Origin of the sequence: Nocardia wallacei (genome assembly GCF_014466955.1) — a bacterium.
In the GTDB taxonomy this organism is placed as follows: Bacteria; Actinomycetota; Actinomycetes; order Mycobacteriales; family Mycobacteriaceae; genus Nocardia; species Nocardia wallacei.
Window position 1 is genome coordinate 397,596 of record NZ_AP023396.1, and the last position, 225,510, is coordinate 623,105.

Sequence of the window (225,510 nt, forward strand, 5' to 3'; positions counted from 1 at the left end):
TACGGCTGGCAGGGCGACTACCCGTCCATGTTCGAGTTCTTGACCGCGATGTACCTCAGCAGCTCGGCCACCAACGACATCGCCTACAACAGTCCCGAATTCGATCGGCTGCTGTTCGCCGCACAGGCCGCGCCCACCCCGGAGCAGGCCTACGACCTGGCCGCCCAGGCCCAGCAGGTGCTGTTCAAGGACATGGCCGACATTCCGGTCTTCGACTACAACGTGGCGGCCGGGCACTCGGACCGGGTGACGAACGCGCGGGTCGCGTGGAGCGGCCTGTTCGACTTCGAGAACATCGAGAAATAGCCCGCCCACGCCGTTCGATGGAGTGAAACAACATGGCTTGGTATGTCGTGCGGCGGCTGCTCCAGATGATTCCGGTCTTTCTCGGAGCGACGCTGCTCATCTACGCGATGGTCTTCCTGATCCCGGGCGACCCGGTCCGGGCGCTGGCGGGTGACCGGCCGATGACCCCGGCGGTCGAGGCCACGCTGCGGGCCCGGTACCACCTGGATCAGCCGTTCATCATCCAGTACCTGGAATACCTGAAAGGCATCGTCACCTTCGACTTCGGTACCTCGTTCTCCGGCCGTCCCGTGCGCGACGAACTCGCGCGGGCGTTCCCGGTCACGCTGCGTCTCGCGATCATGGCGGTGGTGATCGAGGCGGTGTTCGGCGTCGTGTTCGGCCTGGTCGCGGGGCTGCGCAAGGGCAAGCTGTTCGACTCCACGATGCTGGTGCTCAGCCTGGTCATCATCGCCGTGCCGATCTTCGTCATCGGCTTCCTCGCCCAGTTCCTGCTCGGCGTGCAGTGGGGGATCGCGCCGGTGACCGTCACCGGCAAGGCGAGTTTCACCGATCTGCTGGTCCCGGCGTTCGTGCTGGGCGCGCTGTCGTTCGCCTACGTGCTGCGGCTGACACGAAATTCGGTGGCGGAGAACATGTCCGCCGACTACGTGCGCACCGCCACCGCCAAGGGCCTGACCCGGCGACGGGTGATCGGGGTGCACATCCTGCGGAACTCGATGATTCCGGTGATCACCTTCCTCGGCGCCGACCTCGGCGCGCTGATGGGCGGTGCGGTCGTCACCGAGGGCATCTTCAACATCCCCGGCGTCGGCGGGACGCTGTACCAGGCCATCACCCGGGGTGAACCGCCGACGGTGGTCGCGTTCGTGACGGTGCTGATCGTGATCTTCCTGATCTCCAACCTGATCGTCGACCTGCTGTACGCCGCACTCGACCCGAGGATCCGCTATGCCTGACCAGCCGACCGACGCGCGGGAACCCCGGCCGGGGCAGGAACATTTCGTGGCCCCGCCCGACGAGGTGGAGGTGCTGGCCACCGACCGGCTCGACGAGACCACGGCCCCGACCAGCGTGTGGCGCGACGCCTGGAAGCAGTTGCGGCGCAACCCGATCTTCGTGATCGCCGCGGTGTTGATTCTCATCGTGCTGCTGGTGGTGGTGTGGCCGGGGTTGTTCACCGATCAGGATCCGCGGTACTGCAACGGGGATTTCAGCATGGACCCGCCCGGCGGCGGCCATCCGTTCGGCTTCGACAAGCAGGGCTGTGACATCTTCGCCCGCACCGTGTATGGGGCGCGTGCGTCGGTGGTCACCGGCCTCGGCGCGACGGTGCTGTTCGTGCTGATCGGCGGTGTATTGGGCGCGCTCGCAGGGTATTACGGCGGCCTGTTCGATTCGGTGGTGTCGCGGATCGCGGAGATCTTCTTCGCGCTGCCGCTGATGCTGGCCGCGATCGTGATCATGCAGCTGCTGGAGTCGCGCACGGTGTTCACGGTGATGCTGATCCTGGCCTCGTTCACCTGGCCGCAGGCCGCGCGGATCGCCCGCGGCGCGGTCATCCAGGCCAAGAACAGCGAATACGTCACGGCGGCAAAGGCGCTGGGGGTATCGCGGTTCCGGATCCTGCTGCGGCACGTGCTGCCCAACGCGGCCGGGCCGCTGATCGTGATCACCACCATCTGGCTCGGCGTGTTCATCGTGACCGAGGCGACGCTGTCGTATCTCGGCGTCGGACTGTCACGCACCATCGTGTCCTGGGGGTCGGATATCGCCGCCGGCCAGAAGGAGATCCGCACCTCGGCGATCCTGTTCTATCCCGCGACGGCGTTGGCGCTCACCGTGCTCAGCTTCATCATGCTGGGCGACGCGGTGCGCGACGCGCTGGATCCCAAGGCGCGCAAGAGGTGACGGCGATGGACCCACTGCTCGACGTACGCGATCTCAACGTCTCCTTCACCGCCGACGGTCGGCAGATTCCGGCGGTGCGCGGGGTGAACCTGTCGGTGTATCCCGGCCAGACGGTGGCCATCGTAGGCGAATCCGGTTCCGGCAAGTCGACCACGGCGCACGCCATCATCGACCTGCTGCCGGGCACCGGCAGGATCACCTCCGGGACGGTGCTTTTCGACGGCAAGGACCTGGCGGCGGCGACCGAACGCGACATCGTGGCGGTGCGGGGGCGCGGCATCGGCTTCGTGCCGCAGGACCCGATGTCGAATTTGAACCCGGTATGGAAGGTCGGCTTCCAGATCCGGGAAACCTTGGTGGCCAACGGGATAGCCAAAGGAAGGGCGGCTCGTGAACGGTCCGTCGAGTTGCTCGCCGAAGCGGGTATGTCCGATGCGCGGCGGCGGGTCAACCAGTATCCGCACGAGTTCTCCGGCGGGATGCGGCAGCGCGCGCTCATCGCGATCGGGCTGTCCTGCCGGCCCAAGCTGCTCATCGCCGACGAACCGACCTCGGCGCTGGACGTCACCGTGCAGCGGCAGATCCTCGACCACCTCGACGTGCTCACCAGCGAACTCGGCACCGCGGTGCTGCTGATCACCCACGATCTCGGCCTGGCCGCCGAGCGTGCCGAACACCTGGTGGTGATGTATCGCGGCCGGGTGGTGGAATCCGGTCCGGCGCAACGGATCCTGCGCGAACCGCAGCATCTCTACACCCGGAAGCTGGTGAACTCGGCGCCCTCGCTGGCCTCGCAACGGCTGTCGTCGGTGCGTCAGCGGGCCGAGGTGCGAAAGCAGGCGGTGCGGGCGGCCGGACAGCCGGCCGAGGGCGAGACGGCCGCGGTGCCGGACGACGTGGTGGTCGCCGAGCATCTCACCAAGGTGTTCAAGATCCGGGGGAGTGCGCCGTGGAAGTCGTCGAGCCTGACGGCGGTCGACGATGTGTCGTTCCGGCTGCGGCGCGGCACGACCACGGCGATCGTCGGCGAGTCCGGCTCGGGGAAATCCACTGTCGCGCAGATGGTTCTGGGTCTGCTCGAACCGACGTCGGGGGTGGTGCGGTTCGACGGCCGGGAGGTGGCGGCATTGGATCGGGCCGCCGCGCTGGGGTTTCGGCGGCGGGTGCAGCCGGTGTTCCAGGATCCCTACGGGTCGTTGGATCCCATGTACTCCATCTACCGCACCATCGAGGAGCCGTTGCGTACGCATCGCATCGGTAGCTCGAAGGAGCGCGAGGCCACGATCCGGGACCTGCTGGAGAAGGTGTCGCTGCCGGCCTCGGTCATGCGCCGCTACCCCAACGAGCTCTCCGGCGGCCAGCGTCAGCGCGTCGCCATCGCGCGGGCCCTGGCCCTGTCACCGGAAGTGGTGGTCTGCGACGAGGCCGTCTCCGCCCTCGACGTGCTGGTCCAGGCCCAGATCCTGGAACTGCTCAACGAACTGCAGGCCGAGCTGGGGCTGTCCTATCTGTTCATCACCCACGATCTGGCCGTGGTGCGTCAGATCGCCGATGAGGTGGTGGTGATGCAGGAGGGCAAGGTGGTGGAGGCCGCCGAGACCACCGCGGTCTTCGACAATCCCGCCTCGGACTACACGAGGCGGCTCCTGGATGCCATCCCGGGGCGTGACCTGCTGCGCAGCGTCTGAGGGCGCGGGGCGTGCCCGGCGCGGGAGTCGCGGGCTCGAGTAGCGTGTGGGGTCGTGACCGATGTACTTCAGCCGCTGGTGGATCTGCCCGGTGTGCGCGACGCGGCCGATCGGGCCCGTGCCGCGCTGGCCGAGGTGCACATGCACAAGGCGAATCGGCGCGGATGGCCGACCACCGCGGCCGAGGCGGCGGTGCGGGCGGCGCGGTCGTCGGCGGCGATCGACGGCGGGAGCACCGAACTGCCGGTCGACGGGCGGGCGGATCCGATTCTCGCGGGCGCGTTGCGCGTCGGGCAGGCCCTCGACGGCGACGCGCTGCGGAATCTGGTCGGGGTGTGGCAGCGGGCGCCGCTGCAGGCGCTGGCCAGGCTGCACCTGCTGGCGGCCGCCGACCTGGTCGAGGAGGAGCGGCTGGGGCGGCCCCGGGCCGACGCCGGTATCGCCGAGCGTCTCGATCTGCTGGCCCAGACCGTGCTGACGTCGAGCGCTCCGGCGCCGGTGGTGGCGGCCGTCGCGCACGGGGAGCTGCTGACACTGCGGCCGTTCGGCACCGCCGACGGCATCGTCGCGCGGGCGGCGTCCCGGCTGGTGTGTGTGTCCAGTGGGCTGGATCCGCACAACCTCGGCGTGCCGGAGGTTTTCCTGCTGCGGCGGCGGCAGGCATATCTGGACGCGGCGGCGGGATTCGGCGGCGGGACGGCCGACGGCGTCGGCGGCTGGGTGATCCTGTGTTGCGGCGCGCTGGAAGACGGTGCGCGCGAGGCCCGTTCGATCGCGGACGCGGCGAAGCAGTAGCCGCGAGGCCCTTTCCACATCAAAGCGGGCGGCGTTGTCGTCTCGCGACGACCTCACCGCCCGCTAGCACGGACCACCCGGTTACCATGCGTGCTTTTCGGGGTTGTGTTCTGCGGCCTCGGCGATTATCCGCACCTCGGCGGTTCATCCCCGCAACCTGTGCGAGGCCCTCGCCGCCCGAAGCCCGGAGTTCGCAAGCCCACAACGCTGTTGCCCTTGCGCGGCGTGCTCCGCGTGGGTGCCTGGCGTCCGTGCTGGGAAGGGTGGGATGGGAGATCGGACCTTCTCTTCCGCTCCGATCTTGGCCTTCCGTCCTTCCGTGCGTCCATTGTTACTCTGTGTGCCCGGTCACAGCAAGGGCTGGGCGGACATTCGTTTTTTCGGTGTGTCGCCCGGTGTTTCGTGTTGTTATTGATAGTTGGTGTCGATGATGGCCGGGGTGGGTGGCGATCCGGGGACCCGAGATCTCAGCGGCGTCGTCGCAGCAGCCGATAGCTGACCGCCCCCGCCAGCACCGCGCTCACACCCACCACCGCGGTCGCGGTGACGGTGGTCGAGGAGGGCGACGGCAGCCGGGCCCACAGCGATACCGGATTCGAGAAGGTGAGTACCGGCCAGCCGCGAGACAGGGCCTCCCGCCGCAGGTTTCGGTCCGGGTTGACCGCCGTCGGATGCCCGACCGCGCCGAGCATCGGCAGATCGGTGATCGAGTCCGAGTACGCATAACACCGCGACAGGTCGTAGCCCTCGGACTCGGCCAGCCGCTCGATCGCCGCCACCTTGCCCTCGCCGTAGCAGTAGAAGTCGACCGCGCCGGTGTAGTGGCCGTCCTCGACGACCATCCGGGTGGCGGCGGTGTGCGTCGCGCCGAGCGCGTCGGCGATCGGGCCGACGATCTCCTCGCCGGAGGCCGACACGATGACCACGTCGTGGCCGCGAATCTTGTGATCGGCGATCAGGTCGGCGGCCTCGGCGTAGATGAGCGGATCCACCAGCTCGTGCAGGGTCTCGGCGACGATCGACTTGACCTGGCCGACGTCCCAGCCGGCGCACATCTTGGTCAGATGCTCGCGCATGCGCTCCATCTGGTCGTGGTCGGCGCCGGAGAGCAGGAACAGGAAGTGCGCGTAGCTGCTCTCCAGTACGGTCCGCCGATTGAGCAGACCCTGGTCGAAGAACGGCTTGCTGAACACGAACGCGCTGGACTTGGCGATCACCGTCTTGTCCAGGTCGAAGAACGCCGCGACCCGGCCCGCACTCGTCAGTCTGCCCGCAGCTGGCAGGTCGCCCTCGGCCGTCACGCGGTCCAGGATAGGGAGATTTCCGGGGGATGCGGCGGTCGGGGCCTGCCGGTGCCCGCTCGCGACCGGTCGCGGCGGGGTTTGCCACGGTGACGCTGGGCGGCCCGGCGGAAAGTTCCTCGGCCGGTGGACTTGCGTTTCCGCCGGGGCCTGGGTGTAGTATTGCTGGCACCTGGACATGGTCCAGGCGCGTTCAGCCCGACCCCCCGGGGCTGAACCCCGACGGCCCCAGCCTCCTCCCCCCCCGGCTGGGGCCGTCCTCTATTTCCGGCACGGTCTATCCGGTACTCGGCGTGCACTGTTCGCTCACACCCCCGTAGTTATCCACATTCCGCGTTTCGGCACTGGTCGCCCCGCATCCCAGCGGCCACGCTGAGGCCATGAATTCCATTGCCGCGAGCGAGGTTTCCGACAGCGCGCCGCCCGGCCCGGTCCTGGTGCTGGTCGCCGACCGCCGACTGCGCGAGGAGGTGAGCCGCGTCGCGGCCGCCGCCGACCGCCGTGTCACCGTGGCCGAGCCGCCGATCGGCCGGCCCGCCTGGTCCGAGGCGGTCATGGTGATTCTCGATGCCGCGGCCGCCGGCGAGTGCGGCGCGGCCGCCTGGCCACGCCGCCCGGGCACGCTACTGGTGACCGAGGGCGAGCCCGGTTTGCTCGACTGGCAGACGGCCGCCGCCGTCGGCGCCGAACGAGTCGTCGCCCTGCCCGCCGCGGCCGACGAGTTGATCGAGGCGTTCGCCGACCACACCCACCGCGGCCCGGGCGACGGTCTGGTGGTCGCCGTGGTGGGCGCGGGCGGGGGAGCGGGCGCGTCCACGCTCGCCGCGGCCGTCGCGCTGACCGCCGCCGACAGATTTCTGCCGCACACCATCCTGGTCGACGGCGACCCCCTGGGCGGCGGCCTGGACCTGCTGCTCGGTATCGAGTCCACCCCGGGGTTGCGCTGGCCGGAGCTGGTGGTCGAGGAGGGGCGGGTGGCCGCCGGGGCACTGCACGACGCCCTCCCGTCGGCCGGTCCGGGGCTGGCGGTGCTCTCGTGCGGCCGGGCGGCCTCCGGCGCGGAGGCGGCCGAGATCGGGGCCGGTGCGGCCCGCGCCGTGGTCGAGGCCGGGCGTGCGGCGGGTGATCTCGTGGTCTGCGACGTGTCCGGTGCGCGCGGCCCGCATGCCGACCAACTTCTGGACGCCGCCGATCTCGTGGTGCTGGTCGTACCCGCCCGGCTGCGCGCGGTGGCCGCGGCCCGCGGCGTCGCCGCACACGTCGGCCGCCGAAACCCCAACCAGGGCTTGGTGGTTCGAGGCCCCGCGCCGGGCGGACTGCGCTCCGGCGAGGTCGCAGCGGCACTCGACCTCCCGCTCCTCGCCGGAGTCCGTGCCCAGCCGGGTCTGGCCACCCGCCTCGAACGAGGCGGGCTGGAAGTGCCCCGCGGCCCCCTGCGCACCGCCGCGAATGCCGTTCTGGACGTGCTGTCGGAGGCCGGACAATGAGAGCCCACGTCGAGGGCGCGCACCCGCTGGCTCCCCAATCTCGAAATACCGCCTGTCACAAGGAAATTCGTGTCATCGAACGTGCGGGCTGCCGCCCTGCGGCAGCCACGCAGGTTGGCCAGGTTGGCCAGGTTGGCCAGGTTGGCCAGGTTGGCCAGGTTGGCCAGGTTGGCCAGGTTGGCCAGGTTGGCCAGGTTGGCCAGGTTGGCCAGGTTGGCCAGGTTGGCCAGGTTGGCCAGGTTGGCCAGGTTGGCCAGGTTGGCCAGGTTGGCGCGGTCGGCCAGGTTGGCGCGGTCGGCGCGGTCCGCCCAGTTGGTTCGGTTGGCTTGGTTGGTCCTGTTGGTCCGGACGGGAGTCTGCGGTGAGTGCGCTGGTGACGGGTGAGCTGCTGGACCGGGTGCGGGAAAGGCTGGCCACGGAGTCCGCGGAACTCGACCCGGTGCGCATGGCAGCCGCGATCCGCGCCGAGGCCGGTGGGGTGCTCGGCGATACCGATCTCCTGCGGGTGCTGCGCCTGCTGCAGACCGAGATGACCGGCGCGGGTGTGCTCGAGCCACTTCTCCACGACCCGGATGTCTCCGACGTGCTCGTCACCGGCCCCGACGCGGTCTGGGTGGACCGCGGGCACGGTTTGCAGCGCACCGCGATCACCTTCCCCGACGAGGCCGCGGTGCGTCGGCTGGCACAGCGGCTGTCCCTGTCGGCCGGTCGCCGCCTCGACGACGCACAGCCCTGGGTGGACGGCCGACTGCCGGGAGTCGAAGGCGTGCTGGGAAATTCGTTCGGCGTGCGGCTGCACGCCGTGCTGGCGCCGATCGCGCACGGCGGCACCTGCCTGTCGCTGCGGGTGCTGCGCCCCGCCAGTCAGGGCCTGGACGCCCTGACGGCTTCCGGCTCCGTGCCGCAGGAAGCGAAGCACTTGCTGCAGCGCGTGATTCGCGCCCGCCTGGCCTTCCTCGTGGTCGGTGGCACCGGCGCGGGCAAGACCACGCTGCTGTCCGGTCTGCTGGCGAAAGTCGCCGCGGCCGAACGCATCGTCTGTGTCGAGGACGCGGCCGAACTGGCCCCGCCGCACCCACACGTGGTCCGTCTGGTCGCCCGCACCGCCAATGTGGAGGGAGCCGGGGCGATCACGGTGCGCGACCTGGTTCGCCAAGCACTACGCATGCGCCCCGACCGCATCGTCATCGGCGAGGTACGCGGCGCCGAGGTCGTCGACCTGCTCACCGCCCTCAACACCGGTCACGACGGCGGCGCCGGAACGGTACACGCGAATTCACCTCGAGAGGTCCCCGCCCGCCTGGAAGCCCTTGCGGCACTGGGCGGCATGGGCCGCGCCGCCCTGCACAGCCAGCTGGCCGCCGCCGTCCAGGTCATCCTGCACATGCACCGCCGCCCCGACGGCTCCCGCATCCTCCGCGAAATCGGCCTGGTAGCCCGAGACCCCACCGGCCAAGTCCACATAGACCCAGCCTGGCGCTCCGACAATTCCCCCGCCCCCGCCGCCGCAGCCCTCAACCACCTCCTCACCAACCGGCTCGCCCCATGAACCCGCCGATCGGACAAGTGCGCGAGCCGTCCACAGCGCAAGGGTCGGCACCCACCGTCTCGATCCCGCCATGGCCGTATCAGACCACCAACGTCCCGACACGGTGGTGGCGCGACGACGGACCATCGACGCCCGGCCCATCCGTCCGCAACGGTCCGACAGTCGTGTCGCCCTGGTGTGACGCAACGGTGGCGACCCGTCCGTCCGCGCTTACCGGTCTGAGGGCGGTGTGGTCCTGGTGCGGCGGAGTGGTGGAGGTCCCCTCGGCCGCGGTCATCGACCGGCGGGCCGTGCGGTCGTGGCCTGGTATGGGGGTGGGGGTGTGAGTGGGGTGGTCTGCTGTTTGGCGCTGGCGGTGCTGGTATTGCCGGTGCGGACCGGGCGGCGAAGGGCACGGCGGGTGCTGGGTGCATCCGGGCGAGTGCGAAAAGTGCCGCGTGCGTGGGTTTTTCGAGCGATTGCCGTGGTGGTTGTGGCTGTCACGGGTGTGCTGGGGATCGGTCCGCTACTCGCCGCGGTCATCGTGGCGGGCACGGTGGCGGTGCGGATGCGACAGAACCGGGAGGATCGACGGCGGGCGGCCGAGTGCTCGGCGCTGGCGGAAGCTCTGGATACGGTGGTCGGTGAGCTGCGGATCGGGGCACACCCCAGCGCGGCCGCCGCCACCGCGGCGAGCGAGATCGGCGATTCGGCGTCCGCATCGGATTGCCGCGCATCCGGTTCGGCGGCAACGGCCTTCGCCGTGTGCGCGGCCCGCGCCAGACTCGGCGGCGCGGCCGCCGACGGCCTGCGTGTCCCGGAGGCAGTGATCGCCGCCGAGCTGTCGCGAGTCGCCGACGCCTGGCAGGTCGCCGAACGTCACGGCCTCGCTTTGGCCGAACTACTCGCCACGATGCGCGCAGACCTGGTGAGCCGCATGGGCTTTCGCGACCGCACCGTCGCCGCCCTGGCAGGCGCCCGCGCCACCGCGCTCGTCCTCGCCGGTCTGCCCCTCCTCGGCATCGCCCTCGGCCAACTGATCGGCGCGTCACCACTACAGGTGTTGCTCAGCCCCGGCTCCGGTGCGTTCCTGCTCCCCCTCGGCACCGCCCTGATCTGCGCAGGTCTCCTGTGGACAGACGCCATCACCCGAAAGGTGCTCACATGACTCCGGCCCCGATCGAAGGCAGCAGCCCTCGACCACCGACCACTCTGCGCGGGCGCTTGCGTGCCCGTCACGGTGATCGGCCCGCGGTGTGCGGCCGCCCGCCGACCGATTCGTCCACATGGTGGCGGTTCGATACGGGTGAGCGGTCATGACCGCTGTGGCTGTTCCGTTGGCGCTCTTGGCTTCCGCGGTGCTGATCGTGCCGGGCCGGATGACCCCGGCGGCGCGTCTGCATGCCGTTCGGGTCCGCCCGCTCGTCGCGGGCGGCCCGCCGACGCCTGTCCCGCTGCGCTCCGACCCGCTCGCCACGGCCTCGGTGCTGGATCTTCTCGCCGCCTGCTTGCGGGCGGGACTGCCGGTGGGGACGGCTGCTCGGGCGGTGGCGCCGGGAGCGCCGGCACCGGTCGGTGTGGCGCTGCGCCGGGCCGCCGACCTGATGGCGCTCGGTGCGGACCCGCTCGCGGCCTGGGAATGTGCCGCCACCGAGTCCGAATCCGACGAGGTACGGGCGCTGGCCCGGCTCGTCCGTCGCTCGGCGCGTTCGGGCGCCGCCCTGGCAGGCGCGGTTTCCGAACTGGCGGAACAGTTTCGCGGCAGCGTCGAGGACGCGACAGCCGCCCGCGCCGAGCGGGCCGGTGTGCTGATCAGCGGCCCGCTCGGCCTGTGCTTCCTGCCCGCGTTCATCTGCCTGGGCATCGTGCCGGTCGTCATCGGCTTGGCCGGACGAGTACTGGAAGGCGGGCTGCTGTGAACACGCGAGGACTCCGGTGCGGACCGGCCGCACCGGCACAGGGGAAAGGGGACAACGGTGCGCTCGACAGTTCGAACGGCGGTACTGGAAGTGCGTTCGCGCCTGATACAGGCGGCGATGGCCGACGAAGGCATGAGCACGGCAGAGTACGCAATCGGCACGATCGCCGCGGCCGCCTTCGGTGCGGTGTTGTACACGGTCGTGACCGGCGACTCGATCGTGAACGCGCTCACCCGGATCATCGACCGCGCGTTGAACACGGAGGTGTGAGGAGGTCAGACGAGAACCGGCCTAGCGCAACGGCTTCCGAGCCTGACCCCGCCGACGGAGAAGCAGGCGCGGTAACGGTCGAGGCGGCGATCGCCCTCGCCGCCCTCGTGGTCGCCGTATCACTGTGCATAGGCGGCCTGCTGGCGGCGCCGACCCAGATCCGCTGTGTCGACGCCGCCCGCGAGGCGGCCCGCCTGTCCGCCCGCGGCGCCGAGTCCGAAGCCATACCCGCCGCCCGCCGCATCGCCCCGCCGCGCGCCGCCATCAACATCCGAACCGACGGCGACTACGTAATCGCCACCGTCACATCCGGCACACCCCTCCTCCCGCTCCACCTCCACGCCGAAGCAGTAGCAGTCCGCGAGCCAGGCGAGCCCCAATGACCCGACAGCCCAGCCCGACCGGAGTCACAGCCGCCCACCCACACCCATGCGATCGCACCACTCATCCCCGCCCGAGTCTCAACGGCCTCAGCCGCCCGAACACGGCAGCCCAACGTATCGGCCGTCCGCCCGCAAGCGCTCCCGTCGCAGGCCACCCACCCAAGACCACCGGCAGCCTTGGCCGTCCACACATGAGCCCTCCCGACCGCCCGAGTGCTCTCGGCACCCTCAACTGTCTGTCCGTGAGCGTCGCTGATGTTGGTCGCCCGAGCGTGTGTCTCGATGGCCTCGGCTGTCTGTCCGTGAGCGTCGCTGATGTTGGTCGCCCGAGCGTGTGTCTCGATGGCCTCGGCTGTCTGTCCGTGAGCGCCGCTGATGCTGGTCGCTCGAGTGCGAATCTCGACGGCCTCTGCCTGCGCACGAGCGGTGCGGGGTGCGCGAGCATGGGTGTCGGTGGTGTTGGGCGCACGGTTGTCGGGGGTTCGGGTCGCGCGGCATCGAGAAGCACGGCCGTGGCGCGGCCGGATTCGAGCGGTCGTGGCGTGCGGGCGGGGCGGTGGCGGGCTGCGGACGGGGTCGCCACGATTACCGCCTGCCTTGTGCTTGCGGCGCTGTTCATGGCCACTCTGCTGATCGCTCACGTGGGCACGGTGATCGTGGCGCGGCATCGGGCGCAGGCCGCGGCGGATCTGAGCGCGCTGGCCGCGGCGGGAGGGTTGGTGGCGGGCGGCGATGCCGGTTGTGCGCGAGCCGAGGAACTCGCGCGGCGTATGCGGGCGCGCGTGAAATCCTGCACAACTGTCGAATGGGATGCGACTGTCACCGTGACGATCGCCATACTTCTCGGGCCTTTGGGCGCGAGAACTGTCAGCGCGACCGCGCGCGCCGGTCCCGTGTCTTGATCATGGACTATCGAGTGATATTCAGACCGTACGGTTGGTGCCGGAAGAATGCGTGACTCGAGCCACATGCGGTCGCAAACTGTGTTCTGGACGGTCGAATTACAAGCCGGAGAATTCTGGTATCGACGCTTTTCAATTTGTCCGCAGAGCGCTATTGGACCGAAAGGGCATCACCGAGTTAATGTCCGGGGCAATGCCTCAGTTAATATGAAGCCATTCCTCTTTATTCATGGGTCGATGGGGTCGCCCCGGCCTACCGTGCCCTGCTCACTGCCGCGCGCGGAGTCGCGCGACGGTCTCGCTGCGGTGAATCGACAGTCACATTCTGGGCTCGTCGACGTAACCGGACAAATCGTCCGGCAGCTCTGCCAGCACCGCGGCCAGCAGCGCCGCCGCACCGGCCTTGTCCAGCGGCTGATTGCCATTGCCGCACTTGGGAGACTGCACGCAGGACGGGCAGCCACCCGGGCACTCACACGACTCGATGGCCGCGAGGGTGGCCGCCAACCAGGTGCGCAGCCGGGTGAATCCCCGTTCCGCGAACCCCGCGCCGCCCGGATGACCGTCGTAGACGAATACGGTCGGCAGACCGGTATCTGGATGCTCGGCCGTGGACACCCCGCCGATGTCCCAGCGATCGCAGCTGGCGACCAGCGGCAACATTCCGATCGCGGCGTGCTCGGCCGCGTGCAGCGCACCCGGCACCCGCTTCGGATCGATCCCCGCCGCGGCCAGCAGCTCCGGCGTCACCGTGTACAGCACGGCCAGCGTCGGCAGCGTCTGTTCCGGCAGCTCCAGCTCCACCAGATCCAGCACCTCGCCGGTCGGCAGGGTGCGCAGGTAACCCACGACCTGGCGGCTCACCCGCACCCGAGCCAGCGCGGCCGTGACCGGACCGTACCTGTGCTCGGCGGTCGTCTCGTCCACGCTGACCGAGGTGACCGCCCGCGCACTCGTCGTCCAGCCGGGCTGATCGGCGTGCACGAACGCCACGCCGCCGTCGAGGTCGAGCTCGTCGACGACGTAGGTCTCCCCTTGGTGCAGGTGCACCGCGCCGGGATGCAGTGTGGCGGGCGCCCGCCCGGCGTCGGCGGTGCCGAGCAGTCGCCCACTCTCCTCGTCGACGATCGCCACCGGCGCACCGATGCCGCCGCGCACGTCGACGGCGTCGTGCGGCTGCTCCACGGCCGTGGCGTACCAGCGCGCGGGGCCTTTGGCGGCAGTGCGGCGCCGGATCAGCCCCTGTTCGGCAAGCTCATCGACCAGCGCCTGCCCCCCGAACGCACGCACCTCGGCGTCGGTCATCGGCAGTTCGAGCGCCGCGCACAGCAGATGCGGTTCCAGCACACAGGGGTTGGTCGGATCGGTGATCGTCGCCTCGACCGGGCGTCCGAGCAGCGCGTCCGGATGGTGCACGAGATACATGTCGAGCGGATCGTCCCGTGCCACCAGCACGACCAACGATCCCTGCGATCGCCGCCCCGCCCGGCCCGCCTGCTGCCAGAAGGACGCGACCGTCCCCGGAAAACCCGCGATCACCACGGCGTCCAGGCCCGCGATGTCGACGCCCAGCTCCAAGGCGTTGGTCGTCGCCGCGCCCAGCAGCGAACCGTCGGCGAGCCCGGCCTCCAGATCGCGCCGGTCCTCGGCGAGGTAGCCGGCGCGATAGGCGGTCACCCGAGCCGCCAGTTCGGAATCGAATTCGTCCAGCATGCGGCGGGTTTCCATGGCCACAACCTCCGCCGCCCGCCGGGACCGCACGAAGGTCAGCGTGCGTGCCCCCTCGGCGACCAGGTCGGTCATGATGCGTGCGGCCTCCGCGGTGGCCGCCCGCCGAACCGGCGCCCCGTTCTCGCCGCTCACGGCTGGCAGCAGCGCGGGTTCCCACAGCGCCACGGTGCGCGCTCCCTGCGGCGACCCGTCCTCGGTGACCGCGACGCACGGCGCCCCGATCAGCCGCGACGCGGACGCGGCCGGGTCGGCGGTGGTGGCCGAGCACAACACGAACACCGGATCGGCGCCGTAGTGCGCGGCGATGCGCCGCAGCCGCCGCAGCACCAGCGCCACGTGCGAGCCGAACACCCCGCGATAGGCGTGACATTCGTCGATCACCACGTAGCGCAGCCGCCTCAACACCCGCGCCCATCGCTGATGCGACCGCAGGATGCCCAGGTGCAGCATGTCGGGATTGGTGAACACCCAGCGAGCGTTGGCGCGCACCCACTGCCGCACCTCCGCCGGGGTGTCACCGTCGTAAGTCGCGGGGTGAATATCGCGCAGCGACCCCTCGTGGGTCAGCGCGGCGGTCGCGCGCAGCTGGTCCGCGCCGAGCGCTTTGGTCGGAGACAAATACAGCGCCGTCGCCCGCGGGTCCTCGAGCAGCGCGGTGAGAACGGGCAGCTGATAGCCGAGCGACTTCCCCGACGCGGTGCCCGTGGACACCACCACATGCTGTCCGGCTCTGGCCGATTCGGCCGTCCGTATCTGGTGCGACCAGGGGGTTTCCACGCCCGTCCGGCGTAACGCCGCGACTGCTTCGGACGGTACCCAGGACGGCCACTCGGTGCTCTGCGCCGCCCGCGCGGACAACTCGGTCACATGGGTCAGGCGGGTATCACCATCCGGAAGCCCGGAAAGGACACGATTCAGCAACGATCGCCCATAGCTCGATTGTTTACCCGCGGAGATCGGAGCAGACGGGTCGGTCGGATTCATCGAGTCGAGATCCCGGCTCGCAAGGAATGTGTGAATCGTGTGTGTTGCAGAAGCCCTACCTGCCTTTTGGCTACCGAGTAGCGATCTGCGTCACAGCCCGTTTGCCTGACGCCTGCTCGGTTATCCCGAAGCAAACCTACTCCAAGTCGGGATTTGGGCATTGCCAGCCTCACCTGCGCATTCGCAAGATCATCTTTTTTGCAAATTGTCGGTAACTCGACTGTCGAATTGCTCGGAGACATGGTTCACTGGTTCCTGGTCGCAAGCTTCTGTGTTCGAGGGAACGGATCAAAGGTCCAAACCATCAGCAGGATCGATGTTGCGAACGGTGTGCTTGATGCTTCCTGCAGGGGGAACAGAGTACAGCGGTCGGAACGGACCCGGTGGACGAACCAAACTTGTCCGCCGTTCCGGTATGGAAAGAGAAGGAACAGAATGGCACAGGGAACTGTGAAGTGGTTCAACGCGGAGAAGGGGTTCGGCTTCATCGCGCCCGAGGACGGCTCCGCTGACGTCTTCGTCCACTACTCCGAGATCCAGGGGACGGGCTTCCGCACCCTCGAGGAGAACCAGAAGGTCGAATTCGAGGTCGGCCAGGGCACCAAGGGCCCGCAGGCCACCGGAGTTCGCGCGCTCAGCTGAGCGGGTCAACCCAACAGGTCAGATCGCTCGTCCCTCACCGCCCCACGCGGTGGGGGACGAGCCTTATCCGGGGCAGTACACTCGACCGCAAACCGGGGCTATTCAACACGCCGCAGCAGAAGTGTGGCGCTACGACACGGTATAAACGTGACTGGCGGGGGACATCTGTCTCCGCCGCATGCCCCAGCCGCGCGCTGCGCCATCCGCGCCCGCGCGGGTCGACAGGAAAGGTGTGTTCGCCGGTGGCAACACGAGACCGCGGTGCATCGCCGAAGCCCCAGGCAGCGCCCGACCAGGGCCGTCCCCTGCGTCGTCTCGTCATCGTCGAGTCGCCGACCAAGGCTCGAAAGATCGCCCCCTACCTCGGCCGCGGTTACACCGTGGAGGCTTCCGTCGGCCACATCCGGGACCTGCCGCGCGGTGCGGCGGACGTGCCCGCCAAGTACAAAGGACAGTCCTGGGCCCGCCTGGGCGTCGACGTCGACAACGACTTCGAGCCCATCTACGTGGTCAGCCCGGACAAGAAGGCCAAGGTCTCCGAGCTGAAGAGCCTGCTGGCCGACGCCGACGAGCTCTATCTCGCCACCGACCCCGACCGCGAGGGGGAGGCCATCGCCTGGCACCTGCTGGAGACACTGAAGCCCAAGGTGCCGGTCCGGCGCATGGTCTTCCACGAGATCACCGAGCCCGCCATCCGCGCGGCCGCGGCCGACACCCGAGACCTGGACAACGATCTGGTCGACGCGCAGGAGACCCGCCGCATCCTGGACCGGCTGTACGGCTACGAAGTGAGTCCGGTGCTCTGGAAGAAGGTCATGCCGCGGTTGTCGGCGGGCCGCGTGCAGTCGGTCGCGACGCGGATCATCGTGCAGCGCGAGCGCGAGCGCATGGCCTTCCGATCGGCCGAATATTGGGATATCGCCGCTAAATTCGACGCGGGCACCGGAGAGGGCGATGCCGCCAACCCGCGCACGTTCGGCGCCCGGCTGGTCACGGTCGACGGATCGCGCGTCGCCGGCGGCCGGGACTTCGGCGCGGACGGTCAGCTCAAGGTCAGCGGTGTCACCGTCCTCGACGAGAGCTACGCGCGGCGGTTGGCCGAGGCGCTCGACGGGGCCGACTTCCAGGTCAGCTCGGTCGAGTCGAAGCCGTACACACGGCGCCCGTACGCCCCGTTCATGACCTCCACGCTGCAGCAGGAGGCCGCGCGCAAGCTGCGCTTCGGCTCCGAGCGCACCATGCGGGTGGCGCAGCGGCTGTACGAGAACGGCTACATCACCTACATGCGTACCGACTCCACGACACTGTCGGAGTCGGCGATCGCGGCCGCCCGCGCGCAGGCCACGCAGTTGTACGGCGCGCAGTTCGTGCACCCGACGCCGCGGCAGTACAACCGCAAGGTCAAGAACGCGCAGGAGGCGCACGAGGCGATCCGCCCCGCGGGTGATACCTTCGCCACCCCCGGCCAGCTGTCGTCGCGGCTCGACACCGACGAGTTCCGGCTCTACGAACTGATCTGGCAGCGCACCGTCGCCTCGCAGATGGCAGACGCCCGCGGCACCACGCTGACCGTCCGGATCACCGGCCACGCCGGAACGGGCGAGGAGTGCGTGTTCTCCGCCTCGGGCCGCACCATCACCTTCGCCGGCTTCCTCAAGGCCTACGTCGAGAGCGTGGACGAGGATTCGGGCAGCCAATCCGACGACGCGGAGTCCCGGCTCCCGGCGCTGACCGAGGGCCAGGCCGTCTCCGCCACCGAGCTGATTCCGGACGGGCACACCACGAATCCGCCGCCGCGCTACAACGAGGCGTCGCTGATCAAGGCATTGGAAGAGCTGGGCATCGGCCGCCCGTCGACCTACGCGTCGATCATCAAGACCATCCTCGATCGCGGTTACGTGTACAAGCGCGGCAATGCGCTGGTGCCGTCGTGGGTGGCGTTCGCGGTGGTCGGCCTGCTCGAGGCGTACTTCGGCCGGCTGGTCGACTTCGACTTCACCGCCGCGATGGAGGACGATCTCGATGCCATCGCCGGTGGGCGCGAGCAGCGCGGAAATTGGTTGTCCAGCTTCTACTTCGGCGGCGAGAACGGTGTCGAGGGGTCGGTCGCGCGTTCGGGCGGACTGAAGAAGATGGTCGGTCAGCAGCTCGACGACATCGATGCGCGCGAGGTCAACTCGATCAAGCTGTTCTCCGATGACGAGGGCCGCGACGTCGTCGTCCGGGTCGGTCGCTTCGGCCCGTATCTCGAGCGCATGGTCGCCAATCCCGACGACCCGGACGGTGATCCGGTCTCGCAGCGCGCCAACCTCCCCGACGATCTGCCGCCGGACGAGCTCACGCCGGAGGTCGCCGAGAAGCTGTTCTCGACCCCGCAGGAGGGCCGCACCCTCGGCGTCGATCCCGAGACCGGGCACCGGATCGTGGCCAAGGAGGGCCGCTTCGGTCCGTACGTGACCGAGATTCTGCCTGAGCCTGAAGAGGATTCGACCGCCAAGAAGGGGTCGAAGAAGGCGGCCGGTCCCAAGCCGCGCACGGGTTCGCTGTTCAAGTCGATGGACCCGGCCACCATCACCCTCGACGACGCGCTGCTGCTGTTGTCGCTGCCGCGCGTGGTGGGCACCGACCCCGCGTCCGGTGAGGAGATCACCGCGCAGAACGGCCGCTACGGTCCATACCTGAAGAAGGGCACCGACTCTCGGTCGCTCACCAGCGAGGACCAGATCTTCTCGGTGACGCTGGAGGAGGCGCTGAAGATCTACGCCGAGCCCAAGCGACGCGGTCGGCAGGCTGCCAGCGCAGCGCCGCTGCGCGAACTCGGCACCGACTCCGCCAGCGGCAAGCCGATGGTCATCAAGGACGGCCGCTTCGGGCCCTACGTCACCGACGGTGAGACCAACGCCAGCCTGCGCAAGGGCGACGAGGTCGAGTCGATCACCGACGCGCGCGCCTCGGAGCTGCTCGCCGACCGCCGGGCCAGGGGTCCGGTGAAGAAGACGGCCAAGAAGACGACCAAGAAGGCCGTGGCGAAGAAGACCACGGCCAAGAAGACCACGACTGCCAAGAAGACCACGACGGCGAAGAAGACGGCCGCGAAGAAAACGACCGAGAAGTCCACCGCCAAGAAGACGCCGACCAAGGCCGCGACGAAGACCGGTTCGACCAAGGCCTGACACCAGCTGTTCACTAGCGGAAATCGGCCTATGTCCGAATCGCGCTCTTATTGTGCCGTAGCCTGGGCAGCCATTCGGGCACGCCGGCGGAAGGACATCCGATGACCGCACCATCGACCCAGCGAGCCGACCAGGAACGCGAAACCCTGATCGAGATGCTGGCGAATCAGCGCGAACTGTTCCGAATCACGTTGCGCGACTTGGAAACCGATCAGGCGCGGCAGCGCACCACGGTGAGCGAGCTGACGCTGGGCGGGCTGCTGCACCATCTCGTGCACGTCGAACAGCACTGGACGACGGTGATCGTGGAACGCGACCCGAACGCGGAAATCGATGTGTCGCAATTCGATTCGGAGTATCAGCTGGCCGCGGAGGAGACGGTCGAGGGCTTGCTGAAGGAGTGGGACGCGGTCGCGGAGAACACCGCCCATCTGATCCGGACGGTGGACGACCTCGACGCCTCGATTCCCGTTCCGACCGCGCCGTGGGCGCCCGAACGGGTTTGGCAGACAGTGCGTTTCACGTTTCTGCACATTCTCCGGGAGATCGCGCATCACAGCGGTCACGCCGACATCATTCGCGAGGCGCTGGACGGGGCGAATACGACGTATCAGCGTGCGTCCTGAGGACGCTTCGCGCACGGAGGCCGTGTGGCGGTGGGCTCGCCGAAACTGTCGGTGGTGGCCGCTAGGGTGTACGGCGTGGTGGGTGTCTTCGATCGGCTCGTCGGCCAGGACGCGGTCGAATCCGAGCTGACCGCTGCCGCGGTGGCCGCGCGCAGCGGTGTCGCGTCGTCGGCCATGACGCATTCGTGGTTGTTCACCGGGCCGCCCGGGTCGGGCCGCTCGGTCGCCGCGCTGTGCTTCGCCGCGGCGCTGCAATGCACCGATCCGGAGGCGCCCGGTTGCGGCCACTGCCACGCCTGCACCACCACCATGGCGGGTACGCACGGCGATGTGCGCCGCGTCGTGCCCGAGGGCCTCAGCATCGGCACCAAGGAGATGCGTGAGATCGTGCAGGTGGCGTCGCGCCGTCCCAGCACCGGTCACTGGCAGGTGGTGCTGGTCGAGGATGCCGACCGGTTGACCGAGGCGGCGGGCAACGTCCTGCTGAAGGTGGTCGAGGAGCCGCCCGCGCGGACGGTCTTCCTGCTGTGCGCTCCCTCCGACGATCCGGAGGACATCTCGGTCACGCTGCGATCCCGTTGTCGCCATGTGCATCTCGTCACGCCGTCCACCGAGGCCGTGGCCCAGGTGCTGCGGGAGCGCGACGGCCTGGATCCCGACAAGGCGTTCTGGGCCGCCTCGATCAGCGGCGGTCACGTCGGCCGGGCTCGCCGCCTGGCCACCGACCCCGAGGCGCAGGCCCGCCGCCAGCGCGCGCTGGCTCTGGTCGCCGCCACCGCCCGCCCGGGCGCCGCCTACGCCGCCGCCGACGAGTTGGTGAAATCGGCCGAAGAAGAGGCCAAACAGATGAGCGCCGGCCGCGACGAGCGCGAGAAGGAAGAACTCGCGACCGCCCTCGGCGCGGGTGGCACCGGAAAAGGCACCGCCTCCGCGACCCGCGGCTCGGCCGGTGCCCTGAAAGACCTGGAACGCCGCCAGAAATCCCGAGCCACCCGCACCAGCCGCGATTCCCTCGACCGCGCTTTGATCGACGTGGCGGGGCTCTACCGCGACGCCCTCGCGGTCCGCTTCGGCGCGGCGCGACCGGCCGCCACCTCGGGCGTCACCCTCACCCACCCGGACCTCCCCGACCAGATCCGCGACCTGGCCACCGAGGTCCGCCCCGAGGGTCTGCTCCGCTCCATCGAGTCCGTCCTGGCCTGCCGCACCGCCCTGGACCAGAACGTCAAGCCCCGCTTCGCGGTAGCCGCCATGGTCGCCGGGTTGATAGCCGCCCGCACCGCCTGATTCACCACAGACCCACCCGCGTCTCGTCCGAACGCCGGTGGACCGGCACCTATCGAATGATGCGCGGCCTCGGTTCGGACGGTGGGGCCTTGCGCTGGACGTGGCCGAAACCTTTGCGCGGCAAGCGAATCGGTCTGCGAAATCTCGACCGCTACCGATGAGCGAATTTACGCAGTCTACTGATGTATCATGCATCGCTACCAGCGGAACATACCCATGACCACGGTTCCGAGTAGCTGTCCGGTCCGGCGCAGTCTCCGCAGCACCTTACGTCGCGTGCGCGGCGGGCAGGAGATCGGCCGATGGGTTTTGCGCGCTCGCGGAGAGCATCCGCGATTCCGACAGCGCCCGGCGCACTTCCGTTCGTCGGTCACAGCCTGTTGTTGTGGCGAGAGCCGTGGGAGTTCCTCGCCTCGTTGCCGTCGCTGGGTAGCGGTCTGGTCCGGATCCGGCTGGGGCCCTTCGACGCGATCGTGGTGTGTGAGCCGGCACTGACTCGTCAACTGCTACGCGACGATCGGACCTTCGACAAAGGCGGACCGCTGTTCGACGTGGCGCGCCGCATAGTGGGCGACAATGTGATCACTACCGGGCACGCGGGCCACCGGCAACAACGGCGCCGTATACAGCCCGCTCTGCACCGGGCTCGGCTGCCGGGGTACGCGGCAGCGATAGCTACCGAGATCGACGCGGTGGTGGACGGCTGGAACGAATCGCGAACCATCGACGTCGTCACCGAGATGCTGCGACTCACCACGCGCAGCTTCCTCCGGACGATGTTCTCCGAGAGCCTGACACCCGCCGAGTTGCGGCAGGCGCTCGATGACGTGACCGCCATTGTCGACGGCCTGTACTCGCGGCTGCTGACGCCGTCGTGGCTCGAATGGCTGCCGACTCGCGCCAATATCCGCTACCGGAATGCCACCAGCAGCCTCCGTCGACTGGTCGCACGCGTCGTCGGCCGGCGTCGCGTGCACGGCACCGATCCGGACGACCTCTTGTCGGCTCTGCTCACGGCACACGATTCGACGCTCGATAGGGACAGCGTCGACGTCTACGACCAGTTGATGGCCTTCTTCATCGCCGGTGTGGAAACGACCGCCAGCGCGCTGTCGTGGACGTTGCACCTGCTCTCGGCACATCCCAGCGTCTTGGCCGCGGTCGAGGCCGAGGTGGATCGCGTCATACCGGATGGGCTCGCGCGTCACGAACATATCGGCCGGTTGACATCGATGCGGAGGGTCCTGACCGAGTCGCTGCGGTTGTACCCGCCCGGTTGGCTTTTCACCCGGGTGGTCACGGCCGACGTGCGACTGGGCGGATACCCCCTGTCGCGAGGAACTTCGGTGATCTACAGTCCGTACCTGCTCCATCACCTCGACGGCGAATACAGCGATCCCTGGCGCTTCGACCCCGGCCGCTGGGAGACCTCGGCCGCGAGCCCCGATGCGTACTTACCGTTCGGGACGGGGCCGCGCCGCTGCGCGGCCGAGGAGTTCGCGCTGACCGAGGCGATGCTCGCGCTCGGAACGATCGTGCGGCGATGGCATCTTGCCCCGTGCTCGGAGCAGCCGGTGCGACCCAGGGTAGCTATGGCACTGCGCCCGAACCGGTTTCGCCTCGAGGTGACCGCACGCACCGTGGTACCGGGAAGCGCGGAGGAGGTGACCACGTGACCGATTTCCGTGCGTCACGGCAGCACCGGTCCGGTCGGCTACCACCGATCGCCGTCTTCTGCCCGATAGCCCCGGCAGTGCATCCGGACGCCGCGACTTTCGAAGCGCGGTCGATGGACTGGCTCGCCGGCTACGAGTACTTCGGGAACATCGCCCATGAGCGCAGATTGCACGGCACACGATCGGCGGAGTTCGCCGCACGCGTCGCGCCGAACGGGCTCGCCGAAAGATTGCAGATCGCGTCCGACTGGGATTATTGGGGATTCGCGTTCGACGACCGAGCCGACCAAGGTGCCCTGGCCACCGATCTGACCGCTTTCGTCACCTATGCGCACCAGCTTCTCCGACTGTTGGACATGCCCGACTCCCCGCCCTTCGATGACGATCCGTTGACCGCGGCCATCGCCGACATTTCGGGCCGATTCGCGGCCGAGGTCACACCTGCCCAGTATCGGCGTTGGACGGCAGCCCACCGCTCGTGGCTGTGGGGAGTGGCGGCGCAGATCGGCGCGCCCGGGAGCCTGGACCTCGACCGCTACCTCGCGATACGTCTCGACAACGCGGCGGGCGAAGTCGTCACTGCGACAACCGAGTTGGTCGGCGGCTACGAGGTACCCGACGCGGAGCACAGTCATCCCCGGATTCGCGCGCTGTCGGAAATGGCCAGGCTCATCGCGGCACTGGACAACGATCTGCACTCCTACGCGAAAACCGTAGCCGACGAGGAGCCGGGCGCGCCGAATATCATCGACGTCATCGAGTCTCAGCGCCGCTGCGGTCACGATCGGGCGATCAGCGACGCGATCGCGTTGCGTGACCGCATCATGTGCCGTTTCCTCGCGGTCAGTGCGACGACACAGACGTTCAGCACGGACACCCGGCACTACGTCCGAGACCTCGCACACGTGATCCGCGGAAATATCGACTGGGCGCTGACCGTGCCGCGCTACACGGTGGACGGTGCCACCGTCTCGGACTATTTCGCGATCTCGCCCTCCCCGGCCGACGATTCGGCCGACCCACCCGGAATAGCGTCCATCGACTGGTGGTGGCAGGTATGAGACGCGGCGACCCCGGCACTTCCCCCACCTCCGACCACCGGTTTTCGCAATCCGCCCCCGATTAGATAGACTCGCGGGGCCACAAGGCACGCCGCCTTAGCTCAGTCGGTAGAGCGCTTCACTCGTAATGAAAAGGTCGGGGGTTCGATTCCCCCAGGCGGCTCCATCTTCCCAGGTAGGCTCTGGTTTCGGGGCTCCAGCCGTTGGGTCCCGGCCGGTTGATGTGCCAACGAATTCCCAACTGATCGGCCCGCAGGGGTCAGGGCTGCCAGGAGTTGTAGGGCGGTGGCGGTGTCGGATCCGGTGGGGGCGCTGTAGATCATCATGGTCATGTCCGGGTCGTCGGGTGCGCGCATGGCGACGTAGTCGAGGGCGAGCTCCCCGATTCGCGGGTGGCGGAACCGTTTGCGGCCGCGGGTTTTGGCGTGGACGTTGTGGTCTGCCCACAGGCGCCGGAAGTCGCTGCTGGCCAGGGAGAGTTCGCCGACGAGACTTGCCAGTTGCGGGTCGTCGGGATGGCGGCCCGCGTCGTAGCGCAGATTGGCGACGGTGTCGCGGGCCTTGGTCTGCCAGTCGGGGTAGAGGTCGCGCGACGCTTCGTCCAGGAACACCAGCCGAGCCATGTTGCGTTCTGCGGCGGGCAGTGCGGGGAAGTCGGCGATGAGCTGTCGGGCGAGGTCGTTCCAGGCGAGGATGTCCAGGCGCCGCCCGATGATGTAGGCGGGGACCGCGGCGAGGGCCTCGAGGGCTTGCCGCAGTTCGGGCCCGACCCGCTGGGGTCGGCTCGGGCGTTTGCGGGACGCTGCAGGTTTGGCGAGGTTGTGCAGATAAATGCGCTCGTCGGCGTCGAGCTGTAGGGCACGAGCCACAGCGTCCAGCACATCCGGGGAGACGTTCCGGGCCCGGCCCTGTTCGAGACGTGTGTAGTAGTCGACGCTGACCCCGGCCAGCAGGGCCAGTTCCTCGCGGCGCAGTCCGGGCACTCGGCGTCGGCCACCGAAGTCGGCGGCACCGGCGTCACCAGGTTGCAGGCGGGCACGGCGGGTCTTGAGGAACTCGCTGAGTTCCCGGGCACGATCCATGTTCACCAGTGTCCATGACGCCTGGTCCGCTTGCCTGGTCCTGCCGGACCCAGGCAGGGCCGACCCCGGTCGACCGGAGCACTGGGTGAGACCGCCGCACGCCGACACCATGGACAACGTGCGCTCAGCGGACACGACCACCACCCACCGGAACCATGAGGGAGATACCCATGTCGAACACCCTGGTCATCATCGCCGGTTTCGTCGCCAAGCCGGGACAGGAGCAGCGGCTGCGTGCGGAGTTGACCGCGATGATCGCCCCCTCGCTGGCGGAGGAGGGCTGCTTGGGCTACCACCCGTACACCGACCCCACCCGCGCGGATCGCATGATCATCGTGGAGGAGTGGACCGACGCCGAAGCGTTGGACCATCACTTCAGCCTGCCGCACTTCAAGCAGGTGGCCGCCGCGCTGAACGAGATTCTGGCCGAACCGTTCAGCCTGCGCCGCCTGACCGACGTCCCCGGCTGATTCACGCGCACAGGCCGAGCATCCGTCGACCGTGTGTGGTTTCGAAGTAGGGCGCCGAGAGCGTACCGTCCCCGCATGGCGCAACGGTTTGTCATGTGGCGGGTGTCGGGGAAGGTGCAGCCCATGGTGGGGCAGGCCTTGTATTTCGAGTTGACGCCCGACGGGTTGGGTGCGCGGGAACCGGAGTTGTTGGCGGCGTTGGGGGGTGGGCGGATTGTTTCGCATACGGTTCGGCACGAGCCGGTGCATTCGGGGCCGGGGTCTTGGCTTGTGACGTTCGTGGTCGACATGGACGACTAGGGCTTGTATCGAAGTGGTGAGGGGGGCCGGTTGGCCCGCCCTCACTGGTGTCGTAGCCATTGGTTGATGGCGGCGATGTGGACGGTGGCCAGGTAGCGGACAGCGAGCTTGTCGTATCTCGTGGCGACGGCACGGTGTTGTTTGAGCTGGTTGATGCCCCGTTCGACCGCGTTGCGGTCGCGGTAGATCACGGGGTCGAACGCGGGTGGACGGCCGCCGGTGCGGCCGCGGTTGCGGCGGTGCGCGGCTTGGTCGGCCGGAACGGGAATAGTGACTGCGATGCCGCGGTGCCGCAACCATTCCCGGTTGCTGCGACTGGAATAGGCCTTGTCGGCCAGTACCCGATCCGGTCGTATCCGGGGTCGGCCACCGCCGGGTTTGGGCACGGCGATCGCGTCCAGCACCGCCACCATCTGCGGGTTGTCTCCAGCTTGACCGGGCGTGATCAGCACCGACAGCAGTCGGCAGCCTCGCTCGCAGGCCAGATGCAGCTTGGTCGTCCAGCCGCCCTGGACCGGCCCAGTCCGTGATCGGTCGGCTCGCTTGCGATTCCGCCGGGCGGCTCTGCCTGCCGATCACCGTCTCGGCGTGCTCCAGCCGCGTGCTGATGAGCCCTGGCGATCGTGGAGTCCACACTCACCTGCCACACGATCTGCCCGGCCGCGTCGGCGAATGCCTGTAGCAACTTCAGGATCAATACCCACACTCCGGCCCGTTGCCAACGCCGGAACAATCCGTACACCGCAGGCCACGAACCGTACTCGACCGGAACGTCCCGCCACGGCGCCCCCACTCGCGTGCGCCACCGGATCCCGTCGATGATCTGCCGTCTCGTCCACGTCGGCGGACGTCCAGCCTTCTTCCCGCGAGGCAACAACGGCTCCAGCCGTGCCCACTGGGCATCGGTCAGATCCGCTCGCCCCGTCACCGCTACTGTGGCCACGAGGTCTCCGGCACTATTCAGGTTTGTTTGGTCGCTAACCCGAATACCGGAGACCTCACCTATATGCCAACGCAGGCAACGCCTTCCGCCACTGGCTGGCACCGCGCAGCGGTGCCAGCCAGCACCTACTTCGATACAAGCCCTAGGCGTGGACCATACCCCGGCCTGTGGTCAGGGGGAGGTCTACGGCGGTCAGGAGGCCGGGTCGGGCCTCGATGACGGCGGGGACGCAGCTGACCAGGCGGGCGGCGGTGCCTACCAGGCCGGCTCGGGCGTGGTCGCCGCCGCTGTAGAGTTGGAGGTCGAGTTGGTAGTCGGGCTCGCCCTTGACTTCTACTCGGTAGCAACCCTTTCCGGTGGGTTGGGGCCATTCGGGGGCCAGGCCGGGGTGCAGGCGGGTGATGTGTTCGAGGACGAAAACCGCACGGCCCGAGCGCATTCCGTTCACCTGGAAGCGGAGAGCGGCGGCGGTTCCGGCTTCGACGGTGCGACCGGCGACCTCGATCGGGTCCGGCGTGGGCAGGCGTTCGAAATGCTGTGTCACCTCGTCCAATTCGACGTCGAGCGCGGCGGCCAATTGGCGGACGACGCTGCCCCAGGCGAGGGTGAGTACGCCGGGTTGCAGGAGTAGCGGCAGGTCGTCGAGGGCGCTGCCGAAGCCCATGATGTCGAACAACACCTTCGGGTTGTCGTAGGTGGAGTAGTCCATCAGTTCCGAGCAGACGACCTGGTCGATGCGTTCGCTGCCGCTGGTGACCAGCAGCGGCAGCCAGTCGTTGGCCCAGCCGGGGTCGATGCCGTTGACCCACAGCGAGGCGCCGCCCTCCTCGGCGGCCGCGACGATCGGATCGATGGCCTCGGCGGGCATTGTGCCGTAAGGGAATTGGAGGAACACCGGGCTGCTGGACACCACGTTGATGCCTGCCCGGAGGAACGTCTTCAGGTCTTCGACGGCTTCCATGAGGCGGTCGTCGGCCATGGCGGTGTGCACGATGCAGTCGGGTTTCAGGTCGAGCAGCGCCTCGGCGTCGGTGGTGGCGAGGATGCCGGTCGGCTCGTCGAGCCCGGCCAGTTCGGCGGCGTCCTTGCCCGCCTTCGCCGCGCTGGAGACCCAGACTCCGACGAGTTCCAGTTCGGGCCGGGCGATTACGGATCGCAGCGACCACCGGCCGACATTGCCGGTGCTCCACTGCACTACGCGATAGGTCATCGTGCGCTCCTCACAGATCCGGAAGTCCCAGTTCGAGATTCGGGCTTTCGATGCCGCCGTCGACCTCGAGAACCTTTCCGGTGACATAGCCGCCGGCGCGCGAACTCAGGTAGACGATGGCGGCGGCGATCTCCCACGGTTCGCCGAGGCGATGCAGCGGCGTGGCCGCCTCCATACGCTGCTTGATCTCCGGCTGCTGGGCAACGACATCCAGCGCGGAGGTCAGTACCGAGCCGACCGCGATCGCGTTCACCCGGATGCGCGGCGCGAGATCGGTTGCGGCCAAACGGGTCCAGTGCGCCAGCGCGGCCTTGGCGGTGCCGTAGGCGAGGAAGCCGCGGCCGGGGGAGCGGCCCATCATCGAGGTGATGTTGACGACCGAGCCGCCGTCGCCGGACAGCATGTGCGGCACCGCCGCCTGGGTGAGGGCGTGCGCGGTGGACACGTTGAACCGGAAGGCGTCCTCCAGGAATTCCGGTGTGGTGGTGAGGAAGGTGTTCGGCATGGTGCCGCCGACATTGTTGACGACGATGTCGAGGCGGCCCAACTCGCCGGCGGCGGTGTCGGCGAACGCGGTGACGGCCGACAGGTCGGATAGGTCGCAGGGCACGGTGACGACGCGGCGGCCGAGCGCGCGGATCTTGTCCGCCACCTCGTCCAGCTGGGTGGCGGTGCGGGCGGCGATGGCGACGTCGGCCCCGGCCTCGGCGAGTGCCAGCGCGGTGGCGGCGCCGATGCCGCGGCCCGCACCGGTGATGACGGCGACGCGGCCGTCGAGACGGAAATTGTCCAGGATCATCGCGAGGTGATTCCTCCTCCGGACCGCCGCGCGGGTGGTCCTGTATCTATCGGAAGCGGTGCCCGGAAGGCGATCATCACCGTGAGCACCGTCACACGCAGACTTTAAGCAATGGTGCTTAATTGTCAAGATGTACTTCTCAACATGCTGGTAGGGCGCTATCGTTCAGCTGTGGAGACAACGGCCCGGGAGCGGCTCATCCTGGCGGCGGAGCGATTGATCGCCGAGCGCGGTCCGACCGTGCCGCTGCGCGATATCGCCGCGGCGGCGGGGCAGCGCAACAATTCCGCGATCCAGTACCACTTCGGCTCCCGCGACGGCCTCATCGCCGCGATCGTCGAACACCGGCTGGCGACGCTCGAGGTGCGCCGCCTGGAATTGCTTGCCGAGCAAGCGGGTTCGGCCGAGTCGGTGCATGCTCTGCTGGAGGCGCTGGTCATCCCCATGTTCGAACTGGGCGCGCACCACGGAATCGGCCACTACGCCCGATTCCTGGAACAAATCCGGACACATCCGGCCGTGACGGACGCGGCCAACCTCGACACCGCCGCGCGCACCTCGGTGCGGGTGATCATGCGCGGCCTGCAGCGCAAGCTGCCCGAACTCCCGCCACGGCTGCGCATCCGGCGGTTGCGTGCGCTGCCGACCGTGCTGTTCGCCCTGCTCGCCGACCATGAACGCGCCGTCGAATCGGGCCGCGTGGCCGCCGATGACGAATCGGCCTGGGGAGAACTCGTGGACATGCTCGCGGGCACACTCACCGCACCCGTTGTGGAGGGCGCGCCCGTACGGTGAGCGGTCGCCCACCGCCCGCCCGACTGACCTGGCGGCAGGCAGTTCACGGCGGCTACCGTGGACGACTGTGGATATCGCGCACGTGCAGGCCGAGACTCGCCCGCGATGGCGGGGACTCGGGCAACCCGCCCTCGTGGCGGGCGGGGCGGCGGCCGTGGGCGCGCTGCTGCATTTCCGGGACCCGCACGTGCCGGGGTCCTACAGCATCTGCCCGTTCTACGCGCTGACCGGTTGGTGGTGTCCGGGCTGCGGCGGGTTGCGGGCTGTGCACAACCTCACCGACGGCCGGATTCTCGATGCTGTGCACAGCAATGTGCTGTTGGTGCCGCTGCTGGTGGGATTCGTGGTGTGGTGGGGACATTGGGCGCTGCGGAACTGGCGCGGGCAACCCGGGCGGCCGTTCCCGTTCTCGATCGGCCGCACCCAACTGGTGGTGATTCTCGCGTTGTTCACAGTGTTCACCGTGTTCCGCAACACCCCGTGGGGCACCTGGCTGGCGCCCGTGTGAACAGATCGCGGCGCGGTCCCTGTGGGAAGCGCCGCCGACTGGGCATGCTCAGGGTATGGCTGATTCACTGAGAACACGGATACGCGAGAAGATCCTGCGGCAGCTGAACGAGGACGGCGCACCGGACCCCGAACAGGACGACACCCGTCAGCTCTCCGTCGAGAACGACCTCGAACTGCTCGACGCGATCGGCGACGACGACCCCATGCTCGAGGAACTCGCCGAGCGCTATCTCACGCCCTGACCACGCGCGAGATGCCCGCCGACCGCGGGTTTCGCGCGGCCGCCGTGCGAGCCCGACTCAGGCGGTGCAGGGCGCCGCGCCCGCGACCGTTCCCGGAACGAGGCGCTCCCGAGTCTCCGGCACCGGATTCCACTGACCTTCGCCACGGCTGTAGGCCCAGGCCGAACCCTCGTGCACCAGCGCGGTGACCGCATCGACCAGCCGGTCCACGTCTTCGGCGCAGGTGCCCAGCCCGATGCTGGCGCGCAGCGCACCGTCCACGCCCAGACGGGCCAGCAGCGGATGCGCGCAGAACCGCCCGTCGCGCACCCCGATGCCGTGTTCGGCCGACAGGTAGGCGGCGACATGGCCCGGCTCGTAGCCGTCCACGGTGAACGCGACGATGCCGACGCCATCGGTGCTGTCCGACCAGATGCGCAGCAAGCGCACTCCCGCAACGGTTTCCAGGCCGGCGCGCAGCCGCTCGGTGAGATGCCGCTCGTGCTCGCCGACCACATCGTCGTCCAGCTCGGCCAGGGTGTCGCAGGCGGCGGCCAGCGCGGCCGCGCCCAGGACGTTCGGTGAGCCGCCCTCGTGCCGCTGCGGGGCCTGCGCCCAGTGCGCGGTCGTGACGGTCACCTCGCGTACCGCGCCGCCGCCCGCGAGATACGGTTCGGCGGCGTCGAACCAGTCTCGGCGGCCCACCAGCACGCCCGCGCCGAACGGTGCGTAGAGCTTGTGGCCGGAGCAGGCCAGATAGTCGATCCCGCTGGCGCGCAGGTCGATTCGGCGATGCGGCGCCAGCTGGGCCGCGTCGACCAGAATGCGGGCGCCGCATTGATGCGCGATGGTAGCCAGGCGGTCCAGCGGCAGTAGCTCGCCGGTTACGTTCGACGCGCCGGTAACCGCAAGCAGCGCAGCGGGTTTGGTGCACAGTTCGGCGACGAGGCGGCGGATCGTCTCCTCGATCGTGTCCGCGGCCGGGACCACTCGGCGGCCGTGCCGGGTCCACGGCAGGAAGTTGGCGTGATGCTCGATGTCGAGGACCACGGTGTCGCCCGGCACGCACGACGCCAGCAGGTTCAACGCGTCGGTGGTGTTGCGGGTGAATACGACCACCTGGTCGTCGGCGCAGTTCAGGAAGCGTGCGACCGAGCCGCGGGCGGCCTCGTAGCAGTCGGTCGAGATCCGGGAGGCGTAGCCCGCGCCGCGGTGCACGCTGGCGTAGTAGGGCAGCAACTCGTTCACCCGGTCGGTGACCTGGGCCAGCGCGGGCGCGCTGGCGGCGTAGTCGAAATTGGCGTAGCGGCGAGTTCCGCCCTGCACCAAGGGAACTCGCAGATCGCATCCGGAGACGCGAGCAACGGCGGCGCGGGTGCGGTCGAGAGCGGAGGTCATCACGTCAACCCTTCGGGTCATGGGACTCCGGGGAAAACGGGTGATCGGAGTCCGCGCTTGCCGTGCCCGGTCGGGCAGCGGCCCGGTCGTCACCCGGAGCACCCCACCGCGGAGGAGGGTTGCCGGCCAGCAAGCCGGGGCTTGACGCTGGCACTCATGACCTGGCCCGAGATTCGCAGACGCCCGGCCCTCTTGTCAAGCCTCGGCGAACGCACGGGCAGTCCGTGCCGGGGGGCGGGCGGTCCGATTCAGTCCAAACCCATCGGGCGGTGGTAGCTGCCGTTGTAGTAGAGCAGGGGGGCGGCTATCGGCTGGTCGCCGGTATTGTCGTGGACGCGGGTGGCCAGGCCGATCACCAGGGTGTGGTCGCCGATGGGGATGAGTTGGCGCACAACGGCTCTCACCCAGATGGGGGTGCCGTGCAGGACCGGTTCGCCGGTGTCCAGGCGGGTCCACAGGGAGTGGTCGGCGAAGCGTTCCTCGGCGGTTCGGGAGAACCGCTGCGCCAGATGCCGCTGATGCTCGCCCAGGAAGTGCACGACCACCGAGTCGGCGGCCAGCATGGCGTCGATGCTCGACGAGGTGTGCGCGATGTTGAACGAGATCAGCGGCGGGTCCAGCGACAGTGACGCGAAAGAGGTGGCGGTGAAGCCCACCGGCCGGGTCGCCGAGTCCAGGGTGACGATGGTGACGCCGGCGGGGTAGTGCCGCATCGCGGACCGGTACTGGGACGCGGTGATTCCGCTCAGGTCGTCGGGTACCTCGAGTTCGGCATCGGAGGAACTCATGTCACCGCCTCGGCGCCGCTCGCGGGCGCGGTCTCGCTGGGTTCGTACAGTCCCAACCTACGTTGCCCGCGCGGCGGCTATTCCGGCCGCGGCCCGTTCAGTACTCCGGATAGCCGTCGGAGGGGCCGAGTAACCGGTTGATGCGCTCGCGGGTGAGGCGGGTCAGTAGCTCCGTGGTCCGCTCCGTGAACTCCTGCCGGACGAAGGAGTCGAAGAGGCGGTCCCGATCCGCCTCGGACAGTGCGGGCAACTCGACCTCCGCGGCCTTCAGCAGCGCCGCTCGGTCGGGGTAGGGGCGGCCGTCGGCCACCTTCTCCGCCCACGTCACGGAGCAACAGCAGGAGTAGAGCGCGTGTATCGCGCGAGTGCGGGGGAGCGAATTGAAACGTTCCAGGCCGATGCCCTTGTGCATCACCATGGTGGCCTCCGGGAAACCGAGGCGGCGAATCCTGAGGTAGCGATCGTCGCACCGCCACGCCGCCGTCGGCAGTCGTTCGCTGTGAATGTTGCACAGGATTTACACGGTGCGGACCGCCCGAGGACGGGCCGCTACGCTGGACAAATGACTGAATGGAAGGCTTTCACAGTCGAGCGCGAGGATCGCGTCGCACAGGTGACGTTGATCGGCCCGGGTAAGGGCAACACGATGGGCCCGGACTTCTGGCGGGAACTGCCGCTGGTCTTCGGTGAACTCGACGCCGATCCGGAGGTGCGGGCGATCGTGCTCACCGGCTCGGGCCGGAATTTCTCCTACGGCCTCGATCTGCAGGCGATGAGCCCGCTGTTCGGCGCGCTGCTGGCCGACCGGGCCCTGGCCGCGCCGCGCACCGCCTTCCTGCACGATGTCCGGCGGCTGCAGGCCGCGGTGACCGCCGTGGCCGATTGCCGCAAGCCGGTGATCGCCGCGGTCTCCGGCTGGTGTGTCGGCGGCGGCCTCGATTTGATCGCCGCCGCCGATATCCGGCTGGCCAGCGCCGAGGCCACCTTCAGCCTGCGCGAGGCCAAGGTCGCCATCGTGGCCGACGTCGGCTCGCTGCACCGGCTGCCCGGCATCATCGGCGAGGGCCACCTGCGCGAACTCGCCTACACCGGCAAGGACATCGACGCCGCCCGCGCCGAGCGCATCGGCCTGGTCAACGACGTGCACGCCGACCAGGCCGCGGTGCTCGACGCCGCGCACGCCATGGCCCGCGAGATCGCCGCCAACCCGCCGCTGGTGGTGCAGGGGATCAAGGACGTGCTCGATCAGCCCAAGGCGGGGCGGATCGCCGACGGGCTGCGCTACGTCTCGGCGTGGAACGCGGCCTTCCTGCCGTCGGAGGATCTCACCGAGGCCGTTCAGGCGGTGTTCGAGAAGCGGCCGCCGGAATTCGAGGGCCGGTAACCACAGGCTTCCTGTACGACTGTTCAGCATCATCGTCTACCGTCTCTGCACAACGTTCGTGTGTTGTGGACAGGACCGATGCTGAAGTTCGCCGTGCTGGGTGAGGTACGAGCTTGGCGCGGCGAGAACCCGCTGGATCTCGGCCCCAAGCAGCGCCGAGCCGTGCTCGCGGCCCTGTTGCTGCGACGCGGTCGCTCGGCCACGGTGGCGGATCTGGTCGCCGATGTCTGGGGTGAGCGCGCCACCGCGAGCGCGGTCGGCGCGCTGCGCAATCACATCCTGCACCTGCGCAAGGTCCTCGAACCCGATCGGGCCGCGGGCACGCCGCCCGCGGTGCTGGTCGGATTCGCGGGCGGGTACGCGCTGCGGCTGCCGCCCGCCGCGGTCGACGTGGACCTGGCCGAGCAGTACGCGACCGAGGCCGAGCGCACCTCCGACGCCGCCGTGGCCCACGAGCGCCTGCAGACCGCGCTGAGCCTGTGGGCCGGTACGCCGTTGGCGGGCCTGCCCGGCCCGCACGCCGAACGCCGCCGCGCCCAGCTGACCGAACGCCGGTTGAGCCTGCTGGAACGCCGCCTCGAGGCCGACCTGCGCCTGGGCCGCCACGCCGAGGCGATCGCCGAATTGCAGCCGCTGGCCGCGGAACATCCGTTGCGGGAGAAGACTCGTGAGCTGTTGATGACGGCGTTCTACCACGCCGGGCGGCGGGCCGAGGCGCTCGCGGTGTTCACCGATACGCGGCACACCCTCGTCGAATCGCTGGGGCTGGAACCCGGTCCCCGGCTGGTCGATCTGCAGCAGCGCATTCTGCGCGCGGAACCCGCGCCGACGCGCCCGGCGCCCGTCGCCGAGCCGGTCCGGGTGGCGCAGTTGCCCGCCGATATCGCCGATTTCACCGGTCGCGCCGACTGCGTGCGTCGCCTGGTCGAGCGCCTCACCGTGCCCGGCGGGGCGGTGCCGGTGTGCGCGATCGCGGGTATGGGCGGGGTCGGCAAGAGCACGCTGGCCGTGCACGTCGCGCACCTGGTCCGAGCACATTTTCCGGACGGGCAGCTGCATGTCGATCTGCACGGATTCGAGTGCCGCGGCTCCGCGGCGGACACCCTCGGTGACTTCCTGCGCGCGCTCGGTGTGCCGGAGGGCGAGATCGCGGCGTCGGCGCAGCAGCGTGCCGCCCAGTTCCGCAGCCGGCTGGACGGCAAGCGGGTACTGGTGGTGCTCGACAACGCCCGGGACGCCGAACAGGTGACGCCGCTGATCCCGGGGACCCCGGGCTCGGCGGTGCTGATCACCAGCCGGTCCGCGCTGCCCGAACTGCCCGGCGCGGTCGGCGTGCGACTGGCCGAGATGACCGCGGCGGAGGCCGCCACCCTGCTGGCCCGCATCGTCGGGGCCGAGCGGGTCGACGCCGAACCGGAGGCCGCCGAGGCGGTGGTGCGCGCCTGCGGGCGGCTGCCGCTGGCGGTGCGGATCATCGGGGCGCGCCTGGCGAGCCGACCGCGCTGGACGATCGCCGCGATCGCCGACCGGCTGGCCGATTCCCGGCGGCGGCTGGGGCTGCTCCGTACCGGCGACCTCGCGGTCGAACCGGTCTTCCGGCTCGGCTACGACCAGCTGGATCCCCAGCAGGCCAAGGCCTTTCGGATGCTCGCCGCGCCCGAGGTGGAGGATCTGCCGCTGCCCGGGGCCGCGGCCATGCTGGGGCTCGACCGCGACGAGGCCGAGTACCTGTGCGAGTCGCTGGTGGATCTGAGCCTGCTCGACGCCACCGCCGCCGGCCGCTACACCCACCACGACCTGCTGCGGTTGTTCGCCCGCGAACTCGGCCCGGCCGACGAGGCGCAAGCGCTGCCGCGGCTGCTGGACTTCTACCTGGCGACCATGAAAAACGTAGTGGCGGTGTGCGATCCGGGCACGCGGCTGCCGGAGTACCTCGAACCGACTGTGGCCCAAGGCTTGTCGTTCTCCGACGGCTCCGACGCGCAATGCTGGCTGAATACCGAGCGCCGCAACCTCATCGCGTTGTTCCGCCAGGCCGCCCGCCTGGGCGTGGCGGGCGAGCGTAGAGCGGCGGACCGGGCGCTGGCATTGTGTGCCGACTTGGCCTGGGCCATGGCCGAATTGATCGATGGCGGCCCGCATGCGCAGGAACTGGCGCGGGCGCTGGAGGAACTGCTCGCGGCGGCGCTGCGCGCCGGGGACCGCGACCTGGAGTGCCGGGTGCGGGTGGCGCTGGGTTCGGTGCTCACCTATGCCCTGGCGCGGATGCGCACCGGGCGCGACCATCAGCGCATCGCGTTGTCGCTGGGCAGCGATTCCGCGGGCAACGCCCGGCTGACCGCCTTCGCGGCGCAGATGCTGGCCGGGTCCACCCGGGTCGGCGTGGAGGTCGCCGCCTCGCTCGCGCACGCCGAACGGGCCATCCGGCTGGCCCGGCGGCTCGGTGACCCGACCATCGAATGCGCCTGCCTGATCCAGGCCGCCAAGACGCTGTCGGACGACGGGCGATTCGAGGAATCCGTCGCCCGCGCCGAACACGGGCTGGATCTGGCGCATCGGATCGGCAACAACGCCCTGGAGGCGATGGCGCTGCACGAGCTGGGGGCCGCGCTCGCTTACCGCGGCGAGTACGAGCGCGCGATCGAATTGTGCACGCGCGCAGTAGAATCCGCGCGCCGCAGCGGTATGTGGTTGCGGGTGGGGCTCGCGCTGGCGCGCTTGGCGCACGTGTACATGCTTGCGGGAGAACTGATTCGGGCCGAGCCGATCGCGGCCGAGGCGGTGGAGACCATCACGCGCGCCGCCGGACCGCTGCACCGCGGGCGCGTCATGCTGATGCACGGGCTGGTGCTGCAGGGGCTGGGCCGCACGACGCAGGCCCGGCAGGTACTGCGCGCGACGGCGGAGATCGTGGTACAGCTGGAGGAGGCCGACCTGGTACACGAGCGTATCGCCGCGGAATTGGCGAGGCCGGTGCTGGCCGTGCTGCGGGAGCAATTGGACGCGGTCCACGCCGAGCGGGTTGCCGGTTGAGTGCGAGACACGTCATTTTCTGATCATTTCCGCCTCATCCACCGCGCTGGCCAGTGGGTTCGTGGCCGGAACGAAGGTGCGTCCGCGGCGCCGGGCGGGTTAGCGTGGCACTCGGTGGCCCGGACCCGCGGCCATCGTCGCACGGGGGGTCGGCGGTGGCAGCTGTGGGTGCGGGCCACCATTCGGCCACGAGCGCTCGGCGTGGCTTCGCGATACAGCCCCGCCGAGCGCTCGTTTCGTCAGTGGCCGCCCTGTTCCTTCAGCCGCGCGAATGCCTCGTCGACCAGGCTTTCGGCCTTGGCCCGGCCGTCCCAGCCGTCGACCTTGACCCACTTGCCCGGCTCCAGGTCCTTGTAGTGCTCGAAGAAGTGCTCGATCGCCTTGCGGTCGAATTCGCCGATGTCGGTGACGTCCTGGATGTGGTCCCAGCGCTTGTCACCGGCCGGTACCGCGACGATCTTCTCGTCGCCGCCGGCCTCGTCGCTCATCAGCAGCACGCCGACGGGACGAGCCTCCACGATCACGCCCGGGAAGACCGACTCCGGCAGCAGCACCAGGCAATCCAGCGGGTCGCCGTCGGAGCCGAGGCTGTTCTCGATGTAGCCGTAGTCGGCCGGGTAGACCATCGGCGTGTAGAGGTAGCGGTCCAGCCGCACCCGCCCGGTCTCGTGGTCGACCTCGTACTTGTTGCGCTGACCCTTGGGGATCTCGATGGTGACGTCGAACTCCACGTCATCTCCTTAGTCTGGTGCCTGTGTTCGATGGCCCGGCGCGCGCGCCGCGGGCTGCCGACTCGCCAGCTCGTTCGAGGGAACGCCGGCGAGGTGAGGATAGTGTGGTCGACGGGCGCACGGGTGCGGCAGGGGCCCGGCGGAACTCGCGCGAGGACCTCTGTCACGGGTGGATTAGGGAGACTGCGGTCAGGTGGTAGGTAACAACTTCGGCGAACCGGCCCCTCGGCGGCGCCGCGGCGTGTGGATCGGTGTGCTCACCGTGCTGGTGGTCGTGGTGGTGGCCGCCGCCGCGGTGTCGATCACGCTGCGGCCGTGGACCGCCGAGTTCCGGCACGGCGGGTTGCGCATCGGCGCCCTGCCCGCCCCGGTGACCCCGGTCCCGCAGCTGGTGGCGGCCGCACCGGCCGCGCCCGCGCCGACCACGCAGGGCCTGGCCGCGGCACTGGCGCCGGTGGTCGGCAGCCCCGATCTCGGCGCGTTCACCGCCTCGGTCAGCGATCCGGTCACTCGCACCGTGCTCTGGAGCGCCGATCCCGCGAAGCCGGTGATCCCGGCGTCCACGGCGAAGGTGCTCACCGCCGCGGCCGCGCTGCTGGTGGTGCCGCCGGATCACCGCGTCACCACCAAGGTGGTCGGCGGGTCGAGCCCGAACGAGCTGGTCCTGGTCGCCGGTGGCGATCCCACGCTGACCGCGCAGGCCGACGGCAAGGGGTACTACCAGGACGGGCCGCGGTTGTCGGATCTGGTGGCGCAGATTCGCGCGGCCGGGCGCACGGCCGACACGATCGTGGTGGACACCTCGGTCTTCACCGGCCCGGCGTGGCCGAAGGGCTGGGATCCGGCCGATATCGCGGGCGGGTCCTGGGCGCCGATCGAAGCGGTCATGATCGACGGCGGCCGGGTGGACCCGCTGGTCGAATACTCCCCTCGCACACCGACTCCCGCGCTCGACGCCGGTCGTCGCCTGGCGGCGGAACTGGGCCTGGACCCGGGCAGGGTGCGGCTGGGCCGTGCCCCGGCCGGAGCCACCGAGGTGGCCCGGGTACAGTCGGCGCCGCTGCGGGATCGCTTGCGCGAGATGATGATTCACTCCGACGACGTGCTGGCCGAGACGATCGGCCGGGAGATCGCGACGGTGACCGGCAACGAGCAGTCCTTCGCCGGAGCCGCCGCCGCGACGATAACCGCTCTGCAAGCCGCGGGTTTCGACACCACCGGATCGACCCTGCTCGACAACAGCGGCCTGTCCACCGACGACCGGATCCCGGCCCGCCTGCTCGACGGTGTCCTGATGGAAGCGGCGGCACCGCAGCCCGGGTCGGGTGACGGCGCCACCCGTCCGAGCGCGTCGGCCGTCCGGTCCGGTGACACCGCGACGACCGGCTCGCCGCTGGCCCCGCTGCTCGATTACCTGCCGGTCGCGGCGGGCACGGGTTCGCTGGCCTACCGGTTCGTCACGCCGCGCGACCACAGCGGCGCGGGGTTCGTCCGAGCGAAAACCGGAACTCTGTCGGTATCGAGCGCGTTGGCAGGGTATGTGCTGGACAGCGATGGCCGCGTGCTGACCTTCGCGTTGATGTCGAACGACCGGCCCCCCGAGGCCAGCCGCCCGGCATTGGACGCCATCGCCGCCACGCTGCGCAACTGTGGATGCTCCTGACGGGTGGTAAACGATGACCGGACCCGGTGATGCGGCCGCGGGCGATCGAGCCGCCGGCGACCAGACGCCCGAACGATCCGAACAGGTGGTGGTCGACGTCGAGTCCGGCCGAGTGCTGTCCGAGCCGCGACGCTTCTCGCTGTCCGGCGCGATCGACTGGCGGCTGGCCGCCCGGACCGGCTCCGCGCTGGTGCCCGCGGGCCCCCGTACCAGCCGCTATACCGCCGAACAGGTGGTCGACGAGCTGAGCCTGGCCGCCACGCGCGCCGAAGCGCCGGTGCGGGAGGTCAGCCTGCTGGCCGACGACCGTCCGGTGCCCGCGGCGCGGGTCGTGGACCGGCCGGGCTGGATCCGGGCGGCCGCCGATTCCATGTCGGAACTCACCGGCGGGCCGGAGGTCGCGGCGGGCCGCTTCACCGGCAAGCCCGCGGGTGTGCAGGCGGGCGCGATGCTGGCGTTCCTGTCCACGGCGATCCTCGGCCAGTACGACCCGTTCAGCGGGCCCGACGGGACGCTGCTGCTGGTGGCGCCGAACGTGGTGGCGGTGGAGCGCGCACTCGGGGTGTCGCCCAGCGACTTCCGCTTCTGGGTGTGCCTGCACGAGGTGACGCACCGGGTGCAGTTCTCGTCGGTGCCGTGGCTGGCCGACTACATGAAGCACAACGTCGAAGTCCTCGGTGACGTCGGCGACGAGCCGCTGGACCGGATGCTGTCGCGGTTGCTGGAACAGGTGCGGGAACGCCGTCGCGCCTCGAACGGCGACGGGCGCGAGGACGACGACCCCGCCAACCGCGGCGTCCTGGGGCTGCTGCGCGCGACCCAGGCGCCGGCGCAGCGGGAAGCGCTGGACCGGCTGCTGATGCTCGGCACCCTGCTCGAGGGCCACGCCGACCACGTGATGGACGCGGTCGGCCCGGCGGTGATCCCGTCGGTCGTGCAGATCCGCCAGGCGTTCGACCAGCGCCGCCGCCGTCCGGCGAATCCGTTGCAGCGGCTGCTGCGCGCGCTGCTGGGCGTGGACGCCAAGGTGGCCCAGTATGTGCGTGGCAAGGCGTTCGTCGACGAGGTGGTCGGCACGGTGGGCATGCAGCGCTTCAACACCGTGTGGACCGACGGCGACACGCTGCCCCGCCCCGACGAGATCAGCGACCCGCAACGCTGGATCACCAGGGTCCTGGGCTGACCGGGTCCGGCGCGGACGGCCCCGACAGCCGGGGACCGGTGCGGAGTGCTGCGGCGCGGCCTGGTACCACTCGGGAGGTGCGGTTGTTACCGGAAACCCCGGCCGCGCTGGAGCTGCGGCACGCGGTGCGTGGGTGGCTGCGGCGGTATGCGCCGGGTGCGGCGGTGGCGGTCGCGCTGTCGGGGGGTGCGGACTCGCTGGCCCTGACGGCGGCCGCGGTCGCCGAGGCCGAGGCGGTCGACGCGCTCGTCGTGGATCACGGCCTGCAGCGGGGTTCGGATCGCGTGGCGGCCGAGGCCGCGAGCGTGGCGCGCGCGGTGGGCTGCCGGTCGGCTCGGGTGCTCGGCGTCGAGGTGGGGACCGAGGGCGGGCTGGAGGCGGCGGCGCGCACGGCCCGCTACGCGGCCCTCGACGCGGCCCGCGCGGGCTCGCCGGTGTTGCTGGGACACACCCTCGACGACCAGGCCGAGACCGTCCTGCTGGGACTGGCCCGCGGTTCCGGCGCCCGATCCCTCAGGGGGATGGCCGAATTCGCCGATCCGTGGGGACGACCCCTGCTCGGGGTCCGGCGCTCCACCACCCGGCAGCTGTGCGCCGACCTCGGGCTCGACCCGCACGAGGATCCGCACAACAGCGCGCCCGAGTTCACCCGGGTGCGGCTGCGCACCGAGGTGCTGCCGCTGCTGGAGGAGGCGCTCGGCGGCGGTGTGGCGCCCGCCCTGGCCCGCACGGCCGAGCAACTGCGCGAGGACGGCGACCTGCTCGACGCGCTTGCCGAGCAGTTGCTGCAATCCGCGAGCGATGGCGCCGCGCTCTCGATCGAGACGCTTGCCACCGCACCGGTCGCGCTGCGCCGCCGCGCGATTCGCTCCTGGCTGCTGGCCGGTGGCGCAAAAGCGTTGACCGACAAGACATTACGGTCCGTCGATGCCCTGGTCACGGACTGGCGCGGGCAGGGCGGAGTGGCGGTCGGCGGCGGAAAGCCGGGGACCCGGTTGGTTGCCACGCGCGAACGTGGGAAGCTGTGCCTGGCGTTTGCACGACTTCAGTGAAGGGAAACCAGCGCACGTGTATGGGGACGACATCGCGTCGGTGCTGATCACCGAGGAACAGATCAAGGCGAAGGTCGACGAACTGGCCGCCCTGATCGGCAAGCGCTATCCCGCCGACGCCCCCGAGGGCGACCTGCTCCTGGTGGGCGTGCTGAAGGGCGCGATCTTCTTCATGACCGACCTGGCCCAGGCGCTGACCATTCCGACCCAGATGGAATTCATGGCGGTCTCCTCCTACGGTTCGTCCACGTCCTCGTCGGGCGTGGTGCGCATCCTCAAGGACCTGGACAAGGACATCGCGGGCCGCAACGTGCTGATCGTCGAGGACATCATCGACTCCGGGCTCACGCTGTCCTGGCTCAAGCGCAACCTGTCCAGCCGCAATCCGGCCTCGCTCGAGGTGGTCACGCTGCTGCGCAAGCCCGACGCGCTGCGTACCCAGGTCGACGTCGCGCACGTCGGCTTCGACATCCCGGACGAGTTCGTCGTCGGCTACGGGCTCGATTACGCCGAGCGCTACCGCGACCTGCCGTACATCGGCACCCTCGATCCCAAGGTGTACAGCGAGTAGAGGTGTGTCGTCGGCGTCGCGGGTTTACCGCGCCGCCGATCGGGGTGGCCTGGTCATGCTGGTGGTTTACCGGCTGCGGCTGAGGGCGCTTGCTGGCGTCTCCGAGTTCACGATCGTCAATGTGAGGAATATCACTCGCTGGTGCTCCTTTGCAGCTTGGGCCGGTCGGGCCATTGTTGCTGGCTGTGATGGCCTCATGGCGTCTCGGTGTCGCTCATGTGACATGACACGAACGTGGTCTGAGTTACTGCTGGTCGGCTGACCTGATGGGTGTCCAATTCGGTTGAAAATTGGATTGCCTGAGCGTTCGCGGAGCCGGATGTGCGTACGTTTTTCCTAGGCAATATGCTGTCAGTAACAAACTCAATGGCTGTTTCGCCGCCTCTTTTCATACTTTGAGGTTTGAACCAGCTGGATTTTCAAGACCGATTCTGATAGCAAGGGGCTATGGACCCGCATTTGCGCGACTTGCGGTACTTCGTTGCCGTCGCTGAGGAACTGCACTTCACCAACGCCGCTCAGCGGCTGCACATCGCTCAACCCACCCTCTCGCGGCAGATTCGCCAGCTCGAACGCCAGCTCGACGTGGTGCTGTTCGACCGGAACCAGCGCAGCGTCGCGCTGACGGTGGCCGGTAAGGAGCTGCTCGAGGGCGCGCGCAAGATTCTCGAACTCTGGGAAGTCACCAACGTCGCCCTGCAGGAGGCGGGCGAGGTGCTGCGCGTCGGAATTCAAAGCTCGATCGGGCGCGGCCTGATCGCCGATCTGGAGAGTGCCAGCGGACATCGGCTCGCGCTGCACTCGGCGTCGTGGACCGACCCGTCCAGCGGTCTGGCCGGACGGCAGGCGGACCTGGCGCTGATGTGGCTGCCGGTGCCCGATTCGGGTCGTTACCGCTGGCAGGTGCTGCGCACCGAGCCGCGCTGGGTGCTGTTGCCGGAGAACCACCCGCTGGCCGATCGGGAAACCATCGAGTTCACCGATCTGGCCGACGAGCCGTTCATCGCGATGCCGCAGGAGGCGGGCTCGGCCCGCGACTTCTGGCTCGGCAACGACGCCCGCGGCGGCAAGCAGCCGAAGATCGGCGGCGAGGCCGCGACGGCCGAGGAACGGCTGGAAGCGGTGAGTCTCGGGCTGGGGGTGTGCCTGCTCGCGGAGAACAACGTGCCGATGTACCGGTGGCCGGGGCTGACCGCGCGGCCGGTCACCGGGCTGCCTCCGTGCGAGCTGGCGGTGGCGTGGCGGGCCGACGACGATCGGCCGACGATCCTCGATTTCGCCAACCGCGTCATGGCCGGTGGGTTCGGGACCGCCGAGCAGGCTCAGGGCTGACCGGCGACCCGCCGCCACGGCCGCGCGGATTCGAGCTGGGCGGCCAGTCGCAGCAGCGTCGACTCGCTGCCCGGCGGCCCGGCGAGTTGCGCGGCCACCGGTGTGCCGGTGCGTGGATGCGTACCCATCGGCACGCTCAGGGCGGGCCAGCCCACCAGGTTCCACAGCGGGGTGAACGGCGCGAACCGCGCGTTCGTCCACACATTGGCGAACCAGCCGCGGCGGTGCCACTCGACCGCGCGGGGCGGTGGCGCGGCGAGGGTCGGGGTGATCACGACGTCGTGGTTGTCGAAGAAGTCCAGCAGCCGCGCCTCGATCCGATCGATCTGGCTCGGGCGCACCAGACCGCAGCGCAGCACCGCCCGGCCCAGCGCGAGATGGCGGCGGGTGCGCGGCTGTAGTCGCTCGGGATGTGGCACCGCGGCGGCTTCTCGTCCGGCATTGGCCACCCAGCGCAGGGCCAGCGCGGTGGTCGCGCCGGCGTAGGGCAGGGCGGTTTCCGACACGGTGTGCCCGGCCGTCGCCGCGGTCCGCGCGGCCGTGCGTGCTGCCGCGGCCCACTGCCGGTCCACCCGCAGCAGTGGCGACGGCGCACCGGCGGCCAGACCGATGCGCAGCGGGGCCGGGGTGTCGAGATCGGCCAGTGCGGGGCGGTCGGCCAGTACCGACAGCACCAGGGCGGCGTCGGCGACGGTGGTGGCCAGTACGCCGTTCTCCGTCATGCCGTCCCAGGAGTCCAGGCCGACCTCGGCGGGCACCACGCCGCGACCCGGTTTGATGCCGACCACGCCACAGCAGGCGGCCGGGATGCGGACCGATCCCAGGCCGTCGTTGCCGTGTGCGACCGGCACCAGCCCGGCGCCCACCGCGGCGCCCGAGCCGCCCGACGATCCACCCGCGCTGTAATGAATGTTCCAGGGGGAGCGCGTAATTCGCTCCGGAGTGTCGGTGACGCCCCACAGCCCGAACTCGGGCATCTCGGTCAGGCCGACGATCACCGCGCCCGCCGCGCGCAGCCGCCGCACCACCGGATGATCGGCGGTGGCCGGGCGGTCGTCGCCGGCTCGGGAACCGCCCCGGGTCACCTCGCCGGTGACGTCGATGTTGTTCTTGACCGCGATCGGCACACCGGCCAGCGGCAGCGCCTCGAGATCGGTCCGGTCGGCCAGTGCCCGCGCCTCGGCCCGCGCCTGCTCCGCGCGAACAATACTGAAAGCGTTGACTTTCGGATTTCCGCCGCGGATGCGGTCGAGGGCGGTCTCCAGAATCTGCTCGGGGCGCACCGCGCCGTCGCGCACCGCGGCCGCGACGGCGGTGGCCGTACTCGGGTCCGCGCCGGTCGTCTCGTTCGCATCCACCGGTACCTCCTGAGGGGCCCCGGTGCCGGCTTTCGGTGTCTGCTGGGAGGAATCCGCTGATGAGATGCCGTCGGCTAGGGCCGTGCCCTCGTTGTGCATGCTGTTTGCCCCCGTCGCGTCGTGGTCGAAATGGGGTGGTTGCGTGTTGACGCGCAAATTATCATTTCGGGCAACGCTCGGGGATGATGGTCTCGGGTGTGGCGGATTCTATCCGCCCCGCCGCCGACCGACCAGTGCGGAACCCGGTTCCGCGGCTGGCACGACAGGGTCCGGTTTCGATGGGTGCGGATATGGTTTTCAGTTCCGACTCCGGTGGTGGTTTCGGGCGTCCAACGGCCGGAATCGAATTCGGTGCGGTGACCGCCTTCGCGAGCGCGTGGGAGGCCGGTGCCCGGCCGCCCGAGATCGCCGACTACCTGCCCGATGCCCGCACCTTACGGCTGGACGCGCTGGTCGAACTCATCCGCATCGACATGCGGTACCGGTGGCTGCCCCGGTCGCCCGGCGCCGCGGTGACGGGCAAGCGGCTGCGCGAGTACTGCGCGGAATTCCCCGAGCTGGCGCCGGAAGGCATCCCGGCGCACCTGGTGTACGAGGAGTTCGTGATCCGCCGCCACAGCGGCGAGCGGGTGGATCCGCGGGACTGCCTGCGCGAGTATCCGGACCAGGCCGGACAGCTGCGCGAGTTGCTCAATGCCGACGACGAGGATCGCAGTACCCGCCGCGCCGAGGACCTCGACGCGACCGTGCGGCCGCCGGACGGGTCGGGGACGTGGGCGGGCGACCAAACCCGCACCACCACGGGTCTGGTCACCGAATCCGGCGGCTCGGCCGCGCGCGCCGATGCCTTGAGCCGCATCGAGATCGGTCAGCGCATCGATGATTTCGAGCTGCTGACCGCGCTGGGCAGCGGCGCCTTCGCGCGGGTGTTCCTGGCCCGCCAGCGCAGCCTGCAGCGGCTGGTGGCGGTGAAGATCTCCGCCGACCGCGGCACCGAACCGCAGACCCTCGCCCAGCTGGACCACGACTACATCGTGCGGGTCTTCGATCAGCGGCTGCTCGAGGAGTTCGACCCGGGCGCGGGCGCCGACCCGCGGGCACGGCGGCTGCGGCTGCTGTACATGCAGTTCCTGCCCGGCGGCACGCTGCTCGGAGTGCTGCGCTGGGTCCGAGCCACCCCGCCCGAACAGCGCAGCGGGCAGCTGCTGCTGGACGCGGTCGACGCGGCGATGGAGGAGAAGGGCGAGATCCGCCCCACCGACTCCAGCGTGCGCGACGAGCTGGCCGCGCTGTCGTGGCCGGAGACGGTGGCGTGGCTGGGCCGGCGGCTGGCCGAGGCGCTGTCCTACGCCGACACCCACGGTGTGCTGCACCGCGACGTGAAACCGGCCAATGTGCTGCTGACCGCCGAGGCGGTGCCCAAGCTGGCCGACTTCAACATCAGCTTCAGCCGGACCCTGGCCGGTACCAGTCCGGTCGCGTACTTCGGCGGGTCGCTGTCGTACATGTCGCCGGAACAGCTGGAGGCTTGTCATCCCGGCTATCGGCGCTCCGCCGACGACCTCGACACTCGCGCCGACATCTACTCCCTCGGTGTGGTGCTGTGGGAATTGCTGACCGGCGCAAAGCCTTTCGACGACGCCACGGCGGGCGAGGACGGCGACGTCACCACCCTCGGGCAGATGCTGGAGCGCCGCCGGGCGGGCGTGGATCCGGCTGCGCTGGAACAGATTCCGCCCGATTGCCCGGCCGCGCTGCGCCGCGTGCTGCTGACCTGCCTCGCCCCGGAACGCGAAAAGCGCTGGGCCAGTGGGAAGGAGCTGGCGCAGCAGTTGCAGCTGTGCCTGGACGAGCGGGCGCGGGATCTGGTGGATCCGCCGCCGGGCAGCTGGCGGCTGCGACTGCGGGCCTGGCGGGCGCCGGTGGCGGTACTGGCCATCGGGATCCCGAACGCCTTCGCCTCGCTGTACAACATCGAACACAACCAGTCGCTGATCGTGGACCGGCTCAGCGCGCCCTCGCAGCACACGTTCCTGCTGGTGACCGCCATCGTGAACGCGGTGTTCTTCCCGGCGGGCTCGGCGGCGCTGATCTACCTGTCCCGGCGGCTGATCACGGTGCCGCGCGGGCTGGCCGGGGGCCGGGAGTACGACCCGAAGGAGTTGGCGCGGGCGCGGGAGGACGCGCTGCTGTTGGGCGATCGCGCGGTCGTGGTGGCGTTCTCGCTGTGGGGGCTGGCCGCGTTCACCTTTCCGGTCGCGCTACGGCTGGCGACGGGCGAGGTCGGGATTCGGGCGGTGGTCCATTTCCTGTCCTCGGTCCTGGTGTGCGGGGCGATGGCGGTGGCGTACCCGTTCTTCCTGGTGACGTTCTACATGGTGCGGTGCATCTATCCGATGTTCCTGCGGCACGGCGATGTCAGCGCCGTCGACGCCCGGCGGCTCCGGCTGCTGGGCCGGCGGGCCACCAGATATCTGGCGGTGGCGGCGTCGGTGCCGCTGCTGGCCGTCGCCGGGGTGACATTCCTGCCGCCGGGCGACATTCCGAGTGTGGTGGTGGCGGTCCGGGTGCTGTGCGTGGGCGCGATCATCGCGTTCGTGGTGTCGTACGTGCTGTTCCGGTCGCTCGAGGCGGACCTGCGGGCGCTGGAGCGGGTGGTGGATCCGGTGGCGGCGCAGCACGATCACGAGATCGAGGAGCGCGAGTGAGGGTGCGGGCGCGGGTCCGTCGCGCGGCGGCCGCGCGCGGCGGCGGGGTGTCGCGGTGAGCGAGGCACCGGACGCGGCGGTGGCACGATTCGCCGCCGACTGGCAGGCCGCCCTGCGCGACGCGCGCGCCGAACCGCCGCCCCTGGCGCACTACGTGCCCGAGGGGCGCGTCATCCGCACCGCCGTACTGGCCGATCTGGTGCGCATCGACCTGCGCCAGCGCTGGCGGCGCACCCCCGCGGCCAAGCGAATGTCCGACTACCGCAAGGAGTTTCCCGAACTCACCACCAGCCCGCGATTCCTGGAGCTGGTATGCGAGGAGTACGCCCTGCGCAGCCGATACCAGCACACAACCGTCACGGCCTTCCTCGACGACTACCCCGAACTGGCGGCGGAACTCGCGCCCCTGCTCGAAGCCGCCGACGGCAATGGCGTGGATGCGAACGGGGAACATGCGGGGCCGGGTGTCGGATCGGAGGGTGGGGGCTTCGGTGTCGTGTCGGAGGGCGAGGGGCAGGGCGTTGTATCGGAGGGTGGGGGACCCGGTGTCGGTTCGGAGGGCGGGGGAACCTTTGTTGCAGCGGGTGGCGGTGGGGCGGCGGACGATGTTCGGCCGGGGCGGCGGCTGGACGACTTCGACCTGATTACCTTGATCGGCGGCACCGCTTACGCGAAAGTGTTTCTGGCGCGGCAGTATTCGATGCAGCGGCTGGTTGCGGTGCGGGTGGGGACGGTGGGCGGGCACGATGCGCGGACCGTGGCGCAGCTGGACCATCCCTACATCGTGCGGCTGTTCGACCAGCGGGTGATCGAGGGCGGAGCGGGCGAGCCGCTGCGGCTGGAGTACATGCAGTACCTGCCGGGCGGCAGCGTCGCGGACCTGTTGCGGCTGCGGCGATTCGAGGGCGGGCTCGGCGGTGGGGCACTGCTGTTGCGCTCGGTGGACGCGGTCATGGCGGCGCGCGGGGAGATCCGGCCCACCGACTCGACCGTGCGCGCGGAGATAGCGGCGCTGTCGTGGCCGGAAACCGTGGCGTGGGTGGGGAGTCGGCTGGCCGCGGCATTGGATTACTCGAGCTATCGGGGCGTGGCGCATCGCGATATCAAGCCGGAGAATGTGCTGTTCACCGCGGAGGGCATCCCCAAGCTGGCCGATTTCCGCGCCGACGCGCCGGAAATGGCGGCGGCCAGCGGTGATTCGGTCGCCTATCGCGCTCCGGAACAACTGGCATCGACGGGCGCGGCCGCACCCGACAGCCGTGCCGACATCTACTCGCTGGGCGCACTGCTGTGGGAACTGCTCACGGGCAGTTGGCCTTCCGACGCCGCCACCCCGCTACCGCCGGACACCCCGGCCACCCTCCGCCGAACGCTGCTGCGCTGCCTGGACCCGGACCCGCGGCGGCGCTGGCGATCCGGGGCCGACCTGGCCGGACAGCTGGAGCTGTGCCTGGACGCCCGAGCGCGCGACCTGGTGGATCCGCCCCCGGCGAGCCTGCGCTACCGGGCGCGCGCCTGGTGGCTGCCGATCACGACCGCCTGCGTCGGGCTACCGAACCTGCTGGCCAGCTTCTACAACATCCGGCTCAACGACAGCCTCGTCATCGACCGGCTGACCGCGGCGGACCAGGACCGGTACGCCACGGTCGGACTGATCAACAACCTCATCACGTTCCCGCTGGCGGCGCTGCTGATGGTGCTGCTGAGCAGACGCGCGCTGCTCGTGTCGCATCGGTTGCGCCGCCACGCCGAAGCCGACCCCACCGGCGACGCCGCGGGCGAGATCGACGTGCGGGAGCTCGCGGTGGCGCGGCGGCAGGTGCTGTCGCTCGGCGACCGGCTGGTGTGGGTGCCGTTCGGCATGTGGCTGCTCGCCGGAATCGCCTGGCCGGTGGCGGTGATGGCGATCGGCGTCACGCTGCCCGCACGCAACTTCGCGCACTTCTACACCGCGCAGGTTGTCTGTGCCGCGATCGCGCTGGCCTACCCGTTCTTCCTGGTCACGATGTACGCCGTGCGCTCGGTGTACCCGCAGCTGCTGGTCGCGGGCGCGGTGGGACCCGAGGACGGGCGGCAGCTGTGGGCGCTGGCCCGGCGCGCCAATTTCTATCTGGCCGCGGCGGCGTCGGTGCCGCTGCTCGGCGTCGCCGGTGCCACCCTGGTTCCCGGCGACCAGCTGTGGCAAGTGGTCGGACCGGTGCGTTTTCTGAGCGTCGGTGGCATCCTGGCATTCGTGCTGACCTACCGGATGTTCCGGCTGCTGGAGCGGGACCTGCGCGCGTTGGGGCGGGTCATCCCACGGAGCGCGCGGTGACGGCGCCGTTCGCGCGCATCGTGAGCCTGTCGCACGTGCACGACCCGGCGACGACGCCGCTGTACCCCGGCGACCCGGCCTTCACCGCCGAGACCGTGGCCACCATCGAGCGCGACGGGTACTTCCTGCGTCAGGTGCACCAGGCCGAGCACACCGGGACCCATTGGGGCGCACCGATTCACTTCGATCCGGCCGGAGCCGCCGCCGACGAGCTCGACCCCGAGGATCTGCTGCTTCCCGCCGTGCGGCTGGATGTGCGCGAGAAGTGTTCCGGCAACCGCGATTACGCGGTGACGGTGGCCGACCTGCGGGACTGGGAGCAGCGGCACGGGGCGATCCCGCCGGGCGCCGCGGTGATCGCCTGGACCGGCTGGGACGCCCTGTGGGGCACGCCCGATTTCCTCGGCGTGGGCGAATCCGAGGGCCACCAACCGGGTTTCGCGCCGGAGGCCGTGCACTGGCTGATCGACACCGGCCGGCTCGGCCACCGCGGGGCCCTGGGCATCGACACATTCGGCCCGGACCTCGGCGCCGACGACTCCTACACGGTCTCCAAGCTGCTGTACCGGCGGCACCGGATCAGTCTCGAATGCCTCGCCAACCTCGCCGATCTGCCCGAGACCGGCGCCTGGGTGCTGGCGGGCGGGGCGATCCACCGTGGCGGATCCGGCTCGCCCGCGGGCGTGTACGCGCTGATCCCGCGCTGATGTCGTTCGGGTCCTGTGGCGGGCGCGCACGGGTAGGGTCGGCGGATGGTCGGACGAGACGAGGTATCGCTGGAGGAGCTGGCGGCGCGGATCCTGGAACGGACCGGCGCGCGTGACGGACGGTTCGTGCTCGGTATCGCCGGTCCACCCGGGGCGGGTAAATCCACACTGGCCGGAGCCCTGCGAGACACCTTGAACGACCGGTGCGGAGCGGGGGTCGCCGAGGTGGCGCCGATGGACGGTTTCCACCTGACCAATGCCGAACTCCGGGCGGCGGGCGCGCTGGCTCGCAAAGGCGAGCCGGACACCTTCGATGTCCCCGCCTACCTGGACCGGCTGCGCAAACTGCGGGAAGCACCGGTGGGACAGCCGGTTTCGTGGCCCTCCTACGATCGGTCCCGGCACGAACCCGTCCCCGACGGCATCCTGTTCGACCGGCAGCGCATCGCGATCACCGAGGGCAACTACCTGCTGCTCGGCGCGACCGGATGGTCCGGATGGACCGGATGGTCGCAGGTGCGGCAGTATCTCGACGCGGCCTGGTATCTCGACGCGCCACCCGAACTGCTGCGAAAGCGGCTGCTGCGCCGCCATATTCGCGGCGGCAAGAGCGCGGAGGTCGCGCAGGCGAAGGTGGCGCGCAGCGATCTGCTGAACGCCGAGCTGGTAGCCGCCACCCGCGAGCGCGCGGAGCTGGTGCTGCGCGCGAGCGGGCGGCACTATCTCGTGCTCTGATCCGGCCGCGGGTGATGGCGCATCCATTCCCGGGTGCCGAGGTACGCGCACGATGCGGTCGCGACGGCCGCCGCGGCGCGCAGTGCGTCCGGAAACGATTGTCCGGCAGCGTAATAGTGGCAGAACGCGCCGTGCAGAATATCGCCCGCGCCGAGGGTGTCGACCGCCTGTGTGCGCGGAACGGCGATCTCGCCGACGTGCGCGGCCTCGGTTTCGCGCTCGCTGGGCGATCGGACCTGTTCGCGCGGCGTGGTGTGCGCGTGTTGTGCGGATTCGGCGTCCGGTCTCGCGGGGTGGTGATTCGACGCGATTTCGGAATATCGGATCGGCTTGTCGCCCTGGGTGATCGCGACCCGGTGTACGCCGCGGGCGTGCAGATCGTCGAAGACCTCGGCCGGCGTGCCGGAGGTTCCGGGCGGGGCGAAGGCGGCGGAGCAGATCGCGACGTCGACCAGCGGCAGCAGTTCGGCGTGGACCGAGCGCCAGCGTCCGGCGTCCAGCACCACGGTGATCCCGGATTCCCGTGCCGCGGCGGCGAATCCGAGGGCCGGCTCCGGGTAGTGGCCGTCGACCAGCACGACGGCGGCGTCGTGCAGCGACTCGAGCGCGCCGGGATCGAACGGTGCGGAGACGCGCGACCCGTCCAGCGACACGATGGTGCGTGTCCCGGATTCGGTAGCCACCACGATGGAGGACACCGGCGGCCGCTGGGTGCCCGCGGGCGTGACATCCACCGGCGCGACCCCGAACCGCTCGAGGTCGCGCCGGATCGCCTGTGCCAGTTGGTGTTCCCCGAGCGCGGTGATCAGCGCCGGGTCACGACCGGACAGGAAGGCGTAGGCCACCGCAGCGTTCGCCGCCGGACCGCCCGCGCCGAGGAACTGGTCCTCGGCCTGGGTCTTGCTGTCCTCGGCCGGGTACCGCCGCACCGCGTACGCGATATCGAGCGTCGCGAGCCCCACGAACACCGCCGTCGCCATGCCCGCGACGATAGCGAAACCGGGCTACTCCGTCCCCGTGCCCTCCGTGCCCGAACGCACCCGCTCCTCGTACGCCTTGCGCTCACTCGAGTCGACCTCATCGAGGAAGGCGTGCTGCGAGCCCAGCGCGCGGCCCAGCGCATCGCCGACGGACTGCGGCAGGAGGCCGAAGACCTGGGCGATCGTGCCCGCGACCGCGGTGACCCGGACCTTCGCCTTCGGCGCGACGAGCAGTTTGGCGATGGCGTCCGCGATCTCCTCGGGTTCGGCCGGACGCAGCAGCTTCGGCGGCGTCACCCCCGAACCCAGCTCCGTCTTCGTCAAGGTCGGCAGCACCGAGGAGAACGACACGCCAGTGCCCCGGTACTCCTCGCGCAGCGTGTCGGTGAAGCCGAGCACCGCGTGCTTGCTGGCGTTGTAGGTGGCCAGGCCGGGGATGTGGCTCTCGCCCGCCAGCGAGGCGATGTTGATGACGTGCCCGCTGCGCCGCGGCAACATCCGGGCCAGCGCCAGCTTCGAACCCAGCACCACGCCGTAGACGTTGATGTCGAGGATGCGGCGGGTCAGGGCGTCGGGCTCGTCGACCAGCTTGCCGGTCGGCATGATCCCGGCATTGTTGATCAGCACGTCGATCGGCCCCAGCTGCCGTTCCACCTCGTCGAGGAAGGTGCTGAACGACTGCTGGTCGGTGACGTCGAGGCGGCCGTAATGGTCGAAATCCTTCGCGGCCCCGGACTCTTTCACCGCCGTCTCGTCCACGTCGCCGATCGCGATCTTCGCCCCCAGTGACTGCAACCGGGTCGCCGTGGCCAGGCCGATGCCGCGCGCCCCGCCGGTGATGACGACGACCTTGCCGCGAATCTTTCCGAATTCCGTCACTTGCCCTTACCTTCCACGGTGTCGAGTACGTCCCGGATGCCCAGGCGCCGCATACCGCGCGCCCCGGCCGCGCGCATGGCACCCAGCGCGAAGCCGAGTTTCGCTGTGCTGTAGGGGAACCAGAACAGTTCCTTCTGCTGCGTCGGCAGCATCGGGGCGGTGACGGCCTGCTTACGGCAGTACTTGCGCACGCCGTCCGCGCCGCCCCAGCGGTAGCCGACACCCGACTGCTGCCAGCCGCCCATCGGCAGCGCGAAATTGAACAGGTTGGCGAACACGTCGTTGATGTTCACCGCGCCCGCGTTCAGTTGCCGGGCGATGCGTTCGCCGCGGGACTTGTCACCGGTCCACACCGATGCCGACAGCCCGTAGATCGAATCGTTCGCCAGCGCAACGGCTTCGGCCTCGTCGGCCACCTTCATCACCGGCAGTGTCGGGCCGAAGGTCTCCTCGGTCATGCAGGCCATGCCATGGTCGACACCTACCAGTACGGTCGGCTCGAAGAAGGTACCCACGCCGGTGGGTTTGCCGCCGGTGAGCACCTCGGCGCCCTTGGCCACCGCGTCCTCGACATGCCGCGACACGATGTCGCGCTGTGCCTCGTTGGCCAGAGCGCCTATGTCGTAACGGGATTCACGGCCGTCGGTGCCCTGGCGCAGCTCGCGCACGTGCTCGGTGAGCTTGGCGACGAACTCGTCGTACACCGGCTCCTCGACGTAGACCCGCTCCACCGAGATGCACACCTGGCCCGCGTTGAACAGTCCGCCGAACGCGATGCCGTAGGCGGCCCGGTCGATATCGGCGTCGGCGAGCACGATCGCGGGATCCTTGCCGCCGAGTTCCAGGCTGTAGGGGATGAGCCGGTCCACACAGGCGGCGGCGATCGCGCGACCGGTCCTGGTGGATCCGGTGAACTGCACGTAATCGACGGTATTCACCACGGCCGCACCGGTTTCCCCGGCGCCGGTCGCCACCGCGAGCACCGGCGGCGCGCCGATCTCCGCCCAGCCGCGCGCCAGCTCCAGCGCCGACAGCGGCGTCACCTCAGAGGGCTTCAGCAGCACCGCCGCGCCCGCGGCCAGCGCCGGGATCACGTCCAGCGCGGGCATGGCGAGCGGGAAGTTCCACGGCGTGATCACCCCGACCACCGGATACGGCCGGTACACGGTGGTCAGCCGCTTCACCCGGGCCAGGGGGCTGTGCGGCGAGGGGTGCTCGTCGGCGAGGAACTTCCCCGCGCGGCGCGCGTAGTAGCCGATCAGGTCCACCGCGAAGCTGGGATCGATGAGTGCGTCCACGCGGGGCTTGCCGGTCTCCGACTGGAGCACGTCGGCGAGGTGATCGGTGTTGTCGATCAGCCAGTCCTGCAGTTTCAGCAGCCAGCGCTTGCGGCCCTGGGCGCCGATCGCCTCCCACTCGGGCTGATACAGCCGCAGTTGCCGCACCTTCTCCGCGACCGCGTCGGGTGTGTCCACCGGTACCCGGCCGATCACCGTCCCGTTCGCGGGATTGCGGACCTCGATCTCGGTAGCCACCGATTTCGCGGGGGCTTCGCGCGGTGCCTGTTCGGCTGGGACTGTTTGTGCCGCAGCCTGTTCGGCTGGGGCTTCTTGCACCGCTTGTTCGGCTGGGGCTGTTTGTGCCGCTGCCGGTTCGGTGGGGGCTTCCCGCACCGCCTTGTCGGCGGGGGCTGTTTGTGCCGCTCCCGGTTCGGTGGGGGCTTCCCGCACCGCCTTGTCGGCCGGGACTGCTTGTGCCGCAGCCTTCTTCGCGGGCGCTTTCTTCGGCGCGGCCTTCTTCGCGGGTGCTTTCTTCGGTGTGGCCTTCTTCGCGGTGGCGCCCGTGGCTGCCTTCTTCGCGGGTGTGCCCTTCGCCGTCGCTTTCCCGGCCGGAGTTTTCGCGGCGGAGGTCGGCTCGGCCGCCGGGTCGTCCCCGGTAGATTTCCGGGCCGATGTCTTCCGGGCGGATCCGGCGGACTTGCGGGGTGGGCCCGCCTTGCCCGGTTCGGGCAGCGGGTCGGTGTTCGTCACGATCTGTTCTCCCACATGCGCTGCGTTGCGACTCTGTGAATCAGTTCACTGAACTATGATCGTGACACAATCCTCGAGCGAGTTCTTGGCTTCGACGGTCAATGACCGCGGGCAATTTTGTATTCAGGACACAAATTTCGGAGGTCTGTCGTGGCGGTCGGGCCACCCGACGTAGTGGTGCGGCAGTGGATCGCCGACTTCGTCGCCGAGACGCTGCGCAGCGACACCCTGGAACAGGTCGTCGACCGGCTCGACCTGGCGATCGTCCGGCGCGTGCCCGAACTCGCCGACCGCGACATGCGCCGGGACCTGCAGGCCAGCACCCGGGCCCACGCGCTGGCGGTCCTGGGCGGCCTCACCCAGGACAAACTGGACTATCCGGTGCCGCCGGAGGCGCACGCCTTCGCCCGCACCATCGCCCGGCGCGGCCACGACCTCCGCCTGCTGCTGCGGGTCTATCACGTCGGCCAGGAGGCGGTACTCGAATACATGACGGAGGTCCTCGAGGCGCGGCAACTGCCCCCGAACACCGAACGGGCGACCCTCCTGCGCCTGTTCGATCGGTCCACCCGCTGGATCAGCACCTCTATCGAGGCCCTGACCGACACCTTCATGGAAGAGCGCGAACGCGGCCTGCGCGCGGCGCTCAACCAGCGCACCGAAATCATCCGCGCGTTGCTGGCCGGTGAGGAGTTGGACGCCGACCAGGCCACCACCCGCCTGGGTTACCGGCTGGCGCAGCGGCACCTCGCCTGCGTGCTGTGGACGGAGGACGCCACCGGCGTACTCGCGGTCGCGGACGGGTCACCGGTCGCCCCCGGTGAGAGCGAAACCCTCGGCCTGCTGGAACGGATGGCCGCCCGGCTCGCGGCCGCGGTCGGCAACGGCGCGGTGCTCACGGTGCCGTCGGGAGCCGCCGCGCTGTGGTCGTGGATCGGAGTCGACGGCGACCCCGACCACCTACCCGCGGCATTCGACGCGGCGGCCACAGGTCTCGCCGTCCCCGCGGCCATCGAGACCTCGGTGCGGATCGCGGTCGGCACACCCGCCGACCACATCGCCGGTTTCCGCCGGAGTCACCGCGAAGCGGTTGCCGCCCGCCACGTGGCCGAACGCGCCGCTCACCCCGTCCCGCGTCTGCTGCGATACCCCGACGTGGAGGTCGCCTACCTGGCAGGCGCGGACGAGCCGGCGATGCGCGCCCTGATCGCCCGCGAACTAGGCCCCCTGGCGTCCCCCGACCTCAGCTCCGCCCGCCTCCGCCACACTCTGCACGCCTACCTCCGCTCCCACCGCAGCCCCGACGCCACCGCGAAAACCCTTGGCGTCCACAAGAACACAGTCCGCTACCGAATCCACCGAATAGAACAACTCCTGGGCCACCCGATAGCCTCCCGCACCCTCCAGCTGGAAATCGCCCTCGACTGCACAGCTATCTACGGCGTGTAACCGCAGGTCACTCCAGCGGCTCGTGCACCCTCGAGGTTTGCGTCTGTGGCCTGTGCGCTCTCGGGGTTCGCGTCTGCGGCCTGTGCGCTCTCGGGGCTTGCGTCTGCGGCTCGTGCGCTCTCAAGGTTTACGCCTGCGGCCTGTGCACCCCCGAGGTTCGCGGCCCGGCTCGATTCTGGACTGACGGAGCGGGGGAGCGAAGCGGAGGAGCGGAGGAGGGAAGAATCGAGCCACAGGGGCCGCGAACCCGCGACGCCGGAGGCGGCGCCAATTAACGCAGCGGGGAGTCCGTGACCGGTGGCAACCCCCGTTCCGGCAATTCGGCGAGCAGCTCGGTGGTGGCCGCGGCGACGGCCGCGACCGCCTTGTCGAAGGCCGGTTTGGTGGTGGACGACAGGCCGGACAGGCCACCGACCTTGCGCACGTATTCCTGTGCGGCCGCGTATATTTCCTGCTCGGTCGCAGGGGGCTCGAGCCCACGCAGGACGGTGATGTTTCCACTCATGGCCAGAGATTAGCGCTCGGTACCGGACCGCGACAGGGCAAGAATGTACTGATGTGAAAATTGTGTGTTGCGCTTGCCGGCTACTTCGCGGGCGCGTCGTGGCGAACACGCGACGCCGGAGGCAGCGCAATTCCGCGCGGTGGGACACAATCGGAGGCATGGCTGCCCGCGACGTGCCGACGCTGACCACCTTTCCCTACGAGGAGCTGGACCGGCGCGAGGAAGATCACTGGTCCGGTGCGCAGGTTTCCGACGACGAGTTGCGCGCTCTGTCGCTGGGCGCGTTCTACTCTGCGCGCTGGGACGCCTTCCACGACGCGCTGCTGCTCGGCCCGGAGCGCGAACATCCGATGGGCGACCGCCGCGAACTGGCCATCGACACGCTGACCGGCGCGTGGGGCATCACCGACGGCACCGAGGCGATGGCCTCGATGGAGCAGCTGCTCGACGGCATGCACTCCCCGCTGTACGCGCTGGTGCACCCGCTGGTGTCCACGGCGATCAATTCGCCCGAACGGGATCGTTTCGGTGAGCGGGCCGATCGGCACCGCGCTTTTCTGCGGCAGGTGGGCGCGTTTCGCGGGATGGACAATCCCGAGGCGCTGGTGCGCGATTACGACATCTGGTCGCAGGCGATCAAGCTGGGCCTCATCGATCATCTGGTGCAGCCGCTGCCGGCCGATATCGAGGCGTGGGATCTGGCCCGGGTGGTGGCGGTGGCGCGGATGGCGTTCACGGCCGGATATCTCGACGCGGATGTCGCCTGGGATTACGTGATGCGGGCGTTGCCGTCGGCGCAGCGGCGCTATCGCAATTGGCGTCAGTTCGGTGATTCGTTCATTACCGGCTGGACCTACTGGCAGGCGTGCGAGGATCTGGCCGAGCTGAAATCCGGCGGGGTCGATCGGCGCCTGGAACTGGTCCGCCTGTGGTTGCGGCCGACCAGCCCCTGGCGTCGAATCTCGTTGCAGTCCACCGACGAATGAGCCCTATCGCCCGAATTTCCGGCGCGGTCGGGGCGGCGCTCAGTCGGGGAGGGAACGGTCAGTCGGGGAGGGAGCGGAGGATACCGCGGCCGTAGCGCTGGAACTGCGCGTCGTCGACCATGCCGAGCGAATGCCGCTCCACCAGCAGCTCCCACTCCGAATACAGTTGCGCCACACCGGGATCCGGCGGCGCGATGGCGCCGTCGGCGGCCTCGCGCTGGATCGCGAAGGTGAGCGCGCCGACCACCCGGTCGGTATCGGCGCGGTCGTATCCGGTGAAGCGCAGCGTGGTGTTGCCGTCGGTCACCTCGATGCCGTACTCGCCGGTGTGGCCCGGGTCGTCGGTCAGCCGCGCCGACAGCAGCGCCTGAACGGGCATCTCGTAGGCGGTGCGGTTACCGGCCGCGGTCGAGACGAACAGCATGCGGGTGGTGGTGACCGCGAGCAGTCCCCGCCCGCGCCCGGCCGGTGGTTCCGCCCCGGCCAGCGCCGCTTCCAGTGCGAACTCCTCGGGGGTGACCAGTTTGTGTAAGTCCGCGATGGCCGCGCGGGCCTCGCGCCGCGGCGCCATCCGGCGGACCGCCCGGTCCACGTCGGCCCGGATCGGACCGGCCTTGCCCCACGTGGGGGCGGGCGGGGTGAGGTCGGGCACGGACATATCGATGCGCTGCGTCGCCACGATCTGGGCGTTGATCCGCTCCACGATCACGGTGGCGGCCGGCACGTCGTGCTCGGCGATCAGCACCGGCAGCGGGGTGCGGTCGGCCGGTATGCCGGTCAGCAGCGAGGTGGGGTATCGCAGGTAGATCTCGATGACGACGGCGTCGTCGCTGCGCCGGTTCAGCCGGACCTTGAGCAGATCGGAGATCGGCACGTCGAGCACGCGCTCGCCGTCGGTCCCGCCGGGGCGCAGCACCTGCAGGCGCCCGCCGCCGTGACGCAGAATCGCTGTGGGTGTCCGTAGCTCGACTATGTCCATACCCCCTGCGCTCTTGTTGTGTCGTGCCTCACAATAGGTCGTACATGCCATGATTGTTGCCACTCGGGAAGACACTCACCGGTGTCCACCCGACAAGGCCGGGAACCACCTGCGTTCTCCGACCGTTCATCAGTTGAACTGCATCAGCTGCCGAACTGCGCGATGTAACGAGTAGACCGTACGCGGTAACGTGGCTTGTCCGCATCCGTTCCGCCGGACCCGGCCGGGATTCGGAACGGTTACGGAACGCCCGTATGCATCGTAGGCACGCACCCGGATACACCGGAAAGGACTGGCCAGCCGGCCGACGCTCTATGAACCGCAAGACAGTGTTTCGCAACCTGGCCATAGTCGCGGGCATCCTGCTCGTGATCTATCTGGTCAGCTACTTCAGCAACGACACGCGCGGCTGGAAGAACGTCGATACCTCGGTGGCGCTCACCCAACTGCAGGACAAGCCCAACGTCAAGCAGGTCCAGATCGATGACAAGGAACAGCAGCTGCGCATCACCCTGAACAAGGGCACCGATGCGACCGGCGGCGAGACCCAGATCATCGCCAAGTACCCCGGCGGCAGCGAGGTCTCCTCGCAGATCCTGAAGGACGTGCAGGCCTCGGGCGCGCCGTACAACACGAGCGTCAAACAGGACAGCTGGTTCACCCAGATCCTGCTGTTCGTGCTGCCGATGGTGATCCTGCTCGGCCTGTTCGTCTTCGTGATGGCCCGCATGCAGGGCGGTGGCCGCGGCGGCATGATGGGCTTCGGCAAATCGAAGGCCAAACAGCTGTCCAAGGACATGCCCAAGACCACGTTCGCGGATGTGGCCGGCGCCGACGAGGCCGTGGAAGAGCTCTACGAGATCAAAGACTTCCTCCAGAATCCGGCCCGCTACCAGGCGCTGGGCGCCAAGATCCCCAAGGGTGTGCTGCTGTACGGACCGCCCGGCACCGGTAAGACGCTGCTGGCGCGCGCCGTGGCGGGCGAGGCCGGGGTGCCGTTCTTCACCATCTCCGGTTCGGATTTCGTGGAGATGTTCGTCGGTGTCGGCGCGTCGCGCGTGCGAGATCTGTTCGATCAGGCCAAGCAGAACAGCCCCTGCATCATCTTCGTCGACGAGATCGACGCGGTCGGGCGGCAGCGCGGCGCGGGCCTCGGCGGCGGTCACGACGAGCGCGAGCAGACGCTGAACCAGTTGCTGGTGGAGATGGACGGCTTCGGCGACCGCACCGGTGTGATCATCATCGCGGCCACCAACCGGCCCGACATCCTGGATCCGGCGCTGCTGCGTCCGGGCCGGTTCGACCGTCAGATCCCGGTCTCGAATCCGGATCTGGCCGGGCGTCGCGCCATTCTGCGGGTGCACTCGCAGGGCAAGCCGATCGCTCCCGACGCCGACCTGGACGGTCTGGCCAAGCGCACCGTGGGCATGTCCGGCGCCGACCTCGCCAATGTCATCAACGAGGCCGCGCTGCTGACCGCCCGCGAGCACGGCAATGTGATCACCGGGCCCGCGCTGGAGGAATCGGTCGATCGCGTGATCGGCGGACCGCGCCGTAAGAGCCGCATCATCAGCGAGCACGAGAAGAAGATCACCGCGTATCACGAGGGCGGCCACACCCTGGCCGCGTGGGCGATGCCCGACATCGAGCCGGTCTACAAGGTGACGATCCTGGCCCGCGGCCGCACCGGCGGCCACGCCATGACCGTGCCCGAGGACGACAAGGGCCTGATGACCCGCTCGGAGATGATCGCCCGGCTGGTGATGGCGATGGGCGGCCGCGCGGCCGAGGAACTGGTGTTCCACGAGCCGACCACCGGCGCCTCCTCCGACATCGACCAGGCCACCAAGATCGCCCGCGCGATGGTGACCGAGTACGGCATGAGCGCGCGGCTGGGCGCGGTGCGCTACGGCCAGGAGCAGGGCGACCCGTTCCTGGGCCGCACCATGGGCACGGCCTCGGACTATTCGCACGAGGTCGCCCGCGAGATCGACGAGGAGGTGCGCAACCTCATCGAGGCCGCGCACACCGAGGCGTGGGCGATCCTCAACGACTACCGCGACGAACTCGACGCCCTGGCCACCGCCCTGCTCGAACGAGAAACGTTGCACCGCAAGGATCTCGAACAGGTCCTGAGCACGGTCGACAAGCGCCCGCGCATCACCGCGTTCAACGACTTCGGCGAGCGCGTCCCGTCGGACCGGCCGCCGGTGAAGACCCCGCGCGAGCTGGCCGCCGAGCGCGGCGAGCCGTGGCCGGACGAGCAGGAGCAGGCGGTGCGCCGGGCCGCGGCCCAGCCGGTGCCCGCCAACGGCTATCCGCCGGAGCGTGCGGCGGCCCCGCAGCCGGGCTATCGGCCCGCGCCCCAGCCCGGCGGTTACCCGCAGCCCGGCGGCGGTGCGCCCGCGTACCCGCGGCAGGGCGGCGGCACGCACGGCTCGCGGCCGGACTACGGCGCCCCGGCGGGCTGGTCGGCGCCCGGCTGGCCGCCGCAGGAGGATGCCCACCCGGATCGCCCGCAGGGCTCCGGCGCCACGGGTTACGGCGGCGGTTCGCAGCAGGGCGGCGGCTGGGCGCCCGCGGGCGGTCAGCGCTACGGCCGTCCCGGCTGGAACCAGCCCGGTGATCAGGAGGGCTCGGGTTACCAGCGGCCCAACGGCGAGAGCGAGAGCGGCGATTGGGACGGACCGAACGGCCGGCACTGATCTTCGGTGATTAGGCTCGATAACCGGGATGCCGAGGAATTACCGGTGTCCCGGTCGTGTTCGAGGCTGGAGGGCCGTGTCCCGCGCAGTCGGGCGCGACATGTTCTCGAGTTGTGGAGGTGTCCCCGAGTGTCGGTCAGCAACCGTGCCGTAGCGGAGTCCGACGCGTTGTCGGCGAATTCCGCGGGCGCCGAGGATACCGCCACCGTGGCGTTGGCCACGGGCCGACCGTTCGACCAGGATCGTGCCGAGGCGGCGGTCCGGGAATTGCTGATCGCCGTCGGCGAGGATCCGGACCGGCCGGGCCTGGCCGAGACTCCCGCCCGGGTGGCGCGGGCTTATCGCGAGATGTTCGCGGGCCTTTACACCGAGCCGGACGCGGTGCTGAACACCACCTTCGACGAAGGTCATCAGGAACTGGTGCTGGTGCGCGACATCCCGCTCTACTCCACCTGCGAACACCATCTGGTCTCGTTCCACGGTGTCGCGCACGTCGGCTACATCCCCGGCCCGCACGGCCGGGTCACCGGGCTATCGAAATTGGCCCGGCTGGTGGATCTGTACGCCAAGCGTCCGCAGGTGCAGGAACGGCTCACCAGCCAGATCGCCGACGCCGTGATGCGCAAGCTGGACCCGCGCGGGGCGATCGTGGTGGTCGAGGCCGAGCACCTGTGCATGGCGATGCGTGGCATCCGCAAGCCGGGCGCCAGCACCACCACCTCCGCGGTGCGCGGCCTGCTGCAGACCAGCGCGTCCTCGCGCGCCGAGGCCCTCGATCTGATCCTGCGGAAGTGAGCGGGCGTGTGGTGTCGGAACTGACGCAGCTCATCACTCCGCGCGGGGGACGCTCCTGTGTGGTGATGGGCGTCGTCAACGTCACCAGCGACTCGTTCTCCGACGGCGGCCGCTACCTGGATCCGGAACTGGCGATCGCGCACGGCGTGCGGCTGTTCGAGGCGGGCGCCGACATCATCGACGTGGGCGGGGAATCGACGCGTCCCGGCGCGGTCCGGATCGACCCGCGGATCGAAGCGGACCGGGTGACGCCGGTGATCCGGGGCCTGGTCGAGGCCGGGGTGCCGACCAGCGTGGACACCATGCGGGCGAGCGTGGCCGAGGCGGCGATCGCGGCCGGTGTGTCGGTGGTCAACGACGTGTCGGGCGGGCGAGCCGACGCCGACATGGTCAAGGTGGTAGCGGCGGCCGGGGTGCCGTGGATCCTCATGCACTGGCGAGCCGGGGCGGACTACCGGCACACCGGCCCGGCCGAGCAGTACGGTGACGTGGTCGCCGAGGTGCTCGCGGAACTGGCCATCCAGGTGGATCTGGCGATGGCGGCGGGCGTGCACCCGAGTCGGCTGGTGCTGGATCCGGGCCTGGGTTTCGCCAAGAACGCCGGGCACGATTGGGCCCTGCTGGGCGCGCTGCCCGAACTCACCGCCCAGGGCCTGCCGGTGCTGATCGGGGCCTCCCGCAAGCGTTTTCTCGGCAGGCTGCTGGCCGACGGCGAGACGCCGCGCCCGCCCGCCGGCCGCGAGGTGGCGACGGCGACCGTCTCGGCGCTGGCGGCGCTGCACGGCGCCTGGGGTGTGCGGGTACACGACGTGCGAGCCTCACTGGACGCGATCGCGGTGACCGACGCCTGGCAGCGCGCCGCCGGCGAGCGGCGGGGGAACAACACAGAGCAGTCCGAGACGATCGACGGCACGAGGGAGTAATCCGCTGAGTACCGACCGCATCGAATTGCGCGGGCTGCGCGCCTTCGGTCATCACGGCTGCTTCGACTTCGAGCGCCGCGACGGCCAGGAGTTCGTCGTCGATATCACCCTGTGGCTGGACTTCGCCGCCGCGGCGGCCTCCGACGACCTCGACGCCACGGTCGACTACGGCGCGCTCGCCGGACGCGCGGTGGCGATCGTGCGGGGCGAACCACGCAATCTCATCGAGACGGTGGCCTCGGAGATCGCCGACGACATCATGGCCGATCCGCGCGTCGCCGCCGCGGAAGTGGTGCTGCACAAGCCGTCCGCGCCGATCCCGCACACCTTCGCCGACGTCCGGGTCGTCGCGACCCGGCGGCGCGAGGCGGTGGCATGACCCGGGCGGTGCTGTCCATCGGCTCGAATCTGGGCGACCGGCAGGCACACCTGCGCGGCGTGGCCGACGCGTTCGCGCCGTGGGCGGTCGCGGTGTCGTCGGTCTATATGACCGCGCCGTGGGGCCCGGTGCCGCAGGGCGATTACCTGAACGCGATTGTCGTGGTGGACGATCCGGCCGCGACGCCGCGGGACTGGCTGCGTCGTGGTCAGGAACTGGAGCAGGCCGCCGGGCGGGTACGCGAGGTGCGCTGGGGCGCACGGACACTCGACGTCGACGTGATCTGGTGCGGGGAGCGCCGCGACGGTGAGCTGCGACCGGTGCGCAGCGCCGATCCGGAACTGACGCTGCCGCACCCGCAGGCGCACAATCGCGCGTTCGTACTGGTGCCGTGGCTCGAGGCGGACCCGGAGGCGGTGCTCGAGGTGGACGGCGTGGCGCGGCCGGTGCGGGACCTGCTGGCGGGGTTGTCCCCCGCCGAACGAGAAGGGGTGCGGCGCACCGACCTTCGACTCCGGCCGGTGATCTCGTGAACGTCATGAAGCCGACCAAGCTGCTCGACCTGACCGCGAACGTGCTGATCGCGGCGGCCGTCGCATGGGCCGCCACGCGCTGGGCGTACTCCAGTTTCCCGCCGATCAGCGTGATCGCCGGGGCCTCGCTGTATCCGGTGGCGGCGCTGGAGGCGGTGCTGGCCTTCATGATTCGAACGCGGGTGCACGACCAGCGCATCGGCGACGGTCCCAAACAGCTGCATCCGATCACGGCCGCGCGGGCGGTCGCGCTGGCGAAGGCCTCGGCGCAGGTGGGCTCGCTGGCCGCCGGGGTCTGGCTGGGTTTCCTCATCTGGGTGTTCCCGCAGCGGTCGACGCTGCGTGCCGCGGCCGCGGACACCCCCGGCGCCATCGTGGGCCTGATCGCGGGTGTGGCGCTGGTGGCGGCGGCACTGTGGCTGGAGTATTGCTGTCGCGCCCCGAGTGATCCGCCGGACGAGCCAGCAACTTCATAGCAATCATTCCGAAAGAAATCACCGGCCGGGCTGGCAGCCGTCGTCGGCCATCCGAGCTACCCTGACGGGCATGGTTTCGCCCGCCCGTAGCAGTACTTCCCGCCGATGGCGGGCAGTCGCGGGAAAATTCGTCGTCGCTGTATTGATTTCGCTCGGTCTGATTGCCAGTGTTTTCCTGAGTTTCAGTAACAGCCTGCAACTGACCCGCATCGGTCTGGTCGCAGCCCTGTGGACTGCGGCGATCGGTGTACTGGCGGCCAGCAGGTACCGCCGGGAGTCGGCCGTGGACCGGGTCAAGATGCGTGACCTGCACACGGTGTACGAGTTACAACTGCGGCGCGAGATTGCCGCCCGGCACGAATACGAACTCGGTGTCGAGTCCCGGGTCCGCGCGGAGGTCGGCGCCGAGGCGGCGGAAATGGCGGCGTTGCGCGCCGAGTTGGCGGTGCTGCGGGAAAGCCTGCAACGGTTGTTCGACGGCGACCTGCCGGTCGAGCGCCCCGCATTGCGGGCCGATGTGGTGCGAGTTCCGGAATTGCCCGCGCGGTCGGCGAACGGTAGCTCGCCGGATACCGACACCTGGGATGCGTGGAGCGTGCCCGCCGTGCCGCGCGGTTCGGTCACCCCGGTCTTCGAGACGAGCCACCCCGAAGCGCCGCTGTTCGCCAGCCCCGACGACGACCCGGTGACCGCGGAGACCTCCGTCGTCTCGGCCGAGGCGGGTGCGGAACCGCGCGACACCTGGACCGCTTGGGAGCAGACCCCCGAGCCGAAGCCGGCCGACACCTGGACCGCCTGGTCGGAGACGCCCGAATCCGACTCGGCACCAAGCCGTTCCGAGCCGCCGGAGTCCACCCCGGTGAACGGCACCGAGCCGTACGGGCCCACGCCGGTCAACGGCACCGAGCCGCACGGGTCCGCGTCGCTCGGCGGCACCGAGCTGTACGGGTCCGCGTCGGTCGACGGCACCGAGCCGTCCGAGCCCACGTCCGTCAACGGCGCTGCACTACCCGACCGCGCGACCGAGGCCGAGCATCCCGGCCGGTCGTCCGACGGCCCGGACACCAACGGCGCCGCGGCGCCGCCACCGGAGAAAACCGAACAGGCCCGGCCACCGGCGAAGGCCCCCACCGCCATCGGCACCGCGGGCTCCCGTCGCCGCCGCCGCGCGGAGGCGGGGGACGGCGCGGCCGGCCACCAGCTGACGGTCGCCGAGATCATGGCCAACCTGCGGTCGGAGCAGAACAGCTCGAACTGATCGGCGCTGGTGGGGAACATCACCGGCCCCGGCCCTGTCCGCGCGTCCCGGCCCGGCCTATCCTCGGAACCGATAACGTCCGGTACCCGCACGGCGGGACTGGAACGACTTCGAGAGGACAATGGTGACCTCTGAATCTGCACGGCCCGACGAGGGCCGGAGTGTCTCAGGGAGTGACCCGGCGCCCGCACGACTGACGGTGGGAATCGTCTCGGCGGGACGCGTGGGATCGGCGCTCGGCGCGGCATTGGAGCGCGCCGGGCACGTCGTATTCGGGGTGTCCGCGATCTCGGACGCCTCCCGGCAGCGCGCCCGCGCGGCGCTGCCCGATTCGCGGATCCTGCCCGCCGAGGAGGTCGCCGCCCGCAGTGAACTGCTGGTCCTGGCGGTGCCCGACAGCGAGCTGGCCGGTCTGGTCGCCGGGCTGGCGGCGGCGCGGGTGGTGCGGCCCGGCACCATCGTCGCGCACACCTCCGGCGCGAACGGCATCGCGGTGTTGGCCCCGCTGACCGAACTCGGCGCCCGCCCACTGGCCATCCACCCGGCCATGACGTTCACGGGCCACGACGAGGACACCACCCGGCTCGGCAACGCCTGCTTCGGCATCACCGCCGCCGACGAGGTCGGCTACGCCATCGCGCAGTCGCTGGTGATCGAGATGGGCGGCGAGCCGGTGCGGGTGCTCGAGGAACACCGCACGCTCTACCACGCCGCCCTCGCGCACGGCAGCAACCACCTGGTCACACTGATCGTCGACGCCGTGGCCGCCCTGCGTGCCGCCCTCGACGGTCCCGGCCTGCTCGGCCAGCAACTGGTGGACGATCAGCCCAACGGGCTGGCCGAGCGCATGCTGGCGCCGCTGGCCTCGGCGGCCCTGGACAACGCGCTGCGGCGCGGGCAGTCGGCGCTGACCGGACCGGTGGCGCGCGGCGACACCGCCGCGGTCGCCGCCCACCTCGACGCCCTCACCGCCGTCGACGACCGCCTGGCCGCGGGCTACCGCGCGCTGTCGCTGCGCACCGCCGAGCGGGCGCGCACCGACCCCGCTCTGATCGATCTGCTGGAGGGACCTCGATGACCGATACGACGCGGCTGCAGGCCCTGCGCGGCAGCTATCGGCCCGGTCAGCTGACCGTGCTGCACGATCCCGAGACGCTGACCGCGGTGGCGGAGGCGCTGCGCTCGGTCGGGCGCAAGGTCGGGCTGGTGCCCACCATGGGCGCGCTGCACGAGGGCCACCTGCAACTGGTGCGGCAGGCCAAGCGGACCAACCAGGTCGTGATCGTCTCGATCTTCGTGAACCCCTTGCAGTTCGGCGCGGGTGAGGATCTCGACAGATATCCGCGCACCCTCGACGCCGACGTGGAGTTGCTGCGCGGCGAGGGCGTCGAGCTGGTCTTCGCACCCAGCGCCGCCGAGATGTATCCCGACGGCCCGCGCACCTCGGTGCATCCGGGCCCGCTCGGCGCCGAGTTGGAGGGCGCCGCCCGCCCGACCCACTTCGCGGGCGTACTGACCGTCGTGGCGAAACTGCTGCAGATCGCCCGTCCGCATGAGGCGTTCTTCGGGGAGAAGGACTACCAGCAGCTCGCCCTGATCCGACAGTTGGTGCGGGACTTGAACTTCGGCGTGCGGATCGTGCCCGTCGCGACGGTCCGCGAGGCCGACGGGCTGGCCATGTCCTCGCGCAACCGGTACCTCGCGCCGGAACATCGCGAGCTGGCCACCACCCTGTCCGCGGCGCTGGCCGCCGGACGGCACGCCGGCGGCCTCGGTCCCGACGCGGTGCTCGCCGCGGCCCGCGGCGTCCTGGCCGGGGCGCCCGGCCTGGACGTGGACTACCTGGAACTACGCCGCGCGGACCTGGCGCCGCTGACCGAGCCCGCCCCGCCCGACTGGAGCGGCAACGCCCGCCTGCTGGTCGCGGCCCGGCTCGGCGCCACCCGCCTGATCGACAACATGGCCGTCACCCTCCCGACCTCGCTGGACGGCCACCCCACGACCCCGAATGCCCAGCCTGCCCAGGCGAACTCGTAGGAAGGCCGACGACGATGTTGCGCACCATGATGAAGTCCAAGATCCACCGCGCCACGGTGACCCACGCCGACCTGCACTACGTCGGCTCGGTGACCGTCGACCCGGACCTGATGGACGCCGCCGATCTGCTCGAGGGCGAGCAGGTCTGCATCGTCGACATCGACAACGGCGCCCGGCTGGAGACCTATGTGATCGCGGGTCAGCGCGGTTCCGGCGTGATCGGAATCAACGGCGCCGCAGCGCATCTCGTGCATCCGGGCGACCTGGTGATCTTGATCGCCTACGGGATGATGGACGAGGCCGAGCTGCGTGAGTACGCGCCGCGGGTGGTGTTCGTGGACGAACGCAACCGCCCGGTGGAGCTCGGTGCGGATCCGGCGCACGCGCCGGCCGGTTCCGGCCTGTCCTCGCCGCGCTCGCTGACACCCGCGTAGGAGCTCCCGGATGCTGCTGACGATCGACGTCCGCAACACCAGCATCGAGATCGGGCTGTTCTCCGGTAGCGGCGAGCACGCGACGCTCGGCCAGACCTGGCGCATCCACACCAACCCGCTGCTCACCGCCGACGAATTCGCCATGCAGGTGCGCGGGCTGATCGGCGAGCAGGCCGAGCAGGTGGTCGGGGTGTCGGCGCTGTCGACGGTGCCGCCGGTGCTGCGTGAACTGCGCGAGATGCTGAGCCGCTACTGGAGCCACGTCCCGCACGTGCTGGTGGAACCCGGTGTGCGCACGGGCATTCCGCTGCTGGTGGACAATCCGAAGGAGGTCGGCGCCGACCGCATCGTGAACTGCCTGGCCGCCTACCACCGCTTCGACGCCCCGGCCATCGTGGTCGATTTCGGCACGGCCATCTGTGTGGATCTGGTGTCGGCCAAGGGCGAGTTCCTCGGCGGCGTCATCGCCCCCGGCGTGGAGATCGCGACCGAGGCGATCGTGGAGCGCACCGCGCTGCGCCGCGCCGAGCTGGCCCGGCCGCGCTCGGTGGTGGGCAAGAACAGCATGGAGTGCATTCAGTCCGGGGCGGTGTTCGGCTTCGCGGGCCTGGTCGACGGTCTGATCGACCGGATCCGCGACGAACTCGACGCCTTCTCCGGCGACGATGTCGTGGTGGTAGCCACCGGCCAGTCGGCGCCGCTGATCGTGCCCGAGTCCGAGACCATCGAACGCCACGAACCGCACCTCACGCTGGAGGGCCTGCGGGTGGTCTTCGAGCGCAACCTGCAGCGTCGGCGGTGAGAGCCCTCGGGGAATGAGGGCGCGCCCTCGAATGACGGTGGACGCGCCGGTGGTGTGGGGAATCCGACAACGCGTTTGCCCGCCGGGAACCTGCTGCTAGACTTCCCGACGTGTCTTACCGCGTGACCACCCAGGAGTGTTGTCGAGGCTGATTCGCCTCGGCTGATGTCGGGGCTTCGCATCCGTCCCCGGCCATCCCCACTTCTCCTGGAGTCTCGCTCATGCGGTCCTCTGCAGTTTCCTATTCCACCCGTACCCGCTCGGCCGCGCCCGTCGTCGCGCCCCGGTCCGCGGTGCGGCTCTCCGCCGACATCACCGACCGGCCGATCGTCTCGGCGCTGCCCACCCGGTTGCGCCCGGCCGATCTGCTGCGGCTCACCGACGAGGGCGCCGAGGACGTGCTGGCCGGTCGCTTCGACCATCTGCTCCCGGATGGTGGCGAGTGGCCCGTCGACAATCGCTGGGCCGTGCGGCTGCAGTCGGACGAGGAGGTCGATGTCTGGCTGATCAGCTGGGTCCCCGACCGCTCCACCGAATTGCACGACCACGCCGGCTCGCTGGGTGCGCTCACGGTCCTCAGCGGCGCCCTGACCGAGTTCCGCTGGAACGGTCGCGAATTACGCCGGCGCACGCTGTCGGCCGGCGATCAGGCCTCGTTCCCGCTCGGCTGGGTACACGACGTGGTGCGCGCGCCCGACGACTCGGCCGGGCCCGCCGAACCGTCGAATCCGACCCTGTCGGTGCACGCCTATTCGCCACCGCTCACCGCCATGTCCTACTACGAGGTCACCGGTCACGGCACGCTGCGGCGCAGCCGGACGGTCCTCACCGACCAGCCCGAAGGCGAACTGAAATGACCCGACCGACGCACGGGACCCGCGCGGATCGCAGCGGCATCGACCGCATGCTGGAGCACGCGCGCTCGCAGTTGCAGCGGATCTACGCGTTCGAATTGCCCGAGGCCGTCGCCCGGGGCGCACTGCTGGTCGATATCCGGCCGCAGGCCCAGCGGGTGAAGGAGGGCACGCTGCCCGGGGCCCTGGTGATCGAGCGCAATGTGCTGGAATGGCGGCTCGACCCGACCAGCTCCGCCCGGCTGGCGCTGGCCACCGACCACGACGTGGAATGGATCGTGGTGTGCTCGGAGGGCTACACCTCCAGCCTGGCCGCGGCCTCCCTGCAACAGCTGGGATTGCACCGCGCGACCGATCTGGTGGGCGGATATCAGGCGCTGAAGGCGACGGGATTGCTGTCGGTGGCGGCGGGCGCCCCGCACATCGCCCGAGAGGTCGTCGCGGTCGCGTCGGTGTAATTCCCGCGGATTGCGGACGAATTACGGCGCGGCACAGGTGTTTTCGATCGGCTGTCCGCTTCGTCACAATTTCGGAGGGGGCGCCGCGCGGGATCCGCGCACGGTCGTCCGGTCCGCGATCGATGCCGTTCTGCTACCGCGCGGCACTTGCCGGGCGGCGCGCAAAACGATTTCCGGCGCACGATAGGGTAGTGCGCTGTGAGCACCCCGAACACCCCTTCGTCCGGTAGCTCCGCGGGTTCGGCTCCTGCGGGGCAATCCCGTCCTGCCCCAGCGGAAGTCGACGTTCCGGAGCAGATGCGGATTCGCCGGGAGAAGCGGGAGCGGCTGCTCGCCGAGGGCGGTGAGGTCTATCCCGTAGTCGTGCCGCGCACACATACCCTGGCGCAAATTCGCGCCGCCTATCCCGACCTGGCGGCCGATACCGCCACCGGTACCCGGGTGGGCGTGGCCGGGCGCGTCATATTCATGCGCAATACCGGCAAACTGTGTTTTGCGACGCTGCAGGAGGGTGACGGTACCAAGCTGCAGGCGATGATCAGTCTGAACGGTGTCGGGGCGGACGCACTGGCGGCCTGGAAGGCCGATGTGGACCTCGGCGACTTCGTATTCGTGCACGGGGAGGTGATCTCCTCGCGTACCGGTGAATTGAGCGTCATGGCCGATTCCTGGTCGATGGCGGCCAAGGCGTTGCGGCCGCTGCCGGTGGCGCACAAGGAGTTGAGCGAGGAGTCGCGGGTCCGGCAGCGGTATGTCGATCTGATCGTGCGGCCGGAGGCGCGGGAAATGGCGCGCACCCGGGTGAAGGTGGTGCGCGCGCTGCGAAACGCATTGGAGCGCAGGGACTTTCTCGAGGTCGAGACGCCGATGCTGCAAACCCTGCACGGCGGCGCCGCGGCGCGCCCGTTCGTGACCCACTCCAATGCCCTCGATATGGACCTCTACCTGCGTATCGCGCCGGAGTTGTTCCTCAAGCGCTGCGTGGTCGGCGGTATCGAGCGGGTCTTCGAGATCAACCGCAACTTCCGTAACGAGGGCGCCGACTCCACGCATTCGCCGGAGTTCGCGATGCTGGAAACGTACGAGGCCTACGGCACCTATGACGATTCCGCGCGGATGGTGCGGGAATTGGTGCAGGAGGTGGCGCAGGAGGTCTTCGGAACCCAGGTCGTGACGCTGGCCGACGGCACCGAATACGATCTGAGCGGCGAGTGGAACACCGTCGAGATGTACCCCTCGCTGTCGGACGCGCTGGGCGTCGCGGTGACGCCGGAAACGACCGTCCCGGAATTGCTCGCGCTGGCCGATCGGGTGGGCCTGGAAATTCCGCCGGACAAGGGCTACGGTCACGGCAAACTCGTCGAGGAACTCTGGGAGCACACCTACGGCGACAAGCTGTACGCCCCGACTTTCGTACGCGACTTCCCCGTGGAGACATCCCCGCTGACTCGTCAGCATCGCGACAAGCCGGGCGTGACCGAGAAGTGGGATCTGTATGTCCGCGGCTTCGAGTTGGCCACGGGCTATTCCGAACTGGTGGATCCGGTGATTCAGCGCGAGCGCTTCATCGATCAGGCGAGATTGGCGGCGGCGGGTGACGACGAGGCCATGCGGCTGGACGAGGACTTCCTCGCGGCGATGGAACATGGTATGCCGCCGACAACGGGTACCGGTATGGGAATCGATCGGTTGCTGATGGCCTTGACCGGTCTGGGAATCCGGGAAACCATACTGTTCCCAATTGTGCGTCCGACTGCTCGCTGAGTCGTCGGATTCGAATGCCGAAGTCTCGTGTTGGAAATCTCCGAATTCGAGGTATTCTCAACTCGGGCATCGGCCTACTATGCGGGTCGCACGATTTCGAGAGGACGTTCATCTCATGGCAAAGAAGGTCACCGTTAGCCTGATCGACGATGTCGACGGTGAGTCCATCGCGGACGAGACCGTCGAGTTCGCGATCGACGGTGTGTCGTACGAGATCGACTTGTCCGCGGCAAATGCGGCAAAGCTGCGCGACGGGCTGGAGCAGTGGGTCACCAACGCACGTCGGGTGAGCGGACGGCGGCGGAGCAAGCCGGCGGGTGCGACCGCGGGTGCGACCAAGAGCAGGGTGTCGATGGACCGCGAGCAGAGTGCGGCAATTCGGGAATGGGCACGGCGCAAGGGCCACAAGGTCTCGGCGCGCGGACGTATCTCGGCCGACATTACCGAGGCATACAACAAGGAAGTCGGCCGTACCAACTAGCCGTAGCACCAGACTCGGCTACTCTTGCTGTTTTCACCGCTGCCGTCCGGAGGAATCGTGCGCCGTCCGGACGGCAGCGGTATTTTCATATCGTTTCCGCATGACCGATGGGCGGCGTTTGTCCTTCGATACGCGCCGCATGATCTTGCTCGGGTGGGGGCGGCGCGGCACCATGGAAACGTGCGAACGACGTCGCTGCCCGAGTGGAGAGTTGAGGGATCGGCGCAGTGACCGCATTTCACGAATCGTTCCTGCGATTCATCGACGACACGGGCCGGCAGCAGGAGTTCGCGCTTTCTCCCGATCTGCAGCGCGTCACCATCGGCCGTTCGCAGCAGGCCGATCTGACGCTGTCCTGGGACGCCGAGGTGTCGCGGCTGCACGCGTCGGTGGAGTACCTGGGGGCGCACTGGACGATCGTGGACGACGGCCTCTCCCGCAACGGCACGTTCGTCAACGGGGAACGACTGGTCGGCCGGCGACGCCTCTCGCCCGGCGATCGGATCCGGGTGGGCACCTCGCTGCTGGCGTTCCACGACTTCACCGGCGTCGCCGACGACGCCACCCGCACCTCCACCGGTTCGCTGCCCTCGCTGCGGTCGCTGACCGAGACCCAGCGATCGGTGCTGATCGCGCTGTGCCGCCCCTACAAGAACAACGCCGGGTTCGCGACGCCCGCACCGAACCAGCAGATCGCCGACGAGCTGTTCCTGAGCGTGGACGCGATCAAGACCCACATGCGCACGTTGTTCGCGAAGTTCGGGGTGGAGGATCTGCCGCAGAATCAGAAGCGGGTGCGGCTGGCGATGCTGGCCATGCAGAGCGGCATCATCTCCGAACGCGATCTGTGACCCGGTCGGATGGCGCTCGGCACTGTTCGCTCTGGGCGTACGTCCTGCAGAAACGTTCCTGGCAACGGTCGCGTTATGAGTGAATGAGGCGCGCTGTCGCCGGTTCGCAATAGGGTGGACGGACGACGGCCGTGACCCCCGCCAACTAGAGTGGGAGGCGGGGGAGTGCAACCCCAGGGCTTCATGGCAGGCTGGCGATCGGTCGACTGAAGCGCCGGACAGCCGTAGTAAGCGGAGCAGGAAGTGAGGGAGCGATGTTCGAGAGGTTCACCGACCGCGCGCGGCGGGTCGTTGTCCTGGCCCAGGAAGAGGCCAGGATGCTCAACCACAACTACATCGGCACCGAGCACATCCTGCTGGGCCTGATCCACGAGGGTGAGGGTGTCGCGGCGAAGTCTCTGGAATCCCTGGGCATTTCGCTGGAGGGTGTGCGCAGCCAGGTCGAGGAGATCATCGGGCAGGGCCAGCAGGCGCCGTCCGGTCACATCCCCTTCACGCCCCGTGCCAAGAAGGTGCTGGAGCTGAGCCTGCGCGAGGCGCTGCAACTCGGCCACAACTACATCGGCACCGAGCACATCCTGCTCGGCCTGATCCGCGAGGGCGAGGGCGTCGCCGCCCAGGTCCTGGTGAAGCTGGGCGCCGACCTGAACCGGGTGCGGCAGCAGGTCATCCAGCTGCTGTCCGGATACCAGGGCAAGGAGCCGGTGGAATCCGGCGCCCGCGGCGAGACCGGCACCCCCTCCACCTCCCTGGTGCTCGACCAGTTCGGCCGCAACCTGACGCAGGCCGCGCTGGAGGGCAAGCTGGACCCGGTCATCGGCCGCTCGAAGGAGATCGAGCGCGTCATGCAGGTGCTGTCCCGCCGCACCAAGAACAACCCGGTGCTGATCGGCGAGCCCGGTGTCGGCAAGACGGCCGTGGTCGAGGGCCTGGCGCAGGCCATCGTCAACGGCGAGGTCCCCGAGACGCTGAAGGACAAGCAGCTGTACACCCTCGACCTGGGTTCCCTGGTCGCGGGAAGCCGCTACCGCGGTGATTTCGAGGAGCGCCTGAAGAAGGTGCTCAAGGAGATCAACACCCGCGGCGACATCATCCTGTTCATCGACGAGCTGCACACGCTGGTCGGTGCCGGTGCCGCCGAGGGCGCGATCGACGCCGCCTCCATCCTCAAGCCGAAGCTGGCCCGCGGCGAGCTGCAGACCATCGGCGCCACCACCCTCGACGAGTACCGCAAGTACATCGAGAAGGACGCCGCCCTGGAGCGCCGCTTCCAGCCGGTGCAGGTGGGCGAGCCGACGGTCGAGCACACCATCAACATCCTCAAGGGCCTGCGCGACCGGTACGAGGCGCACCACCGGGTGTCCATCACCGACGGTGCCCTGGTCGCCGCCGCTACCCTCGCCGACCGCTACATCAACGACCGGTTCCTGCCGGACAAGGCGATCGACCTGATCGACGAGGCCGGCGCCCGGATGCGCATCCGCCGCATGACCGCACCGCCGGACCTGCGCGAATTCGACGACAAGATCGCCGAGGCGCGCCGGGAGAAGGAGTCCGCGATCGACGCGCAGGACTTCGAGAAGGCCGCGCGGCTGCGCGACAAGGAGAAGCAGCTGGTCGCCAAGCGCGCCGAGCGCGAGAAGCAGTGGCGCTCGGGCGATCTGGATGTCGTGGCCGAGGTCGACGACGAGCAGATCGCGGAGGTGCTGGCCAACTGGACCGGTATCCCGGTGTTCAAGCTCACCGAGGAGGAGACCACCCGTCTGCTCCGCATGGAGGACGAGCTGCACAAGCGGATCATCGGCCAGGAGGACGCGGTCAAGGCCGTGTCCAAGGCCATCCGCCGCACGCGTGCGGGCCTGAAGGACCCGAAGCGTCCGTCCGGTTCGTTCATCTTCGCCGGTCCGTCCGGTGTCGGTAAGACCGAGCTGTCCAAGGCGCTGGCGAACTTCCTGTTCGGCGACGACGACGCGCTCATCCAGATCGACATGGGCGAGTTCCACGACCGCTTCACCGCCTCGCGGCTGTTCGGTGCCCCTCCGGGCTACGTCGGCTACGAGGAGGGCGGCCAGCTCACCGAGAAGGTGCGCCGCAAGCCGTTCTCGGTCGTGCTGTTCGACGAGATCGAGAAGGCCCACCAGGAGATCTACAACACCCTGTTGCAGGTCCTCGAGGACGGCCGCCTCACCGACGGCCAGGGCCGCACGGTCGACTTCAAGAACACGGTGCTGATCTTCACCTCGAACCTCGGCACCTCGGATATCTCGAAGGCCGTGGGTCTGGGCTTCACCCAGTCCAACAGCGAGGGCTCGAACTACGAGCGGATGAAGCTCAAGGTCAACGACGAGCTGAAGAAGCACTTCCGGCCCGAGTTCCTCAACCGCATCGACGACGTGATCGTCTTCCACCAGCTCACCACCGAGCAGATCGTGGAGATGGTGGATCTGATGATCAGCCGCGTCGGCGTGCAGCTGAAGAACAAGGACATGGAGATGGAGCTGACCGACCGGGCCAAGAGCCTGCTCGCCAAGCGCGGCTTCGATCCGGTGCTCGGTGCGCGCCCGCTGCGTCGCACCATCCAGCGCGAGATCGAGGACCAGCTGTCGGAGAAGATCCTCTTCGGCGAGATCGGCGCGGGTCAGATCGTCTCGGTCGATGTCGAGGGCTGGGACGGCGAAGGCGCCGGCGAGGATGCCAAGTTCACCTTCACCGGTAGGGCCAAGCCGGCCAAGCCCGTGGCGGAGGACGAGCAGCCGGTCGAGGTGCTGGCCGGCGAGGCCTCCGCGTCCGGAGAGTAAGGCCGTTCGAGAGCCCCGCCGCACCAGGTTCGCCTGGGGCAGCGGGGCTTTCGCGTGTCGGCGGTCGATCTCACGGCCGCGCTCCGCCCGAAATTCGGTGGCGTGTTCGCGGCTGCTCGAGGCATCGTTCGAGCACACCGACGCGGAAGGAACGCATGCTCACCGAGGCGCAGATCGACAGTTTCATCGCGGACGGGTTCGTGCGGGTCGAACGGGCGTTTCCCCGGGAGGTCGCGGACGCGGGCCGGGAAATACTGTGGCGGGAGACCGGCTGCGATCCGGACGACCCGTCGAGTTGGACGCAGCCGGTGATCCGGCTCGGCGATCACGCCGAGGAGCCGTTCCGGCAGGCCGCGACCGCTCCGGCGCTGCGCGAGGCGTTCGACCAGCTGGTCGGGGCCGAGCGCTGGTGGCCGCGAATCAGTGTGGGCACCTTCCCCATTCGTTTCCCCAGCGAATACCCGCCCGCCGACGACGGCTGGCACATCGACGCGAGCTTCGCAGGTGATCCGCCACCGGCCGATCCGCTGCGGTGGCGGGTCAACCTGTGGTCCAAGGGCCGGGCGCTGCTGATGCTGTTCCTGTTCTCCGATGTCGGACCGGACGACGCCCCGACCCGCATCCGGGTCGGCTCGCACCTGCGCCTGCCCGGCGCCCTGCGGCCGCTGGGCGAAGACGGCGCCGCGGTGATCGACCTGGTCGACGTCTTCGCCTCCACCGAGGACCTGCCGCAGGTGACGGCGACCGGCAATGCCGGAGACGTCTACCTGTGCCACCCCTTCCTCGTGCACGCCGCGCAGCCCAACCGCGTAGGCCGTCCGAAGTTCATGGCCCAGCCGCCGCTGGTGCTGCGCGAGCCGTGCGTGCTCGACCGCCCCGACGATGCGTATTCGCCTGTGGAGCGGGCGATTCTGCGCGGATTGGGGATTTCCGCCGCCGATCGGCAGCGGTGATACTCCACGCGTTCGATTCGCGCCCGAGGTAACGAGTGCGCCGACCGCTGGCGCCTCGCCTTTCCTCCGGCTCAGCGCAGACGTTCGAGCACCGGGGCGAAGGCGCCCGCCAGGTCGCCCGGCACGATCAGCTCATCGATGCCGTACTTCTCGCGGCGGCGGTTCAGGATCTCCGCGGCTTCGCCGGGATCGGCGGGGAGTAGGCCGACGGCTCCGGCGGCACGCAACTCGGCCGCGCTGGGGACCTTCCAGTTACCCGGCCAGCGGGGCATCTCGTCGCCGATGCCGACCAGCTGGCTGGTGAAGGCGATCGGGCGGTCGGTGTGGTCGCGTACGCGCGCCACCGTGTCGGCCAGATCTGTCTCGGTGGCGTGTGGCAGCAGGGCGACGAGGACGCGATCCGCGATCTCGGCCGCGGCGGCCAGCATCTTCGGTCCGGAGGCGGCGATCACCACCGGGGGCGCCGGGGTCACCTCGGTGCGTACCGCCGCCACCGTGGCGACCAGATGCGCGCGCCGCTGCGCGGCCGAACCCCAGGGCAGGCCGAGCCGTTCGGTCTCCGGCCGGGCGTCCGGACGGCCGATGCCGATGCCCAGGTCGAATCGACCGTCGGAGAGCAGTTGCAGCGCGGCGGTCTCCCGCACGGTACCCGCCACGGGGCGCAGCGGGGCCGCGAGCACATTCGGGCGCAGGCGCAGCGTGCTGGTCACCGCGGCGGCGGCCGCGAGGGCGGGAAACGGGGACGGGGTGTGCAGCGTGTCCGGCAGCAGCAAGGTGTGGTAGCCCTGCTCCTGCGCGGTGCGTGCGGTGCGTACCCAGTCGGCCCCGGATCGCGGGACCCGCATGGTGGCGAATGTCATGGGCATGTGAACCTCCGTAGCTCGGAAAGTGTTCGGTGGCAACGGTTGAGACCCGGCATCACCGCCGCGCGCGCCGGGTGCGGCGCAGCACCTCCAACCTGGTCAGGTACTGGTCTTCGTCGATCTCGCCGCGAGCGAACGCCGAGCGCAGGGTGCCGATGCCGCGGTCGCGCCACCGGGCCCGCCGGGACACGAATACGATCGCGATCACGGTGAGCCAGAACAGGACCGGGAAGATCCAGAACAACGGCCAGGGGTGCGGGCCGCCGTCGTAGTGGTCGGCGAGGAAGGAAACGGCTTCGGGAGACGTGTAGATGTTCATGCCTCCCAGCCTCTTCCGATTCCGGGCCGCGGGCATCGGCGCGCGGGCGGTAACCGGCGTACGTATCGGTGCGTATACGCCGGGCGCTGACCGAACGACAGGAGTGCCCCCGACCCGTCGGCGGCGGCGAACTCGAACAACCGCACCAGATGGCCGTCGTTGACGCGCAGGTAGTCCAGGGCATCGTCGCCCCCTGCCAGATGTTCGGGTAGACGTTGTGCGCCGTCATCCGCTCCGGGTCGAGATAGTGGGCCAACTGGTCGAATGTGGTGCGCCGCAGCACCTTCGCGATCTGCCGGACCAGGTAGACCGGGGCGCCGACACGATCGGCCGCGGCGGGAGCCGGCCGCCTACTGCCAGCCCGGCCGGACCAGGCCCGACTCGTATGCCATCACGACCAGCTGGGTGCGGTCGCGGGCGTTGAGCTTCAACAGGATTCGGCTCACATGGGTGCGCGCGGTGGCGGGGCTCAGGAACAGCCGCTCGGCGATCTCGGCATTGGTGAGGCCCTCGGCGACCAAGGTCATCACCTCGCGTTCGCGCTCGGTGAGTTCGGACAGCTCGGCCGTCGGCGCGGGCTTCGCGCGGGTGGCGAACTCGGCGACCAGCCGCCGGGTGACGCTGGGAGACAGCAGCGCCTCGCCGTCGGCCACCACGCGCACCGCCTTCACCAGGTCGGCGGGCTCGGTGTGTTTGACGAGGAAACCCGTAGCACCGGAACGCATCGCCTCGAACACGTACTCGTCCAGCTCGAAGGTGGTGAGCACGACCACCTTCACCGCGGCCAGTGCCGGATCGCCCGCGATCTCGCGGGTGGCGGCCAACCCGTCGAGCACCGGCATCCGGATATCCATCAGCACCACATCGGGCCGCAACTCGCGGGTCATCCGCACGGCCTGCGCCCCGTTGTCCGCCTCCCCGGCCACCTCGATCCCGTCCTGCGCGTCCAGCAGCGCGACGAAACCGCCGCGCACCAGCGCCTGGTCGTCGGCCACCAGCACTCGGATGCTCACCGGACCTCCCGGTTCGAGGTGGACCGGTTCCTGCCGTCGGTGCGGTTGCCGGGATGGGGATACGGTGTGCGTCGCGGAGTCATGTGTCGTCCCGGGGGTCGGTGTCGAGGCGGGGGATGGGGAGACGAGCGCGGACCAGGAAGCCGCCGTCGGGCTTCGGGGCCGCGGTCAGTTCACCGCCCAGCACGTGGGCGCGTTCGATCATGCCCGGAATACCGTTGCCGCCGTGGGACTCCGCGGCGGTTGCGATTCCGGAGGCCGGGCTGGACGCCTGTGGACAACTCGACGGCGGCGAATTCTCGACGATCAGCACCAGGGTGTCGGGCGAGAAATCCACGGTGACAACGGCATCCGACGACGGCGCGTGGCGCATCACGTTGGTCAGCGACTCCTGCACGATGCGGGCGGCGGCCCCGTCGAGCACGGCGGGCAACCGCTGCGGCGTGCCGCGCACCTCGGTGCGGACGGCCAGCCCGGCCGCCCGAGCCGGGCCGATCAGTGCGTCCAGATCGGTGACCCCGACGGCCGGACGTATCGGCGCCGCAACGGCATCCGCGCCGGCGCGCAGGGACCGCAGCAGCGTGTGCACCTCGCCGAGGGCAGCGCGGCTGGCCTGTTTGATGGCCGCGAGCGCGGGCGCCGCCTGCTCCGGTTTGCGGTCCAGCAACTCGAGCGCCACCGAGGACTGCACGTTGATCAGCGAGAGGCTGTGCGCCAGCACGTCGTGCAGTTCGCGGGCGATGGCCAGCCGCTCCTCGGTCGCCCGCTGCTCCCGGCGGGCCAGCTCCCGGGCGCGTTCGGCCTCCTCGTTGGCCCGCGCGGCCTCGGCCCGCTGACGGCGCGCCACCAGCACCGCCCGGCGCTGCCGCAGCCCCTCGGCCACCGCGATCAGCACGCTGAGCCAGGCCAGCAGGCCGACCGCCCGCCAGCTGTCGGCCGAATGCCCGCGCAGCACGGGCACCGGCCACACCATCAACAGATAGCCCACCGGCACGAACGGGTAGGTGCGCCAGCGCGAGCCCCGGCTCGCCGCGGTGAGGAAGGCGATCACCAGCGAGAGGAAGATCGGCCCGTAGCCGTAGCCGACGAGCAGATACGTCGCCGTGACGGCCAGGACGCCGAGGAAGACGGCCGCCGGGTGGATGCGGCGTACGACCAGCAGCAGCGGCCCCGCCACCAGCAGGAACACCCCGAGTACGTCGAGGCCGCGGGCGCCGCTCTGGTGCAGATTGGCGAGGTTGCCCCCGATCAACTGCACCACGGCGACGGCCAGCGCCACCACCACGTCCCGGCCGTTCGGCCGCGTCCTCGACTGCACACTCGCACGGTAGCCCGGGCCGCGGCCGAACGGCAGCCGCGCGGCGCGAATTACGTCTGGATACGTACGCCGGGTCGCGCTGCGCGGCGGATGTGTCGACCCAGGTCGCGGGCGGATTCTCGAAGGCATGAACGATTCGGTACACGACAGCGAGGGCCCGGCGGTTGCCGCGGTACCGGCTCGCGCAACACAGGTGGGCGATGACGGACACGCCGTGCCCACCTGCGCACCTGCCCCGGCTGCGGCGGTAGTAGTCACCGAGGCGCTGACCAAGCGCTATGGCGCGCACACCGCCGTCGACGCGGTGCGCATGACGGTCCGCGCCGGTGAGATCTACGGCTTCCTCGGCCCGAACGGGGCGGGCAAGACCACGACGTTGCGGATGCTGGTCGGCCTGATCCGGCCTACCTCCGGCACCGCGACCGTGCTCGGCCGCCGGCCGGGTGACCCGGAGGCGTTGCGGCGCACCGGCGTTCTCATCGAGGGCCCGGGCTTCTACCCGTACCTCTCGGGCCGGGACAACCTGCGGGTGCTCGCCCGCTATCGCGGGACCGCCGACGGCTCCGGTCGCACCCGGAGCACGCGCGCCCTGCACGACGACGTGGAGCAGGTGCTGCGCCGGGTCGGCCTCGCCGACCGGGCCGGTGACAAGTTCCGCGCCTACTCCCTGGGCATGAAGCAGCGACTCGGGGTGGCCGCGGCCCTGCTGGGTCATCCCGACCTGCTCATCCTCGACGAACCCACCAACGGGCTCGACCCGGCCGGTATGGCCGAGATGCGCGAGCTCATCACCGGACTCGCCGCCGACGGGCACACCGTCGTGCTGTCGTCTCACCTGCTCACCGAGGTGCAGGAGATTTGCGACCGCGTCGGCGTCATCTCGCGGGGCCGCCTGCTCACGGAGGCCACCGTGAGCGAACTGCGCGGCGCGGCAACGCTTTTCCTGCGGGCAGAACCGGTGGAGCTGGCCTTCCCGGCCGTCCGGCGGGTGGTGGGTGATCGATCCGCGTTGCTGACCGCCGCCGGCATCAGAGTGGCTGCCGGTACGGCAACGGCGCCGGTGGTGGCGCGCGCGGTGATCGAGGCGGGCGCGGACCTGCTGGAGCTGCGCTCCGACGAAAAGTCGTTGGAGGAAGTCTTCTTCGAGATGACGAAATTGGAGACAGCGTGATGAACGACCTGTTGGCCTGCACCAGAGCCGAATTCGCCCGGCTGCGCAAGTGGCCCGCGTTCTGGATCGTCCTGGGCACGTGGATTCTGCTGAATCTCGTGTTCGCCTACCTGTTCAACTATCTGGCCTACACCTCCGGCGACAGCACCCGGATGTCCAACGGCCAGCCGCGCGAGGTGCTGTTGCGGCTGATGCTGCCCGCCGCGGTGCCGGAGGTGTTCACCCAGGGCATGGCGATGTTCGGCGGCGCGCTCATGCTGGTGCTGGGCGCGCTGGTGGTCGGCAGCGGCTACGGCTGGGGCAGCTGGAAAACCGTTCTCACCCAGGGCCCTTCGCGGCTCAGCGTGGTCGGTGGCACGGTGGTGGCGCTGGCCGTCGTGGTGATCGGCCTGGTGCTGGCGGCGTTCGTGATCGACACGGGCGTGGCCGCGGTGATCGGTAGTTTGCAGCACGGATCGCTGGCGCTACCGCCGGTGGGTCGGGTTCTGGCCGGAATAGCCACGGGCACAGCGATTCTGGGCATGTGGACGCTCGCGGGCGCGTTGATCGGCGCAGCCGCCCGCGGCCCCGCGCTGGCAGTAGGACTCGGCGTGGTCTGGGTCCTGGTGGTGGAGAACCTGCTCCGCGGCGTCGGCGCCATCTTCTCCCCGATCCGCGCGATCACCGACCACCTGCCCGGCACCGCCGCGGGCTCCCTGGCCGGAGCCATGCGCACGGTCCAGGGCGCCGCAACCCCCGGCGTCCTCGACACCCTCTCCCGCCCCGCCTCCTTTACCGTCCTGGCCGCATACATCGCCGCCTTCACAGCCACCACGGCCTACCTGATCCACCACCGCGACATGACCTGACCTCCAAGCCCCACAGCCGCCGGTGCCCCCACCGGCGGCTGTGGGGCATTGTGGCTATTTCAGCGATGCTTGCACTCCACCGGAGAAAGCGGAGTCATGCAGGATAATATGGTCCGGCACGGCATCCGCCGGGACATCGAAAACGATCGTCACGGCCATTTGATTTCCCGGGTTGATTTCATTGGCCATGACCGCCGAGTCGTTCACATTGACCTCCGCCATATAGTCGTTGGCAAATTGGCGGCCCTGCGCATCGACGAGTTTCTGATTCTGGCCGAAATAGGTTTGCGGCTTGGTTCCGATATTGGTGACCGTCGTGTGAACAAGGACGTAGGTGCCCTGCGCCTCCTTGCGCAGATACGGGTTCGTACCCACGGACCGCCTGCCGGTCTCCACATTGTTCACCACGAAAGCAAACTTCCCATCCCTGACCTCGGTGCCGATCGCGGCGGGGACGGGTTCCTGCTCGGCGACCGGGCCAGCCGGTTGAACAGCTGAGACGGCTACGCTGCCGGAACGCGTGGGCGCCGGGACAGCATCGTCCTTGTCCATACCCGCTAGGCTCACGAGCCCCGCGCAACCGCCGCACATCACGATCAGTCCACCGATCAGAATCCACGGCCAGATAACCCGCTTCTTCGGTGGCGGCGGATAAGGATAATGGTATCCCGGCGGCTGCGCCGGGGGTGGAGGCATGGACATGTCTGGCCCTTCGGAAAAGGAGAGGAGGTTCCCGGACAGACGTTTGTACCATCCGCAATAGTGCCGAGGTAGGGACCAAAGGCCTCATCCGTTCCCCCAATAATCGCCGGTATGCCCCAGCGGCGTATGAATACCGTACAACGAATTATTCGACCGGGCATCGCGAGAATCGGAAATATGGAACTGGCCGGGCTCGGGATCAATGTGGACAACCGGTTGTTGCGTGGCATGACGCTGGAACGCGGCGGGAATAAGTGGGCGGTGTGCCCAGTTGCCTTCGTCAGAACGAAGTGGACACGATGTCCATTTGATCGGAGGCGGGTCGCCTCGGTGAGGAGTAGCGGGATGAACTGGCTGTTGCTGGGCGTGGCAGGGCTGATCGAGATCGCTTGGTCGCAGAGCATCAAGCCGACGCAGGGGTTCAGCAGGCCGCTGCCGACGCTGCTGTGCTTCTTGCTGGCGGCGGCCGCGGTGTATCTGCTCTCGGTGGCGATGCAGTCGTTGCCGGTGGGGACCGCGTACGCGGTGTTCACCGGGATCGGCGCGGTCGGCGCCATCGGGTTGGGGATCGTTGTGCAGAAAGATCCGTTGAGCGCCGGACGGGCGCTGGCGCTGGCCTTGATCGTGGGCGGCATCGTGCTGGCGAGGGTCACCAATCCGGAGTAGATGACCGCTCGACCCTCGCGAAGGGGTACGGGAGAGGAAAGGAGCCGGTAGGTTCGGGCGGGACGGCACTCCACTCACGTGAAAGGACAGTGATGCCAACACGTACCGCGCGTACCGCTTGGACCGGAGGTCTGCAGGATGGCTCCGGGCAGGTCGAGCTGGCCAGTTCCGGCGTCGGCAAGTTCGACGTGTCGTTCCCGAAGCGGACCGCCGACGCCGCCGACGGGACCACCAGCCCGGAGGAGCTGATCGCGGCCGCGCACTCGTCGTGCTACGCCATGGCGCTGTCGGGGCAGATCGGTAATGCCGGTGGCACCGTGCGGAGCCTGGACGTCAACGCCGATGTCACGCTGGGCCCGGACCCGGCGGGCGGATTCCACATCAGCAACATCAAGCTGACCGTGCGCGGCAGGGTCGACGGGCTCGACGCCGCCGGGTTCCAGGCGGCGGCCGAGGGCGCCAAGGTCGGTTGCCCGATCAGCAAGGCCCTCGCCGGTGTGGGCACCATCGAACTGGATGCCGCACTGGAGTCCTGAACTCGAAGCGCGGGGGCGGTGCCACGGCGGCACCGCCCTTACGCTGTGTCGGAGTACAGCTCTCAGGCCGTGACGGTCTCCTCGCGCTCCGCGAATTCGGTCAGGGTCGCGAAGGCCAGGCCCAGAGCCGCCCACAGGGTTGCCGTGACCGCCAGCGAGGACACCCGGAACTGCCACAGCAAGGTGGCCGGGAAGTCGTCGCTCACCTCGTTCACCCCCGGCAGCGCGACGTAACCGATCGCCGTCACGATCAGAAAAGCCGCCACGGCCGCGACCATTCGGATCGTGCCCAGCCGAACCGACAGCAGCCGATGCGCGAACACCGCGGCACCCACCGCCGCCAACCCGAGCAGTACCGCGGCCACCCACAGCAGCGTGCGATCGTTGATGGTGTCGGGCTCGCCCACCGCGGGCGGGTTGGCGGGGTACTTGAAGAACGGCACCGCGCTGATCGCCAGCCACCCGCACAGTGCCAGCGCCACAGCCAGTTTCGGCCCGGACAGGCCGGTGTGCCGCCGAGCCACGGTGGCGACGGCCGCGAAGATCGCGCCCAGCGCCAGCCCGCTCGATCCGAGCGCCAGGAACTCGCCGAACTTCTGCCCGCCCCGGCTGACCAGCGGCTCCTCGGAATCACCGTGCGAATGGCCGGCTTCCGAATGCCCCGCCTCCTCCAGCGCGATGGCCGACTCGACCTTCGGCTCGCCGACAACGAATCCGACGGTGCCCGCCAGCAATCCGGCGATCAGTCCGGCCAGCAGGCCGCGCAGCAGCAGAGTCTTGACAGAACCCGTCAGTGGCACGGGACGCCCAGCAGATGCCGCCCGTCGTGCATCAGCTCGTGCAGATACATCCCGCTCCGGGAGATCGCGCCCTGATCGAAGCCGACCAGATACAGCGTGAGCAGCGCCAACAGGACGACGCCCACCGTCACGAGTACGGCGGCAAGGGAATCGGCTGCGCGACCGGGGGTATGCGCAATGGCCATGATGGTCCTCCTTCGGGGATGTTCGCGTCCCCGCGAGCGGGTCGAGCTCGACGGTGCCGGTGTCTGGCTGTCCGGCGGGTGCCGGATCACAGTGGCGCGACCGCCCCGGAATCACACCGGGTTACCGCGTCACCGTCGCTCTTGTCTCATGAACTGTGACACCCTGTGTTACGTGCCGTCAACTTCGCGACCGGCAACGAGCCACCGCCTCCGACTGTCGATCGGCGTCGCCGCGGCGGTCGTCGCCGTGCTGGTGGTCGCCGCGATCGTGGTCGCGGTGCGGTCGCAGCCGGGGACGCAGCGGACCTTCCCGTGTCCCGGCGACAGTGTGTCGGCGGCAGCGGACTGGGCGCCGTCGTCGCGGTCGTTCACCGCCGGGTACGAGGGGCATCCCTTCGTGGGCAACGGGTATCTCGGTCTGCGGGTGCCGCCCGCGGGCACGGGTTATGTGGAAACCGGCGAGATCACCGGCTACCCGATGTATACGCCGCGCTACGACGGCGCGTTCGCGGCCGGACTCTACGCCCGCGATCCGGCCGTGGCGGGCGGCCTGGAAGTCGCTGCGGCGCTACCGAACTGGTCGACGCTGCGGGTCGGCGTCGGTGACGAGACCTTCTCGTCCGCGACGCCGCCCGCCCAGGTATCGAATTTCCGGCAGACCCAGTACCTGCGCTGCGGGCTGGTTCGCACCGAACTGACCTGGACCACCCGCGACGGCCGTGCCACCGATCTGGCCTACGACGTGCTCACCGACCGCACCGACCAGCACGCGGCGGCGGTGCACCTGACCCTGACACCGCACTGGAGCGGGCAGGCGACCGTCACCGACCTGATCGACTACGCGGGCGCTCGCCGCCTGGACCGGACCGCCGCCACGGCGCAACCGCCGCTGGTGAGTACCGAATTCCGCACCAGGACAACGAATGTCGCGGGCACGGTGGCATCGGTGCTCGACGTCGGCGCGGCGGCGATCCGGCCGCAGGATTCCGGGCAGCAGGCGACGGTGCCGGTGTCGTCCGGGCAACCGTACGAGATCACCAAGTTCGTCGGCGTCGACACCGCGCTCACCGCCGCAGACCCCGCCCGGTCCGCGACCGATGCGGCACAGCGTGGCGCGACGCGCGGCTGGTCGAAAGTACTTGCGGCGCAATCGGAAGCCTGGCGGCAGCTGTGGGATTCCGATATCGAGGTACCCGGTCGGCCGGACGTGCAACTGTGGGCCCGAGGCGCGCTCTATTCGCTCTATTCGGCGACGAATTCCCGGCAGGACAACAGCATTCCGCCCACCGGATTGAGTAGCGACAACTACGGCGGCCTCATTTTCTGGGATGCCGACATCTGGATGTACCCGGGTCTACTGCAATTGCATCCCGAATTGGCGCGCTCGGTCGTCGAGTACCGCTACAAGACCCTGCCCGCGGCTCGTGAGAACGCGCGGCGGCTCGGCTATTCCGGCGCCTTCTATCCGTGGACCAGCGCGAGCACCGGCGACCTCTGGAGCGAATGTCACAGCTGGTCGCCGCCGCACTGCGTCACCCAGATCCATCTGCAGGGCGATATCGCGCTCGCCGCCTGGCAGTACTACCTGGCCACCAAGGACCTCGACTACCTGCGTGACCGCGTCTGGCCGATCATGTCGGACCTCGCCGAGTTCTGGGCCGCGCGGGTGAGCGCGAACCCCGACGGCAGCTATTCGATTCGCGATGTGGCCGGGCCGGACGAATACAGCAACGGCGTCGACGACGGCGCGTACACCAACGGCGTGGCCGCGGTGACACTGCGGAACGCGACGACCGCGGCCGCCCTCGTCGGCGCGCCCGCGCCACCGGAATGGACGGCCGTCGCCGACCGCCTGCGCATGCCCTTCGACCCACGCGAGGGCATCTTCGTGCAGTACGACGGCTATCGTGGGGAACGGCTCAAACAGGCCGATACGGTATTGCTGCAATATCCCCTGGAATGGCCGATGCCGCCCGAGGTGGCCGCGCGCACCCTCGACTACTACGCCGAGCGCACCGACCCGGACGGGCCCGCCATGACCGACTCGGTCCATCAGATCGACGCCGCCGCGAACGGCGAGCCGGGCTGTGCGGTCGGCACCTATCTGGACCGTTCGGCGCGGCCGTTCGCCCGTCCGCCGTTCGGCCGGTTCGCGGAGGCGCGCGGCGAGAAGGCCGGGGCCGCCGATCCGCTGGCCGGTTCGCCCGCCTTCGACTTCACCACTCTCGCAGGCGGTTTCGTGCAGGAGTTCACCAACGGACTGGCGGGACTGCGGCTGCGGGAGGATCGGGTGCGGCTGGATCCGGTGCTGCCGCCGCAACTCTCCGACGGCGTGGTGGTGCGCGGACTGCACTGGCAGGGCCGGGTTTTCGACGTGTCGGTGGGCCCCGAGCACAGCACCGTCACGCTGCGATCGGGAGCACCGCTGCCGGTGGAGACGAAAAACGGTGTGCGCCAGGCCGACCCGGGCGAGTCGCTGCGACTACCCACCCGCCGCCCCGACCGGGCGCCCACGGTGGACGCCGCCGACTGCAAGACCGTCCTCGCGTCCAGCGAACAGCCCGGCGCCTACGCCGAGGCCGCGGTCGACGGCAACTCGGCCACCAGCTGGCTACCCGCCACCGCCACCGCCGACCTGACCGTCGACCTCGGGCAGGTCGACGCGGTGGTGAAGGTCGCCCCCGAATGGCGCGGCCCGCCCCCGGCCGCGTACGACATCGCCGTCTCCCGCGACAACCGGACCTGGGCCACGGTGCCGCGGGCGGCCGACGGCGCGCTGATGACACCGTCGTACGCGCGCTACGTGCGCGTACGGATAGACGGCGCCGATACCGGCGCGTCGGCCGGAATCCGGGAGTTGGACGTCGTCACCCGGTAGCGACCCCGGGCGATTCCGCTAGGACTTCGCCGGAACGTCGAGCACGACCTCGAACTCCAGCAGCGACGCCCCGGTCGACACCGGCTTGCGGGACGGGTCGCCCGCGTGCGCCTCCTTGGCCGGGCCGTCCCGCCACGCCGCGAAGGACTCCTCGGAATCCCACTGCGTCACAACGAAATACCGGTTGTCACCGGCCACCGGGCGCAGCAACTGGAAGCCCAGGAAGCCGGGCGAATTGTCGACGGCGTGCGCGCGGTGCGCGAACCGCTTCTCCAGTTCGGGGCCCGCGCCCTCGGGCACCTCGATCGCATTGATCTTCACAACAGCCATGCGCACCAGGCTAGCGCCGTGGGCGGAACCGGGTCGGCGCGGACGTATTGTCGAGCCGATGCTGTACGACGAGGGTGGCGCCGGTGTGCCGATTCTGCTGCTGCACGGATTGATGGGCAGCGCCCGCACATGGCGCGGGCACCTGCCGTGGCTGCGGGAGTTCGGCCACGTCTACACCTTCGACGCGGCGGGGCACGGCCGTCCCGCACCGGCCGAACTCACCACCGAGTCCTTCGTCGCCGATCTGGCGGCGGCCACGTCGGACATCACCGAATCCATGGTGGTGATCGGGCATTCCATGGGCGGGCTGCACGGCTGGGTCTTCGCCGCCGCCTACCCCGAGCGGGTGCGGGGCCTGGTGGTCGAGGACATCGCACCGGATTTCCGCGGTCGCACGGCCCGCGACTGGGCGGCCATGATCGAGGCCTGGCCGCAGCCGTTCCCCGACGAGGCCGCGGTGCTGGACTACTTCGGCCCGGTCGCCGGTCGCTATTTCCTGAACTCGTTCGAGCACGGCCCAGACGGCTACCGGCTGCACGGTACGGTCGCCACCTTCCGTGACATCTCCGAGGAGTGGGGCGGCCGCGACTTCTGGGACCAGTGGCGGGCGGTGCGGGCTCCCGCGCTCCTGCTCGAGGGCGAGCACACCATCACCCCGCCCGGCCAGATGCGCGAGATGGCCGAGGTCCACCCGGACGCCCGGTATGTACTGATTCCCGACGCGGGCCACCTCGTCCACGACGACCAGCCGCAGCGCTACCGAGCCGAGATCGAGCGATTCCTGCGAGCGCTGCAGGGCCTTGGCTACCTGCGAAAACAGATTTGATGGCAACCGCCTTCAGTCTGGCCGGGGTTGCGTCGTATGCTCGTCGCACGCCCCCGAACGAAGGTGACCACCACGATGATCGACTTCTCGATACCCGCCGACCTGGCCGCCGAGCGCGACCGGACGCGCCAGTTCGTCATCGACAAGATCGTTCCCTACGAGCGCGACCCGCGCCTGACCGCGCACGGCCCGAACGACGAACTCCGGCAGGAGCTGGTCGAGCTGGCGCGAGCCGAGAAGTTGCTGACCGTGCAGGCCCCCGTCGAGCTGGGTGGCCGTGGACTGTCGCACCTCGAGCAGGCCGTCATCTACGAGGCCGCCGGGTGGTCCACGCTCGGCCCGGTCGCGATGAACTGCGCCGCCCCCGACGAGGGCAACATGTTCCTGCTGTCCAAGATCGCGAACGCCGAGCAGGCCGAGCGCTACCTCATGCCGGTCGTCGACGGCCACCAGCGTTCGGTCTTCGCGATGACCGAGCCGGACGGCGCCGGATCCGACCCCAACCAGCTGTCCACCACCGCCACCTTCGACGGCGAGAACTTCACGATCAACGGCCGCAAGTGGCTGATCACCGGGGCCGACGGGGCCAAGACCTGGATCATCATGGCGCGGCTGGAGGCCAACGGGCACCTGCCCGAAGGACCCACCCTGTTCCTCACCGCGGGCGACACACCGGGCATCGTGATCGAGCGCACCATGAACACCATGGACCGCAACTACGTCGGCGGGCACGGCGTGGTGCGCTTCGAAAACCTGGTGCTGCCCAAGGAATCCGTGCTCGGTGAGACCGGCCAGGCGCTGCGGTACGCGCAGTTGCGCCTCGCTCCGGCCCGGCTCACCCACTGCATGCGCTGGCTCGGCGCCGCCGAACGCGCGCAGAGCATCGCCGTGGCGCACGCCAAGACCCGCACCGCCTTCGGACGGCCCATCGGCGAACACGAGGGCGTGTCGTTCATGTTGGCGGACAACGAGATCGCGCTGCACCAGTGCCGCCTGACCATCTGGCACGCGTGCTGGCTCATGGACCAGGGCCACAAGGCCCGGCACGAGAGCTCGATCGCCAAGTCCTACGTCTCCGAGGAGCTGTTCAAGGTCGCCGACCGCTGTGTACAGGTGCTCGGCGGAATCGGCATCAGCGACGAGACCGTGGTGGAGATGATCTTCCGGGACATGCGGGCGTTCCGGCTGTACGACGGGCCCACCGAGGTGCACAAGTGGGCGATCGGGCGCCAGGTGCTGCGGTAGATTCGGTTACGTGGGGAGGGTTGCACCAGGGTACGGGGTTGTGGTCTGGTGGTCTGCGGCAATTCACCCGTTACCGGTGTGCTGGGGTTGCGTGGTTCACGCGGGCGCGGTGCGGCGGCAACAGAACTAGGATCTTCTCGCATGAGTTCGGAACTGCACGTCGATGTCTCGTCCGGGATCGCCGTGCTCACGCTCAATCGTCCCGCCCAGCAGAACGCCTTCACTCCGACCATGGCCGCCGAACTCGGTGCGGCGCTGCGGCGCTGTGACACCGAGGACGCCATCCGCGCGGTGATCATCACCGGCACCCCGCCCGCCTTCTGTGCGGGGGCCGACCTGTCCCACCGGATCGGCGACGTCACCGGGACCATCGACCCGCCGCCCTGGCGGGTCCGCAAACCGGTGATCGCGGCGGTGAACGGGCACGCGGTGGGCATCGGGCTGGAACTCGCGTTGCAATGCGATCTGCGCTATATGGCCCGCGACGCGGTGTACGGGCTCAACCAGGTGCGCCGCGCCGTCGTCGCCGACGGTTACGCGCACTGGACGCTGCCGCGACTGGTCGGTATGGCAAACGCCGCCGACATCATGCTCACCGGCCGCACCTTCGACGGTGACGAGGCCAAGGCGATGGGGCTGGCCAACACCTGCCTGTCGGCGGGGGAAGTGCTGCCGACCGCGCTCGCCGTCGCCCACGACATCGTCAGCGGTTCCGCTCCGCTGCCGGTGGCCCTGTCCAAGCGGCTGCTGTGGGAGAGCCTCGGGATGAGCGCCGAGGCCGTCGGCAAGCTCGAGACCGACCTCAATACCTATGTGGCGCAGAGCGTCGACGCGGGGGAGGGCATGGCGGCGCTGCACGATCGGCGGCAGCCGAAATGGTCCGGCAGCGTCAGCACCGAATGGCCCGCGTGGGGCGTACCGATCGAACCGGGGCGGGCCGGTCTCGACTGACCGGCGGATTCGGCACGGGGCGAAGCCTTTTCGCGCTCAGGCGTTGCCGCCGAGCAGGACCAGGAAGAACAGGATTCCCATCAGCGCCATGAGGACCGTGCCGACCACGCCGAGGATGTAGCCGACCAGCACCTGGGTGCGGCCACCGAAGCCGCCCTCGGACGCCTCGATCTGGTCCAGCGCCCGCTTGCCCATCACCCACGCCACCGGACCCAGTGCGCCGCAACAGAAAACGCTGAGCGCACCGAGCAGCAGCACCGTGGTCGCCTGCGGATGCTCCACCGCTTGCGTCGGCGGCTGCTGCTCATGCCAATAGTACGGCTCGTTCATGGCCACCGGACAAGTCTAGGTGGCCGCGAGCGCCGAGGTGGCGCCGACGCGCTGAATCGCCGGTCACGGCGGTCGCCGGCGGGTCAGGAGCGGCGCTGGCGGGCGATGTCGGCCAGTACCACTCCGGCCGCCACCGAGGCGTTGAGGGACTCGACCGGGCCCGCCATGGGGATGCTCAGGATGCTGTCGCAGGTTTCCCGCACGAGGCGGGACAGGCCCTTGCCTTCCGAGCCGACCACGACGATTGTCGGTGCGCTGCCGTCGAATTCGTCGAGGGGGGTGTCGCCTCCGGCGTCCAGGCCGACCACCTGCAGGCCCGCCTTGGCGTAATCCTTCAGGGTCCGAGTGAGATTCGTGGCGCGGGCGACGGGAAGACGGGCCGCGGCGCCGGCGCTGGTGCGCCACGCCACGGCGGTGACGCTGGCGCTGCGGCGTTGCGGGATCACCACGCCGTGGCCGCCGAAGGCCGCGACCGAGCGAATCACGGCGCCCAGGTTGCGCGGGTCGGAGATGTTGTCCAGCGCCACCAGCAGAGCGGGTTCCGGTGCGGTGCGGGCGGATTCGAGCAGATCCTCGGGGTGCGCGTAGCGATACGGCGGGACCTGCAGGGCCAGGCCCTGGTGCAGGCCGTTGCTGCTCAGGCGGTCCAGATCGGTGCGCGGCACCTCCAGGATGGAGATCCCGGCGTCGGCGGCGTGCTTCACCGCCTCGGTGAGCCGCTCGTCGTTCTCGGTGCCGACCGCGACGTACAGCGCGGTCGCGGGCACGCCCGCCCGCAGGCACTCCACCACGGGGTTGCGGCCCAGCACCAGTTCGGGGCCGTCGTCGCCCTTGCGGGTGCTCGGCCGTCCGGCGGGGCGGCTCTTGGCCTGTGCCGCCTTGGCCGCGGCCGCCGCGCGCTTGGCCGCGGGGTGGTACTTGCGCATGTGGGCGGGCGGGGTCGCGCCCTTGCCCTCCAGCCCGCGGCGGCGCTGACCGCCGGAACCGACGGTCTGGCCCTTCTTGGTGCCGCCCTTGCGGATCGCCCCTCGCCGTTGCGAATTGCCCGCCATCACTCAGCCTTCCGTGTCATGGTCGCGTCTCACCGGTCAGGGACCACTCGGGGCCCTCCGGTGTGTCGGTGACCTCGACGCCGGCCGAATTGAGCCGGTCGCGTACCGCGTCGGCGGTCGCCCAGTCCTTGCCCGCGCGGGCCTGCTGCCGCCGGTCCAGCTCCGCGCGCACCAGTACGTCGAGTGCGTCCAGGGCGGCCGAGGAGTCCGCCGGTGCCGCCCAGTGCGGATCCAGCGGATCCACCCCGAGGATGCCGAGCATGGCCCGCACCTGACCGGCCAGCTCCCGGGCCGTATCGGTGGCGCCGGACTCCAGGGCCTTGTTGCCCTCGTGCACGACGCGGTGAATCTCCGCCAGCGCCTTGGGGATTCCGAGATTGTCGTCCAGCGCCTCGGCGAACGCGTCGGTCCACTTGCCCACCGGGATCTCACCGGCCCGCTCGACCGTGCGCTGCACGAACGCCTCGAGGCGCTGATAGGTCTGGGCGGCGTCGCGCAGCGCCTGATCGGAGTACTCCAGCATCGAGCTGTAGTGCGCGCTGCCCAGGTAGAACCGAAGTTCCACGGCCCGAACCTGTTTGAGCACATTCGGCACCGACAGCGTATTGCCCAGCGACTTCGACATCTTCTCGCCGCCGAGGGTCACCCAGCCGTTGTGCAGCCAGTACCGGGCGAAACCGTCCCCGGCCGCCCGCGACTGCGCGATCTCGTTCTCGTGGTGCGGGAACACCAGATCCATACCGCCGCAATGGATGTCGAACTCCGCGCCGAGATAGAACTCCGCCATCGCCGAGCATTCCAGGTGCCAGCCTGGCCGCCCCGGACCCCACGGGGACGGCCAGGTCGGCTCGCCGGGCTTGGCGGCCTTCCACAGCGTGAAGTCCCGCGGGTCGCGCTTGCCCTCGCCGGCGCTCTCGCCCTGGTGCACGTCGTCGAGCTTGTGGCCGGACAGCTTGCCGTAGTCCGGGTAGCTGCGGACGTCGAAGTAGACGTTGCCGCTCGAGGCGTAGGCGTGACCGCGGTCGATCAGCCGCTGCATCAACTCGACCATCTGGGTGATGTGGCCGGTGGCGCGCGGCTCCGCCGACGGCGGCAGCACCCCGAGCGCCTCGTAGGCGCGGTCGAAGGCGCGCTCGTGCGTGGCCGCCCACTCCCACCACGGCCGGCCCGCGGCGGCGGCCTTGGTCAGGATCTTGTCCTCGATGTCGGTGACGTTGCGGACGAACGCCACGTCGTACCCGCCTGCGCTCAGCCAGCGGCGCAGCACGTCGAACGCGACGCCGCTGCGGACGTGTCCGATATGGGGTTCGCCCTGCACTGTGGCGCCACATAGGTACACCGAGGCACGACCGGGGACCAGCGGCGTGAAATCACGCAGGGTCCGCGTCTCGGTGTCGAACAGGCGCAGAGTCACGACCAGCCATCCTAGCTATGGGCAAAGAGCGAGATTACGGGCGGTTTATAGCAGGGTACGGGCGCACGGATCGAGCGCACACGCGCGGGTGGGGCCCCGGCTCAGTCCGAGCCCGGACAGTCCTCGCCACAGCGCCGCAGCAGGGCGGTTGCCACCGCTGCCACGCCCTCGCCCCGGCCGGTGAGACCCAGGCCGTCGGTGGTGGTGCCCGATACCGAGACCGGCGCACCCAGCAGTTCGCCGAGCACCCGCTGTGCCTCGGCCCGGCGCGGTCCGATCTTGGGCCGGTTGCCGATCACTTGCACAGCGGCATTGACGATCGCGTACCCGGACTCGCCGAGCAGCCGCCGCACTTCGGTCAGCATGGCCGCTCCGGATACGCCCGCCCATTCCGGCCGGCCGGTGCCGAACACGCCGCCCACGTCACCGAGGCCCGCGGCCGACAGCAACGCGTCACACAGCGCGTGCGCCGCCACATCCCCATCGGAGTGCCCCGCACACCCGCTGTCCCCCTCGAACAACAGCCCCGCCATCCAGCAGGGCCGCCCGGCTTCGACGGGATGCACGTCGGACCCGATGCCGACGCGAATATCCAACGCAGCTTCCGCGCTCATGCCCGCACCACCCCGTGCGGCTCGCTGACGGCTGCCGCGCTCATGCCCGCACCACCCCGTGTGATTCGTTCTCCTCGAGCAGGGTGCGGGCCAGTCGTAGGTCGAGGGGGGTGGTGATCTTGAAGGCCATGGGGTCGCCCGGGATGACGCGCACGCTCACGCCGAGCCGTTCGACCAGACCGGCATCGTCGGTGACCGGGACGTCCTGGGCGTATGCCGCACGCAGCAGCGGGGCGTCGAAACCCTGTGGCGTTTGAACGGCGCGCAACCGGGCGCGGTCCGGTGTGCCGGTCACGTCGTCGTGCGCGTCGACCGACTTGACGGTGTCGGTGACCGCGACCCCCGGCACCACCGCGCGCCGCCCGGCCCGCAACTCCGCCACCACGCGGGCGATCAGCCCCGGCGGAGTCAACGCGCGAGCGGCGTCGTGAACCAGATATTCGGTGGCCTCCGGAGCGGCGGCGATACCGGCGCGCACGGAATCGGTGCGCTCGGTACCGCCGGCCACCACGCTCACCGGTACGGAGCCGGGCGCGCCGAGTTCCGAAACCCGGCCGCTCGGTACTGCCGCCCGGGCACTGGTGGCGAGCAGAACCTCCGCCTCGCCGATCAGTTCGGCGGGCACCATGATCACGATGCGGTCCACGACCCCGGACGCGATCAAACCGTCTACTGCGAGTGTGAGCATGGGCCTGCCGCCGACCGGGACGAACGCCTTGGGCATTGATTCACCCAAGCGCACGCCCAGACCGGCGGCAGGCACCAGCGCCACAACACGACTTGCGTCGTGCGAACTTCTCACGGTCAGGAAGCCGCGGCGAGAACCTCGTCGAGAAGGGTCTCGGCCTTGACATCGTCGGTGCCCTCGGCGAGGGCGAGTTCACCGACGAGGATCTGACGGGCCTTGGCCAGCATGCGCTTCTCGCCCGCGGACAGACCGCGGTCCTGCTCCCGACGCCACAGGTCGCGCACGACCTCGGCCACCTTGTTCACATCGCCGGAGGCGAGCTTCTCCAGGTTGGCCTTGTAGCGGCGGGACCAGTTCGTCGGCTCCTCGGTGTGCGGCGCGCGCAATACCTGGAAGACTCGGTCGAGACCCTCCTGGCCGACGACGTCCCGGACGCCGACGTACTCCGCGTTCTCCGCGGGAACCCGAACGGTGAGATCGCCCTGTGCGACCTTCAGGACCAGATACTCTTTCTGCACACCCTTGATGGTGCGGGTCTCGATTGCTTCGATCAGCGCCGCTCCGTGGTGGGGGTAAACGACGGTGTCTCCGACCTTAAAAATCATGTGTCCCGTGCCCCTTTCGATGTTCACAGTTTAACATGCGACTCGATAACGGCGCGATCAACGACGCAGGTCAGGGCCACAACAGGGGAGCGGTGGGGGTTGACAGATCGGCGCCTGTGTGCATCTTGTTGTGCCAGAACGGCTTCCGCGCGCCGGTGTGATCGCCCCGCCATCGACTTCGCGTCGCGCCACCCGAGTGTCGAAGCGCGGAGGCGAGACACGGGACACCTGCACGCGACTACTACGCTGCCTACTACTACTCTCCATCGTGGAGTGAGCCGGTCGACATGGAGGACAACCCGTGACTGCCCTGAATGCCACCACCGCGTCGAAGGCGCCCCGGCGCGCCCTGCGTAAGGCGCCGCGGCGCGTCGTGCGTAAGGCGCCGCGGCGCGTCGTCGCCGTCGCGGCCGTCGCCGCGGGCGCGGCCCTCGCGCTCTCGGGCTGCAGCGCGGGCCAGATCTCGCAGACCGCCTCGCAGGTCGCCGCCGTCAACGGCAACAGCGCCAATGTGGGCAAGGTCGCGCTGCGCGACGTCCGCATCCTGCTGCCGCAGTCGGAGGAGTACACCAACGCCAAGGGCGGCAAGGCGCTGCTCGCGTTCAGCGCGATCAACGACGGCGCGACCAAGCCGGACGAGCTCGCCAGCATCACCTCCGACCTGGGCCAGGTGAAGATCACCCCGGCCAACCCGCAACTGCCGTTCCAGCAGACCCTGGTCGCCGGAAAGCGCGGTGAGGCACACGCCTCCGCACCCTCCAGCTCGGCCGCCCCGAGCAGCACCGCCCCGAGCAGCACCGCCGCGAGCAGCACCCCCGCGAGCGGCACCAGCGCGAGCGCCGCACCCACGACCACCGGTGCGGCCGCCGGACATCAGGCCGAGGGCCACGGCGCCGCGGAGCACCCGGCCGAGCCCGCCGCGCCGATCCTGGTCGAGATCACCGGCCTGACCCGCGACGTCACGCCGGGCCTGACCTACCAGGTCACCTTCAACTTCAAGGAGAACGGCACCGTCCAGGTTCCGGTCCCGGTCGACGCCGGTCCGGACACCGCCCGCAAGGAGGGCGCTCCGGCGGCCGAGGGTGAGCACAAGGGCGGGCACTGAGTCGTGCCGCCCGCGGCGCTCCCGCGTCGCGAACCGTCCCTGTCGTACTCGATCCCTAGGCTGCGCTCGTGGCCAAGGTGAAGACGCAGTATCGCTGTTCCGCATGCGGGCACGAGGTTGCCAAATGGGTGGGGCGCTGTCCCGGCTGTGGTGAATGGGGCTCGATCGACGAGTCCGCCCCCGCTGCCGCCTCGGTGGCCGCGGGCCGCAAGGCGCTGCTGCCGTCCACCGCCGCCGCGCCGATCTCCACCATCGACTCGCAGGTCACCCGGGCCCGGTCGACGGGCGTCAGCGAGCTGGACCGGGTGCTCGGCGGTGGCGTCGTGCCGGGCTCGGTGGTGCTGCTGTCCGGCGAGCCGGGCGTGGGTAAGTCCACCCTGCTGCTCGAGGTCGCGCACCGCTGGGCGCGCCAGCGCGACGAGCGGTCGCTGTACGTGACGGCCGAGGAGTCGGCGGGCCAGGTCAAGCTGCGCGCCGACCGGACCGACGCGGTGCACGAACGCGTCTATCTCGCAGCCGAATCCGATCTGGCCACCATCCTCGGTCATGTCGAACAAGTGCGTCCGAGCCTGTTGGTGGTGGACTCGGTGCAGACCATGCTGGCCGCCGACGCCGACGGCGTGATCGGCGGCGTCACCCAGGTGCGCGCGGTCACCGCGGCGCTGACCTCGCTGGCCAAGGCGAGCGGAATCGCGGTGCTGCTGGTCGGCCACGTCACCAAGGACGGCAACGTGGCCGGGCCGCGCACCCTGGAACATCTGGTGGACGTGGTGCTGCAGTTCGAGGGCGACAAGCACTCGACGCTGCGCATGGTGCGCGGGATCAAGAATCGGTTCGGCAGCGCCGACGAGGTGGGCTGCTTCGAGCTGCACGACGACGGAATCGCCTGTGTCACCGACCCTTCCGGCCTGTTCCTGCACCATCGCACCGACCGGGTGCCCGGCACCGCGATCACCGTCGCGATGGACGGCAAGCGGCCGCTGCTCGGCGAGGTGCAGGGGCTCACCGTGTCCACCCAGATACCGGCGCCGCGGCGAGCGGTCAGCGGGCTGGACTACAACCGGGTGTCGATGGTGCTCGCGGTACTGCAGAGCCGGTGTCACGTGTATCTGGGCAAGCACGACGTCTACGCGGCGACCGTCGGCGGCATGCGGCTGACCGAGCCGGCCGCCGATCTGGCGATCGCGCTGGCGCTCACCAGTGCCGAGCGCGATGTGGCGCTGCCGTCCGGGATGGTGATCCTGGGTGAGGTCGGCCTGGCCGGCGAGGTGCGGCGCGTCACCGGGCTGGGGCGTCGACTCGCCGAGGCCGAGCGGCTAGGTTTCACGGAGGCGCTGGTGCCGCCGGGGGCGGATCTCTCCGGCATCACCATGAAGGTGCACGAGGTGACCGATGTTCGTGCGGCCGTCGCCAGGGGTGGTTTGTCGAATCGAAGTCGCAAACATGCGGAGGCTGCCGAATGAACGCGGGTCACTGGGTCACCAACCTGCTCGGTAGGACGGCAACGGCGGTTTCCGGCGCTGAAGCGCTTGCGCCGCAACCGGTCCCGTCGAGCGAGCCGAGCGCTCGCCTCGAGCCGACGCCGAAACCCGAAGCTGTGCGATCGGATACGATAGACCGCCTTATTCCCGGAACTCTGCTACGCGACGGCATCGACCGAATCCTGTTGGCGCGCACCGGCGCTCTGGTCGTCCTCGGCTACGACGATGCCGTGGAACGGATCTGCGACGGCGGCTTCGACCTGGATGTCGAGTTCTCGCCGACCCGATTGCGCGAACTGTCGAAAATGGATGGGGCGGTGGTGCTTTCCACCGACGGCACGCGCATCCGGCGGGCGAACGTGCACCTGGTCCCCGACCCGACGCTGCCCACGGTGGAATCGGGCACCAGACACAAGGCCGGTGAGCGCACCGCCGCGCACACCGGCTTCCCGGTGGTGTCGGTGAGCCGCTCGACCGGCATCGTGACGGTGTACACCCGGGGCGGGCGGCATCTGATCCAGCCGTCGGAGACCATCCTCTCGCGCGCCAACCAGGCGATGGCGACGCTGGAGCGCTACCGGTCCCGGCTCGACGAGCTGACCAGGCAGCTGTCGCTGGTGGAACTGGAGGACTACACCACCCTGCGCGATGTGCTCACCGTCGTGCACTGCCTGGAGCTGATCCGGCGCATCGCCCGCGAGATCGATTCCGACGTACGCGAACTCGGGGTCGACGGCCGGCAGCTGGCGTTGCAGCTGGCCGAGGTGGTCGGCAACACCGACACGCTGCGGCGGCTGCTGGTGCGCGACTACCTGCGGGCCGACCCCGCCGACACCGAGGCGCTGGACCGCGCCCTGACCCGGCTGGCCGAACTGCTCGAGGTGGAACTGCTGGAACTGGCGAATCTGGCCGCGCCACTGGGCTTCCCGACCGATATCGAGGCCCTCGACAGCGGGGTCAGCCCGCGTGGATACCGGCTGCTCACCGAGCTCCCGCGGGTATCGCCGCACGCGGTGGAGCCGCTGGTCGCGGCCTTCGATTCGCTGCCGGGCCTGCTGGCCGCGACCATCGCCGAACTCGCCGCCGTCGAGGGCGTCGACCCCGCCTTGGCCCGCCAGGTGCGGGAGGGACTGTCCCGGTTGGCTGAGTCGGGCAGCGTGTAGGTCCGCGCGACCGTGCGGGTTGGCTGAGTCGGGCAGCGTGTAGGTCCGCGCGACCGTGCGGGTTGGCTGAGTCGGGCAGTGTGTAGGTCGGCGCAACTGTGTGAATTGGCCGAATCGGGCAGCGTGTAGGTCGGCGCGACTGTGTGAGTTGGCTGAGTTGGGCAGCGTGTAGGTCGGCGCGACTGTGCGGGTTGGCTGAGTCGGGCAGCGTGTAGGTCGGCGCGACTGTGTGAGTTGGCCGAATCGGGCAGTGTGTAGGTAGGGCGACTGTCACCGTCGGCCGAATCGGGCAGCGTGTCGGGCTCAGCCGATATTGAAGGTCTCCGGCGTGCTGTGTACCGAACCCAGCTGGGCGACCACGGTGTAGCCGCCCGGCGGCACCTGCACCCGCTCGCCCGCGCAGCCGGGCTGCGAGGTGGTGCCCGACCAGGTGAGCGTGAATGCCGCCTGCTCACCGCCTTTCAGCGCCCGCACCTCGGCGGGGCCGCCCGGGTCGCAGTCCGTGCTGGACCACATCCGGCGCTGGCCGTCCAGCGACTGCACCGTGACCTGCTGCAGCCCCGAGCCCATGTCGCGCTGGCAGACAGTGGTGGAGATGTTGGTGACCACGATGCCGAATACCGGCTGTTCACCGGTCTTGTAATCAGGCTGGGCCACGGTCACTTTCACCGCCAGCGACTGGTCCGGGCAGGAGACCGGCGAACCGCTGGCGGTGGCGTTGGTCGTGGCCGTCGACGGCGACGTGCTGGATTCGGCCGCGCCGGTCGAACTCTGGGCGGGCGCGCTCGTGACCGACGAGCTCGCCGCGACAGGGGCGGCGCTCTTGTCGTCGCCACCCCCGCGCAGCAGCATGATCGCCAGCCAGATCACCAGCGCGAGGACTACGACCAGGGCCGCGATGGCGAGTAAGCGGCGGCGCCAGTAGATTTCCGGCGGCAGCGGTCCATTCGGTTCCAGCACGCAACAACGGTAAGCGCACGGTCGGGCACGCCCCGTTCAGCGGCACGGCGTGTCGGTCTCAGGGCACCTCGCCGATATTGCCCACGGCACTGTGCAACTTGGCCTTGCCGTCCTGCAGCTTGTAGGTGACGCAGGCGATGGCGAGCTCGCCGGAGGCCACGCGCTGCGAGATGGTCATCGAGCGCTGCATCAGCAACCTGCTGGTTTCCACGACGTGGCGGGCCTCCAACTCGTCCACGCCGGTCAGGCCCTCGCGACGGCCGATGAGGATCGACGGGGTGACCTTCTCCACGACGCTGCGGATGAACCCGCCGGGGACGTTGCCGCCGTCGAGCGCGTCGATGGTCGCGCGCACCGCGCCGCAGCTGTCGTGGCCGAGCACCACGATCAACGGCACGTCCAGCACCTCGACGCCGTATTCGATGGATCCCAGCACCGAGGAGTCCACCACGTGGCCGGCGGTGCGGACCACGAACATATCGCCGAGACCCTGGTCGAAGATGATCTCCGCCGCGACTCGGGAATCGCCGCAGCCGAACAGGATCGCGGTCGGGTGCTGGCCGCTCACGAGCGTGGCCCGGCGGTCCGCGCCCTGGCTAGGATGCTCCAACGTGCCGTTGACGAACCTGTCGTTGCCCTCGCGAAGGGACTTCCAGGCACTGATCGGGTTGGTATGAGGCATGTGTCCTATTTTCCACAGCGGGATCGCTACCGGCGAGTCCGTGAAGTTACAGCGTGGCAAATACGGCCCCAACGGCGGCGGACACGCCGAGTGAGAGTGCGGCACCGGACGCCGGGCGGTCCGGGGATCGAAGGGAAATTCGCGCGCGTGAGCATCGACACCCATGCCCTGATCGACTGGTACGACGAGACCGCGCGGGATCTGCCGTGGCGGCGGCCGGGCGTGACCGCGTGGCAGATCCTGATGAGCGAGATCATGCTGCAGCAGACGCCGGTGGTGCGGGTGGAACCGGTGTGGCGGGAATGGGTGGCGCGCTGGCCGGTGCCGTCGGCGATGGCCGCCGCGTCGCAGGGCGAGGTGCTGCGCGCGTGGGGCAAGCTCGGCTACCCGCGGCGGGCGCTGCGCCTGCACGAGTGCGCGCGGGTGCTGGCCGCCGAGCACGGCGACGAGGTGCCCGACGACGTGGACGTGCTGCTGGGTTTGCCGGGCATCGGCGCGTACACGGCGCGCGCGGTGGCCTGCTTCGCCTACGGGCAGCGAGTTCCCGTGGTGGACACCAACGTTCGGCGCGTGGTGGCCCGCGCGGTACACGGTCGGGCGGAGGCGGGTAACCCCGCCGCCCGCGACCTGGCCGACACCGAGGTCCTGCTGCCCGCGCACATCGGCCGCGCGGCGCGGTTCTCGGCCGCGCTGATGGAACTCGGCGCGACCGTCTGCACGGCCCGCAACCCCGACTGCTCCCGCTGCCCCCTGCCCACCTGCGCCTGGGTCACGGCCGGCCGCCCCGCCTCGGACGTGGTGCGCCGCACCCAGAAGTACGACGGCACCGACCGCCAGGCCCGCGGCCGCCTGCTCGACGTCCTGCGCGCCGCCTCCGGCCCGGTCGAACGCGTCGCCCTGGACCTCGCGTGGACCCGCGACCCCGGCCAGCGCGACCGCGCCCTGGACTCCCTACTCCTCGACGGCCTGATCGAGCAAACCCGCGACGGCTTGTTCGCCCTCCCCGGCGAAAGCGGCACGAACTAACCGCCACACCACGTCAGGTCACAGCGCTCTGTTATCCATCAGGCACCGAAGCCCCACCCCTGCCCTTCCCACAGTTCCATTCCCTGCCTTCCCGGAGCCCGTCCCTGTCTTCCCGGAGCCCGTCCCTGTCTTCCCGGAGCCCGTCCCTGTCTTCCCGGAGCCCGTCCCCGTCTTCCCAGAGCCCCGTTCCCTGTCTTCGCAGAGTCCTGGTTCCTGTCTTCGCAGAGTCCTGGTTCCTGTTTGCCCCGGAGTCTTGGTTCCTGTCTGCCCCGGAGTCTCGTTTCCTGTCTTCGCAGGGCCCCGTTCCATGTCTTCGCGAAGCCCCGTTTCCTGTCTTCCCGCAGCCCCGTTTCCTGTCTTCCCGCAGCCCTGTTCCCTGTCTCCCGGAGCCTGTTCGCTGTCTTCCCGTTCGCTGTCTTCGCGAAGTTCCAATTCCCTGTCTTCCCCGCGCCCTGCGCGGGGAAGACAGGGCGGGTCAGGCGGGCGCGGGTGCCGGGGTGGGGCGGCGGGTGCGGGCGCCGACGAGGCGGCAGATCAGGTAGATCGCGAAGGAGATGGCGGTGACGAAGGTGGAGACCGGGACACCGGGAGCCAGGGAGAGCAGGATGCCGCCGACGGCGGAGATCTCGGCGAAGACGATGGCCAGGACCGTGGCGCGCGCCGGACTGGCGGTGACGCGCGCGGCCGCCGCGGCGGGCGTGATCAACAGCGAGAGCACCAGCAGCGCACCGACGATCTGCACCCCGAACGCCGCCGTGATGCCCAGCAGCACCGCGAACACCACCGACAGCGCCCGCACCGGAACACCGCGCGCCATCGCCACCTCCGGATCGGTGCTGGCGAACAGCAACGGCCGATAGACGAAGGCCAGCACCGCGAGCACCGCCGCCGAGCACACCGCGAGCGTGGTCAGGCCGCCGTTGCCCACGCTGACCACCTGCCCGGTGAGCAGCGAGAACTTCGACCCCGCCCGGCTGGGACCGAGCCACAGGAACAGTACCGACAACCCCAGCCCGAACGACAGCACCACCGCGATCACCGAATCACGTTCGCGCGCTTTGGAACCCAGCAGGCCGAACAGCACCGCCGCCACCACCGACCCGGCAATGGCGCCGGCGCCCACGCCGATGCCCGCCAGCAGCGCGGCCGCCGCGCCGGTCAGCGACAGCTCGCTGGTGCCGTGCACCGCGAACGACATCTGCCGGCTCACGATCAGCGGTCCGATGGCGCCGGCGAGCAGGCCGAGCAGCGCCGCCGCCAGCACCGCCTGCTGTACGAAGTCGTAGGACAGCAGGTTCGCGGTGGTGTGGAAGTCGAGCATCTTCGAGAAGACGTCGGAGAGCTTGTCGATCACGCGCGTGTCTCCGCCGGGGTGTCGGCGTGGCAGTGGCCGCCCGCGACGCCCAGCGCGTCCATGGTGTCGCCGGTGCCGACGACCACCAGGCGGCCGCGCACCCGCAGCACGTCCACCTCGGTGCGGTACAGCTCCGAGAGCACCTCGGAGGTCATCACCTCGTCGGGCGTGCCGATCCGGAACTTGCCGTCGACCAGGTACAGCACCCGATCCACCAGGGGGAGAATCGGATTGATCTCGTGGGTCACGAAAAGCACCGCGGTGTCGTGGGCGCGGCGGCGTGCGTCGATGAGTTCGGACACCAGCCGCTGGTTCGCCAGATCGAGACTCAGCAGCGGCTCGTCGCACAGCAGCACCCGCGGATCGCCCACCAGCGCCTGCGCCACCCGCAGCCGCTGCTGCTCACCACCGGACAGCGACTCCAGCGGCGCGTGCGCGAAGCGCTCGGCACCGACCCGCGCGACGGCATCGGCCACCCGCCGCCGTCGTTCCCCGCGCCCGCGCAGCCCCAGACCCCAGCGATGCCCGTCGACCCCCAGCCCGACCAGGTCGACGCCGCGCAACTGCACCCCGGCATCGATCGTCTTCTGCTGCGGGATGTACCCGATGTGCGGATTGCCCACGCGCGCAGGCGAACCCGCGACCTCCACCGTCCCGGCGCTGGGCGCCAGCTGCCCGAGCAACATCCGCAACAGCGAGGTCTTCCCGGATCCGTTCGGCCCCAGCACCGCGACGAACTCACCCGGCGCGACCTCGAGATCGAGCCCCTCCCACAACGTCCGCTCCCCGAACGCCAGCCGCGCTCCCCGCAGCCGCACCGCCGCATCCTGATCGGCGAGTGCCCGGCCGCGGCCCGCGAGAGTGGTTGCCGCCGAGCCCGTCTCGCCGGCGGCCGTCCCGGCGGCGGCCCTCTCCTCGTCGTCGCGCCTGTCCACCCCGGTGGGTGCAACCGTTTCGCTCAGCCGGACCTTCCCCGCCATCGGAGCTCCCGTCGTCAGCCCAGCGCCTTGGCCAGCGCTTGCGCGTTCGCCGTCTGCCACTGCACGTAGTCGGTGCCCGCGGGCAGGGTTTCGGTCACCTCGACCACCGGCACCCCGGCGGCCTTCGCGGTCGCGGCGATGTCCTCGGTGGTCTTGTCCTCGGTCTGCACGTTGTAGAGCAGCGCCCGGACCTGCTTGCCGGTCAACAGATCCCGCACGGCGGCCACGTCGGCGGGCGCCGGGTCGGTGCCCTGCTCGACGGCCTCCTCGAAGGCGTGCGGGGTGCGATCGTCGGCGTCGGCGGCCTGCAGCAGATAGTGCGCCAGCGGCTCGGTCTGCAACACCGGGGACTTCGGGTGCTCGGCCGCGATCTTCGCGGTGACGGCGCTGATCTCCTTCAGCTTGCCGCGGAAGGCCTCGGCGCGCTCGGTGTAGGCCTGCGCGTGGTCCTGGTCGGCCGCGCCCAGTTCGGTGGCGATCTTCGCGGCCACCGCGTCGACGGTGTGCACGTCGTACCAGACGTGTTCGTTCTCGTCGGTTCCGGACTTCAGTTCGAACGCGTTGATGGTCGGTTTGCCACGCCCCTGCGCGGCCTTCTCGGCGAACTCGTCGTAATGGCCGCCGTTGACGATCACCAGCGCCGCGTCGCGGATATCGGCGGCGTCGGTGGGCGAGGTCTGGTACTCGTGCGGGTCCTCGGTCGGGCTGTCGATGATGGATTTGACCTCGACATCGGGCCCGGCGATCGCGGCCGCGATGCTGCCCCACACATCGGTGGAAGCGACCACGGTGAGCTTGTCGGAATCGTTGCTCGAATTACCGCAGGCGGTGAGGCCGGCCGCGGCCGCGACCCCCATCGCGGCGGCAGCTACTCGGACGGCGAAACTTCTGGTCACGCGGGGGTACTCCTACACACGCACTTAACGGAAACGATTTCCATTAAATGTATCGTACCTGTCCGCAGCGCCCGGCATCGATTTGCTGGATCGACGCTGTGAGAACAAACACGAGCGCACGGCCCGCCCCCGGAATGGGGCGGGCCGTCCGGTCACCCGTGAGCGCCGCGCGCTACTGCGCCAGCGCGACCACCGGCTGGCTCAGCAACTGGGCGCAGCGCAGCAACCCCAGGTGGCTGTAAGCCTGCGGGTGATTGCCCAGCGACCGCTCCGCAACCGGGTCGTACTCCTCGCTCAGCAGGCCCGTGGGCCCGGCCACGTCCACCAGCTGCGCGAACAGCGCCTCGGCGTCGGAGCGCTTGCCGATCAGCAGGTAGGCCTCCACCAGCCACGCCGCGCACAGGTGGAAACCGCCCTCGCCGCCGGGCAGCCCGTCGTCGTGGTGGTAGCGGTAGACCGTCGATCCGCTGCGCAGTTCGGCCTCGGTGGCGACCACGGTGGCGGCGAACCGCGGATCCGAGGGCTCGATCAGCCCGCTCAGCCCGATGTGCAGGGTCGCCGCGTCCAGATCGGTGTCGTCGTAGGCCGCGGTGTAGGACTGCACCTCGTCGTTCCAGCCTTTGGTCTTCACCTCGTCGGCGATGGTGTCGCGCAGCTCCAACCAGGCCGGGTCGACCCTGCGGTGGAACTTCTCGGCCAGCTTCAGCGCCCGGTCGACGGTCAGCCAGCCCATCACCTTCGAGTACACGTGGTGGCGCGGGTTACCGCGGATCTCCCAGATGCCGTGGTCGGGTTCGCGCCAGCGCCGCTGCACCGCGGAAACCATGGCGTGCACCAGTTCCCAGTCGCGGTCGGGCAGCGCCGCGGCCGGGTCGATGACGCCCTTGCGCTCCCGGGCGTCGGCGAGTCCGGCGATCAGGTCCACGATGGGACCGAACACGTCCAGCTGGACCTGCATGTTGGCCGCGTTGCCGACACGGACCGGACGCGAGCCCGCGTAGCCGGGCAGTGCGTCGAGCACGGCCTCCGGCGGGAGCGTCTCGCCGTACAGGGTGTACAGCGGATGCAGGCGCTCCGGCCCGGCGAGTGTCTCCAACACCCGGTGCACCCACTCCAGGAATTCCTCGGCCTCCCCGATGGAACCCAGCGTGACCAGCGCGTGCGCGGTCATCGAGGCGTCGCGCAGCCAGCAGTAGCGGTAGTCCCAGTTGCGCACGCCGCCGATGTCCTCCGGCAGCGAGGTGGTGGCCGCGGCCAGGATCGATCCGGACGGCGCGTGCACCAGCCCGCGCAGTGTCAGCGCCGAGCGCTTCATCAGGTCCGGCTTCAGCGGCGGCAGTTCCAGGCTCTCGGCCCAGTCCCGCCAGTACCGCTCGGCCTCGCGCCGCCGCTCCGGCTCGCTGACCATGGCCGGTGCGAGATCGGAGGTGCCGCAACGCATTTCCAGCACCACCGGCCCGGTCGAGGGGTCCACCACCGCGCGGGCGGTCTGATGGATGCCCTCCTCGAGGATCTCCCACTCGATGCCCGGCGACCGCAGCACGATCGGGTCGTTGGTGCCGTGTACGCGCAGCCCGGCGGCCGTGCGGTCCAGATTGACCGGCACCTGGCCGAATTCGGGCCGTGGCGCGAAGGTCACCACCGCACGGGCGTCACCGGTGATGACGCGGGTCAGGTCGGTGCGCTCGGGCGGCACGTCGTGCGGCAGGTAGTCGACGACTTGCAGACTGGCCCAGCGTGTTTCGACGGTCATGGTGCCGTCGACGTAACGCTGCGACAGCGGCAGGCCGGGCCGCTCGGGCGCGATGGTGAAGTGCCCGGCCTCGGGCCCGCCCAGCAGGTGCGCGAACACGGCCGCCGAATCCGGTTCGGGGTGGCAGAACCAGGTGACCGTCCCGTCCGGCGTGACCAGTGCCTTGGCGCGGGGGCCGGCCAGCATGGTCAGCCGTTCGATTCGAGGGGCCGACGCACCGGCCAGCCAGGTGCGCCGCTCTTCGAGCAGGAACGCCAGGGCCTTGGCCACCTCCTCGGTGCTGGCCACGCGGTATCCGGCGAGGCTGGTGCCCTCGCCGACCTTGATGCCGAGATCGGGACCGGACAGCCGCGCGAACGCCTTCTCGTCGGTGACGTCGTCACCGAAGAAGACCGCCGCCGAGGCGCCCTCCTGATGCCGGATGATGTCGAGGGCCGCGCCCTTGTCGGTCTGGATGACAGCCAACTCGATGACCGCCTTGCCCTCGGTCACCTGGACGCCGACCCAGCTGGCCGGGCCCTGCCGGGCCTGCTGCAACGCGCGCCGGCCCACCTCGGGGGCGGCGTTGCGGACGTGTAGCGCGACACTGGCCGGCTTGATCTCGACCGCGGCGCCCGGATTGTCCGCGGCGATTCCGGCCAGCGCGTTCTGCACTTCCTGCAGCAGCTGTTTGGCGTCGTTGTCGATGGCGTGCACGAAGCCGACATCGAATTCCGAGCCGTGGCTACCGATCAGCTGCACCTCGACCGGGAGCCGGGACAGCGCCGCGAGATCTCGCAGGGCCCGGCCGGAGATGACGGCCGCTGTGGTAGCGGTCAGACCGGCGAGGGCGCGTAACGCGCTCACCGATTCCCGATGGGGATAGGCTTTCGCCGGGTCGGACACGATGGGCGCGATGGTCCCGTCGTAGTCCGAGGCGACAAGTAGCCGTGGCATGCGGGCTACTGCCGCCAACGCACGGCGAAGTTCCTGTGGCAGATCCTGTGCGCTCACGCATCCAACCTATAGATCGGAGGAGAAATTTCAGGGCGCGGGAAACTTTACTGGGTAGGGTTTGCCCGCCGGTTCGCGCAGTGATACGAGACGTTTACGTTCGCCTCGCCGTGCGCATTCCTGATTGTGCGGTCTCCTGCCGTACGTTAGCTGGCTTGCCGCGCGCAGCCTGGGGCAAACCTAGCCGGATTCGCCGCTCAGCAGCAGGTCAACGGTCAGCTCGAGGCGTTCTGTGACGTCCGTCGCGGACGCCCGGCGGGTGAGCCAGGCTACGAGGTTGGACAGCCACACATCGCTGATCACGCGCGCGATGGCGAGATCGCGATCGGTGGCCTCGTCGTCGTCGTTCATCGCGCGGGCGAAGAACCGGTCCATCACCCGCCCGACCCGGTCCACCTCGGCGGCGGCGGACGCGTCGGCGAACATGAACGCGCGCGTCATCGCCTCGGTGAGCAGGGGGTCGCGCTGCATGGCACGGGTGACCTGGGTGAGCAGCAGATGCATGCGCTCGCGCGGCGTCTGCCCCGCCAGCGGTTTGCGCTTGTTGTCGAACTGCTCGAATTCCCGGGCCAGAGCCGACACCAGCAGGTGCACCTTGGAGGGGAAATACCGGTACAGCGTGCCCACGGCGACATCGGCGCGTTCGGCGACCGCGCGCATCTGCACCGCGTCGTAGCCGCCCTTCGAGGCCAGTGCGAGGGTGGCGTCGAGGATCCGCTTGCGGCGTTCGCGCTGGGCGGAGGAGCTGAGTTCGTCCTCGCTGAGCGTGGTCACCGGTGTGGCACGCGGGCGGGTTCCGTTCCGCGCCCCCGAGTCGCCTGACTGCTCTCGGGAGGGACTGGCCATTGGTGAAAGTCCTTTCCTGGAAACGTCGTTCTTGCGCCTGTGCCGTCGGTGCTGCGTGGACCGGCGGTGTCTTGACTTCCGCCCGACGGGGATATTAGAACATGTTCTAGGTGTGGGAGTCACGCCGGAGAGGCGGGAGGCAGTGTGACCATCGCCACCACTGACGAGCATAAAGCCGTTCAGGAGTCGATGCGCGGATGGGCGGCGGCCGTCCGTCCGATTGCAACAATGCGCGGCGGAACGCCTGGGTACTGGCGTGCGTACTGGCCGAGTCTGGTCGGGCTCGGCATCTTCCGCGTCGCGGTCGACGAGGACGCCGGGGGTGCCGGCGGTTCCGTCGGCGATCTGGCCGTGTTGGTCGAACAGGCGGCGCACGATCTGGTGGGCGGGCCGGTGTCGACGACCGCGCTCGCCGGCCTCGTTACCGGCGGCGTGCTGGACGAGGATACGCCCTGCGGGCTCGCGCTGGGTGACCCGGTTGCGGTGCCCGGCAACACAACCGGTGGCATCGAGCTGACCGGAGCCTGGGAGACGGTGCTCGGCGCGGCCTCCGACACGGCCGTGCTGCTGCCGGTCGAGATTTCGGCGCAGGCGGCACGAGCGGCGACCGGCGAACCGGCCGGCGCGGCGTCGCACGCGGAAGGCCCCGGCGTGCGGCGGCTGTGGTGCCTCGTCGAGGCGGGGGCCGAAGGCTTGCTGGTCGAGGATCTGCCGCCGCTGGACGCGAGCACGCCGCTGGCGCGGGTGCGGTGCACGGGCGTCCGGGTCGCGGCCGAGCGGATCTTCGAACCGCCTTATGCCGTAAGCGATCTGGTAGCGGCGCTGGTGGCCGCGGAGCTGGCGGGAATCGCCGGCTGGTGCCTGGAGACGGCGACCGAGTACGCCAAGGTGCGCGAGCAGTTCGGCCGGAAGATCGGTGAGTTCCAGGCCGTCAAGCACCTGTGCGCGTGGATGCTGTGCCGGGCCGAGCAGATTCGCGCGGTCGCCGCCGACGCCGCCGCGGCCGTGGACAACCGCGGCGACGAACTACCGCTGGCCGCCGCGATCGCGATGTCGATCGCGCTGGACGCGGCGGTGGATACGGCGAAGGACTGCATCCAGGTGCTCGGCGGCATCGGCTTCACCTGGGAGCACGACGCGCATCTGTATCTGCGCCGGGCGGTGGCGTTGCGCCAGCTGCTCGGTGGCGGCGCGGTCTGGCGGGCCCGCGTGACCGAGCTGGTGCGCGCCGGGCGGCGGCGCACGGTGGGACTCGATCTCGGCTTCGGCGCGGACGCCGCGACCGAGAGCGCGGCTTGGGACGCACTGGGTTTGGACGCGGCCGGAGCCGCCGAGCTGGCCGCGGAGCTGGCGCGAATCGGCGCGCTGCCCGCCGAGCAACAGCGAGACGCCTTGGTGGACACCGGTTTACTGGCGCCGCACTGGCCGCCACCGTACGGCCGCGGGGCCGGGCCGATCCTGCGCACGCTGATCGACGAGCAGGTGCGCGCCGCCGGAATCACGGTGCCGGACATCCAGATCGGCAACTGGGCGGTGCCGACGCTGCTGCAGCACGGCACCCCCGAACAGATCGAGCGCTTCGTGCATCCGACGCAGCGCGGCGAGGTGATCTGGTGCCAGCTGTTCAGTGAGCCCGAGGCGGGGTCGGATCTGGCCGCGTTGCGCACCACCGCGACCCGGGTCGAGGGCGGCTGGAAGCTGCGCGGCCAGAAGGTCTGGACCTCGCTGGCGAACGTGGCCAACTGGGCGATCTGCCTGGCCCGCACCGATGCGAGCGTGCCGAAGCATCGCGGGATCAGCTACTTCCTGGTCGACATGAGCAGCCCGGGTATCGATATCCGGCCGCTGGTGCAGATCACGGGTGAGGCGAAGTTCTCCGAGGTGTTCCTCGACGACGTGTTCGTCCCCGACGACTGCCTGGTCGGCGAGCTGGGCGCGGGCTGGAAGATCGCCCGCTCCACCCTGTCCGCCGAGCGAGTCGCCATGGGCGGCAGCGGAATCGGCGCGGAGCTGGAGCGGCTCATCGCCATCGCGCCGCGAACCGGGCCGGGTGCGGAATTGATCGCCGACCGCCTCGGAGCACTGGTCGCCGAATCGGTCGCCGGATTGTTGCTGGAGACCAGGGCCGCGCAGCGGATACTGGCCGGAATCGACCCCGGTCCACAGAGCAGCGTGCGCAAACTGGTCGGTGTCCGCCATCGTCAGGCGGTCGCGGAATTCGCCGTCGAACTCGCGGGAGTGGCGGGCGCTCAGGAATCCGATGTGGTGAAAGAATTCCTGCTGACGCGCTGTTTGTCGATCGCGGGGGGCACCGAGCAGATCCTGCTGACCGTGGCCGGGGAACGGATTCTCGGGCTCCCGCGCGAATCGCACGGCTAAGTCCACACCTCACACGGGAGCATTGCATTGGACTTCAACAGGGACGAGAGCCAGGACGCTGTCGCCGAGGTTGTCGTAAGTTTGCTGGAACACACCGACGCCCGCGATATCGAATTGTGGCCGAACATTGTCGACAGCGGTCTCCTGGCAGTCGCCCTACCAGAGCGCTACGGCGGCGACGGCATGGGACTGCCGGAGGTCTCGGCCATGCTGACCGAGCTGGCGACCGATGCCGTGCAGGCGCCCGCGCTGGCCACGCTCGGCTTCGGCGTGCTGCCGCTGCTGCGGCGAGCCCCGGAAGCGCTGGCGGACAAGGTGTTTCCGGCCGTCGCCGCGGGCACGGTACTCACGGCGGCGCTGCACGAGCCCGGTGCGCCGTTCGCCGTGCAGCCGGTGACGACGGCCGTGGCCGACGGCGACGTGGTGCGGGTCAGCGGCCGTAAGGTGGCCGTGCCGTACGCGGATCGGGCCGGGTGGCTGCTGATCCCGACCGATTCCGGCATCGCCGTGGTGGAAGCGGGCACACCGGGTGTCACGGTGCGGGAGACGCCCGCCTCTACCGGCGCACCGGAGTTCTCGGTGTCGCTGGACCGGGCCGAGATCCCGGCCGGGCAGCTGCTGCCCGAGGGCCTCGACGACCTGCACCGCCTGGCTCTGGCGTCGATCGGCTCGGTCGCCGACGGGCTGCTGAAGGGCGTGCTCACGCTCACCGCCGAGCATGTCCGCACCCGCCGGCAGTTCGGCCGCCCGCTGGCCGAATTCCAGGCGGTGGCGCAGCAGATCGCCGACGTCTACGTCGTCTCGCGAACGCTGCACGCCGCCGCCCTGTCCGCCAATTGGGCTCTGGCGGAATACCTCAACCGCGGCCCGGCTCGGTCCTGGACTGGCGGAGCGGAGGAGGGAAGGACCGAGCCTCAGGGGGCCGCGGCCCGCGACGCCGGAGGCGGCGCAGACGAACACCGCGTCGACGACGATCTCGATGTGCTGGCCTACTGCGTGGCCTCGGACTTGCCCGTGGCCATGCAGAAGTGTCACCACCTGCACGGCGGTATCGGGGTGGACATGACCCACCCCCTGCATCGCTACTACTCACAGGCCAAGGACATCGCCCGCTGGCTCGGCGGCGCGTCGTTCCGGCTGGATCGATTGGGAGCCAGATGTTCATCGACCTGACGGCCGAGCAGCGCCGGCTGCGTGACGAATTACGTTCCTACTTCGCCGATCTCGTGACGCCGGAGGAGGCGGCGGAGATGTCGGTGAACCGGCACGGCGACGCCTACCGTGCGGTGGTGCGGCGCATGGGCCGCGACGGCCGGCTCGGCGTGGGCTGGCCGAAAGAGTACGGCGGCCAGGGTTTCGGCCCCGTCGAACAGCAGATCTTCTACAACGAGGCGGCCCGGGCGGATGTGCCGCTGCCGCTGGTGACGCTGATGACGGTCGGCCCGACCCTGCAGCAGTTCGGCACCCCGGAACAGAAGAAGAAGTTCCTGCCCGCGATCCTCGCCGGTGACGTGCATTTCGCGATCGGCTATTCCGAGCCGGAGGCCGGCACCGACCTGGCCAGCCTGCGCACCAGCGCGGTGCGCGACGCCAACGGCGACTGGATCGTCAACGGGCAGAAGATCTTCACCACCGGCGCGCACGAGGCCGACTACGTGTGGCTGGCCTGCCGGACCGGTTCGGTCGAGTCGCGGCATCGCGGCATCACGATCCTGATCGTGGACACCAAGGATCCCGGCTACTCGTGGACGCCGATCATCACCTGCGACGGCGCGCACCACACCAACGCCACCTACTTCGACAATGTGCGGGTCCCGGCCGACATGCTCGTCGGCGAGGAGAACCGCGGCTGGAAGCTGATCACCACTCAGCTCAACCACGAGCGGGTCAGCCTGGGTCCCTCCGGGAAGATCGAACAGCTCTACGACCGCGCGCACGATTGGGCGCGGCGGCAGGGTGTGCTCGGCGAGCCGGACGTGCGGCGGTCGCTGGGCCGCATGCACGCGATGGTCCGGCTCAACGAACTGCTGAACTGGCAGGTCGCCGCCGACGCGGATCACCCGGCCGACGACCCGGCCGGGGTGATCGCGGATGCCTCGGCGACGAAGGTCTATTCGACCGAATCGCTGCAGGAGGCCGGGCGGCTGGCGGAGGAGATCGTCGGGCGCTACGGCGATCCGGCCGATGACGCCACCGGTGAGCTATTGGACTGGCTGGACCGCCGCACCAAGCAGAACCTGGTGGTGACCTTCGGCGGCGGGGTCAACGAGGTCATGCGTGAACTCATCGCCACCGCCGGGCTGAACCTGCCGCGTGTACCGAGATAGGAGTTTCCAGTGCCGGAAACCGTGACAGCGGACGAGATCGTCGCCGCCGGGGAACGAATCATGCGGGCGGGGGAGTGCGCGCCGCGGGTGGCGCGCGACCCCGTCAACCAACCCATGATCAACAACTGGGTCGAGGCGATCGGCGACGCCAACCCGATCTACGTCGACGAGGCCGCCGCCAAGGCCGCCGGACATCCGGGCATCGTCGCGCCGCCCGCCATGGCGCAGGTGTGGACGATGCCCGGCCTGCACGGCGCGCGCCCGGCCGACGACCCGATGAACGCGGTCAACGACCTGCTCGACGCCGCCGGCTACACCTCGGTGGTCGCGACCAACTGCGAGCAGACCTACCACCGTTATCTGACGGTCGGTGAGCGGGTGCAGGCGCGCACCCGGCTGCGAGATCTGGTGGGGCCCAAGCGCACCGCGCTCGGCGAGGGCTGGTTCGCGACCTACATTCTGACCTGGTACGTCGGCGACGAGCCGGTCACCGAGATGGCGTTCCGGATGTTGAAGTTCGCGCCCGGCACGGCGAAACCCGCTCAGCCGCAGGACGACCCGAGCAAACGCGCCAGGCCGACCATCTCTCAGGACACCGAATTCTTCTGGGCGGGCGCGAGAGCCGGCGAGCTGCGAATCCAGCGGCTGCCCGACGGCACACTGCGGCATCCGCCCGTGCCCGCGCTGTGGGCGGACAAGGACGCGCCGCCGGACTACGTGGTGGCCTCGGGGCGTGGCACGGTGTTCAGCTACGTGGTGCATCACGCGCCGAAAGTGCCTGGACGGCAACTGCCCTACGTGGTGGCGCTGGTCGAACTCGAGGAGGGCGTGCGGGTACTCGGCGAACTGCGCGGCGTCGCGCCCGACGCGGTTCGGATCGGACAGCCGGTCGAGGTGGCCTTCGAGCGGCTCGACGACGACAACACCGTGCCGTACTGGAAGGTGAGCGCATGACCGCGACGCTGGGGGCCGTGCGGGTGGGAACCACGCTGCCCGAGTTGACCATTCACGCCGATCCCACGTTCGTGATCAGCACCGCCCTGGCTACCAGGGACTTCCAGGACGTGCACCACGATCGGGACAAGGCCGTCGAGCGCGGCTCCAAGGACATCTTCGTCAACATCCTCACCGACACCGGGCTGGTACAGCGGTTCGTCACCGACTGGGCCGGACCGGGTGCACGCGTGAAATCGCTCGCGCTGCGGCTGGGCGTACCGCTCTACGCCGGCGACACCCTCACCCTCACCGGCACCGTGACCGCGGTCGAGGGCGAGGAGATCCACGTCGAGGTGGTCGGGCGGGACAGCCTCGGTGATCACATCACGGCGAAAGCCGTTGTCGCGGTGCCGGAGACGGCGTCCCGCAACACACAGGAGCAGGCGTGAGCAATTCACTCGGCGGGAAAGCCGCCATCGTCGGTATCGGCGCGACCGACTTCTCCAAGCAGTCGGGGCGTAGCGAGCTGCGGCTGGCGGCGGAGGCGGTCACCGCCGCGCTGCACGATGCCGGGCTGAAGCCCGCGGATGTGGACGGCCTGACCACCTTCACGATGGACACCAACACCCAAGCCGCGGTGGCGCGGGCGGCGGGCATCCCGAACCTGAAGTTCTTCAGCAACATTCCGTTCGGCGGCGGTGCGGCCTGCGCGACCGTGCAGCAGGCGGCGATGGCCGTGGCGACCGGAGTGGCCGACGTGGTCGTGGCCTACCGTGCCTTCAACGAGCGCTCGGGTCATCGGTTCGGTCAGTTCGCCACGCACTTGGCCTCGGCGGCAACGTCTTCGGGTGTCGACGCCGCGTGGGCGTATCCGCAGGGACTGGGTACTCCGGCCGCGCAGGTCGCCATGGTCGCTCGCCGGTACATGCACGTATACGGCGCCACCAGTGCCGATTTCGGCACGATAGCGGTGGCCGACCGCAAGCACGCGGCGGTGAATCCGGCGGCGCACTTCTACGGCAAACCGATCACCCTGGAAGAACACCAGAATTCGCGCTGGATCGCCGAACCGCTGCACCTGCTGGACTGCTGCCAGGAGACCGACGGTGGCGTGGCGATCGTGGTCACCAGCGTCGAACGCGCCCGCGACCTGCCGCAGCCCGCGGCCGTAATCGCCGCTGCCGCACAGGGTTCCGGCGCCGACCAATACGTCATGACCAGCTACTACCGCGACGCCATGACGGGCCTGCCCGAAATGGGCCTGGTCGGCGACCAACTCTGGTCCCAGAGCGGCCTGCGCCCCGAAGACATGCAAGCCGCCATCCTCTACGACCACTTCACCCCCTTCGTCCTCATGCAACTGGAGGAACTCGGCTTCTGCCCCCGGGGCGAAGCCAAGGACTTCATCGCCGACGGCGCCATAGAACTGGGCGGCCGCCTCCCCCTCAACACCCACGGCGGCCAACTCGGCGAGGCCTACATCCACGGCATGAACGGCATAGCCGAAGCCGTCCGCCAAATCCGCGGCACGTCGGTGAACCAGGTCGAGAACCTGCACAACATAGCCGTAACCGCAGGCACAGGCGTCCCGACATCCGGTTTGGTACTGACCGCCGCCTGACCCCCGCAACCAGTCGTCACGGGATACTTCCGGACGGTATGGTGGGGCCGCCGGACCGCTTGGTCGGCCGTGGACAGGGGAGAGCTGATGGCGAATGTGAAGTGGCGGACTATCGGTGCGGCTGTGCTCGTTGCGGGTGGTGCGGCGATCGGCACGATCGTGGCGGGACCGGCGACGGCGGAGCCGCAGGGATGCACGCTGGATCGGTCGTGGAGCGGGGCGACGGCTCATTGCGGTGGGGACGGCACCTACATCCTCGAAGTCGACTGCTTCGGCATGAGCATCTCGGGCGGCCAGCCGTTCGGGCCGTACTACAAATCGGTCGTCGGCCACACCGACCCCTCTCTGGACCCGATCTTCACCTCCCCGCACCGCGACTGCATGAACCCGTTCACGCTGGGCCAGATAGGCATCGCCACCGACGCCCGCATCACCCAGGTCCCCACCCGACCGGCCCCGTCGAACGCCTACGAATAATCTCGCTGTGCGGGGTAGCGCTCGGTGAAGACGATTCGGTTGCGGGTTCGGCGGCCGGGGTGTTGGGGGGCGGTGGCGGCGTGGCCGATGGTCACGATTACCGCGATGGCTAGGTTGTCTCGGTCTTCGATGCCGATCGCTTGTTTGACCAGGTGGGGGTCCCAGCCGTTCATCGGGGCGGAGGCCAGGCCGAGGGCGGTTGCCGCGAGCATGGTGTAGGTGGCGGCGATCATGGCGTTCTTCACCGCGTTCTCGCGGAGTAGGCCGCGCTCGCGCAGGTCGTGGTATTCGGCGCGACTGTCGAACAGGGCGGTGAACTCGGCGTTCCAGGCGCCGTTGCGGGCGGCGGTGGCGGCGATGTCGGTGTTTGGCGCTTCCCATGCTGTGGCGTCGGCGACGAAGACCAGGGCCACCGGGGCCTCTCGCGGCTGCGGTTGGCCGAATGCGGCCTGCGACAGGCGATTCCGACCTGCCTCGCTGCTCACCACGACTATCGACCGGTCCTGCATGTTCCAGGCGCTCGGTGCCTGTACCGCGAGTTCCAGCACCTCGTCCAGGACGGCGGGGTCGACGGGATCGGGGCGGTAGTGCCGAACGGTGCGGCGGGTGCGAATGGCTTCGGGAACCGAAAGTGCTTGTGTCTCCATATAACAAACTATCGGAGAGTGGCACGCTTTTCGGAAGAAGGCACCTTTTTGTGCGCTACGATGACCAGGGTGCGTAACTACGTCGAATCGTCGGGCCTGCCCGCCGACATCTACTCCGCCCGCTGCCCCACCCGCCGCGTCCTCGACCGCATCGCGGGCAAGTGGACGGTCCTCATAGTCGACGCCCTCGCCGACGGCACCCTCCGCTACACCGACCTGCAACGCCGCATCGACGGCATCTCCCAGAAAATGCTCACCCAGACCCTCCGCGACCTCGAGGCCGACGGTTTCCTCACCCGCACCGTCCACCCCACCATCCCCCCGAAGGTCGAATACGCCCTCACCCCTTTGGGTCACAGCCTCCGGACTCCCATCGCCGCCCTGCGCGAATGGATCGAGTCCAACATCAACCACATCGAATCCGCGCGAGCCCGCGCAGAACGGGCCTGATCGCCGGGCGGTGTGGATGTCGTCACCTTCGGTCCCGCTGCGCCTGTCGGGTCTCTACAAATATAGAGGTAACTCGGCGGTGAGTGGAGGATGACGGGCATGAACGGGGATATCGCGCTGGATGCCGGGCAGCGGGCGGTGGCGGTGCGGCTGGGGGAGGTGGGTGCTCGGGTCGGGCGATGGCGGTGGCGGCCTCGGGGGATCTATCTGTACGGGCGGCCCGGGCGGGGGAAGACCATGTTGATGGATCGGTTCTTCGCCGGGGTGGGGTCGAAACGTAAGCGGCGCTACCACTTTCATGGGTTCTTCGCGGGGTTGCACGGTGCTGTGGCGGAACTCGGTTCGATCGACCGGGCGGTGGATGCCGTGCTGGGTGATGCCGAGCTGGTGTGCTTCGACGAGTTTCACGTCCATGACATCGGGGATGCCATGCTCATGGCGCGGCTGCTGGATGCGCTGTTCGCGCGGTCCGTCCTGCTCGTGGTCACCTCGAACTACGCTCCGGACGAGTTGTTGCCGAATCCGCTGTTCCACGAACGGTTTCTGCCGACCATCGCGCGGATACGCGCGCACCTGGACGTGCTGACCCTCGACGGGCCACGGGACTATCGCGAGTTGCGCGGGCGGCGAACGGGTTTCGCCTCGGGGAGCTATCTGATCGGTGCGTCGCCGTACGCTGCCACGCTGCCCGAGATCCCGCCCGGGACTGCCGAACCGGCCCACGTCGCTCGTTCACCGATGAACATCGCACCACGAGCGCGCGTGGCGATCCCGACAGCCCACCGCCACCTCCACGCCCACCATGCCGAAAATGGTTCCCTGACAGCCGACTTCGCCGAACTCTGCGGCACCGCGCTGTCCGCCGCGGACTATCTCGAACTCACCACGCGTTACCGCCACTGGACGCTGTGCGGCGTCCCCGAATTGCGCACGGTCCCCACGGACCACGTCACCCGCTTCGTGAATCTGGTCGACATCCTCTACGACGCGGATGTGCCGCTCACCGTCCACGCCGCGGCGCCGCTGCCCGAGCTCTCCCGCGACGTCGCGCACGTGCCGGACCTGGCTCGGATCGCCAGCCGGCTGCGCGAGTTGCCGGTCGGCGGGCGGGCCGCGGCATAAGGGGGCGCGACCTGGGTAAACCCTTGTGTCGCAGATAAATTGCCGATCGGAAGAATTGTGGGGTCTCACAATTTTTCCGGGATTCGACTTCCCGCGTGTGGGATGAGCAGAATTCCGTTACGCCGGGTTTTTCATTTCCGTCCTGACGGACCATTCGGCATGTAACGATGTGCGGAGTTTGCGCAGTACCGAGGTTCTGGGAGATGCCCGTGGGCGTGGTGGGATCGGCGATACCGCGCGCGATCGGGTCGGTCGCGTTGCTGGCGATGGCCGTCCTCGCGCTGCGCGGATTCGTGCCGGGCACCGGTGGGCCGCACGCGGTGTCGCCGCCCTCGGCGGTCGCCGTCGCGCTGATGCCGGTGCTGTCGCTGGTGTCGGTGGTGATCCTGCTGGCCGGCGTGATCACCAGCCAGCATCGTTTGCCGCTGGCCATGCCGGACGCGGAGCGCGACACCGAGCGGCAGCCGTGGCAATTACGCCGATTCGGCCTGATGATGCTGGTCGGCCTGGCCGTGATCGCGCTGTTCGCGGCCCTGGCGTGGCTGGTGTACCTGCTGACCGGCGGCCCGGACACGCAGGTGCGGCCGCAGCCGCCCGCCGCCCGACCCACTCCGACCGCCCCCGTGGAGACCCCGCCGCCGACGCCGCAACCGTTCTCGGGAACTCCGGAACTCAGTGGCCGCGCCATGGTGTTCGTCGGCGGCGCGGCGGTCGCGCTGGTCGCGACGGCCGTCGTCGGCCTGGTCGTGGTCGCGATCGGCACGCGCCGCCGCCCGGTGGCGCGGGCGGCCGCGGCCGAGCCGAAACCCGCGGAACCGCCGGTCTCACTGGCCGACGTGGCCGAGATGGGTCTGGCCGCGATGATCGCCTCGGGCCAGGACGCCCGCACCGCGATCATCGCCTGTTACGTCGCCATGGAACGCGGCCTCGCCAAGGCCCGCGAGGTGGCGCCGCTGGTCTCCGACACGCCGTCGGAGGTGCTGGCGCGCGCCTTCGAGCGCGGCGCCCTGCACGACGCGTCGGCCCGGGAACTGGTCGCGCTGTTCGAGGAGGCCCGTTTCAGCCCGCACGCGATGCTGGAATGGCAGCGGATGCGCGCCGAGCAGCTGTTGCGAATCGTGCTGAACGATTTGCAGGGAGAACGATTATGAACGTGCCCGCCCCGGCGAAATCGCGGCGCCGGGTGATCACCGGTGGTGCCATCGTGGTGGTCGTGGCCGTCGAGGCGACAGCGCTCGGCGAACAGCGCGACGCCCTGCCGCTGCTCGCCGGAATTCCCGTGCTGATCGCCCTGGTTCTGCTGGTGAGATCGCTGGCCGAGCGCAGGCGCGCACCGACCCTGGACGGCCCGGCCGACGACGAGATCGACAACGGTCCCGCGGAGATGTTGCGCCGCTGGCGGGCCCGCGCCCAGATGCTCGCCGAACGCGCCGACGGCTCCCGCGCCGACTGGGATCGCTATCTGCGGCCTCTGCTGGCCAAGGAATTCGAACTGTCCAGCGGGCACCGGATCACGAAGAACCGGCGCGCCACCGAGGCGGCCGGGCAACTGCTGTTCGGGCCCGAATTATGGCGCTGGGTCGATCCGGCGAATTCGGCGACACGCGACCAGAACACCCGCGCCCCCGGGCGCGCGGCGCTGGACGAGATCCTGCGCCGCCTGCAGTCCATGTGAAAGCTCAGAGACGAGTGCGAGACGAATGAGTTCAAGTATGACGACGCCGATGGACGTGACCATCAAGCGCACCGAGGCGGTGCTGCGGGAGATCGCGCGCGTCGTGGTGGGCAAACGCGAAGAGCTGCAATTGATCATGATCGCGGTGCTCTCCGGCGGCCACATCCTGATCGAGGACCTACCGGGCCTGGGCAAGACGCTCATCGCCCGGTCCTTCGCGGCCGCACTCGGTTTGCAATTCACCCGGGTGCAGTTCACGCCGGATCTGTTGCCCGCCGATCTGATCGGCTCCACGATCTACGATATGAATTCCGGTCGTTTCAATTTCCGCCGCGGCCCGGTATTCACCAATATGCTGCTGGCCGACGAGATCAATCGCACCCCGCCCAAGACCCAGGCGGCGCTGCTGGAGGCGATGGCCGAGGGCCAGGTCAGCATCGACGGCGAAACGTTCCCGCTGCCAACCCCTTTCATCGTGATGGCCACCGACAACCCGATCGAGTACGAGGGAACCTACCCGTTGCCCGAGGCGCAGCTGGACCGCTTCGCCATGCAGCTGCGGCTGGGCTACCTCTCCGAGCAGGACGAGACCCAGATGATCCGCCGCCGGCTCGAGCGTGGCGCGGTACCACCGCAAGTCGGTCAGGTGGTGGACGCGCAGGGCCTGCTGGAGATGCGGCAGGCGGTCGAATTCGTCACCGTGCACCCGGATGTCGTCACCTACGTCGTGGCGTTGGCCGCCGCGACCCGCAACCATCCACAGGTGGAGGTCGGCGCCAGCCCGCGCGCCGAACTGGATCTGGTGCAGATGGCGCGCGCCCGGGCGCTGCTGATGGCGCGGGACTACGTGGTCCCCGAAGACGTGAAGGCCCTGGCGATTCCGGCCATGTCGCACCGCATCACGCTGCGCCCGGAGATGTGGGTGCGGCGCATCCGCGGCGAGGACGTCATCGCCGAACTGCTGCGCCGCCTTCCGGTCCCCCGCGCCACGGTCACATGAGGCATCGGGATACCAGCTCGGCCGCCGACGCCGAACTACGCTGGCGGCCCGCGCCGCTGGTCTTCATGCTCGCCGCCGCGGCGGCTCCGGCGCTGGCCGTGGCGGTCATGCTCGGGCGGTGGCAGCTGATCGTGTTCGCGGCCCCGATGCTCGGTGTGCTCGCGACCGCACCGTGGCAGGTGGCGCGCACCAGAATTCAGGTCGACGGCTCGGGTGTGCTGCGCTGCTTCGAATCCGAGGAGGTGGTGATGGACGTCGCCGCCTTCGTGGACGAGGGACACGCCCTGCTGCGCTGCCGACCGAACGAGACCCACGGCCTCGAGGTGCGGGTGGAACAGGCCGTCGATTCCGGCCCGGCCCCGGCGGGCCTGCGCCTGGCGTTGTCGACCGCGCGCTGGGGCCGCTATCCGGTGTCGGTACGGGTCACCGCGCTCAGTCCGGCCGGGCTGGCGGTCGCGTCGGTGACGCTTCCGGCCGGTGACGTGTACGTGTACCCGATCGCCGATCCGCAGCGAATGAAGTTGCCGCGCACCGACTATCCCGAACGCATCGGCACCCACCTGACCCGGCGGCACGGGCCGGGCGTGGAGTACGCCGACATCCGCGCCTACGCGCCGGGTGACCAGCTGCGCACGGTGAACTGGGCGGTCAGCGCGCGGCGCGGTCGCCTCTACGTCACCGAGCGACTCACCAACCGGGCCGCGGATGTCGTTGTGCTGGTGGACACTTCGCAGCAGGCGCCCGGCCCCGCCGCCGATTCGCTGGAGCTGTCGGTGCGCGGCGCCGCGCAGGTAGCGCAGTCGGCGCTGCAGGCTGGTGACCGCACCGCCGTGGTGTGCCTGGGCCAGGTGCCGCGCTGGCTGCGGCCCGACATCGGCCGACGGCAGTTCTATCGCATCGTCGACACCGTGCTCGAGGTCGGCGACGAGCACATTCCGACCCAGGGCACGCTGGCCCCGCACACCGCGGTGCCGCTCGGCGCGATCGTGGTGGCGTTCTCGACGCTGCTGGACACCCAGTTCGCGCTGGCCCTGATCGACCTGCGCAAGCGCGGGCACGTCGTGGTGGTGGTCGACGTGCTGCGCGGCGCGCCCTTCTACGAGGACCTCGATCCCACGCTGGCGCGCATGTGGCAGCTGGAACGGACCTCGATGTATCGGGACATGAGCACGGTCGGGGTCGACATCGTGGCCTGGCCGGCCGACACCCGGCTCGATCAGGTGATGCGGTTGCTGCCCGAGCACCGCCGTGTGGTGCGGGTGAAGCGATGACCAGATTCCTCGCGGTGCTGTCCGGGCTGCTGCTGACCGCGGCCGTGGCGATCGTGCTGCCGTGGGCGGCGCTCGGCGCGGGCGCGCTGGTGGTGCTGGGGTGGCGGTTCCGGGTGTGCGCGGTCGGGGCCGCGCTGGTAGCGCTGGGCGCGCTGGCCTGGGACGACACTGGCGCGCTGGCCGCGGCGGCGACGGGCCTGGTGGCGACCACCTACCTGCTCAACACCGCCACGGTGCACGCGCCCAGCGGCGTGGTGCCGACCACGCTGCCCTCGGTCACCGGCGCGCTGCTGTTCGCCGCCGCCGCGGTCGCCGCCACCCTGGTCCCGGTCCATCTGGCCTGGGTGCCGCTGGCCGCACCGGTGCTGGTGATCCTGCTGTACGCGCTGGTCATCCAGGGCTTGACCATCGGACGGGGTGATGATGCGAGTGAGCCGCGCCCGAGCGGTAACGCGTGAGGTGTCCCGGCGCGCCCGCGCAGTGTGAAAGGTGCTGTGCGGATGGGTTGGTGCGGCGTCGGCGCTGAGTGCGCCCGGCGGCCTGCTTGTCGTCCACGGGCCCGCGGGGAGCTGTGTGTCTGGCCACAGCCTGGCCTTCCGTAAGTGCCGCTGAGTACTACAGCTTGTAGTGTCTGATGTATGTGGGTTATTCCGATTGTTGCCGTCGTCTGCTCCGTCGCCATCGCCGTCCTGTTCGCGACGGGTTTCCCGGACGCCGAGTGATCGTGCCCTGATCCGGCACGATGGTCCGCCGCCCAGCGGGATCGATCGCACAGCGGTTTCCGGCCGCCGCGCGACCGTCCGCACCGGGCGGCGAACGCTTTCCGGGATCAGTCCGAGAACGTGAGTTTCACATCGCCGAGCACCGGGGCGTTCTCGCGTTCCACCACGGTGGCGGCGATGGTCAGTTCGTTGTTGTCCAGCCAGATCCGCGAGCGGATCGTCTCCCCGGGATACAGCACCCCCGCGAACCGCCCCCGGAATCCCGTGACCCGCACGGCATCCGAGTTCAGCACGGTATCGGTGGCCGTCTTGCAGACCAGGCCGTAGGTGCACAGCCCGTGCAGGATCGGGTTGGGAAACCCTGCGGCACGGGCGAATTCGGGGTCCGAATGCAGCGGATTGCGGTCACCGCACAGCCGATAGAGCAGCGCCTGCTGCGGCAATGTCGGCGTGGTGACGTCGAAATCCGGTGCGCGGTCCGGCAATTCGGACTTGGTGCTGGGTCCGCGCTCGCCGCCGAACCCGCCCTCGCCCTTGGCGAAGATGGATGAGCGGGCCGTCCACAGCGGATCGCCGTCCGAGCCGGTGACGGTGGTCTCCTGCACGATCACCGCGGCCGCGCCCTTGTCCCAGATCTCACTGATCCGGCCGGTGCTGGTGGCCTTGCCCGCGGCCGGAATCGGGCGATGCGTGACGATCTCCTGGCTGGCGTGTACCACCTTGGCCAGGTCGATCTCCACACCGGGGAAACTGACCTTCGGCGGATCGGTCATCCGCAGCGTGTGCGCGACGGTCGCGAACGTCGGCAGCACCTGCGGTTCGCGGTCGTCGAGATAGCGCAGTTCGCCCGGGTCCGTCCAGCGGGTACCCGCGCCGAGCCCCAGGTGGTACAGCTGCACATCCGACGGGGTCCACGCGAACTCCTGCGTCGGAAGTGCCGCGCCCAGTGCGACTTTCGGATCGATCGGCATTGTTCTCCCTACTCGCCCGTGGCGCCGCTGGTCGCCGCTTGCCGCTTCGCGCGGTCGGCGATATCCAGCACCGCCAGATATCCGAAGGTGATCGCCGGGCCGATGGTCGCGCCCGGACCGGCGTAGGTGTGACCCATGACCGGTGTCGAATTGTTGCCCGACGCGTACAGGCCCTCGATCACCGAGCCGTCCTCGCGCAGCACGCGCCCGGCGGTGTCGGCCACCAGGCCGCCCTTGGTGCCGAGGTCGCCGGGGACCATCTTGGCCGCGTAGAACGGGCCCTGCACGAGTGCCGCCAGGCACGGGTTCGGCTTCACCGTCGGGTCGCCGTAGTAGCGGTCGTAGTGGCTGTTGCCGCGCCCGAAGTCCTCGTCCACGCCCTTCTCGGCGAAGCCGTTGAACCGGGCGATGGTGGCCGCCAGATTGTCCGCCGGAACGCCGATCTTCCCGGCCAGTTCCTCGATAGTGTCGGCCTTGACGATGTTGTCGTTCTCCATCCAGCGCGACGGGATGCGCTGGCCGGGCTGCAGCGAGGCGTAGATGTACCGGTTGCGGTAGCGCTGGTCGAACACCAGCCAGGTGGGGATGTTCTCGCCCGGGCCCGGGCCCTGCCCGTACTCGCCGCCGTACATGGTGTGCACGGCCTCCACGTAAGGAGCGGACTCGTTTCCGAATCGCTTGCCCTCGGTGTTGACCATGATGGCGCCGGGCAGGTTGCGCTCGGCCAGCGCGAACCACGGCTTGCCGTTCTTGAAGATGGTCGGCCCCCACCAGGCGTCCTCCATGAACCCGACCGCGCCGCCGGCCTCCATGCCCGCGAGGATGCCGTCGCCGGTGTTGGCCGCCGCGCCGGTGGTCCACTCGGTGGTGATGGGCTGGCGCTGGTATTTGGTGCGCATCTCGGCGTTGTGCTCGAAACCGCCCGCGGCCAGCACCACGCCGTGCCGCGCGGTGAAGGTGACCGGCTTGCCGTTCTCCAGCGCCTCGACGCCGGTGACCACGCCGCTGTCCACGATCAGCTTGGTCATCGGGGTGTTCAGCAGCAGCGGCACATTCGCGTCCATCAGGCCCTTGCGCATGGCGGCGATGATGGCCTGGCCCATGCCCAGGATGTGCTTGCCGGTGACCTTCGCCCAGTAGGTGCGCGCCCCGACACGCATGGCCCGCATCATGCCCTTCGGATGGCGGCGGATCAGGTTCAGCCGCACGAAATCGGCCTGCATGACGACCACGTTCAGCGGGGCCTTGGCGTACGGCGGTTCCAGTTTGAAGCGTTCCTCGCCGAGGATCTTGGCGTTGAACGGCTTGGGCTCGCACGAGCGTCCCTCGCCCAGGCCGCCACCGGCCTCGGGGTAGTAGTCGGAGTAGCCCGGCACCCACTTCAGCTTCAGGGGCGTGTGATCGAGGACGAAGTCCAGGGCCTCGGCGCCGCGGTCGATGTAGGTGTCGATCCGTTCCTTGGGCACCGCGTCGCCGATGATGTTGTGCAGGTAGCGCCGCGCCTCCTCGCGGTCGTCGGGCCGCCCGGACGCCTTCAGCGCCTTGTTCCCGGGAATCCAGACCCCGCCGCCGGAGCGCGCGGTGGATCCGCCGTAGTGAGCGGCCTTTTCGATGATCACCGCGCGCAGCCCGTGATGGGCGGCGGTGAGCGCGGCGGTCATCCCGGCGGCACCGCTGCCGACCACCACCACGTCGTATTCCCGATCAGTCATGTAGAACACGTTATAGAATCGGTCCTGGTTCGGTCTATATTGATCTGGCAGGCGGTGCTGCCGACGACGGTTTTCGCAGGAAAACTCGTTTCAGTTTCTGTCGTGCTTACCGACCGGGCCCCCAGTGGAAGGAAACAAGCGTGCTGTCCGACGCGGTACGGAGCGAACTGGCCGCGGAGCTCGCGGTCGCCGAACGTGACCGGGTGCCGATCGACCCGCTGGTCGCCCGGCATGCCGACATCGACGTGGTCGACGCCTACGAGATCCAGCTCATCAACATCCGGCAGCGGCTGGCCGGTGGCGCGCGGATCGTCGGGCACAAGGTCGGGCTGTCGTCGAAGGCGATGCAGCAGATGATGGGCGTGGACGAACCCGACTACGGGCATCTGCTGGCGGAGATGCAGGTCTTCGAGGACGTCCCCGTGGACACCTCGCGATACCTGTACCCGCGGGTGGAGGTGGAGGTCGGTTTCGTGCTCGGCAAGGATCTGCCGGGCGCGGAGTGCACCGAGGCCGACGTGCTCGACGCGACCGTCGCCTACGCGCCCGCCATCGAACTCATCGATACCCGCATCAAGGAGTGGAATATCGCGCTGTGCGACACCATCGCCGACAACGCGTCGTCGGCGGGCTGGGTGCTCGGGCCGGAGCGCGTGGACCCGAAGCTGCTGGACATCCAGAAGATCGACGCCACGCTCACCCGCAACGGCGAGGTCGTCGCGGAGGGCCGCAGCGACGCGGTGCTCGGTGATCCGACGATCGCGGTGGCGTGGCTGGCCCGCAAGGTCGCCTCCTTCGGTGTGCGGCTGCGGGCCGGGGACATCGTGCTGCCGGGCTCGTGCACCCGCGCGATCGACGCGCGTCCGGGTGACGCCTTCCATGCCGAGTTCGCCGGACTCGGTTCTGTCCGACTGAATTTCAGCTAGGGAGATTTCATGACCGCGAACGGAAAGGTCAGCGCCGCCATAGTCGGTTCGGGCAACATCAGTACCGACCTGCTCTACAAGCTGCTGCGCTCGGAGAAGATCGAGCCGCGCTGGATGATCGGTATCGATCCCGACAGCGAGGGCCTGAAGCGGGCCGCCGGTCTGGGCCTGGAGACCTCGCACGAGGGGGCGGACTGGCTGCTGGCGCTGCCGGAGAAGCCGGAGTTGCTGTTCGAGGCCACCTCCGCCTACGTACACCGGGAGTACGCACCCAAGTACGAGGCGGCCGGGATTCGCGCCATCGACCTGACGCCCGCGGCCGTGGGTCCCGCGGTGGTGCCGCCGGTGAACCTGGGCGACAACCTCGACACCCCGAACGTGAACATGATCACGTGCGGTGGGCAGGCGACGATTCCGATCGTCGCGGCCGTCTCGCGCGTGGTCGAGGTGCCCTACGCCGAGATCGTGGCCTCGGTGTCGTCGGTGTCGGCCGGTCCGGGCACGCGCGCCAATATCGACGAGTTCACCAAGACCACCAGCCGTGGCGTGGAGACCATCGGCGGGGCGCGGCGCGGCAAGGCGATCATCATCCTGAATCCGGCCGAGCCGCCGATGATCATGCGCGACACCATCTTCTGCGCCATCCCCGAGGATGCCGACACCGCCGCCGTCGCCGACTCGATCCACCGCATGGTGGCCGACATCCAGCAGTACGTGCCCGGCTACCGGCTGCTCAACGAGCCGCAATTCGACGAGCCGTCGGTGGTTTCCGGTGGCATGGCGAAGGTTTCGGTCTTCGTGGAGGTGGAGGGCGCGGGCGACTTCCTGCCGCCCTACGCGGGAAATCTGGACATCATGACGGCCGCGGCCACCCGCGTCGGTGAGGTCGTCGCCGACCAGATCCGCTCGGCACGCGTGTAAAGGAGTACCGGACAATGACTTTCAACGCACAGCCGTACAGCAATACGCTCGACATCCGGATCACCGACACCTCGCTGCGGGACGGGTCGCACCACAAGCGGCACCAGTTCACCGCGACCGAGGTGCGCGATATCGTCGCCGCCCTGGATGCCGCCGGGGTGCCGGTGATCGAGGTGACCCACGGCGACGGCCTGGGCGGCTCCTCGTTCAACTACGGCTTCTCCAAAACCCCTGAGCAGGAACTGGTCACGATCGCCGCGCAGACCGCGAAGCAGGCCGAGATCGCGGTGCTGATGCTGCCGGGCGTCGGCGTCAAGGAGGACATCAAGGTCTCCCAGGACAACGGCGCGTCCATCGTCCGCATCGCCACGCACTGCACCGAGGCCGACGTCTCCATCCAGCACTTCGGGCTCGCGCGCGAACTCGGCCTGGAAACCGTGGGGTTCCTGATGATGTCGCACACCCAGCCGCCGGAGGTGCTGGCCAAGCAGGCCCGCATCATGGTCGACGCGGGGTGCCAGTGCGTGTACGTGGTGGACTCCGCGGGCGCGCTGGTGCTCGAGCAGGTCTCCGACCGCATCGGCGCGGTGGTCGCCGAACTCGGCGACGACGCCCAGGTCGGCTTCCACGGCCACGAGAACCTCGATCTCGCCGTGGCCAACTCCATCTACGCCGTCCGCGCGGGCGCCAAGCAGATCGACGGCAGCGCAAGGCGTTTCGGCGCGGGCGCGGGAAACACACCGGTGGAAGCGTTCGTCGGCGTCTGCGACAAACTCGGCATCAAGACCGGCATCGACTTCTTCGCCATCGCCGACGCCGCCGAGGACGTCGTCCGCCCCGCCATGCCCCAGGAATGCCTCCTCGACCGCCAGGCCCTCATGATGGGCTACGCCGGCGTCTACTCCAGCTTCCTCAAACACGCCGAACGCCAAGCCGACCGCTACGGGGTCTCCGCCGCCGAAATGCTCGTCCGCGCAGGCCGACGCAACCTGGTAGGCGGCCAGGAAGACCAACTCATCGACATCGCCCTGGAACTCCAGCGCGAACAACAGGCCACCACCGCCTGAGCGGGGAGAACTACCTGTCAGGGCCGCGATCGGCGTGTGCAATGAGCCGGTCGCGGCCCAGTTCGACCACCGAACTGTTGGCGAGTGAACAGACGATCTCGTCCAGATGCTTCTCGAAGAGAGCGAGAAGTACATTGTTGGCGATGTTGCCCGTAACGACGATGAGCAGCGACTTGGGACTGCGTTCTAGCAGATGACCGATCAGGAAGTCGTTGTCCTTGGTGACGACGGTGCGACCGTCTCGGTCGGCGATGGCCGCGATCTCGCTGTCCGGTGTGCGATTCGCATCCGGAAGGTCCAGCGTATGGGTGGCGTCGTGTCCGGCTGTCGCGAGGAAGAGCGCCAACCGCCGTGGCAGCTGCGCGTCGACCAGAAACCTCACGCCGCGTCGAAGGGGATGGTGGTCCTGCGGGCGGTCACCAGTGCCGCGTACTCGAGTGCGGCAAGCAGATCGTCCCGTTCCAGGTCGGGGTAGTCCTCGAGGATCTCGTCGTTGCTCATGCCCGCCGCGAGCAGATCCAAGAGCATCTCGACGGGGTAGCGCAGTCCTCTCACGACCGGCTTGCCGTGGCAGATATCCGGATCAGAGGTAATGCGGTCCAGGTGGGACATGCATCCACTCTAACGGCCTCGACGCTGTCGCGGCAGCGATCTCGATCCTCACAACCAGGTGTCGAGGGTTGTGGTGGTGAGGAAGTGCTCGAGGTCGGCTCGCCAGGGGGCGGGGACGGTTTTCTCCGGTTCGATGGCGGTGTATTGGCCTCGGTAGAACAACAGCGGCCTGCCGGAGTCGGTGGACTCCGACAGGGCCAGGACTCGGCCGATCACGATGTGGTGATCGCCGCCGTCGACGACGCTCGACACTGTGCACTGGATCGTGGCGAGGGCGTCGTCCAGGAGCGGGAGCTCCAGGTCCGAGGGGCGCCAGTCGATTCCGGCGAACTTGTCGGGTTCGCGGGAGCCGAAGCGTGCGCACACCTGCTGTTGTTCCTCGGCGAGCACGTTCACGCAGAACTTGCCCGCCTGCTCGATGGCCGCCCAGGTGCGTGAGCCCTTGGTGGGGCAGAACAGCACCAGGGGCGGCTCGAGGGACAGGGCGGCGAAGGACTGGCAGGCGAATCCGACCGGCGCACCGTCGTCGCCGAACGTCGTGATCACCGTGATACCGGTGCAGAACTGCCCCAGCACGTTCCGGAACTGCCGGGCGTCGATCTCCGGAAACTCGGCCACGCCGTCCGCCGTCATGTCGTGTACTCCTGACTCGCTACTTGAATCCGATGCTGAAGTCGTGACCCCACAGGCTGACCGCGGTCGACTCCCGGGCGATCCAGTTCTCGTCCTCGACTTCCAGTCCTTCGCAACCGAATTCGATGTCGAAACCACCGGGCGTCTTCATGTAGAACGACAGCATCTTGTCGTTGATGTGGCGGCCGAGGGTGGCCGACATCTTCACCTTGCGCCGCAGCGCGCGATCCAGGCAGAGCCCGACATCGTCGGAGTTCTCCACCTCGACCATGAGGTGCACGATACCGGTGGGGTTCGGCAGCGGCAGGAACGCCAGCGCGTGGTGACGCGGGTTACAGCCGTAGAACCGCAGCCAGGCGGGCTCGCCGTCGGCATCGCGGCCGACCATCTGCGGCGGCAGCCGCATCGAGTCCCGCAGCCGGAAGCCCAGCACGCCCTGGTAGAACTCCTGCGCCGCCGCGTCGTCGGTGCAGGTGAGCACCACGTGGCCCAGGCCTTGCTCGGCGGTGACGAACTTGTGGCCGTAGGGACTCACGAAACGCCGGGCGAGGTACTGCATTCCGTAGAACGCCTCCAGCGTGTTGCCGGACGGGTCCTCGAACCGGATCATTCCCTCGACGCGGCGGTCGGCGAGTTCCTCCTTCGTGGCTTCCTTGAACGCCACCCCGGCGGCCGACAGCCGCTCCCGAAGTTCTTGCAGCTCGGCCGCGTTGGCGACCTCCCAGCCCGATACCAGCAGCCGATCCCGCTCGCCGGGCACGATCACCAGCCGCGCCGCGAACTCGTCCATGCGCAGGTAGAGCGCCTCGGAGTCGGGGCCGTCGCCCTCCATCATGCCGAGCACCTTGAGCCCGTACTCCCGCCAGGCCGCCATGTCGGTGGCTTCGATGCGCATGTATCCCAGCGCTCGAATACCCATGGTCACTTCTCCTTCGGAGTGAGGAAATCCACTGTGAGCCGGTTGAACTCGTCGAAACGTTCACGCTGCGCCCAGTGCCCACACTGCCCGAACACGTGCAGTTGTGCCCGCGGAATCGTCTTCAGGGCGACGAGTGCGCCGTCGATCGGATTCACCCGGTCCTCGCGACCCCAGATCAGCAGCACCGGCTGGCGCAGCTTGTAGGCCTCGCGCCAGAGCATGCCCTTCTCGAAGTCGGCCGAGGCGAACGACTTACCCATCGCGCGGGTGGCCGCCAGCGACTCCGGCTGCGACGCCGAGGCGAAGCGCTCCTCGATCAGCTCCGGCGTGATCAGCGTCTGGTCGAAGACCATGATCCGCAGGAACGTCTCGAGATTCTCCCGGGTCGGCTCGACGTTGAACTTGCCCAGCGCCTTCACGCCCTCGGTCGGGTCGGGCGCGAACAGGTTGGTGCTCAACCCGCCCGGTCCCATCAGCACGAGCTTGCCCGCGCGGTCGGGGTAGTCGAGTGCGAATCGCACCGCCGTGCCGCCGCCGAGCGAATTGCCCAGCAGGTGTACGCGATCGGTGATGTCGAGGGTGTCGAGCAGGTCCTTCAGCGCCGACGAGCTGTGCACAAAGTACTGCGGATGCTCGGTCGGCTTGTCCGACAACCCGAATCCGGGCTGATCCACGGCCAGCACGTGAAAACTCTGCGCCAGCACGTCGATATTGCGGGCGAAGTTCGACCAGGACGAGGCGCCGGGCCCGCCGCCGTGCAGCAGCACGATCGTCGGGCCGTTGCCCACGCCCGCCTCGTGGTAGTGCAGCTTCAGGTCCGGGCGGACCTGCGCGTACTTCGAGGTGGACTCGAACGTCAGCTCGGATACCGCGGTCATTTACACCATCCCGTCGGTGACCGGCAGCCCGAAGGCGTGCGTGCCGTACATGACATAGGCGCGCTCGGGGTCGTTGGCCGCGTGTACCCGCCCCGCGTGCGCGTCGCGCCAGAATCGTTGCAGTGGAGTGCCATTGGCCAGCGCGGTGGCACCCGAGCTTTCGAACAGCTTGTCGATCGAGGAGATCGCCCGGCCGGTGGCGCGCACCTGGTCGCGGCGGGCCCGCGCCCGGATGTCGAACGGGATGTCCTCGCCCGCCACCAGCAGCGCGTACTCGTCGGCCACATTGCCCGACAGCTGCCGCCAGGCGGCGTCGATATCACTGGCCGCCTCGGCGATGCGGACCTTGGCGAACGGGTCCTCCTTGGCCTTCTCACCGGCGTACGCGGCGCGGATGCGCTTGCCCTGGTGCTCCACGTGCGCCTCCAGCGCGCCGTAGGCCATGCCCACGATCGGCGCCGAGATGGTGGTGGGATGGATTGTGCCCCAAGGCATCTTGTATACCGGGTCGGTGTTCTGCGCCAGGCCGGGCGCGGTCAGCTCGCTCATGGCGCGGAAGGACAGGAAGCGGTGCCGCGGCACGAACACGTTGTCCACCACGACGGTGTTGGAGCCGGTGCCCTTGAGCCCCACCACATTCCACACGTCGTCGATGCGGTAGTCGCTGCGCGGGATCAGGAAGCTGCCGAAGTCCACCGGCTTGCCGTCCTTGATCACCGGGCCACCGACGAATACCCAGTCCGCGTGCTCGCAGCCCGACGACCAGGCCCACGAGCCGTTGACCGTGTATCCGCCGTCGGTGACGGCGCCCGCGCCCATGGGGGCGTAGGACGACGAGATCCGCACCTCGGTGTCCTCACCCCAGACGTCCTCCTGCGCCTGCTGGTCGAACAGCGCCAGATGCCAGTTGTGGATGCCGATGATGCCCGCCACCCAGCCGGTGGACCCGCACGCGCTGGCGATCTTGCGGACGGTGTCGTAGAAGATCACCGGATCGGCGGCGTAGCCACCCCACTGCTTCGGCTGCACCAAACGGAAGAAGCCGGTGGCCTGTAGCGCCTTCATGGTCTCGTCGGGGATTCGGCGTAGATCCTCTGCCTCCTGCGCACGTTCGCGCAGCGTCGGCAACAGCGCTTCGACCCGCTCAGTTACTTCTTGCGTCATCTCGGGGGCTGCTCCTGCCTGGTCGATCGGAACGATTCATCGGCCGTCGACCTGCTGTGGTGAGACCGATACTAGTCTTGAGACTAGAACACGTTCTTATTCCTGTCGAGAACGGGTGTCCGCACAGTGATAAGGATGCCCTTTGCCTGGTAGTCAAGGGAATAGCTGGCGTCGATGCGGACGATTCTGTAACGTGTTCTAGTACTTCAGAGGAGGGATCACGATGGCAGGAACCCCACCACGGGGCGGGAAGGTCCGTGAGATCGACGTCGGGGCCACCCCCACCCGTTACGCGCGGGGCTGGCATTGCCTGGGTCTGGCCGCACCGTTCCGCGACGGCAAGCCGCACGCCGTGCAGGTGTTCGGCACCAAGCTCGTCGTGTGGGCCGACAGGAACGGTGAGATCCAGGTGCTGGACTCCTACTGCCGGCACCTGGGCGGCGACCTGAGCATGGGCGAGATCAAGGGCGACTCCATCGCCTGTCCGTTTCACGACTGGCGCTGGGGCGGCAACGGCCGCTGCACCTCGATTCCGTACGCGCGCCGGGTGCCGCCGCTGGCCCGTACCCGTTCGTGGACCACGATGGAACGCAACGGGCAGCTGTTCGTCTGGCACGACCACGAGGGCAACCCGCCGCCGCCGGAAGTCGACATCCCCTACATCAAGGGGCCCTACAGCGACGCCGAGGGCAACTTCACCGACCAGCTCAACAGCGGCTGGACGGACTGGACGTGGGAGTCGATGCTGATCGAGGGCGCCAACTGCCGCGAGATCATCGACAACGTCGTCGACATGGCGCACTTCTTCTACATCCACTACGCGTTCCCCACCTTCTTCAAGAACGTCTTCGAGGGGCACATCGCCACGCAGTACCTCGAGACCAAGGGACGCCCGGATATCGGCATGGCCTCCAAGTACGGCGGTGACACGCTGCTGAAGTCGGAAGCCTCCTACTTCGGCCCGTCGTACATGATCAACCCGCTGACCAACATCTACAGCGGGTTCGAGGTCAACAGCGTGCTGATCAACTGCCACTACCCGGTGTCGCAGGACTCGTTCGTGCTGCAGTGGGGCATCACCCTGGAGAAGCCCAAGGGCGTCGAGGGGGAGATGGCCGACAAGCTGGCGAAGAAGATGACCGAGGGCATCAGCGTCGGCTTCCTGCAGGACGTGGAGATCTGGAAGCACAAGTCCAAGATCGACAACCCGCTGCTGTGCGAGGAGGACGGCCCGGTCTACCAGCTGCGCCGCTGGTACGAGCAGTTCTACGTCGACGTCGCCGATATCGACCCGAAGATGGTGCAGCGCTTCGAATTCGAGGTCGACACCACCAAGGCCAACGAGGTCTGGGAGGCGGAGGTCGCCGAGAACCTGCGGCGCAAGCGGGAGGAAGAGTCGGCCGACAAGCAGGAGGCGACCGCCTGATGGCCACCTGGGCGAAGGCACCGGATTTCGCGGACCGTCCCGAACGGCGCGAGCAGGTGCGCGCCCAGACGGTCGTCGACAAGCAGCGCTATCTGGAAGACGGGCTGACCCCGGTCGCGTGCCGTAGCTGCGGCACCGAGGTGCTGGTCCGCAAGGCCAGTTCGCATCAGAAGTCGGTGCAGTGGACGGTGAATCCGGCCGACCACTGCCCGGTCTTCAAGGCGCTGGTCGGGGGGCCGGGTCGGCCCGACTCCTGCCCCAGCCTGGAGCAGGCGATCGACGCGGCCGTCGACGAGGGTGTGCTGCGCGTAGCTGAATAGTTGGCCTCCGCATAGTTGGCCTCCGCTTAGTTGGCCTCCGCTTAGTTGGCCTCCGCATAGTTGCCTCAGCTTCGCTCCGGCGGGTTTTCGGCGCCCGTGTGGCTCGAGGGCCGAGAGGTCGGCGTCTAGTCCAGGCGGAAGTCGGTGAAGTCGAAGCCGGGCGAGACTATGCAACTGACCAGGGCGTACTCGTCGGTAGCGGGGCGTGCCGCCTGGCTGACGCCGCCCGGCACCACGGCTTGCAGGAGTTGGCCGTGTTCGACGTCGGGGCCGAGGATTATCTCCTCGCCTCCGATGTCGAGCAGGAGCGGGCCGCCGCGGTGCCACAGCCACACCTCGTCGGAGCGGACGGTGTGCGGGGCCGACCGCTCGCCGGGTAGCAGCAGGAAGTGGATCGCCGTCGCCGCCGCGCGGGGGCCGTCGTAGCCGTCGGGCACGAATCGGACCGGGCTGCGCCAGGTTTCGCGGTACCAGCCGCCCTCGGGATGCGGTCGCAGGTCCAGGGCGGCCGCCAACGCGGGGCGCTCGGTCATGAGGATTCCTTTCCACGGCGGATCGGCGGAGCGTAGCGCGGTCGAACGCGGTGCGAGATCGATTCCCTTCTCGCACTACGGCTCTCGTGGTTCGCTGTAGGCCAGCACCACGTGGGTGAACAAGTCGACGCGTTGACGGCGGGCCGTGTCGCTGTCGGGTTCCATCAGGCACTGGGTGGCGGTGCCGTCGTGCACGGCGACCAAAGCGCGGCCGAGCGCCGCCGGGTCGGTGACCGTGCGGCCCGCTCGTGCCAGCAGTTCGGTCACCACCGGGCGCAGCGCCGCGTCGATCGCCTGCTCGCGGGCGGCCATCACGCGCCGCAGCGACGGATTGCGCAACGCGTGTGCGGTGAATTCGAAGGTGATCCGGAACCACTTCTCGTCCAAGGGGACCGCGCGCAATACGCGTTCGACGTCCTCGCGCAGGTCGGTGCCGGACCCGGCCGTCTCGTCCGCGAGTACTGCGGTCATCTCGTGCAGCAGCTGTCCCGATCGCTGCTCCCACATCGCCAGGAACAGTTCCTCCAGCGAGGTGAAGTTGGAGTAGAAGGCGCCGCGGGTGAATCCGGCGCGCTCGCAGATCTGTTCCACGGTGCAGCGCCCGAACCCCTCGTCGGCGAACGCCTCGAAGGCCGCGTCCTGCAGCCGCTGCCGGGTCTTGGCCCGGCGCTTGGTCATTCGTCGTGCCGGGGACGGGTTGTCGGTCTCGAGGGATGTCGACACGCCGGGCTCCTCCCCACGGGATCGGATACACGAGCGTATCAAAACTCGAGGTACGGCCCGGTGGACTTAGTCTGGGGAGCATGACCACAGGGTGGCGAGGGCGGACCGGCCCCATCGGCGTGCTCACCGGCGCGGGCATCTCCACCGACTCCGGCATCCCCGACTTCCGCGGGCCGCGCGGCGTCTGGACCGAGGACCCGATCGCGGAACTGCTGTCCACCTATCAGAACTACGTGGCCGATCCGGAACTGCGGCAGCGCGCCTGGCTGGCCCGCCGCGACAATCCGGCCTGGCGGGCCGAACCCAACGACGCGCACCGCGCGCTGGCCCGGCTCGGGCGCGAGCGGGACGTCCGGATCATCACGCAGAACATCGATCGCCTGCACCAGCGGGCCGGTACGCCGCCGGAATCGGTGGTGGAGATCCACGGGAACATGTTCGAAGTCGTCTGTGTCGGTTGCGATTTCACCGCGACGATGGAGGACACGCTGCGCCGGGTGGCGGCCGGGGAGGCCGATCCGCCGTGCCCGGTCTGCGGCGGCATTCTCAAGGCGGCCACCGTCATGTTCGGCCAGCAGATGGACCCGGGTGCGGTGCACGAGGCGCGGCAGATCGCGCTGGACAGCGATATCTTCCTGGCCATCGGCAGTTCGCTGCAGGTGGAGCCCGCCGCGTCGATGTGCGCCGTCGCGGTGGAGAACGGCGCGGCGCTGATCATCGTCAATGCCGAGCCCACACCCTACGATCCGTGGGCCACCGAGATCGTCCGCGAACCGATCGGCACCGCCGTACCCGAACTGGTCGAGCAACTGCTCGGCGGCGCGTAGCGTCGGCCGAACGGCGTCTCATGGCGTCCTGCACGTTGCCGTCGAGGGCCTGGCAAATCTCGGCTGAACCGCTCGAACTGTGTGCTATCGGTCGATCCAGGGCCGATAGGGTGACACGGCAACATCTGGGCGAACAGAAGGTGAGCAATGGAGGAGATGACCGGCACCGCGCGCGAGGGGCTGCGCACGGGTCTGCGCCGTCGGCACATGACGATGCTCGCGATCGGGGGCGCGGTGGGCGCCGGGCTGTTCGTGGGCAGCGGCTCGGTCATCAAGACGGCCGGCCCGGCGGCGGTGGTGTCCTACACGGTGGCCGGGGTGCTGGTGTTGTGCGTGTTGCGGGCCCTGGGTGAGATGGTGGTGGCCCGGCCGGTGGCGGGCTCGCTGGCCGAGTACGCGCGAATGGCGTTGGGGCCTTTCGCCGGATTCACCGTCGGCTGGCTCTACTGGTACATGTACGTGATCCTGGTCGGCGCCGAGGCCACGGCGGGCGCGGCGATTCTGGCCGAGTGGATCGATCTGCCGCAGTGGACCCTGGCGGCCGCGCTGCTGGTCGTGATGACGGCGGTGAATCTGATCTCGGTGCGGTCGTTCGGGGAGTTCGAGTTCTGGTTCGCCTCCATCAAGGTCGCCGCCATCGTGGTGTTCCTGGTCCTCGGGGTGCTGTACGTGCTGGGCTGGTGGCCGAACGGCCGTGCGGGAGTGGGCAATCTGACCGCGCACGGCGGTTTCGTGCCCAACGGGTGGGACGGGGTGCTGTCGGCGATCGTGGTGGTGATCTTCGCCTTCGGCGGCACCGAGATCGTGACGCTGGCCGCCGCCGAGAGCGCCGAACCCGGGAGGGCCGTGGCGCGGGCGACCAGCAATGTGCTGTGGCGGGTCGGGCTGTTCTACGTGGCGTCGATCCTACTGGTGGTGACGATCCTGCCGTGGGACGACGCGAAGGTGCTGACCAGTCCGTTCGTCAGTGCGCTGGACACCATGGGGGTTCCGGCGGCGGGCACGGTGATGCAGGTGGTGATCCTGACCGCGGTGCTGTCGGTGCTGAACTCCGCGATCTACGTGTCCTCCCGCATGCTCTACGTGCTCACCCGCGACGGTGACGCCCCGGCCGGTCTGGTGCGGGTCAACCGACGTGGTGTCCCGGCGCGGGCGGTACTGCTCGGCACGGTCGCCGCGTGGTGCGCGGTGGTGGCCTCCTACGTCTCCCCGGACCGTGTCTTCACCTTCCTGGTGAATTCCATCGGCGTCCTGCTGGCCTTCCTCTACCTCGCGGTGATGTTCTCCCAGTTGCGTTTACGCACCCGCCTGCAACGCGAGGACCCCGCCGCCCTCACCTACCGCCTGTGGTTGCACCCCTACCTGAGCTGGGCGGTGATCGCGGTACTCGGCGCGGTCCTGGTCTTCGCCGCCCTCATGTCCTCCATGCGCACCCAACTCATCTCCTCCGCCGTCGCCGTCGTGATCGCGGCCGCCGCCTATCCGCTGCGCGCTCGGCTCGGCGCTACCCTACCGCTGCGCGAGGTCTCGGTCCTGAAGCGTTGAGACCGCGAATACGGCTCAGTCGTCGCCGACCGTGATGGCCTCGGCCTCGGTGACGCTGTGTTCGGCCGGGTCGTGGTCGTCGACGTGGGACAGGACGTGGCGGAAGGTCAGGAGGATCACGACGCCGAGGGCGGTGCAGGCGGCGCCGACCCAAAACGGGAGGGCCATCTGGTGTTCGCCCAGCTTGCCCGCCAGGTACGGGGCGGCCGCGCCACCGGCGAAGCGGACGAAGCTGTAGGCGGCCGAGGCGGTGGAGCGCTCGACGGGAGCGGAGATCATGACGGCCTCGGTGATCAGGGTGTTGTTGACGCCGAGGAACAGACCCGCCAGTACGGTGCCGACGATCAGCACCGGCTTGTGGTCGGCCCAGACCGCCATCACGGCCAGGTCCGCCGCGAACAACGCCAAGGCCAGCGCGATCATGCGGACGGTGCCGAAGGCGCGTTGCAGCCGGGGCGCGAACACCACCGAGGCCAGTGCCAGCGCCAGGCCCCAGCCGAAGAAGATGAATCCGATCGCGTAGGTGCCCATGTCCAGCGGGAACGGGGTGTAGGCGAGCAGGGTGAAGAAGCCGTAGTTGTACAGCAGCGCGGTGACGCTCACCAATAGCAGACCGGGGAAGCGCAGCGCCTTGAACGGCGCCACGATCGAGGTGCGGTGAGCGGGCTTCGGGCTCTGCGGCAGCAGCGCCACGATCGCGACGAAGGCGATCGCCATCAGCGCCGAGACACCGAAGAACGGTGCGCGCCAGCTGAATCCGCCGAGGAAGCCGCCGACCAGCGGACCGGCGGCGATACCGATGCCGAGCGCGGCCTCGTACAGGATGATGGCCCGCGCCACGCCGCCGGTGGCCGCGCCCACGATGGTGGCCAGTGCGGTCGCGATGAACAGCGCGTTGCCCAGGCCCCACCCGGCGCGGAAGCCGACGATCTGCCCGACCGTGCCGGAACTGCCCGCCAGCGCCGCGAACACCACGATGACGGCGAGCCCGGCGAGCAAGGTCTTCTTGGCCCCGAAGCGGCTCGAGATCACGCCGGTGATCAGCATGGCCACGCCCGTGACCAGCATGTAGCTGGTGAACAGCAGTGTCACCTGGGACGGCGAGGCGTGCAGCTGCTCACCGATCGGTTTGAGAATGGGGTCGACCAGCCCGATCCCCATGAAGGCGATCACCGAGGCGAAGGCCACGGCCCACACGGATTTCGGCTGTTCGGTTCTCGCGGTGGCGGGCGCGTCGGTGGCGGCGCGCGGCGAGAGAGTGGTGCTCATCTACGCTCCTGAATCGAATCTTCTCGATGCGCAGCCGATTTCAGGGCCTCGAGGGGTGGCGTCGAAGCCGGGCAATCGCTGTGACAAGGCGGCGCCGATCGCGCGGCGGGGCGCGGCCGAGTGGGCACGCCCCGCCGCCGTCGGCTCGGCGACCACGGCTCTGGAGTCGCCGGGATCAGTGGTGCGGTCGGCCCGACGGGCTCGGCCACACAGATAATTAGTTTACTATTGCTAACTATCTATGTACATAGGCTAACTATGTATCCGCCTGTGAGATGAGGCACCACCGTGGCGCCCGATGCGCGGACCGTGCGCACCGGGAGCGTCGCGTCAGGCCGGGCGGGCGAGCGGCCGGGCCGGGGCGCCGAAGAGCTGGGTGTCGGCGTGGGCGCGCTTGAAGTAGAGGTGGGCCTCGTGTTCCCAGGTGATGGCGATGCCGCCGTGCATCTGGACCATCTCGCCGACGACCGCGCTGTAGGCGTGGGAGCAGTGGATGCGGGCGGCGGCGAGATCGAGGGCCGCGTCCGGGTGCGCGGGGGCCGGCGCGGTCGCGCCGGTGCGTTCGGGCAGCCCCGCGATGGCGGCGTAGGCGACCGAGCGGGCGGACTCCACCAGCACGTACATATCGGCCATGCGGTGCTTGAGGGCCTGGAAGCTGCCGATCGGGCGGCCGAACTGCACGCGGGACCGGGTGTAGTCGACGGTCAGCCGCAGGCACTGGTCCGCCGCGCCGACCTGCTCGGCGGCCACCGCCGCCCAGGCGATGTCGCGCAGCAGCGATGTCACCGTCGCCGGGTCGCCACCGAGCGCGCGGCCGGGTGCGCCGTCGAAGGTGACCTCGGTGAGCTTGCGGGTCGGGTCCATCGTCGGCGCGGTCGTCCGGGTGATTTCGGTTGCGGCGGCGTCGATTTCGTACAGCCCGGCGGAGGTGAGCACGATCAGGGTGTCTGCGGTCCCGCCGTCGAGCACGTAATGCGCTGTGCCGCTGAGCTTTCCGCTCTCCACCCGGACGCCGAGGTCGTCCCAGCCGCGCGGCCCGGCCCAGCACAGCGCCAGGGTGCGGGTGCCCTCGGCCACCTCGGGCAACAGCCGTTCACACGCCTCCGCGTTGCCCGACCACAACAGGGCCTGCGTGCCGAGCACCGCCGAGCCGAGCATGGGCGGCGCGTGCAGGGTGCGGCCCAGTTCCTCGACCACGACCAGCGCGGCCGCGAGCCCGGCCCCGATGCCGCCGTATTCCTCCGGAACAGCCAGCGCCGCGACGCCGACCTGCTCGCACAACAACTTCCACAGCCGTTCGTCGTACCCGCGCTCGCTGTCGATCGCCCGGCGCAGTACGTCGCGATCCCCGTGCTTGGCGAGCACGGCCCGCACCGTCGCGGCGAGTTCCTGTAGCTCCGCTGCGCTGCTCATCCCCGGCTCCCGTCTTGTACTGTGCGCCGATACTGCTCGCTGACCGACCGGCTCGTTCCCGATGCGGCCGAACCGATCCGGGCACCGGTGCGGCGATGTGCGCGTCTCCCGCCGCTGCGGGGTGTGCTCCCGGTGCGGGTAGTGATGTGGCCTTCGATTCTCACGCGAGCGCTTCCGCCCGCAGCGCCGCACCGACCCGGGCGCGATGGAATTCGGCTGTGCCCCAGGCGGACCGCAGCGCCGTGACCTTCGTCAGCCACAGCGACAGGTCGAACTCGGCGGTGTAGCCGATGGCGCCGTGCACCTGTAGCGCGATGCGGGCGGTGCGGTACGCCGCGTCGGCGCAGGCGAGCTTGGCCGCCGACACGTCGCGGGCACGGTCGGGCGAATCCGAACTCAGCGCTGCGCGGTGCAGCAGCGGCTCGGCCATCTCCAGGCCCATCAGCGCGTTCGCGAGATGGTGCTTGATCGCCTGGTACTGGCCGATCGGCTTACCGAACTGGTGGCGTTGCTTGACATAGGCAACGCTCGTCTCCAGCAGCGCCCGGCCCGCGCCGAGCACCTGGGCCGCGGCCGCGAGTGCCCCGGCGTCGAATGCCGCGTCGAGGGCCGCGCGGACCGTGTCGCCCTCGGCCACGACATCATCCGCCACCACGGTGAACAGTCGCCGCGCCGCGTCGACCGAGCGGACGTGGTCGGCCCGGTGCCCCACGAACAGCCGGTCACCATCGGCGACCAGCACCACCTCGGCGGTATCGGCGTCCACCGCGGGCGCGTCCGGGGACAGCGCGATGGTGCCGAGCGCCTGCCCGTCGGCGAAGGCGGGCAGCCACCGCCGGGCCAGCGCGGTGTCCGGAAGCGCCTGCAGCAGTGTGGGAATCACCGCGGTCGTCTCCACCAGCGGCCCCGGCACGGCCGCTCGCCCGAGTTCGCGCAGCGCCACCACCAGATCGATCGCCTCGGCGCCCAGGCCGCCGTGGTCCTCGTCGACGGCCAGTCCCAGCGCGCCCGCCCCGGCGAGCTGGCGGATCAGTCCGCGACCGCCGCGGTGATCACCACCGCTCCAGGCGCGAATGATCCGGGGCGTCCCGGCCGCATCGCACATCTTGCGCAGGCTGTCGGCGAAGTCCCGTTGTTCGGGGGAGAGGGCGAATCTCATCGAGCGGTCCAATCGAAGGGCGAGTGGTAGTGGATGGTTCGAGAGCGCATGCGTCCCGCACCCCTACCGCGGCAGGCCGAGCAGCCGCTCGGCGATGATGTTGCGCTGAATCTCGTTGGTGCCCGCGTAGATCGGGCCCGCCAGCGAGAACAGGTAGCCGTCGGTCCAGCCGCTGCTCTGCTCGGCGGCGGGGCCCAGCAGATCCAGCGCGGTCTCGTGCATGGCGATGTCGAGTTCGGACCAGAACACCTTGTTCACGGAGGATTCCGCGCCGAGCTTGCCGCCCTCGGTCAGCCGGGTGACCGTCGCCAGGGTGTTCAGCCGGTATGCCTCGGCACCGATCCAGGCGTCCACCACGCGATTTCGCGCTGCGGTGTCGCTAGCGTCGGCGGTGTCACGCCACAGCTCGATCAGTCGCCGCGCGGTCGCGTTGAACCGGCCCGGGCTGCGCAGTGACAGTCCGCGCTCGTTGCTGGAGGTGCTCATCGCCACCCGCCAGCCCTCGTTCGGGGTGCCGATCACGTCGCGATCCGGGACGAACACGTTGTCCAGGAAGATCTCCGCGAATCCGGGCTCTCCGTCGAGCTGCGGGATGGGCCGCACCGTGACACCGTCGGCGGACAGCGGGAACATCACATAGGTGAGACCGCGATGCCGCTCGGCCTCGGGATCGCTGCGGAACAGCCCGAACGCCCAATCCGCGTACGCCGCGCGCGAACTCCACGTCTTCTGCCCGTTGAGGACCCAGCCGCCATTGGCGCGCCGGGCGGTCGACCGGATGCCCGCGAGGTCGCTGCCCGCTTCCGGCTCCGACCACGCCTGCGCCCAGATGTCGTCGCCGCGGGCCATGCGGGGCAGGATGCGCGCCAGCTGCTCCGGCGACCCGTGCTCGAACAGCGTCGGGGCCAGCAGGAAGATGCCGTTCTGGCTGACCCGGCCGGGCGCGCCGGCGGCGTAGTACTCCTCCTCGAACAGCACCCATTCCAGCAGTGAGGCGTCGCGGCCGCCGTGCTCGCGCGGCCACGACACCACCGACAGCCGGGCGTCGGCCAGCGTCCGCTCCCAGGCCCGGTGCGCCTCGAATCCGGCGCGGGTGTCCATCGAGGGCGGCGGCGCGGCGGGGACGTTGGCGCGCAAGAACTCCCGGACCTCGAGCCGGAAATCCTCGATAGCGGCGTCGTAGTCGAGATCCATCTACTTCACCCCGTTCTGCTCGATATGTTCCGCGGTCGCCTTCATCGACTTGGCGTTCATGCCGCCCAGCGGATCCGTGCCGACCTCGGCGTTGTGCGCGTGCGCGAAGTGGTGCAGGCCGAACACGGCGTCCATGCCCGCGCGCATGCCCATCAGGTCCTCGCACTGGTTGACGGCCTTCTTGGTCAGCGCCAGCCCGAATTGCGGCATGGCCGAGATCTTCTCGGCCAGCTCCAGCGCGTGCGACAGCAGATCCTCGCGCGGCACAACGCGGTTCACCATGCCCCACTCGTAAGCCTGTGCCGCGGTGAACCGGTCGCCGGTGTACAACATCTCCTTGGCGCGGCGCGGGCCGAGCATCCAGGGATGTGCGAAGTACTCCACACCCGGAATGCCCATGCGTACCACCGGATCGGAGAAGAAGGCGTCCTCGGCGGCCACGATCAGATCGCAGGACCAGGCCAGCATCAGCCCACCGGCGATGCAGGCGCCCTGCACGACCGCGATGGTGGGCTTGGGAATCTCGCGCCAGCGGCGGCACATGCCGAGGTACACCTCGGACTCGCGGGCGAAGCGCTGATCGCCGCCCGCCCGGTCGACATGGTCCCACCACAGCACGGCCTTGTTGTCGTAGTGCGCCCGGTGATCGCGGCCCGGCGTGCCGATGTCGTGCCCGGCGGAGAAGTGGTTCCCGCTGCCCGCCAGGACGATCGCCTTCACCTCGGCGTCCGCCACCGCGCGGGCGAAGGCGGCGTCGAGGGCGTAGGTCATCACCGAGTTCTGCGCATTGCGGTACCGCGGCCGGTTCATCGTGACGACGGCGACCGGACCGCGGCGCTCGTAGGTGACGACCTCGCCCTCGTCGGGGACGTCGCCGTCCGGACTCACACCATCGGTTGTCACGAAATCTCCTCACGTAGTTGCCGCTTGAGCACTTTTCCGGCGGCGCTGTAGGGCAGCTGATCGCGGAACTCGACGTAACGCGGCACCTTGAAGTTGGCCAGCGTGCGTTTGGCGTGGTCGATCACGTCGTCCGCGGTGAGCGTGGCGCCGGAGCGGCGCACGATGTAGGCCTTGCCCACCTCGCCCATCCGCTCGTCCGGCACGCCGATGACCGCCGATTCGGCGACGCCGTCCAGCCGGGCCAGTGCCTGCTCCACCTCGGCCGGATAGACGTTGAAGCCACCGGCGATGTACATGTCCTTGAGCCGGTCGGTGATCTTCAGGTAGCCGCGGTCGTCGAGCACGCCGACGTCGCCGGTATGCAGCCAGCCGTCGGCGTCGATGGTCGCGGCGGTGTTCTCCGGGTCGTCGAGGTAGCCGAGCATGACGTTGGGGCCGCGCAGCAGCACCTCGCCGTTGTCGGCGATGCGCAGTTCGAATCCGGCGATCGGGCCGCCGGAAGTGTTGGCGATGGTCTCGGCGTCGTCGTCGGGGCGGCACATGGTGCCGAATCCGGCCGACTCCGACAGGCCGTACGCCGTCACCACGACATCGAATTCCAGTTCGCTGCGCATTCTTTCGATCAGCACCACCGGCACGGTCGCCGAGCCCGTGACCGCGACCCGCAGGCTGCTCAGATCGGAGTCGGCGCGGGCCGGGTGGTCCAGGATGGTCTGGTAGATCGTCGGCGGCCCGGTGAGCACGGTGATGCGGTGCTCGTGCACCAGGCGCATCGTCTCCGGCACGTCGAAGGTGGCCTGCGGCACGATCGTCGCGCCGGTGACCACGCAGGCCAGCATGGCCGCCTTGTAGCCGAAGTTGTGGAAGAACGGTGGGATCACCAGATAGCGGTCGGAGCTGTTCAGCGTGGCGCACTCCACCCACGCCCGCACCACATCCAAGGCCTGGCGGTGCGCCACCAGAGTGCCCTTGCTGCGCCCGGTCGTGCCGGAGGTGAACAGGATGTCGGAAATATCCTCGGGGTCAACGGATTCCGCCCGCGCGATCACGTCCTCCGCCGCTACCCGCGCCGCAAGTTCAGCCAGCTCCGCCCACCGGACGACAACGGGCGTGCGCCCTCGCCTTCTCCCCCCGCCGTTCCGGCGTGCTGTCTCTCCACCGTCCTGGCGTGTTGTCTCTCCACTGTCCTGGCGTGTTGTCTCTCGACCGTCCTGGTGTGCTGTCTCTCCGCCGTCCTGGTGTGCTGTCTCTCGACCGTCCTGGTGTGCTGTCTCTCCGCCATCCTGGCGTGTTGTCTCTCCGCCATCCTGGCGCGCTGTCTCTCCGCCATCCCGGCCTGCTGTCTCTCGACCGTCCCGGCCTGCTTTTGGCCGGGATCCGTTGGGAGTGGTGTCCCCAGGTATCACGATCACCGTGTCGATCACCAGATCCGGTGCGGCGGAACGCAACTCGGCCGCGCGATCGCGCCCGAGGAACGGCCCCGTGACGAACAGCGCCTTCGCGTGCACGCGGCCGAGCACGTCGGCCGCCTCCTCGGCGACGTAGCGGGTGTTCAGCGGCACCAGGGCGGCGCCGGTGTAGTGCGCGGCCAGCGCGGCCACCACCCAGTGAAACGTATTGGGCGCCCAGATGGCGACCCGGTCGCCGGGCTCGACGCCGCGGGCGAGCAGCGCCCCGGCCGTGCGCCGGACCGCGTCGAGCAGCTGCGTCCAGCTCAGGCGCACGTCGCCGTCGATGACGGCGGTCGCGTCACCGTGCCGGCGGGCCGCCTCGTGCAGGGCGCGGGGAGTGGTCTGCGCAGGGGTTGTCACGGTCGTCCTCCCGCGGCGAGCCGCGAAATCGGAAATCTGTCGGTTAACAAGCAAGTGCTTGGTAGGTTACTCTACCGGAGTGAGTGTGATCCAGACCCACGATTCGGGTACCGCCGCGGAGTCCTCCCAGGATGCCGAATTCCGCGCCGACGTGCGCGAATGGCTGGCCGAGAAGCTGAACGGGGAATTCCGCGAGCTGCGTGGGCTGGGCGGTCCCGGCCGCGAGCACGAGGCCTTCGACGAGCGGCTGGAGTGGGATCGCCACCTCGCCGCCGCCGGTTGGACCTGCCTGGGCTGGCCCCGGCAGTACGGCGGCCGCGAGGCCACGCTGCGCCAGCAGGTGATCTTCCACGAGGAGTACGCCAAGGCCGACGCGCCGAGCCGGGTCTCGCACCTGGGCGAGGAGCTGCTGGGCCCGACCCTGCTGGCCTTCGGTACCGAGGAACAGAAGCGGCGCTTCCTGCCCGGCATCAAGACCGTCACCGAGCTGTGGTGTCAGGGCTACTCCGAGCCCGGGGCCGGGTCCGACCTGGCGGCCGTCACCACCTCGGCGCGGCGCGACGGTGCCGAGTGGGTGATCAACGGCCAGAAGATCTGGACCTCGCTGGCGCACGTCGCCGACTGGTGCTTCGCGATCTGCCGCACCGAGCCCGGATCGTCCCGGCATCAGGGACTGTCGTACCTGCTCGTGCCGATGCAGCAGGCCGGTGTCGAGGTGCGGCCGATCATCCAGCTCACCGGCACCGCGGAATTCAACGAGGTGTTCTTCGACAACGCCCGCACCGCGGCCGATCTGGTGGTCGGCGAGCCCGGCGAGGGCTGGCGGGTCGCGATGGGCACGCTGACCTTCGAGCGCGGCATCTCCACGGTCGGCCAGCAGATCCGGTTCGCCCGCGAGCTGGCCGATCTGGAGGCGGTGGCGAAAGACAATGGGGCACTGGATGATCCGGTGCTCGCCGAGCGGATAGATCAGGCTTGGGTGGGTTTGCGGGTGCTGCGCGCGCACGCGTTGCGCACACTGGAATCAGCCCACGACACCGTCGACGCGCGTACTGCGGCGGGCCAGGCGTCGGTGTCGAAGCTGTTGTGGGCCAACTGGCATCGAGGTCTGGGCGAACTCGCCATGGACGTGCTCGGTGCGCCGGGCCTCCTCGCCCTGCCCGACGACCTGACCGAATGGCAGCGGCTGTTCCTGTTCAGCCGCGCCGACACCATCTACGGCGGTTCGAACGAAGTGCAGCGCAACATCATCTCCGAACGCGTGCTCGGCCTGCCGCGTGAGGCTCGCTAGGAAGGACCATCCCGTGACAGACCTTTCCGTTGCGCCCCAGCCGGTTTCCGGCCACGGCCTGCTCGCCGGGCGGACCGCGGTGGTGACCGCCGCCGCGGGCACCGGCATCGGTTCCGCGACGGCCCGGCGGTTACTCGACGAGGGGGCCGATGTCGTCGTCTCCGACTGGCACGAGCGGCGTTTGAAGCAGACCGAGGAAGAACTGGCCGCCGCCCACCCCGACCGCCGGGTGGCCGCGGTGGTGTGCGACGTCACCAGCACCGAGCAGGTCGACGAGTTGATCCGCGCGGCCGCGCAACGCCTGGGCCGCATCGACATCCTGGTCAACAACGCCGGTTTGGGCGGCGAGACACCGGTGGTCGACATGACCGACGAACAGTGGGACCGCGTCCTCGACATCACTCTCAACGGCACCTTCCGCTGTACTCGGGCGGCGCTGAACTACTTCCGCTCCGCGGGCCACGGCGGCGTCATCGTGAACAACGCCAGCGTGCTCGGCTGGCGGGCTCAGCACGGCCAGGCGCACTACGCCGCGGCCAAGGCGGGCGTGATGGCGTTGACCCGCTGCAGCGCGGTGGAGGCCGCCGCATTCGGGGTTCGCATCAACGCGGTCGCGCCGAGCATCGCCCGGCACCCGTTCCTGGACAAAGTCACCTCGGCCGACCTGCTGGACCGGCTGGCCGCCGGCGAGGCGTTCGGGCGCGCGGCCGAGCCGTGGGAGGTGGCGGCCACCATCGCCATGCTCGCCAGCGACTACACCTCGTACCTGACCGGCGAGGTGGTGTCGGTGAGCAGTCAGCGCGCCTGACCGATGCGCGCCCACCACGGAAAATAGGTGGCGCCGACCAGGCGTGGTTGTGCAATCCTGAGGGAGGCCGGTTCCTAATTCTGCGAAGGGACCACCTCCATGGGACTGGACCGTCGTCGCAAAGACAACGAAGAAATCGTGCTCGCCGCCCTCATCCTGGGCGCCGAATTGCTCGACCACGCCTCCGAATACGCGCTCGCGATGCGGGCCGCGCAAATTCTCGAGGCGCATGCGGTGGACCGCGCCGACATCGCCCGCGCGGACGACACCGAGTCGGCCAGGCGCCGCCGCCAACAGATCGCGCTGCTCTGCGAGGTGCGCTCGGATCTGCTGGCGGTGGTGCGGCGCTGCCACCGGCTCAGCTTCGACCGGGCCGCGTTCGCCGACGGCATCGCCGCGGGGCTGTGCGCCGCGACCGACAAACTGGTGGTCGGCGCCGATATGGAGACCTATCGCGCCTGGCAGCGCGGCATGGTGCTGAAGATCAGCGAGGTTCCCACACCGGACGGTCCGCCGCGGGCGATGGCGACCGTCGACGCCGGGCCGGGCCGGGGCCCGCTCACCGTCGAGTGGGACAGCTGCGAGCGGCGGCTGGCGCTGGTCGCCCGAATGGCGCGGGCGGGCGAGTCGCCGGTGGCGATCTGCGACCGGTTGCTCGCCGATCTGTCGATGTCCTCACCCCTGCGGTTCTCCATCCGCTGAGTGCGATGGACCAAGCAAACGCTTGGTTGTACGATGGGCTGGTGCCCGTAGCTGACGCATCCAAATCCGCACGTCGCAACGAACTGCTGGCCCTGGCGGCCGGTCTGTTCGCCGAACGCGGACTGCGTGCGACCACGGTCCGCGACATCGCCGACGCGGCCGGAATTCTATCCGGCAGCCTCTATCACCACTTCGACTCCAAGGAGTCGATGGTGGACGAGATTCTGCGCGGCTTCCTGGACGACCTGTTCGGCCGCTATCGCGAGATCGCCGCCTCGGGCCTGCCGGCGCGAGACACGCTGGAGGCCTTGGTGATCGTGTCCTACGAGTCCTTCGATCGCTGGCACGCCGCGGTGGCCATCTATCAGGCCGAGGCCAAAAGGCTCAGTGGCACAGCACGTTTCGCGTACATCGAGGAATACAATAGGGAATTCCGCGAGCTGTGGCACCAGGTGCTCAGCCGCGGTGTCGGCGACGGCAGCTTCCGCCCCGAACTGGATATCGAACTGGCATATCGCTTTCTGCGCGACACCGTGTGGGTGGCCGTGCGCTGGTACCAGCCCGGTGGCCGGATCACCGTGGACAACCTCGCCAAGCAATACCTCACCATCGTGCTCGACGGGCTCACCAATCCCGAAGCGCAACTCGAGTAGGAGTCGTCAGATATGTCTGCACCGTCTGCCCGCCGCCGATACGCACCCGTGCGGGAGGCGTACGTCATCGATGCCGTGCGCACCCCCGTCGGCAAGCGCGGCGGCGCGCTCGCCGGCGTGCATCCGGCCGACCTGGGCGCGGCTGCCCTGCAGGGGCTGCTGGGCCGCAACACGATCGACCCGATCCAGGTCGACGACGTGATCATGGGCTGCGTCGACGCGATCGGCCCGCAAGCGGGAAATATCGCGCGCACCGCCTGGCTGGCCGCCGGTTACCCGGAGGACGTTCCCGGCGTCACCGTGGACCGGCAGTGCGGATCGAGTCAGCAGGCCGTGAATTTCGGCGCGCAGGCCATCATGAGCGGCACCGCGGAGGTGATCGTCGCGGGCGGCGTGCAGAACATGAGCGCCATCCCGATCTCGGCGGCGATGCTGGCCGGCAAGGAGTACGGCTTCGAGTCGCCGTTCGTCGGCGCGCGGGGCTGGGACCACCGCTACGGCACCGGCGAAGTGTCGCAGTTCAACGGCGCGCAGTTGATCGCCGAGAAGTGGGACATCAGCCGCGAGGACATGGAGCGCTGGGCGCTGCGCAGCCACGAACGCGCCCGCAAGGCCATCGCCGAGGGCAAGTTCGACCGCGAGATAGTGCCGGTCGGCGACTTCTGGATCGATGAGGGCCCGCGCGAGACCAGCCTGGAGAAGATGGCCGGGCTGAAGCCGCTGAGCGAGGGCAGCCGCCTCACCGCGGCCGTCGCGAGCCAGATCTCCGACGGCGCCAGCGCGACCCTGCTGGCCTCGGACTGGGCGGTCGAGGAGTACGGGCTGCGGCCGCGGGCGCGCATCCATCACGTGAGCGCACGCGGCGCCGACCCGATCTACATGCTCACCGCCCCGATCCCGGCGACCAGATGGGCGCTGGAACAGACCGGCCTGACCATCGACGACATCGACGTCGTGGAGATCAACGAGGCCTTCGCCCCCGTGGTGCTGGCCTGGCTGAAGGAGACCGGCGCCGACCCGGACCGGGTCAACGTCAACGGCGGCGCCATCGCCCTCGGCCACCCCCTGGGCGCGACGGGCGCGAAGCTGTTCGCGACCCTGCTCAACGAGCTGGAGCGGGTCAACGGCCGCTACGGCCTGCTCACCATCTGCGAGGGCGGCGGCACCGCCAACGCCACCATCATCGAGCGCCTGAGCTGAGCCGCGGGTAGAACCCCTACCATCGGTGGGGTGAAGGTGCTGGGCGCGTGCCCGCTGGACTGCCCCGACGCGTGCTCGTGGGTGGTGACCGTCGAGGACGGCCGGGCGGTCGGTCTGCGGGGCAACAGGGAACATCCGGTCACCCGCGGCGCGCTGTGCGTGAAGGTGAACCGGTATCTCGAGCAGTTGCGCGCGCCGGATCGGATCACATATCCGATGCGGCGCGCCGGCGCCAAGGGCGAGGGCCGATTCGAGCGGATCACCTGGGACGAGGCGCTCGACGAGATCGCCACCCGGCTGGGCCGGATCGTCGACGAGTACGGCGGCGAGGCGATCTGGCCCTTCCACGGCACCGGGAGCCTCGGCTATATCCAAGGGCTGGAAGGGCTTTCGGGGCGGCGGTTGTTCAATGTGCTGGGCTCGTCGCTGCACGACCCGACCATCTGCTCGATCTCGGGAACGCTGGGGATGAAATACACGCTCGGCACCTCGGGCGGGATGGACCCGGAGGATTTCGCGCGATCGAAGCTGATCCTGCTGTGGGGCACCAATCCGCTCACCTCCGGCCACCACGTGTGGAAGTTCGTCCAGGACAGCGGCGCCTACACCGTGGCGATCGATCCGGTCCGCACCCGCACGGCCGAACGCTGCGACGAACACCTCGCGCCGTTGCCCGGCACCGACGCCGCCCTGGCGCTCGGTCTGATGCACGTGGTCGTGTCGATGGGTGCGCACGATGTCGCTTTCCTCGCCGAGCACACCGAGGGCTGGGACGAATTCCGCACCCGCCTGGCCGAATTCACACCGGAGCGGGTCGCGGAGATCACCGGCCTGCCGCGGCAGCGGATCGTGGAGCTCGGGGAGCGGATCGCCCGCACCCGGCCGACCGCGATCCGCGCCTCCCAGGGCATCCAGCGGCACGCGGGTGGCGGTATGGCACTGCGCACCCTGGCGTGCCTGCCGGGCGTCACCGGCGACTGGGCGATTCCCGGTGGCGGCCTGCACTATTCGACCACCGGGCACTTCAAGCTGAACCTGCCGGAGCTGGTGCGGTTCGACCTGCTGCCGCATCCGGTGCGGACGTTGTCGCAGACGCGCATCGGCGACGGCCTGCTGTCGGTCGACGATCCACCGGTCAAGGCGCTGTTCGTGATCGCCGCCAATCCGGTCGGGTCCAATCCGGACCAGGGCCGGGTGCGGGCGGGACTGTCGCGCGAGGACCTGTTCACCGTTGTGCTGGAACACTTTCCGACCGATACCGTCGACTACGCCGATATCGTGCTGCCCGCCACCATGCAGCCCGAACACCTGGACGTGCTGGCCGCCTACGGGAACATGTACCTGGTGTGGAACGAGCCCGCCGTGGCGCCGCCCGGCGAATGCCTGTCCACCACAGAGACATTCCGCCGCCTGGCCCGCCGGATGAACCTGGACGAGCCGTCCCTCTACGACTCCGACGAGGATCTGGCCCGCGTGCTGCTGAAGGACTTCGATGTCGAGCGCCTGCGCGCGGACGGCTTCCTGCGCGTCGAGCCGGGTCCGGTCCCGGTGCACAAGCTGAACTTCCGCTCCGCGCGCGCGGAAATGGCGGGCCACGATCCCTTACCCGGCTATACACCACCCGAGGAGTTGGCCGGTCGGGATTTATCGAGTGGTGACGTCCCGCCGGGGGAGTCGTTCGGCCGGGATTTGTCGGATGGTGACACACCCGATGGGCTCATTCTTATTTCCGCGGCGTCCCACTACTTTCTGAACACCACGTTCGGCAACAATCCCGAGCTGCAGCGGCGGGCGGGGGATTCGTGTATCACCTTGCATCCCGACGATGCCGCCACACGCGGTATCGCGGACGGCGCAAGGGTGCTCGTGTCGAACGCGCGCGGCTCCTTCGAGGCGACGGCCGAGATTTCCGACCGCGTTCGGCCGGGTGTCGCCGCCACCACCAAGGGGCGGTGGGCCAAGTTCTCCGGCGGTGCGACCGTGAATGCCACCATCGCCGAACGGGATTCGGACTTCGGCGGGGGCGCCGTCTTCCACGACAATCGGGTGTGGGTCACTGCGCGTCAGGACGCGGGTGCGGACGACCCGATCCGGCGGAACACCGCGTCGGCCGCCGAGCCGGGGTCGGCGCAGTAGAGGATCATGCGCTGATCGGTGTCGGAGATGTGCAGGACCTGGCATTCGAATTCCAGCGGGCCGAAGACCGGGTGCCGCACGCTCTTGCGGTGACCGCGCCGCACCTCGACCTCGTGCTCGGACCACATCCGGGCGAAACGCGGTGCGGTGCCGAGCAATTCGGTGACCAGTTCGGCGAGGGCCCGATTACCGGGGTAGCGGGCATAGGCGGCGCGCAGGTCGGCGACCGTCGCGCGGGCGAAGGCGGTCGCGGACTCGTCGTCCCAGTGCGGATGGTCGTCGGGACGGCGGAAGATCCAGCGGATCATGTTGCGCTCCTGGCCCGGCAGCGCATCGAGATCGCCGATGAACGGCACCGCCGCGGCATTCCAGGCGAGGATCTCGTACGCCGCGTCCACCACGTAGGCGGGCGTAGCGGTCAGATTGTCGAGCACGATGCGCACCGAGGCCGGGACGACGCGGTTCGGCCCGGCGTGCGGCGGCGGATTCTCGCCCGCCGTCCGGAACAGGTACTCCCGCTCGTCGGCGGACAGCAGCAGCGCCCGCGCGAGGGCCGCCAGCACCTGCCGCGACGGCCGTGACCCGCGCGCCTGCTCCAGGCGGATGTAGTAATCGACCGACAATCCGGCCAACTGCGCCACCTCTTGCCGTCGCAGGCCCGGCGTGCGGCGGTTGAGTCCGTCCGGCAGTCCCACATCGCGGGGGCGCAGCCGGGCGCGCCGGGCGCGTAGGAAGGCCGCGAGTTCGCTCCGATCCGCCATGGGTCCAGTCTGCGCCGACTCCCGGGCGCATGGGTGGTACAAGTTGGTCCTCCCGGGCGCGGTCGTCCGCTGCGACGCTCGCTGTCATGACGACAACAGCCTTGATCACCGGTGCCAACAAGGGCATCGGTCACGAGACCGCCCGGCAGCTCGCCGCGCGCGGCTGCACCGTTCTGATCGGCGCGCGCGACCCCGGACGCGGGCGGGCCGCCGCCGAGAAGCTGGCGGCCGACGGGGCGGACGCCCGGTTCGTCCGGCTCGACGTGACCGACGAGGAGACCATCGCGGCAGCCGCGGAGTATGTCGGCTCGGAATTCGGCACGCTCGACATCCTGGTCAACAACGCCGCAATCACCGGCCCGCTGGAGGGTGACGGCAAGGCCTCCGCCACCACCCTGGCGACGATGCGAAAGGTCTACGAGACCAACGTCTTCGGCGTCGTCGCCGTCACCAACGCCATGCTGCCGCTGCTGCGCGCCGCGGCGGCGGCCCGCATCGTCAACGTCTCCAGCGAGGTCGGCTCGATCACGCTCACCTTCGACCCGCAGAGTCCGATGTGGCAGCTGGGCGCGATCCCGTACCCGTCCTCCAAGTCGGCGCTCGACATGATCACGACCTTGTACGCCAAGGAACTCTGGGACACCCCGATCAAGGTCAACGCCGCCAACCCCGGCTACACCGCCACAGACCTCAACGGGCACACCGGCTTCCGGACCGTCGAACAGGGCGCCGAACCGATCGTGCGTTTGGCGACGCTGCCCGCGGACGGACCGACCGGGCAGCTCTGGGGATATCGCTGGGGTGCGGCGGACGGCGACGAGTACGGCGTGCTGCCCTGGTGATCGGCTCGGGTCTACGACCCGGGCGTCGCGTCCGCGCCGTCGCGCAGCGCGGCGAGCGCATCGATACGCGCCGCCGCGTCGCCGACGATGCGATCGATGAGTTCCCGCACCGTCGGCAGGTCCTCGATGATGCCGGTGACCTGCCCGGCCGCCAGCACGCCCGCCTGGGTGTTGCCCTCGACCAGTCCGGCCTTCAGCAGCATCGGGGTGTTGGCGGCCATGACGACCTGAGACCAGCTGAGGTCCTTGGCCTTTCGCATGGCCAGGCCGTCGCGGACGATGGTCGACCACTTCATTCCGGTCATGCTCTTGAACTTGGCGGCGTTCGACACCGCGGCCGCCAGCCCGCGCCATCGGCCCGAATGCTCGAGGCGGTCCACCAGTTCGGTGTTGAGCACCCGGTGCGGCATGCCGTCCACCTTCAGCGACACCACGGTGTCCTGCAGCCCGCGCTGCAGATACTCCCGCTTCACCGCGTCCGGGACGGTGCTCTCCTGGGTGAGCAGGAACCGCGTGCCCATCGCGACACCGGCCGCGCCGTAGGCCAGCGCGGCGGCCAGGCCGCGACCGTCGAAGAAGCCGCCGGCCGCCACGACGGGGATGTCGACGGCGTCGAGCACGGACGGCAGCAGCAGCGTCGTGGCGACCGGTCCGGTGTGCCCACCGCCCTCGCCGCCCTGCACGATCACCGCGTCGGCGCCCCAGGAGGCGACCTTCACCGCGTGCTTGGCCGCGCCGATCGAAGGCACCACCACCACACCGGCGTCCTTGAGCCGCGCGATGAGTTCCCGCTTCGGCGCCAGGGCGAACGACGCCACCCGGACACCCTCGCGGATCAGCAGCTCGATCCGCTCGGGGGCGTCGGTGGCGTCGGCGCGGATGTTGACGCCGAACGGTTTTTCGGTGTGCGCCTTGGTTTTCGCGATCGCCGCCTCGAGTTCGGCGAAGGTCATCGTCGCCGAGGCCAGGATGCCGAGCCCGCCCGCGTCGGCGGTGGCGGCGACCAACCGCGGCCCGGCCACCCAGCCCATGCCGGTCTGCACCACCGGATGTTCGATGCCGACCAGATCGGTGAGCGCGGTCCTGATCCGGGCGCTCATCGGACCTCCTTGTCCCGAATCCCCTTGGGATCCAGCACGGTTCGGATGATCCGCAGCTCCTCCTCGGTGGGCCACCGGGTGGTCGGCGCGGACTCCAGTTCCGCCACCTCGAACGAGGTGTTCTCCGCGACCTCCTCCGCGGTCACGCCCGGATGCAGCGACAGCGCCCGTAGCGTGTGGCCGGGGCCGCCGAAGTCGAACACGCCCAGGTTGCTCACCACGCGGTGCAGGTGGTGGAACCGGAACGCCGGATTCTCGGGATCGATCCGGTCGTAGCCGACACCGCAGACGATGTCGACCTGCTCGCAGAACACCCGCTTGCCGTGCCGCGGTACGAAGTAGCTGGTGGCGTGGTTGATGGTATTGCCGGGCGCGCCACGCACGCCGAACATCTGGCGGTTCGGCCGCTGCAGCGGCCCGAATGCCGACAGGTTCTGATTGCCGAACCGGTCGATCTGGTTGGCGCCCATGACGACGTGCCGCCGCCCGGAGGCCACCACGTCGAAGACTTTGCCGAACGGAATCCAGCCCTCCGCGGGCGCTTTCGCGCCCAGCGCGGGTGTCTCGGCGAGCAGCACGGCCTCGCCGTCGGAGATCAGCAGATCCGGTTCGAAGGTCAGCCGCGCCAGCCGCGCGCCGATCGTCGGCGTGGGTGACATCGGGCTGGCCATGATTTCGCCTGCGCCACGGAAGATCTCGGCGCACGCGACCGCGCACACCTCGGCGCGGGTGGCGGTGGTGGTGTCGGTCATCGGCGCTCCTCTGCGAATTCGCGGACCGCGGCCTGGTATTCGTCCTCGGTGACGTCCAGGTACCGGGACTTGAACGCGGCCCAGGTCTCCCGATCTCCGGCCGCCTCGACGTAGTGCCGCTGGAAACTTTCGTCCCGGCCGTAGCTGCCGGAGAAGGTGAAGTGCGCGCCGCCCGGGGCCTCGACCACGCCGTCGACCATCATCCGGTTCAGGATGATCGCCTGCTGCGGAGCGGCTTTCACCAGTTCCTCGGTGTCCACCAGCCGGTCCACCGACAGGTAGCGGCGCTCGGCGGCCAGACAGTACAGGTCGTCCATATAGGGGTCGACGCCGGTGTAGGCGGCGTTGCCGTGCCGGTCACCGAGGTCCAGGTGCACGAAGGCGGCGTCCAGGGTCAGCGCGGGCATGGCGACGAGCGTCTCGGTGCGGCCGTCGGCATCCGGGTACGGCGAGGCGACCGTGCGCAGTTCGCCCTCCCAGAATTTCAGCACGTCCGAGCCCAGCCCGGCACGGATCGGCAGGAACGGCAGCCGGGCCGCGGCGGCCTGCAGACCGCACTTCACCATGCCCTCGTCCATTTCGCGGACCACGATCTCACCGCCGGTGCGCGCCTTGGCGAACCACGGGTCGTAGAACGGCGCCGAGTCCAGCGACACGAAGCCGTAGTAGGCCTTGCGCACCTTGCCCGCCGAGCACAGCAGGCCCAGATCCGGGCCGCCGTAGGTGACCACGGTCAGGTCGGTGACATCGGAACGCAACAGCGCGCGCACGAAGGCCAGCGGCTTGCGCCGGGAGCCCCAGCCGCCGATGCCGATCGTCATGCCGCTGCGCAGCTGCCCGACCGCCTCGTCGAGCGTCATCCGCTTGTCGCGCATCAGTTTCCACCCCGTTTCGCCGCCAGGTCCTCGTCGAACTTGGCGCGGATCTCGTCGGACACCCCGGCCAGGTTCAGCTCGAAGGTGAAGCCCTGCTCGTATCGGTAGCTGCGGTGCACGTCCTGCACGTCGATGCCGTTGAGGGCGCGTTTGGCGGCGCGGATGACCCGGCCGTCCTTGGCGGCGATGCTCTTGGCGAGTTCCAATGCGGCCGAATCCAATTCGGCACGCGGCACCACCTTGTGCACCGACCCGAAATGGTGCAGCTGCTGCGCTGTGACCGTGCTCGCGGTGTAGAACAGCGTCCGCATCATGTGCTGGGGCACCAGCCGGGCCAGATGGGTGGCCGCGCCCAGCGCGCCGCGCTCCACCTCGGGCAGTCCGAAGGTGGCGTCGTCGGCGGCGACGATGACGTCGGCATTGCCGACCAGGCCGATGCCGCCGCCGAGGCAGAACCCGTGCACCGCCGCGATCACCGGGACCTGGCAGTCGTACACCGCGCCGAAGGCCGCATAGCACCCGTGATTGGCGTCGATCAGGGTCTGGTGGCCCGGATTGCGCTGGATCTCCTTGATATCCACGCCCGCGTTGAAGCCGCGGCCCTCCGCGCGCAGCACCACCACCCTGGTCTCCGGATCGCGCCCCGCCGCCGTGACGGCGTCGGCCAGATCGAACCAACCGGCCGTGGGCAGCGCGTTGACCGGCGGATAGTCGATCGTGACGACCTCGATGCCCGAGGTCTCGGTGTGACGGTTGATCCCCATCGCATGTCCATTCGTTGGCCAAACAAGCAAGTGCTTGGTAGGTTATCATGGTGGCAATCGAAGTGGACCTGTCCGGATCCGTCGCCCTGGTCACCGGTGGGGTGCGAGGCGTGGGCGCCGGTATCAGCCGGGTTTTCCTGGATGCGGGCGCGACCGTGGTGACCTGCGCCCGCCGTCCCGTGGACGCTCCGATCACCAGCTCCGGCCGCACCGCGGAGTTCCTGCCGTGCGACGTGCGCGACGGTGACTCGGTGCGGTCGCTCATCGATACCGTCGTCGAGCGGTACGGCCGCCTCGATCATGTGGTGAACAACGCCGGCGGGGCGCCGTTCGCGCTCGCCGCCGATGCGAGCGACAACTTCCACTCGAAGATCGTGGAGCTGAATCTGCTTGCGCCGCTGCTGGTTTCGCGTGCCGCCAACACGGTGATGCAGGAGCAGCCGGGCGGCGGCTCGATCGTGATGGTCTCCAGCGTGAGCGGTTACCGGCCCTCGCCCGGCACCGCCGCCTACGGTGCGGCCAAGGCCGGTGTCGACCATCTGGCCGCCTCGCTGGCGGTGGAGTGGGCGCCGAAGGTGCGGGTCAATTCGATGATCGTGGGCATGGTGCGCACCGAATCCAGCCACCTGCACTACGGCGACGAGGCCGGGATCGCCGCGGTCGGCGCGACCGTCCCGCTGGGACGGCTGGCCACACCGGAGGAGATCGGCAAGGTGGCCCTGTTCCTGGCCTCACCGCTGGCCGGTTACGTCAGTGGCGGGTCGCTGCTGGTGCACGGCGGCGGCGAACGCCCGGCGTTCCTGGCCGCGGCCACGGCCGACGAAGCGTCGAAAAACCACGCAGCACAATCGAAATGAGAGCGACGAACATGGCAGACAACACCGATCGGATCTGTGCGGGGCGCACCGTCATCGTGACCGGTGCGGGCGGGGGCATCGGCCGCGCGCACGCGCTGGCCTTCGCCGCCGCCGGCGCCGATGTCGTGGTCAACGACATCGGCGCGGAGCTGGACGGCACGCCCCGGGCGGACTCCCCGGCGGCCCGGGTCGTCGAGGAGATCGTGGATCTCGGCGGCAAGGCGGTGGTGAACGGGGACGACGTCGCCGACTGGGCCGGTGCGCAGCGGCTGATCGAGCAGGCCGTGGAGACCTTCGGCGGGCTGGACGTGCTGGTCAACAATGCCGGGATCGTCCGCGACCGGATGCTGGTCAATCTCTCCGAGGAGGAATGGGACGCGGTCGTGCGGGTGCACCTCAAGGGACACTTCGCCACCATGCGGCACGCCGCGCAGTACTGGCGCGCGGAGTCCAAGGCCGGGCGTGCGGTCGACGCCCGCATCGTCAACACCAGCTCGGGCGCCGGTCTGCAGGGCAGTGTCGGCCAGGGCAACTACGGGGCGGCCAAGGCGGGGATCGCCGCGCTGACCATTACCGCGGCCGCGGAGTTCGCGCGCTACGGGGTGACCGTGAACGCCATCGCGCCGAGCGCCCGCACCCGCATGACCGAGACGGTGTTCGCCGACATGATGGCCAAGCCCGAGGACGGCTTCGACGCGATGGCCCCGGAGAACATCTCGCCGCTGGTGGTGTGGCTGGGCAGCGCGGATTCGGCGGGCGTGACCGGCCGCATGTTCGAGGTCGAGGGTGGCAAGGTGGCGCTGGCAGACGGCTGGCGGCACGGTGTGCCGGTCGATCGCGGCGCCCGGTGGGAGCCCGCGGAGCTGGGCGCGGTGGTGCGCGAGCTGATTGCCAAGGCGACGCCGCCGGAGCCGGTGTACGGCGCCTGATTCCTCCCCGGGACCGACACGACCGACCGAAGCGCACGACGCGCCGCAACCTTCCCCGCGGTAGCGATCCGACGCCCGGCCGGTGTCGAATGACCTTGTGCGAGTGGCGAGGAACCGGATGTGACCAGGCTGTTGCCGAGGCTCGAGCGTCGGCGTGGCGGGGGCATCCGGCTCGTCGTACCCGCGCCGGCTGTCCCGATGAAGGTCCATACGGGTGCTTGCGCGGCGGTGGGGCAGGTCACACCATCCCACTGCGGGAGCAAACACCCGGCAGTTATGATGATCGGCGTCCATTGTATTCCCGGAGGTATAGGCGACCGGGTTGAAGATCTGCGCTGAACGATGAGGGGAAGGCAAGCGCATGACCGTTGGTCGCATAGCGCGCGTAGCGGCAGTTGCCGGGATAGTCGCCGGTTGCGGCCTGCTGGGACCCCTCGCGGCGCAGGCGCAGCCCAACGGCTGCCCGCAGTGCGCCCCGTCCGGCTCGGGCGACGGTGACAGCGGCGCGCCCCTGAGCATTCCCGGGCGGTCCGGGGAGAGTGTGCAACCGCAGTACCGGGGGCAGCAGTACCAGTCTTCGCAGGACCAGGGCCCGCAGGCTCCGACGTCCCAGGGCTCGGTGTCGCAGGGCTCCGTATCGCAGGGGCCGTCCTCGCATCCCTCCGCGAACTCGTCGCGGCAGTCCCCCTCCGCCGAGCCGTCCACTCGAGACGCGGCGGCGGGCATCGGACTGCTTGATCTTCCCTCCCTGCTCGGCACCGGCTCGGCCAGCATTCTCGGCACCGGCTCGGCCGCGGCGGGGTCCGCCGCGGCAACCGGTTCCGCCGCCCTCGGCGGAACCGGTTCCGCCGCAGTGGGTTCCGCCGGTGCCGCCACCGGCTCGGCGGTCCTCGGCACAGGCTCCGCGGCGCTGGACACCGGCTCGGCCGCCCTCGGCTCCGCCGTGGGGGGAACGGGCTCAGCACTGGCCGGCACCGGTTCGGTCGTCGGCCCGGCCCTCGCGGGCTCCGCCTCCGCCCTGGCCGCCCTCTTCGGAACCGGTTCGGCTGCAACAGGTTCCGCGGCTGTTGGCACGGGAGGCACCTTGGCCGCGCTGCTCGGTACCGGTTCGGCGGTGACCGGCTCCGCGGCCGCGGGCACCGGCAGCGCGCTGGCCGCCCTGCTGGGTACGGGTTCTGCCGCAACAGGTTCGGCGGCCGTGGGTACCGGGAGCGTGCTGGCTGCGCTGCTGGGTACGGGTTCTGCCGCAACGGGTTCCGCTGCGGTTGGTACCGGGAGTGCGTTGGCTGCGCTGCTGGGTACCGGTTCGGCCGCGACGGGGTCGGCGGCCGTGGGGGCGGGGAGTGCGTTGGCTGCTTTGCTCGGTACCGGTTCTGCGGCAACGGGCTCGGCGGTGCTCGGTACGGGATCGGCGTTGACCGGGTCCGCGGCGGTGGGGTCGGCTGCCGTGTTTTCGCCGCTGCTGCTGTTGTTGTTGATTCAGCCGCCGCCGGTTCCGCCCGCGGTTCCCGCTCCGCCGCTGGCGATTCCGCCCGTTGCGGTGCCGCCGGTGCCCGCGTTGCCCGCGGTCGCGCCGCCGATTCCGGTGGCCGCGCCGCCTGCCGCGCCCGCCCCGCCGCCTCCGCCCGCGTCGCCGCCACCCGCCGTGCAGGCACAGCCGAACCACGACGTGCGGCCGACTTCCGACAGTGGGCTGCTGCCGCCGGTCAAGGTGCTGAGCGTGGTCGGTGGCCTGGCCGCGATGGCGCTGGCCGCCGCCGGATCGGGTGCGGTCAGCTTCCAGAGCGCCTCGGCCGCCCAGGCCCGTATCGACGCCGCACGCGCGGAATTCTTCGGACCGCGGGCTTGAAGGGGGGACCGATGACCGAGAGTCGCGCACAGAGTAGTCGCTCGTATCGCCGGGTCGCGGCCGCCGTCGACGCGGTCTGCGCGGTGGCCGCCGATTTCGACGCCACCACCCTCGATGAAGTGGTGTTGGCGATTTCGGCCGAGCGCCGCCGCCCGATCGAGATCGCCAGCGCCCAACTGGGTCCCGGCGTGTGCGGCCAGCGCCGCAGCTACCCCGACAAGGACGTGATCGTGCTGGCGTCGGCGCTGCCCAGCCGCGAGCACACCCTCGCGCACGAACTGGGCCACATCGTCTTCGACCATCCCGGCGAGCCGGCCCCCGAGGTCACCCTCGAGGCCAGCGACGACCTGATCGCGTACATGCTCAGTCAGCGCGCGCACCAGCAGATCGTCGACGACGGCGAGGACGACCAGTGCGAGTGGGAGGCCGAGACCTTCGCCAGCATGCTGATGACCCGCCTTCGGGTATTCCACAACCGAGGCGCAGGCGTCTCGGTCCTGCGTTTCGACGAGGCGCTCGGATGAGGCCGCGGGTCGTTCCTGCGATTCGGCGGGGCGCTCGGATTGGGCCGCAGGTCGATCCTGCGTTTCGGCGGGCCGCTCGGATGAGGCCGCAGGTCGGTCCTGTGTTTCAGCGAGGCGCTCGGATCAGGCTGCGGGTCGGTCCTGTGTCCCGCCGAGGCGCTAGGGCGCTGCGGGTTGTTCCTGCGATTCGAAGAGGCACTCGGATGACGGTGCCGGGCAATCCGATGGAGGACGCGGTATGACGTTCTGGCTGACTGCCCTGCTGGTCTGGATGGCCGCCGGTGCGCGCGTCGGACGCGTGCTGGTGAAACCGGCGACGACGGCGCGGGTCGCGATCGTGGTCGCGGTGGCGGCCGTCGCGGCGGCCGCCACGGTGAGCATCCCCGAAGTCGCCGTGGCCCTGGATCACCTGGCGCCCAACGGTATTCGTGGGCAGATGTTCGCCGATCGGGTCCAGGCGGCGGCCTGGCTGCTGTTCGCCGTGGCGACCTCGGTGGTGGCCTCGGCCGCCTGGCCGGTGGTCTCGCGGCGCAACCTGCGCCAGATCGCGGCATACATCTACGCCGGCGGGCTGATCGCGATCGCCGTGACGCTGGCCTGGTCGACCCTGTTCGGCTGGGCGGTGACGCTGCTGGGCTGCGCCTTCGTCGCGCTCACCGGCCTGCGGAATCTGGACTGGACGGCACTGGGCCGCGGCATCGCCCTCTACACCTCGGGGACCATCCTGGTCGGCGTGCTGGCGGCGCTGTCGATCCGCCGCCTCGCGATGGACGCCGAGCCCGCCCGGGCCGGGCAGCCGGGCTGGTTCTGGCCGGCGTGGCAGGTGGCGAGCCTGCTGGTCGCGGTCGGCGCGGTGTGGATCGTCATCGAGCTGTGGGCCCGAGCGCGCCTGCTACTGCGGCAGATTCGGCCGCTGCACCGCACCATGGTGGGCCGCTTCCCGGAGGTCGTGGCCAAGGACCAGACGGGCTCCACGACTCAGCTCAAGGCCTCCGATCAGGTCGCGCAGATCATGGACGCGCTGTATCTGCAGTCCGGCGGGGGAGTGGAGCTGACGGCCGCGGGTGACCCGGCGGAGTCGGTCGTCGAACGGGCCGACCGGGTCGCGCGGTGGGCCCGCCACCCGCTCGGCGAGATCGTGGTGGACGCGCGCTGGATCGCCCCGCCGGAGGGCCTGAGCCCGCGCGGCTGGGTTCAGGCCATTGCCCGCGCCTTCGAGTCGATGCCGGAGGAACCGCGCGCCACGGCACCCCAGCGTGGTTGAACGAGATATCGCCGGAGATTCGCCCAACCGACCGGTCTCGTGGCCTGGGTCACCGGCTCGACAACGCGTTCGGGCATGGCTGAGAGCGGAGCGTCCCCCGCTTCGCTCACAGCCGCAAAACAAACACAGTGCGGTTCCGAGTCACCGCACTGTGTTGTCTTGTGGTTCTTGCTATTCCGTGCCGTCCGGCGGGATCTCAGGCAGACCCTCGCTCGCCCGAAGCTTCTCGGCCATCGAGGTGAGGAGGTTCTGCGATTCCTCCGAAAGGTCGAACGCCCTACTCGACAACCGACGCAGTCCATAGCCCTGCAGCTGGGACAGCAGCTCCAGATCGTGATCGATCTTGGCGGCATAGATGTCGTTGAAGAAGTAGTCCGGTTTGACCTTGAAGAACTTCGCCAACGCGGCCACCGTCTCGTCGGACGGGTTGGTCCGCTGTCCCGACCGCAACTGCGAGAGATACGGTTTCGAGATCGGATGGCCTGAGGCCGTCAGCGCAGCCGCCACCTCTGCATTGGTGTGCGGCTTACGCCCCGGGGGATGCACGGTTTCGAACAGCTTGTTCAGCCGCGCCGCGAAATCAGCCATTGTGAGCCGCCCAATTCCCTTCGCTGTACTAACAGTCGTTATCTCGGATACGTATCATTGATATTAGCGGCTGAGTAACTGAAAACCTACGCCTGATTCAGGATTTCCTTGAAGCTTCCAGGGGGCGCGTTCGGGAACTGGTTGTGGCCGGGGCGTTTGCGGGCCACCGCAACGGTTGTTGGGAACCGCTGGTGGAGACCGGTTCTGGCCCGTCGCGAGGGTCTCGCGCGACGGGCCTTCGGTAGCCGGAGGATAGCTGACGTCTCATACTTCCGTCTGTACCGTGTTTTGTGTGGCGTACGCCACGTTTCACGCGATTCGGGATGAACGTTCAACCGTCACGGCTGATCAAGGAGTGCTTACAGCCGTTCGATGATGGTTCCTGTCGCAAGTGCGCCACCGGCGCACATGAGGATCATCGCGACCGACTTGTCGGAACGTTCCAGCTCGTGCAGGGCCGTGGTGATCAGCCGGGATCCCGTGCTGCCCACCGGATGCCCGAGCGCGATCGCGCCGCCGTTCACATTGACCCGGTCCATGTCCGGGCCGTGCACCGAGGCCCAGGACAGCGGCACGGACGCGAACGCCTCGTTGATCTCGAACAGATCGATGTCGGAGATGCTCATGCCGGACCGTTCCAGCAGCCGCGTGGTCGCCTGCACGGGCCCGTCGAGATGGAACTCCGGCTCCGCGCCGACCAGCGCCTGCGTGACGATGCGGGCCCGCGGGCGCAAACCCGCACGGGCGGCGGCCTGTTCGTCCATCAGCAGCACGGCGGCGGCGCCGTCGGAGACCTGCGAGGAGGTGCCGGCGGTGTGGATGCCACCGTCGAGCACCGGCTTCAGCTTGGCCAGGCCCTCCCGGGTGGTCTCGCGCAGCCCCTGGTCGCGCGCGACGTCGAGCTTCTCGCCGGTGAGGTTGCCCTCCTTGTCCACCTGCGGTGCGGTGACCGTGAGCACCTCGCGCTCGAAGCGGCCCTCGGCCCAGGCCCGGCCCGCGAGACGCTGTGAGCGCACGCCGAATTCGTCGATGTCGTCGCGGGTGATGCCGCGCCGCTTGGCGATTCGCTCCGCCGCCTCGAACTGGTTGGGCATGTCGATGTCCCAGCTCGCGGGGCGGCGCGGACCGGCGTTCTCGCCGACGTTGGCGCCCAGCGGCACGTGGCTCATCGACTCCACGCCGCAGGCCAGGCCGATGTCGATGGCGCCGCTCGCGATCAGCCCGGCGACCAGGTGGTTGGCCTGCTGGGCCGAACCGCACTGGGCGTCGATGGTGGTGGCGCCGGTCTGCCAGGGCAGCCCGGCGTGCAGCCAGGCCGTGCGGGTGACGTTGTTGCCCTGCTCGCCGACCTGCATGACGCAGCCCCCGATGACCTGCTCCACCAGCGCGGGGTCCAGGTGGGCGCGCTCGATCACGCCCCGCTGGGCGGCGCCGAGCACCTCGGTGGCGTGCAGGCCGGCCAGCCAGCCGCCCCGTTTGCCGATCGGCGTGCGTGCGGCCTCGACGATGACGGGAGTGCCCATGTCGTTCCTTTCGCGCAGAACTGAAACAAGTTCTGCGAACATTCCGAGACTGATTATCCGCTCCTTCACTAGTTGTACCGCCTATGCTTGAATGGCGGTAGAACCTGTTTCAGTTAGTCGAAGGAGACAGCTGGTGGTAGACACGCGCCCCGCTCCGAACCTGCCCGAAGGATTCGACGTCACCGACCCGGCGATGTGGGAAGAGCGGGTGCCGGTCGAAGAGCTGGCCGAACTGCGCCGCGCCGCCCCGATCTGGTGGAATCCGAAGTCTCCCGAGGTGGGCGGTTTCCACGACGACGGGTTCTGGGTGGTCTCCAAGCACGCCGACGTCAAGGAGGTCTCCCGGCGCAGCGACGTGTTCTCCAACTACGAGAACACCGCCATTCCGCGCTTCAACGACGACATCAAGCGCGAGCAGATCGATCTGCAGCGGTTCGTGCTGCTCAACCAGGACGCGCCGCAGCACACCCGGATGCGCAAGCTGATCTCCAAGGGCTTCACGCCTCGCGCGGTCAACGGCCTGCGGGCGGAGCTGTCGGTGCGGGCCCGCGGCATCGTCGAGGCCGCCGCGGCGTCGGGCTCGGGCGATTTCGTCACCCAGGTGGCGTGCGAGCTGCCGCTGCAGGCGATCGCCGAGCTGATCGGCGTGCCGCAGGAGGACCGCATGAAGCTGTTCCAGTGGTCCAACGACATGACCGGCTACGACGACCCCGAGTCGACCGCCGACCCGCTCGCCGCCTCCACCGAGATCCTCGGCTACGCCTGGCAGATGGCCGAGGCGCGCAAGGGTTCCCCCGCGCAGGACATCGTGACCGAGCTGGTCAACGCCGATATCGATGGCGAGTCGCTGACCTCGGAGGAGTTCGGGTTCTTCGTCATCCTGCTGGCGGTCGCCGGCAACGAGACCACCCGCAACGCCATCAGCCACGGCATGGCCGCCTTCCTCGACAACCCGGACCAGTGGGAGCTGTTCAAGGCCGAGCGCCCCAAGACCGCGGCGGAGGAGATCATCCGCTGGGCCACGCCCGTGTCGTCGTTCCAGCGCACCGCGCTCGAGGACACCGAGCTGGCCGGTGTGCAGATCAAGCAGGGCCAGCGCGTGGTGATGCTGTACCGCTCGGCCAACTTCGACGAAGAGGTCTTCGAGGACCCTTACACGTTCGATATCTTGCGTGATCCCAACCCGCATCTGGCCTTCGGCGGCACCGGAGCGCACTTCTGCATCGGCGCGAATCTGGCCCGGCTGGAGATCGACCTGATCTTCAACGCCATCGCCGATCACCTGCCGGACATCAGCAAGCTGGGCGATCCGCGACGGCTGCGGTCGGGCTGGCTGAACGGGATCAAGGAGTTCCCGGTGGACTACAAGGGCGGCTGCCCCGTGGCGCACTGAGGTACCGACGGCGCGGAGGGCGGGCACCTGGGATCAGGTACCCGCCCTCCGCGTTTCGGTCCCCACCGAATCCCGGCGTCAGGCCGGTCGCATGGTTTTCATGGCGCGGTCGGTCTCCCAGAACGCGCGCAGCGCCGCGATCTTGCCCGCGTCGTCCACGCGGTAGGTGAACACGCCCTCGGCGTCGATCACCTGGCCGCCGATGTGCGTGCGGATCAGGCCGGTGAAGGCCACCTCGTTCCCGCAGGCGAAGGAGTCGCCGAAGTGGAATTCGATCGACTCGGTCGAGGCGATCGCCTTGTCCCAGAACGCCCCGATGGCCTCCCGGCCGCGGTGGCCACGGCCTTTCGGGTCGAATACGGAGGGCCCGATGGGGTCCTCGACGATCCCGTCGGCGGCGAACAGCTCCAGCCACGCCGCCTTGTCGCGGGCGCGCACCGCGGCCTGCGAGGCGTGCCCGGCGACCCGGGCCGGGTGGTCGGTCGTAGTCGTCATGCGGTTGCTCCGATCGGTTCGGCGATGAACTGCGCGGCGAAGCGGTGCAGCGATTCCTGCTTGGCGGCCAGGTCGGCGTCGAAGCCGAGCCCGTCGAAGACCCACGGCACCACGATGGTGTCGGTGACTCCCGCGGCGGCCAACTCGGAGTAGCCGGTCCGCCCGAAACGATCGATACAGACCACTTGGATTTCGAAAGACTCGTCGATTCGGCCGTATTCGGTGCGCAGCTCGGTGAGTTTGCCGATGGTTTTGCAGATGTCTTCGTATTTCATCATCGCCGAGCACCAGCCGTCGCCGACGCGCGCCGCTCGGCGTAACGCCGGCTCGGTATGGCCACCGATGTAGAACGGCACCGGTCGCTTCGGCGCCGGACTCATCTGCAACGGTCCGAAATCGAAGAATTCACCGTGGAATTCGACCATCCCGCCGCCGAGAACAAGTCGGATGACCTCGATCATCTCGTCGACGCGGGCGCCGCGGCGCGCATAAGGAACGCCGCACCATTCGAATTCCTCCGGGGCCCACCCGATTCCCACGCCGAATCCGAACCGGTCGCCACTGAGCGCCGCGACCGAGCCCACCTGCCGCGCCAGCAGCAGCGGGTGGCGGGATCCGAGCTTCAGGACGTTGGTGTAGAACCTGATGTCGCTGGTCACGGCGGCCATGGCGGTGGCGCCGACGAACGGGTCCACCCACGGCGTCTCCGGACCCCAGAACCGGCTGCCGTCCGGTGTATAGGGGTATTTCGCCGCCTGATTCTGCATGAAGAACAGCGAATCCGGGAGCGCGATACCGGCGAATCCGCATTCTTCCGCGGTTTTCGCCAGTTCCGGAAGTTGTTCGAGCGGGCTCATCGCGACCCCGAGGGTGAATTTCACGATGCCGCCCCGGCGTGGCCGCGCCTCACGGGCGCTCCGATCCCACGACCCACATCGAGAAGTACTGCGAACCGCCGCCGTAGGCGTGCCCGAACGCCTTGCGCGCGTTCTCGACCTGGTAGTCCCCGGCGCGACCCATCACCTGCTTGGCCGCCTCGGCGAAGCGGATCAGGCCCGAGGCGCCGATCGGGTTGGAGCTGAGCACGCCGCCCGACGGGTTGACCGGCAGCTTCCCGCCGATCTCGGTCTCGTGGGCGTCGGTGAGCTTCCAGCCCTCGCCCTCGGGCATGAAGCCCAGATTCTCCAGCCACATCGGCTCGAACCACGAGAACGGCACGTAGATCTCGGCGGCGTCGATCTCCTCGAGCGGATTGGCGATGCCCGCCTGCTTCCACAGCGCCGCCGCGGCATCCCGGCCCGCCTGCGGGCTGACCTGATCGCGGCCGGAGTACGCCAGCGGTTCGGTGCGCATGGCGGTGCCGTGCACCCAGCCGACCTTCTTGCCCGACGCCTCGGCGGCCCGCGCCGAATCCTCGTCGCCGAGCACGATCGCGCAGGCGCCGTCGGAGGAGGGACAGGTCTCGTCGAATCGGATCGGATCCCAGAGCATCTGCGATGCCAGCACCGACTCCATGGTGATGTCGGCCTGCTGCAGATGGGCCAGCGGGTTCTTGGCGCCGTTGCGGCGATCCTTCGCCGCGACCATGGCGCCGATGTGCAGCGGCGCGTTGGACCGGCGGATGTAGGCCCGCACGTGCGGGGCGAAGTAGCCGCCCGCGCCCGCGCCGACCGGCTTGGTGAACGGAACCGGATTCGACAGCGCCCACATGGCGTTGGACTCCGACTGCTTCTCCCACGCCACCGCGAGCACCTTGCCGTGCACGCCGGCCTGCACGTGATTGGTCGCCACGATGCCGGTGGAACCGCCGACCGAACCCGCGGTGTGCACGCGGAGCAGCGGTTTTCCGGTGGCGCCCAAGGCATCCGCCATGAACAGCTCCGGCATCATCGAGCCCTCGAACAGGTCCGGCGCCTTGCCGACGACGACGGCGTCGATGTCGGCCATGGTGAGTTCGGCGTCATCCAGTGCGCGATCGATGGCCTCGCGGCACAGGCCCGCCATGGACACGTCGGTCCGTTTCGTCACGTGATGGGTTTGTCCGGTGCCGAGCACCGCGGCCAGGTTGGTCATCGTGCCTCCTGTGTATTGCGGAACATCCGCACCCGGTCGGCCCGACGACGGGCTGCGCGATTGTCCGTCATCGTGCCTCCTGTGTATTGCGGGACACCCGCACCCGGTCGGCCCCGACGACGGGCTGCGCGATTGTCCGTCATCGTGCCTCCAATGTGGACACCAGATTCTGTTGCAGCGCAGGGCCACTCGACGCGTGGGCGAGGGCGCGGTCCGCGGCGCCGTTCATGATCGCCGTCGCGGCGAAGCCGATCCGTTCCAGTCCGGCCGAGAACATCGGGTTGCCCGCCAGCGGGCCGCCCGAGGGATTGATCCGGGTCGAATCACCCAGTCCCAGCGCCTCTTTCAGGATCAGCTGCTCGTGACTGAACTGCGTGTGCAGCTCGGCGACGTCGAACTCCGCTGTGTCCCCGTTCCGTACGGCCGCGGCGGCCGCGGCGGCGGACGGCGAGGAGGTCAGATCGCGGGCGCCCAGGATCGGGGTGTCTATGCGGTGCGCCATTCCGGTCAGCCAGGCGGGCCGCTCGCACAGTTCGCGCGCGCGGTCACCGGTGGCCAGCACGATGGCCGCCGCACCGTCGGTGATCGGGGCGATGTCGTGCTCGCGCAGCGGATCGGCGACATACGGTGCGGCGAGCCGCTTTTCGATCTCGTCGGCGTCGGCTGCCGAGACCGCGGCCATGTCCCGCTCGGTCCAGCGGCCGGCGTCGAGCCCGGCGCGCGCCTGCAGTCCGGCCATCGAGACGGCGTCCGGCCACAGCGGCGCGACCAGGTACGGATCGGTCTGCAGGGTGAGGACCTGCCGCAGCGTACCGGCGGATGCCTTGCCGAAGCCGTAGACCAGCGCCGTCTCCGCCTGTCCCGAGCGCAGTTTCACCCATGCCTCGTACAGTGCCCAGGCGGCGTCCATCTCCACGTGCGATTCGTTGATCGGCGGCACCGCGCCGATCGAGTCGATCGCCGAGATGAACGAGAAGGCCCGCCCCGCAAGGTAATCCGAGGAGCCGGAGCACCAGAAGTCGATATCGCCGACCTTGATGCCGAGTTTGTCGTACAGATGCCGGAAGCAGGGCACCAGCATCTCGACACCGTTGGTGGTGCCGTAGGTCTCCGAGACGTGCGGTGCGTGTGCGAAGCCCACGACCGCGATGTCGGTTGTGTTGTTGCTCAAGATGTTTCAGCTCTCTTCCGAAGCGCCGGGCGCTACAGGTGCTGCGCGAAGGTGTCGTAGTCGGCGTCGGGCTCGCCGGTGGGCTCGAAGTGCGAGATGTTGTCCAGACCCTCGTAGGTCCACTCCTCGCGGGGTTTCCACACGGCCTTGACCCGCATGCCCATCCGCACCTCGGACGCCTCGCAACCCAGCACCAGGTGCAGGAACGGGATGTCGCTGCCGTCGAGCAGCACGTAGGCGGCCACGTACGGCGGCTTGATGCGCTGGCCCTGGAACGGCACGTTGACGATGCAGAAGGTGGTGACGACGCCGGTATCGGCGAGGTCGACATAGTCCTCGGTCGGCTCGCCCGTGCGCGGGTCGGCGCCGCGCGGCGGGAAGTACACCTTGCCGTCGGCGGCGCGGGCGCCCACCAGCCGGCCCTCGGCGATGCCGCGCAGGAACACCGTCTCCTGGGGCGCCGCGGTGTGCTTGTACCGCAGGTCGATCGGCGTGACGATGCCGGTGACGGGCTCGGCGTCGGTGGCGGAACCGGACGGAGCCGTGGAGGTTTCGCCGGGCTCGAAGCAGACGATGTCGTGGATGCTGCCGGTGCGCTCGGCCGCCCAGCGCGCCCGCACCCGCATACCGGTGCGCAGCTCGTCGGCGGAGTCGACGTCGACAGCGTGCAGCAGCGCGGTGTCCGCGCCGTCGAGCTTGATCAGCGCCCACCCGAAGGGGCGGTCGAAGGGCTGTCCGGGCAACGGCTCCCGCACCCAGCTCCAGCTCTGCACGGTGCCCACGTCGGCCACGTCGACGAATTCGGTCAGCGCGTCGGCGGTGACCGGATCGTATTCGGCCGGTGGGACGAAGACCCGCCCGTCCGAGCCGCGCACGCCGACGATCCGGCCGTCGCGCAGGCCCGTGAGGAACCGTCCGATGGTCGGCCCTACCGAGCGGGTGTAGTCGAACTTCATGCGTAGTTCCGCGGCGAGCACGTCGGGAGTGGTTCCCGTTTCCGGCCCACTTCCTTCGGCGATTGTGCCGGTCATGGTGTTCCCCTGAGTCACGATATCGAGTAGAACAGGTTCTTATTCTGGTGGCAAGAGCGGGCTCGGAAGGGAGTCGATCGTGCGGTTCGGATTGCAGCTCGGATATTGGGGCGCGAGCCCGCCGGGAAATGCCGCGGAGTTGGTCGCCACGGCCGAGGAAACCGGTTTCGACGCCGTGTTCACCGCGGAATCGTGGGGGTCGGACGCGTTCACTCCGTTGGCCTGGTGGGGGTCGCGGACCCGGCGCGTGCGGCTGGGCACCTCGGTCGTGCAGTTGTCGGCGCGCACGCCCACCGCCACCGCGATGGCGGCGCTGACCCTCGACCATCTCAGCGGCGGGCGGCACATCCTCGGGCTCGGCGTCTCCGGGCCGCAGGTAGTCGAGGGCTGGTACGGCCAGCCGTTCGCCAAGCCGTTGCAGCGCACCCGCGAGTACGTCGGGATCGTCCGGCAGGTACTCGCCCGGGAGGCGAAGGTGGTGAGCGCGGGCCCGCACTTCCCGCTGCCCTACGACGGACCCGGCGCGACCGGCCTGGGCAAGCCGCTCAAGCCGATCACCCACCCGCTGCGTGCGGATCTGCCGATCTGGCTGGGCGCCGAGGGCCCGAAGAACGTGGCGCTCACGGCCGAGATCGCCGACGGCTGGCTGGCGATCTACTACACGCCGCGGCTGGCCGGGATGTACAACGAGTGGCTCGACGAGGGGTTCGCGCGGGCCGGTGCCCGGCGTTCGCGCGAGGATTTCGAGATCGCCGCCACCGCCCAGGTCATCCTGACCGACGATCCGCGCGCCGAACTCGACCGGCTGCGCCCGGTGCTGGCGCTCTACATCGGCGGCATGGGCGCGGAGGAGCTGAACTTCCACGCGCAGGTGTACCGGCGGATGGGATACGGGGACACCGTCGAGGAGATCACCCGGCTGTTCCGGTCCGGCCGCAAGGACGAGGCGGCGGCCGCCGTGCCCGACGAGCTGATTCTCGACACGACGATCATCGGCGACGAGGCGCACGTGCGCGAACAGCTGAAGGTGTGGGAACAGGCGGGCGTCACCATGCTGCTGGTGGGGGTCCGGGATGTCGCGCAATTCGAGGCGCTGGCACCCCTTGTTCGCATGTAGAACACGTTCTAGATTCGAGGAGTGACTTCGATGGAGCCGGCGCAGAAGCTGGGATTGTGGAATATCGCCGCCGCCGCACCCGAACGGATCGCGGTCGTCGATCCGTCGGGTCGGCAGGTGAGTTACGCGGAACTGGCCGCGCAGGCCGACCGGATCGCGAAGGGCTTGCGGGCCAAGGGGCTACGCGCCGGTGACGTGCTGGTGTCGATGGTGCACAACAGCGCCGAGGCGCTGGCGGTGTATTTCGCCGCCTATCAGGCCGGACTGTACATCGTCGCGGTGAACTGGCATCTCACCGGACCGGAGGTGGCCTACATCCTCGGCGACAGCGAGGCCAAGGTGTTCATCGCCGACGAACGCTTCGCCGCGGCCGCTCGCATCGCCGCCGACGAGGCGAATCTGCCTGCGGCCGCGCGATATTCGGTCGGACCGGTCGAGGGCTTCCAGCCGCTGGCGGAGCTGGGCGCGGGGGAGAGCGGCCGTCCCGACGACCGCACCACCGGCGCGCCGATGCTCTACACGTCCGGCACCACCGGGCGCCCCAAGGGCGTGCGCCGGCCGCTGACCGGGGCCGATCCCGATGTCGTCGGGCCGCAGGCGACCGGCTTCTTCGGTCTGTTCGGCATCCAGCCGTTCGACGACCACGTGCACATCTGCGGTTCGCCGCTCTACCACACCGCCGTGCTGAACTTCGCGTCCATCTCGATTCAGTTGGGGCACAAGGTCGTTCTGATGGACAAGTGGGATCCGGAGGAGATGCTACGGCTGATCGAGCGGCACCGGGTGACGCACAGTCACATGGTGCCGACGCAGTTCCACCGGCTGCTGGCGCTGCCGGAGCAGGTGCGCGCGAACTACGACGTGTCCTCGCTGCGCTGCATGATCCACGGGGCGGCGCCCTGTCCGCAGGAGACCAAGCGGCGGATGCTGGAATGGTGGGGCCCGGTCGTCACCGAGTACTACGCGGCGACCGAGGGCGGCGGCACCTCGATCAGCGGCGAGGAATGGCTGCGCAAGCCCGGCTCGGTGGGCAAGGCCTGGCCGTACGCGGTGGTGAAGGTGCTCGACGACGACGGCAACGAGGTGCCGCCGGGCGAGACCGGCACGGTCTACATGAAGATGGGCGGCTCCAACTTCGAGTACCACAAGGACAAGGCCAAGACCGAGGACGCCCGCGTCGGCGACCTGTTCACCGTCGGCGACATCGGGCACATGGACGAGGACGGCTACCTCTACCTGCATGACCGCCGCTCCGATCTGATCCTGTCCGGCGGCGTGAACATCTATCCCGCCGAGATCGAGGGCGAGCTGATCACCCATCCGAAGGTCGCCGACGTCGCGGTGTTCGGTATCCCGCACGAGGACTGGGGCCAGGAGGTCAAGGCGGTGGTGCAGCCGGCCGAGGGCGTGACCCCCGACGACGCGCTCACCCGCGAGCTGATGGAGTTCGCCGCGGGCCGCCTGGCCAAATACAAGCTGCCCCGCAGCATCGACTACCTGGACGAACTGCCCCGCGACCCCAACGGCAAGCTCTACAAGCGCAAGATCCGGGACCTGTATGTGAAGGCGTAAGCCGTCCCGTCCCGACTCCGCCCGCCCGGCCTGTGTGCCGGGCGGGCGAAAGTCGTTGCACCATAGCCTGTTTCGCCGTTCCGCAGACGGGACGGCGGTCGCGCGCTATCGTCACGAGTGAATTCGTGAACGGTGTAAATTGAGTCTTGTCAGGACCAAGAACACGTTCTATTTTTGTCCTGTGAGCTACAACATAGCGGACCTTGTCGAACACACCGTCGACCTCGTGCCGGACCGCGTCGCTCTGGCTGACGACACCCGCTCGGTGACGTACGCCCAGCTGGAGGACCGGACCAACCGACTCGCGCACTACCTGCAGGAACAGGGTGTCGGGCCGGGGGACAAGGTCGGCATCTACTCGCGTAACACCATCGAGGCCGTCGAGGCCATGGTGGCGGTGTTCAAGGCGCGGGCGGTGATGATCAACATCAACTTCCGGTACGTCGAGAACGAGTTGCAATACATCTTCGACAACTCGGACATGGTCGCCCTCATTCACGAGCGGCGATACTCCGACAAGGTGGCCGCCGTGCGGGCGAGCACCCCGAAGCTGCGCACCGTGCTGGTCGTCGACGACGGCACCGACGCACCGACCGCCGCCGACTCGGCGGAATACGAGGCGGCGCTGGCGGCCTCGCGTGGTGAACGCGACTTCGGCGATCGCTCGCCCGACGACATCTTCATGCTCTACACCGGCGGCACCACCGGCATGCCCAAGGGCGTGATGTGGCGGCACGAGGACTGGTGGCGGGTGCTCGGCGGCGGCATCAACTTCGTCACCGGCGAATACATCCAGGACGAGTGGCAGCAGGCCAAGACCGGCGCGGGCAACCCGCCCATGGTGCGCTACCCGATCCCGCCGATGATCCACGGTGGCTCGCAGACCGCGACCTTCCACGGCCTTTTCGACGGCGGCAAGACCATCATGCTGCCGGAGTTCAGCGGGCACGGCGTATGGCAGGCGATCGACCGCCACAACATCAATCTGATCTTCATCACCGGCGACGCCATGGCCCGGCCGATGCTCGACGCGCTCAAGGCGGGCAACCCGGAAACCGGTGAGCCCTACCGGCATTCGAATCTCTGGGCGATGGCCAGCAGCGCCGCGCTGTTCTCGCCGACGCTCAAGGACGAGTTCATCGAGCTGCTGCCGAACACCATGATCACCGACTCGATCGGCTCGTCGGAGACCGGTTTCGGCGGTCTGTCGGTGGTGTCCAAGGGCGCCACCCACACCGGCGGCCCCCGGGTGAAGATCGATGCCTCCACCGAGGTGCTCGACGAGGACGGCAATCCCGTGGTCCCCGGTTCGGGTCAGGTCGGCCTGCTCGCTCGCAAGGGACACATCCCGCTGGGCTACTACAACGACCCGGTCAAAACCGCGGCGACGTTCAAGGAGTTCAACGGCACTCGCTACTCCATCCCCGGCGATTACGCCCGGGTCGAGGAGGACGGTTCGGTCACCATGCTCGGCCGCGGCTCGGTGAGCATCAACAGCGGCGGCGAGAAGATCTACCCCGAAGAGGTCGAGGGCGCGCTGAAGTGCCACCCGGAGATCCTCGACGCGCTGGTCATCGGCGTCCCCGACGAGCGCTGGGGGCAGCGGGTGGCTGCGGTGGTGCAGTGCCGGTCCGGTAAGCGGCCCAGCCTCGACGAACTGCGCCCGGTGCTGACCCGGGAGATCTCCTCCTACAAGCAGCCGCGCAGCATCTGGTTCGTGGACGAGATCAAGCGCTCGCCCGCCGGGAAGCCGGACTACAAGTGGGCGCACGCGCACGCGGAGTCCCGCGCCGCCGACGAGGACGCTCCGGCCCCGGCCACCAAATAGACCCGGCGCACGCCCGATTCGTCCGGTATGGCACCCGAGTGACCCATGTCACGTTTGAGACGTGAACGCCCGCAAAGCTGGGGTGTTTTCTTGTCGGTGCCCTGTGCCAGAGTGTCTCCATGAGCAAGGGCAGTTCCGCCGGCACCGCGTCCGAGGTCTCACGCGAGGTGCTGGAGCAATTCGAGGGTTACCGGCGAGAGCTGTGTGCTTACGCCTATCGCATGCTGGGTTCCTCGTTCGAGGCCGAGGATGCCGTCCAGGACGCGTTCACCCGCGCCTGGAAGGCGTACGACTCGTTCGAGGGCCGGTCCAGTCTGCGGTCGTGGTTGTACAAGATCACCACCAACGTCTGCCTGGACATGCTGGACGGGCCGCAGCGCCGGGCCCGGCCGATGGACCTGTCGGGCCCGTCGAGTCCCGACAGTCCGCTGCCCCCGCCGCAGCCGGATTACGTGTGGGTCGAGCCCATCCCCAACGGCATGGCCTTCGGGGCCGACCCGGCCGAGCACGCCACCGCGAAGGATTCGCTGCGACTGGCGTTCGTGGCCGCCGTGCAGCATCTCCCGGCCACCCAGCGCGCGATCCTGATCATGCGCGAGGTGCTGCGCTTCTCCGCCAACGAGACCGCCGACATGCTGATGATGTCGCCCGCCTCGGTGAACAGCGCCCTGCAGCGCGCCCGCGCCACCATGTCGAAGGTGCAGCCGAAGGAGTCGGGCGGCTACGACGAGTCCGACGAGCAGCAGCGCAGACTGGTCGACGGCTTCGTCCAAGCCTTCGAGGCCTACGACATGGACACCCTCACCTCCCTGCTGAAGCAGGATGTGGCGCTGTCCATGCCGCCGTTCGAACTGTGGGTCTCGGGCCCGGAGAACGTGGCCCGGTTCATGCTCACCACCGGTCAGGAGTGCCGGGGCTCGAAGATGGTGCCGCTCGCCGGAGCCAACGGCCTGCCCGCCTTCGGCCACTACAAGCCTGGCCCCGAGCCCGGCGTGTACCTGCCGTGGTCGATCACCGTGCTGGAACTCGACGGCCAGGAGATCAGCGGCCTGCACTTCTTCCTGGACACCGAGCGCATGTTCCCGCTGTTCGGGCTGGCGCCGGAGCTGCGGGCGTAGCCGGGGTCAGCTGCCCGGGTACGCCATGCAGAACGGCTCCCAATGGTGCCCGTCGGGGTCGATGAAGCTACGGCCGTGCATGCCGACCTGCGCCTCCTGGGCACGCTTGGTCTCGTCGACCTCCTCGGTGGCACCGGCCGCCAGCGCCGCCGCGGTCAGTTCGTCGACCTCCTGCGTGCTGCCCAGTGAGAGCGCGTAGACAGATCCGGTGGCGGCGACCGTGTCGGCGATCGGGCGGGAGGTGAAGGTCTGGAAGAAGGGCTTCGCCAACAGCATCAGGCAGATGTTGTCGTCCACGACGACACAGGCGGCGTTGTCGTCGGTGAACTCCTGATTCACCTTCCAGCCCAGTGACTCGTAGAAGGTCTTGGACCGGTCCAGGTCGTTGACGGGCAGGTTCAGGAAAATCATCTTGCTGGCCATGGCGGGCCCCTTTCGACGGCGCAGTCGGGTGCGGCTACACCGGTTCCGACGACGCGGGCCGCCGAAACTCATCGGAAGGTTGCGAACCGTAACGAACTATCCGTGCGCCGCGCCGCGCGCGGGATATTCGGATGCGTGCGTATTCGTTCCCCGTTACCGTCCGGCTATGACCGAATCGGACAGCAACGGCGGCCACGGCGCGCCGGTCTACCTGATCACCGGCATCCAGGCGGCCGGGAAATCGACTGTGGCACAAGCCCTGGCGGAGCGTTTCGATCGGTCGGCGCACGTACGCGGCGACACCTTCCGCAGATTCGTGGTGCGCGGTTTCGCGCCGATGTCACCCGACCCGAGCGAGGAAGCTCTGGAGCAGCTACGCCTACGGCACCGCCTGGCCGCGCAGGCCGCGGACGGCTACGCGGCCGCGGGCTTCACCACCGTCCTGCAGGACGTCATACTCGGCGACCTACTGCCGTACACCCTCTCCCACCTCCACACCCGCCCGCGCTACGTGGTCGTCCTCGCCCCCCGCCGAGAAGCCGTGGCCCACCGCGAAGCCGGCCGCACCAAGAAGGCCTACGGCACCTTCACCGTCGCCGACCTGGATCAAGCCCTCCACACCGAAACGCCCCACATAGGTCTGTGGCTCGACACCACGAACATGACCGTAGAGCAGACCGTGGACGAAATCCTGGCCTGCGCCGAACCCATTCCGCCCACGCACCACCTCTACCCCGCCAGGTGAGCCCCTAGTGCGCGCAGATGATCGGTAGCCCCACCCAGCGCGAACTCGTTGTGCTTGGCCGCGGTGAAGTAGTTGTGGACAACATGATCCCGGTCGATGCCCACACCACCATGTACATGCACAACGGTGTGTGCGATCCGATGCCCGGCCTCCGCGGCCCAATACTTGGCGGTGTGGATCTCCGCCCCGGCGGGCAGGCCCTCCGACAACAGCCAGGCCGCCTGTGTGACCGCGAGCCGCAGACCCTGCAGATCGATGTACCCGTCGGCCAGCCGCTGCGCGACCGCCTGGAACCCGCCGATCTTGCGACCGAATTGCTCACGCTCCCGGCCGTATTCGGCCACCAGCTCCAGCGCTCGCTCCAGCGTCCCCAGCTGCTGCGCGGCCAGCCCCAGCCACCCGCGGCCGAGCAGCCACTCCACGATCTGCGCGCCGGACTCGACCGTGCCGACCAATTCCGCGGGCGTCCGGTCGAATTCGAGTTCGGCCTCCGGACTGCGGTCGACCACCTGCTGTCCGGTCACCCGCACGCTCGCGTCGGCGGGATCGACCAGGAAGATCGCCGGCGCGTCGGACACGCCGGCCGACACCAGGATTCGCGACGCCTGTTCGGCGAACGGCACGACGGTCTTGGCTCCGGTCAGCCGCCATCCGTCGCCGTCCGCTGTCGCGGTGGTGGTGGGCCGCGCCGGCTCCCAGTTCCGCTCCTCGGACAGCGCCACCGTCAGGATCGTCTCGCCCGCAGCGGCTTTCGCCGCCGTCTCGCGCTGCGCGTCGGTCCCGAAGGCCGCCAGCGCGCCCGCGCCGAGCACGACCGACCAGAGGTAGGGCACCGCCGCCACATGCTTGCCCAGCTCGCGGAGCACCGCGGTCTGTTCCAGGACGCCCAGGTCGCTGCCGCCGACGGACTCCGGCAGCGTCGCCGCCAGTACCCCGGTCTCGCCCAGCGAGCGCCACAGCGGCTCGTCGAAACGCACCGCCGCGGTGTCCAGTTCGCGCAGCCGGTCGGCGGTGACGAGCTTGCCGCACACCTCGCCGGTGAGCCGGGCCAGATCCTGCTGTGCTTCGGTATTGGTGAAATCCATTGTGATCACTCAGCTTTCGGTCAGCGCGCCGCGGCAGGCTGCTTCAGGGCGGTCATGGCGATGATGTCGCGCTGCACCTCGTTGGTGCCGCCGCCGAAGGTCAGGATCAGGCAGGCGCGGTGCATGCGCTCGAGCCGGCCGCGCAGCGCGGCGCCCGGCGAGTCCTGGCGCAGGTAGCCCTGCGGCCCCAGCACCTCCATCAGCAGACGATAGGCCTCGGTGGCCAGTTCGGTGCCGAGCACCTTGCAGGTGGAGGCGTCCCACGGCCGGGGCGCGGCGTCGCCGCCGGCGTCCGCACCGGAGGCGATCTCCCAGTTCAGCAACTTCAGGAATTCCACCTTGGCGTGCACGCGGGCCAGGTTCAGCCGCACCCATTCGCCGTCGATGACCCGCGCGCCGTTGGAGTCCTTGGCGTCCTTGGCCCACTCCACGGTCTGGTTCAGGGCCAGCTGCAGCGGCGCGGCCGAGGTCAGCGCCACCCGCTCGTGGTTGAGCTGGTTGGTGACCAGTGACCAGCCGCCGTTCTCGGGCCCGACCATCGCGGTGTGCGGCACCCGCACGTCCTGGTAGTAGGTGGCGCTGGTGTCGGGTCCGGCCATCGTGTGCACCGGCGTCCAGGAGAAGCCCTCGGCCGTGGTCGGCACGATGAACATGCTGATGCCCTTGTGCTTCTTGGCATTCGGGTCGGTGCGCGCGGCCAGCCACACGTAGTCGGCGTACTGGATGAGGCTGGTCCACATCTTCTGGCCGTTGATGACCCAGTCGTCGCCGTCGCGCACCGCGCTGGTGCGCAGCGAGGCCAGGTCGGTGCCCGCGCCCGGCTCGGAGTACCCGATGGAGAAGTGCAGTTCGCCCGCCGCGATCTTGGGGAGGAAGAACCGCTTCTGCTCCTCGGTGCCGTAGTGCATGATCGTCGGCGCCACCGAGTTGATGGTCAGGAACGGCACCGGGGCGCCGGCGACGGCCGCCTCGTCGGTGAAGATCAGCTGGTCCATGGTCGAGCGGTCCTGCCCGCCGAACTCCTTCGGCCAGCCCAGCGCGAGCCAGCCGTCGCGGCCCATGTCCCGCACGACCTCGCGGTAGACGTCGCCGTGGCCGTACTCACCGGTCTGCGCGGACAGGGCAGCCCGGCGCTCCGGGGTGATCAGCTCGGCGAAGTACTCGCGCAGCTCCGCACGCAGCTGTTCCTGTTGCGGGGTATAAGCGATCCGCATGGAGGGACACCTCATCACTCGTTGATAGCCGGCCGGTATGGCATCGGATGGTTGTTCCGATCATTGCATATCGACTGAAACATGTTCCAGTATGGAGCCTGGATCCGGCCGCTTCAGCCGCGGCGGCCGGGATCGGCTTGTAGGCTCGGCGATATCTGCGGCAAAGGAGTTGTCAATGAAGCTGACTGTGGACTTCGACCAGTGCGAAGCGAACGGTATCTGTGTCGGAATCGCGCCCGACGTCTTCGAACTCGATGAAGAGGACATGTTGCACGTCGCGGTGACCGAGGTGCCCGCGGATCGGCTGGCCGATGTCGAGACCGCGGTCGCGCAGTGCCCGAAGGCGGCGCTGAAACTCGAGTGACTCGATGCTTGCCGTGAACTGGAACACGTTCTAGAGTCACGGCGTGGTCGAAAGTGAACTGAGTCTGTCCGGTCGAGTGGCGATTGTGACCGGGGCCGGTGCCGGACTGGGCCGGGCGGAGGCGCTCGCCCTGGCGGGCGCCGGCGCCGCGGTGGTGGTCAACGATCTGGCCGAGAACGACGCGGTGGCCGCGACGCTGGCCGAGATCCGGGCGCTCGGCGCCGAGGCCGAGTTCGTCGCCGGGAGTGTGGCCGAACGGGCCACCGCCGACGCGCTGATCAGCACCGCGGAGGATGCGTTCGGCAGCGTCGACATCGTCGTGAACAATGCCGGCATCACCCGTGACCGCATGCTGTTCAACATGTCCGACGAGGACTGGGACGCGGTGCTTGCCGTGCATTTGCGCGGGCACTTCCTGCTGTCTCGCAACGCCGCCGCGTATTGGCGCGGCAAGTCCAAGGCGGCGGGCGCGCCGGTGTACGGGCGCCTGATCAACACCGCCTCCGAGGCCGGATTGCTCGGCCCCGAGGGACAGGCCAACTACGCCGCGGCCAAGGCGGGCATCACCGCGCTGACCCTGTCGGCGTCGCGGGCGCTGGCGCGCTTCGGCGTGAAGGCCAACGCGATCTGCCCGCGGGCGCGCACCGCCATGACCGAGAAGGTGTTCTCGGAGGCTCCGGTCGGCGAGGTCGACCCGCTGTCGCCCGAGCACGTGGCCCGGCTGGTCGCCTATCTGGCCGCGCCGGGCGCCGAGGCGATCAGCGGGCAGGTCTTCGTGGTCTACGGACCGATGGTGGCGCTGATGGCCGCTCCCGAGGTGGAACGGCGCTTCGACGCCGACGGTGCGGAATGGACGCCCACCGCATTGGCCGACACACTCGGTAACTACTTCTCCGAGCGACCGGCGGGGCGTACGTTTTCCGCGTCGGCGCTGCACGAACTCGGCTGAACGACCAACTGACGGCGGCCGCCCCCGTTGTTCGGTTGATCGACGGTCGACCAGTTGGTAGACATGGATCTCGGATGGTGTGCGGTGCCTCACAAAGGCGACTCGTACACCGTATGAACAAGTTCTAGCTCCCGATGAAGCTTCGGGAGAAATGGGCAGCTCAAAACTCAAAAAATCTGCCCAGAATGCAGATGAACATGTTCTAATCTTCGAGACGGCACCGACGCCATCGGCGCGCGCCGTCGCAGGCAGTATGTGCAAGGCACGGCAAGGAGGAATCGCGGAATGAACCAGGTTCTCGCCGTGCCGATGCAAGCGGTGGGTGGGTTCTTCGAACTCACCGCCGCCGTCGCGCGGGCCCTGGTACGGCCCCCCTTTCAACGGCGCGAGTTCATCGACCAGTCCTGGTTCGTGGCTCGTGTCTCCATCGTTCCGACCCTGCTGGTCGCCATTCCCTTCACCGTGCTGGTGAGCTTCACGCTCAACATCCTGCTGCGCGAGATCGGCGCGGCCGACCTGTCCGGTGCGGGCGCCGCGTTCGGCGCGGTGACCCAGGTCGGGCCGATCGTGACGGTGCTGATCGTGGCGGGCGCCGGCGCCACCGCGATCTGCGCGGACCTGGGCGCGCGGACCATCCGCGAGGAGATCGATGCCATGCGGGTGCTGGGCATCGACCCGGTGCACCGGCTGGTGGTGCCGCGAGTACTGGCGTCGATGTTCGTCGCCGCTCTGCTCAACGGCCTGGTCTGCACGATCGGCATCGTCGGCGGCTTCCTGTTCTCGGTCTTCCTGCAGGGCGTGAATCCCGGCGCCTTCGTCAACGGCATCACGCTGCTGACGCATCTGCCGGAGCTGGTCATCTCCGAGGTCAAGGCGACGCTGTTCGGCCTGATCGCCGGGCTGGTGGCCTGCTACCTGGGGCTGAATGTGCGAGGCGGCCCCAAGAGCGTCGGCGACGCGGTCAACCAGACGGTGGTGTTCTCCTTCATGGCTCTGTTCGTGGTGAACGTCGTGGTCACCGCCGTCGGTATCAAGTTCACGGTGCGGTGACGGCATGGCCTTTGTGATCGAATCCCGCTTCCCGCGTACTGTTCGTCGAGTGCGGAGGTTGTCCGATTCACTAGACAACATCGGACGGCACGCACTGTTCTACGCGCAGTCCCTGGCCGCGGTGCCGCGGGCGCTCACGCACTATCGCACCGAAACCATTCGGCTGATCGCCGAGATCAGCATGGGCAGCGGCGCGCTGGCGGTGATCGGCGGCACCGTGGTGATCGTCGGATTCCTGACGCTGTTCGCGGGCGGCACCATCGCGGTGCAGGGTTACAGCTCGCTGGGCAATATCGGCGTCGAAGCGCTGACGGGCTTCTTCGCGGCGTTCATCAATGTGCGCATCGCCGCGCCGGTGATTTCCGGAATCGGCCTGGCCGCCACCATCGGCGCGGGCGCCACCGCGCAATTGGGCGCGATGCGCGTCGCCGAGGAGATCGACGCGCTGGAGTCGATGGCCATCCGGCCGGTGCCGTTCCTGATCGGAACGCGGGTGCTGGCCGGAATGATCGCGATCGTGCCGCTGTACGCGCTGGCGGTGATCGCCTCGTTCGTCGCCAGCCGTTTCGCGACGGTGGTGATCTACGGGCAGTCGGCGGGTGTGTACGACCACTACTTCTCGACCTTCCTGATTCCCAGCGACATTCTGTGGTCGTTCGTGCAGGCGATCTTCATGGCCCTGGCGGTCATGCTGATCCACACGTATTACGGCTATCACGCCTCGGGCGGTCCGGTCGGCGTCGGCGTCGCGGTCGGTAACGCGGTGCGCGCCTCGCTGGTCGCGGTGGTGACGGTGACGCTGCTGGTCTCGCTGGCCATCTACGGCACCTCCGGCAATTTCCATCTCTCCGGGTAGGCGGTATGGCGGCAAACAAACTGGTCGAAAAGGACGGCGCCGGAAGGATATTCGGCGCCGGCTGGGGCGTGAAACTCGCCGGGCTGGCCTTCGTGCTGAGTCTGGCGGCCGTCGTGGCCATCGCGCTGACGATGTTCGCCGGTGGATTCACCGACACCCGCGCCATTTACATCGACGCGCCGCGCGCCGGGCTGGTGCTGGACCCGGATGCGAAGGTGAAGATCCGCGGCGTCGAAATCGGCCGGGTCGCGTCGATTTCCTACACCGATGATCACGCCCGGCTGCGGCTGGACGTGGACCCCGACCAGTTGAAACTGATCCCCGCCAATGCCGGTGTGGACATCCGATCCACCACCGTGTTCGGCGCCAAATACGTGAATTTCGAAGTGCCCGAACAACCCTCGCCGGATTCCCTGCAGCCGGGCACGACACTGGCCGCCAAGGCCGTCACGGTCGAATTCAATACGCTGTTCCAGCATTTGACCGACGTGCTGGCCCAGGTGCAGCCGGAGAAACTGAACGCGACGCTGACCGCGCTCGGCACAGCGTTGGAGGGCCGCGGCGACAAGCTGGGGCAACTGCTGGCCGACAGCGATCAATTCCTGCGCGACATCAATCCGAGCCTGCCGGATCTGCAACGCGATCTGCGGTCGTCGATCGGGGTGACCAACCTCTACGCCGACACCGTGCCGGATCTGTTGCGCACCACCGACAATGTCGGCGTCACCGGCGGCACCCTCATCGACGAGGAACACAACTTCGATGCCATGCTCGTGAATCTCATCGGCCTGGCCGACACCACCACGCCGATCCTGCGCGACAACGAGCAGCCGCTGGTGACCGCGCTGGATCTGCTGCGGCCCACCGCCGATCTGCTCTACCAGTACCGGTCCGCGCTGAACTGCGTGGTCGAGGGCATCGGCACCAATGTGGACGTGATGAACCAGATCTTCGGCGGCAGCGGCGCCGGGGTGCTGCTGAACGCCGGGTTCATGCCCGGCGGCGAGCCGTACCAGTATCCGAGGGATCTGCCCAAGGTGAACGCCACCGGCGGCCCGCACTGCGAGAACATCATGGACCGGGTGCCGGGCAGCCACTCCAACTACCTGGTCACCGACACCGCCGAGGGTGAGGTGTGGACGCCGGAGCTGCATTCGCACCTCCACGGTCCGCGCGTGTTCCAGCTGATGTTCGCCGGAATGCCGGGGGTGCCGAATCCGTGAGGATCAAAATGCACGCCTCGACGGTGAAGCTGAGCATCTTCACGCTGGTCATGGTGCTCGTGCTGGCGATGCTCGGGGTGATCTTCAGCCAGATGCGCTTCTCCCGGGAGACCGGTTATCACGCGGTGTTCACCAGTTCCTCCGGCATGCTGCCGGGCTCGAAGGTGCGCATCGCCGGGGTGCCGGTCGGATCGGTCAGCCGGGTGTACGTCGGCAAGGACCACCTCGCGCACGTCGATTTCGACGTCGACAACAAGTATCGGCTCTACACCAGCACCCAGGCCGCCGTCCGCTACGAGAACCTCGTCGGTGACCGGTATCTGGAGCTGATGGAGGGGCCGGGCACGGCCGAGGCACTGTCGAAGAACGCCACCCTCGGAACCGACCGGACCAAGCCCGCACTGGACCTCGATCTGCTGCTCGGCGGGTTCAAACCGCTGCTGCGCGGGCTGGATCCGGCGCAGGTGAACGACCTCACCGAGGCCCTGCTGCAGGTGTTCCAGGGACAGGGCGGCGCGCTGGTGGCGCTGCTGAACAGTTCCGGCTCATTCAGCAAGACGCTGGCCGACCGGGACGCGCTGATCGGCAGCGTGATCGAGAACCTGAAGACGGTGCTGGCCACCATCGACGATCGCGGCAAGGAATTCGACACCACGCTGACCGAACTGCAACGGCTGGTCAGTGGGCTCGCGGCGGACAAGGACCCGATCGGCGCGGCCCTGCCGCGCCTGGCCGGGGCCACCGGTGACCTGACCGACCTGCTCCGTCAGGCCCGCCCCGACCTGCAGCAGACCTTCGGTCAACTCGGTCAGCTGTCGCAGAACCTGGACGACAAGTCCGGCGATCTGCAGGCGATCTTCGACCAGCTCCCGGAGACCTACAAGAAGCTGGTCCGCGTCGGGTCCTACGGGTCGTTCCTGAACATGTACGTCTGCGGCGTCACGATGCTCGCCGACGGTCCCGACGGCAAGCCGATGGAAGTGCATCTGCCGGGCAACCAGACGACCGGAAGGTGTGCGAGCCAGTGAACGGAAATCGGTCCCCGCTGCTGCAGATCGGCGTCGTCGGTGTGGTGCTGGCCATCGCGATCTCGCTGTCCGCGCTGCAATTCGACCGGCTTCCGTTCGTGCGCAGCGGCGCGGAGTTCAGCGCCTTCTTCGCCGACGCGGGCGGGCTGCTGCCCGGCGACCAGGTTCAGGTGGCCGGGGTGCGGTCCGGCCGGGTGGAGGACGTGCACCTGGACGGTGCGAAGGTGAAGGTCCGCTTCAGCCTCGACGAGTCGATCGTGCTGGGCGACAAGACGACCGCCGCCATCAAGACCAACACCGTGCTGGGCCGCAAATCGCTCGAGGTGGACCCGCAGGGCAGCGGGGCGATCCGGCGCGACGACCCGATTCCGTTGGAGCGCACCAGATCTCCGTATTCGCTCAACGACGCGCTCGGCGACCTGAGCAAGACCGTGCAGGGCCTGGATCTGGATCGGGTCAACCAGACCCTCGACACGCTGTCGCAGACCTTCGCCGACACCCCCGCGCCGCTGCGGTCGGCGCTCGACGGCATCACGCAGCTCTCGCGCAGCCTGAACAACCGCGACCAGGCGCTCACCGAGCTGCTCGGCCGCGCGCAGAACGTCACCAAGGTGCTGGCGGACCGCTCCAACCAGATCAACGCGCTGCTGCTGGACGGCAACGATCTGCTCGGTGAACTGGATGCCCGGCGCACGGCGCTGAGTCAGCTGATCGTGTACGTCAACGGCCTGGCGCAGCAGCTGAGCGGATTCGTCTCCGACAACGAGGCGCAGCTGAAACCCGCTCTGGAGAAATTGAATTCGGTGCTGGCGCTGCTGCAGAAGAACAAGGACAACCTGGGCTCGGCGATCGAACAGCTCGGCCCGTACGCCGCGGCGCTGGGCGAACAGGTCGGCAGCGGGCCCTACTTCCAGTCGTATCTGTCCAACATCTCCAGCGTGACGATCCGGCCGCTGGTCGACGCGCTGGTGTGGCCGGACCGGTTGCCGCAATCGTTCCAGGAGTACCTGAACGCTCCGCTGACGACCAATCCCGCGATTCAGGAGCCGCCGCGATGACCGCACTGCGCAAGATCGCCAAGGTGCCGCGCTGGACGCGGTACGTGGCCGCGGGCCTGGTGGTGGCCCTGGCCGGGTGGATCGTCTACGGAGCCGTCACCAATATCGGCAAGACCCACATCACCGCGTATTTCCCCTCCACAACGGGCTTGTACGCGGGGGACGACGTCCGGGTGCTCGGGGTGAAGGTCGGCAAGATCAACTCCATCGAGCCCGGCCGCGACCGCGTCAAGGTGACCATGACCGTCGACCGCGGCGTCGACATCCCGGCCGAGGCCAATGCCGTGGCCGTCTCGCCCTCGCTGGTGTCGGCGCGGTTCGTGCAGCTGGCCCCCGTCTACACCGAGGGCCCGAAGTTGCACGACAACGCCGAGATCCCGATCGAGCGCACCGCGATTCCCGTGGAGTGGGACGACATCAAGGCGGAACTGACCAAGCTGTCGCAGGCGCTGGGACCGGTCGGCGAGGACGAGCAGGGTTCGTTCGGCCGGGCGGTCGACACCTTCGCCGACAACCTCGGCAACGGCAACGCCCAGGCGTTGCGGGATACGCTGCGGGAGCTGTCGAGCACGCTGAACACGCTCTCCGACGGCCGGACCGACCTGTTCGGCACCATCCGCAACCTGCAGCAGTTCGTCGATGTGCTGTCCAAGAGCAACGACCAGATCGTGCAGTTCGGCGGGCGACTGGCCTCGGTGTCGTCGGTGCTGGCCGGGGTCTCGACGGATCTCGGTGCGGGACTGGACAATCTGGACACCGCGGTGGCCGACGTGAAACGGTTCCTGGACGAACGCGGCGGCGCGCTCACCGAGGGCGTGCAGCGCCTGCAGGACGTCACCCAGCTGCTGGCCGACAAGCGCCCCGAACTCGAGCGGGTGCTGCACTCCGGACCGACGGGCCTGGTGAACTTCTACCAGATCTACAAGCCCGCCCAGGGTTCGCTGGCGGGCGCGGTGGTAGGCACCAACTTCGCCAACCCGGTGGCGTTCCTGTGCGGCGCGGTGGAGGGCATCGGCGCCAACGAATCCGACAAGTCCGGGCAGCTGTGCCGCCAGTATCTGGGGCCGGTGCTCAACTCGCTGGTCATGAATTACCCACCGCTGCTGGTCAATCCGGCGTCCACGCAGACCGTGTTCCCGCAGCAGCTCACCTACAGCACCCCGGAGCTCGCGGGCGCGGCCGGTGGCGAATCCCCGGTCAGCGTACCGGGAGACATTGCGGGCCTGGCGATTCCGGGAGGTGGCCGATGACCGGCGAGCGTCGCAGGACTCGGATCGCCGGTGTGGCGATCGGCCTGGCCGTGCTGCTGGGCGCGACCGGCTGCCAGTGGGACGGCCTCAACACCCTGCCCATGCCGGGGGCGGCCGGGACGGGGGAGGGGGCCTGGCGGGTGCGCATCCAGATGCCCAATGTCACTACGCTGACCCGTAATTCGCCGGTCAAGGTCGACGACGTGGCGGTCGGGACGGTGACCGGAATCGAGGTCGAGGGCTGGCACGCGCTGGTGACCGTGAGCCTCGACAAGGGCGTGAAACTGCCCGCGAACGCGATCGCGCGGATCGGCCAGACCAGTCTGCTGGGCAGCAACCACGTCGAGCTGGCCGCGCCCGAAGGCGTTGCGCCGCAAGGGGAACTGCACGACGGTGACGTCATCCCGCTCGACCGCGCGGGCGCCTTCCCGACCACCGAGCAGACGCTGTCGTCGCTGTCGGTGGTGCTCAACGGCGGCGGCATCTCACAGCTCGAGACCATCACCAAGGAACTGAACGCCACCTTCAGCGGCCGCGAGGACGCGATCCGTGACCTGCTGCCGCAGCTGGCGCAGCTGACCGGCACGCTGGACCAGCAGACCAACGACATCATCGGCGCGATGGCGGGACTCGACCGGTTCTCCGGTCAGCTCTCCCAGCAGAAGGATCAGGTGGCCGCGGCCATCGAGCACATCCATCCCGCGCTGACGGTGCTCGCCGATCGCCGCGAGAACATCACCCACGCGCTCACGGCGCTGGGCGATCTCGGCGATGTGGTGCAGCGGATCATCGCGCAGGGCGGCGAGAACCTGAAGGCCGAGCTGGCCGACCTGTGGCCGACCCTGAAGTCGTTGTCGGACACCGGCGATCGGCTGGCGGCCTCGCTGCAGTTGCTGCTGACGTTCCCGTTCCCGATCAAGGGCATCAATCAGGCGGTCAAGGGCGACTACATGAACCTGTTCGTCACCTACGACATCACCGGCGCCCGGCTGGACTCGAACTTCCTCACCGGCACGCCGCTCGGCGGCCGCTTCGGTGGCGTGCAGGCCAAGTACGGTGTGGAGGCCGCGCTCGGCACCATCGCCGGAACCGCCGGAGAGAAGGGCGATCCCGTGCAGGGCCCGCTGCAGCCGCCCCCGCCGGCGCCGAGCATTCCGGGTCTGCCGCCGATTCCGGGGCTGCCCTCGATTCCGGGACTCACGGTTCCCGGTGCGCCGCAAGGAGGCCCGGGGCAGTGAAGCTCACCAAGTTCGTCCGGACCCAGCTGGTCATCTTCGGCGTGCTGACGGTGGTCGGCCTGCTGGTGATGTCCGCGGCCTACGTGCACCTGCCCGCGATGTTCGGCATCGGACGGTACCGCGTGACCGTGCAGCTCGAGGCGACCGGCGGGCTGTACCCGACCGCGAACGTCGCCTTCCGCGGCACCAATGTCGGCAAGGTCGAGGAGGTCCGGCTCACGCCGAACGGTGTGGACGCGAAACTGTCCATCGACAGCGACTACCGCATTCCCGTCGACGTGGACGCCTATGTGCGCAGCGTGTCCGCGATCGGCGAGCAGTACGTCGATCTGGTCCCGGCGCCCTCGCCGCACGGCGGCAATCTCGCCGACGGCGCGGTGATTCCGGTGGGGCGCACCAAACTTCCGCAGGATGTCGGGGCCATGCTCGATCAGGCCGACCGGCTGCTGGCGAGCATCTCCGACACCAAGCTGCGCCAGGTCATCGACGACGCGTTCACCGCGTTCAACGGCGCGGGGCCGGATCTGCAGAAGTTCATCGACTCGGCCTCGCTGCTGGTGCAGGAGGCCAAGGCCAATACCGGCGCGACCAAGGATCTGCTGGCGAAGATCGGTCCGCTGCTGGACACCCAGAACGAGTCCGACGCGGCGGTGCGGTCGTGGACCCGGGATCTGGCCACACTCACCGACCAGCTGCGCGAGCACGATCCGGCGCTGCGCGGGCTGCTCGAGCGCACCCCGGCGGCGGCGGAGAAGGTCAGCTCGACCTTCCAGGATCTGAAACCCACACTGCCGCTGCTATTGTCGAACCTGGTGAGTGTGGGTCAGGTCGGCGTGACCTATCACGCGGGGCTCGAGCAGATCCTGGTGGTGCTGCCGCCGATGGTGTCGGCGCTGCTGACCGCCGCGAGCGGGCCGACCAAGTACGGCGCCATCGTGGACTTCATGCTGGGGCTCAACGACCCGCCCGGCTGTACGACCGGCTTCCTGCCGCCGGACCAGCGGCGTTCGCCCAACGAATTCTCCGTGCCGGAGACGCCCGAGCTGTACTGCAAGATCCCGCAGGACGCCAAGGAAGCGGTGCGCGGCATCCGCAACTACCCGTGCCAGGAGGTGCCGGGCAAGCGGGCGCCGACGCCGGAGCTGTGCCGCGACCCCCGCGGCTACGTGCCGGAGGGCAACAACCCGCCGTCCGGGCCGCCGCAGCCGGTGGCCTCCGCCGGTGAGCCGCCCGCCCCCGCCGAGGGGTCGGCCGACACCCATCCGGCGTCGCTCAACACCCATTACGACCCGAAGAGCGCCACCTTCATGGGCCCAGACGGCCGCACCTACCGACAGGGCGACATCCAGAGTGGCGGTTCCGGCACGGTACCGTCGAGCTGGCAGTCGATGCTCGAGGAGCAGCAGAAATGAGCGAAAACACCCGCACCCCCGGTCGCGCCCGCCGTCGCGTGGTGCGCTCGGCCGGACCGCCCGCGGCGAACGCCCGCGCGACCGAGATCGTCGCCGAGACGTCGGCCGCGGCCCCGCCCGGCGCCACTCCCGCGGGAACCGGCAAGGCGGCGCCCGTCGCGAACGGCACGGCGGAATCTGTCGTGAACGGCACGGCCGAGTCCGCAACCGCGAAGGCCGAGTCGATCGGGAAGGGCCAGGCCGGCGCCGCCGCCGAGGCAGCGGGTGCGGCGGATACCGTGCGCCTCGGCGTCGCCGATGTGGAGAAGGCCCGTGCCACGTCCGCTGCCGAGACGGTTCGCACCGCGAGCGTTGACGCGGGTGCCACCCAGACGACCGTTCGGGGCGCGGGCGTGGCTCACGATGGGCAGGCCGACGCCGATACGGTGCGCCTGGGTGCGGCCGATGCCGAAACCGTGCGGCTGGGCGCCGGCACGACGCCGGGGGCGGTCGCATACCCCGGCACCGAGAAGAAGACCGGGCTGGGGTGGCTCGGCTGGATCGCCGCTGTGGTCGCGGTGCTGTCGGCGCTGGTGCTGCTCGGGTCCGGCGGGTTCTTCGTCTACCACCAGCGGCACGCGGATGCGCTCGACGCACGGCGGGCCGACTACGCCCAGACCGCCAAGCAGGCGGTGCTCAACCTGACCAACATCAAGGACGACACCGCACCGCAGGACATCGACCGGGTGCTGGCGGTCGCCTCCGGCCAGCTCAAGGCCGAGTACTCCGAGCGCAAGGACGCCTACGCGCAGGTCGTGCAGCAGGCCAAGGTGAAGGCCAGCGGCGAGATCATCGAGACGGCGATCGAGAGCGAGGACGACCACTCCGCGCGGGTGCTCATCGCCGCCAAACAGACCCTGACCAACGCGGCGTCCGCCGACCCGCAGCAGCGGTACTACCGCTTCCGGGTCACCGTCGCCCGCGGCGGCGACGGCCAGCTCACCGCCTCGCAAGTGGAGTTCGTGGCATGAGAAACAACCTCCGCCCCATCCTGGTCGCCGGTGCGGCCGTGCTCTTCGTCGCCGCCGTCGTCGTGGGCGGGTTCACCGGGTTCCGGTTCTGGTCCGACAACCAGTCCGAACAGGCCCGGACCCAGTCCGTGGACGCCGCGCGCCGCACCGTGCAGGCCATGTTCAGCTACGACTTCCACTCCGTGGACACCGAACTGCCGAAGGTGGGTGACAGCCTCACCCCCGAGTTCCGCAAGGACTACCTGAAGCTGGTCACCGAGGTGATCGCCAAGGGCGCCAAGGAGAAGGAACTGACCGTCCAGGCCAATACCCAGGCCGGTGGCGTGGTGTCGGCCGACCGCTCGCACGCCGTCGTGCTGCTGTATCTCAACCAGATCACCACCAGCAAGGACGCCCCGCAGGGTACGGTCACGCCCAGCCGCGTCCGGGTCACCCTGGACAAGGAGGACGGGCACTGGCTCGTCGGTCAGGTCAACCCGATCTGATCGCGCCGCAAGGCGTTACGTTCGGCGCGGTGGCGAATCCACCTCATCGTCGTCGTCATCGCTGAGCAGCGCGCTACCGGCCACCCGGTCCTGCGCCAGCGCATCCAGGAACGCCCGCGCCCAGCGGTCCACGTCGTGGGTGAGCACCTGGCGGCGCATCGCGCGCATGCGGCGGCGCTTGCTGTCGGGATCGTCGTCCAGCGCGGCCGTGATCGCGTCCTCGACACTGTCCAGATCGTGCGGATTGCACAGGTAGGCCTGGCGCAATTCGGCTGCGGCGCCGGTGAATTCGCTGAGCACCAGGGCGCCGTTGAGGCCGCTGTGGCTGGCCACGTACTCCTTGGCCACCAGGTTCATGCCGTCGCGCAGCGGCGTCACCAGCATGACGTCGGCGGCGACGAAGAACGCGACGAGTTCGTCGCGCGGGATCGGGCGGTGCAGGTAGTGCACGACGGGGAAGCCGACCCGGGAGAATTCGCCGTTGATCCGGCCCACCTGGCGCTCGATGTCGCCGCGCATCTGGATGTAGCTCTCGACCCGTTCGCGGCTCGGCGTGGCCAGCTGCACCATCACCGTCTCGGAGGGATCGAGGCGGCCCTCGCGCAGCAGTTCCTCCAGCGCCTCGAGACGGATGTCGATGCCCTTGGTGTAGTCCAGGCGGTCCACGCCCAGCAGGATGTTCTTGGGATTGCCCAGCTCCGAACGGATCTGGGCGGCGCGCTCGCGCACCGATCGGCGCCGCGACAGCTCGTCGAGTTCGGCGGAGGCGATCGAGATCGGGAACGCGCCCACCCGCACCGTGCGGAAACCGACCTGCACCACACCCATTTTCGAGCGCACGCCGATGGTGCCGCGCGAAGTCGGTTGTCCGGCAAGCCTTCTCGCCAGGTACAGGAAGTTCTGCGCGCCGCCGGGCAGGTGGAAGCCGATCAGGTCGGCGCCGAGCAGACCCTCCACGATCTCGGTACGCCACGGCAGCTGCATGAACAGTTCCACCGGCGGGAACGGGATGTGCAGGAAGAAGCCGATGGTCAGGTCGGGCCGCAGCATGCGCAGCATCTTCGGCACCAACTGCAGCTGATAGTCCTGCACCCAGACGGTGGCGCCCTCGGCGGCGACCTTCGCGGTGTGCTCGGCGAAGCGGCGGTTGACGTTGACGTAGGTGGTCCACCAGCTGCGCTGGTATTCCGGGCGGACGATCACGTCGTGGTAAAGCGGCCACAGCGTGGCGTTGGAGAAGCCCTCGTAGTATTCGGCGACCTCGTCGCCCGACAGCGGCACCGGATGCAGCTCCAGGCCGTCTTCGATGATCGGGTCGACATCGACGTCGGGTACCCCAGCCCAGCCCACCCAGGCGCCGTTGTTGTTGCGGAGCACCGGCTCCAGCGCGGTCACCAGCCCGCCGGGGCTGCGCTTCCAGCGCGTGGAGCCGTCGGGTAGTCGCTCCAGATCCACCGGTAACCGATTGGCGACGACTACGAAACCCGAACCGGCGTCACCGCTGTGGTAGTTCGATGGTGGGGTGGACGATCGTGGGGTGGACGATGGTGGGGTGGACTCGGCATCCGAAAGAGCGTGCTGGGTCAGATCGGTCTGGGATTCGCTCTGCTGGTCCACTGCTGGATCCTCCGATTGCTCGAGCCCGTGAAGTTGTGTGGGGAGACGCGGCGGTTATTCGCTCCGGTTGCTTGGTCCGATCCCGAGCATCGACAACAGCATGCGGCACTCGTCCGCGTCGTTGGCGTAGGCGGCCACCACGCGCTGGGCCTGCCGTGCGGTCTCGTCGGCGAGCGGCTCCAGATCGTCGTCCGCGATGTCGTTCGCGCCTTTCGCGGCCATCATCGTGTCCTCTCGGCTCGGGGTCGTGTCTCGTTCTGCGATGTCAATGGTATCGGGCGCCCGCATGCGGGCATTCCACCCGTGCCGGTGCCGAAACGCTCGGTGTGTGGATACCTATACCGTGGGGAGAGCAGTCTGTACACGCGGAGGAAGGGTCCCAGCATCATGCCGTTGGCCACGGTGAACGGAATCTCGCTGAACTACCAGGTGAAGGGGGACAAGGCCAAGGGCACCGACACCAAGGGGGCGGCGCCGCTGGTCGTGCTGATCATGGGCACCGGGAGTCCGGGGCGGGTGTGGGAGCTGCACCAGGTACCGGCGCTGCTGGCGGCCGGATATCGGGTGTGCACGTTCGACAATCGCGGGATCGCCCCGTCCGCCGAGTCCGCGCACGGCATCACCATCGACGACATGGTGCGCGACACCGCGGGCCTGATCGAGCTGCTCGACGAGGGCCCGGCGCTGGTGGCGGGCACCTCGATGGGTGCGCGGGTGGCGCAGGAGCTAGCGCTGGCCCGGCCCGACCTGGTCCGCAAGGCCGTCTACATGGCCGGGCACGGGCGTCTCGATCAGTTCCAGAAGACGCTCTCGCTCGGCGAGCACGAACTCGACGCGTCCGGGGTGAAGCTGCCGCCCAAGTACGAGGCCGCGCTGACCGCCGTGATGAACCTGTCGCCCGCCACCATGGCCGACCCGAACTCGGCGCGGGACTGGCTGGACCTGTTCGAATTCACCGGCGGCCCGGTCACTCCCGGCATCCGCGCGCAGCGCCGGATGGACCACGACTTCGATCGGCTGCAGGCCTACCGCGGCATCAAGGTGCCGAGCCTGGCCGTGGGCTTCGCCGACGACCGGATGATTCCGGCATATCTCACCCGCGAGGTCGCCGACGTCATCCCCGGCGCGCGCTACCAGGAGATCCCCGATGCCGGGCACTACGGTTACCTGGAACGACCCGAGGCGGTGAACAAGGTTCTGCTCGACTTCTTCGGTGGCTCGAGGTAACCGGCCACCCGTAACGCCGGCCTTGCTAGGGTCGACACAACGCCCGGGGGGATTTTCCGAACCCCGCCAGCGTTCCCGTACACAGCGCACGTATCCAGTGAGGTGAAATGAGCACCAACCCGTTCGACGATGAGGACGGCCGCTTCTTCGTTCTGGTCAACGACGAGGAGCAGCATTCCCTGTGGCCCGCCTTCGCGGAGGTACCGGCCGGCTGGCGAGTGGTGTTCGGCGAGGACAGCCGCGCTGCCTGCGTCGAATACGTCGAGAAGAATTGGACCGATATGCGGCCCAAGAGCCTGCGTGACGCGATGGCCGCCGATGACGCGGCTCGGCAGGCCGCCCAGTCCTGACCCGCAGTACCCGATAGATACTGCGCAAGGGACAACCGGCTCGGCGGCTGTGGGCACCCGGTAGCGGGCGCCCACAGCCGCCGTGTTCGGCCTACCGGCCGATCCCGGTTATGATGTCACCGCTTTCCGCCTCCTTAGCTCAGTGGTAGAGCACTCGCCTTGTAAGCGAAAGGTCGTCGGTTCAATCCCGACAGGGGGCTCTATTGGTCGGTCGCTCCCAGGAAACTCCCAGCGAAGGCACAGCGTGCTCGGTGGGGTAGGGAGCACCATGGGCGTTATGAATGGTCAGCCTGCCGAACGGACGCCCGAGGCGCGTGTGCTCGTGGTGGACGACGAGCCCATGATCGTCGAGTTGCTCACCGTGAGCCTGCGGTATCAGGGGTTCGAGGTCGCCGCGGCGGCCAATGGGGCCGAGGGGTTGGATCGGGCCCGGGTGTTCCGGCCGGACGCTCTGATCGTGGATGTGATGATGCCCGGCATGGACGGGTTCGGGCTGCTGCGGCGGCTGCGGGCCGACGGGATCGATGCGCCGGTGCTGTTCCTCACCGCGCGCGACGAGGTGGAGGACAAGGTCACCGGGCTCACGCTGGGCGCGGACGATTACGTCACCAAGCCGTTCAGCCTGGAGGAAGTGGTGGCACGGCTGCGGGTCATCCTGCGGCGCTCCGGGCACACGGTGGAGGAGCGCAAATCCTCGCGGTTGCGGTTCGAGGACATCGAACTCGACGACGACACCCACGAGGTATGGAAGGCCGGTGAGCCGGTGGCGTTGTCGCCGACCGAGTTCACGCTGCTGCGGTATTTCATGGTCAACGCCGGAACCGTGCTCAGCAAGCCGCGCATCCTGGACCACGTGTGGCGCTACGACTTCGGAGGTGAGGTCGGGGTCGTCGAGACCTACGTCTCCTACCTGCGCAAGAAGGTCGACACCGGACCGGACCGGCTGATCCACACGCTGCGCGGGGTCGGCTACGTGATGCGTGCGCCCAGTCGCAGCAAGTCGTCGGTGAAATGAGCGCGCGGCAGGCCGATGACGCTGCCGTCGCGGTCGTGCCGTCTCCCGCTCCGAGTCGCCGGCGGGCCGTGTCCGGTGCGCTGTGGCGACGGCCGACAGCGGTGCCGCTGCGGGTGACGCTGGTGCTGGCGCTGGTGTTGCTGGCCGGGCTGGGTCTGCTGGGCTCAGGTATCGCGGTGACCTCGGTGATGCAGCGTATCCTCATCGATCGCGTCGACCGCGAAATCTCCGATGCGGTACAGGGATTCGCGCGACCGGGTGCGCCGCAACCGCCGAACCGGCCGTCCGTTCGTCCGGTCCGGACACTCGAACCGTTCTATGTGCGGGTGCAGGATTCGGCGGGGAACCTACGGATCTGGATCGACGACGCCGGATCCGCGCCGGACATTCCGGACGATCTCGGACGGCACCCGCGCACGGTGGGTTCGGTCGGCGACCCGGGAGCGCACTGGCGCGCCGTGCGGGTCGCCAACGCCGAGGGGACCAGCGTGGTCGCGTTACCGCTCAACGGAACCGAGAACATCATCGACCGATTGATCGGCCTCCAGGTGCTGGTGGGCGCGATCGTCCTGGCCGCGCTGGCGGTGGTGGCGCAGTTCGTCATCCGGCGTAGCCTGCGGCCGCTGCTCGCGGTCGAGGCGACCGCGGCGGCCATCGCGGGCGGTGACCTGCATCGGCGAGTTCCGGTGCGGCACACCAACACCGAGGTCGACAGGCTGTCGCAGTCGCTGAACGGGATGCTGACCCAGATCCAGCGGGCGTTCGCCGCCACCGAGGCGTCGGAGGAATCGGCGCGGCGGTCGGAGGCGAAGATGCGGCAGTTCGTCGCCGACGCAAGTCATGAACTACGTACCCCGCTCACCACCATCAAGGGTTTCGCCGAGCTGTATCGCCAAGGGGCACTGCCTGATCCGGCGCTGTTCATGGATCGCATCGAAAGCGAATCGAACCGGATGCGGCTGCTGGTGGAGGATCTGCTGATGCTGGCCCGGCTCGACGCGCAGCGGCCACTGGAACGCCGCCCGGTCGACTTGCTGGCGTTGGCCAGCGACGCCGTGCACAACGCTCGCGCGGTCGACACCGCCCGGCGGCCATCGGGCCCTGCTCGCGAGATCGGTCTCGAAATACGTTCCGGCGCGGGGACTTTGGAGGTGCTCGGGGACGAGGCGCGGCTGCGGCAGGTGCTGTCGAATCTGGTCGGCAACGCGCTCGTGCACACCCCGCCGGACGCGGCGGTGACGCTGCGATTGACCCCCGGTGCCGACGAGGTGGTGCTCGAGGTCGCCGACACCGGACCGGGCCTGCCCGCCGAGCAGGTCGAACGGCTCTTCGAACGCTTCTACCGCACCGATGCCTCCCGCAGCCGGGACAGCGGCGGGACCGGGCTGGGTTTGTCGATCGTGCAGGCGCTGGTCGCCGCGCACGGCGGCACGGTGGCGGTCACCAGTGCCGTCGGGGCGGGGACCACCTTCACCGTGCGGCTGCCGCGGTGACTCAGTCGGGCACGTCGGCGCCGTAGCCGAGATCGCGCAGGGCCTGCTTGATCCTGGCCTGGGCCTCGTCCAGGGATTCCGGGCTGGGGGACGGGTCTGCCTGGGAGATGTTGAAGTCGGCGAGGTCGAAGGCCGGGAATACGTGCACGTGGAGATGCGGGACCTCCAGGCCCGCTATGAGCAGTCCCGCCCGGGGAGCATCCCAGGCCGCCCGAACCGCTCGGCCGATCTTCTGGGCTACGCCGTTGATGCGGGCGAAGGTGTCCGGATCGAGGTCCTGCCACTGGTCGATCTCCTTGCGGGGGACGACCAGGGTGTGGCCCTGGGTGACCGGTGCGATGGTGAGGAACGCGACGAACTCGTCGTCCTCCCAGACGAATCGTCCCGGCAGGTCGCCGTTGATGATCGCGCTGAAGACAGAAGCCATGGGGCGAGTGTATTGGGGGAAGGGAGGGCCGAGTTAACTGCTGTTGAACGGCGCGTGGTTGTCCGGGTGATACCCGGCGGGGGGTGTGGTGGCTTGACCTAAGCTGTGTCGGGTGCGAGTACTCGTCATCGGTTCCGGAGCCCGTGAACACGCCCTCGTGCTGGCCCTGCGGCGGGATCCGGGGGTCAGCGCCGTGGTCGCCGCGCCCGGTAATCCGGGGATGGCGCAGCAGGCGCAGCTGCGCGCGGTCGATCCCTGCAGCGCCGAGGCGGTGGTGGCGCTGGCCACCGAGGTCGCCGCCGATCTGGTGGTGATCGGGCCGGAGGTGCCCCTGGTGCTGGGCATCGCGGACGCGGTGCGGGCCGCGGGGATCGCCTGCTTCGGTCCGTCGGCGGCCGCGGCCCGGATCGAGGGGTCGAAGGCGTTCGCCAAGGATGTGATGGCCGCGGCGGGCGTGCGCACCGCGCACAGCGAGGTGGTCGATCATCCGGGCGAACTCGATGCCGCGCTGGACCGGTTCGGCCCGACCTGGGTGGTCAAGGACGACGGGCTCGCCGCCGGCAAGGGCGTGGTGGTGACCACCGACCGGCTCGCCGCCCGCGACCACGGCGCCGAACTGCTCGAGCAGGGCCACCCGGTGCTGCTGGAATCCTTCCTCGACGGCCCGGAGGTCTCGCTGTTCTGTCTCGTCGACGGCGAGACGGTGGTGCCGCTGCTCCCCGCGCAGGACCACAAGCGCGTCGGCAACGGTGATACCGGGCCCAACACCGGCGGCATGGGCGCCTACACGCCGCTGCCGTGGCTGCCGCCGGAGACGGTCACCGAGGTCGTCGACGGCGTCGTGAAACCCGTTGCGGCGGAGATGGTCCGGCGCGGCGTGCCGTTCTCCGGGCTGCTGTACGCCGGGCTCGCGATCGGTCCGGCCGGTCCCGCGGTGGTCGAATTCAACTGTCGCTTCGGCGATCCCGAGACCCAGGCGGTGCTGGCACTACTGGACAGCCCGCTGGGCGCGCTGCTGCACGCCACGGCCACCGGCGCGCTCGCACAGGCCGAGGCCCCGCGCTGGCAGGACGGCGCGGCGGTCACCGTGGTGCTGGCGGCCGAGAACTACCCGGGCCGCCCCCGCACCGGCGACGTGATCACCGGCACCGAGGGCGCGGAGCCGAATACCGAAGTGCTGCATGCCGGTACGTCGCTGCGGGCCGACGGCGCCCTGCTCTCCGGCGGCGGCCGCGTCCTCAACGTGGTGGCCACCGGCGCGGACCTGGCCGCAGCCCGCGACCGCGCCTACGCCCGCATCGCGGCGATCAAACTGCCCGGCAGCCACTACCGCACCGACATAGCCCTGGCCGCCGTCGAAGGGCGCATCTCCATCCCCGCCGCCCACGTGTAGGTCTCGCGGCCCTTCCCGTCCGAGTGCGCGGTCATGAGCCGTCGTCGCCGCACCGGTGTCGCGGACCGGGAGTTCCCTGGGCCGCGCAGGCGTTCAGCTCAGTTGGAGGCCGTGGAAGGCCAGCCAGGGCTGCGGGTCGATGTGCCGGCCGTTGACCAGGATTTCGAAGTGCAGGTGGGGGCCGGTGGAATCGCCGCGATTGCCGACTCGGGCGATCTGCTGGCCCGTGCGGACGCGTTCGCCGACCGAGACGAAGAAGTCGTACATGTGGCCGTAGACCGAGACGGTGCCGTCGTCGTGCCGGATGCGGACCCACAGCCCGAAACCCTGTGCCGGGCCCGCGTCGATCACGGTGCCGTCGGTGATGGCGTAGATCGGCGAGCCGATCGGTGCCGCGATATCGATCCCGGCGTGGAAGGTGCCCCAGCGCTGCCCGAACCCGGAGGTGAACGTGCCGCGCGCCGGGAGCACGAAACCGCCGATGCCGGGCAGGATCCCGCCGGGGACGGGCGTGACCGTGCCGCCCAGCCAGGGCGCCGGTCGTCCCGAGACCGCCGCTGCCGCTTCGGCTTTCGCGCGCTCCAGGGTGGCCCGCGCGGCCGCGGCCACCACCTGTGCCTCGCGGATGTGCTCGCCGTTGTCGATGGCGTTCAGATACCGCTTGCTCGACTCCGGCGCCGCCCGCACCTGCAGCGGATACGCGACCGGGATCCGCTGCTCGCTGCCGGGCGCGGGTTCGGCGATGATCGGCCGCGGCCCGGTGGCATCGGCCGCGGCGAACAACGCCACCACGACCACCCCCGCCACGAGCACCCGATGTCGCAGCAGCCGGGCCCGCAGCCGCGGCCACAGCTCGTTCGCGTGGGCCCGCCAGTCGCGGCGCAGGAATCCGCGCCAATCGAATCCGGCGACCGCCCTCCAACTGCGCCGCGCCGACCCGCGCGCCCGCGTCGCCGACGTGCCGACCTGTGCCGCCGACGTGCGCGCCCGGGTCGCCGCGGCACGGATGCGCCGCCGCCGCGCCGCTCGTTCTCGCCGCAGCGTCGAGCGCCAGTCCGGGCGGAGAACCGACCCGCCCCCTGGTAGAACCTTTGCACGGCGTGCCTGGTCAGGCATTCTGCCGACGATAACAGGGGGATCGCCCGGGTCGCAGGCCGCAAGGCGGGTGTTCAGGTTCGTCTCAGGAACATCGCGAACTCGCCGTGCTCTACCGTCGTCTGGTGCGCAGTGAATCCCGCCGGTCGGCCGTCCCGCCCTTCTACGTCATGGATGTCTGGAAGGCGGCCGCCGAGCGCGCTCGCACCCACGGCGATGTGCTGGTGCTGGCCGCCGGGCAGCCGTCGACCCCCGCGCCCGCTCCCGTGCTACGGGCGACGAAGGCCGCACTGGACCGCGAACTGCTGGGCTACACCGAGACTTTCGGCGTGCTGCCGCTGCGCGCGGCGATCGCCGACTATCACCACCGCACCTACGATGTCGCGGTCGATCCGGACGACGTGGTGGTCACGACGGGTTCGTCGGGCGCGTTCACGCTGATCTTCCTGGCCGCCTTCGACATCGGCGACACCGTGGTGGTGGCCCGTCCCGGCTACCCGGCCTACCGCAACACCCTCGCCGCCCTGGGCTGCCGGGTGGTCGAACTGGACTGCGGCCCGCAGACCCGGTTCCAGCCGACGGTCGCGATGCTCGAGGCGCTGCCGGAGCCACCGGCGGGGCTCATCGTGGCGAGTCCGGCCAACCCGACCGGCACCATGATCGACCCGGACGAACTGGCCGCCCTGGCCCGCTGGTGCGATGCGCACGGCACGCTGCTGATCTCCGACGAGATCTACCACGGCATCGTCTACGCGAATACCGAACCGACCGCCTCGGCGTGGGAGACCTCGCGCGAGGCCGTGGTCGTCGGCTCGGTGTCGAAGTACTTCTCGATGACCGGCTGGCGTCTGGGCTGGATGCTGGTGCCCGCGGGCCTGCGCCCGGCGCTGCAGCGGCTGGCGTCCAATATGACCGTCTGCCCGCCGGCCGTCTCGCAGTACGCGGCGGTGCACGCCTTCGGGGCGGAGGCCGCGACCGAACTCGACGGCCACGTCCGCCGGTACGCCGACAACCGCGCGCTGCTGCTCGAGGGCCTGCCCCGACTGGGCATCACCGAACTCGCCCCCGCCGACGGCGCGTTCTACGCCTACGCCGATATCGCCCACCTGACCGACGATTCCACGCGCTGGTGCGCGGATCTGCTGGCGCACACGGGAGTAGCGCTCGCGCCGGGCGTCGATTTCGACACCGCCAACGGGAACCACACGGTTCGCTTCTCCTTCGCGGGCGCCACCGCCGACATCGAAGAGGCGCTGGTCCGCCTCCGGAGATACCTGGACGCATGAACAGACCGGCCAGCTGAACAGCATCGACCCGCTAAGACTTTTCGTTCCGGCCCACCCTGGACGCCCGGATGCGGTAGAAAAGCGGTGGTTGTTTTTTCAACACCGCGGGGCGCATTTGCCCACACCAACCTGAATTGTCATAGATCGCACCGATTTGGCACGGATGAGCTGATGATGACTGGCACGATGACACGGTGATCACCGCGACGACACCGAAAGGCGAACGGCGTCGCCAAGCATTGGTCGCGGCTGCCGCCGAGTTGCTGCTCGAGGGCGGGTTCGACGCGGTGCGCCACCGTTCGGTGGCCACCCGCGCGGATCTACCGCTGGCGTCGACGACCTACTACTTCGAGTCGCTGGAGGATTTGATCGCGCGCGCGGTCGAATTCAGCGGCAACGCCGAACTGGAGGCGATGCGCCGCCGCGTCGGCGAGGTGACCCATCGCCGCCGCGGCGCCGACGCGACCGTCGACCTGATCCTGGACCTGCTCGTCGGCGTGGACGGCCACAACGAGTTCGAGCGCGGCCAGCTCATCGCGCGCTACGAGCGCTCGGTGGCCTCCGCCCGGCACCCCGAATTACGCGACGTGCAGCTACGACTACGCGCGCAGCTCGAGGAGCTGCTGGCCGATGTGCTGCGCCGGTCCGATCGGGTGGTGCGAATCGAGCAGCTGCGGCGGCTGGTCGCGGTGGTCGACGGCGCGGTGGTGGCGGCGCTGGCCGAACTGGATCCGCAACCGCGCCGGGTGGCCCGCGGCGCGCTGCTCGAGCTGATCGACGTGATCGCGCCGCCCACTTCGCAACACATCGCCGCCCCGCACGCCGCGCCCCACCCGCCGCCGCACGCACCCCCGCATTCGCTGTCCCAGCACACCACCGCCTGAGCGGCAGCGGCGAGCGGTCCGGCCCTGATCGGAGCCGAGCCGGGGAACATTAGACTGGCGCCGTGAGTCTTGTCCCGAACGTCCTCGCCACCCGGTACGCGAGCCCCGAACTGGTTCGGCTGTGGTCGCCCGAGCACAAGATCGTGCTCGAGCGCAAGCTGTGGCTGGAAGTGCTGCGGGCGCAGGTCGAACTCGGCGTGGACGTGCCGCCCGGCGTGGTCGAGGACTACGAGCGCGTGATCGACCGGGTCGACCTGGCGTCGATCGCCGACCGCGAGCGGGTGACCCGCCACGATGTGAAGGCGCGCATCGAGGAGTTCAACGCGCTCGCCGGGCACGAGCACATCCACAAGGGCATGACCAGCCGCGATCTCACCGAGAACGTGGAGCAGTTGCAGATCCGGCTCTCGCTCGAGCACGTGTACCGGCACGGTGTCGCGGTGGTCGCCCGGCTGGCCGAGCGGGCCACCGAATATCAGGCGCTGGTGATGGCGGGGCGCTCGCACAATGTCGCCGCGCAGGCCACCACGCTGGGCAAGCGTTTCGCCAGTGCGGCCGACGAGGTGCTGATCGCGCTGACCCGGCTGCGCGAGCTGATCGACCGCTACCCGTTGCGCGGCATCAAGGGCCCGATGGGTACGGCACAGGACATGCTCGATCTGCTCGGCGGCGATTCGGCAAAGCTCGCGCAACTCGAGCAGAAGGTGGCGCGGCACCTGGGTTTCGCGACCGTGCTCAGCAGCGTCGGGCAGGTCTATCCGCGTTCGCTGGACCACGACGTGCTCTCCGCGTTGGTCCAATTGGGCGCGGGCCCTTCGTCTTTCGCGCACACCGTGCGCCTGATGGCCGGGCACGAACTGGTCACCGAGGGTTTCCAGCCCGGCCAGGTGGGCTCCTCGGCCATGCCGCACAAGATGAACACCCGCTCCTGCGAGCGCGTGAACGGCCTGCAGGTGGTGCTGCGCGGGTACGCGACGATGGCCGCCGAACTCGCCGGCGCGCAATGGAACGAGGGCGACGTGTTCTGCTCGGTGGTGCGCCGCGTCGCGCTGCCGGACGCCTTCTTCGCCATCGACGGCATGATCGAGACCTTCCTGACGGTGCTGACCGAATTCGGCGCCTACCCGGCCGTCAGCGAACGCGAACTGAACCGCTACCTGCCCTTCCTGGCCACCACGCGCATCCTGATGGCGGCCGTACGCGCGGGTGTCGGCCGCGAGACCGCGCACGAGGTCATCAAGGAGCACGCCGTCGCGGTCGCGCTGGCGATGCGTGAGCAGGGGCGCGAACCCGACCTGCTGGACCGACTGGCCGCCGACGACCGGATGCCGCTGGACCGGGCGGCGCTCGACGAGGCGCTGTCGGACAGGTCGGCGTTCATCGGCGCGGCCGCGGCCCAGGTGACCGATGTCGTCGCGCAGGTGCAGAAGCTGGTCGACGCGGACCCCGACGCGGCCCGCTACACGCCGTCGCCCATTCTGTAGCCCGCCCGCCGGTGACGCCGGCGACGTAGGCTGATCGCTCATGGACCCGTATTCGATCTTCGCCGATATCGTCGCCGGTCGCGCCCCCGCGTCCACGGTGTACGAGGACGACGATGTGTTGGCGTTCATGGACATTCGGCCGATGACACCCGGGCACCTGCTGGTGATCCCCAAGGTTCCGGCGCGCAGTCTGGCCGAGCTGGATCCGGAGCTGGGCGGCAAGCTGTTCCGGGTGGGGCAGCGGCTGGCCGCGGCATTGCGCGCGTCCGAGGTGGGGTGCGACGGGGTGAACTTCTTCCTCGCCGACGGGGTGACGGCGGGGCAGGAGGTGTTCCATGTGCACCTGCACGTCATACCGCGCACTCCCGGTGACGGATTCGGATTGCGCGGCCGCCCGACGAGTCCGGCCCGGGCCGATCTGGACTATCTGGCGGGTTCCATCCGCGGGGCGTTGGAGCGTTCGGTTCCGGAGTGACCCAACCTGTGGTTTGCTGAATAGATGCCAGCGAGCCGCTGCGACTGGCTGTTTCGGGTCGTGCGTTACTTTTATTGGCACTTGTGGTGGGCTGATGGAGGTGCGAAATGCGGCGTAAGGCCGTTGCTGCTGTTGTGCTCGCTATTGTTGCCGGTGCGTTCGGGCCGTGGGCCGGGCCGCCACCGCGCGCGTCCGCGGCCCGGGTCGTCGGAATCGACGAGCTGAGCCCGACCCGCGCGGCGGTGTTCGTCGAGTCGGCCGCCATGGGCCGCGTCGTCCAGGTCCAGGTGCTGCATCCGGCGGGCGGCGGCGTGCGGCCGACCTACTACCTGCTCGACGGCCTGGATCCGGGGGAGCGGCAGAGCACCTGGACCAACGCCACCGACGCCGAACCTTTCTTCGCGGGCAAGGACGTCAACGTGGTGCTGCCGATGGGCGGACAGGCCAGCTACTACACCGACTGGCAGCAGGACGATCCGCGCTTGGGCCGCTACCGGTGGGAGACCTTCCTGACCCGGGAACTGCCGCCGATCATCGACGCCAATTTCTCCGGCGACGGGACCAACGCGATCGGCGGACTGTCGATGGGCGGTATCGCGGCCTTCGTGCTGGCGGTGCGCAATCCGGGGCTGTATCGCGCGATCGCCGGTTACAGCGCGTGCCCGGATCTGGGCCTGGCACAGGGGCCGATCCTGTTCTCCATCGCCAATCGCGGCGGTACCCCGGGCAATATGTGGGGCGCCCCGGGCGGTCCCGAATGGGGTGCGCACGATCCGGCGCTGCTGGCGGATCGGCTGCGCGGGACCACCATCTACCTATCCACCGGCACCGGAATTCCGGGCCCGCACGAGGCCGAGATCAAACCACAGCTGCCCGAGAACCTCTTCTTCGGTGGCCCGATCGAGGCCGGTGTCGACGTGTGCGTGACGGCGTTCGAGCGGCGACTCCAAGGGCTGGGCATCCCGGCCCGCATCGATCGCAGCCCGGTGGGCACGCACTCGTGGTCCTACTGGCAGGACACGCTGCACGCCTCGTGGCCCACGATCGCCGCCGCCATCGGAGCTTGAATCCGAATCAGGATCGCGGGACCGAACCGGGACGGTTGAACTCGCCGTCCTTGGCTCCGGCGACGAATGCCTTCCACTCGCCGGGGGTGAAGATCAGCGTCGGGCCGTCGGGATTCTTCGCATCCCGCAGGCCGATGTTGCCACTGGCCAGGAAGGCCACCTCGACGCCGCCCGACTCACTGCTGCGGTGCCAGACGGCGTCGGGCTCGATCTCGCGGTTCTTCGCTTCCACATCTGCTCCTGTGCGGGTCCGAATCCGGCGGGCAGCGTCGGCCGGAGCGGTCCGGGCGACGCCGACGTAGACAGTAGCCGGTCGGCCCGTTCCGGCGGTGCGAATGGTGATTCGCCGTATTTCCGGGGCCCGTCTCCCCGGTCCCGCGCCGATGAACAAGTGGGACCGGACGGGAGCGATGCGGTCGCCGGGGCCGACGTGGCGCTGGTCACGGTCGTGCCCGCGGGTGACATTCTCGTGGTTTACCTCGCAACCGAATCGGAAACCCCGCTGATTGTGGCGGATATACGGCGTCGATCAGTCGGCGTAGCCGAAAATGTGCGCCGCGCCACACCCCAGGCACGACAAGGATGGAGCACCGCATGGCACCCGTCTTCGACAGTTGCGCGGTGGTGCCCCGGCACCTCACCGTCGAGCAGGCTCACAACATCTTGCACATCCACAGCAGCTGCCCCACCGATCAGTGCCCGCGCCGCAAGGCCGCGCTGTATTTTCTGATGGACTCGCGGCGCACGGTCCGGGACAACCCACGTGACCTGCGTCGACCGGTGCCGCGGTCGACAGGGCTGGGGTAACCCCCCGGTCCGGGGTTGGCGACGGGTCCGCCGCGCCGCGCACTACGGTGGAGCGCATGGCTCTCGACAGTGGCACCGGAACGACCCCGACCGCCGGCGACGCAGCGTCCGCCGCGACGCCGTCGCCGCTCGACGGCGCGACGCCGCCGATCGCCAAGCGGGTGCCGACCGAACGGGTACACCACGGCGACACCTTCGTAGATGACTACGAATGGCTGCGCGACAAGGAGAATCCCGAGGTCATCGCCTACCTCGAGGCCGAGAACGCCTATACCGACGCGCAAACCGCCCACCTGCGGCCGCTGCGGGACAAGATCTTCGACGAGATCAAGGCGCGCACGCAGGAGACCGATCTGTCCGTTCCCGCCCGGATGGGCGAATTCTGGTATTACTCCCGCAGTTTCGAGGGCAAGCAGTACGGGGTGCACTGCCGCTGCCCCGTCGCCGATCCCGACGACTGGACTCCGCCGCAGCTCGAGGCCGACACCGAGATCGCGGGCGAGCAGATCCTGCTGGACAGCAACGCGCTCGCCGCGGATCACGACTTCTTCGCGCTGGGCGCGTTCTCGGTCAGCCATGACGGGACGCTGCTGGCCTATTCGATGGACACCGTCGGTGACGAGCGGTACGTGCTGCGGTTCAAGGATCTGCGCACCGGAGAGCCGCTGGGCGACGAGATCCCGGGCACCGCCCCCGGCGCGACCTGGTCGCTGGACGGCACGCATGTCTTCTATCAGACCGTCGACGAGTCGTGGCGGCCCGACACCGTGTGGCGGCACCGCCTCGGCACCTCGACCGACGCCGACGTCAAGGTCTTCCACGAACCGGACGAGCGCTACTGGGTGAGCATCGGCGCCACCCGCTCCGAGAAATATCTGATGATCTGGGTCGGCTCGAAGATCACCACCGAGGGCTGGGTGCTCGAATCCGACGATCCCGAAGGCGAATTCCGGGTGCTGCTGCCCCGGCGCGAGGGCGTCGAATACTCCGCCGAGCACGCGGTGATCGGCGGGCGCGACCGATTCCTGGTGCTGCACAACGACGTCGTGGACGGGGTGAAGGCGGAGAACTTCGTGCTCGCCGAGGCCCCCGCCGACGATCCGGCAGACCTGACGATCCTCATCCCGCACCGCGACGACGTGCGGCTCGAGGACATCGACTGCTTCGCCGACCATCTGGTGCTGTCCTACCGGCGTGAGGCGCTGTCGCGAGTCGCGGTGTGGCCGTTGACCTCCGAGGGCTACGGCGAACTGCGTGAGCTGGACTTCGGATTGGAGTTGTTCGCCGCCGGGGTCGGCTCCAACCCGGAATGGGACCAGCCGACCCTGCGGCTCGGCCTGACCTCCTTCATCACCCCCGTGCAGGTCTTCGACTACGTGCCCGCCACCGGCGAGATGACCCTGCGCAAGGAGCAGGCGGTGCTGGGCGGCTACGACCCGAACGACTATGAGCAGCAGCGGGATTGGGCGGTGGCGCAGGACGGGACCCGGATCCCGATCTCGCTGGTGCGGCGCAAGGATCTCGCCGGAACCGGCCCGAAGCCGCTGCTGCTCTACGGGTACGGCTCCTACGAGGCCAGCATCGACCCGGCGTTCTCGGTGTCGCGGCTGTCGCTGCTGGACCGCGGGATGGTGTTCGCGGTGGCGCACGTGCGCGGCGGTGGCGAGATGGGGCGGCTGTGGTACGAGCACGGCAAGACACTCACCAAACGCAACACGTTCACCGACTTCGTCTCCTCCGCAAGGCATCTCGTCGACACGGGGGTCACCGCGCCGGACCGGATGATCGCCGACGGCGGCAGCGCGGGCGGCCTGCTGGTGGGCGCGGTCGCCAACCTGGCGCCCGAACTGTTCACCGGCATCCTGGCCAACGTGCCGTTCGTGGACCCGCTCACCTCGATCCTGGATCCCTCGCTGCCGCTGACCGTCATCGAATGGGACGAGTGGGGAAACCCCTTGGCGGACAAGCAGGTCTACGAGTACATGAAGTCCTACTCGCCCTACGAGAATGTCGAGGCCAAGGACTATCCGGCGATCCTGGCGATCACCAGCATCAACGACACCCGGGTGCTGTATGTGGAACCGGCCAAGTGGGTGGCGAAACTGCGCGCCACCAAGACCGGCGACGCGCCGCTGCTGCTGAAGACCGAGATGAGCGCGGGGCACGGCGGTGTCAGCGGGCGCTACGAGAAGTGGAAGGAAGTGGCGTTCGAATACGCCTGGGTGCTGGACACGGTCGGCCTGGCGGACGCCTGATTCGGTAGCGCGAATTCGTCGGCGCGTCACCCGCGCAGCACGGTGCCGACACCTCGCCCACGCACAGTGGGTGTGGTTGGCAGCACCGAAAGGGGGTACGCGCCATTATGCGTGCACAACTGCTGGTCTCGGTGTCGGGCATTCGTGACGCCACCAGGGAAACGGCCATGGCCTTCGCCGCCGAGATGGATCGGCGCGAGGTCCCGCTGTCACTGCTGGTCGCACCGCGACTGAAGAACAAGTACCGGCTCGCCGACGACGCGCCGACGCAGGACTGGCTGCGCGCGCGCCGCGCGGCGGGCGACGCGATCGTCCTGCACGGCTACGACCAGGCCGCCACCAAACGGCGGCGGGCCGAGTTCGCGACGCTGCCCGAACACGAAGCGCGACTGCGGTTGACGGCCGCCGACCGCGTACTCGAGGGCGTCGGCCTGCGGACCCGGTTGTTCGCGGCCCCGCGCTGGAACTCCTCGGAGGGCGCGCTGGCCGCCCTGCCCGCGGTGGGTTTCCGGCTGGCGCTCGGGCTCACCGGCCTGCACGACCTGGAACGCGGTGTGACCCAACGGGCTTGGGTGCACGGCATCGGCGAGGGCTTCCGCGCCGAACCGTGGTGGTGCCACGCCCTGGTGATGAGTGCGGCGCGCACCGCTCGTCGCGGCGGCATCCTCCGCCTGGCGGTCTCGGCCGCCCAGCTCGATCGCTCCGGTCCGCGCCAGGCCGTGCTCGACGCCATCGACCTCGCGCTGTTCCACGAGGCCGTGCCCGACACCTATCGCTGGGAGCCGCTTACCCCCGCCCGTGCGGCCTGAGACGCGCTGGGGCGACAGGGTTTTCGCCGTCGTTCAGCGCAGGAGCAGACTCAGCCCGAGGGCGAGCATGATCAGCGCGATGGCCGAGTCCAGCACGCGCCAGGCGGTGGGGCGCGCGAACACCGGGGCGAGGAGGCGGCTGCCGTAGCCGAGGGCGGCGAACCACAGGACGCTGGCGAGCATCGCGCCTGCCGCGAACGACCAGCGATCCGGGCCGTAGGTGTTGCCGAACGAGCCCATCAACACCACGGTGTCCAGGTAGACGTGCGGGTTGAGCCAGGTCAGCGCCAGACAGGTGAGGATCGTGCGCACCAGGGGCGAGCGGGCAGCGGTGGTGCGCGGGCGCGTCGGCGCGACCGCTGCCGGGAGGGCGGGAGTGTCTGCCGCCCGGGCTCCGGCGGGCGCGGTGGTCGCGTCCACGATCGTGTTGCCGGTGGTCACGGTGCCGATCGCCCTCGATGCGGTGGCCGGGGGTAACGCGCCGGCGGTGTGACGCTGGGCGGGCTCGCGTATGCCGGTGCGGCTGTGCGGGGGACCAGGGTTGCCTCGACTCGTCCGAGCGTGTGGGTCCGGGCCGGTGCGCAGGGAGCCGGGGGACAGGGCGCGCCGCACGGCGAGGGCGGCGTAGGCGAGGAGGAAGGCTCCGCCGAGGTGGCGGGCCACATCCAGCAGGACCGGCGCCGTGGTCAGGACGGCGCCCGCGCCGCCGATGCCCGCCGCGATCAGCACGACGTCGGAAAGGGTGCAGACCGCGATGACGGCGCGGATGTGCGCGCCCCCGATGCCCTGACGCAGGACGAACGCGTTCTGCGCGCCGATCGCCACGATCAGCGACAGCCCGAAGCCCAGGCCGGGTAGCACGGCGGAAACGCTCACACCGGTCGACGCTAGGGACCTTTACGATAATCAGACAAGCTGAAGTTTTTCAGCGGTCATTAGAATTTCTTCATATGGATCTGCAACTCGACCAGCTCCGCGCCCTCGACGCCGCGGTCGCCGAGGGCACCCTGGAGGCGGCCGCCCGTCGGCTCCGGGTAACGCCCTCGGCGGTGAGCCAGCGCGTCAAGGCCCTCGAGGGCACGGTCGGCCGGACCCTGCTCCAGCGCACGAAACCGGTGCGCCCCACCGAATCCGGACGCGCCGTATTGCGCCTCGCCCGCCAGATCGAACTCCTCACCGGTGACACCGTCCGTGAATTAGGCGGTGTCGCAAGCGAATCCGAGAACAGCGGCGGCCGCGTCCGGATTCCTGTCGCGATCAACGCCGATTCGCTGGAGACGTGGGTGATGCCCGCGCTGGGCCGCGCTCCGGCCGGGGTGTGCTTCGAAATCCACCGCGAGGACGAGGAACACACCACCCGGCTGCTGCGCGACGGCACCGTCATGGCGGCGATCACCGCGACGGCGCAGCCTGTGCAGGGCTGCCGGGTGGAGCGGCTCGGCGCGATGCGCTACCGCCCGATGGCTACCCCGGAGTACGCCCGCACGTGGTTTCCCGACGGCCCCACCGCCCGTGCCTTCGCCGCCGCCCCGGTCGTCCTGTTCGATCGCAAGGACGACCTGCAGGACAGGCTGATGCGCCGCCGCGCCCGCCGCCCCCTGGACCCACCCCGCCACTACATCCCCTCCTCCACGGGCTTCGCCGCAGCCGTGCGCCTGGGCCTGGGCTGGGGCATGTTGCCCGACGTGCAAACCACCCGCGATCGGGATACCGGCCGCCTCGTTCCGCTCGCCCCCGACCTGCACATCGACGTTCCCCTCTACTGGCAGCAATGGCGGCTGCACTCCCCGACACTCACCACCATCGCGACCCTCATCGCCGCCGCGGCCACCGAATCCCTGCGCTGAGACGGGCTACGCGCGGAGGCGGTGGCGGAGCGCGGCGGTGCTGACCTCCGGAGTGGCGTTGTGGGTGAAGCCACCGGCCGCCGCGCGATCGAGGGGCACCGTGGGCGGATGGGTGTCCAGTTGAGCGAGGGCTCGCTGGATGTCGGTCAGCAGCAGATCGGCCATGTCGTGGCTGAAACCGTGGCGGATCAGGGCGCGCATGATGGTCTCGTCGCCGCGGTCGGCGGGGAGCGGATAGGCGGCGACCAGCCAGCCGCGGGTGCGCAGGCGGTCGGAGAGGTCGTAGAGGTTGTACGGCTGGTCGTCGGGCAGTGTCCACGACACCGCGGCGATGCCCCGCAGCGGGTCACCGTCGTGAATGATCTCGAACGGCCCGAGTTTCTCGATGCCCGCCGCCAGGTGCTGCGCCACCGAATACGCCGCCGATTGCACGCGGGAATAGCCGACCCGCCCGAGCCGGATGAATTCGTAGTACGAGGTGACGACCTGCCCGCCGGGCCGCGAGAAATTGAGATTGCAGGTGGCCATGTTGCCGCCCAGGTAATCGACGTCGAAGATCAATTCCTCCGGCAGATCGTCGGCCGAGCGCCAGATCGCCCACCCGGCCCCCAGCGGAGCCAGGCCGGTCTTGTGCCCGGAGGCATTGACCGACCGCACTCGCGGTAACCGGAAGTCCCACACCAGTTCCGGCGCGGCGAAGGGGGCGAGGAAGCCGCCGCTCGCGGCATCGACGTGGATGGGGATGTCCAGTCCGGTCCGCGCCTGCAGATCATCGAGCGCCTGGCTGATTCCCGCGACGTCCTCGAAAAGTCCGGTGAATGTCTGCCCGAAGGTCGGCACGACCATGATGGTGTTCTCGTCGCAATGGGTCGCGATATCGTCTGGGTGCAGTGTCAGCCGGTCGCCGCGCAACGGCACCTGGCGGATATCGACGTCGAAATATCGTGCGAACTTCTCCCACACCACCTGGATCGGCCCGCACACGAAATTCGGAATGCCTGTCCCGCCGCGTTTGCGCCAGCGGAACTTGGCCGCCAGCCCGCCGAGCATGGCGGCCTCGCTGGACCCGGTGGTGGAGGTACCCCGCGTGGTCGCCGGGTCCGGCGCGTGCCAGAGATCGGCGAGCATCCGCACGCAGCGGCGCTCCAGTTCGGCGGTCTGCGGATACTCGTCCTTGTCCACGATGTTCTTGTCGATCGATTCGTTCATCAGGCGCCGGGCCCGGTCGTCGACCCAGGTGGTGCAGAAGGTGGCGAGGTTCATCCGGGCGACGCCGTCGAGCAGCAGCTCGTCGTGGACGATCTGATACGCGGCCTCCGCGAACATCTCGCTATCGGGAAAGGCGTTCTTGGGCGCCCCGGTCTCGAGCGGGGGTTGCGCGAAAAGGTCGTCGGATGCGGTGGGATCGTCGGGCATATCGCCTCCTGGCGCTGGTGTAGACCAGTTGCCGTGCGTTCGCCAGCATGGCACAGCCCCGTGGATGTCCGCTACACAGTGAGTGGGAACGGTGTCGTTTCGACACTTGCCCACCCGAGACGGAGGATGAGCCGATATGACCGACGATGCCCGCACGGCCGCGCTGCGCGACCAGGTGCGGTCGCTGATGCCGCAGGCGAAACACGATCTGGCCGAACTGGTTTCGTACCGCTCGGTGGCCGATCCGCGCCAGTTTCCGCCGTCGGAGTGCCTGCGGGCCGCGCAGTGGGTGGCCGACGCCTTCGCCGCGGCCGGGCTGACCGACGCCGGGCTGCACGAGACGCCCGACGGCAGCCACGCCGTCGTCGCCCGACACCCGGCTCCGGCGGGTGCGCCGACGGTGCTGCTGTACTGCCATTACGACGTGCAACCGCCGCTCGGCGACGACGCCTGGCAGACCCCGGTCTGGCAGCTCACCGAGCGGGACGGCCGGTGGTACGGGCGCGGCGCCGCGGACTGCAAGGGCAATATCGTCGCCCACCTGACCGCGCTGCGGGCGCTGCGGGCAACGCTGGGCGGCAAGGACTTTCCGGTCGGCATCACGCTGGTCGCGGAGGGCTCGGAGGAGCAGGGCACCGGCGGGCTGGAGGAATTCGTGCCGCGCCATGCGGAGCTGCTGCGCGCCGACGCCCTGGTGATCGCCGACTGCGGCAACTTCGCGGCGGGCGTGCCGACGTTCACACAGACCCTGCGCGGCAACGTGAATGTTCTCGTCACCGTCGAAACTCTTTCCGGCCCCGTGCATTCCGGCATGTTCGGCGGTCCCGCGCCGGATGCGCTGGCCGCGTTGATCCACATGCTGGCCACGCTGCGCGACGAGCGGGGCAACACCACGATCGCCGGGTTGCCCGGCGGCCAGATCTGGGACGGCGTGCAGTACCCGGCCGAGCAGTTCCGCGCCGACGCGGGCGTCCTCGACGGCGTCGACCTGCTCGGCGACGGCACGGTCGCCGACATGGTCTGGGCGCGTCCCGCGATCACCGTCCTGGGCATCGACGTGCCGCCGGTGGTGGGTTCGTCGGCGGCCGTCCAGCCCCGGTCCCGGGCCCGGCTGAACCTGCGGATCCCGCCCGGCGTCGACCCGGGCGCGGCGCTGAAAGCCCTTACCGCGCACCTGGAATCGAATACGCCGTGGCAGGCGCGGGTCACCGTCGAAACCGAGGGCGTCGGCGCGCCGTTCCGTTCCGGCACGGGTGGTCCGGCCCGCGCCGCGATGGAGGCCGCCTTCCTCGCCTCATACGGCCGCGCGGCCACCACCCAGGGTCAAGGCGGCTCGATCCCGCTGTGCAACGTCCTCGCCGACACCTATCCGGACGCGGAGATCATGCTGATCGGCGTCGAGGAACCGAAATGCCTCATCCACGCCCCCAACGAGAGCGTGGATCCCACCGAGATCGAGCACATCGCGCTGACCGAGGCGCTGTTCCTGTCCACCTACGCCGGCGCCGCTCAGAACTCGGTGTGATCCTCCGCCTGGATCACCGTGAATTCGGTGTCCGCCGGGCGCATTTCGGACAGCCGGCCGAAGTAGATGCCCTGCGCGTCGGGCGTGATGATGCCGTAGTGGATGGGGAAGGCGGCGCGGGGACCGACCGCCCGCAGGTAGTCGACGGCCTCGCTGATCTTCATCCACGGCGCGACCGCCGGGGTGGCCAGCACGCCGACCCGCACCGGCGGTACCCACAGCGAATCGCCGGGGTGCACGAACTGCGCCGGATCGTCGGAGGTGCCCAGCTGGAAGACGGTGTTGTCGATGACGGGCAGCTCGGGGTGGATGACCGCGTGCCGTCCGCCGCCACCGGTGATCCGGAGATCCCCGAGGGCCAGTTGCCGTCCGGCGGGCACCGCTTCCCAGGGCTCGCCGCGCAACTGCGCGGTCTGGGGGTCGCTGAGCAGCCGGGCGCCGGGGTTCCGCGCGATCAGCGCCTCGATCCGGTTCGGGTCGATGTGATCGGGATGCTGGTGGGTGATCGCGATCGCGTCGAGCCCGGTGATGCCCTCGAAACCGTGCGAGAACGTGCCCGGATCGAACAGCACCTTCGCGCCGTTCAGCTCGACCAGCAGGCAGGAGTGACCGAAGTGGGCTATGCGCATGTGTTCACCGTAACTCCGCGCGCCCCGGCGAGCCGGACCCGCGCCGCCCCGATTAGGCTGTTCAGGTAATCCCCCAGCAGCGTGAGGAGCAGCGCGTGGCACGTGTCGTGGTCGAGGTGATGCCGAAGGCCGAGATTCTGGATCCGCAGGGTCAGGCCATCGTCGGCGCGCTCGGGCGCCTGGGTTTTCCCGGTGTCTCGGATGTGCGGCAGGGCAAGCGATTCGAACTCGACGTGGACGACAGCGTGGACGACGCCGAGCTGGCGAAGATCGCCGAGGCGCTGCTGGCGAACACCGTGATCGAGGACTGGAAGGTGGTTCGGCTGCCATGAGTGCGCGGATCGGGGTCATCACGTTCCCGGGCACCCTGGACGATGTGGACGCCGCGCGGGCCGTGCGGCTGGCGGGCGCCGAGGCGGTGAGCCTCTGGCACGCCGACGCCGATCTCGCGGGTGTCGACGCGGTCATCGTCCCCGGCGGCTTCTCCTACGGCGACTACCTGCGCGCCGGCGCCATCGCGCGCTTCGCGCCGGTGATGGGCGAGGTCGTCGCGGCGGCCGGACGCGGTATGCCGGTGCTCGGCATCTGCAACGGCTTCCAGGTGCTGTGCGAGGCCGGTCTGCTGCCCGGCGCGCTGACCCGCAACGAGGGCCTGCACTTCGTCTGCCGCGACGAATGGCTGCGGGTGGAGCGCACCGACACGGCCTGGACCTCCCGCTACGAGCCGGGCGCGCAGATTCTCGTCCCGGTCAAGAACGCCGAGGGCCGCTACCAGGCCACCCAGCCGGTGCTCGACGAACTCGAGGGCGAGGGCCGCGTCGTCTTCCGCTACGCCGGTGACAATCCGAACGGTTCGCAGCGCGATATCGCCGGAATCTCCTCGGCCGACGGCCGCATCGTCGGCCTGATGCCGCATCCCGAGCACGCCACCGAACCGCTGACGGGGCCGAGCGACGACGGGCTGGGCATCTTCCTGTCGGTCATCGACTCGCTGGTCTCGGCCTGACCGCTCAGACCCGCAGCAGCATCTCGAATTCGGCGCCGTTGGCCCGGAAGATCCGGACCGGTTGCTGCAGCTGGTCGCCGCGCAGCGTGAATTCCCCGGCGTTGTGCTCGAACACCATGCCGGTGTCGATCCGGGTGTGAATGCGTTCGACATCGCTGGAGCCCACCGCGGCGAGCATCGCGCGCAATGTGTGCAGGGACTGGTAGATGCAGGTGGCGAAGCGGCTGAACGAGGGCGCGAAGCTGCCGTGCAGCCGCCGATAGCGGGCGATCCGCTCCCGATCGGGTCGCAGGCGCGGGTCGGGGATCACGCTGGAGGGCACGTAGAAGTTGTCGTTGGCCGCCGGACCGCCCGCGGCCAGCAGGTTCTCGTCGGCGGTCGGGCCGGTGCGGAGTTGCCGGCCCGCGCGGCCGCTGTCGGTGAAGGCGCGATTGAAGCGCGCCGCGTCGCCGCCGACCAGTAGCACGATCACCCCGTCGGCGTGATCCAGCCGCGGATCTGTCAGCGCCGCGTCGTAATTCGCGCACCCCTGCGGGAAGACGAAATCGGCCACGATCGTGTGCGGCCGGTCGAGCATGCGGTGCAGGGCCGGGATCATCCGCCGGGACCAGATGTAGTCGCTGGCCACCACCGCCCAGCGATGCGCCCCGAACTCCCGGTACAGCCAGTTCAGCGCGTCCACGGTCTGCGCGCCCGGATTCTCGCCGATCATGAAAACCCCGCGCCGGGAACCGAACTGGCCGTCGTCGCCGATCCCGAACAGCGCGGGTACCCGGCCGTCGACGGCGTGCACGACACCGGCGCGGACGTCGGGCATGGGGATTCCGGTGACCGCCCCGATCATGCCGGTGGCGAGGAACGCCGAGACCTCGCGCGCGATCTCGCCCGGGGAGTTGCCGCCGTCGACGGTCGTGATGCGCACCTCGCGGCCGAGAACCCCACCGGCGCTGTTGATCTCGGTCTCGGCGAGTCCGGCGGCGGCCTCGCAGGACGGGCCTATGATGCCGCCCGATCCGCGTAGCGGTACGACATTGAGGATCTCGAAGGTGTCGGGGTCGACCACCGGCGTTCCCATAACGAGAGTTTACGCATCCGTTGCCGAGCGTTGGTTGTCAGCTGATCCGGCCCAGTATCCGGAAATCGACGCCGTCGGCCCGGGCGATCTGCGCCGACTGCACCGCTTGGTTGCCCCGGAATCGGCACTCCCCGGAGGGGGTTTCGAGCACCGCGCCCGCGGTCAGCGCCGCGTGGATGCGCGGCACATCGAAGCTGCCCACGGTCTCGGCGACCGCGCGCAACGTGTGCATCGCCTCGTAGCCGGTATTGCCGAAGTAGGTGAGCTGCGGCGCGAACGGGCCGTGCAGCCGCCGATAGCGGTGCACCCGTTCGGAATCGGGAAAGAACGACGAGGAGACGAAGAGGTTCTCGTTGGCCTCGGCGCCGGCCGCGAGCAGCACGGTCTCGTCGACGGCCGGGCTGACCCGGACCTGCCGCGCGGCGCGGCCGGTGTGGGCGAACTGGCGATTGAACCGCGCCGCGTCGGAACCGACCAGCAGCATGATGACCCCGTCGGCCCGGTCCAGGCGCGGGTCGGCGAGGAACGGCGCGAAGTCCGTGGTGCCCAGCGGCACGAAGCGCTCCAGCACGAGCGACGCCGGATCGGCCAGAGCGGTGCGCACCGCCGCCGCGGTCGCGCGGGGCCAGATGTAGTCGTTGCCGACGAGGGCCCAGCGGCGCACGTCGTACTCGCGGCGCAACCACGCCATGGCGGCCAGGATGTGGCCCTGCGGGTCCTCGCCGATCATGAGCACCCCGGGCATCTCGTCCGGCAGGCCCTCGTGGATGGTCGCGAAGAGGTACGGCACCCGGCCGTCGGCGGCCCGGGCCACGGCCCGGCGGACGGCCGAGATGTGCCAGCCCGTGATCGCGTGCACCATCCCGGTCGCCAGCAGCGCCGAGACCTCGCGCGCCACCTCGTGCGGGGCGCGCCCGCCGTCGATGGTGGTGACCCGTACTTCCCGTCCGAGAATTCCTGTGCCGCCGTTGATTTCATCGACCGCCAGGGAGATTGCGGCATCGACGGAGGGGCCGATAATTCCACCGGATCCCTGTAGTGGGACGATGTCGAGAACCTCGATAACATCGTCCGGGGTCTCGCGCGAGGCGAACATTCGGTACCCTTCTTCTCGTCAGAGCGAAAATGATGGGCGGGAAAATATGTCGACCATTGTAGGCGGATTTGCGACGCTGCATGGAGCGCTGCGGGCCGCCGAACGCAGTTGGTTACGTCACCTCGATGCGGCATTGTGTGCCAGGCAACTTTCGGCCGATCAATGGGCGATGCTGTCGAAATTGTCCGATCAGGTGGGCGTCACGATGAGCGAGCTGGCCGCCCGCGCGCAGCTGCCGCCCTCCTCGGCCACCCGCCATGCCGATGCGCTCGCCGAACGCGGTCTGATCTTCCGTATCGCCGCCGAGGACGACCGCCGCCGCATCCTCATCGGCCTCACCAAGCGCGGCACGGAACTGGTCGAGTCCGTGCGCTGCGAGGAGAGCCGGGCCGAGGAGGAATTGCGCAAGCGGATCGGCGCCCGCAGCCATGCCGAACTGCTGCGGTTGCTGGAAATGGTGACCGACGTGCCGGTGGCCGACTGAGTCGTCGTCCGCTTTCGCTTTCCGGCCACCGGGAGTTTCCGGATGCGGACGGTGTTTCCCGCTGCCCCGGTCAATCATCCTATGTTTTCGAGCACTCGAAAGATCAGGTCATTCGGGGGTCGAATGCTATTTGCCGCGCGAAATTTTATTTCGCGGGCCGAGTTCCGTTCGCAGTTCCGGTGGACAATGGTGACACAAGTCCCCGGGGGTACGGGACGACCGGCCCTGGCGCGGCGGGCTCTAGGATCGCCGGTATGACGGTCTCGACCACCGCGACGGCGTCCGGGCTGTGTGCCTTCGTCGACGCCTCGCCCTCCCCGTTCCACGTCGTCCGCACCGTCGCAACGGAATTGACCGCGCACGGCTTCACCGAACTGCCCGAGCCGCGGCCGTGGAGCGGCGGCGCGGACGGGCGGTACTTCGTGGTGCGCGGCGGTTCGCTGGTGGCGTGGGCCGGGTCCGCGGCCGACGCGGCCGCGCATCCGTTCCGGGTGGTCGGCGCGCACACCGACAGCCCGAACCTGCGGGTCAAGCAGCACCCCGATCTGGCGGGATCGGGGTGGCAGCTGGTCGGGCTGGAACCCTACGGCGGCGCGTGGCTGAATTCCTGGCTCGACCGCGAGCTGGGGATCTCCGGGCGGCTCACGGTGCGCGACGGCGACGCGGTGACCGAGCGGCTGGTCCGCATCGACGAACCGCTGCTTCGGGTGCCGCAGCTGGCCATCCATCTGTCCGAGGATCGCCGTGGCGTCAGCCTGGACCCGCAGCGGCACGTCAACGCCGTCTGGGGGGTCGGGGAGGAGCCGCGCTCGTTCCTGGCCTACGTGTCCGAGCAGGCCGGGATCGATCCGGGCGCGGTGCTGGGCTGGGAGCTGATGACCCACGATCTGGCACCGAGCCGTCTGGTCGGCCGGGACCTCGACCTGCTCAGCGCGCCCCGGCTGGACAACCAGGGCACCTGCTATGCGGGTCTGCGGGCCTTCCTGGCCGCCGCCGACGAGCCGGGCGCCGCGACGCCGGTGCTGGCGATGTTCGATCACGAGGAGGTCGGCAGCCAGTCCGACCGCGGCGCGCAATCGGACCTGCTGCCCGCGGTGCTGGAACGGATCGTGCTGGCCCGCGGCGGTGGCCGGTCGGAGTATCTCGCGGCGCTGGCCGGTTCGGTCTGCGCCTCGGGGGACATGGCGCACGCGACGCACCCCAACTATCCGGATCGGCACGAGCCCGCGCATCGCATCGAGGTCAACGGCGGGCCGGTGTTGAAGGTGAACCAGAATCTGCGCTACGCCACTGACGCGGTCGGCACCGGCGCGTTCGCGCTGGCCTGCGCGCAGGCCGGGGTGCCGTTGCAGCGCTACGTGCATCGCGCCGATCTGCCGTGCGGCTCGACGATCGGACCGATGACCGCGGCCCGCACCGGCATGCCCACCGTCGATGTCGGAGCGCCGCAGCTGGCGATGCATTCGGCGCGGGAACTGATGGGCGCGGCGGACGTGCGGTCCTACTCGGCGGCGCTGGCGGCGTTCCTGACCCCGGCGGGCGGGCGGTAGGCCAGCGCGCCGATCGCCAGGATCGCGAAGGTCACCAGCACGTAGCTGCTGCCGATCAGCTGCTCCCACAGCGACCAGCGGGCCTCCTGATCGTTCTGGTGCGGCAGCAGCCAGTGCGGTCCGACGAAGAACATGACCGTGATCGCGGCGAGGATGCCGGTGTACACCCGGCCGCGCCGGGGATGGTGCGGCGGAAGGCCGTTCGTGCCGCGCGTGGTCTGCGCGGCGACCGCGGTCAGCAGCGCGGGCGCGACCCAGACCCAGTGGTGCGACCACGAGATGGGTGAGATCAGCAGCACGGCCGCGGCGTTCACCAGCAGCGCGGCGATCTCGGCTCCGGCGTCGAGCAGCCGCTTCATCCACAGCGCGGCGAGCCCGACGGCGATGAGCGACAGGATGATCCAGATCAGGGTCGCGGTGCCGTCGGAGACCCCGAGCCGGAACGCGAAGCCCTTCAGCGACTGGTTACCGGCATAGGACGCCGGGCCGATGCGGTCGGTATCCCACAGCGTGGTGAACCAGTACTCCGCCGAATCCCGCGGGAACAGCAGGAAACCCAGGCCGACCGCCCCGATCGCGGACAGCACCAGCGTGATCGAGGTGCGCCAATCACGGCGGATCAGGAAATAGAGCAGATAGGCGCCGGGAATCAGCTTGACCGACACCGCGATTCCGATCAGCATGCCGCGCGGCCAGAACGGCTTGCGCACGAGCGCGTCCAGTGCGATCGCGGCCATCAGGATCAGATTGATCTGCCCGAAGTTGAAGGTCTGGCGTACCGGTTCGGTGAGACCGAGGACGGCCACGGCGCCGATCACCAGGGCCAGCCGGGTCGGGCGCTCCAGGTTCGGGCGTAATCGGATGAGCACCAGCCACAACGTGATTCCCAGGCTCGCCAGCGAAATCACCAGCACCAGAGCCTCGGCCGCGCCCAGCGGCAGTACGGCCAGCGGCGTGAACACCAGCGCGGCCAGCGGGGGATAGGTGAACGGCAGGCCGATCCCGCCCGACTTCGGCATCGGACCGTAGAGGTCGCCGCCGTCGAGCCAGACGCGGGCGCCGTTGCGGTACACCTGCAGGTCGATGTAGCCATGCCATAGCTTGAAGACGAAGGAGAGGATCGCCGACAACGCGAACAGGGCGATTGCGATCAGCAGCAGACGTAGCTGACGAGTTGTCAGACCTGCTGTGAGGGCCCCCTCGGCGGCAGTCACCGGCGCTTCGTCCGGATCCGCGACCCTGGATCGATCTGTCACTTGATCAGCGTATCCCGGCACCGGTCGGCTGCCTGGTCGGGTGGGGTTTGCCACACACTAGACTGAGCTGGTCTCCCCGCCCGCTCGAGCCTCACGTCGCACCCGGCGCCGCTGCCGGTTGCCCGTCGTATGCCCGGCCGAAAGGACCTTGGTACCCACCGTGACTGTCCCCGTCGACACCGTCAGCGCCGCCGCAGCCACCCCGGATACCCCCCAGCCCTACAAGGAACTGGGCCTGAAGGACGACGAATACGCCCGCATCCGGGAGATTCTCGGCCGCCGCCCGACCGAGGCCGAGCTGGCGATGTACTCGGTGATGTGGAGCGAGCACTGCTCCTACAAGTCCTCCAAGGTGCATCTGCGCTATTTCGGGCAGACCACCACCGACGAGATGCGGCAGGCCATGCTGGCCGGAATCGGCGAGAACGCGGGCGTGGTCGACATCGGCGACGGCTGGGCGGTCACGTTCAAGGTGGAGAGCCACAATCATCCGTCCTACGTCGAGCCGTATCAGGGCGCGGCGACCGGTGTCGGCGGCATCGTGCGCGACATCATGGCCATGGGCGCGCGGCCGATCGCGGTCATGGACCAGCTGCGGTTCGGCGCGGCCGACCATCCCGACACCCGGCGCGTGGTCGACGGTGTGGTGCGCGGTGTCGGCGGCTACGGCAATTCGCTGGGACTGCCGAACGTCGGCGGCGAGACCGTCTTCGATCCGTCCTATCAAGGCAATCCGCTGGTGAACGCGCTGTGCGCGGGCGTGATGCGGGTGGAGGATCTGCACCTGGCGTTCGCCTCCGGGCAGGGCAACAAGATCATTCTTTTCGGCGCGCGGACGGGGCTCGACGGCATCGGCGGCGTCTCGGTGCTGGCCTCGGACACCTTCTCCGGCGACGAGTCGGGCACGGGCCGCAAGAAGTTGCCGAGCGTGCAGGTGGGCGATCCGTTCGCCGAGAAGGTGCTCATCGAGTGCTGTCTGGAGCTGTACCACGCCGGCCTGGTAGTCGGCATCCAGGATCTCGGCGGGGCCGGATTGTCTTGTGCCACTTCCGAACTCGCGGCGGCGGGCGACGGGGGCATGCACGTCGAGCTGGATCGGGTGCCGTTGCGCGCGGCCGATATGACTCCGGCGGAGATTCTGTCGAGCGAGTCGCAGGAGCGCATGTGCGCGGTGGTGACCCCGGACAACGTCGACGCCTTCCTCGCCGTCTGCAAGAAGTGGGACGTGCTGGCCACCGTGATCGGCGAGGTCACCGACGGTGATCGCCTGGTGGTGACCTGGCACGGCGAGACCGTGGTGGATGTGCCGCCGCGCACCGTCGCCCACGAGGGCCCGGTCTACGAGCGCCCGGTGCGGCGCCCCGAGGAGCAGGACGCGTTGATCGCCGATGTCCCGGATGCGTTGGCGCGCCCGACAACCGGCGACGAGCTGCGCGCTACCGCGTTGAAACTGCTCGCCAGCCCGCAGCTGTGCAGTCGCCGCTGGATCGTCGAGCAGTACGACCGCTACGTGCGCGGCAACACCGTGCTGGCCGAGCACGCCGACGCCGGGGTCATCCGCATCGACGAGGCGTCCGGCCGCGGCATCGCGCTGGCCACCGACGCCTCCGGCCGCTACACCAAGCTCGATCCGTACACCGGCGCGCAGCTGGCGCTGGCCGAGGCCTACCGCAATGTCGCCACCACCGGCGCCACCCCGAAGGCCGTCACCAACTGCCTGAACTTCGGCTCACCGGAGGATCCGGGCGTGATGTGGCAGTTCCAGCAGGCCGTGCGCGGGCTCGCGGACGGCTGTGCGGCGCTGGGCATCCCGGTCACCGGCGGCAACGTCAGCTTCTACAACCAGACCGGGCAGACGGCGATCCTGCCGACACCGGTGGTCGGTGTGCTCGGTGTCATCGACGATGTGCACCGCCGCATCCCG

The 225,510-nt window shown here is 69.3% G+C and carries 216 protein-coding genes, 2 tRNA genes, 2 pseudogenes and 2 riboswitches (2 of these 222 running past the window's edge); of the genes and pseudogenes, 139 read left to right on the forward strand and 81 right to left on the reverse strand.

Translation table 11 applies throughout. From position 1 onward, the window contains the following. The 5 genes in view from NWFMUON74_RS01820 to NWFMUON74_RS01840 are tightly spaced (at most 54 nt apart) and all read left to right on the forward strand, a layout consistent with a single transcriptional unit that may run on beyond the window. Window positions 1-306, forward strand: partial view of a peptide ABC transporter substrate-binding protein gene (locus tag NWFMUON74_RS01820; RefSeq protein ID WP_232110790.1) — the 3' portion only. 1,287 nt of this gene lie to the left of the window's left edge; 306 of the gene's 1,593 nt are visible here — the last part of the coding sequence; its start codon lies beyond the left edge, outside the window; it ends in the stop codon at window positions 304-306. 32 nt (window positions 307-338) lie between these two features. After that, window positions 339-1,265 (forward strand): ABC transporter permease, encoded by a 927-nt coding sequence (locus tag NWFMUON74_RS01825; protein WP_187686285.1) that lies wholly within the window; start codon window positions 339-341, stop codon window positions 1,263-1,265. Further along, entirely contained in the window at window positions 1,258-2,217 is a 960-nt protein-coding gene (locus NWFMUON74_RS01830) for an ABC transporter permease (protein ID WP_187686286.1), read from the forward strand. The genes NWFMUON74_RS01825 and NWFMUON74_RS01830 overlap by 8 nt, the downstream gene beginning before the upstream one ends. A 5-nt stretch (window positions 2,218-2,222) precedes the next feature. After that, the gene (locus tag NWFMUON74_RS01835; protein WP_187686287.1) at window positions 2,223-3,905 is read left to right on the forward strand and encodes a dipeptide ABC transporter ATP-binding protein; all 1,683 of its coding nucleotides are present in this window, start codon (window positions 2,223-2,225) and stop codon (window positions 3,903-3,905) included. A 54-nt stretch (window positions 3,906-3,959) separates the two neighbouring features. Continuing rightward, window positions 3,960-4,700: a Fic family protein gene (locus NWFMUON74_RS01840; RefSeq protein ID WP_187686288.1), complete on the forward strand. Its 741-nt coding sequence runs from the start codon at window positions 3,960-3,962 to the stop codon at window positions 4,698-4,700. A 467-nt stretch (window positions 4,701-5,167) separates the two neighbouring features. Here NWFMUON74_RS01840 and NWFMUON74_RS01845 read toward each other — a convergent pair whose 3' ends face one another. Continuing rightward, window positions 5,168-6,010 (reverse strand): HAD family hydrolase, encoded by an 843-nt coding sequence (locus tag NWFMUON74_RS01845; RefSeq protein ID WP_425343087.1) that lies wholly within the window; start codon window positions 6,008-6,010, stop codon window positions 5,168-5,170. 371 nt (window positions 6,011-6,381) lie between these two features. Between NWFMUON74_RS01845 and ssd the strand changes: the two genes are divergently transcribed. The 7 genes from ssd to NWFMUON74_RS35810 all read left to right on the forward strand — a co-directional run bounded on the left by ssd (window position 6,382) and on the right by NWFMUON74_RS35810 (window position 12,490). Then, complete coding sequence (gene ssd / locus NWFMUON74_RS01850) at window positions 6,382-7,488, forward strand: septum site-determining protein Ssd (RefSeq protein WP_187686289.1); 1,107 nt, start codon at window positions 6,382-6,384, stop codon at window positions 7,486-7,488. Between the two features lie 361 nt (window positions 7,489-7,849). Continuing rightward, a complete protein-coding gene (locus tag NWFMUON74_RS01860; protein WP_187686291.1) occupies window positions 7,850-9,037 on the forward strand; it encodes a TadA family conjugal transfer-associated ATPase in 1,188 nt (395 codons plus the stop codon). A 472-nt stretch (window positions 9,038-9,509) separates the two neighbouring features. Continuing rightward, window positions 9,510-10,184: a type II secretion system F family protein gene (locus tag NWFMUON74_RS01865; protein WP_232110792.1), complete on the forward strand. Its 675-nt coding sequence runs from the start codon at window positions 9,510-9,512 to the stop codon at window positions 10,182-10,184. 148 nt (window positions 10,185-10,332) lie between these two features. Continuing rightward, entirely contained in the window at window positions 10,333-10,935 is a 603-nt protein-coding gene (locus NWFMUON74_RS01870) for a type II secretion system F family protein (protein WP_187686293.1), read from the forward strand. 84 nt (window positions 10,936-11,019) lie between these two features. Beyond that, complete coding sequence (locus tag NWFMUON74_RS01875; RefSeq protein ID WP_269475339.1) at window positions 11,020-11,205, forward strand: DUF4244 domain-containing protein; 186 nt, start codon at window positions 11,020-11,022, stop codon at window positions 11,203-11,205. A gap of 89 nt (window positions 11,206-11,294) precedes the next feature. Further along, the gene (locus tag NWFMUON74_RS01880) at window positions 11,295-11,588 is read left to right on the forward strand and encodes a TadE family type IV pilus minor pilin (RefSeq protein ID WP_187688858.1); all 294 of its coding nucleotides are present in this window, start codon (window positions 11,295-11,297) and stop codon (window positions 11,586-11,588) included. 542 nt (window positions 11,589-12,130) lie between these two features. Beyond that, window positions 12,131-12,490 carry an Rv3654c family TadE-like protein gene (locus NWFMUON74_RS35810; protein WP_269475340.1) on the forward strand — a complete coding sequence of 120 codons (360 nt, stop codon included), beginning with the start codon at window positions 12,131-12,133 and terminating at the stop codon, window positions 12,488-12,490. A gap of 318 nt (window positions 12,491-12,808) precedes the next feature. Here the strand turns inward: NWFMUON74_RS35810 and NWFMUON74_RS01890 are convergent, their stop codons facing one another. After that, window positions 12,809-15,205, reverse strand: coding sequence for a DEAD/DEAH box helicase (locus NWFMUON74_RS01890; RefSeq protein ID WP_187686295.1), 2,397 nt, complete (start codon window positions 15,203-15,205; stop codon window positions 12,809-12,811). Window positions 15,206-15,640: 435 nt separating this feature from the next. Between NWFMUON74_RS01890 and NWFMUON74_RS01895 the strand changes: the two genes are divergently transcribed. The 7 genes from NWFMUON74_RS01895 (at window position 15,641) to NWFMUON74_RS01925 (ending at window position 23,836) form a co-directional block, all read left to right on the forward strand. Continuing rightward, complete coding sequence (locus NWFMUON74_RS01895) at window positions 15,641-15,847, forward strand: cold-shock protein (RefSeq protein ID WP_019044597.1); 207 nt, start codon at window positions 15,641-15,643, stop codon at window positions 15,845-15,847. 305 nt (window positions 15,848-16,152) lie between these two features. After that, window positions 16,153-19,020 (forward strand): type I DNA topoisomerase, encoded by a 2,868-nt coding sequence (gene topA / locus NWFMUON74_RS01900; protein WP_187688859.1) that lies wholly within the window; start codon window positions 16,153-16,155, stop codon window positions 19,018-19,020. A 101-nt stretch (window positions 19,021-19,121) separates the two neighbouring features. Beyond that, window positions 19,122-19,646 carry a mycothiol transferase gene (locus NWFMUON74_RS01905; RefSeq protein WP_187686296.1) on the forward strand — a complete coding sequence of 175 codons (525 nt, stop codon included), beginning with the start codon at window positions 19,122-19,124 and terminating at the stop codon, window positions 19,644-19,646. 75 nt (window positions 19,647-19,721) lie between these two features. Beyond that, complete coding sequence (locus NWFMUON74_RS01910; protein WP_187688860.1) at window positions 19,722-20,933, forward strand: DNA polymerase III subunit delta'; 1,212 nt, start codon at window positions 19,722-19,724, stop codon at window positions 20,931-20,933. A 302-nt stretch (window positions 20,934-21,235) separates the two neighbouring features. Continuing rightward, complete coding sequence (locus tag NWFMUON74_RS01915; RefSeq protein WP_187686297.1) at window positions 21,236-22,609, forward strand: cytochrome P450; 1,374 nt, start codon at window positions 21,236-21,238, stop codon at window positions 22,607-22,609. Continuing rightward, window positions 22,606-23,670, forward strand: coding sequence for a terpene synthase family protein (locus NWFMUON74_RS01920; RefSeq protein WP_187686298.1), 1,065 nt, complete (start codon window positions 22,606-22,608; stop codon window positions 23,668-23,670). The genes NWFMUON74_RS01915 and NWFMUON74_RS01920 overlap by 4 nt, the downstream gene beginning before the upstream one ends. Before the next feature lie 90 nt (window positions 23,671-23,760). Beyond that, window positions 23,761-23,836 (forward strand) — tRNA-Thr (locus NWFMUON74_RS01925). Window positions 23,837-23,999: 163 nt separating this feature from the next. On the opposite strand, the pseudogene NWFMUON74_RS01930 reads toward NWFMUON74_RS01925, so the two are convergent. Next, window positions 24,000-24,863 (reverse strand): annotated as a pseudogene (locus NWFMUON74_RS01930) (helix-turn-helix domain-containing protein); the annotation flags it as partial. A 59-nt stretch (window positions 24,864-24,922) separates the two neighbouring features. Between NWFMUON74_RS01930 and NWFMUON74_RS01935 the strand changes: the two are divergent. Together NWFMUON74_RS01935 and NWFMUON74_RS01940 are read left to right on the forward strand one after the other, a co-directional pair. Beyond that, window positions 24,923-25,222: a putative quinol monooxygenase gene (locus tag NWFMUON74_RS01935; RefSeq protein WP_187686299.1), complete on the forward strand. Its 300-nt coding sequence runs from the start codon at window positions 24,923-24,925 to the stop codon at window positions 25,220-25,222. Window positions 25,223-25,297: 75 nt separating this feature from the next. Continuing rightward, entirely contained in the window at window positions 25,298-25,522 is a 225-nt protein-coding gene (locus tag NWFMUON74_RS01940; RefSeq protein ID WP_187686300.1) for a hypothetical protein, read from the forward strand. Between the two features lie 41 nt (window positions 25,523-25,563). On the opposite strand, the gene NWFMUON74_RS01945 is transcribed toward NWFMUON74_RS01940, so the two are convergent. From NWFMUON74_RS01945 to NWFMUON74_RS01955, 3 genes are all read right to left on the reverse strand, one after another. After that, window positions 25,564-26,465, reverse strand: a protein-coding gene (locus tag NWFMUON74_RS01945; RefSeq protein ID WP_232110795.1) for an IS5 family transposase whose coding sequence is annotated in 2 segments (ribosomal slippage) — window positions 25,564-26,033 and window positions 26,033-26,465 — 903 coding nt in all. Because the reading frame shifts where the segments join, the coding sequence is not laid out codon by codon here. Between the two features lie 142 nt (window positions 26,466-26,607). After that, window positions 26,608-27,675, reverse strand: coding sequence for an NAD(P)H-dependent amine dehydrogenase family protein (locus NWFMUON74_RS01950; protein ID WP_187686301.1), 1,068 nt, complete (start codon window positions 27,673-27,675; stop codon window positions 26,608-26,610). A 10-nt stretch (window positions 27,676-27,685) separates the two neighbouring features. Continuing rightward, window positions 27,686-28,474: an SDR family oxidoreductase gene (locus NWFMUON74_RS01955; RefSeq protein WP_187686302.1), complete on the reverse strand. Its 789-nt coding sequence runs from the start codon at window positions 28,472-28,474 to the stop codon at window positions 27,686-27,688. 171 nt (window positions 28,475-28,645) lie between these two features. Here NWFMUON74_RS01955 and NWFMUON74_RS01960 point away from each other — a divergent pair, with 171 nt between their 5' ends. The 3 genes from NWFMUON74_RS01960 to NWFMUON74_RS01970 all read left to right on the forward strand — a co-directional run bounded on the left by NWFMUON74_RS01960 (window position 28,646) and on the right by NWFMUON74_RS01970 (window position 30,021). Further along, on the forward strand, window positions 28,646-29,269 hold the full coding sequence (locus NWFMUON74_RS01960) for a TetR/AcrR family transcriptional regulator (protein ID WP_187686303.1): 624 nt from the start codon (window positions 28,646-28,648) through the stop codon (window positions 29,267-29,269). 67 nt (window positions 29,270-29,336) lie between these two features. Further along, a complete protein-coding gene (locus NWFMUON74_RS01965) occupies window positions 29,337-29,777 on the forward strand; it encodes a DUF2752 domain-containing protein (RefSeq protein ID WP_232110796.1) in 441 nt (146 codons plus the stop codon). 55 nt (window positions 29,778-29,832) lie between these two features. Next, window positions 29,833-30,021 carry a hypothetical protein gene (locus NWFMUON74_RS01970; RefSeq protein ID WP_187686305.1) on the forward strand — a complete coding sequence of 63 codons (189 nt, stop codon included), beginning with the start codon at window positions 29,833-29,835 and terminating at the stop codon, window positions 30,019-30,021. A gap of 57 nt (window positions 30,022-30,078) precedes the next feature. Here the strand turns inward: NWFMUON74_RS01970 and NWFMUON74_RS01975 are convergent, their stop codons facing one another. The 3 genes from NWFMUON74_RS01975 to NWFMUON74_RS01985 form a co-directional block, all read right to left on the reverse strand. After that, window positions 30,079-31,419, reverse strand: a complete 1,341-nt coding sequence (locus NWFMUON74_RS01975; protein ID WP_425343081.1) for an aminotransferase class V-fold PLP-dependent enzyme — start codon at window positions 31,417-31,419, stop codon at window positions 30,079-30,081. A gap of 27 nt (window positions 31,420-31,446) precedes the next feature. Further along, window positions 31,447-31,560: riboswitch (SAM riboswitch) on the reverse strand. An 86-nt stretch (window positions 31,561-31,646) separates the two neighbouring features. Then, the gene (locus tag NWFMUON74_RS01980) at window positions 31,647-32,186 is read right to left on the reverse strand and encodes a flavin reductase family protein (RefSeq protein ID WP_187686306.1); all 540 of its coding nucleotides are present in this window, start codon (window positions 32,184-32,186) and stop codon (window positions 31,647-31,649) included. A gap of 97 nt (window positions 32,187-32,283) precedes the next feature. Beyond that, a complete protein-coding gene (locus NWFMUON74_RS01985) occupies window positions 32,284-32,604 on the reverse strand; it encodes a 2-oxo-4-hydroxy-4-carboxy-5-ureidoimidazoline decarboxylase (protein ID WP_187686307.1) in 321 nt (106 codons plus the stop codon). A 144-nt stretch (window positions 32,605-32,748) separates the two neighbouring features. On the opposite strand from NWFMUON74_RS01985, the gene NWFMUON74_RS01990 reads away from it, so the two are divergent. After that, window positions 32,749-33,570 (forward strand): crotonase/enoyl-CoA hydratase family protein, encoded by an 822-nt coding sequence (locus NWFMUON74_RS01990; protein ID WP_187686308.1) that lies wholly within the window; start codon window positions 32,749-32,751, stop codon window positions 33,568-33,570. Window positions 33,571-33,648: 78 nt separating this feature from the next. Further along, window positions 33,649-36,603 carry an AfsR/SARP family transcriptional regulator gene (locus NWFMUON74_RS36495; RefSeq protein WP_187686309.1) on the forward strand — a complete coding sequence of 985 codons (2,955 nt, stop codon included), beginning with the start codon at window positions 33,649-33,651 and terminating at the stop codon, window positions 36,601-36,603. 239 nt (window positions 36,604-36,842) lie between these two features. Here NWFMUON74_RS36495 and ppa read toward each other — a convergent pair whose 3' ends face one another. Continuing rightward, window positions 36,843-37,334 carry an inorganic diphosphatase gene (ppa, locus tag NWFMUON74_RS02000; RefSeq protein ID WP_187686310.1) on the reverse strand — a complete coding sequence of 164 codons (492 nt, stop codon included), beginning with the start codon at window positions 37,332-37,334 and terminating at the stop codon, window positions 36,843-36,845. Window positions 37,335-37,527: 193 nt separating this feature from the next. Here ppa and NWFMUON74_RS02005 point away from each other — a divergent pair, with 193 nt between their 5' ends. The 5 genes from NWFMUON74_RS02005 (at window position 37,528) to NWFMUON74_RS02025 (ending at window position 43,135) form a co-directional block, all read left to right on the forward strand. Continuing rightward, window positions 37,528-38,997, forward strand: coding sequence for a D-alanyl-D-alanine carboxypeptidase/D-alanyl-D-alanine-endopeptidase (locus NWFMUON74_RS02005; protein WP_425300694.1), 1,470 nt, complete (start codon window positions 37,528-37,530; stop codon window positions 38,995-38,997). A gap of 13 nt (window positions 38,998-39,010) precedes the next feature. Then, a complete protein-coding gene (locus NWFMUON74_RS02010; protein WP_187686311.1) occupies window positions 39,011-40,180 on the forward strand; it encodes a zinc-dependent metalloprotease in 1,170 nt (389 codons plus the stop codon). Window positions 40,181-40,257: 77 nt separating this feature from the next. Beyond that, entirely contained in the window at window positions 40,258-41,232 is a 975-nt protein-coding gene (gene tilS, locus NWFMUON74_RS02015; protein WP_187686312.1) for a tRNA lysidine(34) synthetase TilS, read from the forward strand. Between the two features lie 16 nt (window positions 41,233-41,248). Then, window positions 41,249-41,803: a hypoxanthine phosphoribosyltransferase gene (gene hpt / locus NWFMUON74_RS02020; RefSeq protein ID WP_187686313.1), complete on the forward strand. Its 555-nt coding sequence runs from the start codon at window positions 41,249-41,251 to the stop codon at window positions 41,801-41,803. Between the two features lie 447 nt (window positions 41,804-42,250). Beyond that, a complete protein-coding gene (locus NWFMUON74_RS02025) occupies window positions 42,251-43,135 on the forward strand; it encodes a LysR family transcriptional regulator (RefSeq protein ID WP_187686314.1) in 885 nt (294 codons plus the stop codon). Here NWFMUON74_RS02025 and NWFMUON74_RS02030 read toward each other — a convergent pair. Next, on the reverse strand, window positions 43,126-44,493 hold the full coding sequence (locus NWFMUON74_RS02030) for an amidase (RefSeq protein WP_232110797.1): 1,368 nt from the start codon (window positions 44,491-44,493) through the stop codon (window positions 43,126-43,128). The two genes, NWFMUON74_RS02025 and NWFMUON74_RS02030, sit on opposite strands and share 10 nt — an antisense overlap. Window positions 44,494-44,783: 290 nt before the next feature. On the opposite strand from NWFMUON74_RS02030, the gene NWFMUON74_RS02035 reads away from it, so the two are divergent. The 4 genes from NWFMUON74_RS02035 to NWFMUON74_RS02050 are packed head-to-tail and all read left to right on the forward strand — an operon-like array spanning window position 44,784 to window position 50,957. Then, window positions 44,784-47,201, forward strand: coding sequence for a serine/threonine-protein kinase (locus NWFMUON74_RS02035; protein WP_187686315.1), 2,418 nt, complete (start codon window positions 44,784-44,786; stop codon window positions 47,199-47,201). Window positions 47,202-47,256: 55 nt separating this feature from the next. Further along, window positions 47,257-49,515 (forward strand): serine/threonine-protein kinase, encoded by a 2,259-nt coding sequence (locus NWFMUON74_RS36500; RefSeq protein WP_269475313.1) that lies wholly within the window; start codon window positions 47,257-47,259, stop codon window positions 49,513-49,515. Beyond that, entirely contained in the window at window positions 49,512-50,222 is a 711-nt protein-coding gene (locus tag NWFMUON74_RS02045; protein ID WP_197986955.1) for a cyclase family protein, read from the forward strand. Before NWFMUON74_RS36500 ends, NWFMUON74_RS02045 begins: the two co-directional genes overlap by 4 nt. A gap of 45 nt (window positions 50,223-50,267) precedes the next feature. Further along, window positions 50,268-50,957, forward strand: a complete 690-nt coding sequence (locus NWFMUON74_RS02050) for a nucleoside/nucleotide kinase family protein (RefSeq protein WP_187686316.1) — start codon at window positions 50,268-50,270, stop codon at window positions 50,955-50,957. On the opposite strand, the gene NWFMUON74_RS02055 is transcribed toward NWFMUON74_RS02050, so the two are convergent. Genes NWFMUON74_RS02055 through NWFMUON74_RS02065 form a run of 3 tightly spaced genes read right to left on the reverse strand, consistent with a single transcriptional unit; the run spans window position 50,942 to window position 54,351 of the window. After that, window positions 50,942-51,937, reverse strand: a complete 996-nt coding sequence (locus tag NWFMUON74_RS02055; RefSeq protein WP_187686317.1) for a PfkB family carbohydrate kinase — start codon at window positions 51,935-51,937, stop codon at window positions 50,942-50,944. The two genes, NWFMUON74_RS02050 and NWFMUON74_RS02055, sit on opposite strands and share 16 nt — an antisense overlap. A 24-nt stretch (window positions 51,938-51,961) precedes the next feature. Next, window positions 51,962-52,816: an SDR family oxidoreductase gene (locus NWFMUON74_RS02060; RefSeq protein WP_187686318.1), complete on the reverse strand. Its 855-nt coding sequence runs from the start codon at window positions 52,814-52,816 to the stop codon at window positions 51,962-51,964. Continuing rightward, the gene (locus NWFMUON74_RS02065; RefSeq protein ID WP_280373918.1) at window positions 52,813-54,351 is read right to left on the reverse strand and encodes an aldehyde dehydrogenase family protein; all 1,539 of its coding nucleotides are present in this window, start codon (window positions 54,349-54,351) and stop codon (window positions 52,813-52,815) included. Before NWFMUON74_RS02065 ends, NWFMUON74_RS02060 begins: the two co-directional genes overlap by 4 nt. Before the next feature lie 645 nt (window positions 54,352-54,996). On the opposite strand from NWFMUON74_RS02065, the gene NWFMUON74_RS02070 reads away from it, so the two are divergent. Then, a complete protein-coding gene (locus tag NWFMUON74_RS02070) occupies window positions 54,997-56,295 on the forward strand; it encodes a PucR family transcriptional regulator (RefSeq protein WP_232110798.1) in 1,299 nt (432 codons plus the stop codon). A 271-nt stretch (window positions 56,296-56,566) separates the two neighbouring features. Here the strand turns inward: NWFMUON74_RS02070 and NWFMUON74_RS02075 are convergent, their stop codons facing one another. After that, entirely contained in the window at window positions 56,567-56,800 is a 234-nt protein-coding gene (locus NWFMUON74_RS02075) for a DUF2277 domain-containing protein (protein ID WP_187686319.1), read from the reverse strand. A gap of 158 nt (window positions 56,801-56,958) precedes the next feature. Between NWFMUON74_RS02075 and NWFMUON74_RS02080 the strand changes: the two genes are divergently transcribed. Then, on the forward strand, window positions 56,959-57,786 hold the full coding sequence (locus NWFMUON74_RS02080; protein WP_187686320.1) for a DUF1266 domain-containing protein: 828 nt from the start codon (window positions 56,959-56,961) through the stop codon (window positions 57,784-57,786). Window positions 57,787-57,844: 58 nt separating this feature from the next. Here NWFMUON74_RS02080 and NWFMUON74_RS02085 read toward each other — a convergent pair whose 3' ends face one another. Further along, window positions 57,845-58,765, reverse strand: coding sequence for a hypothetical protein (locus NWFMUON74_RS02085; RefSeq protein WP_187686321.1), 921 nt, complete (start codon window positions 58,763-58,765; stop codon window positions 57,845-57,847). A gap of 314 nt (window positions 58,766-59,079) precedes the next feature. Between NWFMUON74_RS02085 and ftsH the strand changes: the two genes are divergently transcribed. The 18 genes from ftsH (at window position 59,080) to NWFMUON74_RS02175 (ending at window position 77,266) form a co-directional block, all read left to right on the forward strand. Further along, complete coding sequence (gene ftsH, locus NWFMUON74_RS02090; protein WP_187686322.1) at window positions 59,080-61,470, forward strand: ATP-dependent zinc metalloprotease FtsH; 2,391 nt, start codon at window positions 59,080-59,082, stop codon at window positions 61,468-61,470. Window positions 61,471-61,638: 168 nt separating this feature from the next. Further along, a complete protein-coding gene (folE, locus tag NWFMUON74_RS02095) occupies window positions 61,639-62,265 on the forward strand; it encodes a GTP cyclohydrolase I FolE (RefSeq protein WP_187688868.1) in 627 nt (208 codons plus the stop codon). Window positions 62,266-62,285: 20 nt separating this feature from the next. Then, on the forward strand, window positions 62,286-63,188 hold the full coding sequence (gene folP, locus NWFMUON74_RS02100) for a dihydropteroate synthase (protein WP_425300696.1): 903 nt from the start codon (window positions 62,286-62,288) through the stop codon (window positions 63,186-63,188). 4 nt (window positions 63,189-63,192) lie between these two features. Next, entirely contained in the window at window positions 63,193-63,567 is a 375-nt protein-coding gene (gene folB / locus NWFMUON74_RS02105; RefSeq protein ID WP_187688870.1) for a dihydroneopterin aldolase, read from the forward strand. Continuing rightward, window positions 63,564-64,100, forward strand: a complete 537-nt coding sequence (gene folK / locus NWFMUON74_RS02110; protein ID WP_187686323.1) for a 2-amino-4-hydroxy-6-hydroxymethyldihydropteridine diphosphokinase — start codon at window positions 63,564-63,566, stop codon at window positions 64,098-64,100. Before folB ends, folK begins: the two co-directional genes overlap by 4 nt. Window positions 64,101-64,105: 5 nt before the next feature. Further along, window positions 64,106-64,576, forward strand: a complete 471-nt coding sequence (locus tag NWFMUON74_RS02115) for a DUF3180 domain-containing protein (protein WP_187686324.1) — start codon at window positions 64,106-64,108, stop codon at window positions 64,574-64,576. Window positions 64,577-64,646: 70 nt separating this feature from the next. Next, entirely contained in the window at window positions 64,647-65,834 is a 1,188-nt protein-coding gene (locus NWFMUON74_RS02120; RefSeq protein ID WP_187686325.1) for a DUF6779 domain-containing protein, read from the forward strand. Between the two features lie 121 nt (window positions 65,835-65,955). Continuing rightward, window positions 65,956-66,912, forward strand: coding sequence for a Rossmann-like and DUF2520 domain-containing protein (locus NWFMUON74_RS02125; RefSeq protein WP_187686326.1), 957 nt, complete (start codon window positions 65,956-65,958; stop codon window positions 66,910-66,912). Next, on the forward strand, window positions 66,909-67,871 hold the full coding sequence (gene panC / locus NWFMUON74_RS02130) for a pantoate--beta-alanine ligase (RefSeq protein WP_187686327.1): 963 nt from the start codon (window positions 66,909-66,911) through the stop codon (window positions 67,869-67,871). Before NWFMUON74_RS02125 ends, panC begins: the two co-directional genes overlap by 4 nt. 14 nt (window positions 67,872-67,885) lie before the next feature. Beyond that, complete coding sequence (gene panD / locus NWFMUON74_RS02135; RefSeq protein ID WP_187686328.1) at window positions 67,886-68,305, forward strand: aspartate 1-decarboxylase; 420 nt, start codon at window positions 67,886-67,888, stop codon at window positions 68,303-68,305. 10 nt (window positions 68,306-68,315) lie between these two features. Then, window positions 68,316-69,107, forward strand: coding sequence for a type III pantothenate kinase (locus NWFMUON74_RS02140; RefSeq protein WP_187686329.1), 792 nt, complete (start codon window positions 68,316-68,318; stop codon window positions 69,105-69,107). A 221-nt stretch (window positions 69,108-69,328) separates the two neighbouring features. Further along, on the forward strand, window positions 69,329-69,964 hold the full coding sequence (locus NWFMUON74_RS02145) for a cysteine dioxygenase (protein WP_187686330.1): 636 nt from the start codon (window positions 69,329-69,331) through the stop codon (window positions 69,962-69,964). Then, on the forward strand, window positions 69,961-70,419 hold the full coding sequence (locus NWFMUON74_RS02150; protein ID WP_187686331.1) for a rhodanese-like domain-containing protein: 459 nt from the start codon (window positions 69,961-69,963) through the stop codon (window positions 70,417-70,419). The genes NWFMUON74_RS02145 and NWFMUON74_RS02150 overlap by 4 nt, the downstream gene beginning before the upstream one ends. A gap of 297 nt (window positions 70,420-70,716) precedes the next feature. After that, entirely contained in the window at window positions 70,717-72,183 is a 1,467-nt protein-coding gene (gene lysS, locus NWFMUON74_RS02155) for a lysine--tRNA ligase (RefSeq protein WP_187686332.1), read from the forward strand. A gap of 115 nt (window positions 72,184-72,298) precedes the next feature. Continuing rightward, window positions 72,299-72,664: a histone-like nucleoid-structuring protein Lsr2 gene (locus NWFMUON74_RS02160; RefSeq protein ID WP_187686333.1), complete on the forward strand. Its 366-nt coding sequence runs from the start codon at window positions 72,299-72,301 to the stop codon at window positions 72,662-72,664. A gap of 227 nt (window positions 72,665-72,891) precedes the next feature. Then, window positions 72,892-73,515 carry an FHA domain-containing protein gene (locus NWFMUON74_RS02165; RefSeq protein WP_187686334.1) on the forward strand — a complete coding sequence of 208 codons (624 nt, stop codon included), beginning with the start codon at window positions 72,892-72,894 and terminating at the stop codon, window positions 73,513-73,515. 254 nt (window positions 73,516-73,769) lie between these two features. Further along, window positions 73,770-76,313 carry an ATP-dependent Clp protease ATP-binding subunit gene (locus NWFMUON74_RS02170; RefSeq protein ID WP_187686335.1) on the forward strand — a complete coding sequence of 848 codons (2,544 nt, stop codon included), beginning with the start codon at window positions 73,770-73,772 and terminating at the stop codon, window positions 76,311-76,313. A gap of 155 nt (window positions 76,314-76,468) precedes the next feature. Next, window positions 76,469-77,266, forward strand: coding sequence for a phytanoyl-CoA dioxygenase family protein (locus tag NWFMUON74_RS02175; RefSeq protein WP_187686336.1), 798 nt, complete (start codon window positions 76,469-76,471; stop codon window positions 77,264-77,266). Between the two features lie 71 nt (window positions 77,267-77,337). Here the strand turns inward: NWFMUON74_RS02175 and NWFMUON74_RS02180 are convergent, their stop codons facing one another. The 5 genes and pseudogenes from NWFMUON74_RS02180 to NWFMUON74_RS02200 form a co-directional block, all read right to left on the reverse strand. After that, window positions 77,338-78,132, reverse strand: coding sequence for an LLM class flavin-dependent oxidoreductase (locus tag NWFMUON74_RS02180; RefSeq protein WP_232110799.1), 795 nt, complete (start codon window positions 78,130-78,132; stop codon window positions 77,338-77,340). 52 nt (window positions 78,133-78,184) lie between these two features. Then, window positions 78,185-78,448 (reverse strand): SHOCT domain-containing protein, encoded by a 264-nt coding sequence (locus NWFMUON74_RS35825; protein ID WP_187686337.1) that lies wholly within the window; start codon window positions 78,446-78,448, stop codon window positions 78,185-78,187. A gap of 202 nt (window positions 78,449-78,650) precedes the next feature. Next, window positions 78,651-78,752, reverse strand: a pseudogene (locus NWFMUON74_RS36805) (DUF1877 family protein); the annotation flags it as partial. Between the two features lie 46 nt (window positions 78,753-78,798). Then, window positions 78,799-79,461 carry a response regulator transcription factor gene (locus NWFMUON74_RS02195; RefSeq protein WP_187686338.1) on the reverse strand — a complete coding sequence of 221 codons (663 nt, stop codon included), beginning with the start codon at window positions 79,459-79,461 and terminating at the stop codon, window positions 78,799-78,801. Window positions 79,462-79,540: 79 nt separating this feature from the next. Beyond that, window positions 79,541-80,779, reverse strand: coding sequence for a sensor histidine kinase (locus tag NWFMUON74_RS02200; RefSeq protein ID WP_232110800.1), 1,239 nt, complete (start codon window positions 80,777-80,779; stop codon window positions 79,541-79,543). Between the two features lie 127 nt (window positions 80,780-80,906). Here NWFMUON74_RS02200 and NWFMUON74_RS02205 point away from each other — a divergent pair, with 127 nt between their 5' ends. After that, entirely contained in the window at window positions 80,907-81,950 is a 1,044-nt protein-coding gene (locus tag NWFMUON74_RS02205; RefSeq protein ID WP_187686340.1) for an ABC transporter ATP-binding protein, read from the forward strand. Next, window positions 81,950-82,798 (forward strand): ABC transporter permease subunit, encoded by an 849-nt coding sequence (locus tag NWFMUON74_RS02210; RefSeq protein WP_187686341.1) that lies wholly within the window; start codon window positions 81,950-81,952, stop codon window positions 82,796-82,798. The genes NWFMUON74_RS02205 and NWFMUON74_RS02210 overlap by 1 nt, the downstream gene beginning before the upstream one ends. A 54-nt stretch (window positions 82,799-82,852) precedes the next feature. Here NWFMUON74_RS02210 and NWFMUON74_RS02215 read toward each other — a convergent pair whose 3' ends face one another. Next, the gene (locus NWFMUON74_RS02215; RefSeq protein ID WP_232110801.1) at window positions 82,853-83,350 is read right to left on the reverse strand and encodes a DUF4352 domain-containing protein; all 498 of its coding nucleotides are present in this window, start codon (window positions 83,348-83,350) and stop codon (window positions 82,853-82,855) included. A gap of 495 nt (window positions 83,351-83,845) precedes the next feature. Between NWFMUON74_RS02215 and NWFMUON74_RS02220 the strand changes: the two genes are divergently transcribed. Together NWFMUON74_RS02220 and NWFMUON74_RS02225 are read left to right on the forward strand one after the other, a co-directional pair. Further along, window positions 83,846-84,166 (forward strand): DMT family transporter, encoded by a 321-nt coding sequence (locus NWFMUON74_RS02220; RefSeq protein WP_187686342.1) that lies wholly within the window; start codon window positions 83,846-83,848, stop codon window positions 84,164-84,166. 92 nt (window positions 84,167-84,258) lie between these two features. Beyond that, window positions 84,259-84,702 carry an OsmC family peroxiredoxin gene (locus tag NWFMUON74_RS02225; RefSeq protein ID WP_187686343.1) on the forward strand — a complete coding sequence of 148 codons (444 nt, stop codon included), beginning with the start codon at window positions 84,259-84,261 and terminating at the stop codon, window positions 84,700-84,702. Window positions 84,703-84,764: 62 nt separating this feature from the next. On the opposite strand, the gene NWFMUON74_RS02230 is transcribed toward NWFMUON74_RS02225, so the two are convergent. After that, a complete protein-coding gene (locus NWFMUON74_RS02230) occupies window positions 84,765-85,502 on the reverse strand; it encodes a CbtA family protein (protein WP_187686344.1) in 738 nt (245 codons plus the stop codon). Beyond that, a complete protein-coding gene (locus tag NWFMUON74_RS02235) occupies window positions 85,493-85,687 on the reverse strand; it encodes a CbtB domain-containing protein (protein ID WP_187686345.1) in 195 nt (64 codons plus the stop codon). Before NWFMUON74_RS02235 ends, NWFMUON74_RS02230 begins: the two co-directional genes overlap by 10 nt. Before the next feature lie 35 nt (window positions 85,688-85,722). After that, window positions 85,723-85,839, reverse strand: a riboswitch (cobalamin riboswitch). Between the two features lie 20 nt (window positions 85,840-85,859). Between NWFMUON74_RS02235 and NWFMUON74_RS02240 the strand changes: the two genes are divergently transcribed. After that, a complete protein-coding gene (locus tag NWFMUON74_RS02240; RefSeq protein ID WP_232110802.1) occupies window positions 85,860-88,565 on the forward strand; it encodes a discoidin domain-containing protein in 2,706 nt (901 codons plus the stop codon). Between the two features lie 18 nt (window positions 88,566-88,583). Here NWFMUON74_RS02240 and NWFMUON74_RS02245 read toward each other — a convergent pair whose 3' ends face one another. Further along, complete coding sequence (locus NWFMUON74_RS02245) at window positions 88,584-88,895, reverse strand: antibiotic biosynthesis monooxygenase family protein (protein WP_187686347.1); 312 nt, start codon at window positions 88,893-88,895, stop codon at window positions 88,584-88,586. 58 nt (window positions 88,896-88,953) lie between these two features. On the opposite strand from NWFMUON74_RS02245, the gene NWFMUON74_RS02250 reads away from it, so the two are divergent. From NWFMUON74_RS02250 to NWFMUON74_RS02260, 3 genes are all read left to right on the forward strand, one after another. Continuing rightward, window positions 88,954-89,721, forward strand: a complete 768-nt coding sequence (locus tag NWFMUON74_RS02250) for an alpha/beta fold hydrolase (RefSeq protein ID WP_187686348.1) — start codon at window positions 88,954-88,956, stop codon at window positions 89,719-89,721. 75 nt (window positions 89,722-89,796) lie between these two features. After that, entirely contained in the window at window positions 89,797-90,966 is a 1,170-nt protein-coding gene (locus NWFMUON74_RS02255; RefSeq protein WP_187686349.1) for an acyl-CoA dehydrogenase family protein, read from the forward strand. 141 nt (window positions 90,967-91,107) lie between these two features. Continuing rightward, window positions 91,108-91,917 (forward strand): enoyl-CoA hydratase/isomerase family protein, encoded by an 810-nt coding sequence (locus NWFMUON74_RS02260; protein ID WP_187686350.1) that lies wholly within the window; start codon window positions 91,108-91,110, stop codon window positions 91,915-91,917. Between the two features lie 36 nt (window positions 91,918-91,953). On the opposite strand, the gene NWFMUON74_RS02265 is transcribed toward NWFMUON74_RS02260, so the two are convergent. The 6 genes from NWFMUON74_RS02265 to carD form a co-directional block, all read right to left on the reverse strand. Further along, entirely contained in the window at window positions 91,954-92,247 is a 294-nt protein-coding gene (locus NWFMUON74_RS02265; protein WP_187688873.1) for a DUF4190 domain-containing protein, read from the reverse strand. 83 nt (window positions 92,248-92,330) lie between these two features. After that, entirely contained in the window at window positions 92,331-93,299 is a 969-nt protein-coding gene (gene rlmB / locus NWFMUON74_RS02270; RefSeq protein ID WP_187686351.1) for a 23S rRNA (guanosine(2251)-2'-O)-methyltransferase RlmB, read from the reverse strand. Window positions 93,300-93,315: 16 nt separating this feature from the next. Continuing rightward, window positions 93,316-94,713 carry a cysteine--tRNA ligase gene (gene cysS, locus NWFMUON74_RS02275; protein ID WP_187686352.1) on the reverse strand — a complete coding sequence of 466 codons (1,398 nt, stop codon included), beginning with the start codon at window positions 94,711-94,713 and terminating at the stop codon, window positions 93,316-93,318. A 101-nt stretch (window positions 94,714-94,814) separates the two neighbouring features. Continuing rightward, on the reverse strand, window positions 94,815-95,303 hold the full coding sequence (ispF, locus tag NWFMUON74_RS02280) for a 2-C-methyl-D-erythritol 2,4-cyclodiphosphate synthase (RefSeq protein WP_187688874.1): 489 nt from the start codon (window positions 95,301-95,303) through the stop codon (window positions 94,815-94,817). A 64-nt stretch (window positions 95,304-95,367) separates the two neighbouring features. Next, complete coding sequence (gene ispD, locus NWFMUON74_RS02285; protein WP_187686353.1) at window positions 95,368-96,129, reverse strand: 2-C-methyl-D-erythritol 4-phosphate cytidylyltransferase; 762 nt, start codon at window positions 96,127-96,129, stop codon at window positions 95,368-95,370. A gap of 2 nt (window positions 96,130-96,131) precedes the next feature. Then, window positions 96,132-96,620, reverse strand: a complete 489-nt coding sequence (gene carD / locus NWFMUON74_RS02290) for an RNA polymerase-binding transcription factor CarD (protein ID WP_019931623.1) — start codon at window positions 96,618-96,620, stop codon at window positions 96,132-96,134. Window positions 96,621-96,921: 301 nt separating this feature from the next. On the opposite strand from carD, the gene NWFMUON74_RS02295 reads away from it, so the two are divergent. From NWFMUON74_RS02295 to disA, 3 genes are all read left to right on the forward strand, one after another. Continuing rightward, window positions 96,922-97,725: a copper chaperone PCu(A)C domain-containing protein gene (locus NWFMUON74_RS02295; protein ID WP_232110804.1), complete on the forward strand. Its 804-nt coding sequence runs from the start codon at window positions 96,922-96,924 to the stop codon at window positions 97,723-97,725. A gap of 68 nt (window positions 97,726-97,793) precedes the next feature. Further along, window positions 97,794-99,188, forward strand: a complete 1,395-nt coding sequence (gene radA / locus NWFMUON74_RS02300; protein ID WP_187686354.1) for a DNA repair protein RadA — start codon at window positions 97,794-97,796, stop codon at window positions 99,186-99,188. Window positions 99,189-99,322: 134 nt separating this feature from the next. Further along, complete coding sequence (gene disA, locus NWFMUON74_RS02305) at window positions 99,323-100,369, forward strand: DNA integrity scanning diadenylate cyclase DisA (protein ID WP_232110805.1); 1,047 nt, start codon at window positions 99,323-99,325, stop codon at window positions 100,367-100,369. A 303-nt stretch (window positions 100,370-100,672) separates the two neighbouring features. Here the strand turns inward: disA and NWFMUON74_RS02310 are convergent, their stop codons facing one another. Beyond that, complete coding sequence (locus tag NWFMUON74_RS02310; RefSeq protein WP_187686356.1) at window positions 100,673-101,329, reverse strand: hypothetical protein; 657 nt, start codon at window positions 101,327-101,329, stop codon at window positions 100,673-100,675. A 58-nt stretch (window positions 101,330-101,387) separates the two neighbouring features. Beyond that, window positions 101,388-102,011, reverse strand: a complete 624-nt coding sequence (locus tag NWFMUON74_RS02315) for a carbonic anhydrase (protein ID WP_187686357.1) — start codon at window positions 102,009-102,011, stop codon at window positions 101,388-101,390. Window positions 102,012-102,158: 147 nt separating this feature from the next. Here NWFMUON74_RS02315 and NWFMUON74_RS02320 point away from each other — a divergent pair, with 147 nt between their 5' ends. After that, a complete protein-coding gene (locus tag NWFMUON74_RS02320) occupies window positions 102,159-103,037 on the forward strand; it encodes an HhH-GPD family protein (protein ID WP_232110806.1) in 879 nt (292 codons plus the stop codon). A 475-nt stretch (window positions 103,038-103,512) separates the two neighbouring features. Here the strand turns inward: NWFMUON74_RS02320 and NWFMUON74_RS02325 are convergent, their stop codons facing one another. The 5 genes from NWFMUON74_RS02325 to kstR form a co-directional block, all read right to left on the reverse strand. Continuing rightward, window positions 103,513-104,358, reverse strand: coding sequence for a metal ABC transporter permease (locus tag NWFMUON74_RS02325; protein WP_425300378.1), 846 nt, complete (start codon window positions 104,356-104,358; stop codon window positions 103,513-103,515). Between the two features lie 29 nt (window positions 104,359-104,387). Next, entirely contained in the window at window positions 104,388-105,371 is a 984-nt protein-coding gene (locus NWFMUON74_RS02330; RefSeq protein ID WP_187686360.1) for a metal ABC transporter ATP-binding protein, read from the reverse strand. Between the two features lie 14 nt (window positions 105,372-105,385). Then, the gene (locus tag NWFMUON74_RS02335; RefSeq protein WP_187688876.1) at window positions 105,386-106,228 is read right to left on the reverse strand and encodes a metal ABC transporter solute-binding protein, Zn/Mn family; all 843 of its coding nucleotides are present in this window, start codon (window positions 106,226-106,228) and stop codon (window positions 105,386-105,388) included. A 211-nt stretch (window positions 106,229-106,439) separates the two neighbouring features. Then, window positions 106,440-109,013, reverse strand: a complete 2,574-nt coding sequence (otsB, locus tag NWFMUON74_RS02340; RefSeq protein ID WP_187686361.1) for a trehalose-phosphatase — start codon at window positions 109,011-109,013, stop codon at window positions 106,440-106,442. A gap of 180 nt (window positions 109,014-109,193) precedes the next feature. After that, window positions 109,194-109,859, reverse strand: coding sequence for a cholesterol catabolism transcriptional regulator KstR (gene kstR, locus NWFMUON74_RS02345; protein ID WP_187686362.1), 666 nt, complete (start codon window positions 109,857-109,859; stop codon window positions 109,194-109,196). 144 nt (window positions 109,860-110,003) lie between these two features. Here kstR and NWFMUON74_RS02350 point away from each other — a divergent pair, with 144 nt between their 5' ends. From NWFMUON74_RS02350 to NWFMUON74_RS02380, 7 genes are all read left to right on the forward strand, one after another. Next, the gene (locus tag NWFMUON74_RS02350; RefSeq protein ID WP_187686363.1) at window positions 110,004-112,238 is read left to right on the forward strand and encodes an acyl-CoA dehydrogenase family protein; all 2,235 of its coding nucleotides are present in this window, start codon (window positions 110,004-110,006) and stop codon (window positions 112,236-112,238) included. 27 nt (window positions 112,239-112,265) lie between these two features. Further along, on the forward strand, window positions 112,266-113,411 hold the full coding sequence (locus NWFMUON74_RS02355; protein WP_187686364.1) for an acyl-CoA dehydrogenase family protein: 1,146 nt from the start codon (window positions 112,266-112,268) through the stop codon (window positions 113,409-113,411). Then, entirely contained in the window at window positions 113,396-114,565 is a 1,170-nt protein-coding gene (locus tag NWFMUON74_RS02360) for an acyl-CoA dehydrogenase family protein (protein ID WP_187686365.1), read from the forward strand. The genes NWFMUON74_RS02355 and NWFMUON74_RS02360 overlap by 16 nt, the downstream gene beginning before the upstream one ends. Before the next feature lie 60 nt (window positions 114,566-114,625). Beyond that, window positions 114,626-115,519 (forward strand): bifunctional MaoC family dehydratase N-terminal/OB-fold nucleic acid binding domain-containing protein, encoded by an 894-nt coding sequence (locus NWFMUON74_RS02365; RefSeq protein WP_187688877.1) that lies wholly within the window; start codon window positions 114,626-114,628, stop codon window positions 115,517-115,519. Continuing rightward, a complete protein-coding gene (locus tag NWFMUON74_RS02370) occupies window positions 115,516-115,950 on the forward strand; it encodes a MaoC family dehydratase (protein WP_187686366.1) in 435 nt (144 codons plus the stop codon). The genes NWFMUON74_RS02365 and NWFMUON74_RS02370 overlap by 4 nt, the downstream gene beginning before the upstream one ends. Beyond that, window positions 115,947-117,122: a lipid-transfer protein gene (locus NWFMUON74_RS02375; protein ID WP_187686367.1), complete on the forward strand. Its 1,176-nt coding sequence runs from the start codon at window positions 115,947-115,949 to the stop codon at window positions 117,120-117,122. Before NWFMUON74_RS02370 ends, NWFMUON74_RS02375 begins: the two co-directional genes overlap by 4 nt. A gap of 87 nt (window positions 117,123-117,209) precedes the next feature. Next, on the forward strand, window positions 117,210-117,599 hold the full coding sequence (locus NWFMUON74_RS02380; RefSeq protein ID WP_187686368.1) for a hypothetical protein: 390 nt from the start codon (window positions 117,210-117,212) through the stop codon (window positions 117,597-117,599). On the opposite strand, the gene NWFMUON74_RS02385 is transcribed toward NWFMUON74_RS02380, so the two are convergent. After that, window positions 117,590-118,246, reverse strand: a complete 657-nt coding sequence (locus NWFMUON74_RS02385; RefSeq protein ID WP_187686369.1) for a nitroreductase family protein — start codon at window positions 118,244-118,246, stop codon at window positions 117,590-117,592. The two genes, NWFMUON74_RS02380 and NWFMUON74_RS02385, sit on opposite strands and share 10 nt — an antisense overlap. Window positions 118,247-118,306: 60 nt before the next feature. Between NWFMUON74_RS02385 and NWFMUON74_RS02390 the strand changes: the two genes are divergently transcribed. The 7 genes from NWFMUON74_RS02390 to NWFMUON74_RS02420 all read left to right on the forward strand — a co-directional run bounded on the left by NWFMUON74_RS02390 (window position 118,307) and on the right by NWFMUON74_RS02420 (window position 124,222). Beyond that, window positions 118,307-118,696 (forward strand): winged helix-turn-helix transcriptional regulator, encoded by a 390-nt coding sequence (locus tag NWFMUON74_RS02390; RefSeq protein ID WP_187686370.1) that lies wholly within the window; start codon window positions 118,307-118,309, stop codon window positions 118,694-118,696. A 99-nt stretch (window positions 118,697-118,795) separates the two neighbouring features. Continuing rightward, window positions 118,796-119,818 (forward strand): cell division protein ZapE, encoded by a 1,023-nt coding sequence (zapE, locus tag NWFMUON74_RS02395; RefSeq protein ID WP_187686371.1) that lies wholly within the window; start codon window positions 118,796-118,798, stop codon window positions 119,816-119,818. Between the two features lie 203 nt (window positions 119,819-120,021). After that, a complete protein-coding gene (locus NWFMUON74_RS02400; protein WP_187686372.1) occupies window positions 120,022-120,969 on the forward strand; it encodes a DUF4129 domain-containing protein in 948 nt (315 codons plus the stop codon). Continuing rightward, the gene (locus NWFMUON74_RS02405; protein WP_187686373.1) at window positions 120,966-121,493 is read left to right on the forward strand and encodes a hypothetical protein; all 528 of its coding nucleotides are present in this window, start codon (window positions 120,966-120,968) and stop codon (window positions 121,491-121,493) included. The genes NWFMUON74_RS02400 and NWFMUON74_RS02405 overlap by 4 nt, the downstream gene beginning before the upstream one ends. 37 nt (window positions 121,494-121,530) lie before the next feature. Beyond that, window positions 121,531-122,493 (forward strand): AAA family ATPase, encoded by a 963-nt coding sequence (locus NWFMUON74_RS02410; RefSeq protein WP_187686374.1) that lies wholly within the window; start codon window positions 121,531-121,533, stop codon window positions 122,491-122,493. Continuing rightward, window positions 122,490-123,764: a DUF58 domain-containing protein gene (locus NWFMUON74_RS02415; protein ID WP_187686375.1), complete on the forward strand. Its 1,275-nt coding sequence runs from the start codon at window positions 122,490-122,492 to the stop codon at window positions 123,762-123,764. The genes NWFMUON74_RS02410 and NWFMUON74_RS02415 overlap by 4 nt, the downstream gene beginning before the upstream one ends. Next, the gene (locus NWFMUON74_RS02420; protein WP_187686376.1) at window positions 123,761-124,222 is read left to right on the forward strand and encodes a hypothetical protein; all 462 of its coding nucleotides are present in this window, start codon (window positions 123,761-123,763) and stop codon (window positions 124,220-124,222) included. The genes NWFMUON74_RS02415 and NWFMUON74_RS02420 overlap by 4 nt, the downstream gene beginning before the upstream one ends. Before the next feature lie 371 nt (window positions 124,223-124,593). Here NWFMUON74_RS02420 and NWFMUON74_RS02425 read toward each other — a convergent pair whose 3' ends face one another. Together NWFMUON74_RS02425 and kstD are read right to left on the reverse strand one after the other, a co-directional pair. Continuing rightward, a complete protein-coding gene (locus tag NWFMUON74_RS02425) occupies window positions 124,594-125,457 on the reverse strand; it encodes a MaoC/PaaZ C-terminal domain-containing protein (protein ID WP_187686377.1) in 864 nt (287 codons plus the stop codon). Window positions 125,458-125,465: 8 nt separating this feature from the next. Continuing rightward, window positions 125,466-127,178, reverse strand: a complete 1,713-nt coding sequence (gene kstD, locus NWFMUON74_RS02430) for a 3-oxosteroid 1-dehydrogenase (RefSeq protein ID WP_269475314.1) — start codon at window positions 127,176-127,178, stop codon at window positions 125,466-125,468. Window positions 127,179-127,309: 131 nt separating this feature from the next. Between kstD and NWFMUON74_RS02435 the strand changes: the two genes are divergently transcribed. Genes NWFMUON74_RS02435 through dmpG form a run of 3 tightly spaced genes read left to right on the forward strand, consistent with a single transcriptional unit; the run spans window position 127,310 to window position 130,083 of the window. Continuing rightward, window positions 127,310-128,095 carry a 2-keto-4-pentenoate hydratase gene (locus NWFMUON74_RS02435; RefSeq protein ID WP_187686379.1) on the forward strand — a complete coding sequence of 262 codons (786 nt, stop codon included), beginning with the start codon at window positions 127,310-127,312 and terminating at the stop codon, window positions 128,093-128,095. A 9-nt stretch (window positions 128,096-128,104) separates the two neighbouring features. After that, window positions 128,105-129,016, forward strand: a complete 912-nt coding sequence (locus NWFMUON74_RS02440) for an acetaldehyde dehydrogenase (acetylating) (protein WP_187686380.1) — start codon at window positions 128,105-128,107, stop codon at window positions 129,014-129,016. Window positions 129,017-129,030: 14 nt separating this feature from the next. Next, the gene (gene dmpG / locus NWFMUON74_RS02445) at window positions 129,031-130,083 is read left to right on the forward strand and encodes a 4-hydroxy-2-oxovalerate aldolase (RefSeq protein ID WP_187686381.1); all 1,053 of its coding nucleotides are present in this window, start codon (window positions 129,031-129,033) and stop codon (window positions 130,081-130,083) included. Window positions 130,084-130,093: 10 nt separating this feature from the next. Here the strand turns inward: dmpG and NWFMUON74_RS02450 are convergent, their stop codons facing one another. Genes NWFMUON74_RS02450 through hsaA form a run of 6 tightly spaced genes read right to left on the reverse strand, consistent with a single transcriptional unit; the run spans window position 130,094 to window position 134,289 of the window. Next, complete coding sequence (locus tag NWFMUON74_RS02450; protein WP_187686382.1) at window positions 130,094-130,465, reverse strand: DUF5615 family PIN-like protein; 372 nt, start codon at window positions 130,463-130,465, stop codon at window positions 130,094-130,096. Next, complete coding sequence (locus NWFMUON74_RS02455) at window positions 130,462-130,695, reverse strand: DUF433 domain-containing protein (RefSeq protein ID WP_187686383.1); 234 nt, start codon at window positions 130,693-130,695, stop codon at window positions 130,462-130,464. The genes NWFMUON74_RS02450 and NWFMUON74_RS02455 overlap by 4 nt, the downstream gene beginning before the upstream one ends. Window positions 130,696-130,743: 48 nt before the next feature. After that, window positions 130,744-131,328 (reverse strand): 3-hydroxy-9,10-secoandrosta-1,3,5(10)-triene-9,17-dione monooxygenase reductase subunit, encoded by a 585-nt coding sequence (gene hsaB, locus NWFMUON74_RS02460; protein WP_187686384.1) that lies wholly within the window; start codon window positions 131,326-131,328, stop codon window positions 130,744-130,746. A 19-nt stretch (window positions 131,329-131,347) separates the two neighbouring features. Beyond that, the gene (gene hsaC, locus NWFMUON74_RS02465; protein WP_187686385.1) at window positions 131,348-132,247 is read right to left on the reverse strand and encodes an iron-dependent extradiol dioxygenase HsaC; all 900 of its coding nucleotides are present in this window, start codon (window positions 132,245-132,247) and stop codon (window positions 131,348-131,350) included. Window positions 132,248-132,249: 2 nt separating this feature from the next. Continuing rightward, window positions 132,250-133,125, reverse strand: coding sequence for a 4,5:9,10-diseco-3-hydroxy-5,9,17-trioxoandrosta-1(10),2-diene-4-oate hydrolase (hsaD, locus tag NWFMUON74_RS02470; RefSeq protein WP_187686386.1), 876 nt, complete (start codon window positions 133,123-133,125; stop codon window positions 132,250-132,252). After that, a complete protein-coding gene (hsaA, locus tag NWFMUON74_RS02475; RefSeq protein WP_187686387.1) occupies window positions 133,126-134,289 on the reverse strand; it encodes a 3-hydroxy-9,10-secoandrosta-1,3,5(10)-triene-9,17-dione monooxygenase oxygenase subunit in 1,164 nt (387 codons plus the stop codon). It abuts the gene before it with no gap. A 223-nt stretch (window positions 134,290-134,512) separates the two neighbouring features. Between hsaA and NWFMUON74_RS02480 the strand changes: the two genes are divergently transcribed. Together NWFMUON74_RS02480 and NWFMUON74_RS02485 are read left to right on the forward strand one after the other, a co-directional pair. After that, entirely contained in the window at window positions 134,513-135,715 is a 1,203-nt protein-coding gene (locus NWFMUON74_RS02480; RefSeq protein WP_187686388.1) for a 3-ketosteroid-9-alpha-monooxygenase, oxygenase component, read from the forward strand. Further along, the gene (locus NWFMUON74_RS02485; RefSeq protein ID WP_425300496.1) at window positions 135,715-136,035 is read left to right on the forward strand and encodes a hypothetical protein; all 321 of its coding nucleotides are present in this window, start codon (window positions 135,715-135,717) and stop codon (window positions 136,033-136,035) included. The genes NWFMUON74_RS02480 and NWFMUON74_RS02485 overlap by 1 nt, the downstream gene beginning before the upstream one ends. A gap of 125 nt (window positions 136,036-136,160) precedes the next feature. Here the strand turns inward: NWFMUON74_RS02485 and NWFMUON74_RS02490 are convergent, their stop codons facing one another. Beyond that, complete coding sequence (locus NWFMUON74_RS02490; RefSeq protein ID WP_197986958.1) at window positions 136,161-136,568, reverse strand: cupin domain-containing protein; 408 nt, start codon at window positions 136,566-136,568, stop codon at window positions 136,161-136,163. A 75-nt stretch (window positions 136,569-136,643) separates the two neighbouring features. Continuing rightward, window positions 136,644-137,246, reverse strand: coding sequence for a TetR/AcrR family transcriptional regulator (locus NWFMUON74_RS02495; protein ID WP_187688880.1), 603 nt, complete (start codon window positions 137,244-137,246; stop codon window positions 136,644-136,646). Between the two features lie 125 nt (window positions 137,247-137,371). On the opposite strand from NWFMUON74_RS02495, the gene NWFMUON74_RS02500 reads away from it, so the two are divergent. Further along, window positions 137,372-138,118 (forward strand): SIR2 family NAD-dependent protein deacylase, encoded by a 747-nt coding sequence (locus tag NWFMUON74_RS02500; RefSeq protein WP_187686389.1) that lies wholly within the window; start codon window positions 137,372-137,374, stop codon window positions 138,116-138,118. A gap of 147 nt (window positions 138,119-138,265) precedes the next feature. After that, window positions 138,266-139,663 carry an amino acid permease gene (locus tag NWFMUON74_RS02505; RefSeq protein ID WP_197986959.1) on the forward strand — a complete coding sequence of 466 codons (1,398 nt, stop codon included), beginning with the start codon at window positions 138,266-138,268 and terminating at the stop codon, window positions 139,661-139,663. 15 nt (window positions 139,664-139,678) lie between these two features. On the opposite strand, the gene NWFMUON74_RS02510 is transcribed toward NWFMUON74_RS02505, so the two are convergent. The 6 genes from NWFMUON74_RS02510 to NWFMUON74_RS02535 all read right to left on the reverse strand — a co-directional run bounded on the left by NWFMUON74_RS02510 (window position 139,679) and on the right by NWFMUON74_RS02535 (window position 147,412). Beyond that, a complete protein-coding gene (locus NWFMUON74_RS02510; protein WP_187686390.1) occupies window positions 139,679-140,932 on the reverse strand; it encodes an MFS transporter in 1,254 nt (417 codons plus the stop codon). 330 nt (window positions 140,933-141,262) lie between these two features. Then, a complete protein-coding gene (locus NWFMUON74_RS02515; RefSeq protein WP_187686391.1) occupies window positions 141,263-142,345 on the reverse strand; it encodes an acyl-CoA dehydrogenase family protein in 1,083 nt (360 codons plus the stop codon). A 160-nt stretch (window positions 142,346-142,505) separates the two neighbouring features. Further along, window positions 142,506-143,504 carry an acyl-CoA dehydrogenase family protein gene (locus NWFMUON74_RS02520; protein ID WP_187686392.1) on the reverse strand — a complete coding sequence of 333 codons (999 nt, stop codon included), beginning with the start codon at window positions 143,502-143,504 and terminating at the stop codon, window positions 142,506-142,508. Between the two features lie 63 nt (window positions 143,505-143,567). Continuing rightward, complete coding sequence (locus NWFMUON74_RS02525; protein ID WP_187686393.1) at window positions 143,568-144,698, reverse strand: acyl-CoA dehydrogenase family protein; 1,131 nt, start codon at window positions 144,696-144,698, stop codon at window positions 143,568-143,570. Beyond that, window positions 144,699-145,601: an enoyl-CoA hydratase gene (locus tag NWFMUON74_RS02530; RefSeq protein WP_269475315.1), complete on the reverse strand. Its 903-nt coding sequence runs from the start codon at window positions 145,599-145,601 to the stop codon at window positions 144,699-144,701. It lies immediately after the preceding gene. Next, window positions 145,598-147,412 carry an AMP-binding protein gene (locus NWFMUON74_RS02535; protein ID WP_187686394.1) on the reverse strand — a complete coding sequence of 605 codons (1,815 nt, stop codon included), beginning with the start codon at window positions 147,410-147,412 and terminating at the stop codon, window positions 145,598-145,600. Before NWFMUON74_RS02535 ends, NWFMUON74_RS02530 begins: the two co-directional genes overlap by 4 nt. An 88-nt stretch (window positions 147,413-147,500) precedes the next feature. Here NWFMUON74_RS02535 and NWFMUON74_RS02540 point away from each other — a divergent pair, with 88 nt between their 5' ends. The 6 genes from NWFMUON74_RS02540 to NWFMUON74_RS02565 all read left to right on the forward strand — a co-directional run bounded on the left by NWFMUON74_RS02540 (window position 147,501) and on the right by NWFMUON74_RS02565 (window position 154,202). Next, the gene (locus NWFMUON74_RS02540; RefSeq protein WP_269475341.1) at window positions 147,501-148,703 is read left to right on the forward strand and encodes an acyl-CoA dehydrogenase family protein; all 1,203 of its coding nucleotides are present in this window, start codon (window positions 147,501-147,503) and stop codon (window positions 148,701-148,703) included. Window positions 148,704-148,716: 13 nt separating this feature from the next. Next, window positions 148,717-149,511, forward strand: a complete 795-nt coding sequence (locus NWFMUON74_RS02545; RefSeq protein ID WP_187686396.1) for an SDR family oxidoreductase — start codon at window positions 148,717-148,719, stop codon at window positions 149,509-149,511. Between the two features lie 99 nt (window positions 149,512-149,610). Continuing rightward, window positions 149,611-150,213 (forward strand): hypothetical protein, encoded by a 603-nt coding sequence (locus NWFMUON74_RS02550; RefSeq protein ID WP_232110808.1) that lies wholly within the window; start codon window positions 149,611-149,613, stop codon window positions 150,211-150,213. A gap of 41 nt (window positions 150,214-150,254) precedes the next feature. Then, window positions 150,255-150,866, forward strand: coding sequence for a TetR/AcrR family transcriptional regulator (locus tag NWFMUON74_RS02555; RefSeq protein WP_232110809.1), 612 nt, complete (start codon window positions 150,255-150,257; stop codon window positions 150,864-150,866). A 48-nt stretch (window positions 150,867-150,914) separates the two neighbouring features. Next, complete coding sequence (locus tag NWFMUON74_RS02560) at window positions 150,915-152,066, forward strand: acetyl-CoA C-acetyltransferase (protein ID WP_187688883.1); 1,152 nt, start codon at window positions 150,915-150,917, stop codon at window positions 152,064-152,066. A gap of 30 nt (window positions 152,067-152,096) precedes the next feature. Next, window positions 152,097-154,202: a molybdopterin-containing oxidoreductase family protein gene (locus NWFMUON74_RS02565; protein ID WP_187686398.1), complete on the forward strand. Its 2,106-nt coding sequence runs from the start codon at window positions 152,097-152,099 to the stop codon at window positions 154,200-154,202. Here NWFMUON74_RS02565 and NWFMUON74_RS02570 read toward each other — a convergent pair. After that, the gene (locus NWFMUON74_RS02570) at window positions 154,130-154,963 is read right to left on the reverse strand and encodes a helix-turn-helix transcriptional regulator (RefSeq protein WP_187686399.1); all 834 of its coding nucleotides are present in this window, start codon (window positions 154,961-154,963) and stop codon (window positions 154,130-154,132) included. The two genes, NWFMUON74_RS02565 and NWFMUON74_RS02570, sit on opposite strands and share 73 nt — an antisense overlap. A gap of 86 nt (window positions 154,964-155,049) precedes the next feature. Here NWFMUON74_RS02570 and NWFMUON74_RS02575 point away from each other — a divergent pair, with 86 nt between their 5' ends. Next, window positions 155,050-155,805, forward strand: a complete 756-nt coding sequence (locus NWFMUON74_RS02575; protein ID WP_187686400.1) for an SDR family oxidoreductase — start codon at window positions 155,050-155,052, stop codon at window positions 155,803-155,805. A gap of 11 nt (window positions 155,806-155,816) precedes the next feature. Here the strand turns inward: NWFMUON74_RS02575 and NWFMUON74_RS02580 are convergent, their stop codons facing one another. Genes NWFMUON74_RS02580 through NWFMUON74_RS02595 form a run of 4 tightly spaced genes read right to left on the reverse strand, consistent with a single transcriptional unit; the run spans window position 155,817 to window position 159,296 of the window. Then, on the reverse strand, window positions 155,817-156,905 hold the full coding sequence (locus NWFMUON74_RS02580) for an NAD(P)H-dependent flavin oxidoreductase (protein ID WP_187686401.1): 1,089 nt from the start codon (window positions 156,903-156,905) through the stop codon (window positions 155,817-155,819). Beyond that, window positions 156,902-157,657 carry a CoA-transferase subunit beta gene (locus tag NWFMUON74_RS02585; RefSeq protein ID WP_187686402.1) on the reverse strand — a complete coding sequence of 252 codons (756 nt, stop codon included), beginning with the start codon at window positions 157,655-157,657 and terminating at the stop codon, window positions 156,902-156,904. The genes NWFMUON74_RS02580 and NWFMUON74_RS02585 overlap by 4 nt, the downstream gene beginning before the upstream one ends. Next, on the reverse strand, window positions 157,654-158,532 hold the full coding sequence (locus NWFMUON74_RS02590; RefSeq protein ID WP_187686403.1) for a CoA transferase subunit A: 879 nt from the start codon (window positions 158,530-158,532) through the stop codon (window positions 157,654-157,656). The genes NWFMUON74_RS02585 and NWFMUON74_RS02590 overlap by 4 nt, the downstream gene beginning before the upstream one ends. Continuing rightward, window positions 158,532-159,296 (reverse strand): enoyl-CoA hydratase family protein, encoded by a 765-nt coding sequence (locus NWFMUON74_RS02595; RefSeq protein WP_187686404.1) that lies wholly within the window; start codon window positions 159,294-159,296, stop codon window positions 158,532-158,534. The genes NWFMUON74_RS02590 and NWFMUON74_RS02595 overlap by 1 nt, the downstream gene beginning before the upstream one ends. Before the next feature lie 50 nt (window positions 159,297-159,346). Here NWFMUON74_RS02595 and NWFMUON74_RS02600 point away from each other — a divergent pair, with 50 nt between their 5' ends. The 5 genes from NWFMUON74_RS02600 (at window position 159,347) to NWFMUON74_RS02620 (ending at window position 164,719) form a co-directional block, all read left to right on the forward strand. Further along, entirely contained in the window at window positions 159,347-160,153 is an 807-nt protein-coding gene (locus tag NWFMUON74_RS02600; RefSeq protein ID WP_425343082.1) for an SDR family oxidoreductase, read from the forward strand. A gap of 11 nt (window positions 160,154-160,164) precedes the next feature. Then, entirely contained in the window at window positions 160,165-161,082 is a 918-nt protein-coding gene (locus NWFMUON74_RS02605) for an SDR family oxidoreductase (RefSeq protein ID WP_187686405.1), read from the forward strand. Window positions 161,083-161,443: 361 nt separating this feature from the next. After that, window positions 161,444-162,931: a TrbL/VirB6 family protein gene (locus NWFMUON74_RS02610; protein ID WP_187686406.1), complete on the forward strand. Its 1,488-nt coding sequence runs from the start codon at window positions 161,444-161,446 to the stop codon at window positions 162,929-162,931. Between the two features lie 11 nt (window positions 162,932-162,942). Beyond that, complete coding sequence (locus tag NWFMUON74_RS02615) at window positions 162,943-163,455, forward strand: ImmA/IrrE family metallo-endopeptidase (RefSeq protein ID WP_187686407.1); 513 nt, start codon at window positions 162,943-162,945, stop codon at window positions 163,453-163,455. A 238-nt stretch (window positions 163,456-163,693) separates the two neighbouring features. Beyond that, window positions 163,694-164,719 (forward strand): hypothetical protein, encoded by a 1,026-nt coding sequence (locus NWFMUON74_RS02620; protein WP_187686408.1) that lies wholly within the window; start codon window positions 163,694-163,696, stop codon window positions 164,717-164,719. 171 nt (window positions 164,720-164,890) lie between these two features. On the opposite strand, the gene NWFMUON74_RS02625 is transcribed toward NWFMUON74_RS02620, so the two are convergent. Together NWFMUON74_RS02625 and NWFMUON74_RS02630 are read right to left on the reverse strand one after the other, a co-directional pair. Further along, window positions 164,891-165,307: a helix-turn-helix domain-containing protein gene (locus NWFMUON74_RS02625; RefSeq protein WP_011207048.1), complete on the reverse strand. Its 417-nt coding sequence runs from the start codon at window positions 165,305-165,307 to the stop codon at window positions 164,891-164,893. A 359-nt stretch (window positions 165,308-165,666) separates the two neighbouring features. Then, the gene (locus tag NWFMUON74_RS02630; RefSeq protein WP_187686409.1) at window positions 165,667-166,830 is read right to left on the reverse strand and encodes a steroid 3-ketoacyl-CoA thiolase; all 1,164 of its coding nucleotides are present in this window, start codon (window positions 166,828-166,830) and stop codon (window positions 165,667-165,669) included. A 193-nt stretch (window positions 166,831-167,023) separates the two neighbouring features. On the opposite strand from NWFMUON74_RS02630, the gene NWFMUON74_RS02635 reads away from it, so the two are divergent. Beyond that, a complete protein-coding gene (locus NWFMUON74_RS02635) occupies window positions 167,024-168,223 on the forward strand; it encodes a cytochrome P450 (RefSeq protein ID WP_232111092.1) in 1,200 nt (399 codons plus the stop codon). A gap of 78 nt (window positions 168,224-168,301) precedes the next feature. On the opposite strand, the gene NWFMUON74_RS02640 is transcribed toward NWFMUON74_RS02635, so the two are convergent. From NWFMUON74_RS02640 to NWFMUON74_RS02660, 5 genes are all read right to left on the reverse strand, one after another. After that, window positions 168,302-168,718: a nuclear transport factor 2 family protein gene (locus NWFMUON74_RS02640; RefSeq protein WP_187686411.1), complete on the reverse strand. Its 417-nt coding sequence runs from the start codon at window positions 168,716-168,718 to the stop codon at window positions 168,302-168,304. Next, window positions 168,715-169,599, reverse strand: coding sequence for a TIGR03619 family F420-dependent LLM class oxidoreductase (locus NWFMUON74_RS02645; protein WP_187686412.1), 885 nt, complete (start codon window positions 169,597-169,599; stop codon window positions 168,715-168,717). Before NWFMUON74_RS02645 ends, NWFMUON74_RS02640 begins: the two co-directional genes overlap by 4 nt. Before the next feature lie 25 nt (window positions 169,600-169,624). Further along, the gene (locus NWFMUON74_RS02650; RefSeq protein WP_187686413.1) at window positions 169,625-170,791 is read right to left on the reverse strand and encodes a thiolase domain-containing protein; all 1,167 of its coding nucleotides are present in this window, start codon (window positions 170,789-170,791) and stop codon (window positions 169,625-169,627) included. Window positions 170,792-170,930: 139 nt separating this feature from the next. After that, complete coding sequence (locus tag NWFMUON74_RS02655) at window positions 170,931-171,962, reverse strand: thiolase domain-containing protein (RefSeq protein ID WP_187686414.1); 1,032 nt, start codon at window positions 171,960-171,962, stop codon at window positions 170,931-170,933. 32 nt (window positions 171,963-171,994) lie between these two features. Then, window positions 171,995-172,993: a Zn-ribbon domain-containing OB-fold protein gene (locus tag NWFMUON74_RS02660; RefSeq protein ID WP_187686415.1), complete on the reverse strand. Its 999-nt coding sequence runs from the start codon at window positions 172,991-172,993 to the stop codon at window positions 171,995-171,997. A gap of 79 nt (window positions 172,994-173,072) precedes the next feature. Here NWFMUON74_RS02660 and NWFMUON74_RS02665 point away from each other — a divergent pair, with 79 nt between their 5' ends. From NWFMUON74_RS02665 to NWFMUON74_RS02680, 4 genes are all read left to right on the forward strand, one after another. Further along, window positions 173,073-174,110, forward strand: coding sequence for an LLM class F420-dependent oxidoreductase (locus tag NWFMUON74_RS02665; protein WP_187686416.1), 1,038 nt, complete (start codon window positions 173,073-173,075; stop codon window positions 174,108-174,110). 30 nt (window positions 174,111-174,140) lie between these two features. After that, window positions 174,141-175,682, forward strand: coding sequence for an acyl-CoA synthetase (locus tag NWFMUON74_RS02670; RefSeq protein ID WP_187688885.1), 1,542 nt, complete (start codon window positions 174,141-174,143; stop codon window positions 175,680-175,682). 181 nt (window positions 175,683-175,863) lie between these two features. After that, window positions 175,864-177,510, forward strand: coding sequence for an acyl-CoA synthetase (locus tag NWFMUON74_RS02675; protein ID WP_187686417.1), 1,647 nt, complete (start codon window positions 175,864-175,866; stop codon window positions 177,508-177,510). Between the two features lie 119 nt (window positions 177,511-177,629). Further along, on the forward strand, window positions 177,630-178,628 hold the full coding sequence (locus tag NWFMUON74_RS02680) for a sigma-70 family RNA polymerase sigma factor (protein ID WP_187686418.1): 999 nt from the start codon (window positions 177,630-177,632) through the stop codon (window positions 178,626-178,628). Between the two features lie 6 nt (window positions 178,629-178,634). On the opposite strand, the gene NWFMUON74_RS02685 is transcribed toward NWFMUON74_RS02680, so the two are convergent. Continuing rightward, complete coding sequence (locus NWFMUON74_RS02685) at window positions 178,635-179,051, reverse strand: VOC family protein (RefSeq protein ID WP_187686419.1); 417 nt, start codon at window positions 179,049-179,051, stop codon at window positions 178,635-178,637. Window positions 179,052-179,217: 166 nt separating this feature from the next. Here NWFMUON74_RS02685 and NWFMUON74_RS02690 point away from each other — a divergent pair, with 166 nt between their 5' ends. Further along, window positions 179,218-179,796, forward strand: a complete 579-nt coding sequence (locus NWFMUON74_RS02690; RefSeq protein WP_187686420.1) for an AAA family ATPase — start codon at window positions 179,218-179,220, stop codon at window positions 179,794-179,796. Here the strand turns inward: NWFMUON74_RS02690 and NWFMUON74_RS02695 are convergent. Then, window positions 179,781-180,881, reverse strand: coding sequence for an acyl-CoA dehydrogenase family protein (locus NWFMUON74_RS02695; protein WP_187686421.1), 1,101 nt, complete (start codon window positions 180,879-180,881; stop codon window positions 179,781-179,783). The two genes, NWFMUON74_RS02690 and NWFMUON74_RS02695, sit on opposite strands and share 16 nt — an antisense overlap. Window positions 180,882-180,901: 20 nt before the next feature. After that, window positions 180,902-182,095, reverse strand: a complete 1,194-nt coding sequence (locus tag NWFMUON74_RS02700) for an acyl-CoA dehydrogenase family protein (protein WP_187686422.1) — start codon at window positions 182,093-182,095, stop codon at window positions 180,902-180,904. A 175-nt stretch (window positions 182,096-182,270) separates the two neighbouring features. Between NWFMUON74_RS02700 and NWFMUON74_RS02705 the strand changes: the two genes are divergently transcribed. The 12 genes from NWFMUON74_RS02705 to NWFMUON74_RS02760 all read left to right on the forward strand — a co-directional run bounded on the left by NWFMUON74_RS02705 (window position 182,271) and on the right by NWFMUON74_RS02760 (window position 194,018). Beyond that, complete coding sequence (locus NWFMUON74_RS02705; protein WP_187686423.1) at window positions 182,271-182,459, forward strand: ferredoxin; 189 nt, start codon at window positions 182,271-182,273, stop codon at window positions 182,457-182,459. A 43-nt stretch (window positions 182,460-182,502) separates the two neighbouring features. Continuing rightward, the gene (locus tag NWFMUON74_RS02710; RefSeq protein ID WP_187686424.1) at window positions 182,503-183,408 is read left to right on the forward strand and encodes a 3-oxoacyl-ACP reductase; all 906 of its coding nucleotides are present in this window, start codon (window positions 182,503-182,505) and stop codon (window positions 183,406-183,408) included. 285 nt (window positions 183,409-183,693) lie between these two features. After that, window positions 183,694-184,458 (forward strand): MlaE family ABC transporter permease, encoded by a 765-nt coding sequence (locus NWFMUON74_RS02715; protein WP_187686425.1) that lies wholly within the window; start codon window positions 183,694-183,696, stop codon window positions 184,456-184,458. 4 nt (window positions 184,459-184,462) lie between these two features. Next, window positions 184,463-185,314 (forward strand): MlaE family ABC transporter permease, encoded by an 852-nt coding sequence (locus NWFMUON74_RS02720; RefSeq protein ID WP_187686426.1) that lies wholly within the window; start codon window positions 184,463-184,465, stop codon window positions 185,312-185,314. A 5-nt stretch (window positions 185,315-185,319) separates the two neighbouring features. Continuing rightward, window positions 185,320-186,537: an MCE family protein gene (locus tag NWFMUON74_RS02725; protein ID WP_187686427.1), complete on the forward strand. Its 1,218-nt coding sequence runs from the start codon at window positions 185,320-185,322 to the stop codon at window positions 186,535-186,537. 8 nt (window positions 186,538-186,545) lie between these two features. Continuing rightward, a complete protein-coding gene (locus NWFMUON74_RS02730; protein ID WP_425300469.1) occupies window positions 186,546-187,565 on the forward strand; it encodes an MCE family protein in 1,020 nt (339 codons plus the stop codon). Further along, window positions 187,562-188,623: an MCE family protein gene (locus tag NWFMUON74_RS02735; RefSeq protein ID WP_187686428.1), complete on the forward strand. Its 1,062-nt coding sequence runs from the start codon at window positions 187,562-187,564 to the stop codon at window positions 188,621-188,623. Before NWFMUON74_RS02730 ends, NWFMUON74_RS02735 begins: the two co-directional genes overlap by 4 nt. Continuing rightward, window positions 188,620-189,873: an MCE family protein gene (locus NWFMUON74_RS02740; protein WP_187686429.1), complete on the forward strand. Its 1,254-nt coding sequence runs from the start codon at window positions 188,620-188,622 to the stop codon at window positions 189,871-189,873. Before NWFMUON74_RS02735 ends, NWFMUON74_RS02740 begins: the two co-directional genes overlap by 4 nt. After that, a complete protein-coding gene (locus NWFMUON74_RS02745) occupies window positions 189,870-191,111 on the forward strand; it encodes an MCE family protein (protein WP_187686430.1) in 1,242 nt (413 codons plus the stop codon). Before NWFMUON74_RS02740 ends, NWFMUON74_RS02745 begins: the two co-directional genes overlap by 4 nt. Beyond that, entirely contained in the window at window positions 191,108-192,523 is a 1,416-nt protein-coding gene (locus tag NWFMUON74_RS02750) for an MCE family protein (protein ID WP_187686431.1), read from the forward strand. The genes NWFMUON74_RS02745 and NWFMUON74_RS02750 overlap by 4 nt, the downstream gene beginning before the upstream one ends. After that, window positions 192,520-193,533: a hypothetical protein gene (locus tag NWFMUON74_RS02755; RefSeq protein WP_187686432.1), complete on the forward strand. Its 1,014-nt coding sequence runs from the start codon at window positions 192,520-192,522 to the stop codon at window positions 193,531-193,533. Before NWFMUON74_RS02750 ends, NWFMUON74_RS02755 begins: the two co-directional genes overlap by 4 nt. After that, window positions 193,530-194,018: a h domain protein gene (locus NWFMUON74_RS02760; RefSeq protein WP_187686433.1), complete on the forward strand. Its 489-nt coding sequence runs from the start codon at window positions 193,530-193,532 to the stop codon at window positions 194,016-194,018. Before NWFMUON74_RS02755 ends, NWFMUON74_RS02760 begins: the two co-directional genes overlap by 4 nt. A 15-nt stretch (window positions 194,019-194,033) precedes the next feature. Here NWFMUON74_RS02760 and NWFMUON74_RS02765 read toward each other — a convergent pair whose 3' ends face one another. Together NWFMUON74_RS02765 and NWFMUON74_RS02770 are read right to left on the reverse strand one after the other, a co-directional pair. Beyond that, window positions 194,034-195,605: an alpha,alpha-trehalose-phosphate synthase (UDP-forming) gene (locus NWFMUON74_RS02765; RefSeq protein WP_187688887.1), complete on the reverse strand. Its 1,572-nt coding sequence runs from the start codon at window positions 195,603-195,605 to the stop codon at window positions 194,034-194,036. Between the two features lie 84 nt (window positions 195,606-195,689). After that, window positions 195,690-195,923 carry a hypothetical protein gene (locus NWFMUON74_RS02770; protein WP_187689625.1) on the reverse strand — a complete coding sequence of 78 codons (234 nt, stop codon included), beginning with the start codon at window positions 195,921-195,923 and terminating at the stop codon, window positions 195,690-195,692. A 99-nt stretch (window positions 195,924-196,022) separates the two neighbouring features. Between NWFMUON74_RS02770 and NWFMUON74_RS02775 the strand changes: the two genes are divergently transcribed. The 5 genes from NWFMUON74_RS02775 to NWFMUON74_RS02795 all read left to right on the forward strand — a co-directional run bounded on the left by NWFMUON74_RS02775 (window position 196,023) and on the right by NWFMUON74_RS02795 (window position 199,720). After that, complete coding sequence (locus NWFMUON74_RS02775; RefSeq protein WP_187686434.1) at window positions 196,023-196,862, forward strand: alpha/beta fold hydrolase; 840 nt, start codon at window positions 196,023-196,025, stop codon at window positions 196,860-196,862. 107 nt (window positions 196,863-196,969) lie between these two features. Beyond that, window positions 196,970-197,212, forward strand: coding sequence for an MbtH family protein (locus NWFMUON74_RS02780; RefSeq protein WP_019931522.1), 243 nt, complete (start codon window positions 196,970-196,972; stop codon window positions 197,210-197,212). A 128-nt stretch (window positions 197,213-197,340) separates the two neighbouring features. After that, a tRNA-Thr gene (locus NWFMUON74_RS02785) sits at window positions 197,341-197,412 on the forward strand. Window positions 197,413-197,489: 77 nt separating this feature from the next. Beyond that, on the forward strand, window positions 197,490-198,227 hold the full coding sequence (locus tag NWFMUON74_RS02790) for a response regulator transcription factor (RefSeq protein ID WP_187686435.1): 738 nt from the start codon (window positions 197,490-197,492) through the stop codon (window positions 198,225-198,227). Then, window positions 198,224-199,720, forward strand: a complete 1,497-nt coding sequence (locus NWFMUON74_RS02795; RefSeq protein ID WP_187686436.1) for a sensor histidine kinase — start codon at window positions 198,224-198,226, stop codon at window positions 199,718-199,720. Before NWFMUON74_RS02790 ends, NWFMUON74_RS02795 begins: the two co-directional genes overlap by 4 nt. A gap of 1 nt (window position 199,721) precedes the next feature. On the opposite strand, the gene NWFMUON74_RS02800 is transcribed toward NWFMUON74_RS02795, so the two are convergent. After that, window positions 199,722-200,147, reverse strand: coding sequence for an HIT family protein (locus NWFMUON74_RS02800; protein WP_187686437.1), 426 nt, complete (start codon window positions 200,145-200,147; stop codon window positions 199,722-199,724). 112 nt (window positions 200,148-200,259) lie between these two features. Between NWFMUON74_RS02800 and purD the strand changes: the two genes are divergently transcribed. Continuing rightward, window positions 200,260-201,540 (forward strand): phosphoribosylamine--glycine ligase, encoded by a 1,281-nt coding sequence (gene purD / locus NWFMUON74_RS02805; RefSeq protein WP_187686438.1) that lies wholly within the window; start codon window positions 200,260-200,262, stop codon window positions 201,538-201,540. A 93-nt stretch (window positions 201,541-201,633) separates the two neighbouring features. Here the strand turns inward: purD and NWFMUON74_RS02810 are convergent, their stop codons facing one another. Further along, complete coding sequence (locus tag NWFMUON74_RS02810) at window positions 201,634-202,656, reverse strand: M23 family metallopeptidase (RefSeq protein ID WP_187686439.1); 1,023 nt, start codon at window positions 202,654-202,656, stop codon at window positions 201,634-201,636. A gap of 104 nt (window positions 202,657-202,760) precedes the next feature. Between NWFMUON74_RS02810 and NWFMUON74_RS02815 the strand changes: the two genes are divergently transcribed. From NWFMUON74_RS02815 to NWFMUON74_RS02835, 5 genes are all read left to right on the forward strand, one after another. Next, the gene (locus NWFMUON74_RS02815) at window positions 202,761-203,921 is read left to right on the forward strand and encodes a pyridoxal phosphate-dependent aminotransferase (RefSeq protein ID WP_187686440.1); all 1,161 of its coding nucleotides are present in this window, start codon (window positions 202,761-202,763) and stop codon (window positions 203,919-203,921) included. 194 nt (window positions 203,922-204,115) lie between these two features. Beyond that, window positions 204,116-204,805 (forward strand): TetR/AcrR family transcriptional regulator, encoded by a 690-nt coding sequence (locus tag NWFMUON74_RS02820; RefSeq protein WP_187686441.1) that lies wholly within the window; start codon window positions 204,116-204,118, stop codon window positions 204,803-204,805. Between the two features lie 62 nt (window positions 204,806-204,867). Continuing rightward, a complete protein-coding gene (gene purB / locus NWFMUON74_RS02825) occupies window positions 204,868-206,289 on the forward strand; it encodes an adenylosuccinate lyase (RefSeq protein WP_187686442.1) in 1,422 nt (473 codons plus the stop codon). A 40-nt stretch (window positions 206,290-206,329) separates the two neighbouring features. Then, the gene (locus tag NWFMUON74_RS02830) at window positions 206,330-206,764 is read left to right on the forward strand and encodes an HIT family protein (protein WP_187686443.1); all 435 of its coding nucleotides are present in this window, start codon (window positions 206,330-206,332) and stop codon (window positions 206,762-206,764) included. 107 nt (window positions 206,765-206,871) lie between these two features. Next, window positions 206,872-207,831 carry an alpha/beta hydrolase gene (locus tag NWFMUON74_RS02835; RefSeq protein WP_187686444.1) on the forward strand — a complete coding sequence of 320 codons (960 nt, stop codon included), beginning with the start codon at window positions 206,872-206,874 and terminating at the stop codon, window positions 207,829-207,831. Between the two features lie 7 nt (window positions 207,832-207,838). Here the strand turns inward: NWFMUON74_RS02835 and NWFMUON74_RS02840 are convergent, their stop codons facing one another. Next, window positions 207,839-208,063 (reverse strand): DUF397 domain-containing protein, encoded by a 225-nt coding sequence (locus tag NWFMUON74_RS02840; RefSeq protein ID WP_187686445.1) that lies wholly within the window; start codon window positions 208,061-208,063, stop codon window positions 207,839-207,841. Window positions 208,064-208,425: 362 nt separating this feature from the next. Here NWFMUON74_RS02840 and NWFMUON74_RS02845 point away from each other — a divergent pair, with 362 nt between their 5' ends. From NWFMUON74_RS02845 to NWFMUON74_RS02855, 3 genes are all read left to right on the forward strand, one after another. After that, window positions 208,426-208,638 carry a hypothetical protein gene (locus NWFMUON74_RS02845; RefSeq protein ID WP_187686446.1) on the forward strand — a complete coding sequence of 71 codons (213 nt, stop codon included), beginning with the start codon at window positions 208,426-208,428 and terminating at the stop codon, window positions 208,636-208,638. Window positions 208,639-208,694: 56 nt separating this feature from the next. Further along, on the forward strand, window positions 208,695-210,893 hold the full coding sequence (locus NWFMUON74_RS02850; protein WP_187686447.1) for a S9 family peptidase: 2,199 nt from the start codon (window positions 208,695-208,697) through the stop codon (window positions 210,891-210,893). Window positions 210,894-211,000: 107 nt separating this feature from the next. Beyond that, entirely contained in the window at window positions 211,001-211,702 is a 702-nt protein-coding gene (locus NWFMUON74_RS02855) for a DUF2334 domain-containing protein (protein WP_187686448.1), read from the forward strand. Window positions 211,703-211,735: 33 nt separating this feature from the next. Here the strand turns inward: NWFMUON74_RS02855 and NWFMUON74_RS02860 are convergent, their stop codons facing one another. Beyond that, complete coding sequence (locus tag NWFMUON74_RS02860) at window positions 211,736-212,578, reverse strand: LysE/ArgO family amino acid transporter (RefSeq protein ID WP_187686449.1); 843 nt, start codon at window positions 212,576-212,578, stop codon at window positions 211,736-211,738. Window positions 212,579-212,652: 74 nt separating this feature from the next. Here NWFMUON74_RS02860 and NWFMUON74_RS02865 point away from each other — a divergent pair, with 74 nt between their 5' ends. Further along, on the forward strand, window positions 212,653-213,549 hold the full coding sequence (locus NWFMUON74_RS02865) for a LysR family transcriptional regulator ArgP (protein ID WP_187686450.1): 897 nt from the start codon (window positions 212,653-212,655) through the stop codon (window positions 213,547-213,549). A gap of 6 nt (window positions 213,550-213,555) precedes the next feature. Here the strand turns inward: NWFMUON74_RS02865 and gad are convergent, their stop codons facing one another. Then, entirely contained in the window at window positions 213,556-214,965 is a 1,410-nt protein-coding gene (gene gad / locus NWFMUON74_RS02870) for a glutamate decarboxylase (protein ID WP_187686451.1), read from the reverse strand. Between the two features lie 136 nt (window positions 214,966-215,101). Between gad and NWFMUON74_RS02875 the strand changes: the two genes are divergently transcribed. After that, entirely contained in the window at window positions 215,102-216,490 is a 1,389-nt protein-coding gene (locus NWFMUON74_RS02875; RefSeq protein ID WP_187686452.1) for a dipeptidase, read from the forward strand. Here the strand turns inward: NWFMUON74_RS02875 and NWFMUON74_RS02880 are convergent. Beyond that, window positions 216,475-217,119 carry an MBL fold metallo-hydrolase gene (locus NWFMUON74_RS02880; RefSeq protein ID WP_187686453.1) on the reverse strand — a complete coding sequence of 215 codons (645 nt, stop codon included), beginning with the start codon at window positions 217,117-217,119 and terminating at the stop codon, window positions 216,475-216,477. The genes NWFMUON74_RS02875 and NWFMUON74_RS02880 overlap by 16 nt on opposite strands. A gap of 95 nt (window positions 217,120-217,214) precedes the next feature. Here NWFMUON74_RS02880 and purS point away from each other — a divergent pair, with 95 nt between their 5' ends. Both purS and purQ read left to right on the forward strand, forming a co-directional pair. Further along, the gene (gene purS / locus NWFMUON74_RS02885; protein ID WP_187686454.1) at window positions 217,215-217,451 is read left to right on the forward strand and encodes a phosphoribosylformylglycinamidine synthase subunit PurS; all 237 of its coding nucleotides are present in this window, start codon (window positions 217,215-217,217) and stop codon (window positions 217,449-217,451) included. Continuing rightward, on the forward strand, window positions 217,448-218,125 hold the full coding sequence (gene purQ / locus NWFMUON74_RS02890) for a phosphoribosylformylglycinamidine synthase subunit PurQ (RefSeq protein ID WP_187686455.1): 678 nt from the start codon (window positions 217,448-217,450) through the stop codon (window positions 218,123-218,125). The genes purS and purQ overlap by 4 nt, the downstream gene beginning before the upstream one ends. Before the next feature lie 4 nt (window positions 218,126-218,129). Here purQ and NWFMUON74_RS02895 read toward each other — a convergent pair whose 3' ends face one another. Then, window positions 218,130-219,200 carry an ABC transporter substrate-binding protein gene (locus tag NWFMUON74_RS02895; protein WP_187686456.1) on the reverse strand — a complete coding sequence of 357 codons (1,071 nt, stop codon included), beginning with the start codon at window positions 219,198-219,200 and terminating at the stop codon, window positions 218,130-218,132. Between the two features lie 37 nt (window positions 219,201-219,237). Continuing rightward, window positions 219,238-220,296, reverse strand: a complete 1,059-nt coding sequence (locus NWFMUON74_RS02900) for a substrate-binding domain-containing protein (protein WP_187686457.1) — start codon at window positions 220,294-220,296, stop codon at window positions 219,238-219,240. A gap of 46 nt (window positions 220,297-220,342) precedes the next feature. On the opposite strand from NWFMUON74_RS02900, the gene NWFMUON74_RS02905 reads away from it, so the two are divergent. Both NWFMUON74_RS02905 and NWFMUON74_RS02910 read left to right on the forward strand, forming a co-directional pair. After that, window positions 220,343-220,780 carry a MarR family winged helix-turn-helix transcriptional regulator gene (locus tag NWFMUON74_RS02905; RefSeq protein WP_187686458.1) on the forward strand — a complete coding sequence of 146 codons (438 nt, stop codon included), beginning with the start codon at window positions 220,343-220,345 and terminating at the stop codon, window positions 220,778-220,780. Window positions 220,781-221,034: 254 nt separating this feature from the next. After that, entirely contained in the window at window positions 221,035-222,330 is a 1,296-nt protein-coding gene (locus tag NWFMUON74_RS02910; protein ID WP_187686459.1) for a M18 family aminopeptidase, read from the forward strand. Here NWFMUON74_RS02910 and NWFMUON74_RS02915 read toward each other — a convergent pair. Next, the gene (locus tag NWFMUON74_RS02915; RefSeq protein ID WP_187686460.1) at window positions 222,282-223,586 is read right to left on the reverse strand and encodes a glycosyltransferase 87 family protein; all 1,305 of its coding nucleotides are present in this window, start codon (window positions 223,584-223,586) and stop codon (window positions 222,282-222,284) included. The two genes, NWFMUON74_RS02910 and NWFMUON74_RS02915, sit on opposite strands and share 49 nt — an antisense overlap. Before the next feature lie 160 nt (window positions 223,587-223,746). Here NWFMUON74_RS02915 and purL point away from each other — a divergent pair, with 160 nt between their 5' ends. After that, window positions 223,747-225,510 carry the 5' portion of a phosphoribosylformylglycinamidine synthase subunit PurL gene (gene purL, locus NWFMUON74_RS02920; RefSeq protein ID WP_187686461.1) on the forward strand. The gene runs 531 nt beyond the window's last position, so the window shows 1,764 of its 2,295 coding nt (coding positions 1-1,764); the start codon lies at window positions 223,747-223,749; its stop codon lies beyond the right edge, outside the window.

Bases quoted from the DNA above. Each gene is read 5' to 3' on its own strand.
- NWFMUON74_RS02725 (WP_187686427.1), top strand. From the start codon at position 185,320: ATGGCGGCAAACAAACTGGTCGAAAAGGACGGCGCCGGAAGGATATTC.
- NWFMUON74_RS02580 (WP_187686401.1), bottom strand. From the start codon at position 156,905: ATGAGCGCCCGGATCAGGACCGCGCTCACCGATCTGGTCGGCATCGAA.
- NWFMUON74_RS02635 (WP_232111092.1), top strand. From the start codon at position 167,024: ATGTGGGAAGAGCGGGTGCCGGTCGAAGAGCTGGCCGAACTGCGCCGC.
- NWFMUON74_RS02760 (WP_187686433.1), top strand. From the start codon at position 193,530: ATGAGAAACAACCTCCGCCCCATCCTGGTCGCCGGTGCGGCCGTGCTC.
- NWFMUON74_RS02705 (WP_187686423.1), top strand. From the start codon at position 182,271: ATGAAGCTGACTGTGGACTTCGACCAGTGCGAAGCGAACGGTATCTGT.
- NWFMUON74_RS02050 (WP_187686316.1), top strand. From the start codon at position 50,268: ATGGTCGGACGAGACGAGGTATCGCTGGAGGAGCTGGCGGCGCGGATC.
- NWFMUON74_RS02425 (WP_187686377.1), bottom strand. From the start codon at position 125,457: ATGCCGATCGATCCGAAAGTCGCACTGGGCGCGGCACTTCCGACGCAG.
- NWFMUON74_RS02160 (WP_187686333.1), top strand. From the start codon at position 72,299: ATGGCAAAGAAGGTCACCGTTAGCCTGATCGACGATGTCGACGGTGAG.
- NWFMUON74_RS02855 (WP_187686448.1), top strand. From the start codon at position 211,001: ATGCGTGCACAACTGCTGGTCTCGGTGTCGGGCATTCGTGACGCCACC.
- NWFMUON74_RS02405 (WP_187686373.1), top strand. From the start codon at position 120,966: ATGAACGTGCCCGCCCCGGCGAAATCGCGGCGCCGGGTGATCACCGGT.
- NWFMUON74_RS02900 (WP_187686457.1), bottom strand. From the start codon at position 220,296: ATGTTCGCCTCGCGCGAGACCCCGGACGATGTTATCGAGGTTCTCGAC.
- NWFMUON74_RS02605 (WP_187686405.1), top strand. From the start codon at position 160,165: ATGGCAGACAACACCGATCGGATCTGTGCGGGGCGCACCGTCATCGTG.
- NWFMUON74_RS01870 (WP_187686293.1), top strand. From the start codon at position 10,333: ATGACCGCTGTGGCTGTTCCGTTGGCGCTCTTGGCTTCCGCGGTGCTG.
- NWFMUON74_RS01895 (WP_019044597.1), top strand. From the start codon at position 15,641: ATGGCACAGGGAACTGTGAAGTGGTTCAACGCGGAGAAGGGGTTCGGC.
- NWFMUON74_RS02730 (WP_425300469.1), top strand. From the start codon at position 186,546: ATGCACGCCTCGACGGTGAAGCTGAGCATCTTCACGCTGGTCATGGTG.
- NWFMUON74_RS02335 (WP_187688876.1), bottom strand. From the start codon at position 106,228: ATGGGGGTCGCGGCCGCGGCCGGCCTCACCGCCTGCGGTAATTCGAGC.
- NWFMUON74_RS02495 (WP_187688880.1), bottom strand. From the start codon at position 137,246: ATGACCAAGCGCCGGGCCAAGACCCGGCAGCGGCTGCAGGACGCGGCC.
- kstR (WP_187686362.1), bottom strand. From the start codon at position 109,859: ATGGCCAGTCCCTCCCGAGAGCAGTCAGGCGACTCGGGGGCGCGGAAC.
- NWFMUON74_RS02715 (WP_187686425.1), top strand. From the start codon at position 183,694: ATGAACCAGGTTCTCGCCGTGCCGATGCAAGCGGTGGGTGGGTTCTTC.
- NWFMUON74_RS02590 (WP_187686403.1), bottom strand. From the start codon at position 158,532: ATGCGCGACAAGCGGATGACGCTCGACGAGGCGGTCGGGCAGCTGCGC.
- NWFMUON74_RS02650 (WP_187686413.1), bottom strand. From the start codon at position 170,791: ATGACCAACCTGGCCGCGGTGCTCGGCACCGGACAAACCCATCACGTG.
- carD (WP_019931623.1), bottom strand. From the start codon at position 96,620: ATGATTTTTAAGGTCGGAGACACCGTCGTTTACCCCCACCACGGAGCG.
- ssd (WP_187686289.1), top strand. From the start codon at position 6,382: ATGAATTCCATTGCCGCGAGCGAGGTTTCCGACAGCGCGCCGCCCGGC.
- NWFMUON74_RS02700 (WP_187686422.1), bottom strand. From the start codon at position 182,095: ATGCGGATCGCTTATACCCCGCAACAGGAACAGCTGCGTGCGGAGCTG.
- NWFMUON74_RS02250 (WP_187686348.1), top strand. From the start codon at position 88,954: ATGCTGTACGACGAGGGTGGCGCCGGTGTGCCGATTCTGCTGCTGCAC.
- NWFMUON74_RS02620 (WP_187686408.1), top strand. From the start codon at position 163,694: ATGACGTTCTGGCTGACTGCCCTGCTGGTCTGGATGGCCGCCGGTGCG.
- NWFMUON74_RS02085 (WP_187686321.1), bottom strand. From the start codon at position 58,765: ATGGACATAGTCGAGCTACGGACACCCACAGCGATTCTGCGTCACGGC.
- zapE (WP_187686371.1), top strand. From the start codon at position 118,796: ATGAACGGGGATATCGCGCTGGATGCCGGGCAGCGGGCGGTGGCGGTG.
- NWFMUON74_RS02265 (WP_187688873.1), bottom strand. From the start codon at position 92,247: ATGAACGAGCCGTACTATTGGCATGAGCAGCAGCCGCCGACGCAAGCG.
- NWFMUON74_RS02895 (WP_187686456.1), bottom strand. From the start codon at position 219,200: ATGGGAACGCCGGTGGTCGACCCCGACACCTTCGAGATCCTCAATGTC.
- NWFMUON74_RS02690 (WP_187686420.1), top strand. From the start codon at position 179,218: ATGACCGAATCGGACAGCAACGGCGGCCACGGCGCGCCGGTCTACCTG.
- NWFMUON74_RS02370 (WP_187686366.1), top strand. From the start codon at position 115,516: ATGACCGCGACGCTGGGGGCCGTGCGGGTGGGAACCACGCTGCCCGAG.
- NWFMUON74_RS02330 (WP_187686360.1), bottom strand. From the start codon at position 105,371: ATGGCGGGGAAGGTCCGGCTGAGCGAAACGGTTGCACCCACCGGGGTG.
- NWFMUON74_RS02685 (WP_187686419.1), bottom strand. From the start codon at position 179,051: ATGGCCAGCAAGATGATTTTCCTGAACCTGCCCGTCAACGACCTGGAC.
- NWFMUON74_RS02260 (WP_187686350.1), top strand. From the start codon at position 91,108: ATGAGTTCGGAACTGCACGTCGATGTCTCGTCCGGGATCGCCGTGCTC.
- NWFMUON74_RS02775 (WP_187686434.1), top strand. From the start codon at position 196,023: ATGCCGTTGGCCACGGTGAACGGAATCTCGCTGAACTACCAGGTGAAG.
- NWFMUON74_RS02080 (WP_187686320.1), top strand. From the start codon at position 56,959: ATGGCTGCCCGCGACGTGCCGACGCTGACCACCTTTCCCTACGAGGAG.
- NWFMUON74_RS02680 (WP_187686418.1), top strand. From the start codon at position 177,630: ATGAGCAAGGGCAGTTCCGCCGGCACCGCGTCCGAGGTCTCACGCGAG.
- purQ (WP_187686455.1), top strand. From the start codon at position 217,448: ATGAGTGCGCGGATCGGGGTCATCACGTTCCCGGGCACCCTGGACGAT.
- NWFMUON74_RS02880 (WP_187686453.1), bottom strand. From the start codon at position 217,119: ATGCGCATAGCCCACTTCGGTCACTCCTGCCTGCTGGTCGAGCTGAAC.
- NWFMUON74_RS02055 (WP_187686317.1), bottom strand. From the start codon at position 51,937: ATGGCGACGGCGGTGTTCGTGGGGCTCGCGACGCTCGATATCGCGTAC.
- NWFMUON74_RS02670 (WP_187688885.1), top strand. From the start codon at position 174,141: ATGGAGCCGGCGCAGAAGCTGGGATTGTGGAATATCGCCGCCGCCGCA.
- NWFMUON74_RS02175 (WP_187686336.1), top strand. From the start codon at position 76,469: ATGCTCACCGAGGCGCAGATCGACAGTTTCATCGCGGACGGGTTCGTG.
- NWFMUON74_RS01985 (WP_187686307.1), bottom strand. From the start codon at position 32,604: ATGGTGATGCACAAGGGCATCGGCCTGGAACGTTTCAATTCGCTCCCC.
- NWFMUON74_RS02610 (WP_187686406.1), top strand. From the start codon at position 161,444: ATGACCGTTGGTCGCATAGCGCGCGTAGCGGCAGTTGCCGGGATAGTC.
- NWFMUON74_RS02205 (WP_187686340.1), top strand. From the start codon at position 80,907: ATGAACGATTCGGTACACGACAGCGAGGGCCCGGCGGTTGCCGCGGTA.
- NWFMUON74_RS02455 (WP_187686383.1), bottom strand. From the start codon at position 130,695: ATGTCCCACCTGGACCGCATTACCTCTGATCCGGATATCTGCCACGGC.
- hsaC (WP_187686385.1), bottom strand. From the start codon at position 132,247: ATGGGTATTCGAGCGCTGGGATACATGCGCATCGAAGCCACCGACATG.
- NWFMUON74_RS02180 (WP_232110799.1), bottom strand. From the start codon at position 78,132: ATGCCCATGACATTCGCCACCATGCGGGTCCCGCGATCCGGGGCCGAC.
- NWFMUON74_RS02400 (WP_187686372.1), top strand. From the start codon at position 120,022: ATGCCCGTGGGCGTGGTGGGATCGGCGATACCGCGCGCGATCGGGTCG.
- NWFMUON74_RS02125 (WP_187686326.1), top strand. From the start codon at position 65,956: ATGGTGACCTCTGAATCTGCACGGCCCGACGAGGGCCGGAGTGTCTCA.
- gad (WP_187686451.1), bottom strand. From the start codon at position 214,965: ATGCCCGACGATCCCACCGCATCCGACGACCTTTTCGCGCAACCCCCG.
- NWFMUON74_RS02695 (WP_187686421.1), bottom strand. From the start codon at position 180,881: ATGGATTTCACCAATACCGAAGCACAGCAGGATCTGGCCCGGCTCACC.
- NWFMUON74_RS02780 (WP_019931522.1), top strand. From the start codon at position 196,970: ATGAGCACCAACCCGTTCGACGATGAGGACGGCCGCTTCTTCGTTCTG.
- NWFMUON74_RS02615 (WP_187686407.1), top strand. From the start codon at position 162,943: ATGACCGAGAGTCGCGCACAGAGTAGTCGCTCGTATCGCCGGGTCGCG.
- rlmB (WP_187686351.1), bottom strand. From the start codon at position 93,299: ATGGCGGGCAATTCGCAACGGCGAGGGGCGATCCGCAAGGGCGGCACC.
- lysS (WP_187686332.1), top strand. From the start codon at position 70,717: ATGCGGATTCGCCGGGAGAAGCGGGAGCGGCTGCTCGCCGAGGGCGGT.
- NWFMUON74_RS02790 (WP_187686435.1), top strand. From the start codon at position 197,490: ATGAATGGTCAGCCTGCCGAACGGACGCCCGAGGCGCGTGTGCTCGTG.
- ftsH (WP_187686322.1), top strand. From the start codon at position 59,080: ATGAACCGCAAGACAGTGTTTCGCAACCTGGCCATAGTCGCGGGCATC.
- NWFMUON74_RS01980 (WP_187686306.1), bottom strand. From the start codon at position 32,186: ATGAGTTCCTCCGATGCCGAACTCGAGGTACCCGACGACCTGAGCGGA.
- NWFMUON74_RS02585 (WP_187686402.1), bottom strand. From the start codon at position 157,657: ATGACCGACACCACCACCGCCACCCGCGCCGAGGTGTGCGCGGTCGCG.
- NWFMUON74_RS02745 (WP_187686430.1), top strand. From the start codon at position 189,870: ATGACCGGCGAGCGTCGCAGGACTCGGATCGCCGGTGTGGCGATCGGC.
- NWFMUON74_RS02640 (WP_187686411.1), bottom strand. From the start codon at position 168,718: ATGACGACTACGACCGACCACCCGGCCCGGGTCGCCGGGCACGCCTCG.
- NWFMUON74_RS02120 (WP_187686325.1), top strand. From the start codon at position 64,647: ATGGTTTCGCCCGCCCGTAGCAGTACTTCCCGCCGATGGCGGGCAGTC.
- NWFMUON74_RS01825 (WP_187686285.1), top strand. From the start codon at position 339: ATGGCTTGGTATGTCGTGCGGCGGCTGCTCCAGATGATTCCGGTCTTT.
- hsaB (WP_187686384.1), bottom strand. From the start codon at position 131,328: ATGACGGCGGACGGCGTGGCCGAGTTTCCGGAGATCGACGCCCGGCAG.
- NWFMUON74_RS02575 (WP_187686400.1), top strand. From the start codon at position 155,050: ATGACGACAACAGCCTTGATCACCGGTGCCAACAAGGGCATCGGTCAC.
- NWFMUON74_RS02380 (WP_187686368.1), top strand. From the start codon at position 117,210: ATGGCGAATGTGAAGTGGCGGACTATCGGTGCGGCTGTGCTCGTTGCG.
- NWFMUON74_RS01950 (WP_187686301.1), bottom strand. From the start codon at position 27,675: ATGACCTATCGCGTAGTGCAGTGGAGCACCGGCAATGTCGGCCGGTGG.
- NWFMUON74_RS02140 (WP_187686329.1), top strand. From the start codon at position 68,316: ATGCTGCTGACGATCGACGTCCGCAACACCAGCATCGAGATCGGGCTG.
- NWFMUON74_RS02410 (WP_187686374.1), top strand. From the start codon at position 121,531: ATGACGACGCCGATGGACGTGACCATCAAGCGCACCGAGGCGGTGCTG.
- NWFMUON74_RS02755 (WP_187686432.1), top strand. From the start codon at position 192,520: ATGAGCGAAAACACCCGCACCCCCGGTCGCGCCCGCCGTCGCGTGGTG.
- NWFMUON74_RS02550 (WP_232110808.1), top strand. From the start codon at position 149,611: ATGGGACTGGACCGTCGTCGCAAAGACAACGAAGAAATCGTGCTCGCC.
- NWFMUON74_RS02595 (WP_187686404.1), bottom strand. From the start codon at position 159,296: ATGGGGATCAACCGTCACACCGAGACCTCGGGCATCGAGGTCGTCACG.
- folK (WP_187686323.1), top strand. From the start codon at position 63,564: ATGACCCGGGCGGTGCTGTCCATCGGCTCGAATCTGGGCGACCGGCAG.
- NWFMUON74_RS02850 (WP_187686447.1), top strand. From the start codon at position 208,695: ATGGCTCTCGACAGTGGCACCGGAACGACCCCGACCGCCGGCGACGCA.
- NWFMUON74_RS02795 (WP_187686436.1), top strand. From the start codon at position 198,224: ATGAGCGCGCGGCAGGCCGATGACGCTGCCGTCGCGGTCGTGCCGTCT.
- panD (WP_187686328.1), top strand. From the start codon at position 67,886: ATGTTGCGCACCATGATGAAGTCCAAGATCCACCGCGCCACGGTGACC.
- NWFMUON74_RS02485 (WP_425300496.1), top strand. From the start codon at position 135,715: ATGGCCACCTGGGCGAAGGCACCGGATTTCGCGGACCGTCCCGAACGG.
- NWFMUON74_RS02835 (WP_187686444.1), top strand. From the start codon at position 206,872: ATGCGGCGTAAGGCCGTTGCTGCTGTTGTGCTCGCTATTGTTGCCGGT.
- NWFMUON74_RS02740 (WP_187686429.1), top strand. From the start codon at position 188,620: ATGACCGCACTGCGCAAGATCGCCAAGGTGCCGCGCTGGACGCGGTAC.
- NWFMUON74_RS01940 (WP_187686300.1), top strand. From the start codon at position 25,298: ATGGCGCAACGGTTTGTCATGTGGCGGGTGTCGGGGAAGGTGCAGCCC.
- NWFMUON74_RS02910 (WP_187686459.1), top strand. From the start codon at position 221,035: ATGACGGTCTCGACCACCGCGACGGCGTCCGGGCTGTGTGCCTTCGTC.
- NWFMUON74_RS02505 (WP_197986959.1), top strand. From the start codon at position 138,266: ATGGAGGAGATGACCGGCACCGCGCGCGAGGGGCTGCGCACGGGTCTG.
- NWFMUON74_RS01905 (WP_187686296.1), top strand. From the start codon at position 19,122: ATGACCGCACCATCGACCCAGCGAGCCGACCAGGAACGCGAAACCCTG.
- NWFMUON74_RS02415 (WP_187686375.1), top strand. From the start codon at position 122,490: ATGAGGCATCGGGATACCAGCTCGGCCGCCGACGCCGAACTACGCTGG.
- NWFMUON74_RS02510 (WP_187686390.1), bottom strand. From the start codon at position 140,932: ATGAGCACCACTCTCTCGCCGCGCGCCGCCACCGACGCGCCCGCCACC.
- NWFMUON74_RS02255 (WP_187686349.1), top strand. From the start codon at position 89,797: ATGATCGACTTCTCGATACCCGCCGACCTGGCCGCCGAGCGCGACCGG.
- NWFMUON74_RS01835 (WP_187686287.1), top strand. From the start codon at position 2,223: ATGGACCCACTGCTCGACGTACGCGATCTCAACGTCTCCTTCACCGCC.
- NWFMUON74_RS02845 (WP_187686446.1), top strand. From the start codon at position 208,426: ATGGCACCCGTCTTCGACAGTTGCGCGGTGGTGCCCCGGCACCTCACC.
- NWFMUON74_RS02035 (WP_187686315.1), top strand. From the start codon at position 44,784: ATGGTTTTCAGTTCCGACTCCGGTGGTGGTTTCGGGCGTCCAACGGCC.
- NWFMUON74_RS02150 (WP_187686331.1), top strand. From the start codon at position 69,961: ATGACCCGACCGACGCACGGGACCCGCGCGGATCGCAGCGGCATCGAC.
- NWFMUON74_RS01975 (WP_425343081.1), bottom strand. From the start codon at position 31,419: ATGACCCGAAGGGTTGACGTGATGACCTCCGCTCTCGACCGCACCCGC.
- NWFMUON74_RS02385 (WP_187686369.1), bottom strand. From the start codon at position 118,246: ATGGAGACACAAGCACTTTCGGTTCCCGAAGCCATTCGCACCCGCCGC.
- NWFMUON74_RS02420 (WP_187686376.1), top strand. From the start codon at position 123,761: ATGACCAGATTCCTCGCGGTGCTGTCCGGGCTGCTGCTGACCGCGGCC.
- hsaA (WP_187686387.1), bottom strand. From the start codon at position 134,289: ATGACGCAAGAAGTAACTGAGCGGGTCGAAGCGCTGTTGCCGACGCTG.
- NWFMUON74_RS36495 (WP_187686309.1), top strand. From the start codon at position 33,649: ATGCTGAAGTTCGCCGTGCTGGGTGAGGTACGAGCTTGGCGCGGCGAG.
- NWFMUON74_RS01830 (WP_187686286.1), top strand. From the start codon at position 1,258: ATGCCTGACCAGCCGACCGACGCGCGGGAACCCCGGCCGGGGCAGGAA.
- NWFMUON74_RS02515 (WP_187686391.1), bottom strand. From the start codon at position 142,345: ATGAGCAGCGCAGCGGAGCTACAGGAACTCGCCGCGACGGTGCGGGCC.
- NWFMUON74_RS02075 (WP_187686319.1), bottom strand. From the start codon at position 56,800: ATGAGTGGAAACATCACCGTCCTGCGTGGGCTCGAGCCCCCTGCGACC.
- NWFMUON74_RS02520 (WP_187686392.1), bottom strand. From the start codon at position 143,504: ATGAGATTCGCCCTCTCCCCCGAACAACGGGACTTCGCCGACAGCCTG.
- NWFMUON74_RS02325 (WP_425300378.1), bottom strand. From the start codon at position 104,358: ATGCTCGACTTCCACACCACCGCGAACCTGCTGTCCTACGACTTCGTA.
- NWFMUON74_RS02010 (WP_187686311.1), top strand. From the start codon at position 39,011: ATGACCGGACCCGGTGATGCGGCCGCGGGCGATCGAGCCGCCGGCGAC.
- NWFMUON74_RS02365 (WP_187688877.1), top strand. From the start codon at position 114,626: ATGCGGGCGGGGGAGTGCGCGCCGCGGGTGGCGCGCGACCCCGTCAAC.
- NWFMUON74_RS01890 (WP_187686295.1), bottom strand. From the start codon at position 15,205: ATGAATCCGACCGACCCGTCTGCTCCGATCTCCGCGGGTAAACAATCG.
- NWFMUON74_RS01970 (WP_187686305.1), top strand. From the start codon at position 29,833: ATGGCTGATTCACTGAGAACACGGATACGCGAGAAGATCCTGCGGCAG.
- NWFMUON74_RS01955 (WP_187686302.1), bottom strand. From the start codon at position 28,474: ATGATCCTGGACAATTTCCGTCTCGACGGCCGCGTCGCCGTCATCACC.
- NWFMUON74_RS02830 (WP_187686443.1), top strand. From the start codon at position 206,330: ATGGACCCGTATTCGATCTTCGCCGATATCGTCGCCGGTCGCGCCCCC.
- NWFMUON74_RS02235 (WP_187686345.1), bottom strand. From the start codon at position 85,687: ATGGCCATTGCGCATACCCCCGGTCGCGCAGCCGATTCCCTTGCCGCC.
- NWFMUON74_RS02315 (WP_187686357.1), bottom strand. From the start codon at position 102,011: ATGCCTCATACCAACCCGATCAGTGCCTGGAAGTCCCTTCGCGAGGGC.
- hsaD (WP_187686386.1), bottom strand. From the start codon at position 133,125: ATGACCGCGGTATCCGAGCTGACGTTCGAGTCCACCTCGAAGTACGCG.
- NWFMUON74_RS02145 (WP_187686330.1), top strand. From the start codon at position 69,329: ATGCGGTCCTCTGCAGTTTCCTATTCCACCCGTACCCGCTCGGCCGCG.
- NWFMUON74_RS02905 (WP_187686458.1), top strand. From the start codon at position 220,343: ATGTCGACCATTGTAGGCGGATTTGCGACGCTGCATGGAGCGCTGCGG.
- NWFMUON74_RS02390 (WP_187686370.1), top strand. From the start codon at position 118,307: ATGACCAGGGTGCGTAACTACGTCGAATCGTCGGGCCTGCCCGCCGAC.
- NWFMUON74_RS01990 (WP_187686308.1), top strand. From the start codon at position 32,749: ATGACTGAATGGAAGGCTTTCACAGTCGAGCGCGAGGATCGCGTCGCA.
- panC (WP_187686327.1), top strand. From the start codon at position 66,909: ATGACCGATACGACGCGGCTGCAGGCCCTGCGCGGCAGCTATCGGCCC.
- NWFMUON74_RS02440 (WP_187686380.1), top strand. From the start codon at position 128,105: ATGACCGCGAACGGAAAGGTCAGCGCCGCCATAGTCGGTTCGGGCAAC.
- NWFMUON74_RS01935 (WP_187686299.1), top strand. From the start codon at position 24,923: ATGTCGAACACCCTGGTCATCATCGCCGGTTTCGTCGCCAAGCCGGGA.
- NWFMUON74_RS02800 (WP_187686437.1), bottom strand. From the start codon at position 200,147: ATGGCTTCTGTCTTCAGCGCGATCATCAACGGCGACCTGCCGGGACGA.
- NWFMUON74_RS02360 (WP_187686365.1), top strand. From the start codon at position 113,396: ATGTTCATCGACCTGACGGCCGAGCAGCGCCGGCTGCGTGACGAATTA.
- NWFMUON74_RS35825 (WP_187686337.1), bottom strand. From the start codon at position 78,448: ATGAACATCTACACGTCTCCCGAAGCCGTTTCCTTCCTCGCCGACCAC.
- NWFMUON74_RS02720 (WP_187686426.1), top strand. From the start codon at position 184,463: ATGGCCTTTGTGATCGAATCCCGCTTCCCGCGTACTGTTCGTCGAGTG.
- dmpG (WP_187686381.1), top strand. From the start codon at position 129,031: ATGACTTTCAACGCACAGCCGTACAGCAATACGCTCGACATCCGGATC.
- NWFMUON74_RS02875 (WP_187686452.1), top strand. From the start codon at position 215,102: ATGACCGACGATGCCCGCACGGCCGCGCTGCGCGACCAGGTGCGGTCG.
- NWFMUON74_RS02115 (WP_187686324.1), top strand. From the start codon at position 64,106: ATGAAGCCGACCAAGCTGCTCGACCTGACCGCGAACGTGCTGATCGCG.
- NWFMUON74_RS02865 (WP_187686450.1), top strand. From the start codon at position 212,653: ATGGATCTGCAACTCGACCAGCTCCGCGCCCTCGACGCCGCGGTCGCC.
- NWFMUON74_RS02570 (WP_187686399.1), bottom strand. From the start codon at position 154,963: ATGGCGGATCGGAGCGAACTCGCGGCCTTCCTACGCGCCCGGCGCGCC.
- NWFMUON74_RS02770 (WP_187689625.1), bottom strand. From the start codon at position 195,923: ATGCGGGCGCCCGATACCATTGACATCGCAGAACGAGACACGACCCCG.
- NWFMUON74_RS02025 (WP_187686314.1), top strand. From the start codon at position 42,251: ATGGACCCGCATTTGCGCGACTTGCGGTACTTCGTTGCCGTCGCTGAG.
- NWFMUON74_RS02480 (WP_187686388.1), top strand. From the start codon at position 134,513: ATGGCAGGAACCCCACCACGGGGCGGGAAGGTCCGTGAGATCGACGTC.
- NWFMUON74_RS02810 (WP_187686439.1), bottom strand. From the start codon at position 202,656: ATGCCTGACCAGGCACGCCGTGCAAAGGTTCTACCAGGGGGCGGGTCG.
- NWFMUON74_RS02660 (WP_187686415.1), bottom strand. From the start codon at position 172,993: ATGACCGGCACAATCGCCGAAGGAAGTGGGCCGGAAACGGGAACCACT.
- NWFMUON74_RS02245 (WP_187686347.1), bottom strand. From the start codon at position 88,895: ATGGCTGTTGTGAAGATCAATGCGATCGAGGTGCCCGAGGGCGCGGGC.
- NWFMUON74_RS02210 (WP_187686341.1), top strand. From the start codon at position 81,950: ATGAACGACCTGTTGGCCTGCACCAGAGCCGAATTCGCCCGGCTGCGC.
- NWFMUON74_RS02630 (WP_187686409.1), bottom strand. From the start codon at position 166,830: ATGGGCACTCCCGTCATCGTCGAGGCCGCACGCACGCCGATCGGCAAA.
- NWFMUON74_RS02525 (WP_187686393.1), bottom strand. From the start codon at position 144,698: ATGGATCTCGACTACGACGCCGCTATCGAGGATTTCCGGCTCGAGGTC.
- NWFMUON74_RS01915 (WP_187686297.1), top strand. From the start codon at position 21,236: ATGGGTTTTGCGCGCTCGCGGAGAGCATCCGCGATTCCGACAGCGCCC.
- NWFMUON74_RS02215 (WP_232110801.1), bottom strand. From the start codon at position 83,350: ATGGACAAGGACGATGCTGTCCCGGCGCCCACGCGTTCCGGCAGCGTA.
- NWFMUON74_RS02220 (WP_187686342.1), top strand. From the start codon at position 83,846: ATGAACTGGCTGTTGCTGGGCGTGGCAGGGCTGATCGAGATCGCTTGG.
- NWFMUON74_RS02490 (WP_197986958.1), bottom strand. From the start codon at position 136,568: ATGACCGAGCGCCCCGCGTTGGCGGCCGCCCTGGACCTGCGACCGCAT.
- NWFMUON74_RS02170 (WP_187686335.1), top strand. From the start codon at position 73,770: ATGTTCGAGAGGTTCACCGACCGCGCGCGGCGGGTCGTTGTCCTGGCC.
- NWFMUON74_RS02500 (WP_187686389.1), top strand. From the start codon at position 137,372: ATGACCACAGGGTGGCGAGGGCGGACCGGCCCCATCGGCGTGCTCACC.
- NWFMUON74_RS02625 (WP_011207048.1), bottom strand. From the start codon at position 165,307: ATGGCTGATTTCGCGGCGCGGCTGAACAAGCTGTTCGAAACCGTGCAT.
- NWFMUON74_RS02225 (WP_187686343.1), top strand. From the start codon at position 84,259: ATGCCAACACGTACCGCGCGTACCGCTTGGACCGGAGGTCTGCAGGAT.